At 63.5% G+C, this 193,330-nt stretch carries 179 protein-coding genes, 3 tRNA genes, 1 other RNA gene, 3 pseudogenes and 1 other annotated feature; of the genes and pseudogenes, 113 read left to right on the forward strand and 73 right to left on the reverse strand.

Features of this window, described 5'->3' with window-relative positions:
• Window positions 1–454, reverse strand: a 454-nt coding sequence (locus tag WA950_RS02280) for a GDP-mannose 4,6-dehydratase (protein WP_424550062.1), incomplete at its 3' end; no start/stop codon positions are given.
• 509 nt (window positions 455–963) lie between these two features.
• Between WA950_RS02280 and WA950_RS02285 the strand changes: the two genes are divergently transcribed.
• The 5 genes from WA950_RS02285 to WA950_RS02305 all read left to right on the forward strand — a co-directional run bounded on the left by WA950_RS02285 (window position 964) and on the right by WA950_RS02305 (window position 9,315).
• On the forward strand, window positions 964–1,710 hold the full coding sequence (locus tag WA950_RS02285; protein ID WP_424550063.1) for a transporter substrate-binding domain-containing protein: 747 nt from the start codon (window positions 964–966) through the stop codon (window positions 1,708–1,710).
• 105 nt (window positions 1,711–1,815) lie between these two features.
• Window positions 1,816–3,471 (forward strand): amino acid ABC transporter permease, encoded by a 1,656-nt coding sequence (locus WA950_RS02290; RefSeq protein WP_424550064.1) that lies wholly within the window; start codon window positions 1,816–1,818, stop codon window positions 3,469–3,471.
• A 16-nt stretch (window positions 3,472–3,487) separates the two neighbouring features.
• Complete coding sequence (locus WA950_RS02295) at window positions 3,488–4,129, forward strand: SDR family oxidoreductase (RefSeq protein WP_424550228.1); 642 nt, start codon at window positions 3,488–3,490, stop codon at window positions 4,127–4,129.
• Between the two features lie 11 nt (window positions 4,130–4,140).
• Complete coding sequence (locus tag WA950_RS02300) at window positions 4,141–7,170, forward strand: aminotransferase class III-fold pyridoxal phosphate-dependent enzyme (RefSeq protein ID WP_424550065.1); 3,030 nt, start codon at window positions 4,141–4,143, stop codon at window positions 7,168–7,170.
• Between the two features lie 111 nt (window positions 7,171–7,281).
• Entirely contained in the window at window positions 7,282–9,315 is a 2,034-nt protein-coding gene (locus tag WA950_RS02305; RefSeq protein WP_424550229.1) for a beta-galactosidase, read from the forward strand.
• A 5-nt stretch (window positions 9,316–9,320) separates the two neighbouring features.
• Here the strand turns inward: WA950_RS02305 and WA950_RS02310 are convergent, their stop codons facing one another.
• Window positions 9,321–11,267: a glycosyltransferase family 2 protein gene (locus WA950_RS02310; protein ID WP_424550066.1), complete on the reverse strand. Its 1,947-nt coding sequence runs from the start codon at window positions 11,265–11,267 to the stop codon at window positions 9,321–9,323.
• Window positions 11,268–11,323: 56 nt separating this feature from the next.
• Between WA950_RS02310 and WA950_RS02315 the strand changes: the two genes are divergently transcribed.
• Entirely contained in the window at window positions 11,324–12,205 is an 882-nt protein-coding gene (locus tag WA950_RS02315; protein WP_424550067.1) for a transporter substrate-binding domain-containing protein, read from the forward strand.
• Between the two features lie 17 nt (window positions 12,206–12,222).
• Here WA950_RS02315 and WA950_RS02320 read toward each other — a convergent pair whose 3' ends face one another.
• On the reverse strand, window positions 12,223–12,885 hold the full coding sequence (locus WA950_RS02320) for a S24 family peptidase (RefSeq protein ID WP_424550068.1): 663 nt from the start codon (window positions 12,883–12,885) through the stop codon (window positions 12,223–12,225).
• 93 nt (window positions 12,886–12,978) lie between these two features.
• Entirely contained in the window at window positions 12,979–13,884 is a 906-nt protein-coding gene (locus WA950_RS02325) for a DMT family transporter (RefSeq protein WP_424550069.1), read from the reverse strand.
• Window positions 13,885–14,072: 188 nt separating this feature from the next.
• On the opposite strand from WA950_RS02325, the gene WA950_RS02330 reads away from it, so the two are divergent.
• The 4 genes from WA950_RS02330 (at window position 14,073) to WA950_RS02345 (ending at window position 18,064) form a co-directional block, all read left to right on the forward strand.
• The gene (locus tag WA950_RS02330) at window positions 14,073–14,954 is read left to right on the forward strand and encodes a DMT family transporter (RefSeq protein WP_424550070.1); all 882 of its coding nucleotides are present in this window, start codon (window positions 14,073–14,075) and stop codon (window positions 14,952–14,954) included.
• Between the two features lie 114 nt (window positions 14,955–15,068).
• Window positions 15,069–16,565 carry a sensor histidine kinase gene (locus tag WA950_RS02335; RefSeq protein WP_424550071.1) on the forward strand — a complete coding sequence of 499 codons (1,497 nt, stop codon included), beginning with the start codon at window positions 15,069–15,071 and terminating at the stop codon, window positions 16,563–16,565.
• A complete protein-coding gene (locus tag WA950_RS02340) occupies window positions 16,562–17,008 on the forward strand; it encodes a response regulator (RefSeq protein WP_424550072.1) in 447 nt (148 codons plus the stop codon). The genes WA950_RS02335 and WA950_RS02340 overlap by 4 nt, the downstream gene beginning before the upstream one ends.
• A complete protein-coding gene (locus tag WA950_RS02345; RefSeq protein ID WP_424550073.1) occupies window positions 17,009–18,064 on the forward strand; it encodes a sensor histidine kinase in 1,056 nt (351 codons plus the stop codon).
• Between the two features lie 72 nt (window positions 18,065–18,136).
• Here the strand turns inward: WA950_RS02345 and WA950_RS02350 are convergent, their stop codons facing one another.
• The 4 genes from WA950_RS02350 to WA950_RS02365 all read right to left on the reverse strand — a co-directional run bounded on the left by WA950_RS02350 (window position 18,137) and on the right by WA950_RS02365 (window position 23,867).
• Window positions 18,137–20,347: an FAD-dependent oxidoreductase gene (locus WA950_RS02350; protein ID WP_424550074.1), complete on the reverse strand. Its 2,211-nt coding sequence runs from the start codon at window positions 20,345–20,347 to the stop codon at window positions 18,137–18,139.
• A gap of 13 nt (window positions 20,348–20,360) precedes the next feature.
• Window positions 20,361–20,759 (reverse strand): YbaY family lipoprotein, encoded by a 399-nt coding sequence (locus tag WA950_RS02355; RefSeq protein ID WP_424550075.1) that lies wholly within the window; start codon window positions 20,757–20,759, stop codon window positions 20,361–20,363.
• A 1-nt stretch (window position 20,760) separates the two neighbouring features.
• Complete coding sequence (locus WA950_RS02360) at window positions 20,761–21,969, reverse strand: acetyl-CoA C-acetyltransferase (RefSeq protein ID WP_424550076.1); 1,209 nt, start codon at window positions 21,967–21,969, stop codon at window positions 20,761–20,763.
• 101 nt (window positions 21,970–22,070) lie between these two features.
• A complete protein-coding gene (locus WA950_RS02365; protein WP_424550077.1) occupies window positions 22,071–23,867 on the reverse strand; it encodes an acyl-CoA dehydrogenase C-terminal domain-containing protein in 1,797 nt (598 codons plus the stop codon).
• A gap of 493 nt (window positions 23,868–24,360) precedes the next feature.
• Between WA950_RS02365 and WA950_RS02370 the strand changes: the two genes are divergently transcribed.
• The 3 genes from WA950_RS02370 (at window position 24,361) to WA950_RS02380 (ending at window position 30,282) form a co-directional block, all read left to right on the forward strand.
• A complete protein-coding gene (locus WA950_RS02370) occupies window positions 24,361–28,155 on the forward strand; it encodes a peptidoglycan-binding protein (protein WP_424550078.1) in 3,795 nt (1,264 codons plus the stop codon).
• 409 nt (window positions 28,156–28,564) lie between these two features.
• Window positions 28,565–29,491 (forward strand): sulfite exporter TauE/SafE family protein, encoded by a 927-nt coding sequence (locus WA950_RS02375; RefSeq protein WP_424550079.1) that lies wholly within the window; start codon window positions 28,565–28,567, stop codon window positions 29,489–29,491.
• Window positions 29,488–30,282, forward strand: coding sequence for a TIGR02186 family protein (locus WA950_RS02380; RefSeq protein ID WP_424550080.1), 795 nt, complete (start codon window positions 29,488–29,490; stop codon window positions 30,280–30,282). The genes WA950_RS02375 and WA950_RS02380 overlap by 4 nt, the downstream gene beginning before the upstream one ends.
• A 7-nt stretch (window positions 30,283–30,289) precedes the next feature.
• Here WA950_RS02380 and WA950_RS02385 read toward each other — a convergent pair whose 3' ends face one another.
• On the reverse strand, window positions 30,290–30,730 hold the full coding sequence (locus WA950_RS02385) for a universal stress protein (protein WP_424550081.1): 441 nt from the start codon (window positions 30,728–30,730) through the stop codon (window positions 30,290–30,292).
• 76 nt (window positions 30,731–30,806) lie between these two features.
• A complete protein-coding gene (locus tag WA950_RS02390) occupies window positions 30,807–31,310 on the reverse strand; it encodes a winged helix-turn-helix transcriptional regulator (protein WP_424550082.1) in 504 nt (167 codons plus the stop codon).
• A 114-nt stretch (window positions 31,311–31,424) separates the two neighbouring features.
• On the opposite strand from WA950_RS02390, the gene WA950_RS02395 reads away from it, so the two are divergent.
• Window positions 31,425–31,985 (forward strand): dihydrofolate reductase family protein, encoded by a 561-nt coding sequence (locus tag WA950_RS02395; protein WP_424550083.1) that lies wholly within the window; start codon window positions 31,425–31,427, stop codon window positions 31,983–31,985.
• A gap of 6 nt (window positions 31,986–31,991) precedes the next feature.
• Here WA950_RS02395 and pdeM read toward each other — a convergent pair whose 3' ends face one another.
• From pdeM to WA950_RS02415, 4 genes are read right to left on the reverse strand one after another with little or no spacing between them, the layout of a single operon-like run.
• Window positions 31,992–32,717, reverse strand: a complete 726-nt coding sequence (gene pdeM / locus WA950_RS02400) for a ligase-associated DNA damage response endonuclease PdeM (protein WP_424550084.1) — start codon at window positions 32,715–32,717, stop codon at window positions 31,992–31,994.
• 16 nt (window positions 32,718–32,733) lie between these two features.
• The gene (locus WA950_RS02405; protein ID WP_424550085.1) at window positions 32,734–35,259 is read right to left on the reverse strand and encodes a ligase-associated DNA damage response DEXH box helicase; all 2,526 of its coding nucleotides are present in this window, start codon (window positions 35,257–35,259) and stop codon (window positions 32,734–32,736) included.
• 54 nt (window positions 35,260–35,313) lie between these two features.
• Window positions 35,314–35,949, reverse strand: a complete 636-nt coding sequence (locus tag WA950_RS02410) for a YitT family protein (protein ID WP_424550086.1) — start codon at window positions 35,947–35,949, stop codon at window positions 35,314–35,316.
• Between the two features lie 54 nt (window positions 35,950–36,003).
• Complete coding sequence (locus WA950_RS02415) at window positions 36,004–36,945, reverse strand: methyltransferase domain-containing protein (RefSeq protein WP_424550087.1); 942 nt, start codon at window positions 36,943–36,945, stop codon at window positions 36,004–36,006.
• Window positions 36,946–37,085: 140 nt separating this feature from the next.
• Between WA950_RS02415 and WA950_RS02420 the strand changes: the two genes are divergently transcribed.
• Genes WA950_RS02420 through WA950_RS02430 form a run of 3 tightly spaced genes read left to right on the forward strand, consistent with a single transcriptional unit; the run spans window position 37,086 to window position 39,227 of the window.
• Window positions 37,086–37,352, forward strand: a complete 267-nt coding sequence (locus WA950_RS02420) for a DUF6460 domain-containing protein (RefSeq protein ID WP_424550088.1) — start codon at window positions 37,086–37,088, stop codon at window positions 37,350–37,352.
• Window positions 37,353–37,354: 2 nt separating this feature from the next.
• Complete coding sequence (locus tag WA950_RS02425) at window positions 37,355–37,843, forward strand: CAP domain-containing protein (protein ID WP_424550089.1); 489 nt, start codon at window positions 37,355–37,357, stop codon at window positions 37,841–37,843.
• A 37-nt stretch (window positions 37,844–37,880) separates the two neighbouring features.
• Window positions 37,881–39,227 (forward strand): MATE family efflux transporter, encoded by a 1,347-nt coding sequence (locus WA950_RS02430; protein WP_424550090.1) that lies wholly within the window; start codon window positions 37,881–37,883, stop codon window positions 39,225–39,227.
• Between the two features lie 45 nt (window positions 39,228–39,272).
• Here WA950_RS02430 and WA950_RS02435 read toward each other — a convergent pair whose 3' ends face one another.
• From WA950_RS02435 to WA950_RS02445, 3 genes are all read right to left on the reverse strand, one after another.
• Window positions 39,273–39,602 carry a DUF2934 domain-containing protein gene (locus WA950_RS02435; protein ID WP_424550091.1) on the reverse strand — a complete coding sequence of 110 codons (330 nt, stop codon included), beginning with the start codon at window positions 39,600–39,602 and terminating at the stop codon, window positions 39,273–39,275.
• 138 nt (window positions 39,603–39,740) lie between these two features.
• Window positions 39,741–40,826, reverse strand: coding sequence for a quinone-dependent dihydroorotate dehydrogenase (locus tag WA950_RS02440; RefSeq protein WP_424550092.1), 1,086 nt, complete (start codon window positions 40,824–40,826; stop codon window positions 39,741–39,743).
• Entirely contained in the window at window positions 40,826–41,173 is a 348-nt protein-coding gene (locus WA950_RS02445) for a DUF952 domain-containing protein (protein ID WP_424550093.1), read from the reverse strand. The genes WA950_RS02440 and WA950_RS02445 overlap by 1 nt, the downstream gene beginning before the upstream one ends.
• Window positions 41,174–41,281: 108 nt before the next feature.
• Here WA950_RS02445 and WA950_RS02450 point away from each other — a divergent pair, with 108 nt between their 5' ends.
• Window positions 41,282–41,710: a hypothetical protein gene (locus WA950_RS02450; RefSeq protein WP_424550094.1), complete on the forward strand. Its 429-nt coding sequence runs from the start codon at window positions 41,282–41,284 to the stop codon at window positions 41,708–41,710.
• A 75-nt stretch (window positions 41,711–41,785) separates the two neighbouring features.
• Window positions 41,786–42,439 carry a response regulator gene (locus WA950_RS02455; RefSeq protein WP_424550095.1) on the forward strand — a complete coding sequence of 218 codons (654 nt, stop codon included), beginning with the start codon at window positions 41,786–41,788 and terminating at the stop codon, window positions 42,437–42,439.
• 1 nt (window position 42,440) lies between these two features.
• Here WA950_RS02455 and WA950_RS02460 read toward each other — a convergent pair whose 3' ends face one another.
• Window positions 42,441–45,941 carry a hybrid sensor histidine kinase/response regulator gene (locus WA950_RS02460; RefSeq protein WP_424550096.1) on the reverse strand — a complete coding sequence of 1,167 codons (3,501 nt, stop codon included), beginning with the start codon at window positions 45,939–45,941 and terminating at the stop codon, window positions 42,441–42,443.
• 185 nt (window positions 45,942–46,126) lie between these two features.
• Here WA950_RS02460 and mscL point away from each other — a divergent pair, with 185 nt between their 5' ends.
• A complete protein-coding gene (gene mscL, locus WA950_RS02465) occupies window positions 46,127–46,558 on the forward strand; it encodes a large conductance mechanosensitive channel protein MscL (protein ID WP_424550097.1) in 432 nt (143 codons plus the stop codon).
• Window positions 46,559–46,622: 64 nt separating this feature from the next.
• On the opposite strand, the gene WA950_RS02470 is transcribed toward mscL, so the two are convergent.
• The 4 genes from WA950_RS02470 to WA950_RS02485 all read right to left on the reverse strand — a co-directional run bounded on the left by WA950_RS02470 (window position 46,623) and on the right by WA950_RS02485 (window position 51,028).
• Window positions 46,623–48,230 carry a 5-guanidino-2-oxopentanoate decarboxylase gene (locus WA950_RS02470; RefSeq protein WP_424550098.1) on the reverse strand — a complete coding sequence of 536 codons (1,608 nt, stop codon included), beginning with the start codon at window positions 48,228–48,230 and terminating at the stop codon, window positions 46,623–46,625.
• Window positions 48,227–49,417 (reverse strand): pyridoxal phosphate-dependent aminotransferase, encoded by a 1,191-nt coding sequence (locus WA950_RS02475; RefSeq protein ID WP_424550099.1) that lies wholly within the window; start codon window positions 49,415–49,417, stop codon window positions 48,227–48,229. Before WA950_RS02475 ends, WA950_RS02470 begins: the two co-directional genes overlap by 4 nt.
• A 45-nt stretch (window positions 49,418–49,462) precedes the next feature.
• Entirely contained in the window at window positions 49,463–50,086 is a 624-nt protein-coding gene (locus WA950_RS02480) for a TetR family transcriptional regulator C-terminal domain-containing protein (RefSeq protein ID WP_424550100.1), read from the reverse strand.
• A 63-nt stretch (window positions 50,087–50,149) separates the two neighbouring features.
• Window positions 50,150–51,028 carry a dimethylarginine dimethylaminohydrolase family protein gene (locus WA950_RS02485; RefSeq protein ID WP_424550101.1) on the reverse strand — a complete coding sequence of 293 codons (879 nt, stop codon included), beginning with the start codon at window positions 51,026–51,028 and terminating at the stop codon, window positions 50,150–50,152.
• A 212-nt stretch (window positions 51,029–51,240) separates the two neighbouring features.
• On the opposite strand from WA950_RS02485, the gene WA950_RS02490 reads away from it, so the two are divergent.
• The 12 genes from WA950_RS02490 to WA950_RS02545 all read left to right on the forward strand — a co-directional run bounded on the left by WA950_RS02490 (window position 51,241) and on the right by WA950_RS02545 (window position 60,727).
• Window positions 51,241–52,014, forward strand: a complete 774-nt coding sequence (locus WA950_RS02490; RefSeq protein ID WP_424550102.1) for an ABC transporter ATP-binding protein — start codon at window positions 51,241–51,243, stop codon at window positions 52,012–52,014.
• 28 nt (window positions 52,015–52,042) lie between these two features.
• Window positions 52,043–52,825, forward strand: a complete 783-nt coding sequence (locus WA950_RS02495; RefSeq protein WP_424550103.1) for a transporter substrate-binding domain-containing protein — start codon at window positions 52,043–52,045, stop codon at window positions 52,823–52,825.
• Between the two features lie 69 nt (window positions 52,826–52,894).
• Window positions 52,895–53,626 carry an ABC transporter permease gene (locus WA950_RS02500; RefSeq protein WP_424550104.1) on the forward strand — a complete coding sequence of 244 codons (732 nt, stop codon included), beginning with the start codon at window positions 52,895–52,897 and terminating at the stop codon, window positions 53,624–53,626.
• Window positions 53,623–54,441 carry an ABC transporter permease subunit gene (locus WA950_RS02505; protein ID WP_424550105.1) on the forward strand — a complete coding sequence of 273 codons (819 nt, stop codon included), beginning with the start codon at window positions 53,623–53,625 and terminating at the stop codon, window positions 54,439–54,441. The genes WA950_RS02500 and WA950_RS02505 overlap by 4 nt, the downstream gene beginning before the upstream one ends.
• Before the next feature lies 1 nt (window position 54,442).
• On the forward strand, window positions 54,443–55,612 hold the full coding sequence (locus WA950_RS02510; RefSeq protein WP_424550106.1) for a M20 aminoacylase family protein: 1,170 nt from the start codon (window positions 54,443–54,445) through the stop codon (window positions 55,610–55,612).
• Between the two features lie 618 nt (window positions 55,613–56,230).
• The gene (locus tag WA950_RS02515) at window positions 56,231–56,488 is read left to right on the forward strand and encodes a hypothetical protein (protein ID WP_424550107.1); all 258 of its coding nucleotides are present in this window, start codon (window positions 56,231–56,233) and stop codon (window positions 56,486–56,488) included.
• Between the two features lie 127 nt (window positions 56,489–56,615).
• On the forward strand, window positions 56,616–56,855 hold the full coding sequence (locus WA950_RS02520) for a hypothetical protein (protein WP_424550108.1): 240 nt from the start codon (window positions 56,616–56,618) through the stop codon (window positions 56,853–56,855).
• 60 nt (window positions 56,856–56,915) lie between these two features.
• A complete protein-coding gene (locus WA950_RS02525) occupies window positions 56,916–57,155 on the forward strand; it encodes a hypothetical protein (RefSeq protein ID WP_424550109.1) in 240 nt (79 codons plus the stop codon).
• Window positions 57,156–57,224: 69 nt separating this feature from the next.
• Window positions 57,225–57,464 (forward strand): hypothetical protein, encoded by a 240-nt coding sequence (locus WA950_RS02530; RefSeq protein WP_424550110.1) that lies wholly within the window; start codon window positions 57,225–57,227, stop codon window positions 57,462–57,464.
• A 225-nt stretch (window positions 57,465–57,689) separates the two neighbouring features.
• Complete coding sequence (locus tag WA950_RS02535) at window positions 57,690–59,108, forward strand: cytochrome ubiquinol oxidase subunit I (RefSeq protein ID WP_424550111.1); 1,419 nt, start codon at window positions 57,690–57,692, stop codon at window positions 59,106–59,108.
• Window positions 59,098–60,102 (forward strand): cytochrome d ubiquinol oxidase subunit II, encoded by a 1,005-nt coding sequence (gene cydB, locus WA950_RS02540; RefSeq protein WP_424550112.1) that lies wholly within the window; start codon window positions 59,098–59,100, stop codon window positions 60,100–60,102. The genes WA950_RS02535 and cydB overlap by 11 nt, the downstream gene beginning before the upstream one ends.
• A 325-nt stretch (window positions 60,103–60,427) precedes the next feature.
• On the forward strand, window positions 60,428–60,727 hold the full coding sequence (locus tag WA950_RS02545) for a chorismate mutase family protein (RefSeq protein WP_424550113.1): 300 nt from the start codon (window positions 60,428–60,430) through the stop codon (window positions 60,725–60,727).
• Window position 60,728: 1 nt separating this feature from the next.
• Here the strand turns inward: WA950_RS02545 and galE are convergent, their stop codons facing one another.
• On the reverse strand, window positions 60,729–61,721 hold the full coding sequence (gene galE, locus WA950_RS02550) for a UDP-glucose 4-epimerase GalE (protein WP_424550114.1): 993 nt from the start codon (window positions 61,719–61,721) through the stop codon (window positions 60,729–60,731).
• 104 nt (window positions 61,722–61,825) lie between these two features.
• Here galE and WA950_RS02555 point away from each other — a divergent pair, with 104 nt between their 5' ends.
• On the forward strand, window positions 61,826–62,353 hold the full coding sequence (locus WA950_RS02555; RefSeq protein WP_424550115.1) for an AAA family ATPase: 528 nt from the start codon (window positions 61,826–61,828) through the stop codon (window positions 62,351–62,353).
• Between the two features lie 6 nt (window positions 62,354–62,359).
• On the opposite strand, the gene WA950_RS02560 is transcribed toward WA950_RS02555, so the two are convergent.
• From WA950_RS02560 to WA950_RS02570, 3 genes are all read right to left on the reverse strand, one after another.
• Window positions 62,360–63,526 (reverse strand): pyridoxal phosphate-dependent aminotransferase, encoded by a 1,167-nt coding sequence (locus WA950_RS02560; protein ID WP_424550116.1) that lies wholly within the window; start codon window positions 63,524–63,526, stop codon window positions 62,360–62,362.
• A 159-nt stretch (window positions 63,527–63,685) separates the two neighbouring features.
• The gene (locus WA950_RS02565) at window positions 63,686–64,435 is read right to left on the reverse strand and encodes a hypothetical protein (RefSeq protein ID WP_424550230.1); all 750 of its coding nucleotides are present in this window, start codon (window positions 64,433–64,435) and stop codon (window positions 63,686–63,688) included.
• Window positions 64,436–64,520: 85 nt separating this feature from the next.
• A complete protein-coding gene (locus tag WA950_RS02570) occupies window positions 64,521–65,975 on the reverse strand; it encodes an amidohydrolase family protein (protein WP_424550117.1) in 1,455 nt (484 codons plus the stop codon).
• A 211-nt stretch (window positions 65,976–66,186) separates the two neighbouring features.
• Between WA950_RS02570 and WA950_RS02575 the strand changes: the two genes are divergently transcribed.
• The 6 genes from WA950_RS02575 to WA950_RS02600 all read left to right on the forward strand — a co-directional run bounded on the left by WA950_RS02575 (window position 66,187) and on the right by WA950_RS02600 (window position 73,376).
• The gene (locus tag WA950_RS02575; protein ID WP_424550118.1) at window positions 66,187–67,578 is read left to right on the forward strand and encodes a cache domain-containing protein; all 1,392 of its coding nucleotides are present in this window, start codon (window positions 66,187–66,189) and stop codon (window positions 67,576–67,578) included.
• Window positions 67,575–68,219: a response regulator gene (locus WA950_RS02580; RefSeq protein ID WP_424550119.1), complete on the forward strand. Its 645-nt coding sequence runs from the start codon at window positions 67,575–67,577 to the stop codon at window positions 68,217–68,219. The genes WA950_RS02575 and WA950_RS02580 overlap by 4 nt, the downstream gene beginning before the upstream one ends.
• Window positions 68,220–68,349: 130 nt before the next feature.
• Complete coding sequence (locus WA950_RS02585; RefSeq protein ID WP_424550120.1) at window positions 68,350–68,898, forward strand: TRAP transporter small permease subunit; 549 nt, start codon at window positions 68,350–68,352, stop codon at window positions 68,896–68,898.
• 18 nt (window positions 68,899–68,916) lie between these two features.
• Window positions 68,917–70,488 (forward strand): TRAP transporter large permease, encoded by a 1,572-nt coding sequence (locus tag WA950_RS02590; protein ID WP_424550121.1) that lies wholly within the window; start codon window positions 68,917–68,919, stop codon window positions 70,486–70,488.
• Between the two features lie 66 nt (window positions 70,489–70,554).
• The gene (locus WA950_RS02595; RefSeq protein WP_424550122.1) at window positions 70,555–71,670 is read left to right on the forward strand and encodes a TRAP transporter substrate-binding protein; all 1,116 of its coding nucleotides are present in this window, start codon (window positions 70,555–70,557) and stop codon (window positions 71,668–71,670) included.
• A gap of 266 nt (window positions 71,671–71,936) precedes the next feature.
• Window positions 71,937–73,376 carry a diguanylate cyclase gene (locus WA950_RS02600; protein WP_424550123.1) on the forward strand — a complete coding sequence of 480 codons (1,440 nt, stop codon included), beginning with the start codon at window positions 71,937–71,939 and terminating at the stop codon, window positions 73,374–73,376.
• Window positions 73,377–73,531: 155 nt separating this feature from the next.
• On the opposite strand, the gene WA950_RS02605 is transcribed toward WA950_RS02600, so the two are convergent.
• The 10 genes from WA950_RS02605 to WA950_RS02650 all read right to left on the reverse strand — a co-directional run bounded on the left by WA950_RS02605 (window position 73,532) and on the right by WA950_RS02650 (window position 79,615).
• Window positions 73,532–73,607, reverse strand: a tRNA-Phe gene (locus WA950_RS02605).
• 175 nt (window positions 73,608–73,782) lie between these two features.
• The gene (gene yacG, locus WA950_RS02610; RefSeq protein WP_424550124.1) at window positions 73,783–73,992 is read right to left on the reverse strand and encodes a DNA gyrase inhibitor YacG; all 210 of its coding nucleotides are present in this window, start codon (window positions 73,990–73,992) and stop codon (window positions 73,783–73,785) included.
• Window position 73,993: 1 nt separating this feature from the next.
• Window positions 73,994–74,614, reverse strand: coding sequence for a Maf-like protein (locus WA950_RS02615; protein ID WP_424550125.1), 621 nt, complete (start codon window positions 74,612–74,614; stop codon window positions 73,994–73,996).
• Between the two features lie 91 nt (window positions 74,615–74,705).
• On the reverse strand, window positions 74,706–74,924 hold the full coding sequence (gene infA / locus WA950_RS02620) for a translation initiation factor IF-1 (protein WP_037119817.1): 219 nt from the start codon (window positions 74,922–74,924) through the stop codon (window positions 74,706–74,708).
• 144 nt (window positions 74,925–75,068) lie between these two features.
• Window positions 75,069–75,533 carry a low molecular weight phosphatase family protein gene (locus WA950_RS02625; RefSeq protein WP_424550126.1) on the reverse strand — a complete coding sequence of 155 codons (465 nt, stop codon included), beginning with the start codon at window positions 75,531–75,533 and terminating at the stop codon, window positions 75,069–75,071.
• Window positions 75,534–75,536: 3 nt separating this feature from the next.
• On the reverse strand, window positions 75,537–76,013 hold the full coding sequence (locus WA950_RS02630) for a UPF0262 family protein (RefSeq protein WP_424550127.1): 477 nt from the start codon (window positions 76,011–76,013) through the stop codon (window positions 75,537–75,539).
• A gap of 2 nt (window positions 76,014–76,015) precedes the next feature.
• A complete protein-coding gene (gene hisD / locus WA950_RS02635; RefSeq protein ID WP_424550128.1) occupies window positions 76,016–77,314 on the reverse strand; it encodes a histidinol dehydrogenase in 1,299 nt (432 codons plus the stop codon).
• A gap of 46 nt (window positions 77,315–77,360) precedes the next feature.
• Window positions 77,361–77,798 carry a DUF2948 family protein gene (locus tag WA950_RS02640; RefSeq protein ID WP_424550129.1) on the reverse strand — a complete coding sequence of 146 codons (438 nt, stop codon included), beginning with the start codon at window positions 77,796–77,798 and terminating at the stop codon, window positions 77,361–77,363.
• A gap of 154 nt (window positions 77,799–77,952) precedes the next feature.
• The gene (murA, locus tag WA950_RS02645) at window positions 77,953–79,245 is read right to left on the reverse strand and encodes a UDP-N-acetylglucosamine 1-carboxyvinyltransferase (RefSeq protein WP_424550130.1); all 1,293 of its coding nucleotides are present in this window, start codon (window positions 79,243–79,245) and stop codon (window positions 77,953–77,955) included.
• Between the two features lie 169 nt (window positions 79,246–79,414).
• Window positions 79,415–79,615 (reverse strand): hypothetical protein, encoded by a 201-nt coding sequence (locus tag WA950_RS02650; protein WP_424550131.1) that lies wholly within the window; start codon window positions 79,613–79,615, stop codon window positions 79,415–79,417.
• A gap of 148 nt (window positions 79,616–79,763) precedes the next feature.
• Here WA950_RS02650 and WA950_RS02655 point away from each other — a divergent pair.
• The 3 genes from WA950_RS02655 (at window position 79,764) to WA950_RS02665 (ending at window position 83,469) form a co-directional block, all read left to right on the forward strand.
• Window positions 79,764–79,838, forward strand: a tRNA-Thr gene (locus WA950_RS02655).
• Between the two features lie 112 nt (window positions 79,839–79,950).
• Window positions 79,951–81,666, forward strand: a complete 1,716-nt coding sequence (locus WA950_RS02660) for a DUF6538 domain-containing protein (RefSeq protein ID WP_424550132.1) — start codon at window positions 79,951–79,953, stop codon at window positions 81,664–81,666.
• 327 nt (window positions 81,667–81,993) lie between these two features.
• Window positions 81,994–83,469: a reverse transcriptase domain-containing protein gene (locus WA950_RS02665; protein WP_424550133.1), complete on the forward strand. Its 1,476-nt coding sequence runs from the start codon at window positions 81,994–81,996 to the stop codon at window positions 83,467–83,469.
• Between the two features lie 137 nt (window positions 83,470–83,606).
• On the opposite strand, the gene WA950_RS02670 is transcribed toward WA950_RS02665, so the two are convergent.
• Window positions 83,607–84,230: a recombinase family protein gene (locus WA950_RS02670; RefSeq protein ID WP_424550134.1), complete on the reverse strand. Its 624-nt coding sequence runs from the start codon at window positions 84,228–84,230 to the stop codon at window positions 83,607–83,609.
• Between the two features lie 1,463 nt (window positions 84,231–85,693).
• On the opposite strand from WA950_RS02670, the gene WA950_RS02675 reads away from it, so the two are divergent.
• Window positions 85,694–87,352: a hypothetical protein gene (locus tag WA950_RS02675; RefSeq protein ID WP_424550135.1), complete on the forward strand. Its 1,659-nt coding sequence runs from the start codon at window positions 85,694–85,696 to the stop codon at window positions 87,350–87,352.
• 31 nt (window positions 87,353–87,383) lie between these two features.
• Here the strand turns inward: WA950_RS02675 and WA950_RS02680 are convergent, their stop codons facing one another.
• Window positions 87,384–87,650: a hypothetical protein gene (locus WA950_RS02680; protein ID WP_424550136.1), complete on the reverse strand. Its 267-nt coding sequence runs from the start codon at window positions 87,648–87,650 to the stop codon at window positions 87,384–87,386.
• A gap of 181 nt (window positions 87,651–87,831) precedes the next feature.
• On the opposite strand from WA950_RS02680, the gene WA950_RS02685 reads away from it, so the two are divergent.
• Window positions 87,832–88,185: a hypothetical protein gene (locus WA950_RS02685; RefSeq protein WP_424550137.1), complete on the forward strand. Its 354-nt coding sequence runs from the start codon at window positions 87,832–87,834 to the stop codon at window positions 88,183–88,185.
• Between the two features lie 13 nt (window positions 88,186–88,198).
• Here the strand turns inward: WA950_RS02685 and WA950_RS02690 are convergent, their stop codons facing one another.
• The 6 genes from WA950_RS02690 to WA950_RS02715 all read right to left on the reverse strand — a co-directional run bounded on the left by WA950_RS02690 (window position 88,199) and on the right by WA950_RS02715 (window position 92,527).
• Window positions 88,199–88,609: a hypothetical protein gene (locus tag WA950_RS02690; RefSeq protein WP_424550138.1), complete on the reverse strand. Its 411-nt coding sequence runs from the start codon at window positions 88,607–88,609 to the stop codon at window positions 88,199–88,201.
• Window positions 88,610–88,662: 53 nt separating this feature from the next.
• Window positions 88,663–89,894 (reverse strand): IS3 family transposase gene (locus WA950_RS02695; RefSeq protein WP_424550139.1). Its coding sequence is split into 2 segments (ribosomal slippage): window positions 88,663–89,600 and window positions 89,600–89,894, totalling 1,233 coding nucleotides; the frame shifts between segments, so codons are not numbered across the junction.
• Window positions 89,494–89,610 (reverse strand) — a sequence feature (AL1L pseudoknot). (Overlaps the previous gene by 117 nt.)
• Before the next feature lie 673 nt (window positions 89,895–90,567).
• Window positions 90,568–90,708: a hypothetical protein gene (locus WA950_RS02700; RefSeq protein ID WP_424550140.1), complete on the reverse strand. Its 141-nt coding sequence runs from the start codon at window positions 90,706–90,708 to the stop codon at window positions 90,568–90,570.
• Window positions 90,709–90,727: 19 nt separating this feature from the next.
• The gene (locus WA950_RS02705) at window positions 90,728–91,111 is read right to left on the reverse strand and encodes a hypothetical protein (RefSeq protein WP_424550141.1); all 384 of its coding nucleotides are present in this window, start codon (window positions 91,109–91,111) and stop codon (window positions 90,728–90,730) included.
• 76 nt (window positions 91,112–91,187) lie between these two features.
• Window positions 91,188–91,391, reverse strand: coding sequence for a hypothetical protein (locus WA950_RS02710; protein ID WP_424550142.1), 204 nt, complete (start codon window positions 91,389–91,391; stop codon window positions 91,188–91,190).
• Between the two features lie 170 nt (window positions 91,392–91,561).
• Complete coding sequence (locus WA950_RS02715) at window positions 91,562–92,527, reverse strand: AraC family transcriptional regulator (RefSeq protein ID WP_424550143.1); 966 nt, start codon at window positions 92,525–92,527, stop codon at window positions 91,562–91,564.
• 79 nt (window positions 92,528–92,606) lie between these two features.
• Here WA950_RS02715 and WA950_RS02720 point away from each other — a divergent pair, with 79 nt between their 5' ends.
• The 7 genes from WA950_RS02720 (at window position 92,607) to WA950_RS02750 (ending at window position 101,060) form a co-directional block, all read left to right on the forward strand.
• Entirely contained in the window at window positions 92,607–93,797 is a 1,191-nt protein-coding gene (locus WA950_RS02720; RefSeq protein WP_424550144.1) for an MFS transporter, read from the forward strand.
• A 415-nt stretch (window positions 93,798–94,212) separates the two neighbouring features.
• A complete protein-coding gene (locus WA950_RS02725; protein WP_424550231.1) occupies window positions 94,213–95,361 on the forward strand; it encodes an isovaleryl-CoA dehydrogenase in 1,149 nt (382 codons plus the stop codon).
• Window positions 95,361–96,968 (forward strand): carboxyl transferase domain-containing protein, encoded by a 1,608-nt coding sequence (locus tag WA950_RS02730; protein WP_424550145.1) that lies wholly within the window; start codon window positions 95,361–95,363, stop codon window positions 96,966–96,968. The genes WA950_RS02725 and WA950_RS02730 overlap by 1 nt, the downstream gene beginning before the upstream one ends.
• 13 nt (window positions 96,969–96,981) lie before the next feature.
• The gene (locus WA950_RS02735; protein ID WP_424550146.1) at window positions 96,982–97,365 is read left to right on the forward strand and encodes a RidA family protein; all 384 of its coding nucleotides are present in this window, start codon (window positions 96,982–96,984) and stop codon (window positions 97,363–97,365) included.
• An 11-nt stretch (window positions 97,366–97,376) separates the two neighbouring features.
• On the forward strand, window positions 97,377–99,362 hold the full coding sequence (locus tag WA950_RS02740) for an acetyl/propionyl/methylcrotonyl-CoA carboxylase subunit alpha (RefSeq protein WP_424550147.1): 1,986 nt from the start codon (window positions 97,377–97,379) through the stop codon (window positions 99,360–99,362).
• A complete protein-coding gene (locus WA950_RS02745; RefSeq protein ID WP_424550148.1) occupies window positions 99,359–100,234 on the forward strand; it encodes a hydroxymethylglutaryl-CoA lyase in 876 nt (291 codons plus the stop codon). The genes WA950_RS02740 and WA950_RS02745 overlap by 4 nt, the downstream gene beginning before the upstream one ends.
• Before the next feature lie 25 nt (window positions 100,235–100,259).
• The gene (locus WA950_RS02750) at window positions 100,260–101,060 is read left to right on the forward strand and encodes a crotonase/enoyl-CoA hydratase family protein (protein ID WP_424550149.1); all 801 of its coding nucleotides are present in this window, start codon (window positions 100,260–100,262) and stop codon (window positions 101,058–101,060) included.
• Between the two features lie 21 nt (window positions 101,061–101,081).
• Here WA950_RS02750 and pbpC read toward each other — a convergent pair whose 3' ends face one another.
• On the reverse strand, window positions 101,082–103,166 hold the full coding sequence (pbpC, locus tag WA950_RS02755) for a penicillin-binding protein 1C (RefSeq protein ID WP_424550150.1): 2,085 nt from the start codon (window positions 103,164–103,166) through the stop codon (window positions 101,082–101,084).
• An 11-nt stretch (window positions 103,167–103,177) separates the two neighbouring features.
• Window positions 103,178–108,634, reverse strand: a complete 5,457-nt coding sequence (locus WA950_RS02760) for an MG2 domain-containing protein (protein ID WP_424550151.1) — start codon at window positions 108,632–108,634, stop codon at window positions 103,178–103,180.
• Between the two features lie 503 nt (window positions 108,635–109,137).
• Here WA950_RS02760 and WA950_RS02765 point away from each other — a divergent pair.
• A complete protein-coding gene (locus WA950_RS02765) occupies window positions 109,138–110,082 on the forward strand; it encodes an AEC family transporter (RefSeq protein WP_424550152.1) in 945 nt (314 codons plus the stop codon).
• Between the two features lie 165 nt (window positions 110,083–110,247).
• On the opposite strand, the gene WA950_RS02770 is transcribed toward WA950_RS02765, so the two are convergent.
• Window positions 110,248–111,039 carry a c-type cytochrome gene (locus WA950_RS02770; protein ID WP_424550153.1) on the reverse strand — a complete coding sequence of 264 codons (792 nt, stop codon included), beginning with the start codon at window positions 111,037–111,039 and terminating at the stop codon, window positions 110,248–110,250.
• 152 nt (window positions 111,040–111,191) lie between these two features.
• Between WA950_RS02770 and WA950_RS02775 the strand changes: the two genes are divergently transcribed.
• Both WA950_RS02775 and WA950_RS02780 read left to right on the forward strand, forming a co-directional pair.
• Complete coding sequence (locus WA950_RS02775; RefSeq protein ID WP_424550154.1) at window positions 111,192–111,947, forward strand: 3-deoxy-manno-octulosonate cytidylyltransferase; 756 nt, start codon at window positions 111,192–111,194, stop codon at window positions 111,945–111,947.
• A 69-nt stretch (window positions 111,948–112,016) separates the two neighbouring features.
• Window positions 112,017–112,874 (forward strand): prephenate dehydratase, encoded by an 858-nt coding sequence (locus WA950_RS02780; protein ID WP_424550155.1) that lies wholly within the window; start codon window positions 112,017–112,019, stop codon window positions 112,872–112,874.
• Between the two features lie 44 nt (window positions 112,875–112,918).
• Here WA950_RS02780 and nudC read toward each other — a convergent pair whose 3' ends face one another.
• Together nudC and WA950_RS02790 are read right to left on the reverse strand one after the other, a co-directional pair.
• A complete protein-coding gene (nudC, locus tag WA950_RS02785) occupies window positions 112,919–113,893 on the reverse strand; it encodes an NAD(+) diphosphatase (RefSeq protein WP_424550156.1) in 975 nt (324 codons plus the stop codon).
• Window positions 113,890–114,315 (reverse strand): HIT domain-containing protein, encoded by a 426-nt coding sequence (locus tag WA950_RS02790; RefSeq protein WP_424550157.1) that lies wholly within the window; start codon window positions 114,313–114,315, stop codon window positions 113,890–113,892. The genes nudC and WA950_RS02790 overlap by 4 nt, the downstream gene beginning before the upstream one ends.
• A 99-nt stretch (window positions 114,316–114,414) precedes the next feature.
• Here WA950_RS02790 and ffs point away from each other — a divergent pair.
• The 4 genes from ffs to WA950_RS02810 all read left to right on the forward strand — a co-directional run bounded on the left by ffs (window position 114,415) and on the right by WA950_RS02810 (window position 117,509).
• Window positions 114,415–114,511: signal recognition particle sRNA small type (gene ffs, locus WA950_RS02795), an RNA gene on the forward strand.
• Between the two features lie 59 nt (window positions 114,512–114,570).
• On the forward strand, window positions 114,571–116,454 hold the full coding sequence (locus tag WA950_RS02800; protein WP_424550158.1) for a DNA polymerase III subunit gamma/tau: 1,884 nt from the start codon (window positions 114,571–114,573) through the stop codon (window positions 116,452–116,454).
• A gap of 84 nt (window positions 116,455–116,538) precedes the next feature.
• Window positions 116,539–116,862: a YbaB/EbfC family nucleoid-associated protein gene (locus WA950_RS02805; RefSeq protein WP_424550159.1), complete on the forward strand. Its 324-nt coding sequence runs from the start codon at window positions 116,539–116,541 to the stop codon at window positions 116,860–116,862.
• A 35-nt stretch (window positions 116,863–116,897) separates the two neighbouring features.
• Window positions 116,898–117,509 (forward strand): LysE family translocator, encoded by a 612-nt coding sequence (locus WA950_RS02810; protein ID WP_424550160.1) that lies wholly within the window; start codon window positions 116,898–116,900, stop codon window positions 117,507–117,509.
• Here the strand turns inward: WA950_RS02810 and WA950_RS02815 are convergent, their stop codons facing one another.
• The gene (locus WA950_RS02815; protein WP_424550232.1) at window positions 117,510–118,121 is read right to left on the reverse strand and encodes an MOSC domain-containing protein; all 612 of its coding nucleotides are present in this window, start codon (window positions 118,119–118,121) and stop codon (window positions 117,510–117,512) included.
• A 55-nt stretch (window positions 118,122–118,176) separates the two neighbouring features.
• Between WA950_RS02815 and recR the strand changes: the two genes are divergently transcribed.
• Complete coding sequence (recR, locus tag WA950_RS02820) at window positions 118,177–118,782, forward strand: recombination mediator RecR (RefSeq protein WP_424550161.1); 606 nt, start codon at window positions 118,177–118,179, stop codon at window positions 118,780–118,782.
• 8 nt (window positions 118,783–118,790) lie between these two features.
• Window positions 118,791–120,047: a lytic murein transglycosylase gene (locus WA950_RS02825; RefSeq protein ID WP_424550162.1), complete on the forward strand. Its 1,257-nt coding sequence runs from the start codon at window positions 118,791–118,793 to the stop codon at window positions 120,045–120,047.
• Here WA950_RS02825 and WA950_RS02830 read toward each other — a convergent pair whose 3' ends face one another.
• Entirely contained in the window at window positions 120,048–121,676 is a 1,629-nt protein-coding gene (locus WA950_RS02830) for an MFS transporter (RefSeq protein ID WP_424550163.1), read from the reverse strand.
• Between the two features lie 254 nt (window positions 121,677–121,930).
• Here WA950_RS02830 and rimP point away from each other — a divergent pair, with 254 nt between their 5' ends.
• The 12 genes from rimP to WA950_RS02890 all read left to right on the forward strand — a co-directional run bounded on the left by rimP (window position 121,931) and on the right by WA950_RS02890 (window position 135,912).
• Window positions 121,931–122,545: a ribosome maturation factor RimP gene (rimP, locus tag WA950_RS02835; protein WP_424550164.1), complete on the forward strand. Its 615-nt coding sequence runs from the start codon at window positions 121,931–121,933 to the stop codon at window positions 122,543–122,545.
• 129 nt (window positions 122,546–122,674) lie between these two features.
• On the forward strand, window positions 122,675–124,273 hold the full coding sequence (gene nusA / locus WA950_RS02840; RefSeq protein ID WP_424550165.1) for a transcription termination factor NusA: 1,599 nt from the start codon (window positions 122,675–122,677) through the stop codon (window positions 124,271–124,273).
• Between the two features lie 90 nt (window positions 124,274–124,363).
• The gene (locus tag WA950_RS02845) at window positions 124,364–125,017 is read left to right on the forward strand and encodes an RNA-binding protein (protein WP_424550166.1); all 654 of its coding nucleotides are present in this window, start codon (window positions 124,364–124,366) and stop codon (window positions 125,015–125,017) included.
• Window positions 125,018–125,121: 104 nt separating this feature from the next.
• Window positions 125,122–127,767: a translation initiation factor IF-2 gene (gene infB / locus WA950_RS02850; RefSeq protein ID WP_424550167.1), complete on the forward strand. Its 2,646-nt coding sequence runs from the start codon at window positions 125,122–125,124 to the stop codon at window positions 127,765–127,767.
• 72 nt (window positions 127,768–127,839) lie between these two features.
• A complete protein-coding gene (gene rbfA, locus WA950_RS02855) occupies window positions 127,840–128,250 on the forward strand; it encodes a 30S ribosome-binding factor RbfA (RefSeq protein ID WP_424550168.1) in 411 nt (136 codons plus the stop codon).
• 13 nt (window positions 128,251–128,263) lie between these two features.
• Window positions 128,264–129,199 (forward strand): tRNA pseudouridine(55) synthase TruB, encoded by a 936-nt coding sequence (gene truB, locus WA950_RS02860; protein WP_424550169.1) that lies wholly within the window; start codon window positions 128,264–128,266, stop codon window positions 129,197–129,199.
• 232 nt (window positions 129,200–129,431) lie between these two features.
• Window positions 129,432–131,165, forward strand: coding sequence for a sensor histidine kinase (locus WA950_RS02865; protein WP_424550170.1), 1,734 nt, complete (start codon window positions 129,432–129,434; stop codon window positions 131,163–131,165).
• Window positions 131,166–131,211: 46 nt separating this feature from the next.
• The gene (locus tag WA950_RS02870) at window positions 131,212–131,544 is read left to right on the forward strand and encodes an SH3 domain-containing protein (protein WP_424550171.1); all 333 of its coding nucleotides are present in this window, start codon (window positions 131,212–131,214) and stop codon (window positions 131,542–131,544) included.
• Window positions 131,545–131,706: 162 nt separating this feature from the next.
• The gene (gene rpsO, locus WA950_RS02875) at window positions 131,707–131,976 is read left to right on the forward strand and encodes a 30S ribosomal protein S15 (RefSeq protein ID WP_424550172.1); all 270 of its coding nucleotides are present in this window, start codon (window positions 131,707–131,709) and stop codon (window positions 131,974–131,976) included.
• A gap of 349 nt (window positions 131,977–132,325) precedes the next feature.
• Window positions 132,326–134,467, forward strand: a complete 2,142-nt coding sequence (gene pnp / locus WA950_RS02880; RefSeq protein WP_424550173.1) for a polyribonucleotide nucleotidyltransferase — start codon at window positions 132,326–132,328, stop codon at window positions 134,465–134,467.
• A 90-nt stretch (window positions 134,468–134,557) separates the two neighbouring features.
• On the forward strand, window positions 134,558–135,574 hold the full coding sequence (locus WA950_RS02885) for a class I SAM-dependent methyltransferase (protein WP_424550174.1): 1,017 nt from the start codon (window positions 134,558–134,560) through the stop codon (window positions 135,572–135,574).
• Between the two features lie 110 nt (window positions 135,575–135,684).
• Window positions 135,685–135,912, forward strand: coding sequence for a hypothetical protein (locus tag WA950_RS02890; protein WP_424550175.1), 228 nt, complete (start codon window positions 135,685–135,687; stop codon window positions 135,910–135,912).
• A 45-nt stretch (window positions 135,913–135,957) separates the two neighbouring features.
• Here WA950_RS02890 and fabI read toward each other — a convergent pair whose 3' ends face one another.
• Genes fabI through fabA form a run of 3 tightly spaced genes read right to left on the reverse strand, consistent with a single transcriptional unit; the run spans window position 135,958 to window position 138,563 of the window.
• Window positions 135,958–136,764: an enoyl-ACP reductase FabI gene (gene fabI, locus WA950_RS02895; RefSeq protein WP_424550176.1), complete on the reverse strand. Its 807-nt coding sequence runs from the start codon at window positions 136,762–136,764 to the stop codon at window positions 135,958–135,960.
• A 5-nt stretch (window positions 136,765–136,769) separates the two neighbouring features.
• Window positions 136,770–137,993, reverse strand: coding sequence for a beta-ketoacyl-ACP synthase I (gene fabB, locus WA950_RS02900; RefSeq protein WP_424550177.1), 1,224 nt, complete (start codon window positions 137,991–137,993; stop codon window positions 136,770–136,772).
• 54 nt (window positions 137,994–138,047) lie between these two features.
• Window positions 138,048–138,563, reverse strand: coding sequence for a 3-hydroxyacyl-[acyl-carrier-protein] dehydratase FabA (gene fabA, locus WA950_RS02905; protein ID WP_306033667.1), 516 nt, complete (start codon window positions 138,561–138,563; stop codon window positions 138,048–138,050).
• A 316-nt stretch (window positions 138,564–138,879) separates the two neighbouring features.
• On the opposite strand from fabA, the gene irrA reads away from it, so the two are divergent.
• Entirely contained in the window at window positions 138,880–139,299 is a 420-nt protein-coding gene (gene irrA, locus WA950_RS02910) for an iron response transcriptional regulator IrrA (RefSeq protein WP_424550178.1), read from the forward strand.
• Window positions 139,300–139,308: 9 nt separating this feature from the next.
• Here the strand turns inward: irrA and WA950_RS02915 are convergent, their stop codons facing one another.
• Window positions 139,309–139,944, reverse strand: coding sequence for a trimeric intracellular cation channel family protein (locus tag WA950_RS02915; protein ID WP_424550179.1), 636 nt, complete (start codon window positions 139,942–139,944; stop codon window positions 139,309–139,311).
• A gap of 144 nt (window positions 139,945–140,088) precedes the next feature.
• On the opposite strand from WA950_RS02915, the gene WA950_RS02920 reads away from it, so the two are divergent.
• Entirely contained in the window at window positions 140,089–140,562 is a 474-nt protein-coding gene (locus WA950_RS02920; protein ID WP_424550180.1) for a hypothetical protein, read from the forward strand.
• Window position 140,563: 1 nt separating this feature from the next.
• Here the strand turns inward: WA950_RS02920 and WA950_RS02925 are convergent, their stop codons facing one another.
• Entirely contained in the window at window positions 140,564–141,355 is a 792-nt protein-coding gene (locus tag WA950_RS02925; RefSeq protein WP_424550181.1) for a YdcF family protein, read from the reverse strand.
• A gap of 25 nt (window positions 141,356–141,380) precedes the next feature.
• Complete coding sequence (locus WA950_RS02930) at window positions 141,381–142,550, reverse strand: TMEM43 family protein (RefSeq protein ID WP_424550182.1); 1,170 nt, start codon at window positions 142,548–142,550, stop codon at window positions 141,381–141,383.
• An 87-nt stretch (window positions 142,551–142,637) separates the two neighbouring features.
• On the opposite strand from WA950_RS02930, the gene WA950_RS02935 reads away from it, so the two are divergent.
• The 3 genes and pseudogenes from WA950_RS02935 to WA950_RS02945 all read left to right on the forward strand — a co-directional run.
• Window positions 142,638–142,955 carry a DUF2934 domain-containing protein gene (locus WA950_RS02935; protein ID WP_424550233.1) on the forward strand — a complete coding sequence of 106 codons (318 nt, stop codon included), beginning with the start codon at window positions 142,638–142,640 and terminating at the stop codon, window positions 142,953–142,955.
• Between the two features lie 167 nt (window positions 142,956–143,122).
• Window positions 143,123–143,317: pseudogene (locus WA950_RS02940) on the forward strand (DUF6538 domain-containing protein); the annotation flags it as partial.
• Window positions 143,318–143,603: 286 nt separating this feature from the next.
• Window positions 143,604–143,909 (forward strand): annotated as a pseudogene (locus WA950_RS02945) (recombinase family protein); the annotation flags it as partial.
• A gap of 92 nt (window positions 143,910–144,001) precedes the next feature.
• Here WA950_RS02945 and WA950_RS02950 read toward each other — a convergent pair.
• The 3 genes from WA950_RS02950 to WA950_RS02960 all read right to left on the reverse strand — a co-directional run bounded on the left by WA950_RS02950 (window position 144,002) and on the right by WA950_RS02960 (window position 146,616).
• Complete coding sequence (locus tag WA950_RS02950; RefSeq protein ID WP_424550183.1) at window positions 144,002–145,786, reverse strand: DUF4365 domain-containing protein; 1,785 nt, start codon at window positions 145,784–145,786, stop codon at window positions 144,002–144,004.
• 219 nt (window positions 145,787–146,005) lie between these two features.
• Window positions 146,006–146,081, reverse strand: a tRNA-Ala gene (locus WA950_RS02955).
• Between the two features lie 145 nt (window positions 146,082–146,226).
• On the reverse strand, window positions 146,227–146,616 hold the full coding sequence (locus WA950_RS02960; protein ID WP_424550184.1) for a TIGR02300 family protein: 390 nt from the start codon (window positions 146,614–146,616) through the stop codon (window positions 146,227–146,229).
• A gap of 275 nt (window positions 146,617–146,891) precedes the next feature.
• On the opposite strand from WA950_RS02960, the gene aroA reads away from it, so the two are divergent.
• From aroA to rpsA, 3 genes are all read left to right on the forward strand, one after another.
• The gene (aroA, locus tag WA950_RS02965) at window positions 146,892–148,259 is read left to right on the forward strand and encodes a 3-phosphoshikimate 1-carboxyvinyltransferase (protein ID WP_424550185.1); all 1,368 of its coding nucleotides are present in this window, start codon (window positions 146,892–146,894) and stop codon (window positions 148,257–148,259) included.
• Window positions 148,259–148,894, forward strand: a complete 636-nt coding sequence (cmk, locus tag WA950_RS02970; protein WP_424550186.1) for a (d)CMP kinase — start codon at window positions 148,259–148,261, stop codon at window positions 148,892–148,894. The genes aroA and cmk overlap by 1 nt, the downstream gene beginning before the upstream one ends.
• Window positions 148,895–149,058: 164 nt before the next feature.
• Window positions 149,059–150,765 carry a 30S ribosomal protein S1 gene (rpsA, locus tag WA950_RS02975; protein ID WP_424550187.1) on the forward strand — a complete coding sequence of 569 codons (1,707 nt, stop codon included), beginning with the start codon at window positions 149,059–149,061 and terminating at the stop codon, window positions 150,763–150,765.
• A 77-nt stretch (window positions 150,766–150,842) separates the two neighbouring features.
• Here rpsA and WA950_RS02980 read toward each other — a convergent pair whose 3' ends face one another.
• Window positions 150,843–152,504 carry a hypothetical protein gene (locus tag WA950_RS02980; protein ID WP_424550188.1) on the reverse strand — a complete coding sequence of 554 codons (1,662 nt, stop codon included), beginning with the start codon at window positions 152,502–152,504 and terminating at the stop codon, window positions 150,843–150,845.
• Between the two features lie 408 nt (window positions 152,505–152,912).
• On the opposite strand from WA950_RS02980, the gene WA950_RS02985 reads away from it, so the two are divergent.
• Together WA950_RS02985 and WA950_RS02990 are read left to right on the forward strand one after the other, a co-directional pair.
• On the forward strand, window positions 152,913–154,295 hold the full coding sequence (locus WA950_RS02985; RefSeq protein WP_424550189.1) for a nicotinate phosphoribosyltransferase: 1,383 nt from the start codon (window positions 152,913–152,915) through the stop codon (window positions 154,293–154,295).
• A 57-nt stretch (window positions 154,296–154,352) separates the two neighbouring features.
• Entirely contained in the window at window positions 154,353–154,688 is a 336-nt protein-coding gene (locus WA950_RS02990; RefSeq protein WP_424550190.1) for a DUF6665 family protein, read from the forward strand.
• A gap of 3 nt (window positions 154,689–154,691) precedes the next feature.
• Here WA950_RS02990 and WA950_RS02995 read toward each other — a convergent pair whose 3' ends face one another.
• Window positions 154,692–155,930, reverse strand: coding sequence for a hypothetical protein (locus WA950_RS02995; protein WP_424550191.1), 1,239 nt, complete (start codon window positions 155,928–155,930; stop codon window positions 154,692–154,694).
• A gap of 85 nt (window positions 155,931–156,015) precedes the next feature.
• Window positions 156,016–156,642 (reverse strand): ribonuclease D, encoded by a 627-nt coding sequence (locus tag WA950_RS03000; protein ID WP_424550192.1) that lies wholly within the window; start codon window positions 156,640–156,642, stop codon window positions 156,016–156,018.
• A 108-nt stretch (window positions 156,643–156,750) separates the two neighbouring features.
• Between WA950_RS03000 and WA950_RS03005 the strand changes: the two genes are divergently transcribed.
• Entirely contained in the window at window positions 156,751–157,038 is a 288-nt protein-coding gene (locus WA950_RS03005; protein ID WP_424550193.1) for a hypothetical protein, read from the forward strand.
• A 64-nt stretch (window positions 157,039–157,102) separates the two neighbouring features.
• Window positions 157,103–158,134 (forward strand): hydroxyacid dehydrogenase, encoded by a 1,032-nt coding sequence (locus tag WA950_RS03010; RefSeq protein ID WP_424550194.1) that lies wholly within the window; start codon window positions 157,103–157,105, stop codon window positions 158,132–158,134.
• A gap of 51 nt (window positions 158,135–158,185) precedes the next feature.
• Here WA950_RS03010 and WA950_RS03015 read toward each other — a convergent pair whose 3' ends face one another.
• Window positions 158,186–158,440: a GlsB/YeaQ/YmgE family stress response membrane protein gene (locus WA950_RS03015; RefSeq protein ID WP_424550195.1), complete on the reverse strand. Its 255-nt coding sequence runs from the start codon at window positions 158,438–158,440 to the stop codon at window positions 158,186–158,188.
• 625 nt (window positions 158,441–159,065) lie between these two features.
• Here WA950_RS03015 and WA950_RS03020 point away from each other — a divergent pair.
• From WA950_RS03020 to visR, 13 genes are all read left to right on the forward strand, one after another.
• Entirely contained in the window at window positions 159,066–160,661 is a 1,596-nt protein-coding gene (locus tag WA950_RS03020) for a globin-coupled sensor protein (RefSeq protein ID WP_424550234.1), read from the forward strand.
• Window positions 160,662–160,790: 129 nt separating this feature from the next.
• Window positions 160,791–161,090 carry an STAS domain-containing protein gene (locus WA950_RS03025; protein ID WP_424550196.1) on the forward strand — a complete coding sequence of 100 codons (300 nt, stop codon included), beginning with the start codon at window positions 160,791–160,793 and terminating at the stop codon, window positions 161,088–161,090.
• Window positions 161,087–161,452, forward strand: coding sequence for a chemotaxis response regulator CheY1 (cheY1, locus tag WA950_RS03030; RefSeq protein WP_069059983.1), 366 nt, complete (start codon window positions 161,087–161,089; stop codon window positions 161,450–161,452). The genes WA950_RS03025 and cheY1 overlap by 4 nt, the downstream gene beginning before the upstream one ends.
• A 17-nt stretch (window positions 161,453–161,469) precedes the next feature.
• Window positions 161,470–163,707, forward strand: coding sequence for a chemotaxis protein CheA (locus WA950_RS03035; protein ID WP_424550197.1), 2,238 nt, complete (start codon window positions 161,470–161,472; stop codon window positions 163,705–163,707).
• A 6-nt stretch (window positions 163,708–163,713) separates the two neighbouring features.
• Complete coding sequence (locus WA950_RS03040; protein ID WP_424550198.1) at window positions 163,714–164,178, forward strand: chemotaxis protein CheW; 465 nt, start codon at window positions 163,714–163,716, stop codon at window positions 164,176–164,178.
• Complete coding sequence (gene cheR, locus WA950_RS03045; RefSeq protein WP_424550199.1) at window positions 164,175–165,083, forward strand: protein-glutamate O-methyltransferase CheR; 909 nt, start codon at window positions 164,175–164,177, stop codon at window positions 165,081–165,083. The genes WA950_RS03040 and cheR overlap by 4 nt, the downstream gene beginning before the upstream one ends.
• On the forward strand, window positions 165,080–166,138 hold the full coding sequence (cheB, locus tag WA950_RS03050) for a protein-glutamate O-methylesterase CheB (RefSeq protein WP_424550200.1): 1,059 nt from the start codon (window positions 165,080–165,082) through the stop codon (window positions 166,136–166,138). Before cheR ends, cheB begins: the two co-directional genes overlap by 4 nt.
• Window positions 166,138–166,527: a response regulator gene (locus WA950_RS03055; RefSeq protein ID WP_424550201.1), complete on the forward strand. Its 390-nt coding sequence runs from the start codon at window positions 166,138–166,140 to the stop codon at window positions 166,525–166,527. Before cheB ends, WA950_RS03055 begins: the two co-directional genes overlap by 1 nt.
• Window positions 166,524–167,078, forward strand: coding sequence for a chemoreceptor glutamine deamidase CheD (gene cheD, locus WA950_RS03060; protein WP_424550202.1), 555 nt, complete (start codon window positions 166,524–166,526; stop codon window positions 167,076–167,078). The genes WA950_RS03055 and cheD overlap by 4 nt, the downstream gene beginning before the upstream one ends.
• 89 nt (window positions 167,079–167,167) lie before the next feature.
• Window positions 167,168–167,557, forward strand: a complete 390-nt coding sequence (gene cheT / locus WA950_RS03065; RefSeq protein ID WP_424550203.1) for a chemotaxis protein CheT — start codon at window positions 167,168–167,170, stop codon at window positions 167,555–167,557.
• A 261-nt stretch (window positions 167,558–167,818) separates the two neighbouring features.
• On the forward strand, window positions 167,819–169,510 hold the full coding sequence (gene fliF / locus WA950_RS03070; RefSeq protein WP_424550204.1) for a flagellar basal-body MS-ring/collar protein FliF: 1,692 nt from the start codon (window positions 167,819–167,821) through the stop codon (window positions 169,508–169,510).
• A 580-nt stretch (window positions 169,511–170,090) separates the two neighbouring features.
• A complete protein-coding gene (gene visN / locus WA950_RS03075) occupies window positions 170,091–170,834 on the forward strand; it encodes a transcriptional regulator VisN (RefSeq protein WP_424550205.1) in 744 nt (247 codons plus the stop codon).
• An 11-nt stretch (window positions 170,835–170,845) separates the two neighbouring features.
• Window positions 170,846–171,589 (forward strand): transcriptional regulator VisR, encoded by a 744-nt coding sequence (gene visR / locus WA950_RS03080; protein ID WP_424550206.1) that lies wholly within the window; start codon window positions 170,846–170,848, stop codon window positions 171,587–171,589.
• Window positions 171,590–171,661: 72 nt separating this feature from the next.
• On the opposite strand, the gene WA950_RS03085 is transcribed toward visR, so the two are convergent.
• The 6 genes from WA950_RS03085 to motA all read right to left on the reverse strand — a co-directional run bounded on the left by WA950_RS03085 (window position 171,662) and on the right by motA (window position 176,905).
• Window positions 171,662–172,108: a hypothetical protein gene (locus WA950_RS03085; protein WP_424550207.1), complete on the reverse strand. Its 447-nt coding sequence runs from the start codon at window positions 172,106–172,108 to the stop codon at window positions 171,662–171,664.
• Window positions 172,109–172,113: 5 nt separating this feature from the next.
• Window positions 172,114–173,193, reverse strand: coding sequence for a flagellar biosynthesis protein FlhB (gene flhB / locus WA950_RS03090; protein WP_424550208.1), 1,080 nt, complete (start codon window positions 173,191–173,193; stop codon window positions 172,114–172,116).
• A 169-nt stretch (window positions 173,194–173,362) separates the two neighbouring features.
• Window positions 173,363–174,403 (reverse strand): flagellar motor switch protein FliG, encoded by a 1,041-nt coding sequence (fliG, locus tag WA950_RS03095; protein WP_424550209.1) that lies wholly within the window; start codon window positions 174,401–174,403, stop codon window positions 173,363–173,365.
• Between the two features lie 30 nt (window positions 174,404–174,433).
• A complete protein-coding gene (fliN, locus tag WA950_RS03100) occupies window positions 174,434–175,015 on the reverse strand; it encodes a flagellar motor switch protein FliN (RefSeq protein ID WP_424550210.1) in 582 nt (193 codons plus the stop codon).
• Between the two features lie 63 nt (window positions 175,016–175,078).
• On the reverse strand, window positions 175,079–176,023 hold the full coding sequence (locus WA950_RS03105) for a FliM/FliN family flagellar motor switch protein (RefSeq protein WP_424550211.1): 945 nt from the start codon (window positions 176,021–176,023) through the stop codon (window positions 175,079–175,081).
• Window positions 176,024–176,026: 3 nt separating this feature from the next.
• Window positions 176,027–176,905 (reverse strand): flagellar motor stator protein MotA, encoded by an 879-nt coding sequence (gene motA / locus WA950_RS03110; protein ID WP_424550212.1) that lies wholly within the window; start codon window positions 176,903–176,905, stop codon window positions 176,027–176,029.
• Window positions 176,906–177,075: 170 nt separating this feature from the next.
• On the opposite strand from motA, the gene WA950_RS03115 reads away from it, so the two are divergent.
• The 16 genes from WA950_RS03115 (at window position 177,076) to WA950_RS03190 (ending at window position 189,259) form a co-directional block, all read left to right on the forward strand.
• The gene (locus WA950_RS03115) at window positions 177,076–177,855 is read left to right on the forward strand and encodes a DUF1217 domain-containing protein (RefSeq protein WP_424550213.1); all 780 of its coding nucleotides are present in this window, start codon (window positions 177,076–177,078) and stop codon (window positions 177,853–177,855) included.
• A gap of 1 nt (window position 177,856) precedes the next feature.
• Window positions 177,857–178,582 carry a flagellar basal-body rod protein FlgF gene (flgF, locus tag WA950_RS03120; protein WP_424550214.1) on the forward strand — a complete coding sequence of 242 codons (726 nt, stop codon included), beginning with the start codon at window positions 177,857–177,859 and terminating at the stop codon, window positions 178,580–178,582.
• Between the two features lie 24 nt (window positions 178,583–178,606).
• Window positions 178,607–179,998, forward strand: a complete 1,392-nt coding sequence (gene fliI / locus WA950_RS03125) for a flagellar protein export ATPase FliI (protein ID WP_424550235.1) — start codon at window positions 178,607–178,609, stop codon at window positions 179,996–179,998.
• Window positions 179,995–180,558, forward strand: coding sequence for a flagellar protein (locus WA950_RS03130; protein ID WP_424550215.1), 564 nt, complete (start codon window positions 179,995–179,997; stop codon window positions 180,556–180,558). Before fliI ends, WA950_RS03130 begins: the two co-directional genes overlap by 4 nt.
• Window positions 180,559–180,754: 196 nt before the next feature.
• Window positions 180,755–181,135, forward strand: coding sequence for a flagellar basal body rod protein FlgB (gene flgB, locus WA950_RS03135; RefSeq protein ID WP_424550216.1), 381 nt, complete (start codon window positions 180,755–180,757; stop codon window positions 181,133–181,135).
• Between the two features lie 3 nt (window positions 181,136–181,138).
• Complete coding sequence (gene flgC, locus WA950_RS03140) at window positions 181,139–181,558, forward strand: flagellar basal body rod protein FlgC (RefSeq protein WP_424550217.1); 420 nt, start codon at window positions 181,139–181,141, stop codon at window positions 181,556–181,558.
• Complete coding sequence (locus tag WA950_RS03145) at window positions 181,555–181,887, forward strand: flagellar hook-basal body complex protein FliE (protein WP_424550218.1); 333 nt, start codon at window positions 181,555–181,557, stop codon at window positions 181,885–181,887. The genes flgC and WA950_RS03145 overlap by 4 nt, the downstream gene beginning before the upstream one ends.
• Before the next feature lie 9 nt (window positions 181,888–181,896).
• Window positions 181,897–182,679, forward strand: a complete 783-nt coding sequence (gene flgG / locus WA950_RS03150) for a flagellar basal-body rod protein FlgG (protein ID WP_424550219.1) — start codon at window positions 181,897–181,899, stop codon at window positions 182,677–182,679.
• A 20-nt stretch (window positions 182,680–182,699) separates the two neighbouring features.
• A complete protein-coding gene (gene flgA / locus WA950_RS03155; RefSeq protein WP_424550220.1) occupies window positions 182,700–183,209 on the forward strand; it encodes a flagellar basal body P-ring formation chaperone FlgA in 510 nt (169 codons plus the stop codon).
• The gene (locus tag WA950_RS03160; RefSeq protein ID WP_424550236.1) at window positions 183,209–184,321 is read left to right on the forward strand and encodes a flagellar basal body P-ring protein FlgI; all 1,113 of its coding nucleotides are present in this window, start codon (window positions 183,209–183,211) and stop codon (window positions 184,319–184,321) included. Before flgA ends, WA950_RS03160 begins: the two co-directional genes overlap by 1 nt.
• On the forward strand, window positions 184,318–184,848 hold the full coding sequence (locus WA950_RS03165; protein WP_424550221.1) for a MotE family protein: 531 nt from the start codon (window positions 184,318–184,320) through the stop codon (window positions 184,846–184,848). Before WA950_RS03160 ends, WA950_RS03165 begins: the two co-directional genes overlap by 4 nt.
• Window positions 184,845–185,558 (forward strand): flagellar basal body L-ring protein FlgH, encoded by a 714-nt coding sequence (flgH, locus tag WA950_RS03170; protein ID WP_424550222.1) that lies wholly within the window; start codon window positions 184,845–184,847, stop codon window positions 185,556–185,558. The genes WA950_RS03165 and flgH overlap by 4 nt, the downstream gene beginning before the upstream one ends.
• A gap of 36 nt (window positions 185,559–185,594) precedes the next feature.
• The gene (locus WA950_RS03175; RefSeq protein ID WP_424550223.1) at window positions 185,595–186,110 is read left to right on the forward strand and encodes a flagellar basal body-associated FliL family protein; all 516 of its coding nucleotides are present in this window, start codon (window positions 185,595–185,597) and stop codon (window positions 186,108–186,110) included.
• Window positions 186,107–186,853, forward strand: a complete 747-nt coding sequence (fliP, locus tag WA950_RS03180; protein WP_424550224.1) for a flagellar type III secretion system pore protein FliP — start codon at window positions 186,107–186,109, stop codon at window positions 186,851–186,853. The genes WA950_RS03175 and fliP overlap by 4 nt, the downstream gene beginning before the upstream one ends.
• 245 nt (window positions 186,854–187,098) lie before the next feature.
• Window positions 187,099–187,980, forward strand: coding sequence for a flagellin (locus WA950_RS03185; RefSeq protein WP_424550225.1), 882 nt, complete (start codon window positions 187,099–187,101; stop codon window positions 187,978–187,980).
• Window positions 187,981–188,236: 256 nt separating this feature from the next.
• Window positions 188,237–189,259: a flagellin gene (locus WA950_RS03190; RefSeq protein ID WP_424550226.1), complete on the forward strand. Its 1,023-nt coding sequence runs from the start codon at window positions 188,237–188,239 to the stop codon at window positions 189,257–189,259.
• Window positions 189,260–189,328: 69 nt separating this feature from the next.
• Here WA950_RS03190 and glf read toward each other — a convergent pair whose 3' ends face one another.
• The 3 genes and pseudogenes from glf to WA950_RS03205 all read right to left on the reverse strand — a co-directional run.
• Window positions 189,329–190,486: a UDP-galactopyranose mutase gene (gene glf / locus WA950_RS03195; protein ID WP_424550237.1), complete on the reverse strand. Its 1,158-nt coding sequence runs from the start codon at window positions 190,484–190,486 to the stop codon at window positions 189,329–189,331.
• A gap of 14 nt (window positions 190,487–190,500) precedes the next feature.
• Window positions 190,501–192,546, reverse strand: coding sequence for a glycosyl transferase (locus tag WA950_RS03200; protein ID WP_424550227.1), 2,046 nt, complete (start codon window positions 192,544–192,546; stop codon window positions 190,501–190,503).
• 191 nt (window positions 192,547–192,737) lie between these two features.
• Window positions 192,738–193,330, reverse strand: a pseudogene (locus tag WA950_RS03205) (beta strand repeat-containing protein); the annotation flags it as partial.

The following is a 193,330-nucleotide window of genomic DNA, read 5'->3' on the forward strand; positions in this document are numbered from 1 at the left end:
GGTTGGTTTCCGCGAAAGGACGATCCGCTTTCTCCAGCGAGCCGTACACCTCGTCGGTCGACACATGCAGGAAGCGGAAGTCCTGTTTGCGGTCTTCGGCAAGCTCGTTCCAATAGGTCCGCACCGCCTCGAGCAGGCGAAACGTGCCGACGATATTCGTGTCGATAAAGGCCGCCGGGCCATGGATCGAGCGATCGACATGGGATTCGGCGGCAAGATGGATGATTGCCCGCGGCGCGTGCTCTTCCAGCAATGCAGAGATGACGGCGCTATCGCCGATATCGGCCTGCATGAAGATGTGCCGCGCAGTGCCCGCAAGCGTCTTCAGATTTTCCGGATTGCCCGCATAGGTCAGCTTGTCGATATTGACGACGATCTCGTCAGACGCGCCCACCCAGTCCAGTACAAAATTGCTTCCAATGAAACCCGCACCGCCCGTTACGAAGATCGTCATGTTTTTCTCTTGAACTCTGCAAATCTCGTTTTCGAGGTAGCATAGGCGATACTGGAGGCTCAATACGAATAAGAGTGTTTTATCGTGACAATCGTGATCTGCTCAACGAATGGTAGAAGTTTGAGTTTTACAATTGGCCGCTAAGTCATTGATATTGTGTTCGAGCACAATGTCGGATTTTACAGCCATGCTCTTGATCATTCGGCAAGCCCACTAGCTTCCCAAGCTGAACGCGCGGGTTCGATTCCCGCTACCCGCTCCAGCCGGCCGATCCCATCACGAATTTTCCTTCTGAGTCCTGCTCCCGTTGCCGGTTCTGGCATTCGAAATGGTGGCCTTCCGTATCGCGCGAGGCATAATAAAAACGTTTTTATTTTTTCTTGAAAACGTTTTTATTCCTTGTTACCGTGATTGCGGGATGGAGAAGGGCGTTGGTTTTCGGCGCTGGTCCGTGGAGATTTGTCGAGCGCCGGCCGGGAGTGGCGGCGCCGATGGTTGAGGAGGAAGAGATGAGGAAATTCGTTGCAACGCTTGCGCTTGCCGTTCTTGCGGCCGGTGGCGTCCATGCGGCCGATCTCGGCGGCAAGCTTTTGAAGGTCGGGTCCGACACGACGTCGCCGCCGATGGAGAGCATCGACCCGGCAACCGGCCAGATCGTCGGTTTCGACATCGATGTGGTCAACGCGATCTGCGCCAAGATCAACTGCCAGGCGGAATTCGTGACGACCGGCTGGGACGGCATCTTCGTCGCACTCGACCAGGGTAATTTCGATCTCGTGGCCTCGGGGGTCTCGATCACCGACGAGCGCAAGAAGGCGATGGATTTTTCCGAGCCCTATATCATCAACAGCCAGGCCGTGCTGACGCGCGCCGAAGACCAGAGCATCACGCTTGATACGTTCAAGGCCGAGGGCCGCAAGCTTTCCGCCCAGGCGAACACGACGGATGCGCAGGTCGCCGAAGGCATCGTCGGCAAGGAAAACGTCGCCGCCTATGACAGCTTCAGCGCCGCCATCATCGCGCTCAAGAACAAGGACGTCGATGGCGTCGTGATCAACGGCGCAAACGCCGCCGCCTACGAGCGCGAATTCGCCGGCGAGCTGGTCGTTTCCATCAAGGATCTCGAATCCGACCCGCTCGGCCTTGTCTTCCGCAAGGGCGACGAGAACATCGCCGCCTTCAACGAGGGCCTGAAGGCGATCAAGGACGACGGCACGCTCGATCAGCTCGTCGCCAAATACTGGGGTCTCAAGTAAGAAACACGGGTCGGGGGCGCTGTTGGCGCTCCCGCTCGTCCAGGAGATGGAGCAACTCCGCTTCTCGCAGGGAAGCGGAACGGTTCAGTGGTGCCGGAGGCCGGAATGTCGTTTGTTACAAGCGTGAGGCCCAGCAACCTGGTGATCCTCGCCGCGCTGCCTTTCATCGTCTATCTGTTCGCCTCTTCGGGCGACTACCAGCGCTCGCTGCGCGCCATTCTCGGCATCGAGCAGGGGGCGGGCGCCTTCGTGCCAGGCTTCCTGCTGCTCGTCGCCGCTTTCTCCGCCGGCTTTGCAGTTCTCGTCCTGTCGCGGGCAAAGGCGGCGCGGCCTCGCCTGACGATCGCCGTGGGCCTTGCCGGCCTCCTCGCCACGGCCGCCATCCTCGCCGGCGATCTGGTCCACCCCTTTATCGCTTCGGTGGTGGCGAACGGCGTCGATCCGTTCAAGTCCGATCTCGTCGTCAAGGGTGTCACGCCGCGCCAGCTGACGGAAGCCGCCGACCTGATGGTGCGCGGCGTGGAGGCCTGGCTGTGGCCGGCCTATGTGGTGCTGCAGCTTGCCGGCCTCGGCCTGCTCTTCGCCGGCAGCCGCGCGGCCGTTCCGGCCGAAAGCCCGGCCCGCCGGGCCGGCTCCTGGCTCACCGGCCTTCTCAACGGCGCCGGTCTCGTCTTCGTCCTGCTTTTCGCGCATCTCGCCTTCGCTTCGGGCCTTGCCACGACAATCCGTGCGGCCATCGCCGCCTATATCCTCGCGGCCATTCTCGGCCTCGTCTGGGTCGGCCTGCTGAAGCTGCGCTATACGCGCCGGAGCCTCGTCCTCTTCGCGGCGATGTCCATCGTCCTTGCCGCGTTGTCGGCCTGGTTCTTCCTGCAGCCGCGCGACGGCTATGTGCTGGCCGGCACGCTGGAGGGCAAGGTCGGCATCGTGACCAACACGCCCTCGAGCCTGATCAGCGCCGTGCGCTTCGGCCAGTATGAAGGCGGCCCGACGAGCGAGACGCCGGTGCGCACCTTCGTCACGCCGCAACAGGCTATCGAAGCCGTCGGCAAGAAGGAGGATGTCAGCGGCGCATTGCTGCCGGCCGCCCTCGCGCCCGCCGACTGGCCGCGCCTCTGGCACGTCGACGCGCTGAACGACCGGGACCGCGCGGCCGGCATCACCTTTGCGGTTCTTGCCATCGTCACCGGCATTCTCACCTTCGGCGGTTTCCTGCATCGCCGTCATCCGTTGTCGGTCGGCTCGGAATTCATCGTCGATACCATCCGCGGCATCCCGATGCTCGTCATCGTGCTCTATGTCGGCCTGCCGCTCTCGGGGGCGCTCAAGGATGCGACGGCCGGGGTCTTCGACCCGCCGAACCTGATGCGCGGCATCGTCGCCATGGCGCTTGCCTATTCCGCCTATCTTGCCGAAATCTTCCGCTCCGGCATCAACGCCATTCCCGCCGGGCAGATCGAGGCGGCGGCAAGCCTCGGGCTCAATCGCTGGCAGACGGCGCGGCTCGTCATCCTTCCGCAGGCCTTCCGCATCGTCATTCCACCGCTCGGCAACGAGCTGATCGCCATCCTGAAGGACACCTCGCTGCTGTCGATCCTGTCGATACGCGATATCACGCAGCGCATGCGCGAATTCCAGTCGGCAAGTTTCCTGCCCTTCGCGCCCTACAATTCGGCAGCGATCCTCTACATCCTGCTGACGTTGGCGGCGGCAAGCCTGATCAGCCTGATCGAGAAGAAGTATGACGTCAAACACCGCTGAGAAACAGATGGGCACGGTGCTGATCACCGGCGCCTCGCGCGGCCTCGGCCGGGCGTTTGCCGATCTCTATGCGGCGGCCGGCTTTCGCGTCATCGCCTGCCTGCGGCAAGGGGCGGGGGAGACACTCGACGTTTCGGATGCGGGGTCGATTGCCGCGCTTGGCGCGCGGCTGGAAGGCCAGCCGATCGACATCGTCATCAACAATGCCGCCATTCGCGGCGATACCGGAGGCCTCGCCTCGCTTGAAGCGGAGGATTTTCTGGAGGTCATGCGCATCAACGCGCTGGCCCCCTTGCTGCTGGCGCGGGCGCTGTGGCCCAATCTCGTTGCCGGCAGGCGAAAGGTGCTGGTCAATATCAGCAGTCGCGCCGGGTCGCTTGCGGAGGGTACGATCGACGACGAGGATGGCGACTACGCCTATCGCTGCTCGAAGGCGGCGCTCAACATGGCGACGGTCAAGCTGGCGCAGGATTTCCAGCGCGATGGCATCGCCGTCATCTCGCTGCATCCCGGCTGGGTGCGAACCGATATGGGGGGCGCGGAAGCGTCTGTCGACGTGGCAGAGAGCGCAGGGGGCTTGAAGGCGCTGATCGACGCAGTGACAATGGCCGAAACCGGAAGTTTCCGGGCGTATGATGGCCGGACGGTCGCATGGTGATGGAGAAAGCAATGACGCAGACGATGGAACGGCAGGGCGAGACGGCGGCGATCGAAACGCTGCTGCGCGACCGCTACGGCCTTGCCGGCACGATCACGGCCTTGCCGGGCGAGCACGATCTCAATTACCGCGTCGAGGCTTCGGATGGCGCGCGCTACCTGCTGAAGCTGCATGCGCCGGGCGATGGAGACGACCTTGCCATGCAGATCGCCGTGCTCGACCATCTGGCGGGGGCCGCGCCGCAGCTGCCGGTTTCCCGTGCGCTGCTGGGCAGGAAAGGCGAGCAGACGGTTGCCGCCGAGATCCGCGGTCAGCGCACCGCGCGTCTGCTCACCTGGCTGCCGGGCGATGTCTGGTCGCGCGCTGCCGCACGCGGCAGGGAAAGCGTCACGACGCTCGGCCGGCTGCTCGGTGAACTCGACCGCAGCCTCGAAGGCTTTGCCCATCCGGCTGCAAGGCGCCTCTATGCCTGGGATATCGGCCATGCCGATCTCCAGCGGGAAAGCCTCCACCTCATCGATGACGCGGAAAAGCAGGCGGCGGTGGCGTCAATTCTGGACCGCTTCGTTGCGCATGTGCGCCCGCGCCTCGAAACCTGCCCGCGGCAGGTCATTCACAACGACGCCAATGACTACAACGTGCTGCTCGATGCCGGCGGCCGGGTCAGCGGCCTCCTCGATTTCGGCGACATGGTGGAAACGTTCCGCGTCGTGGAGATCGCCGTTGCCGGTGCCTATGCCCTGATCGGCACGCCGGACCCGGTCGACACGATCGGCCGTCTCGCTGCCGCCTATCATGCCGTCAACGCGATCAGCGAGACGGAAGCGGAGCTGATCTTCGATCTCGTCTGCACGCGCTATGCCGTCAGCATGTGCATGGCGGCGCGGCAGATCCGCGACAATCCGGAAAACACCTACCTGCTGGTCAGCCAGGAGGATGTCTGGCGTGAACTCCAGCACCTCCAGCGGCAGAACCGCGCGATCTCTGTCGCCCGCATCCGCGATGCCTGCGGCTTTGCACCCATCCCGCACGCTCCCCGCATCGAACGCTGGCTGGAGCGCAACGCCCATGACTTTGCGGCGATCATCCGCCCCCAGGTCGCAAGGCCGAAAGTGCTTGCGCTCGACCTGACGACGGAAGGGCCGGATGCGGCCGCCTGGGCATCGCTCGATGCGGCCGGTGCCGAACGGCTGATCGACGGGCGCGTGGCCGAGGCTGGCGCGGATTTCTCCATCGGCCTCTACGGCGAGGACCGCGCCATCTACAAGGGCGATGCCTTCGAGACTGCTTCGGCCGGCGCGCGCCGCACGGTGCATCTCGGCATCGACATTTTCGCGCCGGCGCACGAGCCGGTGCATGCGCCCTTCGCCGGGCGGGTCGCCTTCATCTACGACGATGCCGTCCCCTTCGGCTTTGGCCCGACGGTTCTTCTCGAACATCGCACCGATGAGGGCGATGTCTTCTGGACGCTCTATGGGCATCTCTCCCGCCGAAGCGTCCAGAAGCTCTCTTTGGGTCAGCAAATTGCCAGAGGCGAAGCCTTCACGGCCTTCGGCCCGGCCGAGGAAAACGGCAACTGGTCGCCGCACCTGCATTTTCAGGTGGTCACCGACCATCTCGGCCTCGAGGGCCGTATGCACGGCGTCGGCGTGCGCGACCAGTGGCAGGTCTGGCGGGCGGTGAGTCCGGATCCGAGCGTCATCTTCGGCTTTACGACGCCCGCCGCGGTCGTCGTTGCGCGCGACAAGGATTTTCTGGTGCGCGAGCGCCATCGCCGCATCGGCCGATCGCTCTCCATCGCCTATTCCGCCGAACCGCTGAAGATCGTCGGCGGTGAGGGGGCCTATCTCATCGACGAAGTGGGCAACCGCTGGCTCGACATGGTCAACAATGTCTGCCACGTCGGCCATTGCCATCCGCGCGTCGTCAAGGCGGCGCAGGCGCAGATGGGCCGGCTCAACACCAATTCGCGCTACCTGCACGATTCGCTGGTGGAATATTCCCGCCGACTTGCAGCGCTCTTTCCCGATCCGCTCAATGTCTGCTTCTTCGTCAATTCGGGCAGCGAGGCGAATGATCTGGCGATCCGGCTGGCGCGCGCCTATACCGGCAACCGCGATATCATCACGGTCGATCATGCCTATCACGGGCATCTGTCGAGCGTGATCGACGTCAGCCCGTACAAGTTCGACGGCAAGGGCGGTGCGGGGCGCCCGCCCCATGTCCGTGTCGCCGAAATGCCGGATCTCTATCGCGGCAGATACCGCTACGGCGATGCCGCTGCCGGCCGGAAATATGCCGAGGACGTGCGCCGGCAGGTCGAGGCGCTGGCGGCGGAGGGGCGTCGCCCGGCGCTGTTCTTCAGCGAGGGCATTCTGGGCACGGGCGGCCAGCTCACGCTGCCGGAAAACTACCTGAAGGAAGCCTATGCCCATGTGCGGGCGGCGGGCGGCCTTTGCCTTGCGGATGAGGTGCAGGTCGGCTTCGGCCGCGTCGGCAGCCATATGTGGGCGCACGAGACGCAGGGCGTGGTGCCGGATATCGTCACCATGGGCAAGCCGATCGGCAACGGCCACCCGATGGCGGCGGTCGTCACGACGGAAGCCGTCGCCGCCGCTTTCGCCAATGGCATGGAGTATTTCAACACCTTCGGCGCCAATCCCGTCTCGGCGGAAATCGGTCTTGCCGTGCTCGACGTCATCCGTGACGAGCGGCTGATGCATCATTGCAAGGTGATCGGAGACCGGTTGATGGACGGCGCCCGCGCGCTTGCCGGGCGTCACCCGATGATAGGCGACGTGCGCGGCTACGGCCTGTTCAACGGCATCGAGCTGGTGCGCGACCGCGAGACGCTGGAGCCGGCGGCGGCGGAAGTCGATGCCGTCATCGCCACGATGAAGCAGAAGCACCGCATCCTGCTTTCGAGCGAAGGCCCGCACAACAACGTGCTGAAGGTGAAGCCTCCGGCCCCCTTCAGCGCGGAGGATTGCGACCGCTTCCTCGCCGCGCTCGACGAAACCCTCGGCGCGCTCGCGCGCTGAGGACCCGCCCCCCGGAGGGGGGCTTTTGACCGCTGATATAAACGTTTAATCGCCATCGTGATAACGCGGCGCTGCAAGAAGCGTGCGCCGTGAATGACAAGGACAGTACCCGTGCACAAGCCGCTCACCGATCAGAACCGCTTCGACGCCAGCCGGCAGGATGCCGATATGCTGGAGCTTGGCGTGTGCTATTATCCCGAGCAGTGGCCGCGCGAAAAATGGGACGAGGACGCCCGGCGCATGGTCGAGCTCGGCCTTGCCTGGGTGCGTATCGGCGAGTTCGCCTGGTCGCATATCGAGCCGCAAACCGGCGTTTTCCATTGGGAATGGCTGGACGAGGCGATCGAGGTGCTCGGTTGCGCCGGGCTCAAGGTCATCCTCGGCACGCCGACGGCCGCGCCGCCGAAATGGCTGGTGGATCGCTACCCCGATATCCTGCCCGTCGATGAGCGTGGCACCGTGCGCAAGTTCGGCGCACGCCGGCACTACTGTTTCTCCAGCCGGCGCTACCGGGTGGAAGCCGTCCGCATCACCGAGGCCATGGTGCGCCGCTATGGCGAGAACCCCTTCGTGCACGCTTGGCAGACGGACAACGAATACGGCGATCATGACACGATTCACAGCTATTCCGATGAGGCGAAGCTTGCCTTCCGGGAATGGCTCGGTCTCCGCTACGGCACGATCGAGGACATGAACCGCGCCTGGGGCACCCGGTTCTGGAGCATGCACTACAGCAGCTTCGACGAGGTGGACCTGCCCAACAACCTCGTGGAAGAGCCGAGCCCGACCCATCTCGTCGATTATTTCCGCTTCTCCTCCGATCAGGTGAAGAGCTTCAACAAGGCGCAGACCGATCTCATCCGCCGGCATGCGCCGGGTCGCCCGGTCACCCACAATTTCATGTCGCAGAACACCGACTTCGACCACTACAAGGTCGGCGAGGATATCGATATCGCCTCCTGGGACGTCTATCCGATGGGCGGGCTCATCAATGGCCGGCTCAGCGAGGAGGAGAAGGCCCGCTATCTGCGCGTCGGCGATCCCGACCAGACGGCCTTCAACCACGATCTTTATCGCGCGGTCGGTCGCGGCCGCGTCTGGGTGATGGAGCAGCAGCCGGGGCCGGTCAACTGGGCCGCGCACAACCAGTCGCCCGCCGATGGCATGGTGCGTCTGTGGACGTGGCTGGCCTATGCGCATGGCGTCGACATGGTGTCCTATTTCCGCTGGCGCCAGGCGCCCTTCGCGCAGGAACAGTTCCACGCCGGCCTGCTGCTGCCCGACAGCGAGGTGGACCAGGGCTATCTGGAGGTTGCGCAGGTCGCCGAGGAAATGGCGCGCCTGCCGAAGGGGGAGGTGCGGGAAAAGGCGTCTGTCGCCATCCTGCTCGATTACGAATCCCGTTTCGCCACCCGCGCCCTGCCGCAGGGACGCGGTTACAACGCCTCCGCCATCGCGCTCGACTGGTATGCCGCCGTTGCCCGCCTCGGCGTGGATGTCGATTTCATTGGCCAGCATTCCGACCTTGCCGGCTACAGGCTGGTGCTTGCGCCCGATCTCGTCATGCCGGATGCGGCGTTCATCGCCCGGCTGAAGGCCTCCGGCGCCAAGGCACTGTTCGGCCCGCGCAGCGGCAGCAAGACGCGCGACATGCATATTCCCGCAGACCTGCCGCCCGGCCCGCTTGCCGCGCTTCTGGATTTCCGCGTGACGCGCGTCGAATCCCTGCCGGATTTCCACAGCGAGCCGGTGCTCTACGGCAATGCGCGCCATGCCGTGACCGGCTGGCGCGAGGTCATCCGCACCAGCGAGGCGGTGCTGGCAACCTTCGAGGGCGACCACCGCACCGGCTCTCCGGCCGTGATCGGCAATGAGCGCACGCGCTATGTCGGCACGCTGCCGTGCGGCGAATTCCTTTCCCTGCTGGTGGGCGACACGCTCGGCTGGGCGGGTGTTTCGAGCCTTCCCGACATTGGCGATCTTCGCCTTGCCCGCCGCGGCCGGCTGCACTTTGCCTTCAACTACGGCAGCAGCCAGGCGAGCGTGCCCGCCGGCCCGGCGGCCACCTTCCTCGTCGGCGGCCGCGCGCTTGCTCCCGTCGACGTGGCGATCTGGACGGAAGACGGCGGTCCGGTCCGGGCGTAGGGAAACTATCCGGCGCCCGGCACGGCTTTCACATGCTCCTTGGTCTGCGCCGGGCGATGGGCTGTCTTGTTCCAGAAAAACGGATTGCTGCGCAGTTCTACCACCGCGCGCCAGGCCGCCCGGGAGATCAGCAGCCAGTAGAGCGGCGTCAGCAACCAGCGCGGCCCGACCGCCAGCCGTTCCTCCCGGTTCATGCCGATGCGGCCGAGGGCGATGAACACCAGGTAGCTTCCGGCAATGTTGAGGATGTCGAGCGTGAACAAGGTCAGGTCGAGCGGCCCGACGGCCGTTGCCTCGAGGACGAGGAACCGCCAGGCGATGACACCGACATAGGCAAGGATGAGCGGGTGGGCGAGCGAGGACAGGATCAGCCCGCCGACCAGCACCTGGAAGACGAGGCTGGGCCCCAGACCCATATCCTTGACGAGTTGCGACGGCCGGCGCATCAGCACGAGCCAGGTTTGCAGCCAGCCCTTGAACCAGCGGGTGCGCTGGCCGAGCCATGCGCGGATCTCGGTCGGCGCTTCCTCATAGGTCGGACGGCTGAGGACGCCGCAGCGATAGCCGCGCCGGTAGAGCCGGAGCCCGAGATCGGCATCCTCCGTAACATTGTAGGGGTCCCATCCGCCGACGTCCTGCAGCACGCGCCTGCGGAAATGGTTGGACGTGCCGCCGAGCGGCATCGGCATACGGGCAGCCGCCAGACGCGGTAGCAGAACGCGGAAAAGACCGGCATATTCGAGGGCGAAGAGCGCGCTGATCCAGCTTTCCCGCGCATTGGTGATGATGAGCGGCGCCTGGAGGCAGGCGATGTTTGGCGGCCCGGCCTCGAAGGTCCGCCAGGCCTCCTCCAGTTGCAGCGGATCGATCCGGTCCTCCGCGTCGTAGATCACCAGATAGTCGCCGCGGGCCGCGCCCAGCGCGTAGGTCAGGGCCTTCGGCTTGGTGCGCGGCCGGCCGGGCGGCACCGCGACCACTTCATATTGCGGGCCAAGTCCGGCAGCGGCGAGCGCATCGAGCGTCTCCCGGTCGTCTGCCTCGCAGATCAGCTTGATGTCGAGACAGGCCGCCGGCCATTCGAGCCGGTTCAAGGTCGCGATGAGTTGCGGTACGACCGCCGCCTCCCGATAGAGCGCCACGAAGACGGAATAGACCGGGCGCCGGCGATGGAGGGGTGCCGGGCGTAAGCGGGGTTTCTCCTGCCACTTGGCCAGGAATGCCATCACGCGGATGACGACGGTGGCAAAGAAAAACAGCCCCAAGAGGATATGCAGCAGAAGCAGCACGGCCTCCGGCTGCGTGATGAGCAACATGAAGAGAAGCGTGAGGGCCATGCCGATGGAAAAGCCCTGCCGTCCCCAGAGCGTGATGCGGGCGCTGCATTCGGGCGCGCCGCCGAACAGCTGGTCGACCGTCTCGCGAAGCCTTCGGCTATGGCCTGCCTGCCAGAGCGCGGCCCGCATGGCGGTTGGGGTGGTCGAGACCATCATCGTACGCAGGGACGGGCAGGATTGCAGATGCTCCTGAATATTGCCGATCCGTTCGGCACTGGGCACGATCGCCGTCACGGGCGCGCGATTGGGCTGGTGAAGCCTGACGAGTGTCGGCTCGACGAGTTGGCTGTCGGCGCCGGGAAGGTCGATCACCTGCGAAGAATCCAGCTCGCGCAGGAAGGGCAGGCCGAGGATTTCCGCGAGGGCTTCGTAGTAGATGTCCTGCGCGATCGCTCCACTGGCGAGAAGCTCGGCCTCCAGCGTCGTGCCGTGCCGGCCGGCCTGCACCAGCATTTCGGAAATCAGGGGTTTTGACAGGCCCAGTCGGCGGAAAAACCGCGCTTCCGCCATGAGGCGCGCAGGAACCTGCCGGTCTTCGGCAGGTGGCATCCGTTGCACCGGCAGAATGCCGATTGCAGTGGCGAAAGCGATGTCGTCGGGATATTCTGCCAGTCGCATCAGCCATCGCCGCCGTATCAACGGCTGCGCCCCCATGAAACCCCAAGTTGATTGTAATGCGGCAAAACAGAATTTCATCCCTTAAATCACGTGGGCTTTTTGCGCTTTGCCTGTTGATGGCGACGGTGAACCCACTTGCCGCTGCCGCGCAGCAGCAAGCGCCGGTCGACCTGCCGATCCTCTTCGATACCCGCGAACGTATCGCCCGGCCGGACCTGTCCGGCATCGTGCGCCTGCGCTTCCTGACGACGGTGGATTTTCCGCCGTTCAACTTCATCGATCAGACCGGCAAGCTTGCGGGTTTCCATGTCGATCTGGTGCGCGAGATCTGCCGCGAACTTGCTTTGACGGAGAAGTGCCAGATCCAGGCCGTGACCTTTCCGGAACTGGAAAAGGCGCTGGTCGACGGCAATGGCGAGGCGATTGCCGCGGGCATTGCCGTCACGGCGGAGCTGCGCAAGCGCTTTGCCTTCTCGCGCCCCTTCATGCGCCTTCCGGCACGCTTTGCCGTGGCGAAAAAGGCGACGCTTTCCGGCGAGACGGCGCCAGCGCTCGACGGCAAGCGGGTGGGCGTCGTTACGGCAAGCGCACATGAGGCCATGCTGAAGGCCTTTTTCCCCAAGGTGCAGGCAGTGGCCTTCCCGGATCGGACGGCCCTGTTCGCCAGTCTGAAGGACGGCAAGGTGGACGCGGCCTTCGGTGACGGCATGCAGCTTGCCTTCTGGACGAACGGCACGGAAGCGGCGGGATGCTGCCGCCTTTTCGACGGTCCCTATGCGTCGGAAAGGTTTCTCGGCGAGGGCCTGACGATCATGCTGCGCAAGGAGGATGCGGCGCTTGCCGGGGCTGTCGACCATGCGCTTCTGGCGCTCTCGCGCAGCGGCCGCCTGCAGGAAATCTACCTGCGCTATTTCCCGGTCAATCTTTACGGCGGTTGATGTAGGTAAGTAATTACTTACTGACTTGCCCAGATGATACGGGCGATCCAGTCGATCTCGTCTATATCGAAGTTGCGGTTCGGATGCTCGGGGTTGAGCGAGACGAGCTCGATTGCGCGCGGGCTCTGCCGGTGCAGGACCTTGGCCATGACCTCGCCCTCGCGGGTCTTGACGACGACCCGGTCGCCGCGGCGCACCTGAGCGCCTGGCTCCACGATCAGCACGTCGCCGTCGCGGTAGAGCGGCAGCATGCTGTCGCCCTGCACCTCCAGCGCATAGACGCCGGGCTTGCGGTCGGGTGAGGCGGGAAACTCCACCACGTCCCAGCCCTGACCGGCCGGAAAGCCGCCATCATCGAAGAAGCCGCCGGCGCCGGCCTGGGCGAAGCCGAGCAGGGGGATACTGCCCGTCTGTGGCGGAAAGGCGCCATGGGGGAGCGCGGCGTCGCGCGCCGGATCCGACAGCGTGAAGAACTCGTCGATGGAGGCGCCGGTCGCATCGAGCACCTTGGCGATCGATTCGGTCGAGGGCCAGCGCTGGCGACCGTCGTTTGCCTGCCGCTTGGATTTGTTGAAGGACGTCGGGTCGAGCCCGGCGCGGCGGGCAAGGCCGGACGGGGAGAGCCGGTATCGCTCTGCGAGGGCGTCGATCGCCGCCCAGATCCGGTCGTGGGAAAACATGCTGCGAAACCCTGCCAAGGCGGCGAACCGGCCGGTGCCGGTTCGATTGTCCCAAGCATATCGGAGGTCGTTTGGCGAGTAAAGGAAAAAGGATTATATTCCTGTGCTGTTTTGGCCGGCATTCTCCCGCGCCCGCCGGCGCGCCACGACGCTTTCACGCCAGATGGTGAAGATGCCAGCGCCGACGACGATCATCGATCCCACGACCGTATTGAGGCTGAGTGTTTCACCGAAGACGCTGACGCCGATGATCGCCGCCAGCACGACCTGGAGGTAGGTGAGCGGCTGCACCGCCGCCGCATCGAGCAGGTCATAGGCGCGGATCAGGAAATAGTGGCTCGCCATGCCGGTGATGCAGAGCAGGCCCATCCAGAGCCAGTCAACGGGCGTGAGATTGGTCCAGAAGAACGGGCCGACGAACGAAATCGCCGCCGCCCCCGCAACGCCGATGTAGAAGAAGCTCGTCGAGGCCGGATCGTCGCGGCTGACAAGGCGCGTCACGATGACGTAGATCGCAAACATCAGTGCGCCGACGAGCGGCAGCAGAACGCTTGCGTCGAAGGAACTGCCAGCCGGGTTGAGGACGATCAGGACGCCGCACAGGCCGACGCCGATCGCCGTCCAGCGCCGCCAGCCGACCCTCTCGCCGAGAAGCGGCATGGAGAGAAGCGCGACGAAGATCGGCCCCGAGGAGAGGATCGCCTGGGAATGGGCAAGGCCCACCGTGCTGAACGCGGTAATGACGATCACGATCTGGAAGGCGAGCAGGACGCCGCGCAGGATCTGCAGGAACGGCCGCTTCGTTGCCGCCGCCGCCCGCAGGCCACCGGGGCTGCGGGCACCCAGCGCCATCGCGAAAGCACCGAACGCCCAGAAGCGCAGCATGGCGATGAAGACAGGCGGATAGGCGCTGCCGAGATGTTTCGAAATGGCGTCCTGCAGGCTGAAGATCACGATCGCGAGCAGGGTGAAAGCATAGCCGAGTCGTTTGGTGTCCATGGCCCGCGCATATACCGGCCCCGCGCTGGTTGCACGCCCAAACTTGCCCGCCGGCGGACATTTCGCGTCGGGAACGGCGAGCGCAGGAAAAATTTCCTCACCCTGCGATTTTCAACCACTTTCGCTGGAATGCGGCGCGCGCTATCAAGGCAGGACGCGGTCTTGTTCCGCGCGTCGAGGTTACTTGCGTGCACAAGACTGTTTCTTCCGGCATCCTGCTGACGTCCTTCGCCTATTTCCTGTTCTCCCTGCAGGATGCGTCGGTCAAATGGCTCGTCGTGGCTCTGCCGGTCTGGCAGATCCTGTTCGTGCGCAGCGTGACGATCTTCTCGCTCTGTATCCTTGTCGGCAGGCGTCCGCTGCTGCGGGACGCGCGCCACTCGCCGGTGCTCAAGCCGCTCTTCCTGCGCAACATCCTGCTGCTTGCCGCCTGGCTTTGCTATTACAACGCCGCGCGCGACCTTGGTCTGGCCGAACTGACGACGCTCTACTATGCCTCGCCCGTCGTCATGACGATCCTTTCCGTACCGATCCTCGGTGAGCAGGTGCCGGGCTACCGCTGGCTTGCCGTTGTCGTCGGTTTCGCCGGCGTGGTCATAGCCTGCGGGATCGCGGCAAAGGGGCTGACGCTGTCGCTGCCCGTCTATCTTGCTCTGCAGGCCGCCATCTTCTGGGCTATTGCGACGGTGCTGCTGCGCAAAACGGCACTGCATGAGCGCACGACGGTGCAGATGACCATCTCCAGCGGGTTTTTCGTTGTATTCACGGCGCTCGCCGTCCCCTTCGTCTGGCAGCCGGTGTCTCTCGTCGATCTCGCGCTGATGATGGCAACGGGTGTGCTTGCCGGCATCGGCCAGTTCGCCATGTTCGAGGGCATGCGCCGCGCGCCGGTCTCGGTGCTTGCTCCCTTCGAATATACCTCCCTCGTCTGGGCTTTCGCGCTCGGCTATCTCATCTGGAGCGACGTGCCGGGTTCGAACGTCTTTGTCGGTGCGGCGCTGATCTTTTCCGCCGGCATGATCATCATCGCCCGCGAGCGGTTCGACGGGCGTTCGCGCGTCCGGATATGAGGGGTAAGTTGCGAGCTAACCGAAAGAATTCCCGATTTTTAACGTTCGTTGGTTGTGTGCAGGTCTCATGACGCTATTGTCGTCCGGCAGGCAGTTTTAACCTGGGGGGGTGGAATGCCGATTTCGAACGCTGCGTTCGTGCGCTCGACCGTCATCCTGCTCGTTGCAGGCATGATAGCGCTGCTCGGCATCGTTGCTACGTCGCTATGGCTGGTGGGCAAGGTCCAGGCCCATTTCGGGGAATTCATCGAGGTGCGCGAGGTGCGCAGCGCCGCTGCAGACCTGCTGTTGACCCTCAAGGATGCCGAAACCGGGCAACGGGGCTTCGTCATCACGGGGGACGCGAGTTTCCGCCAGCCCTATGACGAGGCGCTGACAGCCGTTGCGGAACGTCAGAAGGATCTGGCCGAGAAGGCGGATCGCTTCCCGCGCTATGCCGAGCGCATCCCCGAGATAACGCGCCTCGTGTCGGAAAAGCTCGCCGAGCTGGCCTCGACCGTCGAGGCCGTCGAGCAGGGCAAACCGGCCGAGGCGGTCGAGCAGGTCAAGACCGATCGCGGCCGGGTGCTGATGGACCAGCTTCGCGATCAGCTCGGCGACATCATGGACGATGCCGAGCATCGTCTGCAGGAGGGTGTCGTCGATACGCTCTGGTCCGCCACTGCCCTGCGATGGACGACCGTGATCGGTGCGATCGTCATCATCGGCGTGATGGGCGGCGCGGCGCTGGTCGTCGCGCAATACACGCGCGACATCATCGTCGCGCGCCGGGAAGTGGAGACGCTCAACGCCACGCTGGAAAGGCGGGTGGACGAGCGGACGGAAGAGCTGATCCGCGCCAACCAGGAAGTTCAGCGCTTCGCCTATATCGTGACGCACGACCTGCGTGCGCCGCTCGTCAACATCATGGGCTTCACCAGCGAGCTGCAAGCCTCGCTCGCCGCGATCCAGAGCTATGTGCTCTCGGACGGCAAGCCGCCGAGCGCCGACGATATCCTGGAGGCCCGCCGCGCGGCTTCCGAGGACCTGCCGGAGGCGATCGGCTTCATCCGCTCCTCCACGAAGAAGATGGACGGCCTCATCAACGCCATCCTGAAGATCTCGCGCGACGGGCGGCGGGAGCTCAGGATCGAACAGGTGGACCTGAAAGGGCTTGCCGAGACGGGGGCTGCGGCGGTGGGCCACCAGGTCGGCGAATCCGACGGCGAGATCACGATCGACGATACAATGCCAACCGTCATTTCCGACCGGCTGTCGCTCGAGCAGGTCTTCGGCAATCTCTTCGACAATGCCGTCAAGTATCGTTCGCCCGACCGGCCGCTCAGGATTTCCGTCAGCGCCCGCGGTGTCGGTCGGGCCGGTTTCGTCATCGAATTCACCGACAACGGGCGCGGCATCGCGCCGGAAGACCACGAGCGGGTCTTCGAACTGTTCCGTCGCTCGGGCGCACAGGACAAGCCGGGCGAGGGCATCGGCCTTGCGCATGTGCGTTCACTGATGCGCAATCTTGGCGGTGATATCGTCATCAGATCCGAACTCGGGAAGGGGACGACCTTTGCGCTTCGTCTGCCGCCCGACCTCAGCAAGGTAGTCAGGAGTATGCAGGCATGAACGGACTGGGCAAGGAAGTCACCATCGTCATGATCGAGGATGATGAGGGCCATGCGCGCCTCATCGAGAAGAACATCCGCCGCGCCGGCGTGCACAACGAGGTCGTTCCCTTCGCCAACGGCACGGACGCGCTCGATTTCGTGCTCGGCAAGGACCGTTCGGGCGTCGTCAGCGCCGGCCGGTTCCTGCTGATCCTGCTCGATCTGAACCTGCCGGACATGTCGGGCATCGATATTCTGCAGAAGATCAAGTCGAACATCCATACCAGGCGCCTGCCGGTCGTCATCCTCACGACGACCGACGACGAGCGTGAAATCCAGCGTTGCTACGATCTCGGCGCAAATGTCTACATCACGAAGCCGGTGGAATATGACAGCTTCGCCCATGCGATCCGCCAGCTTGGCCTGTTCTTCTCCGTGATCCAGATCCCCGAGACGCAGTAGATGAAGGACCGCGCCGTCCGTATCCTCTATATCGACGACGATCCGATCCTCGCACGGCTTGCCGAGCGGGCGCTCGGTCGTCTCGGCTACGAGGTGCTGCATGCCGAGGATGTGGAGCGGGGCCGCGAGCTGCTTCAGGATGGCAGCATCGACGCCATCGTGCTCGATCATTTTCTCAAGGCAGGGACGGGGCTTTTCTTCCTCAAGGAACTGGCCGGGGCGCAGGATCCGGCACCGGTCGTCTATGTGACGGGCTCGAACGATGCCCAGGTCGCCGTCGAGGCGCTGAAGGCCGGCGCATCCGATTATGTCATCAAGTCGGTCGGCGACGAATTCATGCCGCTTCTGGCCAATGCGCTCGGCCAGGCGCTGGAGAACGCCGAGCTGAAGCGGGCGAAGTTCCGGGCAGAGCTGGAAATCCGGCTCGCCAAGGAGCGTGCCGAGATCCTGCTGGCCGAGGTGAACCACCGGGTCGGCAATTCGCTGGCGCTCGCCGCGGCACTCATCCGCCTGCAGATGTCGAGCGCTTCCGATGAGGCGGTGAAAGAGGCGCTTTCCGAAACGCAGGCGCGCATCACCGCCATCGCCGGCATCCATCGTCGCCTCTATACGTCCGAGGACGTGCGCCATGTCGATATGGGCGCATACCTGTCGACGCTGCTCTCCGAACTCGACACGTCGATGAAGGGCCAGGGCCGGAATGTGCGGCTCCACCGCACGCTGGAGCCGTTGCATGTGCCGACCGACCAGGCCGTCTCGCTCGGTGTCATCGTGACGGAGCTGGTCACCAACGCCTTCAAATATGCCTATGGCGAGGCGGGCGGCGAGGTGCGTGTCAGCTTCACGCGCCTGGATGCGGGAAACGCGCTGCTCTTCGTCGAGGACGACGGCATCGGCTGGCGCGGCGAAGGCCCCGTGCAGGGCACCGGTCTCGGCACGAAGATCATCGGCGCCATGGCCGGCAGCCTCGGGGCAAGGCTCGACTATGCCAGCCGCAATGTCGGCACGCGCGCCGAGATCATGGTGCGCACCGCGCAGACCGCGCGGCCGGCCTGACGAAAAAAGACCCGGATGCAGGAACATCCGGGTCTTCTAGGCGGCGGACCGCATGATGGAATGGAAGGCGGCTCAGGCCGCCTTCTTCGTTTCCGGCGCGAAGCGGGTGTAGAAGGTCTCGCCCTTGGCGGCCATGTCCTTGAGAAGGGGCGTCGGCTGGAAGTGGCTGCCGTACTTGGCGGCGAGCTTTTCGCAAAGCGCGACGAAATTCTTCACGCCCATGCCGTCGATGTAGGACAGCGTGCCGCCGGTATAGGGCGCGAAGCCGAAGCCGAGGATGGAGCCGACATCGGCCTCGCGCGGATCGGTGACGATGCCCTCTTCCATGGTGCGGGCCGCTTCGAGCGCGATGGTGACGAGCAGGCGCTCCTTGATCACCTTGATATCGACCTCATCCGGCTTTTGCTGCGGGTAGAGATCCTTCAGGCCCGGCCACAGCTTCTTCTTGGCCGGCTTCGGCGGGTAGTCGTAGAAGCCCTTGCCCGCCTTGCGGCCGAGGCGGCCTTCGCCTTCCACCAGCCTGGTCACCAGTTCCATGTGGCGCGGATCGACGGATTGCGGACCGAGATCCGCAATGGAGGCCTTGAAGATCTTGTAGGAGAGATCGACGGCGACCTCGTCGTTGAGCGACAGCGGGCCGACCGGCATGCCGGCCATCTTGGCGGCATTCTCGATCATCGCCGCTGGCACGCCTTCGATCAGCATGTCATAGGCTTCGGCCATGTAGCGGAAGACGCAGCGGTTGACGTAGAAGCCGCGCGTGTCGTTGACGACGATCGGCGTCTTCTTGATGGCGGCAACATAGTCGAGCGCGGTGGCAAGCGCCCTGTCGCCCGTTTCCTTGCCGAGGATGACTTCCACCAGCATCATCTTGTCGACCGGCGAGAAGAAGTGGATGCCGATGAACTGGTTCGGGCGCTTGGAGTTCTTCGCAAGGCCGGTGATCGGCAGCGTCGAGGTGTTGGAGGCGAAGATGGCGTCTTCGCGCAGCACGGCCTCGATCTTTTCCGTCACGTCCTTCTTGACGTTGCGATCCTCGAAGACGGCCTCGATGACGAGGTCGGCATCGGCAAGGCTGGCATAGCCCGGTGTCGGGGTGATGAGGGAAAGCAGCTTCTCGCCGTCCTCCTTCGACATGCGGCCCTTGCCGATGGCGCCGGTGACGAGGCCTTCGGAATGCGCCTTGCCCTTGTCGGCGGCTTCCTGGTCACGGTCGATCAACACGACCGGGATGCCGGCGGCGGCCGTCACATAGGCGATGGATGCGCCCATGAAGCCGGCGCCGACGACGGCCACCTTTTTCAGCTCCGACTTCGGCTGGCCGGCCGGGCGGCGCGCGCCCTTGCCGAGTTCCTGCATGGAGATGAACAGCGACCGGATCATCGAGAAGGCTTCGGTCGTCTGGAGGATATGCGTGAAGTAGCGCTGCTCGATCTTCAGGCCCGTCTCGAACGGCACCTGCAGGCCTTCATAGACGCATTTGAGAATAGCGAGCGCGCCCGGATAGTTACCGGATGTCTCGCGGCGCAGGATCGCCGGGGCGGCGGGCCAGAGCTGGGCGGAGGCGGGCGTCCAGATGCCGCCGCCGGGGGCCTTGAAGCCCTTCTCGTCCCATGGCTGGACGGGTTTCAGGCCATCCTTGATCATCTGCTTTGCAGCCGGGATGAGCTGGTCGGGCTCGACGACCTGATGGACGAGGTTCATCGCCTTGGCGCGTGCGCCGGTCAGCGAGGAGCCGGTCGTCATCATCTGCAAGGCGTCCTGCGCATTGGCAAGGCGCGGTACGCGCTGGGTGCCGCCGGCGCCGGGGAAGATGCCGACCTTGACTTCAGGCAGCGCAATCTTGACGGACTTGGCGTTCGAGGCGACGCGGCCGTGGCAGGCGAGCGACATTTCGAAGGCGCCGCCCATGCAGGTGCCGTTGATGGCGGATACCCACGGCTTGCCGCAGGTCTCCAGCTTGCGGAACAGCCAGGTCATGCGGCCGGTGGCCTCGAAGAGCTTTTCGACGGCGGTCGCCGGATCCTTGGCTTCGGCATCCTTCAAGAGATCGAAGCTCGCCTTGATCATCGAAAGATCGGCGCCGCCGGAGAAGGAGGACTTGCCGGAGGTGATGACCACGCCCTTGACGGCGGCGTCAGCCACGACCTGATCGATGATCGCGTCGAGTTCGTCCATCACCTCGACGGTGAAGACGTTCATCGACTTGTCTTGCATGTCCCAGGTGACCAGCGCAATGCCGTCGGCGTCGGTCTCGATGGTGAAGTTCTTGTATGCGCTCATGGTTTTCTCCCCCTCAGTAGAGAATGGGCTCGATGTGCAGCGAGACCTTGCCTCGGCCGCTATATCCCTGTTTCGTCGTGTTGATGGCGATGAGGCGCTCGTGCCGCTCGAGGCGGATGGTGAAGCCCGGATCGACGGCCCTGCGCAGCGCCGAGTGCTTCACCCGCATCGAAAAGCGGATGGAGTGCCGGTCGCCCTTGCTGACGACTGTGGTTGCTGCGATGCCGCGTGCCGGGGCGTCCATGACGCCCTGTTCTTCCAGCCGGATCGTCATCCGACCGGGCGGTATGGCGCCCTTGGCGACATAGGTGACGGTGCCCGACAGCACGAAGCTGTCGCCCGCCTCTGCGGACGTGGCGATAAGGCCTGTCCCGACGAGGGCGAGGAAACTGCGGCGGGTCGGGTTGGTCATCTCACACCCGTTCGATGATTGTCGCCGTGCCCATGCCCGCGCCGATGCAGAGCGTGACGAGGGCAACGTTGAGGTCGCGGCGTTCCAGCTCGTCGAGCACGGTGCCGAGGATCATCGCGCCGGTCGCGCCGAGCGGATGGCCCATGGCGATCGCACCGCCGTTGACGTTCATCCTGTCGTGCGGAATGTCGAAGGCCTGCATGTAGCGCAGCACCACGGCGGCGAAGGCTTCGTTGAGCTCGAAGAGGTCGATGTCGGCAAGCTTCATGCCGGTGCGGGCGAGCAGCTTTTCCGTGACATCGACGGGGCCGGTCAGCATCAGCGCCGGGTCGGAACCGATATTGGCGAAGGCCTTGATGCGGCCGCGCGCTTTTTTGCCGAGGATGTTGCCGCCTTCCTTCGAGCCGAGCAGCACGGCGGCGGCGCCATCGACGATGCCCGACGAATTGCCGGCATGGTGGACGTAGTTGATGCCCTCGATTTCCGGGTGGGCCTGGATGGCGACGGCCTCGAAGCCGCCCATCTCGCCGGGAAGCTGGAAGGAGGGGTTGAGCGAAGCGAGCGCCTGCATGTCGGTGCCGGGGCGCATGTGTTCGTCATGGGCAAGGATCGTCAGGCCGTTGATGTCCTTGACCGGCACGACGGAGTTCTTGAAGTAGCCGCTCTGCCAGGCATGGGCGGCGCGCTTCTGGCTCTCGACGGCATAGGCGTCGACGTCGTCGCGGCTGAAACCGTATTTCGTGGCGATGAGATCGGCTGACACGCCCTGCGGCATGAAATAGGCCGGGAAGTTGACGGAGGGGTCCATGAACCAGGAACCGCCCGACATGCCGAGGCCGACGCGCGACATGCTCTCGACGCCGCCGGCAATCACGATGTCGTCCGCGCCCTGGGCGATCTTCGCCGCGCCGAAGTTCACGGCATCAAGGCCGGAGGCGCAGAAGCGCGAGATCTGCATGCCCGGTGCGCGGGTCGAATAGCCGGCCTCGAAGGCGGCGGCCTTCGGGATTACCGAGCCGGCATCCATGACGGGATCGACACAGCCCATGACGATGTCGTCGACCTTGGCCGTATCCAGCCCGTTGCGGTCGCGCACCGCTTCCAGCACCTTGGCGGCAAGGCGCACGGACGGCACTTCGTGCAGCGAGCCGTCCTTCTTGCCGCGCCCGCGCGGGGTGCGCACGTGATCGTAGATGAAGACGTCAGTCATTGGTCTCTTCTCCCTGGCGGCGCGTCGGCGCCTTAGAATTCTTGGCTCGCGGCCTGTGACTGTAACCTTTCGCCCCGCTTGCGGGGAGGGGGTGCAAAGCGTCAGAATGCCTCTGCGGCCAACTCCATCATCGTGTCCGCGCCGGCTTCGATGCGGATCTTGCGCAGGCCCGTTTCCGGCATCAGGCGTTCCATGAAGAACTTTGCCGTCACCAGCTTGTTCTTCAGGAAATCTTCCCGCTCGCCCGCGCCGTTTGCAAGGCCATCCTCGGCGGCCTTCGCGATCTTCGCCCACATGTAGCCGACGACGACGAGGCCGAAGAGATGCATGTAGTCGGTCGAACCGGCGCCGGCATTGTCGGGCTTGGCCATGGCGTTCTGCATGAACCACATGGTCGCGGCCTGAAGGTCGTTCAAGCCCTTCTTGAGGCCCTTGGTGAAGGGGGCGAGCTTTTCGTCGGCCCGGTTCTCCTCGCAGAAATCACCGATCTCCTTGAAGAGCGCCATGACGGCGCGACCGCCGTTCATGCCGAGCTTGCGGCCGACGAGGTCGAGCGCCTGGATGCCGTTCGCCCCTTCGTAGATCATGGCGATGCGCGCATCACGCACATACTGGCTCATGCCGTGTTCTTCGATATAGCCGTGGCCGCCGAAGACCTGCTGGGCCATGACGGCGTGGTCGAAGCCCTTGTCGGTGAGCACGCCCTTGAGGATCGGCGTCATCAGGCCGAGGATGTCGTCGGCGGACTGGCGTTCTGCCTCGTCGGCCGAGCGATGGGCGATGTCCGATTTCAGCGCCGTCCACAGCGTGAAGGCGCGGCCGCCCTCGGTCCAGGCCTTGATGGTCATCAGCGTGCGGCGGATGTCCGGGTGGACGATCAGCGGGTCGGCCTTGGCGTCCGGATTCTTGACGCCGGAGAGCGAGCGGCCCTGCAGGCGCTCGCGGGCGTAATTGGCGGCGTTCTGATAGGCGGTCTCGGCAATCGAGAGACCCTGCAGGCCGACGCCGAGGCGCGCTTCGTTCATCATCACGAACATGGCGTTGAGGCCCTTGTTCTCAGCGCCGATGAGGAAGCCGGTCGCCTCGTCATAGTTCATGACGCAGGTGGCGTTGCCGTGGATGCCCATCTTGTGCTCGATCGCGCCGCAGGAGACGCCGTTCCTGTCGCCCGGCGTGCCGTCGTCCTTGAGCATGAACTTCGGCACGATGAAGAGCGAGATGCCCTTGGTGCCTTCCGGCGCGCCCTCGATGCGGGCGAGCACCAGATGCACGATGTTCTCCGACATGTCGTGGTCGCCGGCGGAGATGAAGATCTTCTGGCCGGAAATCCTGTAGGAACCGTCGGCCTGCGGCACGGCCTTGCTGCGCAGCAGGCCGAGGTCGGTGCCGCAATGGGGCTCCGTCAGGTTCATCGTGCCGGTCCAGGTGCCTTCCACCATCTTCGGCAGATAGGCGGCCTTCTGCTCGTCGGAGCCGTGCACGAGGATCGCGGCGATCGCGCCCTGCGTCAGGCCCGGATACATGGTGAGCGCCATGTTGGCCGAAGACATGTATTCGCCGACGGCGGTGTGCAGCACATAGGGAAGGCCCTGGCCGCCGAATTCTTCCGGCACGGCAAGGCCGATCCAGCCACCCTGGCGATAGAGGTCATAGGCCTGCTTGAAACCCTTCGGCGTCGTCACGGTCGCATCGTCATTCCGCTTGCAACCTTCCTGGTCGCCGGAGAGGTTGACCGGGAACAACACCTCTTCCGCAAGCCTGGCGGCCTCGCCGGCAATGGCGTCGAGCATGTCTCCCGTCGCATCGGCAAAGCCGGGCAGGTTGTTGTAGCGCTCGAGCGACAGGACGTCGTTCAGGATGAAAAGCGTGTCATTCACGGGGGCCTTGTAGATCGGCATTTCTCGCGTTCCTCACCTATGCCACGGACAGGAGTCCGGTCCTTGTATGGGATACTATAAAACTTTGACGTTTGCGTAAACGTCAAAACGCGACGAGCGGCGAAATTTTCCTCGATGAGGAGGCAAGTGGCCTGGCGACGGCGGGCGGGCGCGATGCGGGACACGTCGCCAACATGGCCCATTGCTGTCTCGCTATCCCTTCCGAACGCCAGTCTATGAGCAAATCGTTAAAAAATTCGGGCCGGTTAACCGGTTGTTTACCACGTTCCATGAATTGTGGCGCTTGAGGGCGTGGGATCGGGAATCATTCGTTTCCCCTGTGAATGCCGGGCGACAGTCCCGGACGGGACAGGGACGGACCTGTTTCCCGCCGTCCATGCGGTGATCGATGGCGAGGGAAACTTCCGCCGGATCGAAATGGGCGCAGCCGGGCGGCAGCGCCGTCAAGGGTATTCTCCCGGCAGGCCATCTGGCCGCCAAAGCGAGGCGAAAGATGAACGGATCGCGAAACCCGCAACGTCATGGCGAACGGTCTTCGCTCGACGCGCTGAATCGCACCATCGAGGGGCTCGAAGCCCGCATCGAAGGCCTGATGGCAAATGGCCGGGACACGCGAGGCCGCAGCGAGGAGCGGTTTGCCCCGCGCACCGAGCAGCCCGCCCGCTATGAGCCATCGCGCGGCATCCCGCTGCGCGACGATCCGGTTTCCGAGATCATGCAGCGCCAGCGCGCCATCGAGGGCGGCCGCGAACATGTCGCCCCGCGCATGGAGCGCCGCCCGCTTTCCAGCGACCACCATGCCGCCGCCCAGCATGCCCACACCGCCTATGGCGCCGCTGCGCCCGCCCGCGCGGAAGGCCCCGTCGAGGATATCGCCAAGGCGCTCGTTTCGCTGCGCCAGGACCTGAAGAAGGACATTGCCGACGGGCTGGAGCGCGAAATGCAGTCGCTGCGCTCCGAAATCCGCGGCATCCGCCAGGTGGCCGAAGGCCGCGGCAATGGCGACGACCTGCGCGAGGAGCTGCTGCGGCTTTCCACCGGCATCAACCAGCTCGGCCGCCAGTCGGGCCATGCGGAAGGCCTGCGCGTCGAATTCGACGAACTGCGCTCCGTGCTCGACGGGCTCGCCCGCGAGGATTCCGTGCGCCGCATGGAAGATCGCTGGAACGGTGTAGAGCACAAGCTCTCCGTCTTCGATCAGACCCGGGACGACGAACTGGTGGCGCTCGCCTATCGGCTCGACGAACTGAAGAACCAGATCACCACGATGAGCGCCACCCCGGCGATCCGTGCGCTGGAAAGCAAGATCGAATCGATTGCGCAATCGGTCGACATGCTCGGCCGCCGCAGCGAGCCGGACAATGGGCGTTTCGTTTCCGCCGTCACCTCGCAGTTCGAGGGACTGGATACCCGCCTCGACGAGATCAGCCGCGCCATTGCCGCTGCCGGCCGCATGCAGCAGTCGGCATCTGCCGATCATGGCATGATGCAGCGCCTGGAAGGCCGCTTCGCCGATCTTGCCGGCCAGCTTGATCTCATCGCCCGCCGCCCGGCGCCGGCGTCCGAGCAGGGGCTTGGCCTGCGCATCGAGGCCCTGGCGAACCGTATCGAGGAAATGTCGAGCGAGCGCGCTGCACTTCGCCTTGAAGAGCGTATCGAGCAGCTGTCGCTGATGCTGGAGCAAAGCCAGCAGGCCGCGCCCGTCATGGCCGGTGGCGATGAGCTTGCCTATTATCTTTCCGACATTTCCCGCAAGATCGACGCGCTCGACCAGGGCAGCGTCAATGGCGAACTGGCCGGCCGGCTCGACGCGCTCGCCCGCCGCATCGACAATCTCGACGCGCCTGTCGGCAGCCCGTTCCAGGAAGACCGCTTCTCGCATATCGAAGACCGCCTTTCGGCGATTGCCGACCGGCTCGATGCGACCCGGGTGGCGCCCGCCGGCGACCATGAGGCCCTGCGCGGCCTCGAAGCGCAGATCGCGCATCTTTCCACGCTGATCAGCACGCCCTCTTCCTCGCCTGCCGGCGTGTCCCCGGACGTCGAGAACCGGTTGGCGACGATCGAAGACTATATGGCGACCAATGACGAATATATCGTCGAGGCTGCCCGCCAGGCGGCGGAAGCCGTGATGGAAGCCTATCGCCATGCCGGTCCGACCGGTGCCGCCAACACCGACATGGACGCGATCGCCGGCCTTGCCGGGGACCTGCGCGCGCTGGAAGAACTGACCCGTTCGAGCGAGGACCGCACGGCGCGCACCTTCGATGCGCTGCATGAAACGCTGGTGCAGATCGCCGGCCGGCTGGAAGATCTCGACGCCCCGCGCGAAACCTTCGGTCGCCGTGACGCGGCGATGCCGCGCGCCGAAATGCCGGCCATGGATTTCGAGCGCCGCGCCGAACCGGCCGCAAGCCTCGGCGGCAACGACTACCCTTTTGACGATGACGGCTTCGGTGCTGCGGACCGGCACAAGGCCGATCGCGCCGAGCCGCAGGAGGAGAGCCGCTTCGCCGAGATCGAAGTGGAGCACATTGATGTTCCCGAGCGCCCCGAGCAGTTGGAAGAACTGGCGGACACCGCCGTGGCCTATGCGGTGGAAGAGGCGAAAACCCAGCCGAAGGGCGGCCTGCTGGCCGGCCTGAAGCGCCGTCTTGTTCCCGGCCGCAAGGAAGCCGCCCCGCAGGTCGAGCGCCAGCAGATCGACCCGGCGCCCTCGATCGATCCGACCGACGAGCTGGCGCCGGAAGAGGCGAACCAGCTGCTGGAGCCGGGCTCCGGCGTGCCGGACGTCCGCCGCATCCTCGAGCGCGTGCGCGCTGGCCAGGCATCCGGCAACCGCGCGGGCACCGGCAGCGATACCGAGAAGGCGGACTTCATTGCCGCCGCCCGTCGCGCCGCAAAGCTTGCGGCCGAAGAAGCCGACACGATCTCCCGCGTCGCCCCGGCCAAGAAGGCTGACAAGGTGGCGAAGGGCGAGAAGCCCGCTTCCGCCCTGTCGCGCCATCGCCGGCCCATCCTGCTGGCCGTCGGCGCCGTGCTGCTCGCCATCATGTCCTACCCGCTGGTCAGCACGCTGGTGAGCGGCGACGAAGCCCCGGTGGTCATCGAGCAGACGGCCGTGACCGGCGAGGGCGTAGAGCCCGCCGCAGCTGGCGAGACCGTGATGGCGAACACTGCCGCTGCCCCGGTGGTCGAGGAAAAGACGGTCACCGTGCCCGCATCGACTGAAGCCGGCGGCGAGCGCAGCCTTGCCGGTGTGGACAGCAATGCGGCCGTCGAGACGACACCGGCCCGCGCCTTGGCACAGGATACCGGCGTCATTGCGACGCCGGCTCTGACCGATGACAATGCGACCGCCGGCTTCGAGCCGGTTGAGACGCCGGATGTCGCGCCGATCGACCAGACGCAGACGGCGGCGATCGTGGTTCCCGAGGGAATTACTCCCGCCTCGCTTTCCAAGGCGGCCGGCGAGGGTGACCCGCTGGCGCTGTTCGAGATCGGCGCGCGCTACACCGAAGGCCGCGGCGTTGCAAGCGACCTCAAAGAAGCCGCCCGCTGGTACGAACTTGCGGCGGCCCGCGGCTTTGCGCCGGCGGAATACCGTCTGGCCAACCTCTATGAAAAGGGCCAGGGCGTCGAGCGTGACCTGAACCGCGCCCGCCAGCTCTACGAAGTGGCGGCCAACAAGGGCAATGCCAGCGCCATGCACAACCTTGCAGTGCTGCTGGCATCCGGCATCGGCGATGCGGCGCCGGACTTCACCGCTGCGGCGAACTGGTTCCAGAAGGCTTCTGAATTCGGCGTGCGCGACAGCCAGTTCAACCTTGCCATCCTCTATGCGCGCGGCAACGGCGTGAAGCAGGATCTCGAGGAATCCTACAAGTGGTTCGCCATCGCCGCCCGCGACGGCGATCAGGACGCAGCGGAAAAGCGTGACGAGGTGGCGAACGCCATGCGTCCGGAACAGCTTTCCAGCGCCAAGGCGAAGATGGAACTGTGGAAGCCGCAGGTCCTGGACGAGAAGTCGAATGCGGCGGACCTGCCCGACGAGTGGGTCGGCAATTCGACGAAAACCGCCAGCGTCGACATGAAGAAGGCGATCCGCAACATCCAGGCCATCCTCAACAACAACGGCTTCAACGCCGGTACGCCGGATGGCGAGATGGGCAAGAAGACGGTCAGCGCCATCAAGGCTTTCCAGAAGTCGGTCGGCCAGAAGGAGACCGGCGAGATCGACGACGCGCTCGTCACCGAACTGCTGAAGCGAAACAAGCAGCCGAGTTGATCGGCAGACCCGCCGGAGAGGTCGATGAAAGGGCTTCTCCGGTTGACTTGTCCACAGCCTGCGGGCATGACGCTCCTTAGAAAAACCACATGTCGTCTCAAGATGATGCGCGTCCGATAGACGTCTTCATCCACAGGGCGGCAAGGGCGCGCTGACAAAGCGGCGCCGCGTGACCGATCCTTGCGAGATGCAGGGCGCGACCGGCCGACGGAGGGGCCTCCTTCCCGCGGCGGGGCGCTTTCCTGTATGCGCAGCATGCCGAAGATACAGCCGCAGCGGCAGGCAAAATGGGTGATGGCGACTGCCGGAAGCAAGTCCAGCAAAGCTGCGAAGCGGTCTTCTGCCTGGAATTGCGCAAACATGGATGCCGCCTGCATGTGCAGGTAAGCTTGCCGATCGGGGTATCGTCGTGACTGTCTATCTGCCCATTGCAGAGCTTTCGGTGAACATCTTCATCATTCTCGGCATGGGCGCGGCCGTCGGTTTCCTTTCCGGCATGTTCGGCGTCGGCGGCGGCTTCCTCATCACGCCGCTCCTGATCTTCTACAACATCCCGCCGATCGTGGCCGTGGCGACGGGCGCCAACCAGGTCGTCGCCTCCTCCATGTCCGGGGCGCTCTCGCATTTCCGGCGCGGCACGCTGGACGTGAAGCTCGGCACGGTGCTGCTTCTCGGCGGCCTTGCCGGCGCGACCGTCGGCATATGGCTGTTCTCGATCCTGCGCAGCGTCGGCCAACTCGATCTCGTCATCTCGCTGCTCTACGTCGTGCTGCTCGGCTCCGTCGGCACCATGATGCTGCTTGAAAGCATCCGCGCGCTCCGCCGGTCCGCGAGGAACGAGCCCACCTCGCTGCGCCGCCCCGGCCAGCACAGCTGGGTGCATCGCCTGCCGCTCAAGATGCGGTTCAAGAAGTCGAAGATCTATCTCTCCGTCATTCCGGTGATCGGCCTCGGCTTCGGCATCGGCATCCTTACCTCGGTCATGGGCGTCGGCGGCGGCTTCATCATGGTGCCGGCGATGATCTATCTGCTGCGCATCCCGACGAATGTCGTCGTCGGCACCTCGCTGTTCCAGATCATCTTCGTCACCGCCTACACGACCATTGTGCAGGCGACGACGAATTACTCGGTCGATATCGTGCTTGCCTTCATCCTGATGGTGGCGGGGGTGATCGGCGCGCAATACGGCGTGCGGGTCGGCCAGAAACTGCGCGGCGAGCAGCTGCGCGCCCTGCTGGCGCTGCTCGTCCTTGCCGTCGGCGCGCGCCTTGCGGTCGATCTCATCGCCACACCGGCCGATTTGTATTCCGTGGTCAGCGAGGGGGTCTATCGATGAGAGCCCTCGCGACCCTGATCCTGGCCTGCGGCCTTGCCTTTTCCGCCAGCGCGCAGGTGCTGGAGGACAAGCCGGCGGAATATCCCGAAAAGCTCGAGATCGGCATCTCCACCGACGAGATCGCGATTTCCTCGGATTTCCGCGGTGCGGACCTGACGATCTTCGGCGCCATCGAAGGCTACGATCCGTCGCTGCTCGTCCAGCGCAAATACGATATCGTGGTGGCGCTGGAAGGGCCGAAGGACAACAACACGGTGCGCATCAAGGAGCGGGTGTTCGGCATCTGGATCAACCGTCGCTCCATGACCTTCGAACTGGTGCCGGAATCCTATTCGCTGTCGAGCACGCGGGACGTGGAGACGATCGCCGATCCCGCCACGCTCAACAGCGTCGGCGTCGGCATCCACCACATCCGCCTTTCGCCGATCGGCTATGTCGGGGACGGCAGCAACATGACCGAGTTCCGCGATGCCTTCCGGCGGCTGAAGGAAAGCGGCGGTTTCTACCAGCGGGATCCGGGCGGCGTGCAGTTCATCAGCGCCAGCCTGTTCAAGGCGACGGTCCGGTTGCCGGCGAGCGTGCCGAACGGCACCCATGTGGTGCGTGCGCATCTCTTCCGCGACGGCGTCTTCATCGCCGAGAAGGCGTTGCCGCTGCGCGTCATGAAGACCGGCCTCGAGCAGATGATCTCCAGTGCCGCCTACAACAATTCGCTCGCCTACGGCACCCTTTCGGTGCTGCTGGCGGTGCTGACGGGCTGGCTGGCCAGCGTCGTCTTCCGCCGGGATTGAGGCCGCCTTACGACCGGTAGACCAGCACCGGCACCTTGGCGTGGCCGAGCACCCTGGTGGTGACGCTGCCCATCAGGAAGGCGCTGACGCCGCGCCGGCCGTGAGAGGCCATGGCGATGAGGTCGCAGCCGCGCTCCTTCGCCGTGTCGACGATCGCCTGCCAGGCATCGCCCGCGGCGACCTGTACCGTCTCGATGGGCACGCCGGCGGCCGCCGCTTTCGCCTCGACTGCGCCGAGGATGCGGGCTCCGCTCTCCTTGAGATGCGCATCATAGTCCGCCCTGAGATTGGCGGTGCCGCCGGGCGTTACGGGCAGGAAGTGCAGCGGCTCGGCGACCGTCAGCGCGGTCACTTTCGCGCCGAGCATCCTGGCGAGCTCCAGAGCCTGGTCGATGGCGGCGGAGGACAGGTCCGATCCATCCGTGGGAACGAGGATATGCTTGTACATGGTGCAACCTCCTTTTTGCCCAGACTAGACGCAACGCCGGGCATCGCGTTGATGGAAATCAACCGCGCGGCTTTCGTCAAGCGGTTGCTGCGGCGCGCCGGGCGACGGTCGCTTCATAGGCGGCCTGCAATTCGTTGAAGACGGACCGTGCGGGCTGCGGCACGCCCAGATGGATGGCGCGCAGTTCTTCCATGAAGGCCTCCCATATGGCAGGTCCGCCGTCCTCCAGCAATTCGGCGCGGATCGAGAGTTCTTCCGTCACCGGCAGGAAGCGCCGTCCCCAGGCGCCCATCATGGCGAATACGGGTACGAGAGCAATACCCATTTCGGTGAGGCTGTAGAGCGCCTTCTGCTTGTGGCTCGGATCATCCTGCCTGGTGATCAGCCCCCGCTCGACAAGGCGGCGCAGCCGGTCGGCAAGGATGTTCGAGGCGATGCCTTCCTCCGATTTGGTCAGCAGTTCGCGAAAATGACGGCGGTTGCCGAACATCATGTCGCGCAGCACGATCAGGCTCCAGCGATCCCCGAGAATTTCCAGGGTAAGATTGATCGGGCAACCGGAGCGATGGGTGTCTTTCATGAGGGTCTCCAAACTGATTGCGTTGTACAATCGGTTTTGCTACCCATCAACCGATTGCAAATCGCAATCGGTTTACTTCAGCGCGGCGAAACCCGCAGGGAAGAGGATAGGACGATGGCGAAGGTAATCATCTGGAACCTCATGACGCTCGACGGTTTCTTCGAGGGCGAGAAAAAATGGGATCTCGACTTTCACAACAGGGCCTGGGGTCCGGAGCTGGAAAAGCTGAGCATGGATTTTGGCGCGTCCGCCGGTCTCCTCGTCTTCGGCCGCGTGACCTACGAGGGCATGAAGGCCTATTGGACGTCGACCGAGGAAGAGGGCGTGGTGAAGGTTTTCATGAACGCCCTGCCGAAACTGGTCGCCTCGCGCACGCTTGCCGCCGCCGACTGGAACAACACCGAGGTGACGGCGGATATTGCCGGCGAGATTGCGCGGCGCAAGCAGGCGCTCGACAAGACGATCTATGTCTTCGGCAGTGCCGAGCTGACGGACGCGCTGCTGACGGCCGGTCTCGTCGATGAGGTGATGCTGGCCATCGTGCCGGTGCAGCTCGGCAAGGGCACGCCCTTCTTCAAGGACGGCGCGCGGCGTGACTTCAACCTCATCGAGGCAAGGCCGCTTTCCAACGGCACGATCCTTGCGCGCTATACGCCGGAAGGGGCAGTCGTCTGAGGCGTCTCAGCCGCGCAGGTTGGTGAAGCGCACCGAATAGATGCGGTCGCGTCCGAGCATGTGCGCGACAAGGTTCGGCCGGTCGAAGAGGCCGGTCATCGCCTTGTGGCGAAGGTCGAGCCCACCCGTCAGGATGCCGAAGGCGGGCATCAGCAGACGGCGGCCGTCCGTCGCAAAACATGGGCGGCGCACCGCCTTTTCGCGGCGGATGACGGTGGCGGCGGGGTGAAGGTGCCCGGCGATCTCGCCGGCGGGCGAGAGGAGTGACGGCTCGTGCCGGAAGACCAGACCCGCATGGTGCAGTTCGTCGGCCGACTGGCCGGGCAGGCCCACCGTGCCGTCCGGGTCGTGATTGCCGTTGATCCAGATCCAGTCGCGCCCGCGCGCCATGTCGGCGATCTTCGTTCGGAAGATATCGGGCAGATGGGCCGAACCGATGCGGTCGTGGAAATTGTCGCCGAGGCTGACGACGATGGCCGGATCGTGCCTGGCGACAACGGCTTCGAGAATTTTCAGCGTCGCCAGCGTATCGTAGGGCGGCAGCATCATACCGCGACGGGCGAAGGCGGCGCCTTTTTCCAGATGCAGGTCCGAGACGACGAGAAGGCGGCTTTCCGGCAGGTAGAGCGCACCGAGCGGATCGCACACCGCCTCGACACCGGCAATGACGGTGCGCGCCGACACGGTGCCGAAATCCTGAATATCCATCGATGCCAGCGCCAGTCTCTGCATGCGCGTCGTGTCGTCCCTAAATACCGGCCTCGCCCATGGCTTCGGCGATCAGGTCCTCGGCCGCTTCCGCCAGCAGAAAATCCTGCGCCTCGCCCGCCACCGGCTCCTTGCCGATTTCCAGCATGATCGGCACGGCGAGCGGCGAAATGCGGTCGAGCCGCCGATGGGTGATGTGGCCTTTGATTCGCGCCAGCATATCGCCCAATCGCTGAATATCCAAAAGCCCCGACGCCGCATCGTCGCGTGTCGCCTCGAGCAGGATATGGTCCGGCTCGTGGCTTCGCAGCACGTCGTAGATGAGATCGGCGGAGACGGTGACCTGCCGGCCGGTCTTTTCCTTGCCCGGATGGCGCTGCTCGATAAGACCGGCAATCACGGCGCAATTGCGGAAGGTGCGCTTGAGCATGAAGCTTTCATCGAGCCAGGCTTCCAGGTCGTCGCCCAGCATGTCCTCGTCGAACAGGTTCTGGAGCGACGGGCGCTCGACGGCGAAGGAATGGCCGAGATCGTCCAGCGCCCAGACGGCGAGCGAATAGTCCGTGGCGACGAAGCCGAGCGGGCGGCGGCCGGCGCGCTCCAGCCGGCGGGTGAGCAGCATGCCGAGCGTCTGGTGCGCCAGCCGTCCCTCGAATGGATAGGCGACCATGTAGTGGCGGCTGCCGCGCGGAAAGGTCTCGATCAGCAGTTCGTCGCGCCTGGGCAGGGCCGAGACGTCGCGCTGCAGGGCCAGCCAGTCGCGCACCTGCTCGGGCAGGGCGCCCCAGCGGTGCGGATCGTCCAGCATGCCGCGCACCTGATCGGCGAGATAGGTGGAGAGCGGGAATTTTCCCCCGGCATAGGCGGGCACCTTCGGGTCGAGCGAGAAGGCCTGGGAGACGAGGCATTCGTTCTCGCGGATGCCCTCGAAACGCAGCACCTTGCCGGAGAACAGGAACGTGTCGCCGGGCGACAGCATCTCGAGGAAATATTCCTCCACCTTGCCGAGCGAGGCTCCGCCCCGGCCGATCGCGCCCCTTGCCCCGCGCTTGACCATGCGCACGTTCAGCATCGGCATTTCGACGATGGTGCCGAGGTTGAGCCGGTATTGCTGGGCAACCCCGGGGTTGGAGACGCGCCAGAGGCCGTCCGCCGTCTTGCGGATGCGGGCATAGCGTTCATAGGTCTTCAGCGCATAGCCGCCAGTCGCGACGAACTGCACGATGCGGCCGAATTTTTCGCGCGTAAGCCCGGTATAGGGTGAGGCGGAGGTGACTTCGGCAAAAAGCGCGTCCTCGTCGAAGGGCGCGGCGCAGGCCATGCCGAGCACATGCTGGGCGAGCACGTCGAGCGTGCCTCTCCCGACCGGCGGCGTATCCTGCGCGCCGAGATAGTTGGCGTCGAGCGCGGCCTGGCACTCCATCACCTCGAAGCGATTGGCGGGCACGAGGATGGCGCGGCTCGGTTCGTCCATGCGGTGGTTGGCGCGCCCGATCCGCTGGGCAAGCCGTGAAGCGCCCTTCGGCGCACCGACATGGATGACGAGATCGACGTCGCCCCAGTCGATGCCGAGATCGAGCGTCGAGGTGGCGACCACGGCGCGCAGACGATTTTCCGCCATGGCCTGTTCGACCTTGCGGCGCTGGCCGACATCGAGCGAGCCGTGGTGCAGCGCGATGGGCAGCGTGTCCTCGTTGATGTTCCAGAGTTCCTGGAAGAGGATTTCCGCCTGGCTTCGCGTGTTGACGAAGAGCAGCGACGTTCTGTGCTGGCCGATCGCCTCATAGACTTCCGGCATCGCATATTTTGCCGAATGGCCGGACCAGGGCACGCGCTCCTTGCTCTTGAGGATGGTGATGATGGGCTTTGCCCCGCCGGGCGCGGTGACGAGGCCCGCGTGATGTTCAGCGCCCGGCGGCTGTTCGACCAGCCAGCGGCGCAGGTCCATGGGCTCGGCGACCGTTGCGGAAAGGCCGATGGTGCTGAGGCTTGGTGCGAGACGGCGCAGGCGCGCAAGCCCAAGCGACAGAAGATGGCCGCGCTTGGAGGTGACGAGCGAGTGCAGTTCGTCGAAGATGACGTATTTCAGGTCCTTGAAGAAGCGCCCCGCCTCGCCGTTGGCGATGAGGAGGGCGACCTGTTCGGGCGTCGTCAGCAGGATGTCGGGCGGATTGAGCCGCTGGCGCTGGCGCTTGGCCTGCGGCGTGTCGCCGGTGCGCGTCTCGATGCTGATGGGCAGATCCATTTCGGAAACCGGCTTCATCAGGTTGCGCTCGATATCGACGGCAAGCGCCTTCAGCGGCGAGATGTAGAGCGTATGGACGCCGGTGAAGGCGGAACCGGGCGGGATCTTTCCGCGATGCGTCAAGTCCGTCAGGGCCGGCAGGAAGCCGGCAAGTGTCTTGCCGGCGCCGGTCGGGGCGATCAGCAGCAGGCTCTCGCCTGATGTGGCGCGGGCGAGCAGCTCCATCTGGTGGGCGCGCGGCTGCCAGCCCTTGGCCGCGAACCAGGCGGCAAAGGATGTGGGCAGGAGGGAAAGGCCAGCGGCAGAATCGATGGTGTTCACGCGCCTAAGCTAGTGACCGGCAACGGAATGTGAAGCTTCCCCGCGAAAATAGGCTCACATCGCAATGTAGCGGTCCGCGCGGTGATTGACCGTGAGGAAGAGGTTGAGCACTACCGCGCCGACGACCGAGCACAGCACGATGAAGGGCGCGGCGACCAGGAAGGCAGCGGCCAGCACCACGAGGTCGAAGGCGAGCTGCACCAGACCGGCGCGCCAGCCGAACCGTTCCTGCAGGTAGACCGCGAGCACTCCGACGCCGCCGAGACTGGCGCGGTGGCGGTAGAGCCCGAGCAGGCCGAAGCCGAGCAGAATGCCGGCGAGCACCGCCGTCCACATCGGATCGATGGTGTCGATACGCAGGAAATGCGGTTGCAGTTCGGTGATGATCGAGGTGAGGGAAACAGCGATGATCGTCTTGATCGTGAAGGCCCGGCCGAGGCGGTTCAGTGCGAGAATGTAGAACGGGATATTCACGACGGTATAGTAGAGGCCGAAGCTCACGCCGGTAAGGTAGTGCAGGATGAAGGCGACGCCGGCGGTGCCGCTTGCCACAAGCCCGGCGCTGCTCATCAGGGCAAGGCCGAGCGCGGCGATCATGCTGCTGGCAAACAGGCCCTGCGCATCTTCCAGCGGCGTATGACGGGTGGGGGTGGGGTTCCAGAAGCCGTAACGCCGCTTGTCGCCGTCCATGCCGATCTCCGATGGTTTTCGTTGTTGTACAGCGCGCCATGGCCGGCGCAAGCGCTATCCCTGACGCCGCGCCAGGAAGAGCAGGCCGTGCACCGGCTGGCCGGCATCCTGCCGGATCACGCTCTTTTCCACGACGACAAGGTCAAATCCGTTCTCCGCCAGCCGACGGCGGATGAAGGCTTCCGGATGGGCGTAGCGTAGCGAGGAGCGCAGGAGCGGCGCATCGCCATCGCCACCGTCCTCGACGGAAAAGGCAAAGAGGCCGCCCGGTTTCGAAACGCGCGCGGCGGTCGGGAAAACCTCGCCGAGATCGCCGAGATACATCAGGACGTCGGCGGCGCTGACGAGATCGGCGCGGGCCTCGGGCGCCGCAGCAAAGAGGCCGCTCTCCTTTGCCGGAAGCGAGAGGTCGGCCTGGGCGAGGTGGTCGTAGACCGCCTTTTCACCGGCTTTGGCCAGCATGCCGCCGGAAAGATCGAAGCCTTCCAGCCGGTCGGCCCTGGCGCGAAATTCGACGCCGAAGAGGCCGGTGCCGCAGCCGATATCGCAGACGAGGCTGAAGCGCGCATCTTCCCCCGCATGGCTGCGCACCAGATGGGCAAGCGTCTGGGGAACGGTATAATCCAGCTTCTTGACGAGTGCTGCGTCGAAGCGGCTGGCATAGTCGTCAAAGAGGCGCTCGACATAGGGCGAAGGGGGCGTTGCCGGCGTCTCGGCAGCGCCGAGGACGGCAAGTTTGAGGCCGGCGCCGAAAATGTCGGTGGGGTCGAGGACTACAACCTTTTCGAGCGCGGCCGCCGCCGCCTCCTTCCGGCCCGATTTTTCCGCATATTCGGCGAGCCGGAACCAGCCGGCCGCCCATGAGGGCATCTGTTCGAGCGCCTGTTCCATGACTTCGGCAGCCTCTGCGAACTCGCCAGATTCCGCGAACATGCGGGCGTAGTCGGCGCGGCGGTCGGCAATGAGATCGCCGGAAGAAAAGTGCGGGCTCGTCATGGGGGCTCGAAAATGGGGGACTGGCGCAGCTACATGGCAGGCGCCACAAAAGGCAAGCGAATTCTCGTCGAACCGCCTTGCTTGCGGCGGGACCGGCAAGGGCCTATCTGGAACGGAAACGAATTTTTGGAGAATCACCGATGTCGAATGGCGTGAACGGGTTCCTTGGCGACACCCCCCTGCGCGTACTCATCAAGCTCCTCATCCTGTCGGTGGCGGTGGGCTTCCTGATGTCGATCTTCGGGCTCTATCCCGACGACATTCTCTTCGCGGTGCGCGATTTCATCGTCAACCTGTGGAACACGGGCTTCAAGACGCTCGGACGCCTCGGCGATTATCTGCTGCTCGGCGCCGTCATCGTCGTGCCGGCCTTCATCCTCATTCGTCTCCTGAGCCATCGCCGGTGATCATGACCTCCCGCCGAACCTTCCTTGCCGCCTCCGCAGCGGCCGTGGCGGCGCTTGCCGCCGGCTGCTCCACCACCAATGTCCTTAGCCCTTCGGCCGGCACCGGCAGCGACCAGACGCCGGCCTCGCTCGCGCTTGTCAACAAAATGAGGGCCGAGCGCGGCTTGCCGGCGCTCGCCATCGACAAGGCGGCGCAGCGTGCCGCGATGGACCAGGCGAGCCGCATGGCGGCGGCCGGCAAGATGGAGCACAATATCGGTTTCGGCTCGAATTTCGCAAAGCGCATGAAGGGCATGGAGGTCGCCTTGCCGGCCGCCGAGAACATCGCGGCCGGGCAGGACAGCGCGGCAGCGGCCTTCGAGGCCTGGTACCGTTCGCCCAAGCACCTGGAAAACATGCTGGGGACGAGTTTCCGGGGGCTTGGCGTTGCCATCGTGTCCAATCCCGCTTCGGGCAACAGGCCGTACTGGGCGATGGTGCTTTCCGGCTGAGGGTGCTTGAGGGGGCCGAGAGACGGAAGGGGAGGACATGAGCGCAACCACGGCAGGAGAGAACGAAGGGGCCGGCCCCTTCGAGGTGACGCATCGGCTGGTGCTGTCGATCGCCATTCCCATGACGCTCGGCTTCCTGACGACGCCGCTGATCGGGCTTACGGACACGGCGGTTGCCGGGCGGCTCGGTTCGGCGGATGCGCTTGCCGGCCTGGCCGTCGGCGCGGTGATCTTCGATCTCCTGCTCGGCAGCTTCAATTTTCTGCGCGCCTCTACGACGGGGCTTGTCGCGCAGGCCTTTGGCCGCGGCGACCGGCGCGAGGAGCAGGCGGTCTACTGGCGCTCGCTGACCATCGCGCTCTGTTGCGGCCTGGCGATAGCGCTGCTGTCGCCGTTGCTGCTTTCCGCCGGCCTCTTCCTGATGGCGCCGACCCCCGGCGTGGCGGCGGTGACCTCCACCTATTTCACGATCCGCGTGCTGTCTGCGCCGATGGCGCTCGGCAACTATGCCCTGCTCGGCTTCGTACTCGGCCGCGGGCAGGGCATGACCGGGTTGATGCTTCAGGCGATCATCAACGGCATCAACATCGTGCTGTCCATCACGCTCGGCCTGTGGCTGGGCTGGGGCATTGCCGGCATCGCCTGGGGCACGGTTGCCGGCGAGACGATCGGCATGCTGGCGGGCCTTGTCATCGTCGTCTCGCGTTTCGAGCGCAAGCACCGGCCGTCCAGGGCGGAGATCTTCGCACGCGAGCGGCTGCGGGCGCTGTTTTCGCTCAATCGCGACATCATGATCCGGACCTTCGTGCTGATCGGCTCCTTCGCCATCATGACGCGCATCGGCTCGTCAATGGGGCCGCTGGTGCTGGCGGCCAATGCGGTGCTGATGAATATCTTCCTCGTCGCGGGCTACTATCTCGACGGCATCGCCAATGCGGCCGAGCAGCTTGTCGGCCGGGCCTTCGGCGCCGCTTTCCGGCCTGCTTTCGACCGGGCGGTCAAGCTCACCATGCTTTGGTCGTTCGGGCTTGGCGCGATCACGACCCTGCTTTTCCTCGCCTTCGGCACCGATGTGGTCGGCCTCCTGACGACGACGGAGAGCGTGCGGAGCGAAGCGGTGAAGTACCTGCCCTGGGCTGCCCTGACGGCGATCACCGGCGCGCTCGCCTTCCAGATGGACGGGGTGTTCATCGGCGCAACCTGGTCATCGGCCATGCGCAACATGATGCTGGCGGCTTTCGTCGGCTATCTCGCTGCGCTTGCCGTTTTCGTCCCGCTCCTCGGCAATCACGGGCTCTGGCTCGCGCTCAATCTCTTCCTGGTGTTCAGGGGGATTTTCCTGGTGCTGCGCCTGCCGGCCCTGGCGCGCCGGGAATTCGGCTAGCCTTTCGGTCGGGCCGGCGTTCGAATCCGGCCCGGCGCGCCGGCATCAGAAGGGCTTGTCCAGCAGGGGGCCGATGATGCGACTGTCGCGCGATTTGCCGGGTATTGGTCTGAGCGGGACGACCCGATCGGGATTTTCCGCGGTCGGGTTCTCCGGCACTGTTCCGGACGGAAGCGTGCTGCGCGCGATATCGGCCTTGCTGGCGCGCTCCAGTTTTTCCTGCGAAGGCGGGGCGCATTGCAAGGCTTCGGCGTCCTCCCTGCTCACCTCCTCCCTGGCGCGCAGCCAGCGCGAATATTCGCGCCCTTCCGGACGGCCTTCTTCCTCCCAGATTTCGTGGGCCCTTTTGCGGATCCGTTCCTCGTCCTTGTTCATGGTATCGTCCCTTCCCGGCCTTTTTGGCCGTTTCTGGCGGGATCGGTGCAGGCTACCGTCGATGTGAACCAGCATTTGCCGACACTCCACCCGCGTGGACGAAACCCCCGCGGGCCGGTTTTGGTTCCCTTGAAACCCTCAGAGCGGCCGGTCGGCCCAATGGGCGGTGCGCGTGCCGCGCAGCGCGCGGATCGAGCTGATCTGTTCGCGATCGCAGATGCGCGAGAGACCGCTGACGATCTCGCCGGGCAGCGTCGGGCCGGCATAGACCATGCAGGAATAGAGCTGGACGAGGTCCGCGCCGGCACGGATCTTCTCCGCCGCCGTGTCCGCCGAGGAGACGCCGCCGACGCCGATGATCGGCAGCCTCTCGCCGACACGCCGGCGCATCTTGGCAAGCACCACGGTCGATTTCTCGAAGAGCGGTTTTCCCGAAAGGCCGCCGGCCTCTACCGCCTGCCGCGTGTCGCGAAGGCCGGCGCGGGACAAGGTCGTGTTGGAAACGATGAGGCCGTCGAGCGGGTGGGCGAGCGCGACTTCGGCAATATCGTCGAGGCCCTCCTCGGTGAGGTCAGGCGCGATCTTCAGGAAGACCGGCACCTGCCGGCCGCTGCGCGCCTGTTCCTCGGCGCGGGCGGCGAGCACGGCCGAAAGCAGCGTGCCGAGGCTTTCCTTGGCCTGCAGGTCGCGCAGGCCCGGCGTGTTGGGCGAGGAAATGTTGGCGGTGAAATAGCGGGCGACGTCGTAGAAGGTGCGGATGCCCGCCACATAGTCCGCGATGCGGTCGTCGCTGTCCTTGTTGGCGCCGATATTCACGCCGATCAGCGCGTCGCGCCGGCAATTCTTCAGGCGTTCCAGCGCGGCTGCATGGCCGGCATTGTTGAAGCCGAGACGGTTGATGACGGCATCGTCCTCCACGAGGCGGAAGATGCGCGGCTTCGGGTTGCCCTCTTGCGGGCGCGGCGTCAGCGTGCCGACTTCGGTAAAGCCGAAGCCGAGGCGAAGAAGCGCTTCCGGCACGTCGGCATTCTTGTCATAGCCGGCGGCAAGGCCGACCGGATTGGGGAAGGCAAGGCCGGCAATGGTCTGCGCAAGGCGCGGATCGGTCTTGGCGGGGCAGGCGGGTACGATGCCGGCCTTCAGCGCGGCGATCGACATGCCGTGGGCGGTTTCGGGATCGAGCAGGAAGAGGCCCTTGCGGCCGAGGGTGGAAAGCAAAGACATCAAAGCGGCATCTCCGGAAACTGGTGGGTGCCGTCCGTCCCGAGCGGCAGGCGCTTTTCCCACAGGACGGCGGATAGCGGGAGGGAGGCATAGAGATGGGGGAAGAGATCGCCGCCGCGGGATGCCTCGTAAAGCAGTTTCTCGCCGAGCGCTTCGCCATCGACCGCAATGAGAAGCAGGTCCGCCTGGCCGGTGAAATGGCGCGCTGCGGTCTCCTTCGCCTGGGCGGCGGTGGAGAAATGGATGTAGCCGTCGGAAAGGTCGATGGAGGCGCCCTCGAAAATCCCCGCATCCTTCGCTTTTTGCCACAGACTTGCCGGAACGATCTTGTAGATTGTCTTGGCCATCTCGTCCGTTTCTCCCTTGCCTGCCGTTTTCAACGGTAGCGCTTGCCGCAAAGAACGGCGAATGTCTACCGGTGACAGGCCCGCAAACCGGCTCTTGGAGGATTTTGCATGCGAATTCATGCCCTGCCCATCACATTCGTCGCGGCCCTCCTGGCAGGGTCCGCCCATGCCGAGGGCGAAGGCCGCTACCGCATGGAAAAGACGGAGACCGGCTTTGTACGCCTCGACACGCTTTCGGGTGAGATTTCGCTGTGCCGGGAGCAGGAGGGGCAGATCGTCTGCCGCATGGCCGCCGACGAGCGCGCCGCCTTCGAACAGGAGCTGGATCTTCTGACCAAGCGTGTCGAAGCCCTCGAAAAAGGCGGTGCAACCGCGCAGACAGGTGCAAAACCTGCACTACCAACGGATGAAGAGATTGACCGGACCATGACCATCATGGAAAAGATGATGCAAAGGTTCATGGGTATCGTGAAAAACTTGGAGGGCGGCGAGGAGGAAACCGCCCCCGAGAAGGAAACGGTGCCGCAAAAGACCTGAGGGTCATCTTGCGCGAGCTTCCGCCTTGCTGCGCGCGAGGACCATACGGGTCTTTGTACTCCGGGGAGGGAGCGCATGGCATCGGCACTCACGATTATCATTGCGGATGACCATCCGCTGTTCCGCGGCGCCCTGAAACAGGCGCTGACCGGAATGGCGGGCAATCCGCACATCGTCGAGGCCGGCGATTTCGAGGCGGCGCGCAAGGCTGCCGTCGCCAATTCGAACGCCGACCTCATGCTGCTCGACCTCGCCATGCCCGGCGTCAGCGGCCTTTCCGGCCTGATCGCGCTTCGGGCCGAATTCCAGAGCCTTCCCGTCGTCATCGTCTCGGCGAGCGACGACCCGGCCACCATCCGCCGCGCACTCGATCTCGGTGCGTCGGGCTTCATCTCCAAATCCGCCTCCATCGACGACATCCGCGAGGGTATCGGCTCGGTGCTCGACGGCAATGTCTATACGCCCGGCGGCTATGTGCGCGGGCCGGAGCATGACGGGGAGGTGGCGGACGTCATCGCGCGCCTGCGAACGCTGACACCGCAGCAATCGCGCGTGCTCGCCATGCTGGCCGAGGGCTTGCTCAACAAGCAGATCGCCTATGAACTCGGCGTCTCCGAGGCGACCATCAAGGCGCATGTCTCGGCGATCCTGCTGAAACTCAACGTCGACAGCCGCACCCAGGCGGTGATCCAGCTCGGCAAGATCGGCAGCGCTCAGGCCGCCGCCTGACCTATTCGGCCGCCTCCCGTGCCACCGTCGAAAGCTGTGTCAGCCAGGCCCGCATCGAGGCGGGGCGGACGGGCTTGTTCTGCACGAGGATGGTGTCGCGCTCGGCTTCGGCGCGCACGTCCGGGGTCCGGTCGGCCGTGACGAGCAGGGCAGGCACGTTGCGGCCGAGCGCGCCGCGCAGTCTGCCGATCGCGGTAATGCCAGTGCCGTCGTCGAGGTGGTAGTCGGCGATGACCGCATCGATGGCCGGTGGACCGCTTGCCACCAGCGCCTCGACCGCCGCCACGGATTCGGCCAGCGTCACCGTGCAGCCCCAGCCGGAAAGCAGCAGGCGCATCCCGTCCAGGATCTTCGGCTCGTTGTCGATGCAGAGAACCCGCAGGCCCTTGAGCGGCTCGTCGCTCGCCGGCGCGGCTGCCGGCTTGTCGGCGACCCGGCGGCAGGCGGCAATGTCGACCGGCACGCGCACCTTGAAGCTGGTGCCGCGGCCGGGCGTCGATTGCAGTTCGACAGGGTGGGAGAGCACGCGTGAAATGCGGTCGACAATGGAAAGGCCGAGACCGAGACCCGGCGCCGTGCGCGCGCCTTCGTCGAGACGGGCGAATTCCTTGAAGACGGTGCGGAACTTGGACGAGGGAATGCCGATGCCCGAATCCAGCACCTGGATCGTGGCATGGGCGCCCCTGCGCCGCACGCCGACGAGAACCTTGCCCGAATTCGTGTATTTGATGGCGTTCGAGACGAGGTTCTGCACGACGCGGCGCAGCAGGTTCGGATCGGTGCGGATGGCGAGCGACGAGGAGAGCACGGTGAATTTCAGGTTCTTCGCCCGCGCCATCGGCGCAAAGTCGGTCTCGATGCGCTTCAGGAGGTCCTTCAGCGGAACCGTCTGCACACGCGGTTTCATCGCGCCGGTATCGAGGCGGGAAATGTCGAGCACGGCGCCGAGGATGGCCTCGACCGATTCCAGCGAGGAATCGATATTGTGCATCATCTCGCGGTTCTCCGTCTCGCCCAGCCGTTCGACGAGCGAGGAGGAATAGAGGCGCGCCGCATTGAGCGGCTGGAGGATGTCGTGGCCGGCGGCGGCGAAGAAGCGCGTCTTGCTGATATTGGCTTCGTCGGCGGCGGCGCGCGCTTCGGCAAGCTCCGTGTTGACGCGGGTCAGCTCGGCGGTGCGTTCCGCCACCCGGTGCTCGAGCGTTTCGTTGACCTGCTTGAGCGCCCGGTCGGAGGCCACGCGATCGGTGATATCCGTATAGGTGGAGACGAACCCCTTTTCCGGCATGGCATTGGTGCGCACCTCGACGATGCGCTCGCCGCCGGACAGCACCAGCGCGAAGGCTTCGTCGAAGGTCATGGTGCGGGCGATCGCCGCCTCGCGGTCCTTCTCCTCGATGTCGCCGCGCTCGATGAGGATGTCCACGATGTCGGCGAGCGGGAAGCCGACCTGGCCGACATATTCCGGGAGGTCGAGGAGCTGGCGGAAGCGGCGATTCCAGACCGTAAGATTGCCTTCGCTGTCGAAGACGGCAATCCCCTGATCCATTTGGCCGAGCGCGGTCTGCAGCATGTCCTGATTGTATTGCAACGCCTCGCTGGCCTGATCGAGCAGCCAGTCCGTATCCGTCGGTGTGTCGTCGATGCGCTGGAGCACGAGCGAGAGCACGAGGCGGGCGGAGGAGGAGCCGATGGCGCTGCCGAGCAACTGCTCGGAGAAGTGCACGATGGCAGCGTCCGCCGGCGCATTGTCCTCCAGCCAGCGGCCGACCTGCCGCTCATAGGTGTGGAAGGAGCGCTGCATGCGTTCCTCGCCGAGATATTTGGCGATGGTGGATTTCAGATCCTTCACTGTGACCTTCGTCCGCCGGCCGCGGAAGGCGCGCTCGAGACGCGGCTTCGAGCGGATGAAGGTGCCGGCCTGCAGGCGCTCCAGCGAGGTCGGGTTGCGGGTGAGCGAGCCGATCACATAGGCGCCGACATTGACCATCATGGCAAGAAGGGTGGCGTTGACCAGTGGATCGGCCGCCTCGCCCGTGAAGATGGTGGCGCCGGGGAAGAGGAAGCCGAGCACGGTTTCGGCGACATAGGCATTGTCGGCGACGCCGATGCTCGGCAGGAAAAGCAGGTAGGCCCAGACCACCAGGCCGCAGATCATGCCCGCCATGGCGCCCCGGGCGTTGGCATTGCGCCAGAAAAGGCCGCCGAGGAGGGAGGGTGCAACCTGCGCCGCCGCCGCGAAGGCGAGCAGGCCCATCGAGGCGAGGCCGGCATTGGCCGTTGCCGCGCGATAATAGGCATAGCCGAGCAGGAGCACGAAGAAGATCGCCAGCCGCCGGATGCGCAGCAGGATGCGCGAGAGATCGTCCTGCTGCTCGACGCCGCCGATCAGGTTGCGGCGCAGCACGACCGGGATGACGATGTCGTTCGACACCATGATGGAAAGCGCCACCGAAGCGACGATGACCATGGCGGTGGCGGCGGAAAAGCCACCGATAAAGGCGATCAGCGTCAGGACCGGCTGGTCGAGCGCGAAGGGCAGGGTCAGCACGTAGAGGTCGCCATCGCCCTGGCCGTTGAATGTCATGACGCCGCCGATGGCGACCGGCAGGACGAAGAGGTTGATGGCGATGAGGTAGAGCGGAAAGAGGATGCCCGCCATGCGCAGTTCGCCGGCCGTCCGGTTCTCCACCACCGTCACATGGAACTGGCGCGGCAGCATGACGATGGCGAAGGCCGAGAGCACGATGAGCAGGATCCAGCGCGCGATCGGCGTCTCGTAGGTCAGCGACTGCATGACGCGCTCGTTTTGCGAGGCGCGCTGCCAGAGGTCGCCGGGCCCGTCGAACATAAAGTAGATGACATAGATGCCGACCGAGGCGATGGCGACGAGCTTGACCAGCGATTCCATCGAGATGGCGAGGATCAGGCCGTCCTGATGCTCGGTCGCGTCGGTGTGGCGGGTGCCGAAGACGATGGCGAAACAGGCAAGGAAGAGCGTGACGACCAGCGGCAGGTCGATGATGCCGCCCGGGGCGGTAAGGCCCAAGCTGGTCGTATCCACCAGGGCGGCGACGGAACTCGAAACGGCTTTCAGCTGGAGGGCGATATAGGGGATGTAGCCGATCAGCGAGATGAGCGCGACGACGGCGGCAACGCCCGGATTCTTGCCGTAGCGGGCGGCGATGAAGTCGGCGATCGAGGTGAGGCGTTCGGCTTTTGCCAGTGTCACGATGCGGCGGATCAGCGGCATGCCGAGCGTGAACATCAGGATCGGGCCGATATAGATGCCGGCGAATTCCAGGCCGTGGGTGGTGGCCAGGCCCACGCCGCCGAAATAGGTCCAGGAGGTGCAGTAGATCGCAAGGCTGAGCGCATAGACGAGCGGCCGGCCCTTCGAGACGCGCTCGGAACGCCGTGCTTTGCGGTCGCCATAACTTGCGACCGCGAAGAGCAGGAGCAGATAGGCGAGCGCCAAGGCGAATATCAGCGAGCCCGGCATGCTTCCTCCCGCAGTCCTTCGGCCTTTTCCGGCAGTGTAGGCCAAAGCGTTGCGGAAGCAAATTACGTCTATGGTCGGGGGGCGGAACCTCCGGTGTGTAAACCCCTATATATTGATGGATCGCAGTTTCCTCGCAGCGGAAACTGCACTAGGTTGCATTCGCGTCGCAGCAACAGGAGACCTTCATGCTCAATGAGTTCAAGGCGTTTATCGCCCGCGGCAATGTTATGGACCTCGCCGTGGGTGTCATCATTGGTGCAGCCTTCAACAAGATTGTCGAATCCATCGTAAATGACCTCGTCATGCCCGTTGTCGGTGCCTTGACCGGGGGTGGTTTCGACTTTTCCAACTACTTCATCGCGCTTTCGAGCAATGTGACGGCCACGTCGCTCGCGGCCGCCCGTGAACAGGGCGCGGTCTTCGCCTACGGCAACTTCATCACTGTTCTCATCAACTTCCTCATCCTCGCCTGGATCATCTTCCTGATGATCAAGGGCGTGAACCGCATGCGTGCGTCGCTGGAGAAGGAGAAGGCTGCCGAGGCCGCTCCGCCGCCGGAAGACGTGCAGCTCCTCATCGAAATCCGCGACCTCCTCAAGAGCCGCCCGGCGGTTTGAGATTTGGTTTCGAATGCAAAAAAGGCCCGGGAAACCGGGCCTTTTTACATGGTGGACGTTGCGGTCAGGCCGTCGCGCCAGCCGTCTTCGTCTGGTGGATTTCGAGAAGGCTCGGGCCCTTGCGTGCGCCCGCCTGCTCCAATGCGGCCGGAAGGTCGCGCACGTCGGCGAGGCGTTCGGAGGGCACGCCATAGGCCGCGCCAATGGCGATGAAGTCCGGCGCGGAGGGCTTGACCCCTTCCGGCGTGATGCCGGCATCCACCATGTAGTTCTCGATCTCCTGATAGCCGTCATTGTTCCAGACGAGGAAGATGACGCGGGCGTCCGCATCCGCCGCCGAACCGATTTCGGATAGCGAGAATTGCAGGCCGCCGTCGCCGACGAGGCAGACGATCGGCGCATCCGGCTCGGCAAGCGCCGCACCGATGGCGGCCGGCGGGGCGAAGCCGAGCGCGCCATAGCCCGTCGCGGCGTTGAACCAGCTGCGGGGACGGGGCGCTGCGCAATAGTAGTTGCCGGCATAGACGGCCTGGGTCGAATCGCCGACGATGATCGCATCGGGCAGCGTGCGCCAGATCGCGTCGATGACACCGACCTCCGCCTTCATCTTCGGCGTCAGCTCGTTCCAGGCGCCCTTGCGCGCGCTTTCGGCGCGGGCCGCGCCATTGCCGATCGGCTTGTGGCCTTCGAGGAAACCGAGCATGCCGGCCGCTGCCGTCTTGGCGCTGGAAAAGATCGACAGGCCGGATTGCGGCGTGCGGGCGAGCTGGGCTGCATCGATATCGATGCGGATCAGCGTCTTCAGCCGTGGGAAGCCGCCGTCGACATTGATGTCGTAGTCCGTCGGGCCGAATTCCGTGCCGAAGGCGACGACGAGGTCGGCATCGGAGAGCAGGCGCCGCACGGATTTCATGCTGGGGCTGGCGGGCACGCAGAGCGGACTTCCGGCGAGCATGCCGCGGGCGTTGACCGTGGTGACGACCGGCGCGCCGATGCGTTCGGCAAGCTCGCGGATTTCTTCTTCCGCCGTGATCGCGCCGCCGCCGGCAAGGATGACCGGGCGTGAGGCATTGGTGCAGAGGATCGCGGCGCGCTGCAGGGTTTCCGCATCGGCACGCGGGCGGGTCGCGGCGGCAGCCGTGAAGCTGGCGGTCTCGATGGGTTTGGCCATCACGTCGGTCGGGATTTCGATATGCACCGGGCCGGGGCGGCCGGACAGCAATACGGCAAAGGCGCGCTCGACGACGAGCGGCAGGTCGGTGGGGTTGAGCAGCGTGTGCGAATAGAGCGCCAGCGTCTTCATCATGCCCTGCTGGTCCGGCAGTTCATGCAGCAGGCCGTGGCCATGGCCGAGCGAATCGCGCCTGTTGACGCCGGAGATCACCAGCATCGGCACGGAATCCTGCCTTGCCTGCGCCATCGCGGTGATGGTGTTGGTGAGGCCGGGGCCGGTGATGACGAGCGCGACGCCCGGCTTGCCCGAGACGCGGGCATAGCCGTCCGCCATGAAACCGGCGCCCTGTTCGTGGCGCGGCGTGATGTGGCGGATCTTCGAGGCGGCAAGGCCACGGTAAAGCTCGACCGTGTGCACGCCCGGAATGCCGAACACGACCTCGACGCCGTTGGCCTCCAGCAGGTCAACGAGAACTTCTCCGACAGTCTTGGTGGTCATGCACGGCGCTCCTTAGGGGCTACGGTTCGCGCGGCGAGCGCAGCGATGCGCCGGCAGGCCTCGTCGATATGGGCATCGGGTACGGTCAGGCTCAGGCGGATGTAACCTTCCGCCGCATTGCCAAAGGCAGAACCGGGCATGACGGCGACGAGTTCCTCGCGCAGCAGCGCCCAGGCGAATTCCTCGCCGCTCATGCCGGTGTCTGAAACGTCGATGACGATGAACATGCCGGCCTCCGGCGGCAGCGGCACGAGGCCGGGCGCGCGCGACAGGGTCTCGGCGAAGCGGGCGGCGCGCGCCTTGTAACTCTGGCGCATGATGGCGGCGGTCGCAATTGGATTGTCGAGCGCATAGGCGGTCATGTCGGCGATGAAGGGCTGGCCGCCGAAGAGCATGGTCTCGGAAACCGCGAGCAGGCGCGTGCAGAATTCCGCGGGGCCGATTGCCCAGCCGCTGCGAAAGCCTGGCGCGGCATGGGATTTGGAGATGGAGGAGACGACGATGGTGCGCTCGGCAAGGTCCGGATTGTCGAAGGGCGAGGCGAAAACGCCGCGGAAGACGAGCTGTTCATACACCTCGTCGCAGACGATCCAGAGGTCGTGTTTGCGGCAGACCGCGCCGATCTCGGCGATTTCCTCTGCACTCAGCACCGCGCCGGTCGGATTGTGCGGCGTGTTGAGCAGCAGCGCGCGACATTCAGGCGTGATCGCCGCTTCAAGATCGGCGGCCTTCATGTGGAAGCCGTTTTCCGGCCGCAGCGGAACCGTGATGCAGTCGGCGCCCGTCGAGCGGATGACGCCCTCGTAGCTGGCATAGAGCGGGTCGCCGACCAGCACCGCGTCGCCCGCCTCGACAAGCCCGAGCATGACGGCGAAGAGGGCGGTCTGGGTGCCGGGGAAGCAGAGCACGTTCTCGGCGGTCACGTCGCTGCGGCGCTTCTGGTACTTGCGCACCAGCGCCTCCACGACGGGCGGCTCGCCCCGGCCGTTGGAATAGCGGTAGCGGCCGGCATGCATGGCGCGCACGGCCTCGGCCAGCAGTGTCGGGTCCGGCGGCACGTCCGGCTCGCCGATGGTCAGCTCGATGACCGGCTGGCCTTGCGCCTTCATGTGCCGGGCTTCTGCATGAATGGCCCATTTCTCCGAGCCGAGACTTTGAAGCCGTTCTGTGATGGATGCGTAGCGCATGGCCGTCCTCCGCATGGGAATGTCGTATCGTTTATTCGCCGGCGCTCACGCGTCGGCGGGTCTGAGGCTTAGTCCGAGCAGTGTTTCGATCGAGGTCAGTGCGATCTCGACCAGTTCGCTTTCGCCGAAAAGTTCGCCGGCAAGGCAGCCTTCGAGCCAAAGGCCGTCGAGCAGGCCGTTGATGGCGATGGCAAGCCGCCGGCAATGCTCGGGCGAGGCATCCGCGCCGCGCTCGGCGAGGAAATCGGCAAGCAGGGCTTCCAGCGCGTTGCGAAAGCTCAGATACCCTTCGCGGTGGATCGCGGCGAGTTCGGGATCGACGCTGACACGGCTGATGAACGAGGCCCAGAGCGACAGGCTGCGGCTATTGGCGACCGGTTCCGTCAGGTTGATGACGATGAAGTCGCGCAGCCGGGTTTCCGGGTCGCCCGTCACCCGCTCGGCCTTTTCGGTGAGCCGCCCGATGACGATCCGGTAGGCCTCCTGGAGGATATGCTCCTTGGACTGGAAATAGTGCCGGATGAGGCCCGCCGTGACGCCTGCCTTGATGGCGATCTGCCGGACCGTCGCGCCCTCGAGCCCATATTCGGCGATGCAGTCGAGCGTCGCCTCGATCAGGTCGTGGCGGCGTTCGGCTTCAGGGGCGCGATGGAAGGTCCGGCGGGCCATTTCTTCCTCCTCTGGTTTCTACGCAATTCCAGCAAAACCGCTACGCACTCTTGCTGGAATTGCTCATGCCGCGCGGCGCAGCACCGGCCGCGTCAGGCAGGTCGGGCCGCCCTCGCAGGCGATGCACAACGCATCGGCCTCGAATGTCTCGACGGTGCAGCCTGCCGCTTCCATCGCCGCCTTGGTGGCCGGGAAGCCTTCCACCATGATGACCTCGTTGGGGCGGGTGGGCAGCACGTTGAGCGACAGGCCGTTGCTGGCGTGGAATTCGTCGGCCGGCGCCTCAATGAGACGGATGCCGCGCTTCTTGAGCAACTGGTAGAAGGCGGCCGGCAGCAGGGGTGCGAAGACGAGCGCAAGATCCTCGGCAAGCGGGCTCATCACGCTCATCAGGTGAAGGCAGGCTTCCTCTCCCTGCCAGAGCGGCAGGTCATAGGCGAGAACTGTGACGCCGTGGGGGGCGAGGATTGCGGAAATCTGGTCGATGCCTTCCTGGTTAGTGCGCACGCCGCGGCCGATGACCAGCGTCTTGGCGTCGAGCCAGATGCAGTCGCCGCCTTCGACGGTGCCTTCGCCGGAAATGCGGCCGAGGATCGGAATCTGGCGCTCGGCATAGGCCTTTTCGTGCAGGGCGGTTTCGGCGACGCGCAGCGGCTTGCCCATGCGCAAGAGGATCGCGCCGTGGTCGGACATCAGCGACGGGTCGTGGGTGAACATGGCGTCGGCAAGGCCGTCGCCCTCGTCTTCGAGCCAGATGATCTCGGTACCGGATTTTTCGACCAGGTCGGTGAAGGCCTTGTACTGGTGAACCGCGCGGGCGCCATCGAAGGTCGGGCCGTAGTGCCATTTGGCCGGATCAGCGGCCTTCAGGCTGGCGCCGGGACGGCGCATCAGAACGCGCAACAGGGGGGCCGACATTTCCTGCGAACCGTAGGCGGTCATTCGATGCTCCTCAAGGAAAATGGATCGTGGGCGGGCGCTGGCGGAAAAGTCAGCGACGCATTTATTATACGCTTGAATAATTTCTTCACAAGTGCCACGATGCTTTTCACAAGACGAGACGACGGGCCGAAGATGCCCGCGGGGACGCTGAAAACTGGGGAGTTTGGCATGATCCATGCATCGATTTTCCGTGCGCTGGAAGTCTGTCCACGATGACGGAACGCGCCGAGGCTATCGCGGTCAGGGAGCTCTACAAGCGCTTCGGGCCACTCGAAGTTCTCAAGGGCGTATCGCTGACCGCGCATGAGGGAGACGTCATCGCCATCATCGGCGGTTCGGGTTCCGGCAAGTCGACTTTCCTGCGCTGCATCAACATGCTGGAGCTGCCCAGCGCCGGGACGGTGACGATCCACGGCGAGACGATCGCCATGAAGAAGGACGGCCATGGCGGCATGGTGCCTTCGGATCGCAGGCAGGTTCAGCGCATCCGCTCCCGCCTCGGCATGGTGTTCCAGAGCTTCAATCTCTGGCAGCACATGACCATTCTCGAAAACGTCATCGAAGCGCCGGTGCATGTGCTCGGCGTCCGGAAGGACGAGGCCGTGGGCCGGGCCGAAACCCTGCTGCGCCGCGTCGGGCTCTACGAGAAGCGCGACGCCTATCCGGCCTTCCTGTCCGGCGGCCAGCAGCAGCGCGCCGCCATTGCCCGCGCGCTCGCCATCCAGCCCCATGTCATGCTCTTCGACGAACCGACCTCGGCGCTTGACCCGGAACTGGTGGGCGAGGTGCTCTCCGTCATCGGCGACCTCGCCAAGGAAAAGCGCACGATGATCCTCGTCACGCACGAGATGAAGTTCGCGCGCAACGTCGCCAGCCACGTCGTGTTCCTTGCGGACGGCGTCATCGAGGAACAGGGCCCGCCGGAGGAGATCTTCGGCTCACCGAAATCGGAGCGGCTGAAGAAATTCATCAGCTCCATCCACTGAGAAGCAAGAAACCAACAGAGGGAAGATCATGAAGAGTGCCTTGAAGACAATCGCCCTTGCCGCTGCGATCGGCCTAGCCGCCGTCTCCGGCGCCGCGGCACAGCAGGTCCGCGTCGGTTTTGCCGCCGAGCCCTATCCGCCCTTCACCTCGCCGGACGCCTCGGGCAACTGGGAAGGCTGGGAAGTGGACTTCATGAAGGCGATGTGCGCCGAAGCCAAGCTCGACTGCGTCATCACGCCCGTCGCCTGGGACGGCATCATCCCGGCGCTGACCTCCAACAAGATCGACGCGATCATCGGCTCCATGTCCATCACGGCGGAGCGCCTTGAGACGATCGACTTCTCCGACAAGTACTACAACACGCCGACCGGGGTGATCGGGCCGAAGGGCGTCGCCTTCGATGCCACGCCGGAAGGGCTGAAGGGCAAGACGATCGGTGTCCAGGTCGCGACCATCCACCAGGTCTATGCCAACAAGTATTTCGGCGAGAACGGTGCGACCGTAAAGGAATACCAGACCCAGGACGAGGCGAACAACGACCTTGCCGCCGGCCGCGTCGATGCGGTGCAGGCCGATTCCATCGCGCTCGACGCCTTCCTCTCATCCGAACAGGGCGCTGCCTGCTGCGAGAAGAAGGGCAATGTGAAGGACGATCCGGATATTCTCGGCCTTGGCGTCGGTGTCGGCCTGCGCAAGGGCGATACGGAACTGAAGGACAAGATCAACGCCGCGATCAAGGCGATCCGCGCCAACGGCACCTATGACGAGTTCTCGAAGAAGTATTTCGACTTCGACGTCTATGGCGGCTGATCGCCTGCTTCTGCCTGATGCCGGCGGCCTCTGCCGCCGGCACTTCTTTCCAAACGGATGCGAGACCCCATGGCCGATGCCGGATCGCTGATCAACTGGAGCCTGCTTGCGCTCTCGCCGCCCGGCTGGGGCGGCGTCCTTCTGGCGGGCCTCTGGAATTCCATCCAGATCGCAGTCGGCGGCTATGCGCTCGGCCTTGCGCTCGGCACCGGCGGCGCGATGGGCAAGCTCTATGGCGGCCCGGTCACGAAGGATCTGCTGGAGGTCTATACGACGCTGGTGCGGGCGGTTCCCGAACTCGTCCTGATCCTCATTCTCTATTATGCCGGCACGGACGTGCTGAACCAGCTCTCGGCGCTCCTTGGCTTCGGACCTGTCGATATCAGCGGTCTGGCGGCGGGGATTTTCGTCATCGGCGTCGTGCAGGGCGCCTATTCGACGGAGGTGCTGCGCGGGGCGATCAAGGCGGTGCCGGCCGGGCAGATCGAAGCGGCGCGCGCCTATGGCATGTCGCCGGTGCAGGTCATGCGCCGCATCACGCTGCCGGCCATGCTGCCGCATGCCATTCCCGGTCTTTCCAATCTCTGGCTGATCGCCACCAAGGATACCGCGCTGCTCGCCGTCGTCGGCTTCAGCGAACTGACGCTGGTGACGCGCCAGGCTGCCGGCGCCACCAAGGCCTATCTGCTCTTCTTCTGCGCGGCGGGCGCGCTCTATCTGACGATCACGCTGGTCTCCAACGTGCTGATCGGCTTCATCGAGCGCCACTACCGGCGCGGCATGGTGGAGACCTCCCGATGAGCGAGCAGACCGTCTCCGCCCTCGCACTCAACGAGCTGCCGTCGAAGGCGAGTTTCTTCAAGCCGCACCGCATCGTGCTGATGGCGATCGCCGCCATTCTCGTCTTCTGCATCGTCTGGTTCATGCGCTGGGACTGGGTGCCGAAATATTCGGGCCGCCTCGTCTATGGCGTCGGCGTCACGCTTCTGCTGCTCTTCACCACCGCCATCCTCGGCTTCCTCCTGGCGGTGCCGATCGGCCTCGTACAGGTGACGGGGCCGTGGCCGCTGAAGATGCTGGCGCGGATCTTCTGCACGGTGATCCGCGGCACGCCGCTGCTGCTCCAGCTCTGGCTGCTCTATTACGGTCTGGGCTCGCTGTTTCCGCAGTTCCCGGAAATCCGCAACTCGTTTCTCTGGCCCTATCTGCGCGAGGCGTGGCCCTATGGCGCGGCGGCGCTGACCATTTCCTTCGCCGCCTACGAGGGGGAGGTGATGCGGGGCGCCTTTGCGGGCGTTCCGTCTGGGGAGCTGGAAGCAGCCCGCGCCTATGGCATGAGCCCTTTCACGGTGTTCCGCCGCATCTGGCTGCCGCGCGCCGTGCATCGGGCGCTGCCGACCCTGACCGGAGAGACGGTGCTGCAGCTCAAGGCGACGCCGCTCGTCGCCACGATCACTGTGATCGATGTCTATGCCGTCATTTCCAAGGTGCGGCAGGAAACCTTCATCACCTATGAGCCGCTGCTGCTGCTGGCCCTCATCTATCTCTGCCTGACCGCCGTTCTGGTGGTCGGCTTCCGCTACTTCGAAAGCAAGATCCCGACGCGTGGTGCCTGATATGACGATTCACACGACCCTCAAGAACTCCATGCCGGAAATGGTGGCGATCCGCCGCGACCTGCACGAACACCCCGAACTTGGCCTTGAGGAGGTGCGCACCTCGGATGTCATTGCCCGCCATCTGGAAGGCTATGGCTACAAGGTCACGCGCGGCCTTGCCAAAACCGGCCTCGTCGCAACGCTGACGAACGGCACCAGCCGCAAGTCGATCGGCATTCGCGCCGATATCGACGCGCTGCCTATTCAGGAAGAGACCGGGCTGGCCTATGCCAGCAAGACGCCGGGCAAGATGCATGCCTGCGGCCATGACGGACACACGGCCATGCTGCTCGGCGCGGCCAGGGCGATTGCCGAACGGCGCAATTTCGACGGCACCGTGCACCTGATCTTCCAGCCAGCGGAGGAAAATTTCGGCGGCGCCAGGATCATGGTGGAGGAGGGGCTGTTCGACCGGTTCCCCTGCGATGCCGTTTTCGCGCTTCACAACGAGCCGGGCCTGCCCTTTGGCCAGTTCGCGCTTCGCGAAGGGCCGATCATGGCGGCGGTCGATGAGGCGCGTATTACCGTCAACGGCGTCGGTGGCCACGGCGCGGAACCGCAGGAAACCCTGGATCCAATCGTCTGTGGCGCGTCGATCGTCATGGCGCTGCAGACCATCGTCTCGCGCAATATCCATCCGCTCGACCCGACGGTGGTGACGGTCGGCTCGTTCCATTCGGGTTCGGCGAGCAACATCATCCCGAGCCGCGCGGAGATCGTCGTCGGCATCCGGTCCTTCGATGCAGGTGTGCGCGACGAGCTGGAGCGGCGCATCCGCCTCGTCGCCGAGCGGCAGGCGGAAAGCTACGGCATGAGCGCGACGGTGAACTACCAGCGCTTCTATGACGCGACGGTCAACCACAAGGCCGAGACCGACCTCGTGCGCGAGCTTGCCACCCGCTTTGCCGGTGCCGAAAAGGTGGTGGACCTCGAACGCCCCTTCATGGGCAGCGAGGATTTTGCCTATATGCTCAAGGAGCGGCCGGGCACCTATTTCTTCCTCGGGGGCAAGAGCGGCGAGAACGACAGGTCGCTGCACCACCCCGGCTACAATTTCAACGACGATCTCCTGCCGGTCGGCGCCGCCTTCTGGACGGAGCTTGCCGAGCACTATCTGCGTTCTGCCTGAAAGCGGCGCGGAGCGTGAATCATATCCGCCATTCTGGCGATGAGAGGCGGGTCAGCGACCCGCCTCGCGTGATCAGGCGTCATGGTTTCGTCACAATTGAAATCACGCGGCAGGTCGTTTTGTGACTGTTTTTTGACATGTCACACATTCGTGAAACTCTTGAAATCCTCCTTTTTTCATATACCGCCACAATTCCTAACGTTGTGCGTGCGCCTGGCTGATTCTGGCTGGATTCGCACATCGCCTTTTCGGGTCTTCGAAAATTATTAATTAAAATCAATATGTTGGTGCGGCGTTTTTTACATCCATAAAACCGTCCACGTGGACGGTTTTTGCATTTTTGAGCCGTTCTTGCCGCTCGGCCGAAAGCCGATTTCCACTGTTCAACAAACGTTGACAGCTGTTTCCAATTGCAGACCCTTGCGTCCCACAAATTGAGGGACCATCTTTAATTCACGAAAGCGGACCAACCCGCTTCCGGAAATCAACCCAAGGGAATGACGATGTCGGAACTGTTGAAGCAAAGAGAGCTGTGAGCGCCCGAACTGGCACGCCCCGGCAATCCGAGCACGACCACACCGCCGTTTCTACCGACAGAGATAGGAAAGGAATACGACAATGACAAAGACCCTGAATGCTACCTTCGCCGCAGCTCTCGTTGCTGCATCCGTCTTCGGCGCATCCGCAGCCTTCGCTGGCGGTGACTATTACGTCGGTGGCTCGCCGGACGCCGTGAAGACCCATACGAACGTCGACATGGTCCGCACGAGCAGCATCGGCAACAACAAGCACTTCGTCATGCAGGGCCAGTCCGCCGAAGCTCAGCCCTATGACCGTGGTGACTATCGCTCGGTCGCACCGGGCAACGTCAACTAACCCCCCGTTAACCCCGTAGAGCGTTGGCCGGCCAACATAGCGCTGGCCAACCCCTTCAGTGCTGGCTGGCCGGCGTAAAGCCGGCCGACCGACTGACCTCCCAAGACTTGAACCAAGGATTATGACCATGACCAAGACCCTCACCACCACCTTCGCCGCTGCTCTCATCGCGGCTTCCACCATCGGCGCCTCCGCAGCCTTTGCCGGCGGCGACTACTATGTCGGCGGCGCACCGGCCCCCGTACAGAGCCAGTCGAGCATCGACACGGTCCGCACCAACAGCATCGGCGACAACGGCACGACGCAGGTCGCCCAGCCCTATGATCGCGGCGACTACCGCTCGGTTGCACCCGGCAACGCCAGCTAACGCTCGCCAGCCGCTGGCCTCTCAACAGACCTCCCAAGACTTGAACCAAGGATTACGACCATGACCAAGACCCTTACCACCACCTTCGCCGCCGCCCTCGTCGCAGCTTCCGCCTTCGGCGCCTCCGCAGCCTTTGCCGGCGGCGACTACTATGTCGGCGGTGCGCCGGCCCCCGTGCAGAGCCAGTCGAGCATCGACACGGTCCGCACGAACAGCATCGGCGACAAGGTCACGACGCAGGTCGCCCAGCCCTACGATCGCGGCGACTACCGCTCGGTTGCGCCGGTCAACGGCAACTAATCATTCGCTCGGCCAGCGAGATGCTGGCCAGCCATCCACCTCCCAAGACTTGAGCCAAGGAATACGACCATGACCAAGACCCTCACCACCACCTTCGCCGCCGCCCTCGTCGCAGCTTCCGCCTTTGGCGCCTCCGCAGCCTTTGCCGGCGGCGACTACTATGTCGGCGGTGCGCCGGCTCCCGTGCAGAGCCAGACGAAGGTCGACTCGTTCCGCACCAACAGCATTGGCGACAAGGTCACGGCGCAGGTCGCCCAGCCGCACGATCGCGGTGACTATCGCTCGGTTGCCCCCGTTAACGGCAACTGAGTGCTGGCGCCAGAAATGGCGTCTCTCGAAGCTCCCGGTTGCCCCACCGGGAGCTTCATCCGTTTTGAGGTTTTTCTGGAAGTGCAAAATGCCGCACGCGGGCGATTGTCGCGGTGCGGCAACGTGAATGCCTGAGCAGAATTGACCTTTGCCTGTTTCGGGCCACATTCTTAGGTGTGCCGACAGCGCGAACAGCCTGCGGCCGCCTCAGAAAGGACGTGGCCCATGTTCGAAACGCTGGACGCAACGCTGCTTGCCCGGTTCCAGTTCGCCTTCACGGTCTCCTTCCACATCGTCTTCCCGGCCTTCTCGATCGGCCTTGCGAGCTACCTCGCCGTGCTGGAAGGACTGTGGCTCTGGACGAAGGACGAGGTCTATTTCAGCCTCTTCAATTTCTGGAAGACGATCTTCGCGCTTGCCTTCGGCATGGGCGTTGTCTCGGGCATCGTCATGTCCTACCAGTTCGGCACGAACTGGAGCGTCTTCTCCGACAAGGCTGGGCCGGTCATCGGGCCGCTGATGGGCTACGAGGTGCTGACCGCCTTCTTCCTTGAGGCGGGCTTCCTCGGCGTCATGCTGTTCGGCCTCAATCGTGTCGGCCCGAAACTGCACTTCTTCGCCACGCTTATGGTCGCCGTCGGCACGCTGATCTCGGCCACCTGGATTCTCGCCGCGAATTCCTGGATGCAGACGCCTGCCGGCTTCTCCGTCAACGAGGCGGGCCAGTTCGTGCCGGTCGACTGGTGGGCGGTGATCTTCAATCCCTCCTTCCCCTACCGGCTCGTGCATATGGTTCTCGCCGCCTTTCTGACGACCGCGCTGGTCGTGGGAGCGGTGGGCGCTTATCATCTGCTGCGCGGCGATGCGCCCAAGCGCGCGAGGAAGATGTTCTCCATGGCCATGTGGATGGCGGCGATCGTCGCGCCGATCCAGATTTTCGCGGGCGACATGCATGGTCTCAACACGCTCGAGCATCAGCCGGCCAAGGTCATGGCGATGGAGGGGCACTACCAGAGCCATCCGGATGGCGCGCCGCTCATTCTTTTCGGCGTTCCGAATTCGGCAGAGCAACGTGTCGACTACGCGATAGAAATCCCGAAACTGTCGAGCCTCATTCTCAAGCACGACCTGAATGCGCCGCTCGCCGGGCTGGACACCGTGCCGAGAGAACTCCAGCCGCCGGTCGGCATTGTCTTCTGGTCCTTCCGCGTCATGGTCGCCATCGGCTTCGCCATGCTCGGCCTCGGGCTCTGGTCGCTGTGGTGTCGCTGGCGCGGCACGCTCGGCGAGAACCGCTGGCTGCACCGCGCCGCCGTGCTGATGGGGCCCGCCGGCTTCGTTGCGGTGCTTGCCGGCTGGGTGACGACGGAGGTCGGCCGACAGCCCTATACGGTCTATGGCCATATGCTGACGGCCGATTCCGTTGCGCCGATCGCCGCGCCTGCCGTCGCCACGTCGCTGATCGCCTTCATCGTGGTGTATTTCCTCGTCTTCGGCGCCGGCACCTTCTACATCCTGCGCCTGATGGGCCGCCTGCCGCGCGATCCCACGCCGGATCTCGCCGAAGGCCCGCTCCGTTCGGCCGGCATAACGCCTGCCGCCGCCATCGCCACCAAGCCCGGGAGCAGCCACCATGGCGTTTGACCTTCCTTTCATCTGGGCGGGCATCATCGCCTTCGCGGTGCTCGCCTATGTCATCCTCGACGGCTTCGACCTCGGCGTCGGCATCCTCTTTCCCTTCTTCAAGGAGAAGCACGACCGCGACGTCATGATGAATTCCGTCGCCCCTGTCTGGGACGGCAACGAGACCTGGCTGGTGCTGGGCGGCGGCGGGCTCATGGCGGTCTTTCCGCTCGCCTATGCGACCGTCCTGCCGGCGCTCTATATGCCGATCGTGCTGATGCTGCTCGGGCTCATCTTCCGCGGCGTCGCCTTCGAATATCGCTGGCGCACGCGGCGCGGCGAGTTCCTCTGGGACATCGCATTTGCCGGCGGCTCGATGGTGGCCGCCTTCATGCAGGGCATTGCGCTCGGTGCGCTTGTGCAGGGCATACCCGTCGAAAACCGGGCCTATGCGGGCGGCTGGTGGGACTGGCTGACGCCGTTCTCCATCGCGACGGGGTTTGCGCTGGTCATCGGCTATGCGCTGCTCGGCGCCACCTGGCTGGTGATGAAGACGAGTGGTCCGCTTGCCGCCCGCGCCCGCGGCTACGCGCTGAAGACCGGCATCGGCACGCTTGTCGCCATGGGCGTCTTCAGCCTGTGGACGCCGTTCCTCGAGCCGCTCTATTTCGAACGCTGGTTCGGCTGGCCGACCCTCGCCTTCTCCCTGGTGGTGCCGCTGCTGGTGCTCGGCTGCTTCGCGCTTCTGGTGCATGGCCTGCGCACGGAGCATAATTCGTGGCCCTTCCTTGCCGCGCTCGGCCTGTTCGTGCTGGGCTTCGTCGGCATCGGCATCAGCTTCTACCCCTATATCGTGCCGGCCTCGCTGACGATCTGGCAGGCGGCGGCCCCGGAGGAAAGCCTTGCCTTCCTGCTTGTCGGCGCGGTGGTTCTGGTGCCGATGATCCTCACCTACACCGCCTATGCCTATTGGGTCTTCCGCGGCAAGGTCGATCCGGAGGAGGGGTATCATTGATGGCGGAGCACTCGACGGGTCGCAAGCTGATGTGGTTCGTCGGCCTCTGGGCCGGCGGCGTTCTGGCGGTGACGATCCTCGGTCTTGCCATCAAGCTCGTCATAGGAACGTGACTTCACGTTACGTAATGGCTTCCAGCCTCGCGCCAGCTTGTTTGCTTAGGTTCCGCCTCGGCCAGCATGCAGGCCCGCAGGCGAAAGACAGGACCGCACCCTCCTTTTGCCTAACCCCCGGGCCTGCATGTGGCCTTGTGTCTTGCGGCACCTCTATGCCTTCCCCCCAAAACATTCCTCTGCTATCCGGGTCCCAACTTTAGGAGGCCGGTATGGCGAAAACTGCCGCAGACTGCACGACGATGGCGGAAATCCGGGAAAACATCGACCGGGTCGACCACGCGCTGATGGCACTGTTTGCCGAACGCTGGAGCTTTATCGGCCGGGCCGCCGAGATCAAGTCGGGCCTCGGCATTCCCGCTGACGTACCGGAGCGCGTCCGGCAGGTGCGCGAGAACGCGCACCGCAATGCCGAGGCTCACGGCCTTGACGGCGATTTCTACGAAGAAATCTGGGCGCAACTCATCGACCGCGCCATTGCGCATGAAAAGACTCTGCTCGGAGAGGTATAGGTCAGCGCTGGTTGCGCTTGCCGAGGTGGTCTTCCCAATCGAGCGCGGTGCGGACGATGAAGGCGAGGTCGTCGTGCTGCGGCGTCCAGTCCAGTTCCTTCATCGCGACGGCAGGATTGGCGACGATGAGCACCGCGTCGCCCGGCCGGCGCTCGGCAAAGCGCACCGGGAAATCCTGGCCGGAGACGGCCTTGACCTGTTCCAGAACCTCCAGAACGGAAAAGCCGCGGCCATAGCCGCAATTGGCGACGATCGAACCGCCGCCCGCGCGCATGCGCTGGAGCGCTTTCAGATGCGCATTGGCAAGGTCGGAGACGTGGATATAGTCGCGGATGCAGGTGCCGTCGGGCGTCGGGTAGTCCGTGCCGTAGACGTCCATGCCGTCGCGCTTGCCGAGCGCCGCTTCGCTTGCCACCTTGATGAGATGCGTCGCGCCCTTGGTCGACTGACCGGTGCGGCCGCGCGGATCGGCCCCCGCCACGTTGAAATAGCGCAGCGCTGTATAGGTGAAGTCATGCGCGGCGGCCGTGTCGTGCAGCATGATCTCGGTCATCAGCTTGGAGGAGCCATAGGGCGATTCCGGCCGGAGCGCTGCGGTTTCCACGACGGGTTCGGTGCCGTCCGGCGTGCCGTAGACGGCGGCGGTGGAGGAAAAGACGAAATGCGGCACCTTCGCCGCGACGGCTGCGGCGATCAGGGCGCGTGACTTGACCGTGTTGTTCTCGTAGTAGGAGAGGGGATCGGAGACCGATTCCGGGACGATGATCGATCCGGCGAAGTGGATGATCGCATCGATGCGGTTTTCGGAAAAGATCGTGGAAAGCAGCGCGGCGTCGGCGATATCACCCTCGTAGAAGCGCGCCTCCGGAGCTACGGCCCAGCGAAAACCGGTGGAAAGCCGGTCGAGAACCACGACCTCCTCGCCGGCATCGGCGAGCGCCCAGACCATATGGCTGCCGATATAGCCCGCACCACCCGTTACCAGAACCGCCATGTCATTCTCCGAATCGTCTGAATTTCAGGCATATCAGCCTGCTTGCAGGTAAGACGCAACCGCAATCGCGCCGGGCCGTTTTCCCGCTTCAGAAAGGTAAGAATATGTCCGATCGCTTCATCGTTCTGTCCGGCTGCTCCGGCGGGGGGAAATCGACCCTGCTGGAAGAATTGCGCAGGCGCGGCCATGCCGTTGTGGATGAGCCCGGCCGCCGCATCGTGCAGGAGGAACTGGCGACCGGCGGCAGCGCCCTGCCGTGGCTGGACCTTGCCGCTTTTGCCCGCCGCGCCATCGCCCTGGCGCTCGCCGACCGCGCGGCGATGCGGGACCAGCCTGGCCTCGTCTTCTTCGATCGCGGCCTGATCGATGCCGCATCGGCGCTGGAAGCATCGGGCGGCGAGCCGGTGCTGGCGGCGCTTGCGAGGGAGCACCGCTACAACGGGCGGGTTTTCCTTACGCCGCCTTGGCCGAAGATCTATGCCGGCGATCCCGAGCGCCGGCACGGGTTCGATGCGGCGCTCACCGAATATGAGCGCCTCGCGAAAACCTATCCGATGCTCGGCTACGAGACAGTCATCCTGCCGAAAGTGTCGGTCGCCGAGCGCGCGGATTTCGTGCTCGCCCGGCTGTGACCGGCCTCAGCGGGCGGCGATGTAGCGGGCGAGCCTGTCGGCTGCTTCCGCCACCTGCCCGGGATCGCGCAGGAAGCAGGCGCGCATGAAGAGTTCGCCGCCGGGACCAAAGGCGGTGCCGGGCGCAAGGCCGACACTCGTGCGATCGACGATATCGAGCGCGGCAAGGCGCGAATCCGTCACGCCGTCGATCTTCAGGAAGGCATAGAGCGCCCCGTCCGGCTTCAGCGTCTCCACCCGGTTGGTGGCGATCAGCGCATCGCAGAAGACGTCGCGGTTCTTCGCCGCCTTGTCGATGTTGGCCTGCACGAAGGCATCGCCCTCGTCGAGGGCGGCGATCGCGCCCTGCTGCAGGAATTGCGGCACGCCCGAGGTGGAATACTGAATGAGGTTTTCCAGCACCTGGCCGATTTCCGGCGGCGCGACGATCCAGCCGACGCGCCAGCCGGTCATCGACCAGTTCTTCGAGAAGGAATTGACGCAGACCACCCGGTCGCCCTCGTCCATTACGTCGAGGAAGGAGGGCGCGCGCCCGCCGGCATAGTGATAGAGCGCATAGATCTCGTCGGCCATGATCCACAGGTCATGCCGCCGCGCGATGGCAAGGAGGTTCTTCAGGTCCTCGCGCGTTGCCGTCCAGCCGGTCGGATTCGACGGTGTGTTGACGAAGATCGCGCGGGTCTTCGGCGTGATCGCCGCCTCGACGCGGTCGAGGTCGATCTGCCAGCGCCCGCCGGCAAAATCGAGCGGCACGGCAACGGGATTGGCGCCGGACAGTTCGGCTGCTGCCGCAAAGTTCGGCCAGGCTGGCGTCAGGTAGACCATGTCGTCGCCCGGCGAGACGAGGGCCTCGATGGCGAGCTTGATCGCTTGCATGCCGGAGCCGACGACATAGAAGTGCTCGGCCGGCAGCGTCGCGCCGAAGCGTCGTGCATAGTAGCGCGACAGCGCCGCACGCAGCTCGGGAATACCGCGCTGCCAGGTATAGAAGGTCTCGCCCCGCAACAGGGCGTCGGACGCCGCGCGCGCAATGAATTCCGGCGTCGGCAGATCTCCTTCGCCGACCCACAGCGGAATCAACCCGTCGCGCCCACGCGCATAGTTGACGACTTCGACGATCCCGCTCTCCGGCGCCCGGAGCGAGCGGGGGCTGAGGCTTTCGACGATGCTCATGAAAATCACTCCGGCAAACCGCAAATCCCGCTTCGCCCGGCTGGACGAAGCGGCCAAGGTCTAGCCGGTTTTGCACGATGATTCACGCGAGTTTCGCTGACGGATTCATCGAAATCGGTGATGGGAGACAACCGGCAGGAAAGCGCCCTGTCTTCCCGATCAGAACCGCAGCGTCATACCCAGAACCGGACCGCTCAGGCGCGTGTCGTAGACATGGCCATCGCTGCTGTAGTCGACGTCGAGCACCTTGTAGCCGGCAGAGATCGATAGGTGGTCGGTCATGGTGTAGTTGACCGTCGCCATCGCCGACCAGGTGAAGTCCGCTCCCGCGCCGAATCCGCCGATATCCGCCTGTGCCTGTACGGAGAGCTTGTCGGTCAGAGGCAGGAATGCGCGCAGGCCGACCACCGGATCGACCCAGCCGAAGCTTTCCCCGTAGGTGCGGGACATGCCGAGGGCGCTGACCGTCACGTCGTTCGAAATATGCCAGAAGCGTGCGCCCGCCAGTGCATCCAGCGTGAAATCCGGTGTGTCGAGGACGCGGTAGCCACCCTGCAAGGTGGCCATGAACTGCTTGCTGTCGACGCTTCCCTCGATGATTGTGCCCGGCGGCAGCGGGATCGGCAGGGCGGGCAGGGGGCCGAAAGCATGGCTGTCGGTGGTGTCGACATACATCATGTCGCCCGACAGGACGAACCGGTCATGGCGCGCCCAGAGGTTCACGAAGCCGCCGAAGTTGAGGTCGTCCATGACGTCGGAGAACGACTTCTCGACGCCGATCGTCGGAGCGCGCCGGAACGGTGAAATGTCGCCCTTGAGGCCTGCGGCCCACATATAGGGCGTGATTTGCAGGGCCCAGTTCGGGCTCGTGTCCACGACGGGCGCGGGGTCTGCAAATCGGTCGGCCATGGCATCGGCGGCATGGGCAGCCTGGGGGCCGCACAGGCCGGCGAGCGCAAGAATGAAAGCATACCGGTTCAACTGAGTGTCCTCTTCAAGCTGAAAGCGTGTTCTTGTGAATGCGCCCATCCTTCATGATGAGCCTCATGGTCCGCTCTGGATCGGCGATCAGGGAGATATCCTCCAGCGGATTGCCGTCGAGCACGAGAATGTCCGCATAGGCACCCGCCTCTATATGGCCAAGCTTGCCCGGATAGGGATTGCGCGCGCCGGAAAGGCCGGCAAGTTCGGCATTGCCGCTGGTCAGCAGCCGCAGCACGTCGGCGGCATCGTACCAGCGGGCGAACTTGGCGAGCTGCTTGCCCTGGGTCGCGGTTCCCTTGGGGTTGAACAAAATATCGGTGCCGAGCGCCATGCGGACATGGTGCTTGCGCCCGAGTTCGACCGCGCGGGCGGTGCCCTCTGCAATGTTCTGCTGCTGGGCACGCTGATCCGGCGAGGGATAGGTATTGGCGTCCTCGTCGGCAAGGAAGGGCTGGATGCTCCACCAGGCGCCCGCATCGGCGATGCGCTTGACGGTTTCCTCGTCGGCAAGCTGGCCATGCTCGATGGACTTCACCCCGCTTGCAAGGGCGCGCTGGATACCGGCGGATGTGTAGGTGTGGACGCAGACATAGGTGCCCCAGTCGGCCGCCGCGGATACGGCTGCCTTCATTTCGCTCTCCGAATACTGAAGCGCGTCGATCGGATCATAGGCGGACGCCACGCCGCCGCCGCCCATGATCTTGATCTGGCTGGCGCCGAGCATGAGCTGCTCGCGCACCCGGCGCAGCACCTCTGCATCGCCATCCGCGATGGCCGAAATGCCGGCCTGCTCGGCGACGCTGAGATCGCTTTGCGATGTGCGCGGCAGGTCGGTGCGCATGCGGAAGTCGCCGTGTCCCGATGTTTGCGAGATCATCGCACCGGACGGATAGATGCGCGGCCCGGCGATGCGTCCCTCGTCGATGGCGCGCTTCAGGGCGAAGGACGGGCCGCCGACATCACGCACGGTCGTGAAGCCGCGCAGCACGGTGCGCTCGGCCTCCTGTGCTGCAATCAGATGGACATAGGGGATGTCCGCCGTCATGGCCGTCATCTGGGAAATGCCGGCAAGGATCGTGTGCCAGTGGGCATCGATCATGCCGGGCATCAGGGTCCGCCCGCCGCAGTCGATGATGTCGGCATTGTCGACCGTTTCACCGGAGCCGACCAGCGCCTTGATCAGACGGCCCTCGATGAGCACGCCTTGCCCCTCGACAAGCTTGCCGTTCGTCCCGTCGAAGATGTTGACGTTGGTGAGCAGGATCGGCTTTGCCGGCGTCTGCGCGAAAGCGGAGCCTGCGCCGCCCAGAACAGGCGCGGCAAGGCTTGCGGCGATGCCCTTCAGGATCGAGCGGCGGGACAGGCCCTTGTCGATTCGGGAGAAGAGCTGCTGGACTTGCGGACCATGGCAGGCGCAAGGGCCGGTATGCGTAAGGTGCTGGTATCTCGAACCTAGGCGAAACAACGCGACATGTCCTTTTTCTCAACCGGAGGGTTTCTTATGCCAAAGGCCTTGATTCTCTTCAACCGATAGAACTGCCGTCCTGCTTGTAATGGTTGCCGGCGGTGACGCGCTTTGCATTAGAAATGCGTCTGGTGCAAAGTTTCGGCTCGCGCTAGCGTCGGCCGCCTTGCAGGTCGCCAGTACTGTGCAGCACCAAACCCCGGGGAGTGCCGTGAACCTTCGCCACCAGATCGTCGCGCTTGCGATCGTTCCCCTCGTCATTGCGATCCTCACCATAACCGCCTTCATCACCTGGCAGGCGGCGAGCCTCGCCCAGAGCAGCATCGACACGTTCGAGCGCAACATGCTGAAGGCGAAGGAAACCGAGCTTCTCAACCTCACCAATCTCGCCCGCTCGGCGATCGAGGAGGTCTATGCCTCGGCGGATGCGAACGACGACGCTGCCAAGGATCGTGTCCGCAGCATCCTGACGTCGCTCGACTACGGGAAGGACGGCTATTTCTTCGTCTACGATTACGATGGCAACAACGTCGTCCATCCGAGGCAGACATTCCGGCCGGGTCACAACTGGCTGGACCTGACCGACCCCGACGGCGACCGGGTGATCGCCAACCTGATCGAGAAGGCGAAGGAAGGCGGCGGGCTGCACCAGTACAAATGGGAAAAGCCGTCATCGGCAGAGATGGCCGACAAGCTGTCCTTCGCCATGGGGCTGGACAAGTGGCGGTGGATGCTGGGAACCGGCGTCTATCTCGATGACGTCTTCGCCCAGACGGCCGCGGCAAAGGCGGACCTGCGGGCAAAGATCGGCCGCACCTTTCTGGTGGTCGCCCTCATCGCCGTGCCTGCCGTGATGGTGGTCTTTGCCACCTGCATGCTCGTCACGCTGCGCGAGCGGCGCATGGCGGACGGAAAGCTGAAGGCGCTGACGCAGCGCATCATCGATACCCAGGAGGAGGAACGCGCGCGCCTCGCCCGGGAACTGCATGACGGCATATCGCAGAACCTCGTCGGTGTTCGCTATGCCATCGACCTTGCCGGCCGCAAGGTCCGCAACCACACCGCCGACGCGTCGGGCGCGATCGACAAGGGGGTGGAAGCTCTGAACGGCGCCATCAAGGAGGTCCGCCGGCTGTCGCATGACCTGCGCCCGCCCGCGCTGGACGATCTGGGCCTGACGGCGGCCCTGACCGCCCTGGCGAACCATTTTTCCGAACGGACCGGGATTCGCACGGTGCTGGAGGCCGATGTCGGCAAGGACACGCTGAAGCCGGAAGCAAGCACGGCGCTCTATCGGGTGGCGCAAGAGGCGCTGAACAATATCGAGCGGCATTCCGGCGCAGCCGAAGTGCAGGTCAAGCTGTGGAACGCCCGTGGCCGCATGCGGATGATGATCGCCGACAATGGCAACGGTTTCGAAAAAGATGGCGGCGGCACACGGGACGGGCACCAGCACGGCCTCGGTCTTCGCAACATGCAGGAACGCATGGCGCATTTCAGTGGCCTGCTCCTGGTCAAAAGCACGGCGGAGGGAACGGTGCTGACGGCAATGCTGCCGCTCTCGGCCAATATCAGCGCGCAGAAACGGACGGAAGCTGCATGAACGACGTCAAGCCGGTCAGGGTCGTCCTCATCGACAATCACCCGTTGGTTCTCGATGGCCTGCGGGCGGTCCTTGAGACATTCCCGCATATCGAGGTGGTCGGCACGGCTGGACTGGCCCGGGCCGGTCTGGAGGTCGCGATGCGCACCAGGCCGGCGGTGGTGCTGATCGATATCAACATGCCGCAACTGAGCGGCATCGAAGCGATCGAGCTGTTCAAGGCCCAGCTGCCGGACTGCCGCATCGTGATGCTGTCGATGCATGACAGCCGCGAATATATCTCGGCGTCGGTCATGCATGGCGCCTCGGGCTATGTCCTCAAGGACGTTTCGACCGATGAGATCGTCACCGCGATCGAGACCGTCGCCGCGGGCCGGACCTATTTTTCCTCCGGCGTGTCCGACGTCCTGCTCGAACGACGGCCGGCCGAGCCCGTCAACCCGCTCACCACCCGCGAGCACGATGTGCTGATGCTGCTGGCATCCGGTAAGAGCAACCGTGACATCGCCCAGTCGCTCACCATTTCCGAGGCGACGGTCGAGACACATCGAAAGAACATCAAGAAGAAGCTCTCGATTTCGACGACCGCCGGTCTCATTCGCTACGCAATCGACATGGGTTTTAGTCCGCAGGACAGTTGATGCCGGCGCCTACCCACTACTGGGTAGGCAGATTTATTTGCCAGTCTTCACCATCTTGTTCCCTCTATAGGGACGCCATACGGATTTCCGAGACGGTCGGCGGAGGGTGCCGGCTGGGGAGGAATTCGCCATGCCAGGCCTTTTGTCACTGTCGCGCGCCATCGACGCGCTCAACACGTTTATCGGAAAAGCAGTGGCGTGGCTCTTGCTCGCCGCGGTTCTGATCAGTTCCATCAATGCTGTCACGCGCAAGCTTTTCAACCTGAGCTCCAACGCCTGGCTGGAAGCGCAGTGGTATCTGTTTTCCGCCGTTTTCCTGATTGCGGCGGCCTATACGCTGCTGAGCAGTGAGCATGTGAAGGTCGATCTGGTCTATGGCCACATGTCGCGCAAGGCCCAGCTCTGGGTCGATATTCTTGGCACGATCTTCTTCCTGTTCCCCTTCTGTCTGATCACGATCTATCTCTCCTGGCCGATCGTGGTGTCGAAGTTCTTGAGCGGCGAGGTGTCGAACAATACCGGCGGCCTGCTTCTCTGGCCGGTCTGGGCGTTGATCCCCATCGGCTTCGGCCTGCTGGCGCTGCAAGGCGTCTCCGAACTGATCAAACGCATCGCGATCCTTCGGGGCGACATGCCCGACGCGGCCGCGCTTGCCGACGTCGAAGCCCAGACGCTCTAACGCCAGGAATACGATCCCATGTTTGCTTTCTTCGCGGAAAATCTCGCGCCCATTATGTTCCTGTCGCTGATCGTCGTGCTGCTGATGGGCTATCCCGTCGCCTTCGCACTGGCCTTCGTCGGCTTCGTCTTCGGCTTTGTCGGCATCGAAATGGGCCTGCTGCCGATCAATCTCTTCGGCGCCGTACCCGACCGAATCTTCGGCCAGATGTCGAACGAAACCCTGCTCGCCATTCCGTTCTTCACCTTCATGGGATTGATCCTGGAACGAAGCGGCATGGCGGAGGACCTGCTCGACACGATCGGCCAGCTGTTCGGTCCGGTGCGCGGCGGGCTTGCCTTCGCGGTCATCTTCGTCGGCGCCATCCTGGCGGCCACCACCGGCGTCGTTGCGGCCTCGGTCATCTCGATGGGTCTGATCTCGCTGCCGATCATGCTGCGCTACGGCTACGACCGGCGCGTGGCGGCCGGAACCATTGCGGCGTCCGGAACCCTGGCGCAGATCATCCCGCCGAGCCTGGTGCTGATCATCCTCGCCGACCAGCTCGGCCGCTCGGTCGGCGACATGTACAAGGGTGCGCTGGTGCCGGGCCTTCTGCTGGTGACCATCTATGCGGGCTACATCATCATCATGTCGATCCTGCACCCGACCAGCGTGCCTGCGCTGCCGCCGCAGGCCCGCACGCTGCGGGGCTGGAAGCTGGCCCGCAAGGTGGTGACGTCGCTGGTGCCGCCGCTCATCCTCATCTTCCTGGTGCTGGGTACGATTTTCATCGGCCTGGCGACGCCGACCGAAGGCGGCGCCATGGGCGCGATGGGGGCCCTCATTCTGGCAGCGGGCAACCGCCGCCTCGACCTCTCCATGATGAAATCGGCGCTCTACGCCACGGCGAAGCTGTCGTCCTTCGTGATCTTCATCCTGCTCGGTGCGCGTGTCTTCTCGCTGACCTTCTACGGCGTCAACGGCCATATCTGGGTCGAGCACCTGATGACCTCCATCCCCGGCGGGGAAATAGGCTTCCTCATCATCGCCAACCTGCTGGTCTTCTTCCTGGCCTTCTTTCTCGATTATTTCGAGCTGGCCTTCATCATCATCCCGCTGCTGGCGCCGGTCGCCGATGCGCTCGGCATCGACCTCATCTGGTTCGGCGTGATGCTGGCGATCAACATGCAGACCTCGTTCATGCACCCGCCTTTCGGCTTCTCGCTCTTCTACCTGCGTTCGGTGGCGCCCAGCCGGGCCTACAAGGACAGGGTGACCGGTGCGACGATCCAGCCGGTGACCTCGGGCCAGATCTACATGGGCGCCCTGCCGTTCCTGGGCATCCAGTTGTTCATGGTCGCCGTCGTTGTGGCGTTCCCGGGCCTCGTCACCCACTACAAGTCCGGCGTGGCGGCGGTCGATCCGGCGACGATCCAGCTCAACGTGCCGATGCCCGGTGCGGAAGGCGGAAATCCGTTCGGCACGCCGACGCAGCCTTTCGGCGCACCTGAAACATCCGGCGACGGCTCGACGCCGGCCTTCGGAACGGACACGCCCGAATTCGGCTCGCCGCAGCCAAGCTTCGGTCAGCCCGCAAAGTCCAACTGAACCCAACCAACGGCTCCGGTCGGCATCCGTGCCGGCCGGGCCAGGCAGTCAACCGAGGAGGAAACGATGACTGACAACCTGAACCGCCGCAACTTTCTGACCAAGGGCGCACTCGGCGGCGCCGCAGCGGTCGCCGGCGCATCGCTCGCGGCCCCGGCAATCGCGCAGGAACTGCCGACCTTGCGCTGGCGCCTGACATCCGGTTTCCCGAACAACCTCGACACCATCTACGGCGGCGCCGTCGTCATGGCCGAGGCGTTGTCGAAGATGACCGAGGGCAAGTTCCAGATCCAGGTCTTCCAGGCCGGCGAACTGGTTCCCGGTCCGCAGGCGATCGATGCCGTGCAGAACAACACCGTGGAAATCGCCCATACCTGCGGCTACTATTTCACCGGCAAGAACCCGACCTTCGCGATCGGCTCGACCATTCCCTTCGGCCTCAACGCCCGCCAGCAGAATGCCTGGCTCTACCATGGCGGCGGCAACGAGCTTTACGATGCGTTCCTTGCCGAATACGGCATCGTCGGCAAGCCGGGCGGCGGCACCGGCGCGCAGATGGGCGGCTGGTTCCGCAACGAGATCAAGACGCTCGCCGACCTCAAGGGCGTCAAAATGCGCATTGCCGGCGTTGCCGGCGAGGTCATGTCGCGGCTCGGCGTCGTGCCGCAGCAGCTTCCGGGCGGCGACATCTATCCGGCGCTCGAACGCGGCACTATCGATGCCGCCGAATGGGTCGGCCCCTATGACGACGAACGCCTCGGCTTCTACCAGATCGCGCCCTATTACTATTACCCGGCCTATTGGGAGGGCGGGCTGACGATCCACTTCTTCATCAACAAAAGCCAGTACGAGGCGCTGCCCGAGACCTACAAGGTGGCGCTCGACACCGCCTGCAAGGCCGCCAACATCAACATGCAGGCGCTGTATGACGTGAAGAACACGACGGCGATCCGCTCGCTGGTCGGCAAGGGCGTCCAGCTGCGCCCGCTGCCCCGCGACGTGATGGACGCCGCCCACAAGGCAAGCTTCGAGCTCTACGCCGAATACAGCGAGAAGCATCCTGCCTGGGCGAAGATCTATCCCGGCTGGAAGAAATTCCGCGACGAATCCTTCGAGTGGTTCCGCGTCGCCGAATACAGCTACGACAGCTACGTCTACGCCGCACAGGCCGCAGGCCAGTAAGACAGGCCCGGACGACCGGGTTTGCGCAGAGACACCGTGTGGCGCGTGCATGCGCCACACGGTTTGGGTGCGCGGCGACCTTGTGCGCCAGGCCCCCCCGATCAAGGTGCAGCGCGCTGCAATTACCGCCTGAAGCCCTCAAATAGCAGGTGGCTCGCAACAGAACCATTGCGGGCAATGCTCAAAAACGATGCAGCGCATTAACCGAAACGAATACAAGGTGGGCTAGGGTGCTCTCCTGATAGTGTGTTCGAGGAGGCAGTTGCATGGGCCGCAATCCGCTCTTCAATGATTTGCATGTAACGCAGCCGCGCATGTGGCCGATGCTCCCGCCGTTGATCGTCGCTATGGCGGTCTTTTTTTCCTGTCTGTTTGGAATCTATACCCGGCCCGTCGGCTTCCTGGCGACATTCTGGCCGGCAAATGCCGTGATGCTCGGCCTTTTTTGCCGGATGCCGGCAGCAGCCAATCCATCGGGGTGGATTGCCGGCGGCATCGCATTCGTGGCCGCCGACCTGCTGACGGGCTCCGGTTTGATCAAGACCCTGGTCCTGAACGGAGCCAATCTGGCGGGCGTCGCGGCGGCGTATCTGGTTTATACGCGGTCTCCCGCCGCCCGGACGGGCCTGCGGGAACCGGCGTCCATGTTGCATCTGCTGCTTGCCGCAGCAGCAGGCGGCGCTGCAGCCGGCGTGGTGGGGGGCGTGGCCAATCCCCTCCTGTTCGATGGCGATGTGCTCGGCGGCTGGACGTTGTGGTTCGTGACGGAATTCGTCAACTACGTAGCGATCCTGCCCATCATTCTGTCTGCGCCAGGCTGGTTCACCTTGCGGCAAGGGATTGAAAAAACGACCGCATTGAAGACTCTCGACATTCTTCCGGCCGCAGCGCTCATCCTGTCCTTCCTGGCTGCCGCCTTGATCGGCGGCCCCGGCGCAATTGCGTTTCCCGTCCCCGCATTGCTCTGGTGTGGCCTTGTCTACCGGGTTTTCCCGACCGCGATCCTCACATTGCTGTTCGTCGTGCTGACCCTGCTCGTCATCTCGACGGAATACCTCCCGGCCCAGGCCTATGACGAGATGACACTCATTTCCTTGCGGTTGGGGATTTCCCTGATCGCCGTCGCGCCGATCATGCTGGCATGCGTGATGCAAAGCCGAAACGATCTGCTCGCCGAGCTTCACCATCTCGCCACGCACGACCCGCTGACAGGCGTGTCGAACCGCAAGGCGTTCCGCGAATACGCGGAAAAAAATCTCACTGACACCCGGCAGCGATGCGCGATCCTGATGTTTGACCTGGATCATTTCAAATCCGTGAACGACACGTTCGGCCACGCCGTCGGAGACAAGGTCCTGGTCGCTTTCACGGAGCGCGTGAGGGCATGTCTGCGTGCTCAGGACTTGCTGGGCCGGCTTGGCGGCGAAGAATTCGCCGCACTGATCTTCGAATGCTCGGAGAGCCAGGTGGCCGCTCTGGCCGACCGGATTCGCCAGGAAATACGTCAACCGATGACGCTGGACGACGGAAGAACGCTTGCAATCACGACAAGCCTGGGGATTGCGATTGCCGATCCGGTCAATGGCCGTGTCTTTATCGACGACATGTTGTCGAGGGCGGACGCCATGCTCTATCGCGCCAAGACCACCGGACGAGACCGCTCGGAAATGTCGATGATGTCCCTGGTGGCTGCAAGAGAAGCGTGATCCTGCCCTTCAGGGTTCACCGACGTCAGATGGTTCCGGGCGTAGGCAAGGATCCGTCGAAGCGGACCCGCAGGGCTGTGGGAATGCGCCACCGGCATGTCTTGGCCTTCATCCCTCAAGAAGAGGCTGCGATCATACGAACTTGAGCGGGAAAGTGGTGCCCGGAGGCGGATTTGAACCACCGACACGCGGATTTTCAATCCGCTGCTCTACCAACTGAGCTATCCGGGCATCTGGCTGGATTTCGCTTGGAAATCCGTGGGGCGCTTGGTTTTCGCCCCGGAAGCGAGCGGGGTTATAACATCTTGCGAAAATGTGTCCAGCCCTCTCGGCAGTTTTTTGCCGGAAAAATGGGAAGATTTGCAAGCTGTGGAAAAGATTGCATTTTTCCCGCGTGACAGGGCTGTCATATCTCGTCTTCGTCAGCCTTCCTTTCGTCGTCGGCGACGGGGATGGCGTAGGAGCCGGAGAGCCAGCGATTGAGATCGACATCGCGGCAGCGGTTCGAGCAGAAGGGATAGTGCTCGCGCGCCGACGGGCGCTTGCAGATCGGGCAGGACACGGCCTTGCGCAGGGGAGCGACATTGGCCGCCGGTTTTGTATTTTCGTCGCTCATGTCAGGCGTCCGCCCAGCCCGCGTGCACGTCGAAGCCTTCGCCGGAAAGAAGGGTGAGGGTTTCGTAGAGGGGAAGGCCCACGACATTCGAATAGGAGCCGACCAGCTTGACGACGAAGCTGCCGGCAATGCCCTGGATGGCGTAGCCGCCCGCCTTGCCGCGCCACTGGCCGGAGGCAAGATAGTGCTCGATGTCGGTCGACGACAGGCGCTTGAAGCGGACCTTGGTGTCGATGACCTTCTGGCGCACGGTGCGGTTGGGCGTGATGAGGCAGACGCCGGTGAAGACGCGGTGGCTGCGGCCCGAGAGCAGGTGCAGCGCGCTCGAGGCCTCGTCGATCATCTCTGTCTTCGGCAGGATGCGCCGGCCGACGGAGACGACCGTATCGGCCGCGAGGATATAGCTGCCGGCAAAGGCAGGATCACCCTTGATGGCGGCAAGCGCGGCCTGCGCCTTGCCGGTCGACAGGCGCCGTGCGAGCGAGCGGGGATGCTCGGAACGCTTCGGCGTCTCGTCGATATCCATCGGCATCAGGCGCACGGCCTCGATGCCCGCCTGCGCGAGCAGTTCGACGCGGCGCGGGGAGCCGGATGCCAGGATGAGCTTGTCGGTCTGCGCCATAGGGTCTCCGGGAAGCTCCGGGGTGTGCCGCTCGTTGCGCACCGGCCGGGGCCGGGCGAGGGCGCGGCCCCCAGGACCTGCTAGAAGCGGCTTACTTGAAACGATAGGTGATGCGACCCTTGGAGAGGTCGTAAGGGGTCATCTCGACCAGCACCTTGTCGCCGGCGAGAACGCGGATGCGGTTCTTGCGCATGCGGCCAGCGGTGTGCGCGATGATCTCGTGCTCGTTTTCGAGCTTGACGCGGAAAGTGGCGTTCGGGAGCAGTTCCGTCACGACGCCGGGAAATTCGAGGACTTCTTCTTTTGCCATCTTGTGATGATATTCCTTGAGGGTGGATTCGGGGCGGCTGGATGCCAGCCTCGAAAATTTGCCGGAAACTACACAATCCCCGGTGCTTTGTGAACACCGAAGCGCCGGGTTTCTGCATTTGCCGAAAATCAGGCCGCCATGCGGTCAGCCCGTGTCTTTCAGGCGCTTCTCTATCAGAGTTTTCAGGAATTCGCGAACATCGCGATAAGAACTGAGAATCTGCTCGCGCGTGCCGCTCGCAACGGTCGGGTCGGGCGTCGGCCAGTACATGACGTCGACAGCCATGGAGCGGGTGAGTTCAAGGGCAGCATGGTGCGCTTCCGGCGCCAGCGTCACGATGAGGTCGAAGTAGTCGTCCTCCAGCTCGTCGAGCGAATGGGGCGCGTGGCGGCCGAGCGAGAGGCCGACCTCGTCCAGCACAGCATCGACGAAGGGATCGCGCTCGCCGGGGCGCACGCCGGCGGAGGCGACATAGGTGCCGGGCAGGAGGCTGCGCGCGATGATTTCCGCCATCGGCGAGCGCACCGCATTCATACGGCACATGAAGAGAATCGAACGGGGCGTTCGCGGCCTGGCTTCCAGAGGTGGTGCCGGGAAAACGCCCTCCATCGCCTACCCGCGCCAGTAGAGGACGCAAACGAGCGTGAAGAGCCGGCGGGCGGTGTCGAAATCGAACCGGATCTTTCCGGAGAGCCGGTCCATCAGCGTCTGCGAGCCCTCGTTGTGGATGCCGCGGCGGCCCATGTCGATCGCCTCGATCTGGCTGGGCGTCGCCGAGCGGATCGCCTGGTAGTAGCTCTCGCAGATCATGAAATAGTCCTTCACGATGCGCCGGAAGGGCGTCAGCGAGAGGATGTGCGTGGTGACCGGCTCATCCGCCTCGGTGCGGATGGCGAAGACGAGCTTGGAATCGAGCAGGGACAGATGAAGGCGGTAGGGGCCGCCGGCATGGCCGAGCGGTTCGAAGGTGTTCTCCTCGATGAGGTCGAAAATGGCAACCGCACGTTCGTGCTCCACATCGGGCGTTGCGCGGCCGATCGTGTCGTCCAGCACCACGTCGCAAAGGCGGAAGCTGCCCTTCGTGCCCATGCCTACGTCTCCAGATTGAGCCGGATGGCGACGGAGCGGGCATGCGCGCCGAGCCCTTCGGCTTCGGCCAGCGTGATGGCGGCGGGGCCGAGGGCGCGCAGCTGATCGGAGCCGAGGCGCAGGATCGAGGTGCGCTTCATGTAGTCGAGCACCGACAGGCCGGAGGAGAAGCGCGCGGAGCGCGCGGTCGGCAGCACATGGTTCGAGCCGCCGACATAGTCGCCGATGACTTCCGGCGTGTGGCGGCCGACGAAGATGGCGCCGGCATTGCGGATCTCGGGTATCAGCGCATCGGGATCGGCGGTGGCGATCTCCAGGTGCTCTGCGGCGATGCGGTTTGCCAGCGGCACGGATTTGGCAAGGTCGGGCACGAGGATGACGGCGCCGAAATCGCGCCAGCTGGCGGCGGCCGTCTCGGCGCGCTCCAGCGTCTTCAGCTGCCGCTCGACGGCTGCCTCGACGGCATCGGCAAGGGCGGGGCTGTCGGTGATGAGGATCGACTGGGCGCCGGCATCGTGCTCGGCCTGGGCGAGCAGGTCCGCGGCAAGCCAGTCCGGATCGTTGTCGCCGTCGGCGATGATGAGCACTTCCGAGGGGCCGGCGATCATGTCGATGCCGACCGTACCGAAGACCTGGCGCTTGGCGGCGGCGACGAAGGCATTGCCCGGGCCGGTGATCTTGGCGACGGGCGCGATCGTCTGAGTGCCATAGGCAAGCGCGGCGACGGCCTGTGCGCCGCCGATCCGGTAGATCTCGTCGACGCCGGCGATGCGCGCGGCGGCCAGCACGGCCGGATTGATCGCGCCGTCCCTGGCGGGCACGACGATGACGATGCGCGGCACGCCGGCGACCTTGGCCGGCACGGCATTCATCAGCACGGAGCTTGGATAGCTCGCCGTGCCGCCGGGCACGTAGAGGCCGACGGCATCGATCGCCGTCCAGCGCGAGCCGAGGCCGACGCCGATATCGTCCTCGTAGATGTCGTCCTTCGGCTTCTGGCGGGCGTGGTGCTTCTCGATGCGCTGGGCGGCAAGTTCCAGCGCGGCTATGATCTTCGGATCGACCGCGTCAAAGGCCTGGTCGATCTCCTCCAGCGACACCCGCATGGAGGTGGTGGAAAAATCGAGGCCGTCGAACTTCCTGGAATATTCGGTGAGCGCGGCATCGCCGCGTGCGCGCACATCGTCGATGATGGTGCGCACGATGGCGTTGACGTCTTCGGAGACCTCGCGCTTGGTCGTCAGGAAGGCAGCGAACCGGCTTTCGAAATCGCTGCTCTGGTAGTCAAGTCTGATCGCCAAGTCGTCCGTCCCTGTCGCTCCCGGCAAGGGGCGCCGGGCATATGCCTCAAGCCGCCGGATGGCGGGGTTTCAAGTTGGTTTCCCATGCTCCGCCGGTATCTGCAAGCTGAACTTCGACGCATTCCACATCGAGCACCACGGATGCATCGCCCGAGAGCACGAGTTCCAGCGTGCCGTCCGGCCCTTCACCGTTCTGGTCGAAGTTCACGGCGAGCAGGGAGAAGACGGCGTCCTTGTTGTTGCGGTCGATGCCGATCGAGCGAACGGCGTCGACGCGCTTGAAGGCGACGACGGCGCGGCGGCGCTCGAAGCTCTTGCCGCGGCCGCCTGCATTTTCCCAGACGAAGCGGTTGACGACGACGGAAAAGATACGATGGCGGGCGTCAAAGGAGAGGCCGTCGGTCTTGAAGACCGCATCCTGCAGGTGAGCCGAGACGATGGAGAGGTCTTCCGTGTCGAGGGCGAGCAGTTTCAGGCTGTCCATGGTGCTGTCCTTCAAAAGCAATCCAGCAAAAGTGTGAAGTGCTTTTGCGTCCGGCGTTGCGTGAAAATACTCGGGACGCCGCCGTGGGCGGAATCCCGATTTATCCACGAGATAGGACGGCGCGCGGCGGTCTGCAACTCCGCCGCGCGAAAGATCAGTCGCTGACGCGCTCGACGATGGCGCCGCAGCGGGTGAGCTTCTCTTCCAGCCGCTCGAAGCCGCGGTCGAGATGGTAGACGCGCGACACCATGGTTTCGCCCTCGGCGGCAAGGCCGGCGATGACGAGCGAAACGGAGGCGCGCAGATCCGTCGCCATGACCGGTGCGCCGCGCAGCCGCTCGACGCCCTCGATCTTGGCGGTCTGGCCGGACAGCGAGATCTTCGCGCCGAGGCGGGCCAGTTCCTGCACATGCATGAAGCGGTTCTCGAAGATCGTCTCGGTGATGTGCGAAATGCCGCTCGACATGGTCATGAGGCCCATGAACTGCGCCTGCAGGTCCGTCGGGAAGCCGGGGAAGGGATCGGTCACCACGTCGACCGGCTTGATGCCGCCGCCGTTGCGCACGATTCGGATACCGCTCTCAGTCGCGGTGACTTGCGCGCCGGAGCGGCGGATAGCCTCAAGCGCGGTATCGAGCAGCGCCGCATCCGTGCCTTCCAGCACGACGTCGCCGCCGGTCATGGCGACAGCCATGGCATAGGTGCCGGTCTCGATGCGGTCGGGCAGCACGCGGTGGCGGGCGCCGGAGAGCTGCGTGACGCCCTCGATGGTGATGGTCGCGGTGCCGGCGCCGGTGATCTTCGCACCCATCGCGTTGAGGCACTTGGCGAGATCCTGCACTTCCGGCTCGCGGGCGGCATTGCCGATCACCGTCGTGCCGCGGGCAAGCGTCGCCGCCATCATCATGACATGCGTGGCGCCGACGGAAACCTTCGGGAAGGTATAGCGCGCGCCGATGAGGCCGCCGGCCGGTGCCGTCGCTTCGACATAGCCGAGATCGATCTCGATCTTTGCGCCGAGCGCGGCAAGCGCCTCGATGAAGAGGTCGACCGGCCGCGTGCCGATGGCGCAGCCGCCCGGCAGCGAGACGCGGGCCTTGCCCTCGCGCGCCAGCAGCGGGCCGATGACCCAGAACGAGGCGCGCATCTTCGAGACCAGCTCGTAGGGCGCGGTCGTGTCGACGATGTTGCGCGAGGTGAAGTTGACCGTGCGCGAATAGCCTTCGCCCTGGCGCTCGCGGCGGCCATTGACGGAAATGTCGGCGCCGTGGTTGCCGAGAATGCGGATGAGCTGCTCGACATCGGCGAGATGCGGCACGTTTTCCAGCGTCAGCGTGTCGTCGGTGAGGAGCGACGCGATCATCAGCGGCAGCGCGGCGTTCTTGGCGCCGGAGATCGGGATGGTGCCCCGGAGCTCATTGCCGCCTACAATCCTGATTCGATCCATGTATGACTACGGGCCGCGCCCGCCTTTCTCAAAGAATATCGGCTTTCGGAGATGGCGGCTTCTTTAGAGCATCGCAATCGAAAAATGAAGACCGTGCCGGCGGCCCGCCTTTCGGCGCGCACCGGTTCCGGAAACCGTCCCCGTAGCCTTCGTGGGAAGACGTTTGTGACTAAACGTCCGATTCGTCTTTTTTTGCGGCAGACCCGACGCCTGGCAGTCCCGTTGTCTCATCCGCCTCGCCGGCGCGCCGGGCGCGCGCCTGCTGCTTGCGGCGCTGGAGATTGTCGCGCAGCGTCCTTGCCAGCCGCTCGGCGCGTATCTCCGCCTCCGTCCTGATCTTCCCGCTTCTCGTCTCATCCTTGCCGTTCATGCCTACCCTTTAGCGAAACCGTCCGCATGAAAAAAGCGTGTCCTTCACCGGATTTGTTGCAGAATAACAAATTGGCCGCTTGCGCTGCCCGATCACCTGTGGCAATAGGCCCTCGCTCACGTGAAAGCAGTCTTCTGCTTCACAGGATGCTGCTATAGCTCAGGGGTAGAGCACTCCCTTGGTAAGGGAGAGGCCGAGAGTTCAAATCTCTCTAGCAGCACCATTTTTTCTATGGAAAAGCGCCTTAAGCCTCAATAAGTTACTGTTTTCCGTGGCTTCCGTCAATTGCGGAGCTACAAAACATGTCACGAATTGCATCACGGCGAAGGTGGGTAATGACTGGGCCATGGCCTCATCCGAAGACTGGCATCCTCTATTATCGCAAGGCGACTCCTCCAGACATCCTTGCTGAGCGAAACCGACTCGCTGAATTCGGCATCAAGGTTACGCGCGAAATTCAGCGCTCACTTGGCACAAAAGATCGCAAGCCCGCCGAACGCGAATACAAGAGGGTCTCGGAAGAGGTGGAGGCCGAATGGGACCGCTGGCGGCTAGTCCTCCGGGACGGGCCTTTGGTCCTAACTCCTAAGCAGGAATGGGCCATTGCGGGAGATTACACAAAGGCTTTCCTTGCAAAGCATGAGGATGATCCCTTTGCCGCACCTGTGGCTCCGCCCCTTCCTGAGGCTGGTAACGATGATCGCGGCGCGGTCGCAAAAACCTTGGCCAAAATGGGAGCCGCTGAGCGCAGCAAACTGAAGGCGGACCTCGCGGCGTACCTGTCGGCTGAAGCGAACCTGAAGACGAAGTTGGCGTTTCGTCTCCTGGAGGCTTATCCTGCACTAAGGCAAGCGTTCGGCCCAGATTTTTCGGTGATGTTGGAGGAGGCCCACGGCAAGGACACCGACAACGCCCTGGCGGCTCATGGTCTGTCGGTCGCGTCGGAGACACGTCGCATCATCAATCTGCGGATGCTGGACTTAATGGGTGCAACATCAAGAGCCCTGGCGGCACGGAGGGGGGGCGACTATAGCCCGGTAGCGGAGTTAGAAAAGCTGCCGCCATTCGCGACCTGCTCGCCAAAAGCTAGCGCCTCTGGCCTATCCCTGGAGTATCTGCTGAACCACAAGGCCTTGTCTCATAGCATCAAGACGAAAACGATTGAAGACACCCGGAGTCATCTGAAGAAATTCATTCAGTTTGTGGGCCATGATGATGCGCGGCGAGTTACCAAGGATGACGTTAGAAAGTGGAGGGACTCGCTAAGAGAGCGCAAGGACCTGTCGCCTAAGACCATTTCAGACCGCTACTTGTCGGCTCTAAGCTCGGTTCTGTCGCATGGCGTCAAGGAGTTTGACCTTCCGGTAAACGTCGCTTCAGGTATCAAAGACAATCGGGCTGCTTCACCTCCGAATGGCTCCAAGGGGTACACGGAAGAGCAAGCGGTGGAGATTTTGAAAGCAACCTTCCAAGGGTCTTCCAAAGACATATCGGAGCCACACAAACGGGCAATCAAATGGGTGCCTTGGATACTGGCCTATACGGGTCTTCGAGTATCTGAGGTGACGCAGTTCCAGGGAAAGAATCTTCGGGAAGAGGACGATATCCCGTATCTCTTCATCACGCCCGATGACGGCAGTACCAAAAGTGGAAAGGCATGGGCCGTAGGCATCCACAAACATCTCATTGAAATTGGTTTGCTGGACTTCATCAGGTCGCAGGGTGATGGTCCGTTGTTCTATCATGCGTATGAGGCCGGGACGGACCTGACTGCGCTCGATAGGCGGCATAGGGCGAAAGATGCGGGGGTGAGGGTCTCAAGGTGGATAACGGACGAACTTGGCATAGCGGCTCCTCATGGTCGCGCTAACCACGCTTGGCGGCATCTGTTCACCACAAGAAGCCGGGGCTGCGGAATGGACAAAGAGACGCGGGATTATATGATGGGGAGCCGCTCAGGTACGGACGCAAGGGAAGGCTATGGTGACTGGCCTCCAAGTGTTATCGATGCAGCGATAAATTCTATGCCGCGCTTCTTGGTCGCCCGATAGTGTGGCCGCCGTAGAAAAGAAGACCAGCTTCCTGCAAATAATAGTGAATGAAGCTAGTGAGCCCACTTGAATAGCTATGGTTGAATCTCTTATGTAACAATTGTGACCTCGCGAATGGGGCATTATCCGGTCACGAGGATTTTTAATCTGGGGGATTGGAGCAGCTGTTGAAGCTGTCAAGGCTCATGAAGATATTTATTGCGAGGTCCATTAGGATTTCCCTAGATATCGGATTACGCCAGCAGAATGCGCATAGCATCCTGATGACAGTATAGACGATTAGATCGATAAAGTGCCTTCTTTACCAAACGGTGCGGGGCAAGGGATTTGACCATAAAGGCACATGGCAACCTTGCCCCCTCTCGCTCCCTAAGCAAACCGGAGGAGTGGACCTTTAAGCCGAAAAGCTACCCACATTTCGACGCCTTCCTGTCTGAGGCGGAGGCTAGGGCACTTGCTGCCGACGCCTCGCGAGTAGCCGCTCACACCTTCTATCCTTTTCTTAGATATCACCAACGTTGGACAAAGTTCAGCGAAAAGGGCGTGAGCGGGGTACCGAAGGAGCGTCCCATTCGGTTTGCAGGCCGCGCTGATTCCTATATTTTCAGCTACTACCGACACCTCCTATGTGCCCCTTTCGAAAAGGAGCTTAAGGCTCGCGGCCTTGACCACAGTGTTCTGGCTTACAGGCGGGTGATAGGAGCGGACGGCAAAGGACAATGTAACATCCACTTTGCTTTGGAGGCCGTGCGGGTGATCCGTGCCATGGGCGACTGCTGCGTTATCGCATTAGACATTAGCAGCTTCTTTGAAAGCCTCGATCATGAGCGGCTTAAGCAGAAATGGTGCTCGCTACTTGGGGTATCGCGTCTTCCCGCTGATCACTACAAGGTGTACCAGGCGATTACCTCGTATTCCGTGATAGACCGGGACGAGCTTTTTGAGCGCTTAGGCTACATAGGACCGAAATATATTTCGAGAACGGGAGAGCCCATAAATGGATATCTCGTCGAACAATCCTTGATTCCACGCCAACTTTGTACAGGCAAAGAGTTCCGGGAGAAAATAGCCGGTGGGAATGGCCAGCCGTCACTGATCAAAAGGCACTGGAAACCCTATGGAATCCCCCAGGGGTCCCCAATCTCCGACTTGCTCGCAAACTTTTATCTGTTGGACTTCGACACCTCAATAAAGGCAAAGGTTGACGAATTGGGCGGACGTTATTTCCGCTACTCCGACGATATCTTGATTGTTGCGCCTGTCGAGCCCGAAGCGGCGCTGGAACTGGAGGAGTGGGTACGGGCGGAGATAATCTCTCATGGGCCAAAGCTCCGCATTAAGCGTGAGAAATCTGCGATCTTTCACTATGAAGGGAGTGGCGAAGATCAGAGCTGGTCAAGAATAGTAGGAGAGCAGGGTACAAATGGTCTGGAGTATCTCGGCTTCCGGTACGATGGGCGGAACATGTTACTGCGCGATAGCACGCTCAGCGGTCTCCAGCGAAAGGCGAACAGCAGCGCGAAGCGAATGGCAATTACGCTTCTAAAGCGCTTTCCTGAAAAGACTACAGACCAAATCATGTCAGATTTCAACCTGAGCGGATTTCTTCAACGTTACGGGCGCGTTCGAGACTTTGAAAGCAAAGCAGACGACGTTAGAAACTGGACGTTCTGGACATATGCAACGCGGGCGGCCAGCTTAACCGCTCCGTTGGGCTTGCCAATATACAGGCAACTTCGGAATTACCGACAAAACATGCGTGCGCACCTGAAGCGGGCCCTTGAGAAGCGACGCCCGGTATAGGCCCGAAGGTTCGCCGCTGCCTCTTTGAAGAGCTGTCCCGGCGTCCCCAAATTGTCGAGGGCTGGAGACCCCTACCACACCTGCATCGGGTCAGTGGCATCCGGTGATGTACGTAAGGGGCTGGTCAATTGCGGGGCCTATGCCGCCTCTTCCTTGATCCTCTTCGCTAGTCTGGAGAGGGTAGAGGTAGAGACCCCTGTTGCCGCCACGATGCTTGCCCACGTTTGGCCTTTCTTCAGCATGTCCATGAGTGCGGCATTGCGTCCAGCGTCCTCTGGTCTCCCCTTGTAGAGTCCTGCGGACTTGGCCTTCTCGATACCTTGGGTCTGTCTTCTGCGACGGTCTTCATAATCCTTCCTGGCGATAGCGGCCAGCATGTCCAGCATCATGCCATTGATCGCGTCTAGCATCCTGCTGGAGAACTCATCGCCTCCTTGCTGTATCAACTGGTGGGATGTCGGGAGGTCCAGCGCGACCACGCGGACCCGCTTAGCGGCAATCTCCGCCTTGAGCTTCTCCCAGTCCCCGGCATTGAGGCGGCTGAGCCGGTCCACCTGTTCTACCAGGAGCACGTCCCCCGGCTGGCAGTCAGAGAGGAGGCGGAAGAGTTCGGGACGCTGGAGGGACGCGCCGCTCTCGTTCTCGACATAGGAGGCGGCAATCCTCAGGCCGCGCTCATCAACGAAGCGCTGTAGGTCTGCCTTCGCGCGGCTGGCATCTTGCTCTTTGGTGGAGGCGCGGAGATATGCGCGGATGAACATGGGTGAGGCTCCGTACTTCGCTTTGGATAACTTCGATAATATTGCTTCGCTTTAAATTGTCAATGGAATTTATCGAAGTGCGACTTGATGGGGCCTCTTCCGCTTCTCTTGAGGTGTACCTTATCGAAGTGATGCCTGTGTCGGTTCACAGTGACGGCACATGATGTTAGTTCGGGCGTGTAGTTAGGAGGAGCACTATGCGAGTTTACAGGCTGGAGCCTAAAACGGGCCTAAAACGATATGCCATTCAGAAGAATGGCTTCTTCATCCTTGGCGACCCAAAGCTAGGGAGTAAGCGCCACACAGTGGCCAACCAAGTGTTGGTCCGCACTGAGCAGGAGATGGTAGACCTCATCACCAAGGCGGGTCATTACGTCCGCGTGGAGAGCGATGACCCCCGTGGAAACCTTGTTAGGCTCAATCTGCATGTAGATGGGAGGAAGGTCACTTGAGGGGCAAGCCGTGTGGTGCATCGCGCCGACTTGAGGATGTGCAGAGGCGGGGAAAATAGGAGGGGCTGGAGGGGTGCCCCGGTGTCGCGCTTCCTGGAGCGCCCCTCCGGTCTTGGCTTCATGGGGCCTGGGGTACCCCCTGGCGGGGGGGAGTCGCCGCTTTGTCACGTAAATTGGAGATGTCGCGTGACCTACCCCTAAAGTTATCCGGGAGGAAGCTGTGAACTGTTCCCCTTATGTTTTGACTCTGCGCAGTAGTCGAGCGATCATTGCAACGCAGGATAGGAAGTGGGGTGGGGTATCGCCACAGAAACAACGAACAGTGAGTCCGCCACAGACAAAGCGGAAGTAGATAGGCTTCTAGAGCACTGGAAGCGGACCCTTGAGTTACGCAATGACCAGATAACGACGTTCGACAAGTCTGTCCTTTGGGCTAGTGGTGGAGCCTTGGCGCTCACCATCGCAAATGTGGACAAGCTTGGCGGGGCGAGTGATGGCGTCGGCATACTCCTATTAGCCAGTTGGTTATCCTTCGCGATTTCCGTTTGCTCAAACGTGATCTCATATTGGACAAGTACTCAAGACGCGGAATGCGAATTGGAGAGAATAAGGGAGAGCGTTGAAGAGGGGAGGCCTTATGTCGTCGGCAATAGATACAGAACTGCGACGTACGTATTTAATTTTATGGCCCTTGGTCTTTTCCTAATCGGCGTCTTCCTACTCATAACGCACGCATACCTAAACTTAGGAGGGACCAGATGATCAACAGGCAGGGCCCAAGCAAACCAAGTCCATTGGGTGGGAAGCCTTCGACTCGACCAGGGCCGAAGCCTAAGAAATATTGAGGACTGCGCTACATGGCTGACACAAAGAAACCTAGTCGAGAAGGTGTGGTCATATCGCGTAAGGGGATGATGACTTCGGCCCCCGCGCCTAGGCCCCAAGCGCCCAAGCCAGCGCAGGCCGCTCCAACGCAAAAGCCGCCTGGAAAGTAACTTGGTGGAGAAGGCTATGGGTACTGTAGATGGAGGGGACTACGAGGACGGCCTCAGGTGGCGGCTGGAGGTGCTTCTGGCAAAATTTGAAGCGGGGGAGATGAAATTTACTCCAGAAGTCTTCGATCAAATGAAAGCCAGTTTGCTTGCCGTCAGGACGCGCCCCGATGGGACGATTGACCTGGACAGTGTAGATGGGTCCGTACGCGCACTTGCCGCTGCGACTGCCGGATTTCACATAAGGGAAAAGGAGAAGGATGCGGCCTCGCTTGAGGAGGTTGCAGACGCGTACTTCAGATTTGTCGAAGAAAATTGCGGCTTTTTCGCTCAAGAGGCAAGGCGCCTTGGGCTGGACGCCCATCAATTTGCAGGCCGTGTGTCAAGTAGTCCCACAGCAGTCAATGAAATATCCCCGCAGATTGCAGGCTTCATAGAGTATCTTTCGGAGTTTTGGGGGGCGTTAACAGATGCGTCGCACTATCATTTGCAAGATATTCGGGCGACGAAAGCAGTTTACGGCGGTGACTTATTTCCGAGTCACGCGAGAAATATTGCTAGCTCTGTCGGTCTGTATATAGATACTATTATTCTAAATGATCCATTTTGGCAATCAAGGCACATATTTGAGATGGCGTCCCCCGAGATGCGGGTGTATTACTTCGTGAAACACTCGGTAAACGTTCTGGGTTACAAAGCCCTCGCTACGGCAAACCTTGATAAGCCTATTGTTGTTGTTGTTCCTCACCGCTCTCCAGATGGCGATGACACCGACATCCTCAAATTGATCACTACAAGAGATGCGCTAAATCACGCAGCCGCTTTGTTTGGTAGGAGGTTTTCCTCCGCTGAAGAATTGAACGATTTCGGGCAAAGGCTCGATACCATCGGATCGGTTGTTAGAGAGTGCAGGAACCCCGAACGATTGCTTTTCGACACCGAGTGGACTGGCGACATTGCGGAACAGATCGAGAAATCCTTGAATGGAGATTGGGCATCGTTTGGTGGCTCCTCACATCCAGGGATGATGGTTGTAGGGCAATGCTACGGAAGAATGGGGCAAGCAACAGATGCTCTGTTAAAGAGCCGCTACCTGGGTGGAACACCACTCATCGAGGCTCCTACTTCTTGGAAATACTTTAACTGGAAGCTGGAATATAATTCAGAGGCCGATGCTAACGAGAATACACACTTGCACATGATAAAGGGGCTTCAACATATCAGCGAAACAGACGGTCTCTGGCTAGGAAAAATACCGCCTGACGCATTGATTGAGATGAGAACTTCGGGAGCCTTCGAGGAAATACGGTCTGTTTTGTCCCAGGGCATCGAAGAAATTGCCAGAGCCAAGCCACAAGCCTTTTTCCGTTCCAGTGATAAGATCGTAGATAACATCCGCGAAGCCTTCGACCGGCATCAGAAAGAGGTCCGGGACTTGCGAAATAGAAACATAAAGTTTGCCGGTGCAGACATCGGGTCGTGGATGATAGCCGGTGGCCTTGAGGTCGCGGCAGCGATCACCGGAACCGCCACGTTCGGGCTTGCGGCGCTGGCGGCTACTCAGGTACTCGACGCGCCGACGCTGAGAGAAATTCCAAAAAAGTTCTTGGGGCTAAGAAATGCTCGAAAGGAACTGAGAAAGTCCCCGATGGGCTTGTTTTTCAAACACCACCAGTAGTGCATGCGCAGCGAATGAAAGGGCCTTGCAGTTACCCGTCCGCCCGCACCATGCGCCTCAGAGACATTCCGATTTCCGCAAGCGTACCTAAGGCCAAAGCTGCTGCCGCCATGTACATTCCCTTGTCAATCATCGGGCCGGTCTTGATGGGCGCTGGAGCTTCCCCGTTCGGTAGCGTGGCCTGCTCGATTATACCAGAAGCATACCCAAAGCCCGCCACCATGTTCAGAACACCAAGGATAAAGACCAGATAGGCAACGATACGTGCAGTGCGCGTGAAGAACACAAAGACCCCCATGATGGCCTCCCGGATGGAAGACCTTGTAGTTTACCCGACGGGATCATGGAGGAACTACCTTGAGTCGTCACCTACTACCGTGCATCAGGCCACCTTTCATCAACAGGGAGGGCTTCAGCGGCGCTTTCTTACGGAGTATGGGAGCCTGTGGAATTATAATTCAGGGCTGCTGCGAGCGCACATGGAAATCATCAGGAGTACACTGGGCATTCTCTTGGGAGTCTGCATCTCCGCGTTCTGCATATTCGTCTGCTTTTTCTACCTCAGGGCAGGCATCTACGGGGCAGACGTTTGGTTCGGCTGGAGCGGCTGGTGGGTTGTGGTGCTGGCCGTTCTGCTCACCCTTTTTCTGCAAAATCTGGGGCTAATGGCCGTCATGATCGTTGGTGCTTATGGGGCCTACTATGGGTGGCGGTGGGACTGGTGGCTGGTCGCCATCGTCTTCTTCCCCGGCCTTGCCCTTATGCTCGTCTCGGGGATATTCGTCGCGATTGGTGGCGTGGTTGGCTCCCTCTTTCGGCGAAGGGCGGCATAGCGCCGAAGGCGGGCTAGTGGACCCCCGTGCCGCCGTAGACCGGGGCGGCGATCTTGAAGAGGCGCTCAAAGCTTTCCGCCTTGCGTATCAGCCTCTCCTGTATCGGCGTGGTCGTGGAGTTCTCGTCGGACTCCTCCAAGACGCCAAGCCATGTCAGCGGCCTTACGAGGTTGCTGGCGATGAAGAAGGAGGCGGCGTGTCGGTTCCCAAGAGGTCCGCTCTGCGGAAACAGGTCCACGGGAACTGCCCATTCGGTGAAGTCTCCAAGCTTCACCCAGTCACCTAGCCTGTTGGAAACGACGCCAAGGATATGCCCCAGGTCCCAGAAGAGCGGAGCCGCATGGGCCGGGATACGATCATAGTAGGGTTCCTTCAGTATCCACTCCGCCAAATGGACCTGAAGCTCTCCGTACTCGCCAAGCATTCCCTTTCCCGCCTTGAACCGCGCCGGCTTTTCCGGAGACCGTTTGGTTTAAGTTATGCGGCCATGGCTGGCGCGTCCAGCATGGCATAGTATCGTTCTTCGGCCTCGGCTGGCGGTATGTTGCCGATGGGTTCCAGAAGGCGGCGGTTGTTGAACCAATCTACCCATTCCAGCGTGGCGAACTCCACGGCTTCGAAGTTTCGCCACGGTCCTCGCCGATGGATGACCTCGGCCTTGTAAAGACCGTTGATCGTTTCAGCGAGAGCATTGTCGTAACTGTCGCCAACGCTTCCGACAGACGGCTCGATGCCCGCTTCCGCCAGCCGTTCGGAATAGCGAATGGACACATATTGCGATCCGCGGTCGGAATGGTGAACCAGTCCACCACGGTGCACGGGCCGCCGATTATGTAGTGCCTGGTCGAGGGCATCGAGCACAAAGCCCGCATGGGCAGTCCGGCTTGCCCGCCAACCGACGATGCGGCGAGCGAAGGCATCGATCACGAACGCGACGTAAACGAAGCCCTGCCAAGTGGCCACATAGGTGAAATCAGAAAGCCAGAGCATGTTCGGCGCTGGCGCGAAGAACTGCCGGTTCACCCGGTCGAGCGGACATTGCGCGGTCTTGTCGGCCACCGTGGTTTTGACAGGCTTGCCTCGAATAACACCTTGCAGCCCCATACCCCTCATAAGCCGAGCGACGGTGCAGCGGGCGATGTCGTAACCTTCCCGCCGCAACTGCCGCCAGACCTTCCGAACCCCATAGACCTGGAAGTTCTCGTTGAAAACACGCCGTATCTCGATCTTCATGGCAATGTCGCTCCGAGCGCGGGCCGACAGTCGGTTCACGTCGTTGCGCTTGGCGATGACCTCGTAATAGGTGGACGGGGCAATCGGCAGCAGTCTGCAGATCGGCTCGACCCCGAGCGCCGAGCGGTGTTCGTCAATGAAGGAAATCATCGCTTCAGTGGGCGGTCGAGCTCCGCCATCGCAAAATAAGCTGACGCCTTTCGCAAAATCTCGTTGGCTTGCCGGAGCTCGCGGTTCTCCCGCTCCAACTCTTTCATCCTTGCGGCGGCATCGCTGGGCAGGCCTGCCCGTTTGCCGCTGTCGACCTCGGCCTTCTTCACCCACTCATTGAGCGTATGTGCCGAGCAGCCGATCTTGGCCGCTATCGAGCAGACCGTCGCCCAGCGGGAGGGATATTCGGCTTCATGTTCCGACACCATGCGAACGGCGCGGCCGCGGACTTCAGGAGAAAACTTGTTTGTCGTCTTGCTTGTCATAGACCCTACTTCTCACGAGTTGGGGTCTCCGGAAAAGCCGGCGCGGTTCAGTGTCGAATGCTGCCAGTCCCTCCGCAAGTTCATGCAGGGAGGAACGCGCTGGGTCTGATGGACGGACGTAGCTGCTTACGGGGGAGGCGATACCCTGGATGCGCTCGGGAGCGGATACCTCTCGGATTTGTGGTCGTGCCATGATGTCTCCTTTGAGAATGACATGGGGGGATTGTTCGCGCTGACCTGGAGTGGTGGCGCTGTGACAGTGATGTGGTGATGAAATGGGTTTCGACCGTGCTCGGTCATCATCAGTAGGCGAGCTTCACGCCTAGACCTGATATGTCAAAGACCAGTGGCAACATCACCACCTTCCACCAAGCGCAGCGCAAAGAGTCCCCGACCGTTCAGACAGCAAATCTGAGTGGTTAAGGTGCGACATTGTGGAAATATTGCTTGGATGATTGCTTGGTACGACATTGCATAGCGTGCAACGAAGCAGAATGCAACGATAAGATACTTTAAAATCAAAGAGCTAGACTTCATATCTAGCGCGTCTACTAGACATGCCACACGCTTTTTCAAAGAAATTCAGCTTGTTGGCGGTCAGGCCTTGTTGGGCTGTGGCGCAGTCCTGAAGAGAAGAATTTTCGACTCGCGCCACAAACTTGCCGCTTCGACGCTAGTACATCCGCGCCATGACGAACGTGGCGGCGAGCACGATGGTGACCATCAAGCCGATCATCACGCTAATGCGGAGGGTCGCGGTGCGCATGGCTTCCTCCAGGTCCGCCTTGGTGGCGAGTTCGTTCACATTACCCATTGCAGTCCTCCACTAACGCTTAAAGGTCACCGGCTGGACGATGATAGAGGTATTTCAGATGCGCGGCCACTGCCTCGCCCTTGGCGGTGAGTTCAAAGCATTTCTTACGTGAGTTGTGCCGATTTTCGTAGGTCCGAACTAGGCCCATCCCCTCCTTGCCATCCCGGTAGTGCTCGCTGAGGTACCGCATGTGTGCCGATAGGGCCGATGGCGTTTTGCCGACACGACTTGCCAATTCTTCTAGCGACATGGGTTCACCATTACCGCTGCGGCTCTGCCACATCGCACACGCGGCGAAGACCACGACGGAACTCACGGGCAACATCAGGGGACCGGCGACGGAGAGGAGGTAGACGTTGGAGTCAAAGAGGGTACGGAGGTGATGATGACGAGGGTTAGACAAGATACATTCCCTTTATGTCACGGCGGAGAGACGGCAACAGGTGCCGCCCTCCAGGTGGCGCACTGACTGTTACGCGTTAGCGGACTCCTGCCGCCCCTTCGCTACGAACGGCGTCTTCTTGGTGCCATGCCGTCATGTCTTTGCCCTCCAGCAAGTCCTTGTGGAAATCGTAAAGCTCGGCGCGATCCAAGCGGCCCTCATCGACGGCTGTTAATGCCCATTGAGAGGCGTGCTCAAAGCTTTGGAACTTGGTAGCGGATGCAATGCTCGGATTGGTCATAGGTCGGTCTCCTTGAATGGGTTGGCGGATGTTGCAAGAGCTACAAGCAACAGCTACAAGAGGCCTTCCAAGAAGCCCGGAAAACCGGGGCTTTGCGGCGATGCTATGAGGCTTCAAATCTCTCTAGCAGCACCATTTTTTCTCCCCAGATTTCCATTCTCCGCCACGCTTCACGCTGCCTTTTTGCGTGTTTTTCCGGGTGGTTCTCCGACGATTCGTTTGAAGGCGCGGGCGAAGGCGGCTTGGGAGCCGAAGCCGAGGCGGCGGGCGGCGGTGTCGATCGGCAGCTTGTCGCGGCGGAACCATTGTTCGGCAAGGCGCATGCGCAGCGCCAGCACGTAGCGCTGCGGCGTCACCCCGGTCACATCGACGAAGCGCTTGGCGAAGACGGAGCGGGAGCTGCCCATTTCACGCGCCATGTCGGCAAGCGTCCAGTTGCGGCCGGGCTCGCGGTGGAGAGCGGCGATGACGCGGCCAAGCCGCGGGTCGCGCAGCGCCTCGATCCAGCCCGTCGCATCGCCGCAACCGCACTCCACCCAGCCGCGCACGATGGAGGCGGCAATGACGTCGGCAAGGCGTGCCAGGATGCCGGCCGAGCCGACGCGCTCCTGTCCCATCTCGCGCTCCATCGCATCGAGCAGCGGCATCAGTTCGGGCTGGCGACCGATCAGCGCGCCGACCGACATGACCTGCGGCATGAGGCCGACCAGCGGGTGAAGCGTATCGAGTTCGAATTCCATGCGGCCGGTGAAGACCAGCGTGTCGTCCTGCCGGTTCGTCTCCCTGACGCAGGCTTCCACCGCCGAAACCTCCGGGCAGAGCGGTTTGCACGTGTAGCTTTCGTAGTCGCGGATGGCGACGTTCGGGCCGGTGACGATCTCGTGCATTTCGCCGCGCGGCAGGAGCACGGCATCGCCGCAGGCAAGTTCGCGCACCGTCTCTCCGGCCGCGCGCAGCGTCACCTTGCCCCGCGCCACGAAATGGAACCGGGCTTCCTGCCTTGCGGGAAAGCGGATGCCGAAGGGCGGGCTGAGCTGGAGGCGGCCATAGCTCGCCCCGCGCAGGCGCATGCCCATCAGGAGTTCGCTGACGGCATCATGGGAGTTTTTAGCGGCGTCGGACGATGGATCAAACATAGCGGATAAAATGACATTGTGCGTCTTGCATTTCAACCCACCTGTTCGGGCACGCACTGCAACAGGAAAGGGATGGCAGATGACGGATGCAACAATCGTAGCGCCGCAGAGCGAGGCGGACGCCCGCCCGGCCTGGGGGGCGGTCCTTGCGATGACGCTCGGCGTCTTCGGGCTGGTGGGGGCGGAATTCCTGCCCGCAAGCCTTCTGACGCCGATCGCGGCGGATCTCGGGATTTCCGAAGGCCTGGCGGGTCAGGCTGTGACGGCGACAGCGGCCGTCGCGCTGGTGACGAGCCTGGTGATCACGGTGGCGACGCGCAAGCTCGATCGGCGGCTCGTACTGCTCGGCCTGTCGCTCTTCCTGATCTTTTCCAACCTGCTCGTGGCGATGTCGTCGAACCTTGCCATGCTGCTCACCGGGCGCGTGCTGCTCGGCATCGCGCTTGGCGGCTTCTGGACATTGTCGGCGGCGACCATGATGCGGCTGGTGCCGGAGCCCCATGTAGCCAAGGCGCTGTCGGTGATGTTCCTCGGCGTTTCGGCGGCCACGGTCTTCGCCGCGCCAATTGGAAGCTATGTCGGTGCTATCATCGGCTGGCGGGACGTCTTCCTGGGGGCTGCCGTGCTCGGAGCGATCGCCTTCGTCGTGCAGCTGGCGATGCTTCCCTCGCTGCCGCCGTACGGTCATTCACGCTTCGGTACGCTGATCGAAGTGCTGGCGCGGCCGGGCGTCGGCTTTGCGATGCTGGCGATCTTGCTCGTCTTTACAGGCCATTTCGCCTTCTTCACCTATATCCGCCCCTTTCTCGAAACGGTGACGGGCGTCGGCGTCGAGGGGATATCGGCCGTGCTGCTGGGCTTCGGCATCGCCACCTTCTTCGGCAATTATCTCGGTGCGGTGCTGCTGGAGCGCTCCATGCGCCTCACGCTGTCGATCATGCCGGTGGTGATGGGCGCCCTGGCCCTGCTGCTGGCCACTTTCGGCGGCAGTCTGGCGGGTGATGCCGCCATGGTCGGGCTGTGGGGCCTTGCCTTCGGCGCGGTGCCCGTCGCCTGGTCGACCTGGATCACCCGCGCCGTGCCGGACGAGGCCGAAAGCGCCGGCGGCCTCTTCGTCGCCGCGATCAACTTCGCCATCGCGACGGGTGCTGCCGCCGGCGGCGCGCTGTTCGATGCGAACGGCGTGACCAGCGTCTTCGTCGCCAGCGGGGTCGTGCTGCTGCTTGCCGCGCTCACCATCATCTCGGCGGTGCGTACCCGTCCGGCGTAAGGGGACGCCATCAGCGAAACGGCAGCCGCAGGCCGGTGGAACGGAAGGACCACCGGCCTGCGGCTTGTTGCAAAGGGAAAATAAGGACACGCTCCTCCCAATCCTCGGCCAGGCGCCTACATAGAAAGGATGGTTTTCGTGGAGGAGGTCATGCTGAAGCAGCGCTTTTCTCTTGGAATTTCCCTTCCGCCTTCGGCTGGACCGCTGGCATGCACCGTCGTCGCGAAACCTTCGACGCTGCCGTTGCGCTTCTTTCACTTTACGGCGAGATTTGCGGTTACGATCCGGTGAAGGGGCGGCGGCGAAGCGGGGGAGGGCGCGCGACGCGGCACCGCGCACGGCATTCGGCAGGGCAGGCCAGGAAAAGGCAGCCGCATGACGGCTGCCGGGGAGGACGGACATGTATGACGCCGGCATGAATTTCGGGCTTGGAGAAGACATCGCGGCGCTGCGCGACAGCGTGCGGCGCTTCGCGGCCGATCGCATCGCGCCGCAGGCGGCGGAGATCGACCGCAGCAATAATTTTCCCATGCCGCTATGGCGGGAGCTTGGCGATCTCGGCATGCTCGGCATCACCGCGCCGGAAGGCTACGGCGGTGCAGGCCTTGGCTATCTCGCCCATTGCGTGGCGATGGAGGAGATCAGCCGGGCCTCCGCCTCGGTGGGCCTCAGCTACGGCGCCCATTCCAATCTCTGCGTCAACCAGATCACCCGCAATGCTTCGCAGGCGCAGCGGGAAAAATACCTGCCGAAGCTGATTTCCGGCGAACATGTCGGCGCGCTCGCCATGTCCGAGCCGGGGGCGGGCTCCGACGTCGTCTCGATGAAGCTGCGGGCGGAAAAGCGGGGCGACCGCTACGTGCTGAACGGCAACAAGATGTGGATCACCAACGGGCCGGATGCGGATGTGCTGGTGGTCTACGCCAAGACCGATCCCGCGGCCGGCGCGCGCGGCATCACGGCCTTCCTCATCGAGAAGGGGTTCAAGGGCTTTTCCACCGCGCAGAAGCTCGACAAGCTCGGCATGCGCGGCTCCAATACATGCGAACTTGTCTTTGCCGATTGCGAGGTGCCTGAGGAAAACGTGATGGGCACGGTGGGACGCGGCGTCAACGTGCTGATGTCCGGCCTCGATTATGAGCGCGTCGTGCTCTCCGGCGGCCCGCTTGGGATCATGGCGGCCTGCCTCGATGTGGTCGTGCCCTACCTCCACGAGCGAAAGCAGTTCGGCCAGCCGATCGGGGAATTCCAGCTGATGCAGGGCAAGGTCGCCGACATGTATGTCGCGCTCAACGCCTGCCGCGCCTATGTCTATGCGGTGGCAAGCGCGTGTGATCGGGGGGAGACGACCCGCAAGGACGCCGCCGGCTGCATTCTCTATGCCGCGGAGATGGCGACGAAGCTTGCCCTTGAAGCGATCCAGACGCTCGGCGGCAACGGCTATATCAACGACTATCCGGCCGGCCGCCTGCTGCGCGACGCCAAGCTCTACGAGATCGGTGCGGGCACCTCCGAAATACGCCGCATGCTGATCGGCCGAGAAATCTTTCAGGAGACGCAGTAATGCCGGTCATCCCCTCGGCGGTGAACACACGCAGCGAGACTTTTGCGACGAACCGCAAGGCGATGCTCGACGCGCTGTCTCTGGTGGAAGAGGCCGCAAGCCTCGCCATGGATGGCGGCGGCGCGAAGGCGCGGGATCGCCACGTCTCCCGCGGCAAGCTCTTGCCGCGCGATCGGGTCGCGCAGCTTATCGACAAGGGCTCGCCTTTCCTCGAGATCGGCCTCACCGCCGGGCACGGCCTCTATGACGGGGCCTCGCCCTCCGGCGGCATGATTGCCGGCATCGGCCGCGTGTCCGGCCGTGAATGCATGATCGTCTGCAATGATGCGACGGTGAAGGGCGGCACCTACTACCCCATCACCGTGAAGAAGCATCTGCGCGCTCAGGAGATCGCGGCGGAGAACCGGCTGCCCTGCATCTATCTCGTCGATTCCGGCGGCGCCAACCTGCCCAATCAGGACGAGGTCTTCCCGGACAGGGACCATTTCGGCCGTATCTTCTACAATCAGGCGCAAATGTCGGCCGCCGGCATTCCGCAGGTCGCCGTCGTCATGGGAAGCTGCACGGCAGGCGGCGCCTATGTGCCGGCCATGAGCGACGAGACTGTCATCGTCGAAAACCAGGGCACCATCTTCCTTGCCGGCCCGCCCCTGGTGAAGGCCGCGACGGGCGAGGTGGTGACGGCCGAGGATCTCGGCGGCGGCGATGTGCACACGCGCCTTTCCGGCGTTGCGGACCATCTGGCGCGCGACGATCGCCACGCGCTGGAAATCGCCCGCCAGATCGCCGCCAATCTCAACACCCGCAAGCCGGAGGTTGCAAGATCCGGAGCGGGTGACGCGCCGCTCTACGATCCGGAGGAACTGCTCGGCATCGTGCCGGCCGATACGCGCACCCCCTATGACGTGCGCGAGGTGATCGCCCGCGTGGTCGACGGCTCGCGCTTCGACGAGTTCAAGGCCCGCTTCGGCGTCACGCTCGTCTGCGGTTTTGCCGCCCTGCATGGATTGCCGGTCGGCATCATCGCCAACAATGGCGTGCTCTTCTCCGAAGCGGCGCTGAAGGGCGCGCATTTCATCGAGCTTTGCGCCCAGCGCGGCATTCCGCTCCTCTTCCTGCAAAACATCACCGGCTTCATGGTCGGTCGCAAATACGAGGCGGAAGGCATCGCCAAGCATGGCGCGAAGCTCGTCACCGCCGTCGCGACCGCGGGCGTGCCGAAGCTGACGGTGCTGATCGGCGGCTCCTACGGCGCGGGCAACTACGGCATGTGCGGGCGGGCCTACGCGCCGCGCTTCCTGTGGACCTGGCCGAACAGCCGCATCGCTGTGATGGGCGGCGAGCAGGCGGCGGGCGTGCTGGCCACCGTCAAGCGCGACGGTATCGAGCGGACCGGCGGCAGCTGGAGCACGGAGGAGGAAGTCGCCTTCAAGCAGCCGACCATCGACATGTTCGCCCGCCAGAGCCACCCGCTCTACGCTTCGGCGCGCCTTTGGGACGACGGCATCGTCGACCCGCGCAAGACGCGCGACGTGCTGGCGCTTTCGCTTTCGGCGGCGCTCAATGCGCCTGTCGAGCCCACTCGTTTCGGTGTCTTCAGGATGTAGAGGAGGGAAAGTCATGAAACGCGCACTGATCAATGCGAAGAACGCGCCCGACCCGCGCGGCGGTTACACGCAGGCCGTGAAGATCGAGGATTTCAAGACCCTGCTGTTCATCAGCGGCCAGATCCCGGTTTCGGACGACGACAAGGTGCCGGAGAGTTTTGAGGATCAGGCGCGGCTCGTCTGGCGCAATATCGACGCCCAGCTGAAGGCCGCAGGCATGTCGAAGACCGACCTCGTCAAGGTCACGACATATCTTTCCGACCGCCACCACGCGACCGCCAACCGCGAGATTCGCAGCGAATATCTCGGGTCCACTGCCCCGGCGATGAGCGTCGTCATCGCATCGATCTTCGACGGGAAATGGATGCTCGAGGTCGAGGCTATCGCCGCACAATGACAGGAGGCCGGATGTTCAGGAAAATCCTCATTGCCAATCGCGGCGAAATCGCCTGCCGCGTCATCCGCACGGCGCGGCTGATGGGCATTGCGACGGTCGCCGTCTATTCCGACGCCGACGATAACGCGCTGCATGTCGAGATGGCCGACGAGGCCATGCGCATCGGCCCGGCGGAGGCGGGAAAAAGCTACCTGAACATTCCGGCGCTCATCGAAGCGGCCAGGGCGAGCGGTGCGGAGGCGGTGCATCCCGGCTACGGTTTCCTGTCGGAAAATCCGGGCTTCGTCGAGGCGGTGGAGGCGGCCGGCCTCGTCTTCATCGGCCCCTCGGCAAATGCCATCTGCGCCATGGGCCTCAAGGATGCGGCCAAGGCGCTGATGGAAAAGGCGGGCGTGCCCGTCGTGCCCGGCTACCATGGCGACAAGCAGGACGCGGCCTTCCTTGCCGGCGAGGCGGCGACCATCGGCTATCCGGTCCTGATCAAGGCGCGCGCCGGCGGCGGCGGCAAGGGCATGCGGCGGGTGGACCTGCCCGCCGATTTCGGCGCCGCGCTGGAAAGCGCCCGGCGGGAGGCGGAAAGCGCCTTTGGCGACGGCCGCGTGCTGGTCGAGAAGTATATGGCGAAACCCCGCCATATCGAGGTGCAGGTCTTCGGCGACGGGCACGGCAATGTCGTGCATCTCTTCGAGCGCGACTGCTCGCTGCAGCGCCGTCACCAGAAGGTCATCGAGGAAGCGCCGGCGCCCGGCATGACGGAGGAGATGCGCGCGGCGATGGGCGCGGCGGCGGTGCGGGCGGCGGCGGCCATCGGCTATAGCGGCGCCGGCACGGTGGAGTTCATCGCCGATGTTTCGGAAGGGCTGCGGCAGGATCGCTTCTACTTCATGGAAATGAACACGCGCCTGCAGGTCGAGCATCCGGTGACGGAGGCGATCACCGGCCTCGACCTCGTCGAATGGCAGCTGCGCGTCGCCGCCGGTGAGCCCTTGCCGATGCGGCAGGAGGAGCTTGCCATCGAAGGCTGGGCCTTCGAGGCGCGGCTCTATGCGGAAAACCCGGCGCGCGACTTCCTGCCGGCGACCGGCCGCCTTTCCGTCTTCGATATGCCGGACGGCGTGCGCGTCGATTCCGGCGTGCGGGCCGGGGATCTCGTCACGCCCTACTACGATCCGATGATCGCCAAGATCGTTACCCATGGCAGCACGCGCGCGCAGGCGCTTGCCAGGCTGGAAACGGCGCTCGAACAATGCCGCGTCGGCGGGGTGACGACGAATGCGGGGTTCCTCGCGCGGCTCAGCCGCCTGCCGGCCTTTGCCGCGGGCGATGTCGATACCGGCCTGATCGGCCGGGCCGGCGAGGCCGTGCTGGCCGATCCCGAAGCTTCCGAAGAAGTCTTCGGGCTTGCCGCGCTTTCTGCGCTCGGCTTTCTCGATGCGCCGGCCGATCCAGATCCCTGGGGGCACATTCGCGGCTTCCGCCTGTGGGGCGAGGCGGCACAGACGGTGTTCCTCGACCATGCCGGCAAGGAACATGCGCTGCGCGTGACGGCGCTCGGCGAGAACGGCTACCGCATCGCCCACAATGGGCTGGAGACGGATATCCGCGTGGGCAGGCCGGAGGGCCGTACCATACGGGTGGATTTCGACGGCCACATGCTGCCGGCGGGCGTCAACCGCGCGGGGGGCGATATCGTCGTCTTCTTCGGCGGCCATAGCCATGCCTTCATGCTCGCCGAAGCGGCCCGCCACCATGGCGAGATCGCGGCGGGCGGGGATCGGCTGTCCGCCCCGATGCCGGGTCTTGTGCGCATCGTGTCCGCGGAGCCTGGCGCGCGGGTCTCAAGGGGCGAAGCGCTGGTCACCATGGAGGCGATGAAGATGGAACTGGTGCTGGCCGCGCCGCGCGACGGCGTGGTGGCCGCGGTGCCTGTCGCTGTCGGCGATCAGGTGGCGGAGGGCGCCTTGCTCCTTTCGCTGGAGCCCGAGGAGGTCGCATGACCCGGCGTATCGACATCGTCGAGATGGCGGCCCGCGACGGGTTGCAGAACGAGAAGGCAATCATTCCGTCCGCCGGGAAGATCGCGCTGATCGACCTGCTTTCGGACTGCGGCTTCACCCGCATCGAGGCGACGAGCTTCGTCAGCCCGAAATGGGTGCCGCAGCTTGCCGACGGGGCGGAGGTCATGGCCGGCATAGTGCGCCGCCCCGGTATTTCCTATTCGGCGCTGGTGCCGAACATGAAAGGCTATGAGGCTGCGAAGGCTGCCGGCGTGGATGAGGTCGCCGTTTTCCTCTCGGCGTCCGAGGGCTTTTCGCGCGCCAACCTCAATTGTTCGATCGCCGAAAGCCTCGAGCGCGCCCGGCCCGTGGCGCAAGCGGCAAAGGCGGATGGCATCCAGCTGCGCGGCTATGTCAGCTGCGTCGTGCAATGCCCCTATGACGGCCCGGTCGAGCCCCTCGCGGTGGCGTGGGTGAGCGAGCAGTTGCTGCGTCTCGGCTGCCACGAGGTGAGCCTTGGCGACACGATCGGCCGCGCGCGGCCCGCCGAGGTCGCCGCCATGCTGGAGGCCGTGCTTGCCGTCGCTTCCCCGGAAAAGCTCGCCGGCCATTTTCACGATACGGGTGGGCGGGCGCTCGATAATATCCGCGTTGCGCTCGATCATGGACTATCGGTTTTCGACGCCTCGGTGGGCGGACTCGGCGGCTGCCCCTATGCGCCGGGCGCACGCGGCAATGTGGATACGCTTGCCGTGGCCGACATGCTCGATGCGCAGGGCTACGAGACAGGGCTCGACCGGCACAAGCTGGCGGTGGCGGCGGCCTTCGCCCGCCAGATCACCAGCAAGGACGATGCCGGAGGAAGACCATAGCGGATTGAACGCGGGAGGTGCTGCCATGAACTTCGAGACGATTTCCGTATCCGTCGACCGGCGCGGCGTGGCCGCGCTGACGCTTCGCCGCCACGCGCAACACAATGCGCTTTCCGGCCTGATGATCCGCGAACTGACTGCCGTCGCCGGCCTCTTGGGCGAGGACAGGGCGGTGCGGATCGTGGTGCTGACAGGGGAGGGCGAGAGCTTTTGCGCCGGCGGCGACCTCAACTGGATGAAGGAGCAGATCTCCGCCACCCGCGCGGAACGCGTGGCCGAAGCGCGCCGGCTCGCCTTGATGCTGAAGGCGCTGCGCGACCTGCCGAAACCGCTGGTCGCCCGCGTCAACGGCCAGGCCTATGGCGGCGGCGTCGGGCTTATCAGCGTCTGCGATGCGGCGATTGCGGTGGAAGGCGCGCGCTTCGGCCTGACGGAGACGCGGCTGGGCCTGATCCCGGCGACGATCAGTCCCTATGTCGCCGCCCGTATCGGCCCCTCGGCCTTCCTGCGCTTCGCCACGTCCGCGCGCTTCTTCGATGCACAGGTCGGCCGGGAGATCGGCCTTCTCAGCGCCGTGGTTGCGCCGGAAAAGCTGGACGAGGCGATCGAGAAAGAGATAGCGCCCTATTTCGCCGCATCGCCGGATGCGGTCGCGGGGGCGAAATCCCTCGCCCATGCGCTTGCCGCGCCAATCGACGAAAAACTCATCGAGATGACGCTGACGCGGCTTGCCGATACCTGGGAAACGCCGCAGGCGGCCGAGGGCATCGCGGCCTTCCTGGAAAAGCGCAAGGCGGGATGGGTGCCGGCGGATACGAAAAAATAATGTCGCGGGGGCTTTGTCCCGCTATTCGATGAATACCCGCACGCTGGCAGCCCGTCCGGCGGCGTCGATCACCGTCAGCGTCGAGAAGCCCGCGCCTTCCGGCATCCATTGCGTCGTGCGCCGGCGCGAGGCGTCGGGCAGCACCTTGCCGTTGGCGAGCCAGCGGAAGGGCGCGCGGCCCCCCTGCAGCTTCAGCACCAGCGGAGAAACCTGTTCGCCCGTCGTGGCGCCGAGTTCCACATGGGCGCCCTCCGGCGGATAGACGATTTGCGGCGCCGGCTCGCGCGCCACGGTGGCGACGAGGCCGCTTGCGGTGGTCGAGAAACGGCGCAGGCTCGCCGGCAGTTCGGACTGGGCGATGCGCACCGCGCCGGCCGGCGCTCGGGGGAACGCGGTGATGGCGACGCCGGACCGTGAAAAGGCTTCGAAGAGGATGGGCGCGGCGCTGCCATAGCCCGTCAGACCCGGCACCGCGCCATTGTCGGCGCGGCCGACCCAGACGCCGAGCACGTGGCGGCCGTCATAGCCGATGGACCAGGCATCGCGGTAGCCGTAGCTGGTGCCGGTCTTGTAGGCGATGCCGAGGCGTCGGCTGCCGGTCGGCGGGGTGACGGCGGACAGGACGTCGGAGACCTGCCAGACGGCGACGGGATCGAGCAGCGGATCGCCGTCGATCACTGCCGCATCGTTGGTAATGCCGTCGCCGAGCCGCACCGGCATGCCGCGATTGGCAAGCGCTGCATAGAGCTGGGTGAGGTCGCGCAGCGTGATGCCGAGGCCGCCGAGGCCGATGGCAAGGCCGGGCGTTTCGCCCGGCGGCAGCACAGGTCGCACCTCGGCGCGCCGGAACCGCACCATCATCCGTGTCGGGCCGACGGCATCGAGCAGGCGGACGGCGGGGACGTTCAGCGACAGTTGCAGCGCCCTGCGCACGCTGACATCGCCCTGATAGGTCATGTCGAAATTGCGCGGACGGTAACCGGAAAAATCGGAGGGTCGATCCTCGACGATGGTTTCCTGCGCGACCAGCCCTTCCTCGAAGGCAAGTCCGTAGATGAAGGGCTTCAGGGCCGAGCCGGGCGAACGGCGGATGCGCGTCATGTCGATCCAGCCGGCGCGGCTGCCGTCGAAATAGTCGGCCGAGCCGACTTCGCCGAGGATTTCGCCAGTGCGGGCATCGGCCATCACCATGGCGATGGAGACTTTCGGGCCGAGGCGCTCGGCCGCCTCGCGGGCAACGGTTTCAAGTCCGTCCTGCACCGTGCGGTCGAGCGTCGTCCTGTGCTCGATCGCCTTTGGATCCTTGCGCAGCGCCAGCTCGGAGAGATGCGCGGCATGGGAGGGGAGCTGCCGGCGGCGGTCGGGCACGGCCTCGTTGCTCGCGCGTTCGGCTTCGCCTTCGCCGATGATGTCGGAAACGGCCATGCGGGTCAGCACGCGTTCGCGCGCCTTTTCTGCGGCGTTCCGGTGCCGGTCGGGCCTGCGCTTTTCGGGCAGCTGCGGCAGGGCGACGAGCAGGGCGGCTTCGGCGACGGAGAGGCGCTTCGGCTCCTTGCCGAACCAGGCAAGGCTTGCCGCGCGCACGCCCTCGAGATTGCCGCCATAGGGGGCGAGCGTCAGGTAAAGGTCGAGGATTTCCGCCTTGGACAGCCGTCGTTCGAGCTGCACGGCGCGTGCCATCTGGCGCAGCTTCGCCAGCATCGAGCGGTTTTCGCGCGGCTCGATCAGCCGGGCGACCTGCATGGAAAGGGTCGATGCGCCGGAGACGATGCGGCCGCTGGTGACGAACTGCCCGGCAGCGCGCAGCAGCGCCAGCGGGTCGATGCCGGCATGTTCGTGGAAGCGGCGATCCTCATAGGCGACGAGCATGCGGATGAACTGCGGATCGACATCGGCGGCCGTGGTCTTCAGCCGCCAGTGGCCCTCGGGCGTCGCGAAAGCGCGCAACAGGCGGCCGTCGCGGTCAAGCACTTCCCGCGAGATGCTATCGGCTATTGCGACGGGCGGCGGATAGACGCGGTCCGCATGGTCGAGCCCGAAGGCGAGGGCGGCGATGGAAGCCGCCCCCGCGAGGGAACCGATCAGGAGCTTGCGCCAGAGCGCCATCGCCAATCGTCCTATTCAGCCTTGACGACCTGCATGCGGCCGGTCGCCGTGCGGGCGGAATATTGCGGACGATACATGTCCTCCACCTGGGCGGCCGGCAGATCGTAGGTGCCGGGGGTCACGGCGCGCACGACATAGGCGAGCGTCACGTCGCGGTTGTCGCCGCCGCTGCGGTTGAAGGCAGCGACGAAGCGGTCGTAGCGGAACTCCGTATGCGCCGCCTCGGTCTCGCCGAGCCAGTCGAAGTTGGCAAGCTTGGCACTGTCGACGAGGCTCGGATTGTCGATCTCGAAGCCGGCGGGCAGGAGGTCGGTGATGATGATGCGCGACGGCCAGTCATTCTGTTCCGTCACCTTCAGCACCACGACATAGCGCTCGTTCTGCGAAGCCTCCGTGATGTTCGCCTCCTCGCCGTCAAGCGTGTAGTAGCTGCGCTCGATGGCAAAGCCGTCGCCACCGGCCGGCAGCGGATCGGCAGGGGCCGCCACCGTCGTCAGCACGGCCGAGACCGGCTCGTCGCTTCGGTTGGCGATCACCAGCGGGTTCTCCAGGAGGGACTTGCCCGTCATCTGCGCGGCATAGCCGCCGGCGCGCTCCGCACCGTTGATTTCGAGCTTCAGGCCCTTGTCGGCATCCTTCACGGAACGGGCGGCAAGCAGCATCCAGGTCTGTTCCTGCGTGCTGGTCCAGCGCTTGTCATCCCATTGCTTTGCCACGAGCTTCGTCAGTTCGGGAATGACGTCCGGAACCGGCCGGCTTTCGGCGGCCAGCGCCAGGATGGCAGCGCCGTCACGCAGCGACGAACCGTAGTCGGTGCGCGAGAGGCTGGCGGTCATGATGCTGTCACGCGAGAGGCCGAGCGCATTGGAGAAGATCGTCATCGAGCGCTGGGCATCGCCGTAGAGACCCAGCGCACCGGCGATCTGCGCGCGGGCGAGCGGCGAGGAGAATTCCGAGAGCTTCGTGTCGGCATAGTAGCGCAGGTCGCTGACCGCTGCCTTTCGGTTGCGCGCGAGCACATAGAGCGCATAGGCGATCTCGTTGCCCTGCGTGGAGACGTTGACGTCATAGGAGATCGAATTCTGCAGGTTGGAAAGCGCCTGCAGCATGGCCTGCTCCGGCACGTCGAACTTCTGTTCGCGGGCGCGGGTCAGGAAGTCGGTGACGAAGGCGTCGAGCCAGAGGTCGCCGTAGCCGGGCGACCACAGGCCGAAGCTGCCGGAGGAGGACTGGTTGGCGAGAACGCGGTAGATCGCCTCCTGCACCCGCTTCTGCGTTTCCGTATCCTCCGGCAGGCCGGACTGCCTGGAGAGCTCGCTGAGATAGAGGAGCGGCAGCGCGCGGCTCGTCGTCTGCTCCGTGCAGCCATAGGGGTAGCGGTCGAGTGCCATCAGAAGGGCCGGGATGTCGAAGGCCGCGGCGCGCGAGACGTTGAGGCTGACGGAAGCGCCGGCGAGCTGGCTGTCGGCGAGCAACTGGTCGTCGATGGTCAGGCTGGCATTCGCGGCAATCTCGATCGGCCGGCGCGTGGTGATGGGCATGGCGGCCGGACGCACCGGCACGTTGAGCGCCTGTTCGAGCGACATGCCGGAGCCATTCGAGAGTTTCAGGGTGACGAGCCCGTCACCCGCCTCGCCGCCGACCAGCGGCAGAGTGAGGGCCGTCTTGCCGCCGGGTTCCAGCCTGATTGTCTGGCCGGCACCGGTCTGCTCGACCATGACGGAGGCGTTGTGGGTGATCTCGACCGTGTAGTCACCGGCCGGCGCATCGGTATTGGCGATATCGAGCCTCAGGTCCGCACGATCCCCGGGGGCGAGGAACTTCGGCAGGCTTGCCGTCACGACGACAGGATCGCGGATGACCACGTCCTTCGTCGCGCTGCCGATGCCCGTCTTCGTCCAGGCGACGGCCATGATGCGGGCCGTTCCGTTGAATTGCGGGATATCGAAGCTGACCTTGGCGTTGCCTTGCGCATCGAACTTTACGGGGCCAGCGAAGAAAGCGACGAGCTTTTCGGTCGGCGGGTTGCCCTGGAGGGCTCCTTCGCCGCCGTCGCCGCCGGTGCGCAGCCGTCCGGTCGCGCCAAGCGAGCCGTCGATCAGCCGGCCGTAGAGGTCACGGATTTCCATGCCGAGGCGGCGCTGGCCGAAATACCAGCCGGCCGGATCGGGCGCTTCGTAGCGGGTGAGATTGAGAATGCCGACATCGACGGCTGCAACGGTGATATAGGCCTCTTCGTTCGCGCCTGCGCCCGCGACCTTCAGCGAAATGTCGAGCGGCTGGCGCGGCAGGGTCTTTTCCGGCACATCCAGCGCGACCGCGAGCTTGCGTTCGGCCGGATCGACCTTCAGCCAGGTGATGCCGATGGCGCGCATCGGCATGCGGCTTTCCTGGTCCGAGCCGGGGCGGAAGAGCGTCGCGGTGACGTAGGAGCCGGGGCCCCATTCCTCGGTGACCGGAATTTCCACCTCGCCGCCCTCCGCGCCTATCGCGGCGGTCTGGGTGGCGATCAGGCTTTCGGCGCCAACGGTGATCAGGACCTGACCGGCATGGCGCGGCGAGATCTTCAGCTTCGCCGTATCGCCGACCGCGTAGTTTTCCTTGTCGAGCGAGATTTCCAGCGCGTCGGGTGTTTCCGTCGAAGTTGCGGCGACGTACCAGCCGGCGTCGAATTCGACGCTGGTCGCCGGGCCGTCCGGCTCGGGGCTTTCGACCTCGATGCGGTAGCGGCCCCAGGTGACGGGCACCGAGATGCGGCCGCCGTCAGCAGCGACGTCGAGCGTGCCGTTGGCGATCTGCGTCGTCGAAAGCACCGGTTCGTAGCGCCAGGAACTGCCCTCGCGATACCATTGGTAGTTTCGCTGGACGGAAAGCAGCTTCCAGGGCAGGCCCTGCATCGCCTCCTTCGCGCCCTGCGTATTGACGGCGATGACCTGGAAATTGGCGACGCTGTTTTCCGAAAGCTCGCCCTTGAATTCCGGCTTCACGCCGATCATCGGGCCGGTTGTCCGGACCGGCAGCGTGAGGTTGCGTTCAACGGCACGGCCGCCCGCCTCCATCATGCGCAGCGTCACGAGCGCTTCGAGACGCTGGGTGGTGGAGGGAAGGTCGGTGACAGTAACGTCGAAGGTCGCCTTGCCCTCGTCGTCGAGCACGTCGAGGCCTTCGAGCGGCGTCGTGCTTTCCTCGATCGCCTCTTCGTCTGTCAGGCCGAAGACATAGTCGGGATAGGCGGGGTCGGCACGCGTCGGCTTCAGCGCGACGTCGCCCTCGATCTCGAGACCAGCGCCGGGCGCACCGTAGAGATAGCGGCCATCGACGGAGACGGCGGCAGGCACGCCGGCTTCGATATCCTTCGTCTCGCTCGACATGTCGAATTCGATGCGATCCGGCACGAAGTCGTCGACCAGGAACTGCTTTTCGGCAATCGCCATGCCCTTCGGATCGGTGAAGACCTGCATGGTCCAGGTGCCGCGCATGCTGTTCGGCTGGAGCGGCAGCTCGATGGAATGGCCGCCGAGAGCCGCGCCGTCGGACACCATGCGGCGATCCTCCACGCCGTCCGGCCGGTTGAAGATGAAGGTCAGCGGGAGTTTTTCGACGGCGTTCGCCTCGATATCGCGGGCAAGGGCTGTGGCATGCACCGTCTCGCCGGCGCGGTAGATGCCGCGCTCGGTCCAGGCGAGCACGTCGATGGCGCCCGGTGCCGGGCGCCCGGTGACGCCGCGATCGGAAAGATCGAAGCCGGCGCGCGTCATGTCGAGGAAGACGAAGTCGCCTTCGCCCTTCCTGGCAAGGATGACGGCGGGCGTGTTGGCTGCGGTGCCGCGTATCAGACCGGCAGTGAAGGTCGCGCGGCCGTCCGCGTCGGTCGTCGCCGTGCCGAGCACCTCGTTGTTCTTGGCGATGAGCTGCAGCTCGACGCCTTCGAGCGGGCCGGCGCTGTCGAGCGAGCGGGCGAAGACGTTGAGGCCGTCCGTGCCGGCATAAGTGGTGAGGCCGACATCAGAGACGACGAACCATTGCGTGGCCTTGGCGTCCCATTCGTTGCTGCGGCCGTTCGAGGCTGCGGCGGTCAGCACATAGACGCCGGGCTTGCGCTCGGGCAGGGCCTCATCGACCGGGAAGCTGGTGACGACATCCTTGTTGAGTTCCGGCGAGATATCGATCTTGCCCTGCCAGACGATTTCGCCGTTCTCGTTTTCGATGCGACTGGAGGAGTAGCCGTCGAGCTGGGTGAGGAAGCGGCTGTCGGCGAGCAGTCCCGCGATGGCGCGGTCGCCGACGCGGTAGAGCTTCAGGTCGGCGCTGTCGGTGTTGACGGAGACGATCGGGATGCCGCGGCGAACGCTGCCCGGCAGCACGAAGCCGTCGCCGGTAAATCGCACCGTCGCGGCGCGGTCCTGCACGTAGATGTCGAGATCGACGTTCGCGGCCAGCGGCTCTTCGACGGCAGACGGCAGGCCGGAGCGGAAGGCGATCTTGTAGCGCTGGCCATGGGTCAGGCCCTCGACGCAAATCTGCCGGTCCTTGGCCTCGACGGCCTTGGGCGCCGCGCCGTCCAGCGTGACGAAGGAGGCGTAGTCCGCGCCGGACTTGACGAGCGGCTCGGAGAACTCGACGCAGGCGCGCGGGCTGGCGCTGTCGGAATCGATTGTGTGGTTGACGACGCGGAAGCCCTGCCGGGCGACGAGGCCGAGATAGGCCGAGCGCACCGCGACATCGTCCTTCAGTTCGAGGCTCGCCTTGTAGGCGTTGATGCCGGCGCGGTAGTTGCTCGACTTGTCGAGCGTGTCGGCCAGCACGGCGAGCGCGCGGGCGCGCGTTTCGGTCGTGCGCGAGAGCTTGTAGGCGTTGATCGCGGCAAGTGCGCCCTGGCCGGCGAGGTAGCTGTTGTTGGCGGCCCGGCTCATGGCTTCGGCCGTCTCGATCCAGAGATAATAGTCATCCGGCGCAAGCGAGAGCGCACCCTTGTAGGCGGCAAGCGCCTGGTCGAAGCGGCTTGACGCACTCTCGATGCGGCCGAGCGAGGCGAGGCTTTCTGCGCCCTGTCCCTGCTGGTCGGCGGCGAGCGAAAGGTTGTCGCGGAAGGAGCGGGCGTCGGTCGTCATATAGTCGCTGATGAAGGCGAGCGCCGGCGGCGCGCCGATATCGGCGGCGTTGTCGGCCTTCACGATCTTGCCGGCAATGGCGCCCTGGAAATGGTTGAGCTGGTTGAAGTCGCTCTTCAGGAAGCACCACTTCACCTTGGGATTATAGGTGAAGGCGCGGCAGGACAGGTCGTCAATGCAATCCGTCTTGCACTGATCGAGCGTCACGTCCTGCACGGTGCGCAGGTCGAATCCGAAATAGTCGCTGTTTTCCGACGTGACGACGGTACGCGTCTCTTCGGCATGAGCGATCTGGGGTGGGGAAGCGACGGCAGAAAGAAGAAGTGCCGAGAAACCGAAGATTGCGCGCATAGACATGAAGTCCTCCTACCGCTGCCCGTCTCGTTGCCGCCGCCACTGTTCAGACCTCGCCCCGGCTTGTCAATCGAAAGACGCAGCTCGTCGGGGAGGCCGGAAAAGGACGGCGCATGGAACCAGGAGAAAGACGTTTGATCGCGGCGGTTCAATCGCCGGAAATGCGAAATTTTTTCGAAGTTCGGCGCGTTAACGTTTTGTTAACCATATGCGCGCAGACTCCCAAACATCGACAGGTGCGGTTCTGTCATACCGCTGTAACAGGCGGCCGGTAGAACCCTTGTCAGACACGAAAGTCGTGTTTCGGAAACGCGGTGACCACGGATGTACTGGCACTGCACGAAGCACTTCCCCGGCCAGTCCGGGATGAGGAAGCGGGGGGATAACCCTCGCTTTTTTCATTTCTACCTGCCAGCTTAACGCTGGACCCCTCCTGCCGATTGCCCTACCGGTGAAGCTGCAAGGTGCCCTGCCTTTCATTGCATCATCGCTTTCCGGACGGTTTCATGTCGGACGTCGCCCTCAATGTTCTGCCCGTCTTCGCGCTTATCCTGATCGGCTGGCTGGCCGTGCGCACCGGCTATCTGCGGGAGGAACTGGGCGAGGGGCTCGGCGAGTTCGTCTTCCGCCTGGCGGTTCCCGTCCTCCTGTTCCGCACGATCGCGGAAGCCGATTTCGCGGGCGAAGCGCCCTGGCGCATCTGGGTCGGCTATTTCGCCGGTGTTGCCGTCACCTGGACGGTGGCGCATCTGGTGGCGACGCTCGGCTTCAAGCGCGACCGGCGGATCGGCGTCCTGGCCGGCGTCTCGTCGGCTTTCGCCAACACGGTCTTCATCGGCCTGCCGCTCGTCTCGCGAATCGTCGGAGACGACGGGCTCGTGGCGATCTCCGTTCTCCTTTCCGTGCATCTGCCGGTCATGATGATTGCGGGCACGGTTCTCATGGAACGGGCCGAGCGTCAGGAGGGTACGCGCGCGCCGCAGAGCCTTGCCGCCCTGCTGCTCGGCATCGGCAAGAGCCTCGTGCGCAATCCGCTGGTCATCGGCCTTGCCGTCGGTGCGCTGTTCCATGTGGGCGGCGTGCCGCTTGTCGGACCGGTCAAGGCGGTGGTCGATCAGCTGGCGGCGACCGCCGCGCCGGCCGCGCTCATCTCTATCGGCATGGCGCTCAACAAGTACAAGGTCGGCGGCAATGCCGGCATCGCGCTGGCGATGACAAGCCTCAAGCTCGTCCTGCTGCCGGGCTGCGTCTATGTCGCCTGCCGCTTGCTCGGCCTCAGCCCTGAATGGACGACCGCGATGGTCCTGACCTCATCGGTGCCGACGGGCGTCAATGCCTGGCTGCTCGCCAACCATTTCGGTGTCGGCCAGGCGCTCGCCTCCTCGACCATCACCATGACGACGGCACTCGGCGTCTTCACCGTTTCCTTCTGGGCCTGGCTGCTCGCCTGAAGTTGGCTTTATCGGTGAAAAGTCCCTCTCCTCTTCGCCATGGTCGGGCTTGAGCCGACCATCCATCCCCACCGGCACGCCGCGGGCGTCGAGGGGGCAAGGGTTCAGGCAACAAAAAACCCGGCGCGAAGGCCGGGTTTGTTTGTCTATGAAGCTGACCGTCTCTTACTGAGCGGCCGGCTGTTCCGTCGTGGTGCCGCCTTCGGCCGGAGCTGCGCCCTCGGTCGTCGTCGTTGCGGCGTCGCCCTCGGTTGCCGTTGCGCCGTCAGCCGGGGTCGTTGCCCCTTCCGTCGTCGTCGCAGCGCCACCTTCCGTGGCGGTCGCGCCGTCAGCCGGAGCTGCACCTTCCGTCGATGCCGCGCCTTCGGTCGTCGCTGCTGCGCCACCGGCGTCCGCACCTTCGCTCGAAGCGGTCGGCAGAGCTACCGGGCTGTCGGAAAGCGTGCGAAGATACGCGATCAGGTTGGCGCGCTCGTCGTCCTTCTTGAGACCGGCGAAGCCCATGGCGGTGCCGGGAACATGCTTCTTCGGCGCCTGGAGGAAGAAGTTCAGGTGATCGTAGTCCCAGACGACCTTGTGGCCTTCGGAGAAGGTGGTCATCGCTGCGGAATAGCTGAAGCCTTCATGCGCTGCGATCGGGCGGTTCACGATGTCCCAGAGACCGGGTCCGACCTTGTTCGGTCCGCCCTTCTCCGTGGTGTGACAGCTCGCACATTTCTTGAAAGCCGTTTCGCCGGCTGCCGCATCGGCGCTGGCAAGCAGGGTCGCGATCGGAACGATAGCTGCAGCTTCACCGCCGCCTGCTTCGCCGCCATCCGCTTCTTCGGCTGCGATCGTAAAGCCTTCCTTCTCGGGAGCGCCCGAATGGAATATGCCTTCAGAAGCGATCGACACGGACATCAGTACGAATACGGTGCCCAATAGGGCACCTACGCCCATGTTCACATAAGAGTTCATCCAAACGCTCCCCTAGGAACCAGCGGACACGACGCCGGCCAGTCTTGAAATCGCGCGGAACCTATGTCTTTTGCTGCTTCGTTGCAACAGTGATTGTAGCCCCTGCACTGAGACCTTTTGACACTTTTCCCGGGGCTTTTGAAGGGCCTGCGATGAATCCCGCCAAATTTGACAAGACCCTCGTTCTCATTCCCGCGCGCATGGCCTCGACGCGACTCCCCGGCAAGCCGCTCGCCGATATTGCCGGCCTGCCGATGATCGTGCAGGTGGCGCGCCGGGCGGCGGCGGCCAATGTCGGCCGGATCGTCGTTGCCGTCGATCACCAGGATATTTTCGACGCGGTTGTGGCTGCGGGTTTCGAGGCGGTGATGACCCGCATCGATCACCAGTCCGGCTCGGACCGCATCCACGAGGCGCTGACGAAGAGCGACCCGGATGGCCGCGCCGAATTTGTCATCAACGTGCAGGGCGATCTGCCGACGATCGATCCCGCGACCATTCGCGCGGCGCTTCGCCCGCTGGAGAACGCCTCGACCGACATCGCCACGCTGACGACGGAAATCCGCGACGAACACGAAAAGACCAATCCGAACGTGGTGAAGGTCGTCGGTTCGCCGCTGAGCGAGGGGCGGCTGCGTGCGCTTTATTTCACACGCGCGACGGCTCCCTATGGCAATGGCCCGCTCTATCATCACATCGGTCTCTATGCCTATCGCCGCAAGGCGCTGGAAACCTTCGTCGCGCTGAAGCCCTCGACACTGGAAAAGCGCGAATCGCTGGAGCAGCTTCGGGCGCTGGAAGCCGGCATGCGCATTGATGCGGAGATCGTCGACACCGTTCCGCTCGGCGTCGATACGCCCGCCGATCTTGAGAAGGCCCGTGTCATCCTTGCGGCCCATCCCGTTTGACTTTTTGTTTTTCGTGTCGTTTTTGCCGAGGAGCACTTTTCGGAACGATACTCTGACACGGACCCTGCCATGAGCATGAAGACCAACAAGATCGCCTTTCAGGGCGAATATGGCGCCAATTCCGACATGGCCTGCCGCGACATGTTCCCGACAATGGAGCCGCTGCCGTGCCAGACCTTCGAGGATGCGTTCCTCGCCGTGGAGAACGGCGATGCCGATCTCGGGATGATTCCGATCGAGAACACGATCGCCGGCCGCGTGGCGGACATCCACCACCTGCTGCCCGAATCGCGCCTGCATATCGTCGGCGAGTATTTCATGCCGATCCGCTTCCAGCTGATGGTCATGCCCGGCGTGACGAAGGAAGAAGTTCGCACGGTCCATAGCCACATCCACGCGCTCGGCCAATGCCGCAAGATCGTCCGCCTCAACGGCTGGAAGCCGGTGATCGCCGGCGATACGGCCGGCGCGGCGAAGCTCGTTTCGGAAACCGGCGACCGCTCCATGGCAGCGCTCGCCCCGCGCCTTGCCGCCGACCTCTACGGCCTGTCGATCATCGCGGAAAACGTCGAGGATACCGAAAGCAACGTCACCCGCTTCGTCGTGCTGTCGCGCGAGGCGGCACCGGCCGAACGCAGCGGCGACGAAATCATCGTCACCACCTTCGTCTTCAATGTGCGTAACATCCCCGCCGCGCTCTACAAGGCGCTCGGCGGCTTTGCGACGAACGGCATCAATATGACGAAGCTGGAAAGCTACCAGATCGGCGGCAAGTTCACCGCCACGCAGTTCTATGCCGATATCGAAGGGCATCCGGATGAGCCGCATGTCCGCCGCGCGCTGGAGGAACTTCGCTTCTTCTCGGAAAAGGTCCGTATCCTCGGCACGTACCGGGCGCATCCGATGCGCAGCGCATTCCAGAACTGACGCTTGTCAGGCGTCGTCCCGGTTGCCGGAATTGCTTCGGGGGATCAGCCCTTCCAGTCGAGCCAGTCGCGCATCAGCCGGTGGGCGATGGCGCCCTTCGGCGGCGGGGTGGTGGCGCCGGGCGTGAGGCCCGACTGGGCGCTGCGCTCGATCATCGCCGCCGTCTCCGCGCGGGTGAACCAGCGGCAATCCTCCAGTTCCTGCTCGTCGCGGCGGATATCGAAGGATATCGCCTCGCCGTAGCAGCCGATCATCAGCGAATGCGGCATCGGCCAGGGTTGTGAGGCATGGTAGCGCACGCGGCCGACCTTGATACCGGATTCCTCGAAGGTCTCGCGGCGCACGGTATGTTCGATCGTTTCGCCCGGCTCCAGGAAGCCGGCAAGGCACGAATACATGCCCTCCGGAAAGTGCGGCGAGCGGCCGAGCAGGCACAGGTCGCGCTCGATATCGATCACCAGCATGATCGCGACCGGGTCGGTGCGCGGAAAGATCGTGTGGCTGCACCTCTCGCAAACGCGACGATAGCCGCCGATCTCCGAACGCGTCGGCGAACCGCATTTGCCGCAGAAGCGGTTGTTGCCGTTCCATGTCATCAGGCTGGAGGCCTGCGCGAACTGGCCGAGCAGGTCGTCGTCGAGCATCTGCTGGCGATAGAGCGTGCGCCCGTCCGCTGCCTTCAGCGGCTCCTGCAAGGTGTCGGGATCGGCGCGCACGGGGATAGCCAGCCGCGGCTCGCCGTTCTTCAGGTAGCCGAGAAGAATGGCCTCCTCCGGCACCGGGTCGAGTTCGGCAAGCTCGTAGGGGGCGAAGAGCGGATCGATGATTTTCTCGTCATGCTTGACGACCAGCTTGCCGCCGGCGATGGCGAAGGCGTGCACGCTTTCCGCCATGAAGGCCTGTTCCAGGCAATCGGGCGCGCGGTGCTCCGACTGGCGGTCGAGGCTGTTTTCCGCAAAGGCCACCATGGTGCTGGGTTCCGGATGCGGGCGGTAGAGATCGAAAAGCGATGGCTTCATGGTGAGAGCGCGTCCAGCAGCTTGGCGACAAAGGCCTTGGTTTCCTCGGCCGAGCGCGGCTCGGCAGTGCCGTGACCCCAAACGGGACCAGGCCAGTTCGGATCACCCTCGCTGCGCGCGATGATGTGGACATGCAGCTGGCGGACGATATTGCCAAGCGCCCCGGTATTGATCTTCGTCGCCCCGGTCACCCGCTTCAGCGCCTCGGCGACCAGCACCGTCTCGAAGGTCAGCATGGTCTGGTCCAGCGGCGTCAGGTCGAAGACCTCGGTGACATCCGGGCGCTGCGGCACGAGCACCAGCCACGGCCAGCGTGCGTCTTTGATCAGGCGAAGTTCGCACAGGCCGATCTTCGTCAGAAGGTCGCTGTCGCGCACCAGCCGTTCGTCGGTTCGAAAATCGCTCAAGGGGCTCTCCCGCATGCATCTTTTATAGAGTCATGCCACGCACCTGATTTCACTCCAACAGTTTTTTGTCGGCTCCGCTTGCATTCGGACGGAATATTGCCGATATGGGGGACGGGAGGTTGGTGGTGGACGAGCCACTCGCCAACCGGGTCAGGTCCGGAAGGAAGCAGCCCTAACGAGCCCGGCACGGGTCATCGTGCCAGCCTCCCACCTACCGTCCTGATCCTGGCCGTCCTGTCGGGACTTATAGTTCGATTAGCGGCAGGATCGATGAACGACGAAACCCCAAATCCGTCCAGCGAAAAACCGGCCGCCTATCGCGTTCTGGCGCGAAAATACCGGCCGAAGGATTTCTCCGACCTGATGGTCGGCCAGGAACCGATGGTCCGCACGCTGACGAACGCATTCGAGACCGGCCGCATCGCGCAGGCCTACATGCTGACCGGCGTGCGCGGGGTCGGCAAGACGACGACCGCCCGCATCCTCGCTCGTGGGCTCAACTACAAGAGTTCAGACCTCGACAAGCCGACGATCGACCTGCGCGTTCCCGGCGAGCATTGCCAGGCGATCATGGAAGGCCGGCATGTCGACGTCATCGAGATGGACGCGGCCTCCCATACCGGCATCGACGATATCCGCGAGATCATCGAGCAGGTGCGCTACCGCCCGGTTTCGGCGCGCTACAAGGTCTATATCATCGACGAAGTGCACATGCTCTCGACGCAGGCCTTCAACGGCCTGCTGAAGACGCTCGAGGAGCCGCCGGAGCACGTCAAGTTCATCTTCGCGACGACGGAAATCCGCAAGGTTCCGATCACCGTCCTGTCGCGCTGCCAGCGTTTCGACTTGCGCCGCATCGGCGCTTCCGATCTCGTCGGTCTCTTCACCACCATTCTCGGCAAGGAAGGCGTCGAGGCCGAGCCGGATGCGCTCGCCATGATCGCCCGCGCCGCCGAGGGTTCGGCCCGTGACGGCCTCTCACTGCTCGACCAGGCGATCGCCCATGGGGCGGGCCGGGTCGAGGTCAACGCCGTTCGTTCCATGCTCGGCCTTGCCGACCGCGCCCGCATCGTCGATCTCTTCGAGCATATCGTAAAGGGCGATGCTGCCGCGGCGCTTGCCGAATTCGCCACGCAATACGAGGCTGGCGCCAGCCCCTCGGTCGTGCTGACGGACCTTGCCGATTTCACCCATCTCGTCACCCGCATGAAATATGTGCCGGATGCGAGCGGCGACCAGTCGCTGAGCGAGATCGAGCGCGTGCGCGGCGTCGAGTTCGCCAATTCCATTGCCGTGACCGCGCTGTCGCGCATGTGGCAGATGCTGCTCAAGGGTATCCCGGAAACGGAGGCTTCCAGCCGCCCGGCCGGTGCTGCCGAAATGGTCATCATCCGTCTGGCGCATGCCGCCAGTCTTCCCTCGCCGGAAGACGCAGCCCGCCGCCTTGCCGAGCTTGCGAACGGCGAGGGCGGCGGCAATGGCGCCCGTGCGCCGCAATCGGGCGGCAACGGTGGCCAGCCGACGGCGCAGTCCGCTGTCGCGGCCGTCTCTTCGCAGCCTGATTCCCCGATGCAGCGCGCCCAGTCGGGCGGCGGGTCGGTGACCATGCTGCGCGCCGTGCCGCAGGCCGACCCCGCATCGCGGCCGGTCGGCCGCATCGAAACCACGCCCGCCCCGCAACCGGCCGCAGTGCCGAGCGTGCCGGTCAACTCGATTTCGGACGTCGCCGATCTCTGCACCAAGCACCGCGATATCCGGTTGCGTGCGCTCGTGCGCGCCTTCGTGCGGCCGGTGAATGTCGAGGCGGGTCGGCTAGAAATCAGCCTGACGGACGATGCGCCGAAGGCGCTTGTCGCCGACCTTTCGAACCGGCTCCAGGAATGGACCGGCATGCGCTGGCTGGTTATCCTGTCCCGCGAGGCCGGCGGGCCGACCCTGAACGAGGCCGAGACGGCGGCGCAGGAAGCCCGCGTCGCCGATGCGCGCCAGGACCCGGACGTCGCCGCCATCCTGCAACGCTTCCCCGGCGCCAAGATCACCGACGTGCGGATCAAGGTGCAGGAAACGGAAAACGAGGCCGAGACCGTCGAGGTTGCGGCTGTCGCTGAATCCGCCGAGGGCGATATCCTGCCCGGCGACGATATCGAACACTAGCAATCCAGCAACAGTGCGAAGCAGTTTTGCGTCCGGATTGCGAAAACAAAGACTCTAACATCACGAGACGAAGAGGAGAGACCGATGCGTGACATCATGGGCATGATGGGCAAGGTCAAGGAAATGCAGGCCAAGATGGAGAAGATGCAGGAGGAGATTGCCGCCCTCGAGGTGAACGGCACCTCCGGCGGCGGTCTCGTCTCGGTCACGCTCGACGGCAAGGGTAACCTCAAGGGCTTGAAGATCGATCCCTCGCTCTTCAAGGAAGACGACGTCGAGATCCTCGAGGATCTGATCGTTGCCGCCCACAAGGACGCCAAGGACAAGGCCGAGGCCGAGACCGCCGAAAAGACCAAGGCCCTGACGGCCGGCCTGCCGATCCCGCCCGGCTTCAAACTGCCGTTCTGATGCTGTAGGCTCCGGGATCCCGAGGAGGAACCCCGATGAGCCTGATGACCCTGCTTGTCTTCGCCGGCGCGCTGATGATGGCGGCCGGCTCGCCCGGTCCGAGCATTGCGGCGCTGGTCGCCCGCGTGCTCTCGCGCGGTCCGAGGGACGTGCTGCCCTTCCTCGCCGCCATGTGGATCGGCGAGGGCATCTGGCTCACCTGCGCCGTGCTCGGCCTAGCGGCCATTGCCGAGACCTTCTACGCGGCCTTCCTCGCCATCAAGTGGCTCGGCGTCGCCTATCTGCTCTATCTTGCCTGGAAGATGTGGTTCGCGCCGGCCGACCCGGGCGATGCGGCGCTGCCCGAGGCGCGCTCCGGCGCGAAGCTGTTTTTCGCCGGGCTGACGGTGACGCTCGGCAATCCGAAGATCATGATGTTCTATATCGCGCTCCTGCCGGCGATCATCGATCTCGGCGCTGTCACGCTGGTCGGCTGGGCGGAGCTGGTCGCAACCATGTTCGTCGTGCTGGTGGCGATCGATCTAGCCTGGGTATTCCTGGCCGCGCGCGCCCGGCTGTTCCTGAAGAGCCCGCGCGCCGTGCGTATCGCCAATCGCGTCAGCGCCGGCACCATGGCCGGGGCCGCGGCGGCCATTGCCGCCCGGTGATCAGCCGGTGAGCGCCGCGCGCAGCTTGTCGCTGATGGGAGCTGCGAGGTAGCGCAGCCGATCTTCCTCGGAAAGGTTCCTGCCGTAGGTGCGCAGCAGTTCCGGCATGGTGACCGGCGCGCCGTCGAAGGGCGTATAGGTCACGAAGTCGCCGGCCTGGATGATCCCGTCGCGCAGCACGCGGCAGTAGAAACCCGGCCGGCCCGCCTGCAGGAAGCGCATTGCAAAGGCAGGATCGCCCATGCGCACGCTCAGCGTGTTGCAGGGAATGCGCGTCGAGGTCACTTCCAGAAGCACGCTTTCGGTCTCGAACCGGTCGCCGACGCACACGCTGCGGCTGTCGAGGCCGCCGAGAACGAGGTTTTCGCCGATGGTGCCGGGCTCGATGGTGCGGCCGAGGTCCTTCGACCACCAGTCAAGGTCGATGGAGCCGAGGCCGTAGACCGCCTGTTCCGCCCCGCCATGGTGTTTGCGGTTGCAGATGGCGTCGCCCAGCAGGCCCTCGCGGTCGACAACCACCGCTGCATCGGTCGGCGTCTTGAAAATGCCCGTCTTGTAGCTTTTGCCAGGAAGCGGACGGACGACCCCCGTGCATACGGCGAGAATTCTGATCAAGCGTCGGTCTCCCGCGATTCCGTTTCCCCTGGATATGGGCTAGATACCGGCAATGGCAAAACGAGTCACCGGCCCCGAAATCGAAAAACTCATCCAGCTTCTGGCGAAGGTGCCGGGCCTTGGGCCTCGCTCGGCCCGTCGGGCCGCGCTGCATCTCGTCAAGAAGAAGGACCAGCTGCTTGGGCCGCTGGCCGACGCGATGGGTGAGGCGCATCGCAAGGTGCGCATCTGCTCGTGCTGCGGCAACGTGGATACGAGCGATCCCTGCACGGTCTGCACCGACGTGCGTCGCGACCACTCGGTCATCATCGTCGTCGAGGATGTCTCCGATCTGTGGGCGCTGGAACGCGCCGCGGCGATGAACGCCGCCTACCATGTGCTCGGCGGGACGCTCTCGCCGCTCGACGGCATCGGGCCGGACGACCTCAATATCCGCGGTCTCGTCGACCGCGTGGCCAAGGGCGGCGTGCGCGAACTGATCATCGCGGTCAATGCGACCGTCGAGGGCCAGACCACGGCGCACTACATCACCGACCAGCTTTCCGGCCTTGAGGTGAAGATCACCCGGCTTGCCCATGGCGTGCCTGTTGGCGGTGAACTCGACTATCTCGACGAAGGAACATTGACGGCCGCCTTGCGCGCCCGCACGGCGATCTGAGGGAGCCCATGCAGACTTTCCGCAATGCCTTGAAGACGTCCGTCAGCGCCGCCTTGATCGCGCTTGGTCTCTCCCTGCCGACCCATGCCGCCTCCAAGGCCGAGGTGGAGAAGATGTTTCGCGCCTGGATCGACAACGATCTCTGGCCGGCGGCCCAGAAGACCGGCGTCAGCGAAAAGACGTTTCGCGCGGCGATGGAGGGCGTGACGCTCAGCTGGGACCTGCCCGATCTCGTGCCGCCCGGCTCCCGGCCGAAGAAGGAGCAGGCGCAGAGCCAGGCGGAGTTTTCCTCGCCGGGCGCCTATTTTTCCGAAAAGCGCCTGCAGGGCCTTGCGGGAACGGGAAGCCGGCTGGCCAAGACCCATGCGGGCACCCTGCGCAAGATAGAGCAACATTTTGGCGTGCCGGGCGAGATCGTCGTCGCCGTCTGGGGCCGTGAATCGGGTTTCGGCAGCGCGAAGATCCCCTATTCGGCGGTGGAAGTGCTTGCCACCAAGGCCTTCATGTCGACGCGCAAGGACCTGTTCCGCAAGGAGCTGATCGCGGCGCTGCATATCGTCGACGGCGGCGACCGGACGGTGGCGCAGCTGAAGGGCTCGTGGGCCGGCGCGCTCGGTCAGCCGCAGTTCATGCCGACCAGCTTCCTGCAATATGCCGTCGATTTCGACGGAGACGGCGTGCGCGACATCTGGGGATCGGTGCCGGACAGCCTTGCCTCGATCGCCAACTACCTTGCGAAGAAGGGTTGGCAGGCGGGCCGCGGCTGGGGCTACGAGGTGACGATACCGAACGGCGTTTCCTGCGCGCAGGAAGGCCCCGACCTTGCCAAGCCGATCTCGGCCTGGGCGTCGAGCGGCATCACGCGCATTTCCGGCAAGGCGTTTTCCTCCGGCGAGGCGAAGGCCTCGGGCATGATGCTGGTTCCGGCTGGCACGCACGGGCCGGAATTCATCGTCACGCCGAATTTCTACGTGCTCAAGGAATACAACAACTCCGACCTCTATGCCCTCTTCATCGGCAACCTCGCCGACCGCATCGCCTATGGCAGCGGCCCGTTCCGTGGCGCGTGGGGCGATGTCGGCAAGATGCTGCGCTCGGATGTGCTTGCCATGCAGAAGGCGCTCGTCGCCAAGGGCTACGACGTCGGCAAGGTCGACGGCCTTCCCGGCTACAAGACGCGCCGTTCGCTCGGCGACTGGCAGGCCAAGAGCGGCCTGTCGCCGACCTGCTACCCGGATGCATCCCTCAAGACGAAGCTGCGCTGATCAGTGAATCTCGACCTGCTGCTTGAAGCGCTCGTATTCGTTCGGGATGATCGTCTGTCGCTCGATCATGCGGTGGACGCGCGGCTCTTCCGCACCGCTATGCAACTGGCGTAGCTTTTCGCCGTTTGCCGCATCCGCATGGGTGCGGCGCTGGTTGTGGCGCACGTACTCCACCCAGGTCGGCACATGGTAGGTCTCGGTCCAGATCGTCGGGTTTTCGAGGTCGCGCATCAGCGCCCACTGGCCGGCTCCATCGCGAATGCGGATGCGCCGCCGCTCGGTCATTGCCTCCAGGAATTCACGGATGTCTTCCTGCGCGATCACGTAGTCGATCATGATGACGATCGGGCCGCTGCGCGGTTTCAGGTCGAGCGGCAGGTCCGGCTCGCTGAAACGGTTGAGCGGATCGACGTTGAGGGTTCGCAATTCGGGAAGGCTGAAACGAAGGCCGAGCGCTGCGCCGGCGATCATCGCGACGGCGGAGGCCAGCAGCGCCGTCTGCGCGCCGTGGGTATCGGCCGTCGTGCCCCAGATCCAGCTTCCGGCAGCAATCCCGCCGAAGGTCGTGGTCTGGTAGAGCGACAGCGCCCGGGCGACGACCCAGCGCGGCGTCGAGAGCTGCACGGTCGTGTTGAAGAGCGAGAGCGCCATGACCCAGGACGCACCGGCGATCAGCAGCACGGCGCCTGTCAGCAGCGCCGAGGTGCTGATGGCGGAAACGGCAGCGGCAATGGCAAAGCCGGCGAAGGCGAGACGGGCGATGGTCTCGCTGGTGAAGCGTTCGCGCAGGCGCGCATTCATGACCGCGCCGCCAATGGCGCCGAGCCCGAAACAGCCGAGCAGAATACCGTAGGTAAGCGGTCCGCCAGCAACGAGGTCACGCGCGATCAGCGGCAGCAGCGAGAGGATCGAGCTGGTCGCAAGGCCGAATGCGAAGCCGCGCAGCATCACCTTGCCGATATTGGGCGACATGGAAACATAGCGCAGGCCCGCAGAGACGGCGCGGCCGAAATCCTCGCGCGGCAGGGTGCGCGGCGAGGTGTTCGGCTTCCAGCGGAAGAGCACATAGAGCAGGGCAAAATAGCTGAGCGTATTGGCGGCGAAGGCGGCCGCCGCGCCTGCCGCCGCGACGATGGCGCCGCCGATGGCGGGGCCGACGCTGCGGGTCAGGTTGAAGCCCATGCTGTTGAGCGAAACGGCGGCGGGAAGGTCCTCGCGGGGCACGATGTCGCCGACGGAGGCCTGCCAGGCGGGGTTGTTGAGCGCCGTGCCGCAGCCGATGAGGAAGGTGAAGGTGAGCAGCAGCCAGGGCGTGATGACTTCGTACCAGGCGCAGAGCGTCAGGGCGATCGCGACCGCCAGCATGAAACACTGGGCGGTGAGCATCAGCTTGCGCCGGTCGAAATTGTCGGCGAGCGCACCGGCGGCGACGGAAAACAGCATGATCGGCAACGAGGTGGAGGCCTGCACCAGCGCGACCATGTTGGCGGAGGAGGAGATCGAGGCCATCATCCAGGCCGCGCCAACCGCCTGGATAAGTCCGCCGAAGTTGGACACCAAGCTTGCGACCCAGATCAGCCGAAAGGTTTCGTTTCTGAAAGGGGCGAGGGGGGATGTCCGGTCAGGCACGGCAGGCACTCATTCTCGACGCAGCGTTGTGAGCAATCTAGTCCATCGGCAGAATGCGGCAAGTCGCTGGATGGAAAAGTCAGGGGAGCACGTCGCCCACAGGCGGCTTTTTCAGGCGACCTTGCAATTCCGCCGAAGTGGGTCTATATCAACCTCAAATTCTTGATCGTCAGATGAAGAGTGGGCCCGCGAGGACCCGCTCTTTTTTATTGCCTCGATCAAGCGCATGATAACGACATCCCGGGAGGGCAGTCATGTCCGACACGACCCAGACAGAAAACGCTACCGTCGAGCCGCGGTTGATCGTCGAGACCGGTCTCGACCTTCGCGTCGCCGAGATCATCGAGCCGACCATCGAACAAGTCGGTTACCGGCTGGTCCGCGTCCGGCTTCTGGCGCAGAACGGTGCAACGCTGCAGATCATGTGCGAGCGGCCGGACGGCACGATGACCGTCGAGGATTGCGAGCAGGTCTCCATGGCCGTCTCGCCGGTGCTCGACGTTGAGGATCCGATCGACAAGGCGTATCATCTCGAGGTGTCGTCGCCCGGCATCGACCGGCCGATGGTTCGCAAGTCGGATTTCACCCGCTGGCTCGGCCACTTGCTGAAATGCGAGACGTCGATCCTCGTCGACGGGCGCAAGCGCTTCCGCGGCAAGATCATCGCGACCGACGAGAACGGCTTCACGCTCGATCGGGATCAGCCGGCTGCCGGCGAAGAGCCCACCGTCGTCATCCCGTTCACGGCGCTTGCCGAGGGCAAACTGATCCTGACGGACGAGCTGATCCGCGATGCGCTGGCCGCCGACAAGAAGGCGAAGGCGGCCGAGGCCGCCAACCAGAACGACGAAGACGGCGAAGACGAATAAGTTGTGAGTGCGTTTCGTCCCCGGGGCGTCTGTCCCGTTTGCGGGCGAAGCGCAGAGGACGGAACCGGAGCGGCGACCCCGCTCCCCGATGCCGGGCAAGACCCGGCTTGACCATGGAGACCTGAGACAATGGCAGTCAGTGCGAACCGGCTTGAGCTTCTGCAGATCGCGGATGCCGTGGCCCGTGAAAAGGTCATCGACCGCGAGATCGTGCTTGCCGCGATGGCCGACGCCATCCAGAAGGCAGCCCGCTCGCGTTACGGCACGGAATCGAACATCCGCGCCGACATCAATTCCAAGACCGGCGAAATCCGCCTCCAGCGCCTGCTGGAAGTCGTCGAGCAAGCCGAAGACTATTCCACCCAGATCCCGCTGGAACTGGCGCGTGACCGCAATCCGGACGCCAAGCTCGGTGACTTCATCGCCGATCCGCTGCCGCCGATGGACTTTGGCCGCATCGCCGCCCAGTCGGCCAAGCAGGTCATCGTGCAGAAGGTGCGCGAAGCCGAGCGTGACCGCCAGTTCGACGAGTACAAGGATCGCATCGGCGAGATCGTCAACGGCACGGTCAAGCGCGTCGAGTACGGCAACGTCATCGTCGACCTCGGTCGTGGCGAGGGCATCATCCGCCGCGACGAGATGATCCCGCGCGAAAACATGCGCTACGGCGACCGCGTCCGCGCTTTCGTCTACGACGTGCGCCGCGAACAGCGCGGCCCGCAGATCTTCCTGTCGCGTACCCATCCGCAGTTCATGGTGAAGCTCTTCACCATGGAAGTGCCGGAAATCTACGACGGCATCATCCAGATCAAGTCGGTCGCCCGTGATCCGGGCTCGCGCGCCAAGATCGCCGTCATCTCGAACGACTCGTCCATCGATCCGGTCGGCGCCTGCGTCGGTATGCGCGGCTCGCGCGTGCAGGCCGTCGTCGGCGAGCTTCAGGGCGAAAAGATCGACATCATTCCGTGGTCGCAGGACCCGGCGTCCTTCATCGTCAACGCCCTTCAGCCGGCCGAAGTCGCCAAGGTCGTTCTGGATGAGGATGCCGAGCGCATCGAAGTGGTCGTTCCGGACGAGCAGCTTTCGCTCGCCATCGGTCGTCGCGGCCAGAACGTGCGCCTTGCCTCGCAGCTGACCGGCTGGGACATCGACATCCTGACGGAAGCCGAAGAGTCCGAGCGTCGCCAGAAGGAGTTCAACGAGCGCACCAATCTGTTCATGGATTCGCTCGATGTCGACGAGATGGTCGGCCAGGTCCTCGCTTCCGAAGGCTTTGCCGCCGTCGAGGAGCTTGCCTATGTCGAACTCGACGAAATCGCCTCGATCGAGGGCTTCGACGAAGACACGGCCCAGGAACTGCAGACCCGCGCCCGCGAATATCTCGACCGCATCGAGGCCGAGATGGACGCCAAGCGCAAGGAACTCGGCGTTTCCGACGAGCTGCGCCAGATCGACGGCATGACGGGCCAGATGCTCGTCGCGCTCGGCGAGGACGGCATCAAGACGATGGAAGACTTCGCAGGCTGCGCGGCCGACGACCTTGTCGGCTGGTCGGAGCGCAAGGATGGCGAGACGAAGAAGTTCGAGGGCCTGTTCTCGAAGTTCGAGGTCTCCCGCGCCGAAGCCGAAGCCATGGTCGTGCAGGCCCGTCTTGCGGCCGGCTGGATCACGGAAGAGGATCTGGCGGTCGAGGAGCCGGTCGTTGAAGGTGGAGAAGAGGACGCCTGATCGGCGTCCTCGTGTGGCAGGACACGCCGTGGCTACGCAATTTCAGCAAAAGGGCGCAGCGGTTTTGCGCCGGGAGTTGCGGAGACCTATATGAGTAAGAAGGACGACGGCGTGAACGAGCGCATGTGCATCGTGACGCGCGAAAGCGGCGAGGCGGATGATCTGATCCGTTTCGTCGTGGGTCCCGACGGAAACGTCGTGCCGGACCTCAAGCGTCAGCTTCCCGGACGTGGTTGCTGGGTGAAGGCGGAACGGGCGATCGTCGAAAAGGCGGTTGCCAAGAAGCTCTTTGCTCGCGCCCTGAAGGCGGAGGCCAAGGCAGGGCCGGAACTCGGCGCCGAACTGGACCGGCTTCTGGCGGCCCAGCTTGGCGGCATGATGAACATGGCGCGCAAGGCGGGCCAGTTCATCACCGGCTCGACCAAGGTGGACCAGGCGGTGCGCTCACTGGCTGCGCTGGCTGTCTTCCATTCGACGGATGCGGCCGAGGATGGCGTGAGAAAGATTGACCAGGCGCGCAAGGCGGCAAGCTTCCTGCGCGACGACGAAATGGAAATACCCTCCTTCAAGCTCTTTTCGGAGGGTGAATTGGGGGGGCTTTTGGGCCAGAATGCTTTTATCCATGCCGCAGCGCTTGCAGGGCAGGCGGGTGAGGGTGTAGTGAAGCGCGCAATCATGCTCGAAAAATACCGGGGCGGCGACCGGTTGAGAGCACATGGCGGCGCTGGCCAGCCAAACCAATGACGCGGTCACCGGCTTTTTGCCGGCAGAAACCGCATTGGATGAACACTATTGAACGACAGGGCTCGGTGATACGCATCCGGCTCTGATCTTAGGAACGGAACGGAATGACCGAAAACAATGACGACAAGACGATCAACGTGGCAGGCAAGAAGACCCTGACGCTGAAGCCCTCGGGGGTTCAGCAGGGGACGGTGCGCCAGGACATGGGTCGTGGCCGCACCAAGGCCGTTGTGGTCGAGACTCGCAAGCGCCGCATCAACCGTCCGGAAGACGAACGCCCGGTGACGCCCGTCACCCCGGTGCAGCGCGCTCCCGAGCCGCAGCAGACCCGCCCTGCGCCGCAGCAGTCGCGACCGGTGCCGCAGCATCAGCAGCGCTCCGAGCAGACCCGCCCGCGTGTCGGCGTCGTTCTGAACCAGCTTTCTGCCGATGAGGTCGAGGCCCGTCGCCGCGCGCTTGCTGAAGCGCAGATCCGCGACGCCGCCGAAGCGCGCCAGCGGATCGAGGATGAGGCCCGCCGCAAGGTGGAAGAGGAAGCTCGCCGCAAGGTCGAGGAAGAAGAGCGCATTCAGCGCGAGAAGGAAGAGGCCGAGCGCCGCGCCAGCGAGGCCGCCGCCCCTGCTCCCGTCGAGGAAGAGGTTGTTGCAAAGCCGGCAGCAGCGCCAGCCGCCGCCGAAGCACGCCCGCAGCCGGTCCGTACGCCGGTTGCCGCGCCCGGTGCCGTTCCCGGTCGCCGCCGTGAAAACGATGAGGACGAAGACAAGCGTCCGCGTGGCGGTGCTCCCGCGAACCGGGGCGCCGTCAAGCGTCCGGAGCCTGCGAAGGTGCCCGCCCGTCCGAAGGCCGACGACGGCCGCCGCCAGGGCAAGCTGACGCTGACGACCGCCTCGACCGACGAGGACGGCACGCAGCGCGGCCGTTCGCTCTCGGCCATGCGTCGCCGCCAGGAGAAGTTCAAGCGCTCCATGATGCAGGAGACGCGTGAGAAGGTAATGCGCGAAGTGATCTTGCCGGAAACCATCACCATCCAGGAACTGTCGCAGCGCATGTCCGAGCGCGCCGTCGACGTCATCAAGTTCCTGATGAAGGAAGGCCAGATGATGAAGCCCGGCGATCTGATCGACGCCGACCTGGCTGAACTCATCGCCGTCGAATTCGGCCATACCGTCAAGCGCGTGTCGGAATCCGACGTCGAAGAAGGCATCTTCAACGTTGCCGACGAAGACGGCGACCTGGAGTCCCGTCCGGCGATCGTGACGATCATGGGCCACGTCGACCACGGCAAGACCTCGCTGCTCGACGCGATCCGCCATGCAAACGTGGTCTCCGGCGAAGCCGGCGGCATCACGCAGCATATCGGCGCGTATCAGGTCGAGAAGAACGGCAACAAGATCACCTTCATCGACACCCCCGGCCACGCCGCGTTCACCGCAATGCGTGCCCGTGGTGCGCAGGCGACGGACATCGCGATCCTCGTGGTTGCAGCCGACGACAGCGTGATGCCGCAGACGATCGAGTCCATCAACCACGCCAAGGCGGCGGGTGTTCCGATCATCGTAGCGATCAACAAGATCGACAAGCCGACCGCGGACGCCCAGCGTGTTCGCACGCAGCTTCTGCAGCACGAAGTCTTCGTTGAATCGATGGGCGGTGAAACGCTCGACGTCGAAGTCTCGGCCAAGAACGGCACGAACCTCGACAAGCTGCTCGAAGCGATCCTCCTTCAGGCCGAAATCCTCGACCTCAAGGCGAATCCGAACCGCACGGCAGAAGGCGTTGTCGTCGAGGCCGAACTCGACCGTGGCCGCGGCGCCGTCGCAACGGTTCTCGTCCAGAAGGGCACGCTGACGCCTGGCCAGATCATCGTGGCTGGCGACCAGTGGGGCCGCGTTCGCGCGCTCGTCAACGACAAGGGTGAACACGTCAAGTCCGCAGGTCCGTCGACCCCGGTCGAAGTACTTGGCCTTTCGGGCACCCCGGCCGCCGGCGACAGATTCGCCGTGGTCGAGAACGAAAGCCGTGCCCGCGAAATCTCGGAATACCGTCTGCGCCTCGCCCGCGAGAAGCAGGTGGCGCGCCAGACCGGTTCGCGCGGCTCGCTCGAGCAGATGATGAACCAGCTGCAGTCTTCCGGCCTCAAGGAGTTCCCGCTGCTCGTGAAGGGCGACGTGCAGGGTTCGATCGAAGCCATCGCCGGCTCGCTCGAAAAGCTCGGCACAGACGAAGTCCGGGTGCGCATCGTGCATTCCGGCGCCGGCGCCATCACCGAGTCGGACATTTCGCTCGCCGAAGCGTCGGATGCCGTCATCATCGGCTTCAACGTCCGTGCAAACGCGCAGGCCCGTAGCCTCGCCGAACGCCAGGGCATCGAAATCCGCTACTACAACATCATCTACGATCTGATGGATGACGTTAAGGCGGCCATGTCGGGCCTGCTTTCGCCGGAACGCCGCGAAACCTTCCTTGGCTATGCCGAAATCCTCGAGGTGTTCAACATCACGAAGACCGGCAAGGTCGCAGGTTGCCGCGTCACGGAAGGCAAGGTCGAGCGTGGCGTTGGCGTTCGCCTCGTACGCGACAACGTCGTCATCCACGAAGGCAAGCTCAAGACGCTCAAGCGCTTCAAGGACGAAGTCTCGGAAGTCAATGTCGGCCAGGAATGCGGTATGGCCTTCGAGAACTACGAAGACATCCGTGCGGGCGACCAGATCGAATGCTTCCGCGTGGAGCATATTACCCGTACGCTGTAAGCGGGCGGCGATCAGATCATCATGCGAGCGCCGGACCTTTTCGGCGCTCGTATTTTTTTGAAGGTGACGACCATGACAAAAGCAACATCCTCGGCGCCGTCGCAACGCATGCTGCGCGTGGGCGAGCAAGTGCGTGCGGCGATCACCCAGGTTCTCCAGCGCGGCGAGGTGCGCGATCCGCTGCTGGAAAAGACCGTGATTGCCGTTTCGGAAGTGCGCATGTCGCCCGACCTCAAGCACGCCACGGCCTACGTGACGCCGCTCGGCGTCAAGGACCATGACGCGGTGATCGAGGCGCTGAACCGAAATGCGAAATTCATCCGGGGCCGTCTCGGCCCGCAGCTTCGGCAGATGAAGTACATGCCCGACGTGCGCTTCCGCGACGATACGAGCTTCGACAATTACAAGAAGATCGACGAGCTCCTGCGTTCGCCGGAAGTTGCACGGGATCTCGGAGCCGACGACGGCGCCGAAGACCAATAATTTCAGGATACAGATGTCCAGACCCCGCAAACCCAAGGGCCGGCCGGTTTCCGGCTGGCTTATCCTCGACAAGCCTTTCGATTTCGGCTCGACGGAGGCCGTCGCCAAGATCAAGTGGCTCTTCAAGGCGCAGAAGGCGGGCCATGCCGGCACGCTCGATCCGCTTGCCTCCGGCATGCTGCCGATCGCGCTGGGTGACGCCACCAAGACCGTGCCCTACGTCATGGATGGCCGGAAGATCTACGAATTCACCGTGACCTGGGGCGAGGAGCGCTCGACGGACGACCTCGAAGGCGAAGTCACGCAGAGTTCCGACAAGCGCCCCACCGCCGACGCCATCAAGGCGATCCTCGGTGAATATACCGGCGTCATCCAGCAGATCCCGCCGCAGTTTTCCGCGATCAAGATCGCCGGCGAACGCGCCTACGATCTGGCCCGTGAGGGCGAAGTAGTCGAAATCCCCTCGCGCGAGGTGGAAATCCACCGCCTCACGCTTCTTGGCTGCCCGGACGAAAATACGGCCGAGTTCGAAGTCGAATGCGGCAAGGGCACCTATGTGCGTGCGCTTGCCCGCGATTTCGGCCGCCAGCTCGAGTGCTACGGCCATATTTCGGGCCTGCGCCGCACCTTCGTCGCGCCCTTCGGCGAGGATGACATGGTGCCGCTTGCCGACCTGACGGCGCTTGAGGAGATCGAGGATGAGGCCGAGCGGCTGGCCGCGCTCGACGCCTTCATGATCGATACGGGTGAAGCGCTTTCCAGCCTGCCGCAGATCGTCGTCAACGACGACCAGGCGCACCGGCTGCGGATGGGCAATCCGATCATCCTGCGCGGCCGGGACGCACCGGTTGCGGCCGATGAGGCCTATGCCACCGCGCGTGGTAAGCTGGTTGCGATCGGCGAGATCGGCGGCGGTGAATTCCGCCCGAAGCGGGTCTTCGCAGGCTAAGGCAACTCCCGAAAAGTATGCAGCGGTCCCGCATATAAGTGATTTTAGAGCGTTTTCGTGTTTCGCAGAAATGCAAAAACGCTCTAAAGTCGCAGGACGGAACCAATGGCTGCCGACTTGATTTCACCACAAGCGACAGGCTCTATGGCTCCGCGAGGTTCGTTCAAGCGCGGGCCAGGCGGCCCATTGCCGCGACGGCTGGCGCTGGGTGAAGGGGAGAAGGGGCTGGCCGTTGACGACTGCGCCGACTGACAGGACGGTGTCCGCCAAGGATGCGGCTGAGAGTGCTGCTACCGTTCCGACCCGTCGGCGCATGCATCATCCCGTCGTCTTCTATCTCGTCTGCCTCATCCTTGTCGTCGTCATCCCCGCCTTCCTTTTCTCCATCATCGTCCTGAAGCGCACCACCGAGGCGCAGGAGCGCACATTCGAATCGCTGCTGCGCACGTCGACCAGTGCTGTGAACCGCGCCGTCGAACGCGAAATCTCCGGCATGTTCTCGACGCTCAACCTCCTGTCGATCTCGGATAGCCTGCAGGCGGGCGACTATGCGGCCCTGCATGGGCAGGCGACGAAGGCGCTCGAAGGCACCGATACCTATTTCGTGTTGATCGACCAGTCGATGCACCAGCTCTTCAACACGCGGGTTCCCTATGGCACGCCGCTGAATGCCGCCTCCGAGACGGTTTCGGCGGGCCTCGCCTTCGCGCGCAACGAACGCATGGTGTCCGATCTCTTCTTCGACAAGACGGCGCAGCAATGGGGCTTCAACGTCTATCTGCCGATGCGTCTCACCAATGGCCGGTATGTGCTGCTGGCGATGACGAAGAACGCCGAGGCGCTGCGGCGCGCCGTCAATCCCGATGTTCTTTCTCCCGGCTGGAACGCGGCGGTGCTCGACACCGCGGGCACGGTTATCGCCTCGACGGGTGAGAACCAGAAGGCGGGAGAGCCGTTCTTCCTGCGCGTCGTGCCCTCGCTGCGCCTCGGCGTCAGCACGATGCGGCAGGGCGGCGTCAACTACCAGGTCGTCACCGAATTCTCCTCGCTCGCCGGCTGGCGCATGATCGCCTGGGCGAAATCGTCCGATGTGCAGGCGCCGGCGGTTTCCTCGTTCCTGTGGCTGACGATCGGTGGCGCCGTCTTTGCGTTCCTTGCTACGTTGAGCGCAGTCGGCATCGCCCGCGTTCTTTCGCGGGACGTGCGCCTTTTGGCGCAGGATGCGCGCCGGCTTGGTCAGGGCGAGCGGGTCGCGGCGCGTCCCTATGCGATTTCGGAGCTGGAAACCGTATCGCGCGCGCTGGCCGAGGCGGCCGATGCACGCGTCAAGGCGGAACACGAGGTGCGTTTCCTGATGCGCGAGGTGGCGCATCGCTCGAAGAACCAGCTTACCGTCATCCAGGCAATGCTCAATCAGTCGGCGGCCGGGGCAGAAAATCCCGGAGACTTCGCCGAAACCTTCCGCAAGCGCGTGGCGGGTCTTGCCCGCTCGACGGACCTGATGATCGACAATGCGACGCAAGGCGTGAACCTTGCGGAGCTGGCGAGGAACCAGCTGACCCCGTTTACGCCCGCCGATGCTTCGCGCGTGCGTATTGCCGGCCCCGCCGTGCTGCTCGACCCGCAAGCTTCGCAGACACTCGGCATGGCCCTGCACGAGCTATCGACCAATGCCACGAAATACGGCGCACTCGCCAACGAGGCCGGCATCGTTTCGTTGAGCTGGGTGACCTCCGGCGATACCCTGAACCTTGTCTGGCGCGAAACCCGGGCGACGATCGACAAGGAGGCCATTGCTGCAAGCCGCAAGGGTTTTGGCAGCGTGGTGCTGGAACGCATGCTCGGCATGGCGCTCGATGCGACGCTGGACTTCACCGTGCATGACGATGGGATCGAGTGGCGCGTGATGATCCCGCTTGCGCGCCTGCGCGATCTGGATGCCCATCAGGCGGGTTCCATGCAATGATGACGGCAGCGCACCACCCAGATCTCTCCTGCAACGGGTGTATTTCATGACGTTCTGTTTGCGCATGGCGGTGGTCCTGGCCGCTCTTTCGGGCGCTCTTGCTTCCACGCCCGCCGCCGCGGCCGATGCGTGCCTTGTCGACGATCCGACCGGCTCGCCACTCAACGTGCGCTCGGCGCCGAACGGAACGATCCTGACAACCCTTCAGAACGGGGCGCGTGTCGATGTGGTCGACGAGATGAAGCTTGGCGCGAAGCGCTGGCTCTTCATCGCGCAGCAGGGGGAACGGGTCGGCTGGGTGTTCGGCGCCTATGTCGTTTGCCCCAAGGGTAGCGGTGCGCGCGAGGCTCCGCCGAGCCAGCCGGCGGACCGGCGTTAAACGGCCGGAACGGGCCATTTACGACGGGCCTTCCATTTCAGCAGGGAATGGTTTATAGGCACCGCCAGCAATGGGGCCTGGCCTCCTTGCCTTCACGGCCATTGCTGGACGACATCCCGGCTTTTGGCGACCTTAAGTTCTCCATTCATGAAAGGACATACGATGTCGATTACTGCTGAGCGCAAGGCTGCGCTGATCAAGGAATATGCAACTGTCGAAGGCGACACCGGTTCCCCGGAAGTCCAGGTTGCGATCCTGACCGAGCGCATCAACAACCTGACCGGCCACTTCAAGGACCACAAGAAGGATAACCATTCCCGCCGTGGTCTGCTGACGATGGTTTCGAGCCGCCGCTCGCTTCTTGACTACCTCAAGAAGAAGGACGAATCCCGTTACAGCAAGCTGATTGCTGCCCTGGGCATTCGCCGCTAAGCAATTCCGGCGGGCGTTCTTCGTGAGCGCCCGCCGCTTTATTTCGCGGAGCAGATGCTCTGCCAGACGTTTTGCATGTGCCGGTTGCGACCGCCCTCGTGAAACGCATTTTCCAGCAGGCCGGGTGGGCCGGCCCTGCGGAACCAACCGATGACCTGTCATGGGGCAGGATTGCAGGATGCTTCAGGCGCGCGCCTGCCGTCGGCCAGGCTCGAAAAAGCCTTTGCCCGCGGACATCGCGGCCAGATCCGGAAGCCTCCCGTTGTCTTGCCCATGATGCGTCATATAGCGGATAGACCACCTGCGCCTTACAGGCGGCGGTGCGCGTATCTGCCAAGAAGGACAAGATATGTTCGATACCCATACGGTTGAAATCGAATGGGCGGGCCGTCCGCTCAAGCTGGAAACCGGAAAGATCGCCCGTCAGGCTGACGGCGCTGTTCTCGCCACCTACGGCGAGACCGTCGTTCTCGCCACCATCGTTTCCGCCAAGGCGCCGAAGCCGGGCCAGGATTTCTTCCCGCTGACGGTCAACTACCAGGAAAAGACCTACGCCGCCGGCAAGATCCCGGGTGGCTACTTCAAGCGCGAAGGCCGTCCGTCGGAAAAGGAAACGCTGGTTTCCCGTCTGATCGACCGTCCGATCCGCCCGCTTTTCCCGGAAGGCTACAAGAACGACACGCAGGTCGTCGTCACGGTCATCCAGCATGACCTCGAAAACGATCCCGACGTCCTGTCGATGGTAGCAGCTTCCGCAGCGCTGACGATTTCCGGCGTTCCCTTCATGGGCCCGGTCGGCGCCGCCCGCGTCGGCTACATCAATGGCGAATACGTCCTGAACCCGCATCTCGACGAGATGGATGAGTCCGTTCTCGACCTCGTCGTTGCCGGCACGCAGGACGCCGTCCTGATGGTGGAGTCGGAAGCCAAGGAACTCAACGAAGACGTCATGCTCGGCGCCGTCATGTTCGGCCACAAGGGCTTCCAGCCGGTCATCGATGCGATCATCAAGCTCGCTGAAGTGGCTGCCAAGGAACCGCGCGACTTCACCCCGGAAGATCATTCCGAACTCGAAGCCGAAATGCTCGGCCTTGCCGAAACCGAACTGCGCGCCGCCTACAAGATCACCCAGAAGGCTGATCGCTACGCTGCCGTCGACGCCGTCAAGGCCAAGGTGAAGGCACACTTCTTCCCGGAAGGCGTTGAGCCGAAGTACACCGCTGAAGTCATCGGCGCCGTCTTCAAGCACCTGCAGGCGAAGATCGTTCGCTGGAACATCCTCGACACCAAGAGCCGCATCGACGGCCGCGATCTCGACACCGTTCGTGCGATCGTCTCGGAAGTCGGCATCCTGCCGCGCACCCACGGCTCGGCCCTGTTCACCCGCGGTGAAACCCAGGCGGTTGTTGTTGCGACGCTCGGCACCGGCGAAGACGAACAGTACGTCGACAGCCTGACCGGCATGTACAAGGAACGCTTCCTGCTGCACTACAACTTCCCGCCCTATTCGGTCGGTGAAACGGGCCGCATGGGCTCTCCGGGCCGCCGCGAAATCGGTCACGGCAAGCTCGCCTGGCGCGCTATCCGTCCGATGCTGCCGACCGCGGAACAGTTCCCCTACACGCTGCGCGTCGTATCCGAGATCACCGAGTCCAACGGCTCGTCCTCGATGGCAACGGTTTGCGGCACCTCGCTCGCTCTGATGGACGCCGGCGTACCGCTGGCCAAGCCGGTTGCCGGTATCGCCATGGGCCTGATCCTTGAAGGCGAGCGTTTTGCGGTTCTCTCCGACATCCTCGGCGACGAAGATCATCTCGGCGACATGGACTTCAAGGTTGCCGGCACCGCTGACGGCATCACCTCGCTGCAGATGGACATCAAGATCGCCGGTATCACCGAAGAGATCATGAAGGTCGCGCTCAGCCAGGCGCAGGGCGGCCGCAAGCATATCCTCGGCGAAATGGCCAATGCCATCTCCGAAGGCCGCAGCCAGCTCGGCGAATTCGCACCGCGCATCGAAGTCATGAACATCCCGGTCGACAAGATCCGTGAAGTCATCGGCACGGGCGGCAAGGTCATCCGCGAAATCGTCGAAAAGACCGGCGCCAAGATCAACATCGAAGACGACGGCACGATCAAGATCGCGTCCTCTTCCGGCAAGGAAATCGAAGCGGCCCGCAAGTGGATCCACTCGATCGTCGCAGAACCGGAAGTCGGCATGATCTACGAAGGCACGGTCGTCAAGACCGCCGACTTCGGCGCCTTCGTCAACTTCTTCGGCCCGCGTGACGGCCTCGTGCACATCTCGCAGCTCGCTCAGGAGCGCGTTGCCAAGACCTCCGACGTCGTCAAGGAAGGCGACAAGGTCTGGGTCAAGCTGATGGGCTTCGACGAGCGCGGCAAGGTTCGCCTCTCCATGAAGGTCGTCGACCAGGCGACCGGCAAGGAAGTCGCTGCCGAGAAGAAGGGTGACGGCGAAGCCGCCGAATAATCGGACCCTTACCGATCAAAGGGGGCGCGGAGCGGCACGTTCCGCGCCCCTTTTCTTTGACAGATCTTTTCCCTCCGCCGAAAGCCGCCCATGACCCGCGACGCCCTGAAAACCCTGTTCCATCCCTTTGCAGCCGACACGCTTGCCATGCCGGGCGAGGAGGAGCGCTATCTGTTCCTCGGCGCAGAAGCCGGGCAACGCCCGCCGGAAGGTTTCGGCGCGACCATCGATGCGGTTCAGCCGCAGCGTGCGCTCTATCGCGGGCTCGAAGCCATGCGCGTGCCGGTCAAGCCCACCATCGAGGGCGAGGACTATGACGGTGCGCTCATCCTGATCAACAAGCACAAGGGCGAGAACGAGAACCGTATCGCCGAGGCGCTGCGCCGCGTGCGCACAGGCGGCCTGATCGTCGTTGCCGGCGGCAAGGAAGACGGCATCCAGTCCATGCGCAAGCGCCTGGACCAGCTTGGCCTGACAGGCGACTACATGCCGAAATACCATGGCCTCGCGATCTGGTTCGCCCGGCCGGAAGATCCTTCGGAAGCAATCGCCAAGCTCGCGGCAAAGCCGGTGCGCGTCGCCGGCCGCTTCACCGCTGCCCCCGGCATGTTCTCGCATGACCGGATCGACGAAGGCTCCGAACTGCTCGCCACCCGCATTCCGGAGGATTTCCACGGCCATGCCGCCGATTTCGGCGCAGGCTGGGGCTATCTCTCGGTCATGCTCGGCGGCCGCGCGCCGCAGGTGAAGGGCATCGACGTGTTCGAGGCCCATCACGATGCGCTGGAAGCAGCCAAGGAAAACATGGCGGAAAACTGCCCGAACATTCCCGCCCGCTACTTCTGGTTCGACCTCACCGCCGAGACGCCGCGCGATCACTATGACCTCATCGTCATGAACCCACCCTTCCACGAGGGGCATGCCGCCGACCATTCTCTGGGTGCCGGCATGATCCGCATGGCGGCGAAGTCGCTGAAATCCGGTGGCCGCCTGCTGATGGTCGCCAACCGTGGCCTGCCCTACGAGCCGGTGCTGAAGGAAGCCTTCAAGGAAAGCGGCGAAGTCTGCCGCAACGCCCGCTTCAAGGTCCTGTGGGGCAAGCGCTAAGGCGCTTGCCGGCGCTTTCGCAGCCGGCGGGCGAGCCCGAACGGGGCCGATTGCCATTTTCCTGAAAGAGGTCCACGATCATCGGATCGTTCTCGTTCAGGAGACCCGTAATGGCTTTTGGACCGGCTAGACCGCCGATGATGGAAGATGTGGCGGAAGTTATCGCCAAGGATGTGAAGGAAGGGGAGGGGCATACGCCGCCCTCCGAAGTGCCGATCGCCTTCATGAAGCGCGGCGCAGACGGCAAGCCGCTCGAAATGAACCCCCGCGTGCGCATGCTGCTGCTCGGGGTTCTGGCGGCGGTAATCCTGCTCGTCGTCGTTCTGACGGCACTCTGATCGATAGAAAAACGGCGCGAAGTGCAGGACTTCGCGCCGTTTGTGTTACTCGCTGTCGGCCTGGGCGAGGCGTTCCAGCGTCGGCATGGAGGTGATGTTGTAGCCGGCATCCACATAGTGGATTTCGCCGGTCACGCCGCTCGAGAGATCCGAGAGGAGGTAGAGCGCCGAATTGCCGACGTCCTCGATGGTGACGGTGCGGCGCAGCGGCGCGTTCTTCTGCTGCCAGGAAAGCATGGCGCGGGCGTCCGAAATGCCCGCACCGGCCAGCGTGCGGATCGGGCCGGCCGAGATCGCGTTGACGCGGATGCCCTGCGGACCGTAGTCGCCGGCGAGGTAGCGCACGGAGGCTTCCAGCGCCGCCTTGGCGACGCCCATGACGTTGTAGTTCGGCATGAGGCGCACCGAGCCGCCATAGGTCAGCGTCAGCATCGAGCCGCCGTCGGTCATCAGGCCGGCCGCACGCTTGGCGATCTCCGTGAAGGAGAAGCAGGAAATGACCATCGTGCGCGAGAAGTTGTCGCGCGAGGTGTCGGCGTAGAGGCCCTTCAGCTCGTTCTTGTCGGAAAAGCCGATGGCGTGAACGACGAAATCGAGCTTGCCCCACTTCTCCTTGATCGCGTCGATCGTTGCGTCGACGGAGGTAATGTCCTCCACGTCGCAGGGAATGACGAAATCGGAGCCGAGTTCGGCGGCGAGCGGCTTCACGCGCTTGCCGAGCGCATCGCCCTGGTAGGTGAAGGCGAGTTCCGCGCCCTGACCTGCAAGTTTCTGTGCGATGCCCCAGGCGATGGAGTGGTTGTTCGCGACCCCCATGATGAGGCCGCGCTTGCCGTTCATGATCCCCGTCATGCGTGTCATCCGTTATGGCGCTGGAAGACCAGCGTGGCGTTCGTGCCGCCGAAGCCGAAGGAGTTGGACAGGATCGTGTCGATCTTGGCATTGTCGATGCGCTTGCGAACGATCGGCACGCCGTCGAATTCCGGGTCGAGCTCGGTGATATGCGCGCTTTCGCCGATGAAGCCGGCCTGCATCATCAGGAGGCCGTAGATCGATTCCTGCACGCCGGCAGCGCCCAGCGAGTGGCCGGTCAGCGACTTGGTCGACTGGATGTGCGGAATCTTGTCGCCGAAGACTTCGCGGATCGCACCGATTTCCTTCGAATCGCCGACGGGCGTCGAGGTGCCGTGCGTGTTGATGTAGTCGACATCGCCCTTCACGGTGGCAAGCGCCTGGCGCATGCAGCGCACCGCGCCTTCGCCCGACGGAGCGACCATGTCGTAGCCGTCCGAAGTCGCGCCATAGCCGACGATCTCGGCATAGATCTTGGCGCCGCGGGCCTTGGCATGTTCCAGCTCTTCGAGAACCAGAACGCCCGCGCCGCCGGCAATGACGAAGCCGTCGCGGCTGATGTCATAGGCGCGCGAGGCCGTGGACGGCGTGTCGTTGTACTTGGAGGACATGGCGCCCATGGCGTCGAACAGGTTCGACATGGTCCAGTCGAGGTCCTCGTGGCCGCCGGCGAACATGATGTCCTGCTTGCCCCACTGGATCATCTCCGCGGCATTGCCGATGCAATGGGCCGAAGTGGAGCAGGCCGAGGAGATCGAATAGTTGACGCCGTGGATCTTGAACCAGGTGGCGAGCGTTGCCGATGCCGTCGAGGACATCGCCTTGGGCACGGCGAACGGGCCGATGCGCTTGGGCGAATTGTTCTTGAGGGTGATCTCGGCAGCCTCGATCAGCGTGCGGGTGGACGGACCGCCCGAACCCATGATGATGCCGGCGCGCGGATTGGCGGAATAGACCGCCTCTTCCAGGCCGGAATCGGCGATCGCCTGCTTCATGGCGACATGGTTCCATGCGCCGCCCTGCGAGAGGAAGCGGGCCGCGCGACGATCGACGAGGTCGGTCGTATCGATGTTCGGCGAGCCCCAGACCTGGCACTTGAAGCCATGATCGGCGAAATCCTGCGAGAAGCTGATGCCCGAGCGCGCATCGCGCAGCGATGCGGTGACTTCGTCAGCATTGTTCCCGATGGAGGATACGACCCCCAGACCCGTGACAACAACCCGTCTCATGATGTCTGACCTTTTCTGTAATCGTCTCGTTGTGAAAGCGGGGCGCTACCGCCCTCAGGCTTCCTTGTCCTTCGACAGGCCGACGCGCAGGTCGCTTGCCTGATAGATGGTCTCGCCGTCCGCCTTCAGCCAGCCGTCCGCCGTGCCGAGCACGAGGCGGCCGCGCATGACGCGCTTGAAGTCGATGCCGTATTCGAGCAGCTTCGTCTCCGGGCGGACCATGCCCTTGAACTTCACTTCGCCGGTGGAAAGCGCCATGCCGCGGCCGGGCTCGCCGAGCCAGCCGAGGAAGAAGCCGGTGAGCTGCCACATGCCGTCGAGGCCGAGGCAACCCGGCATGATCGGGTTGCCCTGGAAGTGACAGGGGAAATACCAGTCGTCGGGCTTCACGTCGTACTCGGCGCGGATATAGCCCTTGTCGAAGGCGCCGCCCGTTTCGGAAATGTCGGTGATGCGGTGGACCATCAGCATGGGCGGCAGAGGAAGCTGGGCATTGCCGGGGCCGAAAAGCTCGCCGCGGCCGCAGGCCAGAATTTCCTCGTAGTTGTAGCTGGATTGCCTGGTCGTCATCGAATGTCTCATCCCGGTCTTGAACAACGCTTGGTTCGCGTTCGTTTTAGAGGAGGCGTAGTGCGAATTGAAGCACCTCGACCCCTCCCTTTTTGTCGCCGCACCCGGCATGGGCGCGACATTAATTCAGCAGTCCGCATACATGATGCTTGCGGTGACAGCCAGAGCAAATTGCCCATACGAAGGTAAAGGCCCCGGTTTTTCCGCCTGTTGCGCGCCTTTTGACTGCCGCAATCCTATTGAATCCCTGCACTGCTAAAGTTATATCGAAAGTTCAAGATTGTTGTTCAAGGCCAGACAAGCGGATCCGTCACCCATGACGCATGCACATGAGTTGCCCATCGAAGAGCGCCTGCGCCATTCCGGCCTGCGCCCGACGCGTCAGCGCGTGGCCCTTGCCGACCTGCTGTTCGCCAAGGGCGACCGGCACCTGACGGTTGAGGAACTCCACGAGGAGGCGGTGACAGCCGGTGTCCCCGTCTCGCTGGCAACCGTCTACAACACGCTGCACCAGTTCACCGAGGCAGGCCTCATTCGCGTTCTGGCGGTCGAAAGCTCGAAGACCTATTTCGACACCAATGTGTCCGACCACCATCACTTCTTCGTCGAAGGCGAAAACCACGTCCTCGACATTCCGGTGAGCAATATAGCGATCGGCAACCTGCCGGAGCCGCCGGAAGGCATGGAAATCGCTCACGTTGATGTGATCATTCGCCTGCGTGCGCGCAAGGGCTGAACCCTCTCGTTACATCACATCGTCGGGATGACGGCCGGGCCGTGGCTTGTAGATCGGAAAACGCCAGCCGAATCGCAAGGCCCCGCCGCGCACGATGAAGGCCGCGCCGATGCCGATGGCCGACGCCGCCCAGAGTGGCGCGCCGGCGACCGTCGCGGCGGTGAAGGCCGCCGAGCCGATGAGCGCCGCCGTGACATAGACCTCCGGCCGCAGCAGTACGGAGGGCTCGTTTGCAAGAAGATCGCGGATGATGCCGCCGAAGCTCGCCGTCAGCACGCCTGTCGTGATGGCCACGGTCGGCGAGCCCGTTGCGGCATATCCCTTGGCTGCGCCCATCACGCAATAGGCCGAAACGCCCATGGCGTCGAGCCAGAGCAGCAGGCGGTAGCGTGACTCGATGCGGTGCGCGAGCACGAAGACGACGAGCGCGACGACGATGCAGACGATGAGATAGGTCGGGTTCACCACCCAGAAGACGGGCGTGGCACCCAGGATCACATCGCGGAACGTGCCGCCGCCGATGCCCGTGGCTGCCGCCAGGAACAGGAAGCCGATGATGTCGAGTTGCTTGCGCGAGGCAGAAAGGGCGCCGGTCGCGGCAAAGACCGCGACGCCCGTATAGTCGAGCAGTTCGAGTAGCGGCACGTTTTCCCTCCTTTGCCGGCCCGCATCGCAGGCCAAGCTTCGCGACAGCTATGCCGCAGTAGAGTGCGCGCGCCGGCAGAATCAGCGCCGGGCGCGGTCCAGCCGCATAATGACCGAATCGCTTGCCATGGAAAGGTTCGAGAGATGGCCATCCGCATGAGTTTCCTCGCGCTCCTCTGCGCCACCCTCGTTTCGACCGCGATGCCGGTCCGCGCGGCCGAGGTCGTGCCGGATGCGCTGGCCACCGTTCAGGCGGAAGTTGCCCAGCGCTGCAAGACGGCGGTCTATGGCGAGGATTTTGCCGCCGATATCGATTTCAACAATGACCGCCTCGTCGACGCGATCTTCAATCTCGGCGCAGTCAATTGCGATGGCGTGCCGGGCGGCCTGTGCGGCGATGTCGGCTGCCCGCACGAATTCTACATCCGCGTGGCCGAAGGCGGCTATTTCCGCGCCGCCAATGCCGATCTCTACGGCTACGAGATGAAGAAGCGCTTCGGCAACATGGTGCTGGAATTGAAGGCGAATGCCGCAAGCTGCGGGCGCGACGACGACAACTATTGCACGATGACCATTCGCGTGCGCGGCGCCCGTTTCGAGATGATCTCGAAAAAATAGACTATTGCGGGAAGAAGGCGTGCGTCCGGCCGGCGAGATAGTAGAAGAGCAGGCCCGTCCATTCCCGCGCCGCCGTCGTCATCAGCTGGCTGTTCGTCGAGGGCTGGGTGAGGTCGAGCGCAAGGCTGGCGCGGCCGGTCGTGCGGTAGTCCGTCGGCCAGGGCAGTACCTCGAGGCCGAGCTTGCGGAAAAGCCCGACGGAGCGCGGCATGTGGAAGGCCGAGGTCACCAGCAGGCAGCGCTCGAGGCCGTTTTCCTTCAGTAGGTCCTGCGTGTTTGCGGCATTTTCGAATGTATCGCGTGACTCGGTATCGCGGACGACCCGGGTGGCGGGGACGCCAAAGGTCTCGAAGAACCGCGTTCCCACGACCGCATCCCCCTCATAGGTACCCCTCAGCGAGCCGTCGCCGCCGGAAATCAGGATGCGCGCCTGGGGAAACTGCTGCGCGAGCCGCAGGGTCTCGATGAAGCGGTCTCCGGCCTGGGTCATCTCGAAGCCTCCACGCGCCGCGATGATCTCCGTTTCGAAGCCGCCGCCGAGTGTGATGATGCAGGCCGGCCCGCCCGCAGGAAGCGTGGCGCGGGCAAAGCGGTCTTCCAGCGACTGCAGCAGCACTGAGCCGGTCGAGGTGAAAAGCGTCACGAACAGCAAGAGCGCTGCGGCCACGCTCGCGAAGGTCCGGACGCGGTTCCATTTCAACAGTCCGGCCAGAAGGCCGGCCAGCAGCAGCAGCAGGGCGAGCGATAGCGGCTGGGCAACCAGCCAGAAGATCTTCGAAATATAGAAGGTCACGCGCTGCTTGCCCTCGTCATTGTCGTCATGCCCGCGCCGGAACCGGGGCCGCCGTCTTGCCGCGCCGCAGATAGAGGATGCCCGCCGCCAGCGCAACGCCGGCGGCCAGAACCGCAATGGCGATGAACGGGCGGTAGGCGATCCAGGCGATGGCGATGACGGCCGGTCCGATCAGGAGGGTGAAGATGAGTGCGATCGCCGTCGTGCCGAAGCGCACGATCGAGCCGACGAAGGGCACGATATCGGCAATCACCCCGAGGATCGACAGGATGAAGGCGAAGCCGACGAAGATGCCGAAGAGCCCGCCGACCCGGATGAGCCAGGTGATGATCGTGTTCTCGCTCTGCGCCGCATCGAACATGGCGGCAGCATCGACGAGGCCGGCATCGCTGAGGAAGAGATCGCGGCCGTTCGTCGTCTTGTAGGGCGTCAGGCCCGTGCCGCGCTGCGCGCCGATAAAGCTTGCCTCCGCAATGTCGGAACGTTCGAAGCGGATGCGGATGTCGCCGACCTGCGGGTCCTGCGGATCGAAAGAGAAGACGGCCTGGCCGCCAATCGTCGAGACGGGCTTGCCGAGCGTGACGGCCTCGCCGAGGCGGTTGGCCTCGACGGCGGTGAGCGGCACGGGGCGTTCTTCACCGAGCCGGGCGACCGCGCGGCCGTCGATGCTGTAGGCGCCGATCGTCGCGGAGGGAACGGCAAAGCTCGCGTCGTTGATCGGCTTTTGCGGATTGTCGTGGCCCGACTGGCGGAAGCTACCGGAGCCGACTTCGTTGCGCTTCCATTCCTTGTGATAGGAGTAGGTGGTGACGGTCTCCTCGCTGCCGCCGAGTTGCTTGCGCGTCTCGGATTTCGAGGTTTCGACCCACTGGTACATCTCGACTATGCGCTCGAGGCCGGCCGCGCCCTCCGCCGAAATGCCGAGCACATCGTCCTGCGGCACGCCGACCGGCTTCACGGGCCCGGAAACATGCACGAGCTTGCCGTCATTGACCGGATCGACATTGCCATTGTCCACGGAGACGACGAGGCCCGCACCTTCGACGAGCGCGCGATAGGTCTTCACGGAGCGGCCTTCGTTCCAGAAGAGCAGCCAGATGCAGGCGATCAGCAGGATGAAGCCGACGACGATCTTGATTAGCGCGCCCTTCAGCCTGGAGAACCAGGAGGTGGTCGTCGTTTCCGTAAAGCTCATATTGTCCCCCGACAAGCCTGCGTCCATGCGTGAGACGCCTGAGAAGCCATGCTTATTCGCGGTCCCTGAACTGCGCAAGCAGGGAACATTCGGCAGGACTGTCCGTTTGTCGGGCACAGGAATGGGAGCACGTCCATGACCGACGAACGCGAAGACAAAATCCGCAAGCGCGCCTACGCACTCTGGCAGCAGGAAGGGGCGCCGGAAGGCAAGCCCGATGACCACTGGTATCAGGCGGAGCGCGAGATAGATCGGGGCAACGGCGAGATCGAGGGCGACGATGTGCCGAACCTTGCCGCGCTGCGCGAAGCCGTCCGCCAGCACAACGACGCCTTCATCGTGAAAACCGACCTGGAAGACGCCGACCAACGCGAGGCCGCCCCCGGTACGCGCGAACAGCCGTAAAACCGGTCGCCGTCTATCTGTTCTGCCTGAAGGGAAGGTTTGGTGGAGCTAAGCGGGGTACGAAAACCAAGGGGTGTTGTGCTTTTCGTTTCAAATAGTTAAGTGTAACCAATGAGTTCCAAGGGTCGCCTTGGGTACGTAATTGGGTACGCACCGGACGATTTGAAGTGGCAAGACCAGCAAAAAGCGACAAGCGATACCTTGAGCAACACGGCGCGAAATGGCGCGTTGTCGTGGCGGTTCCCCGAGACCTCAGGGCAACTTTGGGGGCTTCCAAGCTCAAGCACACTCTCGAAACCGACAGCCTGACGGAAGCCAATCGGCAGAAGTGGGCTGTGGTGGCTGAGTTGCAGGGCCGGATAGAGGTCGCACGAAATCCCCAAGGGAACCCGCAGGACCTCCGCAAGGAAGCGGCGAAGTTGGCGGCGCTCTGCAGGTCCGCGACGACTGAAGATGAAGAGGAAGGCTTGGACGCCTACATCATGCATCGCGTCGAGGAGATTATCGGCAAAGCCGTGGCCACTGACAGGCAGGGGGAGGCCGTCTATGAAGCTGCGAGGGAGAGCGAGGGCAAGCTCTTCGCCGGGATCGCAACAGGCCAGCGAACGCCGATAGATGCACACCGGCAACGCTATCAGTCGCACCTGCGCGTCAAAGGGCGTGGAACTGCGGGTTCTTGCGCTGAACTTGGACACTGGCACTCCGCACGGCAAGCTCATGCTGAACCTTCTTGCTTCCATCGCGCAGTTCGAGCGGGAATTGATGCTGGAGCGCCAGCGGGAAGGGATTGCCAAGGCCAAGGCCGAAGGCAGGTATCAAGGCCGAGCACCTACGGCGCGGCGCAAGAGCGAAGACGTCATCCGCCTAAAGGCTGAGGGGACCAAACCGGATGAGATCGCTGCTCAATTGAAGATGAGCCGGTCCAGCGTGTTTCGCATCCTGCGAAGCTCCTGATGGGCGATGGCTGAGAAATCCCGTTCGTGCCCCTCCCCACATTTTTCCACCTATACCGACCGCATGGTGCACTTGGAGGCAGGGTAATAGTTTCAAAACTCACCAACAGCGGCAATCGATCCGTCATCGTTTAGTAGCCGTGCTCGATAGGGCGTCTTCCCTCTGTCCTTGACGATTTCTCCTGCTCGAATCGCCAGCGCATCAATCTCCTTGAGTTCATTTTCAGTATCTACAAGCTCCAGCAGGAGCTCACGGCAGATAGCGTATGGGTCAACGCCTTGAGCTAGGTTTGCGCAAACTAGGACGTCTAGAATTTCGTCAGTTTGGCAGCAAGTTAGGCTGGCTTGGATGGCATATGACCAGCAGGTTGCATTTGAATACAGAATGAAGGCAACCATCAATGCCGCCAAGTACCGCGTCTCATGATCATTGGAAGTTTCGGCGGCCCCAGCCAATTCTGAAAACACACTCACGTCAATCGATGGGTGATCCAATTTCAATTCGGATAGCCAACGCGCAATCCTAACCTTGAGGCGTGCCTCACTTGCGCGAGTGTCCTCGTCGCTTGCGATAATGTGCGCCATCACCCTTACGGACTCGTCAAAAGCCCCTGAAAACAAAAGCGAGTCTGCTAAGCAGAAGGCGATATTTTCGTCGTATTCAAGCTCAAGAGCCGCACGGTAAGCTGCCGTTGCGCATCGAAATTTTCGAGCAAGAAAACATGCGCCGCCTATTTCGTTTAGGAAGTATGGCGCGGCGAGGTATCTCTTCCAAGCTTTACGGGCTGCATTGAAGGCAGCGATCGCTCTCGCGTACTGTCCATTGTTCGCATACACGTTGCCGAGTGAGTACAGCGCGGCTGCTTTGGATGAGCCGACATGCGCACTTGCGGCGGCCCTGAGAAACCTGTCCAAAGCTTCAGCAATGGCGCCGCGACCCGCACCGGATAGCTGCAAATCAGTGACAAATATCGCGTACGCGTGGTCCTGTTGAGTGTGGAGCCCACACTTGATTGCCAACTCAGCAGCCTCAATTGGGGTCGCCTTGAGGGTCAGGCAAGCGATGTGTGCAAGCTCGCGAGACACGCTATCGGAAATCAAATCAAAACCGAGGCATAGACGAGCGGCAGTAGCCGCACGCTCATGAAAAGCCATTCGTTCCAACACTGCCACCAGTCCGAATGCCAAAAGCTGCGAGACATCCTCGCGCCGGAAGCGTGGGATAGGAATTGCGAGGAAGCCGATTGGATCAAGAGCAATAACCAATTCATCTTCCGTAAAAGAAGCGGTAAGATGGAGTTCTGACGAAGAATGGTTTGTGGAAATAAAGAATGACAGGCCATTGACGGCAGAAGATAATGCCGCTTCCGCGACAAGTTGTTTTCCAAATGGCAAATTATAGCTACCAGACAACGGGAATTTTTCGTTTCGATTTGCTTCCCTGAGTCTACGAAGCTTTATTAGAGTGCCTTCGATTGTAATGGGGGTTCCCGATAGCCATTCAGTCTCGAATGAAACGGTGACCGTTTCTGCGTCGGGTTTGGCTTTTCGGATTGCATTGAAATTCCATGTCCAGAACATACGCTCGGTGCTCGCGCAGTATCTGACAATAATTGAAGGCATTCCGAGTGCGGCAAGATAATCTAGGCGGTCAACTTGAATGATCACTTTTCGCTCGAGTGCGGCATCGTCAGTAGCCTTCAGCTGCACGTAGAACATTAAGCCCGTCGCACAGCCTGCATCATCGAATATCTCCACTTCCAGATCGACGCCATAATCGCGATCCTTCTCACGGCAAACCCATCTCTTGGGTAATGCGACTTTGAAGCGGTCGAACGACTCGTCTTCTAGTTCGTGAGATCGAGTTCGCTTCGGCACGGCAGTCCCCACATCAGTGTTGGAAGGGCTTGTTCAAATTTAGATTGCCGGGGAGCGCGTCGACTCGACCAAGAAGAGAGGTTCCCCGTAACCCATATTTGAAACTAGGACTTTATGGACAGGGTGCGCAAGTTGGGTACGCGGATGGGTACGCAGATCGTTTTAGCTGCCGCTAATTCGAAAATAAAATCAGATCAATAAAATGAAATTTGTCAGGTTTGGTGGAGCTAAGCGGGATCGAACCGCTGACCTCTTGCATGCCATGCAAGCGCTCTCCCAGCTGAGCTATAGCCCCATAACGGGTCCGGCGAGGCCGGTTTCCGGGAACCGAAGCGGCGTTGCCGTTCGATGAGCGGCTTATTACTTGCGGTCCCCGGAGATAGCAAGCCGTAAAATGAAATCCGGCCGATTTTTTTTAAACCGGCCGGAAAATCAAACTCTTATGCTTCGTCTTCGTCACCGGTGACGCCGATGAGGTCGCTCATGTCGTCATCGTCGTCGTCTTCGTCCTGCTCCAGGAACGTGTCGTCGTCGTCGCCGTCGATTTCAACGTCGTCGTCGCCGAGATCCGGCAGGTCGTCGCCGCCTGCTGCGTCCTCGTCGGCCTCTTCGAGCGATACGAGTTCGACTTCCGTGTTCTCCGTATCGACTTCGTTGGGATCCTCTTCCTCTTCCTTTTCAAGGATCGCCGCCGCCGAGGTTTCCTCGAAGAAGGAGAGCGGATAGGACTTGCCCGTATAAGGGGAAACGATCGGATCGCGGTTCAGGTCGTAGAACTTCTTGCCCGTTTCCGGATCGATGCGTTTTGTTCCGAGTTCCGGTTTTACCACTGTCAAAACCTCTAAGGTGCCGTTCGTTTCCGGCGTGGCCGGAATTCCGGCGCGTTGAAGGGGAAAATGATTAGCCGGTCCCCTTAATCGTCTTGCGCAATCCTGTCAAAGCCTAACTTGTGGAGGATGGGTTCCCGGCGTTCGGATGCATGCAGATGGATCGAATCGGGATTGTTTCCGACAGGATGATGACGCTTTAAATCGTTTGTGATAGCAAGCCCGCGTTCTCCCCGGGCGATCCCGCCGGGGAGCCGTGAATTACAAGGAAGACGTCCATGTCGCACGGCGCCAGCGCACGGCCCGCAACTGCCCGCAAATCCTCCGGCCTGTCCGGAACCGTTCGCATCCCTGGCGACAAGTCGATTTCGCACCGCTCCTTCATGTTCGGTGGCCTTGCCAGCGGCGAGACGCGCATCACGGGCCTGCTCGAGGGCGAGGACGTCATCAATACGGGCAAGGCGATGCAGGCCATGGGCGCCAAGATCCGCAAGGAAGGCGACACCTGGATCATCAACGGAGTCGGCAATGGCGCGCTGCTGGCGCCCGAGGCGCCGCTGGATTTCGGCAATGCCGGCACCGGCTGCCGCCTCACTATGGGCCTCGTCGGCGTCTATGATTTCGCCTCCACCTTCATCGGCGACGCGTCGCTGACCAGCCGCCCGATGGGCCGCGTCCTCAATCCGCTGCGCGAAATGGGCGTGCAGGTGACGTCCGCCGACGGCGACCGCCTGCCCGTGACGCTGCGCGGGCCGAAATCCCCGACGCCGATCACCTATCGCGTGCCGATGGCCTCGGCGCAGGTCAAGTCGGCCGTCCTGCTCGCCGGCCTCAACACGCCGGGCATCACCACGGTCATCGAGCCGGTCATGACGCGCGACCATACCGAAAAGATGCTGCAGGGCTTTGGCGCCAACCTCACCGTTGAGACCGATGCGGACGGCGTGCGCACGATCCGGCTCGAAGGCCGCGGCAAGCTGACGGGCCAGGTCATCGACGTGCCGGGTGATCCGTCCTCGACGGCCTTCCCGCTGGTCGCCGCGCTGCTGGTGCCGGGCTCTGATGTCACGATCCTCAACGTCTTGATGAACCCCACCCGCACCGGCCTCATCCTGACGCTGCAGGAAATGGGCGCTGACATCGAGATCCTCAATGCGCGCCTTGCCGGCGGCGAGGACGTGGCGGACCTGCGCGTGCGCTCCTCCGCGCTGAAGGGCGTGACGGTGCCGGAAGATCGTGCGCCGTCGATGATCGACGAATATCCGGTGCTTGCGGTCGCAGCCGCCTTTGCCGAGGGCGCCACCGTCATGAACGGGCTCGAGGAACTGCGCGTCAAGGAAAGCGACCGTCTTTCGGCCGTTGCGGACGGCCTGAAGCTCAATGGCGTCGATTGCGACGAGGGCGAAACCTCGCTCGTCGTGCGCGGGCGCCCGGATGGCAAGGGCCTGGGCAATGCCGCAGGCAGCGCCGTTGCAACCTATCTCGACCACCGCATCGCCATGAGCTTCCTCGTCATGGGGCTGGTTTCGGAACATCCCGTGACGGTGGACGACGCCACCATGATCGCCACGAGCTTCCCCGAATTCATGAGCCTGATGACCGGGCTTGGCGCGAAGATCGAACTTTCCGACGTAAAGGCCGGCTGATGACATTCACGATCGCCATCGATGGTCCCGCTGCTGCCGGCAAGGGCACGCTGTCGCGCCGCATTGCCGAACAATACGGCTTCCATCATCTCGATACGGGCCTGACCTACCGCGCAACGGCCAAGGCGCTCCTCGATCGCGGTCTGCCGCTCGACGACGAGGCCGTTGCCGCTGAAGTGGCGCGGAACCTTGATCTTGCCGGTCTCGACCGCTCGATCCTTTCCGCCCATGCCATCGGCGAGGCGGCATCCAGGATCGCGGTCATGCCGTCCGTGCGCCGCGCGCTGGTCGAGGCGCAGCGCGGCTTTGCGGCGCGCGAGCCCGGCACGGTGCTTGACGGGCGCGATATCGGAACGGTCGTCTGCCCGGCTGCGGCGGTGAAGCTCTATGTGACGGCTTCCCCGGAAGTGCGCGCCAGGCGCCGCCACGATGAAATCCTTGCCGGCGGCGGCGTGGCCGATTTCGAGACGATTCTCGATGATATCCGCCGGCGCGACGAGCGCGATATGGGCCGTGCCGACAGTCCGCTGAAGCCGGCTGACGATGCGCACTTGCTCGATACGTCGGAAATGAGTATAGAGGCGGCGTTTTCGACGGCAAAATCGTTCATCGACGCCGCGCTTAAGCGATCGTAATTCCTGGAAAGCCGCGGAAGCGGTTTTCCGTCCGGAGTTGCACAATATAAGAGCAAAGTCTGTCCCCGCGCCGGATTTGCTGCCCAAGGGCAGCGGACATTGTTTTGCTCTTCATCAACACTAACCCCCGGCGCCCGTGCTCAAGAAGCACACCAGGAGTTTCAATGTCTCAAGCAAACCCCACGCGCGAAGATTTCGCAGCCCTTCTGCAGGAATCCTTCGCCTCTAACGATCTCGCCGAAGGCTATGTTGCCAAGGGTATCGTTACGGCGATCGAAAAGGACGTCGCCATCGTCGACGTCGGCCTCAAGGTCGAAGGTCGCGTTCCGCTGAAGGAATTCGGCGCGAAGTCGAAGGACGGCACGCTGAAGGTCGGCGACGAAGTCGAAGTCTATGTCGAGCGCATCGAAAACGCGCTTGGCGAAGCCGTTCTTTCGCGCGAAAAGGCTCGCCGCGAAGAGAGCTGGGCCAAGCTCGAAGTCAAGTTCGAAGCTGGCGAGCGCGTCGAAGGCGTCATCTTCAACCAGGTCAAGGGTGGCTTCACCGTCGATCTCGACGGCGCCGTTGCCTTCCTGCCGCGTTCGCAGGTCGACATCCGTCCGATCCGCGACGTCACGCCGCTCATGCACAACCCGCAGCCCTTCGAAATCCTCAAGATGGACAAGCGTCGCGGCAACATCGTTGTCTCGCGCCGTACGGTCCTCGAAGAGTCCCGTGCCGAGCAGCGTTCTGAAATCGTTCAGAACCTCGAAGAAGGCCAGGTTGTTGACGGCGTCGTCAAGAACATCACCGATTACGGTGCGTTCGTTGACCTCGGCGGCATCGACGGCCTGCTGCACGTCACCGACATGGCCTGGCGCCGCGTCAACCATCCGTCGGAAATCCTGTCCATTGGCCAGCAGGTCAAGGTTCAGATCATCCGCATCAACCAGGAAACTCACCGCATCTCGCTCGGCATGAAGCAGCTCGAGTCGGATCCGTGGGATGGCATCGGCACGAAGTACCCGACCGGCAAGAAGATCTCCGGTACGGTTACAAACATCACCGACTACGGTGCGTTCGTCGAGCTGGAGCCGGGCATCGAAGGCCTGATCCACATCTCCGAAATGTCCTGGACGAAGAAGAACGTTCACCCCGGCAAGATCCTGTCCACGAGCCAGGAAGTCGACGTGGTCGTTCTCGAAGTCGACCCGACGAAGCGCCGCATCTCGCTCGGTCTCAAGCAGACTCTCGAGAACCCGTGGCAGGCATTCGCGCACAGCCACCCGGCTGGCACGGAAGTCGAAGGCGAAGTCAAGAACAAGACCGAGTTCGGTCTGTTCATCGGCCTCGAAGGCGACGTGGACGGCATGGTGCACCTTTCGGACCTCGACTGGAACCGTCCGGGCGAGCAGGTCATCGAAGAGTTCAACAAGGGCGACGTCGTCAAGGCAGTCGTTCTGGATGTGGACGTCGACAAGGAGCGCATCTCGCTCGGCATCAAGCAGCTCGGCCGCGATGCGGTTGGCGATGCTGCCACGTCCGGCGACCTGCGCAAGAACGCCGTTGTTTCGGCTGAAGTCATCGCAATCAACGATGGCGGCATCGAAGTGAAGCTCGTCAACCACGAAGATCTCACGGCGTTCATCCGCCGCAACGATCTGTCGCGTGACCGTGACGAACAGCGTCCGGAGCGTTTCTCGGTCGGCCAGACCATCGACGCCCGCGTCCTGAGCTTCTCGAAGAAGGATCGCAAGATCCAGCTTTCGATCAAGGCGCTCGAAATCGCTGAAGAGAAGGAAGCAGTCGCACAGTTCGGTTCGTCCGACTCCGGCGCTTCGCTCGGCGACATCCTCGGCGCGGCTTTGAAGAACCGCAACAACGCCGAGTAAGCCTTGCTTGCTTGAAACCAAGAAGCCCGCGGAGAGCGATCTCCGCGGGCTTTTTTCGTTGCGAGATTTTCAGGCTGTCAGGTCCAGTAGTCGCCGAGCTTCTGATAGAAGACGAGGCCGGGTTCCATGACGCCGACCATCTCTGCCGCCTTCTCGCGCCGGCGCGCCATGTCGGCGGTCTCGGGCTCTTCCTCGACGGGTTCGTGGTCCGGGTCGTCGTCCGCCGGCTCGCCGCCTTCCTCGCCCGTCTGGTCGTCGTCCGCTGCCTCGTCCTTTTCCGCCTCGCGGGAATCCGGCCAGACGACATCCTCCTCGGCCGGCAGGTAGGGCACGAAGGCAAGCGGCACGCCCTCGCGCAGCACGGTTGTCGCAAGCAGCTTCTCGGGCGTCGCATCGGCAGCGAGCAGCGTTGCGTCCCGCGCCTGCGGCAGCGGCAGCGCCTCGGCTCGTTCCGTTGCCGGTTGCTGCAGGAGCGATGACGGCGAGGTGGTGTCGGTGCCCAGCTTGCCAGCCTGGGCGGCGGCGAGCTGGGCCGCGTCTTTCGCCTGGGGCAATGGCAGCGCCTCGTCCCCGTCCGCGACGGCACCGTGCAACGCGAGCGGCTGGGCTGCCTGCGGACCCGCCTTGCGGAGCCGCGCCGCGGCCTGGGTATCGCCGCCTTCTTCCGCGCCGTCTTCGATCTGTTCGCGCACGATCAGCGCCAGTTCATCTTCCATTGCCGGATCGAACGGGCGTTCGAGCAGCGTGCGAAGGAAGGTGGCTTCCTCGGGCGAGAGGTTTGCGGCCAGATGGGCGACCGCGCGCATCAGGACAGCGGGGGAAACGTCGCGCGCGACGGCTTCCAGCACGGTGCGGGCCAGCGCCTGTCCGGCGGCATTGGCGCCCTGCATCCTTTCGGGCAGCGCATCGCGCTTCGATGTCGCAACCTGTACGTCCTCGGCATTGCCATTGTGGCGGAGCGCCGCCCGGGGCGCTTCCACGGGCTGCTGGCTGCTCGCCTTGGCGGCCTGTGCCGGGAACTGCGCTTCGGCCGGCAGTCTTGCGCCGGTCAGCGAACGGATCGCGCCGGCCGATGCCTGGCGGTCCGCGCCGCCCTCTGCGGTCTGGCCGGGCAGCGCGCGCGGCTTGCTGTTGCCGTCGAGATCGAAGATACGCTTCAGCGTGGTCTGGAGAAGACGGGCGTCGCCCAGCATCTGCGCCGTCTGCACGGCCTGCTGCGTGCCGTGGCGGCCAACGGCGGCAAGCTGCTGGGCGGTCAGTCCGACCGGCCTTAGCTGGCGCTCCGCGCCTGTGGTGGGAGGGCCGTCGAGGTCGAGATTGGTCGCCAGCATATGGGCGAGTTTCAGGGCTTCCGGCCCGTTCGGATTGCGCACGATCTCGATGAGGCTGCGTGTCGACATGGCAGAGAGTACGGTGCCGATGAGTTTTTCGACGCTCGGGCGAAGCTCCGGCGGCAGCTTGGCGATGATGTCGGCGAGCTTGCGGGCGTTTTCGCCCTCCCGGCCGGGCATGGTCTTCAACGCGGAAAGCAGCGTTTCGAGCAGGTCGCGGCCTGCTGTGGCCTCTGTCGTGCGCGGCATGTGCTTCAGCATGGTCTCGATGAGACGTAGCAGCACCTCGGCCTTGAGATTGGCGAGCGCGGCGGCGGACAATTGCGGCCTGGCGGCGGCATCGGCAGAAACGCTCGCCTGGGGGAGGGGCTGCATTATCCCGCTCGTCGTTGCCACACGCTGCAGCATGCCCGCCTCCTGTCCGTCATCGCCGATGCCATCCGCATCGCAAGGCCTGCCAATGTTCCATCGTCCGTCGGATGGCGCATCATGCGCGACGCTGCAAGGTGATGAGCTTTCGGTCCGTTGAACCGGCAGTCATGCGAGAGGCGGCAGGGTAGACCGGCAAAGCACTGGACTGCGAACTGTGCCGGACGGGAACCCCGTTACTCCGAACAATCTCCTAGCCTTACAAATGGCATTTTATGGTTAACCAAATGCTAACGGTTGCTGAAAACCCTCGCATACGCAGTATCCGGGGGGGGCGAAATTTCCGGTCAATCACGCCTCTTGCCCCTTATGCTCGGCTCGCGTAAATCTTGCCGGCACTGTTGGCCGGCGGTGGTTTGTGGGCTGCGGATGCGGCGGAGACCCTTGATGAACCTCACCAACCTCATCCTCAATACCGACAGCTACAAGTTCAGCCACTATCTGCAATATCCGCCGGAGACCCGGGCCATTTCCTCCTATGTCGAGGCACGCGGCCATTCCGATCACGCGGAGGTGCTGTTCTACGGCCTGCAGATGTTCCTCAAGGAATATCTGTCGAAACCGGTGACGATGGCGGATGTGGACGAGGCCGAGGCTTTCGTCACGGCGCACGGCCTGCCGTTCAACCGGGAAGGCTGGACGCATATCGTCAAGACGCATGGGGGCTTCCTGCCGCTCCTCATCGAGGCGCTGCCGGAAGGCACGCTGGTGCGGCGCGGCGTGCCGGTCGTGCAGGTCGTCAATACCGATCCTGCCTGCTACTGGCTGGCTTCCTATATTGAGACCGCGCTGTTGCGGGCCATCTGGTATCCGAGCACGGTCGCCTCCAACTCGCGCAAGGTGAAGCAGATCATCCAGCCGATCCTGGAAAAGACCTGCGACGATCCGGCCGCGGTCCTGCCTTTCCGCCTGCACGATTTCGGCGCGCGCGGCACGAGCAGTTTCGAGCAGGCGGGCATCGGCGGCAGCGCGCATCTCGTCAATTTCATGGGCACGGATACGATGAGCGCGGTGCTCTATGCCCGCCGCTACTACGGCGCGGAAATGGCCGGCTTCTCGATCCCGGCGTCCGAGCACTCGACCATGACCTCCTGGGGGCAGGAGCGTGAGGCAGAAGCCTACGGCAACATGATCGACAAGTTCGGCAGCAAGGGCCTCTATGCCGTGGTCTCCGACAGCTACGACATCAACAATGCCGTTGCGGAGATCTGGGGCAAGCAGCTCAAGGCGCGGGTGCAGACCGCCGGCGGCACGCTCGTCGTCAGGCCGGACAGCGGCGATCCGGTGGAAACGCCGGTGCAGGTCGTGCGCCAGCTCGCCTATGCCTTCGGCACGCACCTCAACGCCAAGGGCTACAAGGTGCTCGACAACAGCGTGCGCGTCATCCAGGGCGACGGCATCTCGCCGGCCGATATCGGCCTCATTCTCGGCCGGCTGGAGGCCTTCGGCTTTTCCGCCGAAAACATCGCCTTCGGCATGGGCGCGGGGCTGCTGCAGCGGGTCAACCGCGACACCTATTCCTTCGCCATGAAGGCCAATGCCCGGCAGGACATGGCCGGCGTCTGGCACGATGTATACAAGCGTCCGGCCACCATGAACCTCAAGGCCTCGAAGGCCGGCCGGCAGGCGGTGGTCGAAAGCTACAGCGGCCTCGAAGGCGCACGTATCGACCAGCTCGCAGGCCGCGAAAACCGGCTGCAACCGGTCTGGCGCGACGGCACGCTTCTTGTCGACTGGACCTTCGAACAGGTGCGCGCCCGCGCCGCCTGATGCTCTTGCGATCGGGCGTTTGCCGCTCCATCTTGTATCCATGACTGGAGACGAGAGATGACGGTTCGTCCACCGCAGGCGCTCGCCCCTTCCTTCACGAAGGAGACGGGGCTCAATATCCTCGAATACGAACTGATGTCTGAGCGGGCTGACTCGCTCGGCCGGCACGGACTGAAGGTGGAGAAGGCGCTGGCGTTGCTGTCCGAGCGCCTTGCCGCGGGCTGCGGCGTAGCGGAACGCGAAGACCTTCTCAACGATGCCGCCGACAAGGTCTGGGCCTTCTTCATCACACGGGAAATGTGCGGCCTGCGCAGCCAGAAAGACGCGATCCGCCGCTACGCCATTCCCCCTGAAGTCATGGCAAGGCTCGGCATCGTCCGTAAAAAGCCGTAGCCGTCAGGCGACGAGCTGGCGGGTGATGAGATCGTAGATACCGTTGTCGTCGACGCGCAGCGCGAAGATGTCCTTCTTCGCCTCTTCGCGTTCCTGCTGCTCGCGTATGCTTGCCGCATCGAGGTTGTGAAGCGCCTCGCCGCTGGTTTCGGCAGGAGCATCCTTGTTCGCGGACTGGTCCTCGCCGGATTTCGCGGCTGCCATTTCGGAGGCTTCCGTCGCCTCGGCGCCGGCGGCCAGGAGCTGGATCGTGTCGAGCGCGTCGACAGGTTTCTTGCCGTCTGCCCGGCCCGTTGTCGCGTCGTCATGGGCACGGCCGACGGCGTCCTGAAGCGCCTTTATGTCTTCAAGCTTTTCGCCTGCTTCCAGGTCGCGGATCGTTTCCTCGCGCTCTCCACGGGTTTGCGCGTCCTCGATCCGCGTCGGGTCGCGCCTGGTGCGCTCGAGCTTCAATTCCTCGATCGTCTTCGGGTTCGCCGTGTCCTCGAGCCGGGCGAGGATTTTTCGCATTTCCGGCGTCAGCGCCTTTTCCTCGCTGGCCTTCTCGGCCAGCGCTTCCTTCACGCGCTCGGCTTCGGCACCGTAGGGATTGCGGATCGCGGCGATGAGGTCGGCGGCCTTGAGGCCGAGATCTGACAGGCCGGATTTCTCTTCCAGCGTCGTGACGTCTGTCGGCAGTTCGCCGCGCTGACGCGTCAGCATGGTGGAGAGGCGCAGCTCGAAGTCGGCATCCGCCTCGTTCTCGCCCGGCAGGACGCCCGTCGTCAGGGCGAGGCGGGCGACGAGATTGGCGGCGGCATCGTCCGAGGGGCCGCTCATCGCCTCCTTTACGGCCGACAGCGTCGTACCGAGCGAGCGGAGCGAGACGCTGAGCGTGCTGCCCTTGCCCGGCAGTCTGACGGCATCGACGAGGGTGAGCCTGTCGGCGAGGCGCTGGGCGAAGGCGCGAGTGTTCTCACCCTCCTGTTGGGCGATGCCGAGCGTATCGCTGAACCGCGAGATGAGCTTGGCGAGCGTATCGGCGCCGCGGGAATTGCTGCCGAAGAAATGTTCGTTGATGCGGGCATTGGCCTGGCGCGCGGTATCGTCCGATTGCAGGTGCGTCTGCTCGCGGGTGTCGTCGTTCTTGCGCCCGCTCGCCTTTTCCGCGTCTTCGCGGCGGCGATCCTCAAGCGTCTCAACGATCGACTGCATTGCCGAAACGGCGGCAGTGGACTGTGCGCTTTGCAAGGGTGTCAGCATGGCAATCTCCGGTCTTGCCGGAAGGATAATGCCGATGCTGTTAACCGAGCGTTAAGCCTGTTTGCGCCCGATCCGGGCGCTTCGCTCAGCTGTGGGCGAAGATGTCGGTCTCGTCCCAGCCGAGCAGATCCAGCTTGGCGCGGGTCGGCAGGAAGGTGAAACAGGCTTCCGCATGGGCAAGCCGGCCGTCGCGCACGAGGCGGGCCATGAGCTTGTCGCGCAGGGCGTGCAGGTGCAGCACGTCCGAGGCCGCATATTCGAGCTGCGCCTGGGAAAGCGTTTCAGCCGCCCAGTCGGAGGACTGCTGCTGCTTGGAAATGTCGACCTCGAGTATTTCCTTGAGATTGTCCTTGAGACCGTGGCGGTCCGTATAGGTACGGGTCAGGCGCGAGGCGATCTTGGTGCAGAAGACCGAGGTGGTGGTGACGCCGAAGGTGTGGAACAGCACGGCGATATCGAAGCGGCCGTAGTGGAAGATCTTCTGGCGGGTCGGGTCTTCCAGCATGGCGACGAGGTTCGGCGCCTGCTTCTGGCCGGCGGCGATGCGGATGACATCCGCCGTGCCGTCGCCCGGCGAAAGCTGCACCACGCAAAGGCGGTCACGCCGCGGGATGAGGCCAAGCGTCTCGGTGTCGATGGCGATGGCGCCGGTATAGCGGGCAGCGTCGACTGCCGAAATGTCGCCTTCGTGATACCGGATTGTACTTGCCATGAAAAACCCCATCTAAGCTGTCTGAACGTCCGCAGGCCTATAGCGCATGTTGCCTGCCTGCGGTACCTCATTTGAGAATGCGGAAGGCCGGCCTTGCCGGAAATGATGATGATAGCACGAACCTCGCTTGCCGTTTTGGCTGTCCTGATGTCGGTGTCCGGCGGTCAGGCGCAGGCCTTCAAGGATCTTCCCGGCGTCGTGCCCTCCGATGCCACCGAGGAGTACAGCGACAAGAATCCGGTGGTTTGCGAGCTGAAGGTGGAGGTTCCGCCAAGCTCCAGCAACTCGCGCTGGATGCCGCGCAACGTCTATGTCTGCGAGCAGAACGGCGTGACGTTCAGCGGTACGCGCACGCCGCTTTCCCGCGAGCGCTCGCTGCGTGGCATGAACTGGTAATCGGCAGGGGTTGCCGCCGGCGGCGTCCGTGCTACCACTTGGTCGAAGCCGACCAGGAGGAGCCATGACCGACGAAACCCTGCCGCTGGTAATCAGCGCGCCCGAGCCGCGCACGCTCGACCTCATCTTTACCCCGGCCGCCGAGGCCGAGCTTCGCCGCACCTACCGCATCGTCGAGGCGGACCCGGAAAACATTGCCGGACTTGGCGATGGCGTGCTCTCGAAGGCGCGGTACATTCTCGGCCAGCCGCCGCTCTCGGCCGAGACGCTGGCGCGCATGCCAGGCCTGCGCTCCATCCTGAACGTCGAAAGCAACCTCCTCAACAACATGCCCTACGAGATCCTGTTCGAGCGCGGCATCCATGTCGTGACGACGGGGCAGGTGTTTGCCGAGCCGGTTGCCGAGCTTGGTCTTGCCATGGCGCTGAACCTTGCCCGTGGGATCATTGATGCGGACGTCGCCTTCCGCGAGGGCCGCGAGCTGTGGGGCGGGGAGGGCAACGGTTCGGCGCGCCTTCTTTCGGGCTCGCAGATCGGTATCGTCGGTTTCGGTGATCTCGGCCGGGCGCTGAACCGGGTTCTATCCGGCTTCCGCGCGAAGATCCGGGTCTTCGATCCCTGGTTGCCGCCTTCCATGCTGCGCGAGGCGGGTGTCGATCCGGCGTCGCTATCCGAGGTTCTGGCGCTGAGCGACTTCGTCTTCGTCGTCGCGGCGGTGACGAGCGAGAACAAGCAGTTCCTCGGTGCCGAGGCCTTCGCCTCCATGCGCAAGGGCGCGGCCTTCATCCTGCTCAGCCGGGCGGATGTCGTGGATTTCGATGCGTTGATGGCTGCCGTTCGGTCCGGCCATATCGTTGCGGCGAGCGATGTCTATCCGCAGGAGCCGCTGCCGCCGGACCATCCGGTGCGCAGCCTTCCCGGTTTCGTGCGTTCGGCGCATCGGGCCGGTGCGCTCGACAGCGCCTTCAAGAAGATGGGGGACATGGTGCTGGAGGACATGGCGCTGATGGATCGCGGCCTGCCGCCGATGCGCTGCAAGCGGGCGGAGCGCGAGACGGTCTCGCGCATGCGCTCGAAGCCGGTCAGTGTGAACTGAAAAAAGGCCGTGGCGGGAAGCCGCCACGGCCTTCGGTATTCGACAGTGCAATCAGGCGCGCTTGATGACCTTGATGAGCACGAGCAGGATCACCGCGCCGATCGTGGAATGAATGATGGCGGCGACAAGACCGCTGCCGAGGCTGATGCCGATTGCCGGGAAGAGATAACCGGCGATGAAGGCACCGACGATGCCGACCACGATATTGCCGACAAGCCCGAAACCGAAGCCCGAGACGATGAGGCCTGCGAGCCAGCCCGCAATGGCGCCGACGATGAGGAAAACCAGAACGCTTTCAATGCCCATATTGTGCTCCCTTTGACAGTATCATTCTGTCAGTGCTGAATCTGGCAGCCGTTTTGGGGAAAGCAAGGGCTCTTGGGGAAGATATCGCCGGGGGATCAGAAAACCCGGGCTTTGGCCGATGCACGCCCCGCTTGGATATCGAGAAGAAGATAAATCGCCATCAGCGTTGCGCAAGCAATCACCGCGGCGCCCAGTCCCAGAACAATCATTGCCTGTTCTCCCTGGCGTCATTGCCAGCCATGCGGGTACACTACCCAGGCGAGCTTGTCCGTGGCTTGCGCAACGTCGGATCGTGTTAATTTTAGCAAGGCCAGAAGCAAGGTAGGGATTATTAACCTTCAGGCAAGGAATTAACCATAAACATTGCTCTACGCGTCGGAATGGGAAATTCGCCGTTTCTCACCCAGGCATGATGCCGAACCGCCGTACCGGAACCGAGCCGGTATTCGAGTTTCACCGAATTTGATCATGGATCGACGGTTGGCATCCTCATGCGCTGGCTCCAAGGCGCACGCCGCCGCGTGAGCACGGCTTGGCCAGCCAACCTCTTCTCCATGAAAATTCAGCCGGTCGTCCATTTCGGGTAACCGGGCATCGTTGATTTGGGAGAAGACTGGTGCAGGAAATGCCGGCAGAACAGGCACGAACGGGACAGGCAAGCAGCCTGCGCGACCGTTTGCGTTTTGCCGGGATGGATAGCGCCGAGGGCGACGTTCTGCGCCGCCATCGCCAGACGCTCGAACGGCATGTCGAAACGGCGTTGCGTGACCTCTTCCAGCGTTTCCAGACCTTCCCTGCCGCCGCCCGCCACTTCCAGAGCGAGCGCCAGATCGACCGCCTGCACGACCTCCAGAGCTCACACTGGAGCGTACTCACCGATGCGCGCTTCGACGGGCTCTATGCCGAGCGGGTCAAGGTTCTTGCCGATACCGAAAGCCAGATGGGCCTGGACCCGCGCTGGCGCATCGCCGGTCACTCGGTCGTGCTCGAGACGGTCGTCACCGGTCTCATCGAGGAATATTGGCCGAAATCCATCCTCGGCGGGGGCAAGGCCCGCCGCAAGGAATTGACCGAGCTGGTCTCTGCCTTCCTGCGCACGGCGATGGTCGATGTGGAGATCGGCGTCTCCCTGCGCTTCAACGAATTGCGCCATTCCCACCAGCGGGCGCTCGGCGAACAGCGCCGCGAGGATCGCGCCGAACTCGACCGCGTTTTCGGCGAGACGATCCGCAGCCTGTCCGAACTCGATTTTTCCGCGCGCGTTTCCGGCGAGATACCGGAGGCCTGGCAGGAGCTTGCCGAGACGCTGAACGGCGCGCTCGATGAAATCCAGTCACGCCTCGTCTGCGCCGCCGATCGCGCCAGCGAAAGCGATCGCCTCGTCGATACGCTGGCGTCCGACGCCACGGCGCTCTCGGCCCGTTCATCGGAACAGTCGACCCATCTGATCGAGACGGCCAATGCGCTCGGCAGCATCGTCGAGCGCGTTCGCCAGACCCTCGGCGAAACGCGCAAGGCCCAGTCCGCCGCCGCATCCACCCAGCAGTCCGTCGCGCTCAGCGGCAACATTGTCGGCGAAGCGATGTCGGCGATGGCGGATATCGAGGCCTCGGCGGAAAAGATCGGCCAGATCATCGGCGTGATCGACGAGATCGCCTTCCAGACCAATCTTCTCGCGCTCAACGCGGGCATCGAGGCGGCCCGCGCCGGCGACAGCGGCCGCGGCTTCGCGGTCGTCGCGCAGGAAGTGCGCGCGCTCGCCCAGCGTTCGGCCGATGCCGCGCGCGAGATCAAGCAGCTCGTGACGGGCACCAAGGCGCAGGTCGACGCCGGCGTCGAGCACGTTCACCGCACCCAGGATGCCATCGGCAATATCGTGCGCCAGGTCGAGGACATCAACGGTGCCATCACCGGCATCGTGCGCGAAAGCGCCGTCGATGCCGAAGGGCTGGACGGGGTCTCGGCCGATATCGGCCGGGCCGGCCGTGCGCTCGGGGCGGACGCCGCGGATGCGGAGCGTCTCGGCGGGGCAGGCGGCGACCTCCACGCCGTCATTCTCGAACTCGGTCGTACGATCCGCGAATTCCATGTTTCGTCGCAGCGCGACCTCCGCCGCCCGGCACGCCCCGCGCAGGCAGAGGCGCGCGCGACGGAACGCAGCGAAACACCGTCTTCTCCCCTGGAATACCTCTCGGCACGCGCCGTTGGCTTTGGTGGCTGAGATGGACAACAGACGGCCGAGACACTGGTTTTCGACGGCACGCAGCCGGCTTTCCGATGAGAGCCAGCCGCCCGTCGCTTCGGGCAATGCAATGTTGGTTTTGCAAAGACGCAGACAAGGAACACGCTAATGGCGAGCAAGAAAGCCGCTCAGAAAAGTCTAAGCCTTGCCCCCGTCCTCGATCTCAACGAGGCGACGGCGCTGCATGCGCAGTTGATGGCTCTCAAGGGCAATCCGCTCGTCATCGATGCTTCGGCGGTCGAACGGGTCGGCGCGCTCTGCGCCCAGGTCCTCATGGCCGGCGCCAAGAGCTGGGAAGAGGACAAGCAGCCTTTCACCTTCGGTAAGATGTCGGATTCCTTCATGAAGACGATGCAGCTTATCGGCGTGAACATCGATCACTTGCTGGCACAGGAGGCTAGGCAATGAAGAAAAAAGTACTGACCGTGGATGATTCACGGACGATCCGGAACATGCTTCTGGTCACCCTCAACAATGCAGGTTTCGAGACCATCCAGGCCGAAGACGGCATCGAGGGCCTGGAAGTCCTGGAGAACGCGAACCCGGATGTCATCGTCACCGACATCAACATGCCCCGTCTTGACGGCTTCGGCTTCATCGAGGGCGTTCGCCGCAACGAAAAGTACCGTGCCATTCCGATCCTCGTCCTGACCACCGAAAGCGACGCGGAGAAGAAGAACCGCGCCCGCCAGGCCGGTGCAACGGGCTGGATCGTCAAGCCTTTCGATCCGACCAAGCTGATCGACGCAATCGAGCGCGTAACCGCCTAAATCGAGGATTTTCCGCGATGGATATGAACGAAATCAAAGAGATCTTCTTCCAGGAGTGCGAGGAGCAACTCGCGGAGCTGGAATCCGGTCTCTTGAAGTTGAATGACGGGGATCGCGACCCGGAGACGGTCAACGCCGTCTTCCGTGCCGTGCATTCGATCAAGGGCGGTGCCGGCGCATTCGGCCTCGATGACCTCGTCTCCTTCGCCCATGTGTTCGAGACGACACTGGATTGCGTTCGATCCAACAAGCTGGAACCCACGCAGGACGTCCTGAAGGTCATGTTGAAATCCGCCGACGTGCTGGCGGACCTGACCAATGCAGCGCGCGACGGCGGAAGCGTCGACGAGGCGCGCAGCCGCGCCCTGATCCGCGAGCTGGACGCGCTGGCCAATGGCGAGGCGCCGGCCGCCGCCGAAGCCCCCGCGCCGAAAGCCGCAGCCGCAGTCGCTGCCCCGGCGGTCAATGAAGATGGCTTTCAGCCAATCCCGTTCTCCTTCGGCGATTTCGACGAAGAGCCGGCAGCCCACTACGTTCCGACCTGCCAGGTTCTCTTCAAGCCGAAGAAGGATCTCTATGCCAAGGGCAACGAAGCGGTCCTGCTGCTGCGCGATCTCTCGCGCCTTGGCGAAATGAGCGTCCATTGCGACATGGACAGCCTGCCGCCGCTCGACAAGATGAGCCCGGAGGAAGCCTATTTCTCCTGGAAGATCTCGGTGACGACCGAAAAGGGCGAGGATGGCGTTCGCAGCGTCTTCGAATTCGCCGAATGGGACTGTGATCTCGACATCCATACGATCGAGGAGGAGGTCGCCGTCGAGGCGCCGCAGGGCGAAGAGCCGCCGATGCAGCCTGTGCCGTTCGATCTGTCGATGCTCGACGACAGCGGCACTGTCGACGGTGAAGAGGCCGCTATCGAAAGCGACGCCGCCGCCGCCCTTGCTGCCGCCGAAACCGCAAGCAAGGTCTCCCAGGTCGCAAGCCGCGCCGCGGAGAATGCCAAGGCTGCCGCGGCAAGCGCCGCACAGGCCAGCCAGGCCGCCAGCGCCGGCCAGACCATCCGCGTCGATCTCGACCGCGTCGACCGCCTGATCAACCTTGTCGGCGAGCTTGTCATCAACCAGGCAATGCTCTCGCAGAGCGTCGTCGAAAACGACAGCAACGGCACGTCCTCGATCAATATGGGCCTCGAAGAGTTGCAGCAGCTCACCCGCGAGATCCAGGATTCGGTGATGGCGATCCGCGCACAGCCGGTAAAGCCGGTCTTCCAGCGCATGGCGCGTACCGTTCGTGAAATCGCCGATATTACCGGCAAGTCGGTTCGCCTCATCACGGAAGGCGAGAATACCGAAGTCGACAAGACGGTCATCGACAAGCTCGCCGAGCCGCTGACGCACATGATCCGCAACGCCGTCGACCACGGCCTCGAAATGCCGGAAAAGCGCGAAGCGCTCGGCAAGAACCCGGAAGGCACCGTTCGCCTGACCGCAAAACACCGTTCGGGCCGCATCGTCATCGAGCTTGCCGACGATGGCGCGGGCATCAACCGGGAGAGGGTGCGCCAGAAGGCCATCGACAACGACCTGATTGCGGCCGATGCAAACCTGTCGGACGAGGAAATCGACAACCTGATCTTCCATGCCGGTTTTTCCACCGCCGACAAGGTTTCGGACCTTTCCGGCCGCGGTGTCGGCATGGATGTGGTCAAGCGCTCGATCCAGGCGCTCGGCGGCCGCATCTCGATCTCCTCCAAGCCGGGCCAGGGCTCCGTCTTCACAATGAGCCTGCCGCTGACGCTGGCCGTCCTCGACGGCATGGTGGTCACGGTCGCCGGCCAGACGCTCGTCGTGCCGCTCACCGCCATCGTCGAGACGCTCCAGCCGGAAGCCGCCGCGATCCATTCCTTCGGCGCCTCGCAGCGGCTGATCTCGATCCGCAATTCCTTCTGCCCGCTGGTGGATGTCGGCCGGATTCTCAATTTCCGCGCCACGCAGGCAAACCCGATCGATGGTGTTGCGCTTCTGGTGGAATCGGAAGGTGGCGGCCAGCGTGCCCTCATGGTCGATGCGATCCAGGGCCAGCGCCAGGTCGTCATCAAGAGCCTGGAGGCGAACTATACCCACGTGCCGGGCATCGCCGCCGCGACCATTCTCGGCGACGGCCGCGTGGCCCTCATCCTGGACGTCGATGCGGTGGTTTCCGCATCGCGTGGCCAGTCCATGAAACAAGACATTTCGCTCGCTGCCACCGGTTAAGGATCCATGACGTACGCGGTCAAAAATCTCACCCAAGGACGTGAACTGATTGCCTTCCGGATTGGCGATCAGGAGTTCTGCGTGAACATCATGTCGGTTCGGGAAATCCGTGGATGGACCCCGGCGACCGCGATGCCGCACGCGCCTGACTACGTTCTGGGTCTGATAAACCTGCGCGGCGCGGTGCTGCCGATCGTCGATATGTCGCTTCGGCTCGGCATGAAGCCCGCCGAGCCGACCGCGCGTCACGTCATCATCGTCGCCCAGGTCGGGCACAAGGTGGTGGGACTGCTCGTCGATGCCGTCTCCGACATCCTGACGATGACCGACGAGAACGTGCAGGCGACGCCGGACATCGCCAATGATGCGGAAAAATCCTATGCCCGCGGCATCCTCGCCATCGAGGGCCGCATGATCTGCCTCATCGAACTCGATGCCCTGTTCCCGTATTCGGAAAGCGAAGCAGCATGACCTATTCCTCGGCCATCGATGTGAGGCAATCTCCGGACGAGTGCCTGGCGAGCGGCGAGTATCCGCTGACGCGCAAGGATCTCTCCGAAATTGCAGCAATGATCTATGCGGATGCGGGCATCTACCTCAACGAGACCAAGGCCTCGCTCGTCTATTCACGTCTGTCGAAGCATATTCGCGCGCTCGGTCTCAAGGGGTTCCGGGAGTATTGCGCCCTGGTCTCCTCGCCCGCCGGTGCGGTGCCGCGCAAGGAAATGCTGTCGCACCTGACGACGAATTTCACGCGTTTCTTCCGTGAGAACCACCATTTCGACCATCTGAAGAGCGACGTTCTGCCGGACCTGCTCGCGCGGGCCCGCAATGGCGGGCGCGTTCGCATCTGGTCCGCTGCCTGTTCCGACGGGCAGGAGCCCTATTCGATCGCGCTTACGGTCCAGTCGATGATGCCGAATGTCGGCGACTACGACTTCCGTATTCTTGCGACGGATATCGACCCGAAGATCCTCGCCGTCGCCCGTGCCGGCGCCTATGACGCGACGGCGCTGGAAACCGTCGAGCCGGCCATGCGCAAGCAGTTCTTCCGTGAGGCCGATGCCGGCGGCCGGCAGAAGTGGCAGATCGACGACCGGGTGAAGCGGCTCATCACCTTCAACGAGCTGAACCTGATGGCGCAATGGCCGTTCAAGGGCCCGTTCGACGTCATCTTCTGCCGCAACGTCGTCATCTATTTCGACGAGCCGACGCAGATGAAGATCTGGTCGCGCTTTGGCGGGATGCTCGCCGACAACGGCCACCTCTATATCGGCCATTCCGAGCGCGTCTCCGGCGATGCGAAGAACCAGTTCGACAATATCGGCATCACAACCTACCGCTACATCGGCAAGAACAGGGGGAAGGGCGCATGATGGCACCCGCACGCGTACTTGTCGTCGACGATTCACCGACCATGCGCGGCCTGATCACGGCCGTTCTCAATTCCGATCCGGATGTGAACGTCATCGGACAGGCCGGTGACGCGATGGAAGCCCGCAACGCGATCAAGCAGCTCAATCCGGACGTCGTGACGCTGGATATCGAGATGCCGAACATGAACGGGCTCGAATTCCTCGACAAGATCATGAAGCTCCGGCCGATGCCGGTCATCATGGTCTCGACGCTGACCCATCGCGGGGCGGAAGCCTCGCTGATGGCGCTGGAAATCGGCGCCTTCGATTGCGTCGGCAAACCACAGCCGGGCGATGCCCGTCCCTTTGGCGACCTTGCCGAGAAGGTGAAGGCCGCGGCCCGTTCGCAGCACCGGTATATCCGCACGGACGCGCCGGCGCTTGCGCCGAGCGCCGCCAATGTCCATCCGGTCGCCAGCTACAAGGTCGGCCGCAAGGTCGTCGCCATCGGGGCCTCGACGGGGGGCGTCGAAGCGCTCATCGCCGTCCTGCAGAAATTTCCGGTGAACTGCCCGCCGACCGTCATTACCCAGCATATGCCGCCGACCTTCACCAGAAGCTTTGCCGAGCGGCTCAACCGCATCTGCGCGCCCGTCGTGCAGGAAGCGACGGATGGCGCGCGCTTGGAGATCGGCAAGATCTATCTGGCGCCCGGCGGTGAACGTCATCTCCAGGTCTCCAACCCGCATGCGCCTTGCTGCCGGCTGGTGGATCGGGACCCGGTCAACGGCCATCGTCCTTCGGTGGATGTGCTGTTCGATTCGGTTGCAGAACTTGCCGGCCGCAATGCCGTCGGCGCCATCCTGACCGGCATGGGCCGGGACGGGGCGGCGGGCCTTTTGAAAATGCGCCATGCAGGCGCACGGACCATCGGCCAGAACGAAAAAACCTGCGTCGTGTATGGAATGCCAAGAGTGGCTTTCGAACTCGGCGCGGTCGAACACCAGTTTCCGCTCTCCTCCATTGGGGAGGAAATCCTGAAGATCACTGCGGCCCGTAGAGAAGGGAGCGAATAATGTCTATCGCCGAAAAAATCAAAGTTCTTATCGTTGACGACCAGGTGACGAGCCGTCTGCTGCTGGGCGATGCCCTGCAACAGCTCGGCTTCAAGCAGATCACCGCTGCCGGCGACGGCGCGCAGGGCATGGCCATCATGACCCAGCAGCCGCACCACCTCGTCATCTCCGACTTCAACATGCCGAAGATGGACGGAATCGAATTCCTCCAGGCGGTGCGGTCGAACCCGACCACCAAGAAGGCGGCCTTCATCATCCTGACCGCCCAGGGCGACCGGGCTTTGGTGCAGAAGGCGGCCGCGCTCGGCGCGAACAACGTTCTGGCCAAGCCGTTCACCATCGAAAAGATGAAGGCGGCGATTGAAGCCGTGTTCGGGGCATTGAAATGATATCAGAAGCCGGGGCGCGTCGCGTCCACGTCATCCAGGGCGAATACAAGGTCCTCAACGATCCGGATGTGGTGCTCACCACCATTCTCGGTTCGTGCGTGGCCGCCTGCATGCGCGACCCGGTCATTGGCGTTGGTGGCATGAATCATTTCCTGCTGCCGGGTTCTGCCGAGGCCATGGCCTCGGGAGGCGACGCCACGCGCTACGGCGTGCATCTGATGGAACTCCTGATCAACGGTCTTCTGAAGCAGGGTGCGCGTCGCGACCGGCTGGAGGCGAAGATATTCGGCGGGGCGAGGACGATCGCGCGTTTCTCCAATGTCGGCGAGCAGAACGCGCGCTTTGCCCGGCAGTTCCTGACGGACGAGGGGATCAAGGTCGTCAGCGAGAGCACGGGCGGCGAGCACGGGCGCAAGCTGGAATACTGGCCATCGAGCGGCCGGGCCCGGCAATACGCCCTGACCGGCGTCGAGACGCAGAAGACGGTGGCGCTGGAGCAAAGGCCCGCACGCGTCGTCACGCCTGTCGAAAGCTCTATCGAATTCTTCTGAGAGCGTCGCTCGAAGGAAGAGAAGTACGAATGTATTGCGTTGCCGGTCGTGACAGTCGATCCGCCGGCCCGTACTGAAGAGGGTAACCCATGCAAGCCGAGTATCTGACTGCAGCGACTGCCATGGAGGAAGCCCTTCCGGATGTCCTGATGCGAATCGTGTCCGAACTGCACGATGTCGCCTATCTCATCGAACGGATCGAGCCACAGCTCGCCGCCATCCATGCCGAGGCGGCGCCGGACCCTGCCGAGCGCATGATGGTGATGCAGGGCATCGACCTCGCCGTCCAGAAGACGCGCGGCCTTGCCGAATTCATCGATACGATCACGGCAAGCATTCCGGGCGATTGGGCCGTCGACGTCTCCACCGCCCTCAATCTGGTGAAGCTTGCCGACATGCAGAAGGCTCTGAGCAACGGCATGCGCCATGGCCATTCCCAGCCGCTTGGCAAGGCGGCCGGCGACTTCGAGGCCTTCTAGGCGGTTTCCAGCACGACTGATCTGTTCGGCGGCGCCTCCTGGGCGCCGTCTTTTGTTTGCCGGGCCTTCAAGCCGCGGCACGAAACGCTCGCGCAAGTTTCACGGTCTAGTTTCCGAGCCGGATCAGTTAGGTCCGCGTACTCCATGGGGCAGATCGGCGCGTGCGGAAATGTGTCGCTTCCGCCCCACGTGATTGAAAATGCGTCTGATAGCGTTGGCATGGCTGCCGGTGTCCAGGCGACTAGTCCGTGCGGGAACAGAATGAATCTGTTGGAACAGTTGACGAAAGTCTACAAGAACCTGGCGTCGCTGGGGCAGGCGAAACTTGCGATGCTGGCGGGAGCCGCCGTCGTTTCGATCGGCCTCGTGCTCGGCGCCGGGATATTGGTGAACAAGCCCGCCTACGAGACGCTTTATGTCGGTCTGGAAAAGACCGACGTAAACCAGATCAGCATGGCGCTCGCCGAAGCGAATATCGATTTCAACACCGGAACGGATGGCGCAAGCATCGACGTTCCTGTTGGCCAGACAGGCAAGGCGCGGCTCTATCTTGCCGAACGCGGCCTGCCGAGCAGCTCGAATTCCGGCTACGAACTCTTCGACAAGGTCGGCTCCCTCGGCCTCACCTCCTTCATGCAGGAGGTGACGCGCGTGAGGGCGCTCGAGGGCGAAATCGCCCGTACCATCCAGCAGATCAGCGGCATCGCCGCCGCCCGCGTCCACATCGTGATGCCGGAGCGCGGTAACTTCCGCAAGGCCGAGCAGGTGCCGACGGCCTCCGTCATGATCCGCGCAGGCGCGCAGGCCGGCCGCGAAGCGGCCGGCGCGATCCGCCATCTCGTCGCCGCCTCGGTGCCGGGCCTGGAAGTGGACGGCGTGACCATCCTCGATTCTGCCGGCCAGCTCCTGGCTTCCGGCGACGACCCGGCGAACGGCGCACTCAACCGCTCGCTGACGGCGGTCCAGACCGTCCAGAGCGAAATAGAGCGCAACATCGAAAAGGCGCTTGCCCCTTTCCTCGGCATGGACAATTTCCGCGCCAGCGTTACCGCGGCCCTCAACACCGATACGCAGCAGATCCAGGAGACGGTCTTCGATCCTGAATCGCGCGTGGAGCGGTCCGTCCGCGTGACGCGGGAAAGCCAGAAGTCCAGCCAGCACACCTTGAACAAGGCCGCGACTGTCGAGCAGAACATCCCGCAGGGTGGTCCTGAAGGCAATGGCGACGGCCCGCAATCGAGCGACGAGGCGGACAAGAAGGAAGAGCAGACCAACTACGAGATCAACAGCAAGACGGTGGCGACCGTGCGCAACGGCGTCGCTGTCGAAAAGCTGTCGGTCGCCGTCGTCGTCAACCGTGCGCGCATTGCAGCCATGGTCGGCGAGCCGGCAGACCAGGCGAAGATCGACGCCTATATTGCGGACATGCAGAAGATCGTCTCGTCCGCGGCCGGCCTCACGACGGATCGCGGCGACGTCGTCACGATCACGGCCATGGAATTCCTCGACCACCAGCTCCTTGACGAAGCGGTGGCAGGACCGGGCGTCACCGAAGTGCTGACGCGCAATCTCGGCGGCATCATCAACGCGCTTGCCTTCCTTGGCGTCGCCTTCGTGGTTGTCTGGTTCGGCCTTCGTCCTGCCGTGCGCTCGGTTACCGGCGGTGGTGCTTCGGCCGGCGCGCTTGAAAGCGATGCGGCTGGTCTCGAACTTCCAGACTTTTCGCCGGCCAGCGGCATCGACGGCCCCGGCGCCACGCTCATGGACGGCTTCGGCGCGGACTTCGGCTTCGACAGCACCGACGACCTGCTCAATGCAGGCGACGACGGCGACGGCTTCAACCGCCGTGTCAAGGAAGGCCCGGAACGCCGTCTCGGCCGCATGGTCGACATCAGCGAGGAGCGCGCTGCGAAGATCCTGCGCAAGTGGTCCTTGGAGAGTGAAGCCGCCTGACGGTTTCGGCGAAACGAAAAAGAGCAGGGCGCGGCCGGAAACGGTCGCGCCTTTTGCATTGCGATGAAATTGCGGCGGCCTGTTGTTTCAGCGCCTCCTGTCGCATTTTGGCAACGCCTGTTCCGCCTATTTGCGTCAATTCTCACGCAATCGGGGGTTCCCGCCCCGGCAGCGCGTTCACGCCCGCGTGATTGCTGAAAAAAATCACCGCCTTCCCGGTTGTGTGAGATCCCCCAACAGCGCAATCACGGCTCGAATTAGCATTACCTTCAGGAGGCGCTGAGACGCTACCACAGCCAAAAGCTGAATGGTTAACAGGCATTTAACCAAAAATCAGGGCTGAGGAGATCGCGCAGGGCGGATAGCAAATCACCTGTCGTCAAATCGATTCACAGGTGCCGCCGAAAGTAAATCCCGAGAAGATGGCGATGGTTTTTAGCCTTCGGAGATGTACACTTTAGTCACTGATTCGCTTGGTGATTCTTGCTGATGCGGCCTGACTGTAGGAGTTCGGACGGTACCGTTCGCTTGACAGGAAGGAAGCGGGAATCGCCGTTAGGAATCGGAACAGGGGGCTACTATGGAAACGATCCGGTCGGATGTCTCGGCCAGGGAATCCTATGGATTCTCTGTCGAGGCGGTTGAGCGTAAGAGTGCGCGTGAACTTCTGGTTCAACATCTCGGACGCTGTGCGGATCGCGCCGGCCTCTCTTCGGGTCTCAGGGTCCTGACGGATTACGTCAGTGCCTCTCACTATCTTCTCGTCCGTCATGACGTCTCGCCCGAGGCGGGCCTGGGCATCGTGGTGGCGTCCGACTGGCCCTTCGACATGGTTCGTGGCATGGCGGGCGCTATCGTTGCCAGCCAGTCCCGCATGAGCGAACTGGACAAGTGCTTCGGCCTGTTGAAGCCCTGCTTCAGCCATCTTGCCGATGATGTCACGGTGCCGGCAGGCATCAGCCGCGAATATTGCGTCATCGCCTTCCATGTCGGCCGGGCTCGCATGTCGCTTCTGCTGCTGTTCCCGGAACATTTCATCCTGTCGCAGAGCAAGCTACGCGATGTCGGTGTCATGACCGGCTATTTCGCCAGCGTCTGCTGCCAGGGAGCGATCCTCCGGCATGACCGCGAGATGGAACTGACCGAACGCGAGGTCGAATGCCTCTACTGGATCGCGGAAGGCAAGACGAGCGACGAGATCGCCGTCATCCTCGGCATCTCGCGCAACACGATCAACAACTACATCACCAGCGTGATGCGCAAGACCGCGACCAAGACGCGGTCCGAAGCGATCGCCTGGGCCGTCCGCAACAATCTGGTCTGAGGAGGACTGTCATGGATATCCAGCTTTCCACTCCCGCTGCCGTGGAGACGGAAATCCGGCTCGCGCGTTCGCCGAAGGTGGCGCGGGGATCCGATTTCACCACCCGTCTACAGGTGATGCAGGCGATTGTCGGCGCCGAGCATTTCGCGGTGCTTCGCGTCTCCGGCTATGGTCTGCCCTCCGCGCGCAAGCTGACGGTTTCCCTGCACAACTGGGCTCACGACGCCGACGGGAATGCCAGCGCGCTTCTCGACGCCTACGGGCCGGCGATGCTCGCTCATCTCGAAACGTCCATGCTGCCGATGATCTGGGAAGGACCGGGCGACAGCCAGTTCGTCGAATCGGCCGCCGGACCCTTCACCACGCGTCTTCCGGCGCGGCTGCTGCCCTGGTCGGGCATGGCCTTCCCGGTTCGCCTCGGAACGCATGGCAATGGCTACGTGCTGTTCATGGGCACCTTCACCGCGCCGTCCAGCGACCTCATCGTCGACATGCACATGAAGAGCTGCCAGATGTTCGTCGACATGCTGGCCGGCGAGGAAAAGAAGCTGACACCGGCCCGATCGCTCAGCGACCGGGAACTCGCCTGCCTCCAGATGGCCGGCGACGGCTGCATCTCGGAAGCGATCGCCGAGAAGATGGGCCTCTCCGTGCACACGGTGAACGCCTATCTCGGCACGGCGACCACGAAGCTCGATGCGGTCAACCGCATCCAGGCGATCGCGAAGGCCATCCGCCTCGGCTACATTACCTGACAGGATGGGGCCTTTTGGCGTCGATGGTCGGGACAGGCCCGACCATGACGGGAAGGGGAAACGCCTGGCTCGTCAGTGGGCGTGTTGTGCCGATGGCCCGCCGGACTTGACGTAGCGCGCTGCCTGCAGGCTCTTGCGCAGGAAGTCTGTGTTGTCGGCAGGATCGGCGGCCGGCTCGTTGAAGGCGACATGGGTGACCTCCACCCCGGCCTTGTCCTTCTGAAGCATGAGCCGGGCATAGATCGTCACGCCCTGCGGGCGCAGTTCCATGTCCAGCGTCACTTCCGGTTCCGTGTCCCAATCGAGACGATAGTCGCCGCCGGCGCCGAAATTGACGGTGCCGGGCAGGAAATAGAGTTCCGCCGCCGAGGAGACCAGGTCGGCCAGGTTGCCGTAGCACTCGAAACGCAACAACGAGACGAGATCGGCGGCATCGAGCAGTCTGAGCTCAGTGGCGACCGGGCAGATTGCTTCGGCAACAATCTTCTCGCGCTCTGCAGAAAAGGTGCATTTTCTCATCGGATCTAGTTTACCCGTCTGGTCTGGGGCGAGGCTGCATAAACCCGGTGAATCAGCTCCGCCACGGCTTTGTAGAACACCGGTGGAATGACACTATCTACCGAGACTTGCGCAAACATTGAGCGTGCGAGCGGCGGGTCTTCGAAAACGGGAATTCCGTTCTCTTCCGCAATCTCGCGAATTCTGAGCGCAATGAGGTCCTGGCCCTTGGCGACGATGACCGGCGCGTCGCCTTCCTCACGCACGTAACGGAGCGCGACGGCGAAGTGGGTCGGGTTGGCTATCACGAGGGTGGCGCGCGGTACGGCGGTCATCATGCGGCGGCGGTTGCGGTCGCGCTGGATCGAGCGCATGCGCGCCTTCATGATCGGATCGCCTTGCGCCTGCTTCATTTCATCCTTCACCTCCTGCTTCGTCATCATCAGTTCGGAGAACCAGTGATGGCGGGTCCAGGCGAAGTCGAGCCCTGCGATGAGGGCGGTGGCGAAGAGGACGATCAGCAGAACCTTGTTGATGTCCGCCATCATCATGTAGATCAGCGTGGCGGGCTCGGAGAACATGGTGTCGAGCGCGGCGAAGTAGTTGCCCTGCATGGCGAGCGCCACGACCAGGGATACGAGCAGGATCTTGATCAGCGATTTTCCGAATTCGACGAGGCCCTGCTTGCCGAACAGGCGCCCGAGGCCCTTGACCGGGCTGAGCCGGCTGATCTGCGGACGCACGCGCTCCATGACCGGGCTCGGCAGGTTCTGCAGGACCGAGGACGCAATGCCGAACGCCATCATCATGGCCAGGATCGGCAGGAGGAGCGTGGCGGCCTCCCAGCCGAGATGGCGGAATATTGCTATGACATCCGTTCCTGTCTTCAGGTTCCAGGCTTCGGGCTGCTCGAAGAAATCGCGCAGCGTCTCGTTCATGCGGCTGACGCCGTCCGGCAGGAAGAAGATGAGATAGACATAGATCGCGAGCGTCGAGGCGAAGATGGTGATTTCACGCGAGAAGGGGGTGTTGCCCTTCTCCATGGCTTCGCTCAGCTTCTTCTCGGTCGGGAGTTCTGTTTTACTGTCCTTGTCTTCGTCCGACACGTCGCGCTCCCAGAGCAATTCCAGCAAAAGTACGAAGCGGTCTCGCGATCAGGGAAAGCGGAAATGCTCCCGGCCATTGGCGATGGCCAAAACAAACGGCCCGAATCCCATTTGAGGAGATTCGGGCCGTCGATACGCTCCGCCTGCGGCGTTGCCGTGTCAAGCAGGATCAGGCTGCGCGGGCTTCCTGTTCCTTTTCCTTCAACTGGATTTGTCCGGCTGCGGACAGGCGAATGGCTTCCTGCGTGATCGAGCGGCGGGCAATCGCCACCTCGCGCGGGTTGACGCCCTGGTCGCCGGCGGCGAGATCGGATTCGATCATGCGGCGCTGGCGCGCGCCGATCGAGGAGAGGACCGATTCGCGCAGGTCCATCGGCGTGCCGCGCAGCGCGGCCGTGATGATGTCGCCGGAAACGTCGTTGAAGAGCGAGACCCGGCTTCTCTGCGGCATGTAGAGCACGTCTTCGAAGAGGAAGATCTTCGGGCGGACCTTTTTGACCGATTCGGTCGAAACCGATTCGAGCGAGGCGAGCATTTCGTCGACCTGCGACTTCTCGAGCTCGTTCATGAGGTCGGCGACCTTGTTCGAGCCGACCGAGTTGCGGTCCGCATCGAGTGCATGGATCATTTCGATGACGCGCGCCTCGACGATTGCGGTCGCCTTGGGGCTCGCATCCTTCAGGTTGACGGTGCGGTTGATGATGTCGGCGCGTTGATCGTCCGGAATCTCGAGCAGCACCTTGGCGCCGAAGGAGGACGGCATCATCGAAAGAATGTAGGCGATGGTCTGCGGATGTTCCTTGAGCAGGAAGGTCGCGACGAAAACCGGATCGGCGTCCTGCAGACGGTCCCAGATCGTCGTCTCGAAAGCCTGGAAGGCGGCGCGGCGGCCGAGCAGGCCATCCACCTCGTCCGGCGTCAGGCCTTCTTCCAGAATGCCTTCCATCATCTTGGCATTGTCCATCAGGCCCGCACCCTCGGTGAAGAGGTCTTCGAACTCGTTGACGAGGTCGATCAGTTCATGCGGCGGGATGGCGCGCAGGTTCTGCGCCGCGGCGATGATCGCCTGAAGCTCGCTTTGCGTAAAATACTTCAGCAGCTTGCCGGCGACACCCTTGCCCATGGCAAGGAGGACCGCCGCTGCTTTCTCGACTGCCGAAAGCGGTGTTCCAACCGCCGTGGATGTGCCGAAATTCTCGAAATCCATCATGGATTATCTCCCTGAGACCGCAACCGGGCCTCAGATTTTGCGTGTACTCTTCACTTCGATGAGCTTGACCCCGAAGCGGGTGTCGTCGTTTTCCAGAACCGTGATTTCGCCGCGACCGATCACCCGGCCGTTGACCATGACCTCGACCGGTTCGCCAATGCGGCGGTCGAGCGCGATGGTGGCGCCTTCACTGAGGTTCATAAGGCTGGAGACCTGCATTCTCGACGAGCCCAGAACGATCTGGAGATCGATCGGGATGTCCATGATGAGGTCCAGATTGGACTCCATGGCGCTGCCCGGGCGCGGGGCTTCACCGAGATCGGCGGAAAAATCACTGCCGGCGTCGAAATCGCTGCCGCCGAAATCCGACCCGCCGAAGCTGGTATCCGCACCGAAATCCGACATGGCCGCGCCACCGCCGAAATCCGAACTGCCGAAATCGCCGCCAAATGCGGCAAGCGGGTCGTCTGCCGGAAGGCCTTCTTCGGCCTCGCCCGACGCGTCCTTCTGAAGAACGCCGCGCAAGTCGTCGATCGCTTGCTCCAGCTCCTGGTCGCCCGCGTTGGTGGAGGACATGATGTCGTCAGCGATGGGTGTTTTCTTCGGTGCCATGAGACCACTATTCCATTTGAAACTTGCCTGAGGCGTTCCGCCCCGCAGGCTTCATGTGCAAAACTATCCGATGATGTGCTGGAGAAGGTCTTCCTCCGAGCCGTAGGTATCCTTGACGCGAACCGTGTAGCGGGCGCCCGAGCGGCCGAATTCGCACAGGTAGAGGTTGCGACCGTTCGCATTGACCTCGACGCGCACGTCGCCCGATTCGCTGAAGGGGATGATATCGCCGGCCTGGAGCCGGCTGATGGTGTCGAGCGTCTGCTGTTCGAGGCGGATGCGCGCCTCCAGCGTCACCTTGGAGCGGCGCACCTGCTCGCCGAGCTGCTCGCTCCACTCGTCGCGGCTCTTCGGCGCGTTCGCCGGCTTCGGCGTGGTGATGGTCGATTTCAGGAGCACGTCCTGCGGAATGACGACGTGGAAGGTTGCGAGCACCGGCCCGATGCCGACGGCCATGTTGACCATGGCGACGAAGGTCTCGTCGCTGGCGTCTTCCGTCGATCTGCGGGTCTCGGCGTTGTGCGCCTGGCCGAGGAGAGGGTCAGGGCCGTTCGCGCCGGTGACGGCCGTCTTCAGCACGCCGGAGATCCGGTCGAACATCATGGCCGCGAGGTCGAGTTCGATCTTGGAGAGCGTGCGGGCGGGCGGGGCTTCGATCGAATCGCCGGCGGCCCCGAGCATGTTCTCGACGAGCGTGATGATCAACGGGCTGTCGCAGATGAGCGTGAAACGCTCGCACCAGTCGCGCAGCGCTGCATCGCAGCAGGCCATCCCGCCGCCGAGTTCGGAAACAAGCGCGCCGTAGCGGCCGGTCTCGAAGCCGGCATAGGATACGGCGACCTCGAAGCCGAGTTCGCTTTCCAGCATGCCGGGCAGGAATTCGGAAAAGACCTCGCCGAGGCTGGCGCAAAGCCTGGAGACGGTAGCCTCGTCGCCGAGCTTGCCAGTGAGGCGCGCCAGGACGATCGGATCGATGGTGGGAACGGAGGTCAAGCTTGCTGCGCTCATGTGTCAGGCCGCCTTCGAATCGCTGCCGCCGCCCGGATTCATCATTTCCTGCTCCACCGCGTCGATCGAGGGACGCTCGTAGGAGGAGATGGTCTTACGGCCGTATTCCAGCGCGACCTGCGGAACCGAGCCGTTCATGTAGGCCAGCAGCGTCTGCTTGACGATGACGTAAAGGCGGTTCTGCTTTTCGCGCACCACCTTGATATTGGCGGTGATCGGGCTGGCGACCGAATAGGACAGGAAGACCCCGAGCATGGTGCCGACGAGGGCCGAGCCGATCAGGCCGCCGAGAACTTCCGGCGATTCGTTGATCTTGCTCATGGCCTTGATGACGCCGAGAACGGCGGCGACGATGCCGATGGCCGGGAAGGCGTCGCTCATGGTCGAGAGCGCATGGTAGGGCTTCATCTTGTCGCGCGTGATCGTCTGGATTTCCTCGTCCATCAGCGCCTCGATCTCGTGCGAGCGGGCATTGCCGATGATGATGAGGCGGACGTAGTCGCAGATGAAGGCGGTCAGCTCCTTGTTGGCCAGCACGGTCGGCGCGGACTGGAAGATCGTGGATTCTTCCGGATTGTCGATGTGCGCTTCGATCTCGTTGCGCGATTTCGTGCGCAGGTCCCGCATCAGGCTGTAGAGAACGCCGAGCGTATCGAGATATTCGCGCTCCTTCGGCACCTTGTGCCGGAACGCCTCGCCGAGCGCCTTTCCAGTTTCCTTGATCACCTTCATCGTGTTCGCCACGATGAAGCCGCCGACGCCGGCGCCGCCGATGATCAGCAGTTCGAATGGCTGGTTGAGCACTTCGATGTGCCCGCCCATGGCCATGAAGCCGCCCAAGACGGAGCCGACGGTAACGATGAGACCGATAATGATGTTCATGAGCGCAGGTGTCCCGACACAATTCTGACCGTTCCGGAAATACGGTTCCAGCCTTGCGTGAGGCTGTACCTGGTGGCGGGTTTGCGGATCAGGTTCGCGCAAGCAAAATCCCGCAGGATCAAGTTTCAAAACGGGCAACCCTGTCTTCTTGAACCTGATCGGCGACCATCGTGACCACCACCCATACGAGCTACAAGCTGATTTCCTCCGACCTCCAGACGTCGCTGAAGCGCGTTTCGGAGCAGCCGGACGTCAAGCGCGAGACGGAATATTATCTCGCCACGATCGGCAGCATAAAATCGGTCGACGAGTTCTTCGCTGACAGCCGGCTCTACAACTATGCGATGAAGGCGCACGGGCTGGAGGACATGGCCTATGCCAAAGCCTTCATGCGCAAGGTGCTGACGGAAGGCATCGACGACAAGGATGCTTTTGCCAACCAGCTCAGCGACACGCGCTACAAGGAACTGGCGGAAGCGCTGAATTTCGCCCGCCACGGGGAGCTTGCCACCACCTTCGAGCGCGCCCAGAAGGGCGTCGTCGACAAGTATACCCGCCAGACGCTGGAAGTCAGCGTCGGCGAGGACAATACGGGCGTGCGCCTGGCGCTCTATTTCGAGCGCATGGCCTCCACCGTGACCTCCGGCTATTCCATCATCGCCGATGATGCGCTGGCGCAGGTCGTGCGCACGGCGCTCCAGCTTCCAGCGGAATTCGCCTCCACCGATATCGACCGGCAGGCGGCCTACTACGAAGAGATGCTGAATCTCGAGGATTTCAAGGACCCCTTGAAGGTCGGCACGTTCCTCGAGCGCTTCACCGCGATGTGGGAGCTCGAAAATCCTTCCGGGAGCTACGATCCGCTGGCCGCCTTCCAGCCGTCAAGCCTCACCGGCATTTCGACGGACCTGCTCATTTCCATCAATAACCTGAAACTTGGAGGTCGCTGAGATGCAGACCGGGCTCTATGTATCGCTTTCGTCCCAGCTTGCACTTGATCGCCGCATGGCGACGCTGGCCGACAATGTCGCGAACTCGTCGACGGTCGGTTTCCGCGCCACGGAAGTCAAGTTCAACCAGGTCATCAGCGACCAGAAGACTGCCGACGTCGCCTTCGTCTCGCAAGGCAAGGAGTTCATCTCGACGCGCAACGGCGGCCTTACCCAGACCGGCGGCACGCTCGATTTCGCAATCAAGGGTGAAGCCTGGTTCCAGGTTGAAACACCCTCCGGCCCGACGCTCACCCGCGACGGCCGCTTCACCCTGACGGATGCGGGAGAGCTGGTGACGGTGAACGGCTATCCGGTCCTCGATGCCGGCGGCGGTCCGATCCAGATCGATGCCAATGGCGGTCCGATCATGCTCAGCGCCGATGGCCAGCTCAACCAGAACGGCCGGCCCGTGGCGGCCCTCGGCATCTTCGAGGCGGACCTGTCCGGCGGCTTCGTGCGCGCCGGCAACAGCGGCATCATTCCCACGCTTGCGCCGCAGCCCATCGTCGACCGGGTCGATGCCGGCGTCATGCAGGGCTATGTGGAGGAATCGAACGTCAACGCCATCGGCGAGATGACCCAGCTCATCCAGGTCACCCGCGCCTTCGAGAACATCGCGGCTCTCATGCGCGGCAGCGAGGATTCCCTGAAGGAAGCCATCCGCACCTTCGGCGGGAACCGGTAAGCGCTCATGACGGCAAGCGGCACGATGAACGGCGGAAGATCGACACCCGAAGGCGGGCGCATGCTGAATGCCCTGGCGGGGCTGGTGCGGCGCTATTCCTCGCCCGAATTCTCGGTCACCCATGGCGGCCATGTCCAGACGATCGCGGCCGGCAACTACACGGTCAGCGGCCTCTCGCGGCATGTGCGGCTCGGTGAATTCGTGGCGCACAAGAGCGCCACGGGTATCCATCTCGGGGAGGTCGTCCGCGTCGAGCCGGAGACGGTCGTCGTCTGCCCGATCGAACCGGGCGAGCCGATCGGCATCCACGACACGGTCATTCGCAAGGGCGCCTTCAGGATCGCGCCGACATCCTCCTGGTGCGGCCGCACGATCAATGCGCTCGGCGAGCCGATCGACGGGCTCGGCTCGCTTGCGCAGGGCGACGTGCGCCGGTCCATCTCCAATTCCGCCCCGCCCTCCATGACGCGCAGGCGCGTCGAGACGGGGTTCAACACCGGCGTGCGCGCGATCGATATCTTCACGCCGCTTTGCCTTGGCCAGCGTCTCGGCATTTTCGCCGGTTCCGGCGTCGGCAAGTCGACGCTGCTGTCGATGCTTGCGCGGGCGGATGCCTTCGACAAGGTGGTGATCGCCCTCGTCGGCGAGCGCGGCCGCGAAGTGCGCGAATTCATCGAGGATACGCTCGGCGACAACCTTGCCAAGTCTGTTGCGGTGGTGGCGACCAGCGACGAAAGCCCGATGCTGCGCAAGATGGCGCCTTTGACGGCCGTCACGATCGCCGAACACTACCGCGACCAGGGCGACAACGTGCTGCTGATCATCGACAGCGTGACGCGGTTCGCCCATGCCATCCGCGAGGTCGCGACCGCCTCCGGCGAGCCGCCGATCGCGCGCGGCTACCCGGCCTCTGTCTTCACCGAGCTGCCGCGTCTTCTCGAGCGGGCAGGGCCGGGCGCGGAAGGCGCCGGGACGATCACCGCGATCATCTCGATCCTCGTCGACGGCGACAACCACAACGACCCGATCGCCGACTCCACGCGCGGCATCCTGGACGGCCATATCGTGATGGAACGCAGCCTTGCGGAAGAAGGGCGCTATCCGCCGATCAATCCGCTCGCCTCGATCTCGCGACTTGCCCGCAAGGCCTGGACGCCGGATCAGGAGAAGCTGGTGTCGCGGCTGAAATCGCTCATGCACCGTTTCGAGGAAACGCGCGATCTTCGCCTCATCGGCGGCTATCGCCCGGGCGGCGATCCGGATCTCGATATGGCGATCAAGCAGGTGCCGATCATCTACGAGGTTCTGAAACAGACGCCGGGCGAGGACCCCGCCGGTGACGCATTCTCCGATCTTGCGATCGCGCTGAGAAACGCGGCCGCGCAGGGCGGTGCACCGGCAGTGCGAAGGGGATGACAGTGACTGATTTCGATGCAGACGAAACCATCCAGCCGCTCCGCCGATCGGACCGGACGCGCTACAGCACGGGTGACAAGATTCTTGTCAGCGCAGGCGTGATGCTTGCGGCGGGCGCCGCTTTCTTTCCCTGGTATGTCTTCCTGAACCCGGCAAAATTCTCGGTGCCGACCCTGTGGGAGGGCAAGACCCGCAACCTGCCGGAAACGGCGGGCAAGGAAGTGGTGAGTGTCTCGCCCGCCGCCATGGTCGATGATGACAACGAACCGGCGCTGGAGAGTGTCGATCCGGTCGCCACCGCCACGACATCGGGCCTTGGCGCGGAGAAGAAGCTCGGTGCGCCGGTGGAAACCGGTCTCACCCAGCCGCTGCCGCTGGGCTCCGGCTTCCGGCTTATGCATGTGGCGAATGGCCGGGCACTGATCGAGGATGCCCGCGGCATGTATATCGTGCGCGTCGGATCGATCCTGCCGGACAACAGCCGCCTCGCCACGCTGGAACAGCGCGACGGCGCCTGGGTGATCGTCACCTCGAACGGCAACGTGATCGAGCGCAACTGACCTGGCGGGCGGGCATACGCCCGCCGCCGATTCGGCCAGGCTGCCCTTTGGCAGCCGGCTGGCCGCTCGCTGTGAAAAGCAGCTGGAGCATTTTCTTTTCCCGGAAATTCAGTGACTTGCAGGCGTATCGCCCATGGTGCAAGTCCCACGCAAGATTGGCTCCGTAGGTTCGCTGTGAACAAGGATGGAGCTTGTCATGCAACCGATACAACTGTTCGAACTGGCATCGAAACAGGCCGAATGGCTCTCAATTCGCCAGAGTGTGGTTGCAGGCAACATTGCCAACGCCAACACCCCCGGGTTCAAGGCGAAGGACGTCACTCCCTTCCAGTCGGTGCTCGAAACGACGGCCATTCGCATGGCAGCGACGCGGCCGGGCCATTTCACCGAAACCGAAATGGCAAGCCGCGTCATCGAGACGAGGCCCAACGAAGAGGTCGGCGTGCAGGAGTCCGGCAACACGGTCGGCCTTGCCGAAGAACTCATGAAGGAAGGCCAGGTCAAGCGTGAGTTCGACCTGAATGCCGGCCTCGTAAAGGCCTTTCATCGCATGATGCTGATGACAGTCAGAAGGTAAAAAATGGATCCGCTCGTAGCTTCACTGAAAGTCGCGGCCTCGGGACTAGAGGCGCAGTCCACCCGTATTCGCATCGTTTCGGAAAACCTCGCAAACGCCCGTTCCACCGGCGATACGCCCGGTGCCGATCCCTTTCGCCGCAAGACGGTAACGTTCGCCGCCGAGCTTGACCGCGCCACCAACGCGTCGCTCGTCGAAGTCGAACGTCTGGGTTTCGATGAAGGCGCCTTCTCGACCGAATACGACCCGGGCAACCCGGCGGCCGACGAAAAGGGTTTCGTCAAGATTCCGAACGTCAACGTGCTCATCGAAATGGCCGACATGCGTGAAGCCAACCGCTCGTATGAGGCCAACCTGCAGAGCATCAAGCAGTCGCGCGACCTGATCAGCGCGACGATCGACCTCCTGAGGGCATCGCAATGATCGAAAGCATAAAGGGCGTAAATTCCCTCTTCTCCAACGGCGCGCTGACCGGCATCGAGACGGGAACCTCCAATGCCGTGTCCGGCGCCGCCGCGCAGGCAACGGGCGGCCAGATGTCCTTCGCCCAGGTGATGGGCGACATGGCGACCGAGATGGCCAACTCGATCAAGCTCGGTGAAACCAAGTCTTTTGAAGCCATCCAGGGCAAGGCGACGACCCGCGAAGTGGTCGACGCCGTCATGAACGCCGAGCAGACGCTGCAGACCGCGATCGCCATCCGCGACAAGGTCGTCACCGCCTATCTCGAAGTAGCCAGAATGCAGATCTGAGGACCGGACATGAAAGCCCTTGCCATTGCCGCTACCGGCATGAACGCGCAGCAGACCAACCTTGAAGTCATCGCGAACAACATCGCGAACATCAACACGACCGGCTTCAAGCGCGCCCGCGCCGAGTTCTCCGACTTGCTCTACCAGACCGAGCGCGCTGCGGGCGTGCCGAACCGCGCCAACCAGGCGGTCGTGCCGGAAGGCGCGATCATCGGCCTCGGCGTCAAAACCGCCGCCGTGCGCAACCTGCACCTTCAGGGCGGCCTCGTTTCCACCGGCAACTCCTTCGACATGGCGTTGATCGGTCGCGGCTGGTTCCAGATCGAGGCGGCGGACGGCACCACGCTCTATACCCGGGCGGGCGCCTTCAACACCAATGCCGACGGCCAGCTCGTCACGCTCGACGGCTATACCGTGGTTCCGGGCATCAACGTCCCGATTGATGCGACCGAGGTCAACGTCACCAAGTCCGGCCAGGTCTTTGCGACCGTCGGCGGAGAGCAGCAGGAACTCGGGCAGATCACGCTGGCGAACTTCGTCAACGAAGCAGGTCTCGAGCCGCTCGGCGAAAACCTCTACCGCGAAACCGCGGCTTCCGGCCCGGCCAATGTCGGCGCGCCGGACGAAGCGGGCTTTGCCTATATCCAGCAGAACTACCTCGAAGCTTCCAACGTCGATCCGGTCAAGGAAATCACCGACCTGATCTCCGCACAGCGTGCTTACGAGATGAATTCGAAGATCATCCAGGCTGCAGACGAAATGGCGGCGGTGGTCAGCAAGAACCTCAGATAGTAACCGGACATGCGGGGAACATGATGTTTCGCCTGATAGCAGCTCTTCGTACTGGAAAGGCCCTTTGGGCCCTGCGGCGTGCGGCCCTTGCCGTACCCGCGGTGCTTGCCGGCCTTCTCCTTGCCGATGCCGCCCTGGCCGACGCGCGCACCGCCGTCGTGCCCAAGCGCATCATCTATCCCGGCGAGGAGATCGACGCGGGCCAGCTCGAAGAGGTTGAGGTCACCAACCCGAACATCGTGAAGGGTTACGCGCAGGACATAGGCGCGGTGAGCGGAATGATAACCAAGCGCACGCTGCTTCCGGGCCGGGTCATCCTCGTTTCCGCATTGCGCGAGCCCTTTGCCGTCTCCCGCGGCACGAGCGTCCAGCTCGTCTTCGACAGCGGCCTGGTGGTGCTTCGCGCCGCCGGGACGCCCTTGCAGGACGGGTCCGTCGGCGAACTCATCAAGGTCCGCAACAAGGATTCGGGCGTGATCGTGTCCGGCACGGTCATGGCGGATGGAACCGTACACGTGGTGGCGAAATGATGCAGACCCTCATTGGCCGCGTTGCGGCCTTCATCGCCTGCCTGCTGCTTGCGGCAGGCCCGGCGCTGCCGGCTGCACGCATCAAGGACGTGGCGTCCTTGCAGGCTGGCCGCGAAAACCAGCTTATCGGATACGGTCTTGTCGTCGGTCTCCAGGGCACCGGCGACAGCATGCGTTCCTCGCCCTTCACCGAGCAGTCCATGCGGGCGATGCTGCAGAACCTCGGCATCTCGATGGTCGGCACGCAGACGCGCGCAAAGAACATCGCTGCCGTTCTCGTCACGGCGAACCTGCCGCCCTTCGCCAGTCCCGGCAGCCGCATCGACGTGACGGTCGGCTCGCTCGGCGACGCGACCTCGCTTCGTGGCGGCACACTCGTCATGACCTCGCTTTCCGGCGCGGACGGCCAGATCTATGCCGTTGCCCAGGGCTCCATCGTCGTCACCGGCATCAGCGCCGGCGGCGAGGCGGCGACCGTGCAGCAGGGCGTGACGACCGCCGGCCGTGTGCCGAATGGCGCGATCATCGAGCGCGAGCTGCCCTCGCGCTTCAAGGATGCATCCGATCTCGTGCTGCAGCTTCGAAACCCGGATTTCTCGACCGCCGTCGGCATGGCCGACGCGATCAACCGCTATGCTGCCGCCCAGTACGGCGCCCCGATCGCCGAATCGCGTGATTCCCAGTCGGTCTATATCGCCAAGCCGAAGATGGCGGATCTCGCCCGCCTGATGGCCGACATCGAGAACCTCGTCGTCGAGACGGACGTGCCGGCACGCGTCGTGATCAATGAGCGCACGGGCACGATCGTCATCGGCCAGGACGTGCGGATATCGCCCGTCGCGGTCAGCTACGGAACGCTGACCGTGCAGGTCAACGAGATGCCGGAGGTAATTCAGCCGGAGCCCTTCTCAAGGGGCGTGACGGCCGTCCAGCCGCGCACGGACGTTCTCGTGCAGGAGGATGGCGGCAATGTCGCGGTGCTCGACGGTTCAAGCCTGCGCTCGCTCGTCTCCGGCCTCAACAGCATCGGCGTCAAGCCGGATGGCATCATCTCCATCCTGCAAAGCATCAAGACGGCCGGCGCCCTTCAGGCAGAACTGGTGCTGCAATGATGAACATGACCCTTTCCACGCTCGCCCGCAGGCTCGCTCTTCCCCTGGCAGGCTTCGTCATGATGGCCATTCCCGGCGCTTTCGCCGAGGAGCGGCCCGTCATCTCGACAACCACGGCAAGCGCCGACGAAGTTCGCGAGTTCTGTACCAACATCGCCGATGCGGCGCGCGACCAGCGCTACCTCCTGCAGAAGCAGGAACTGGAAAACCTGCAGAGGGACGTCGACGAGCGTATCAAGACACTGGAAGCCCGGCGCTCCGAATATGAGGACTGGCTGAAACGCCGAAACGACTTCCTCAAATCCGCCGAAGCGGGTCTTGTCGAGATCTACCGCAAGATGAAGCCGGATGCGGCGGCCTCGCAGCTTGCCGAACTCGATCCGGAGATCGCTTCGGCCATCGTCATGAAGCTGCCACCGCGCCAGTCGAGCACCATTCTGGGTGAAATGCCGGCCGACAAGGCCGCCGCGCTTACCCACATCATCGCCTCGGCGACCGACCCGAATACCTCAAAGGATCCGTCATGAAAAAGATAGCCTCCGCACTTGTCGTCGCGATGGCCGTGTCGGGCTGCTCCAGCCAGGCCATGAACGAGATCGGCCGGGCACCGTCGATGAGCCCGATCGGCAGCGGCCTCAACTATGCCGAAACGCCGCAGATGGCGATGTACCCGAAGCAGCCGCGCATGTCGGCGTCCGGCTATTCGATCTGGAGCGACCAGCAGTCGGCGCTCTTCAAGGACTCGCGCGCCTTCAAGGTGGGGGATATCCTGACCGTCAACATTCGCGTCAACGACCGCGCCAGCTTCGACAACAAGACCGACCGGTCGCGTACCAACAAGAGCGGCATCAACTTCGGCGTCAGCGGCTCCACCGGCGGCGGTAGCGGCATCGATGCGGAAGGCGATCTCGGCTTCGGTTCCTCGACCAGCACGAAGGGCGACGGCAAGACGGAGCGCTCGGAAAAGCTGAATCTGCTCGTGGCCGGGGTCGTGACAGGCGTGATCGAGAACGGCAACCTGCTGATCAGCGGTTCGCAGGAAGTCCGCGTGAACCACGAGCTGCGCATCCTCAACGTCGCCGGCATCGTGCGGCCGCAGGATGTCGATGCAAACAACCAGATTTCCTATGAGCGCATTGCGGAAGCCCGCATTTCCTATGGTGGCCGTGGCCGCCTGACCGAAGTGCAGCAGCCGCCGTGGGGCCAGCAGGCCGTCGATCTGCTCTCGCCGATCTGACCGATCCTGCGCCTTTCATCATTCGGGAAGAAGACCATGGCGGACGAAGAACAAACCGGTGAGAAAAAGCCTTCGCTTGTCGTCACCCTCGGGGCCATAGCCGTCCTGACGCTGCTTGCCGGCGGCGGCGGCTGGCTGGTCGGCAACGTGCTCGCTCCACCGCCTGCCGAAAGCAAGGCGGAAGAGGTGGCGAAAGCCACGCCCGCCGGCGGCAAGGACGCTTCGGCAGGTGAAGCGGGGCAGGAGGTGCCGCACATCTCCACCGAGGCCAACGGCATCGTGATGCTTGACCCGATCACCAGCAACCTTGCCTATCCTTCTGATAACCGGGTGCGCCTCGAAGTCGCGTTGATGTTCAAGGGCACGCCGGACGTGATTCTCGCCGAGGAAATCCACCAGGATATTCTGGCCTACATGCGCACGGTCTCTCTCCAGCAGGTCCAGGGGCCGCGCGGCTTCCAATATCTGAGGGAAGACCTGCAGGAGCGGGTTGACCTTCGCTCCGAAGGACGCGTAACCAACGTCATGTTCCGCACCTTCGTGATCGAATGATTCGAGCCCTTCTGACCATTTTCGCCATGATGGCGATGACCGGCGTGGCCTACGCCCAGCAGCAGTTGCAGCTGCCGGGCGATTTGCTCAACGCGCCCGTCGACGGCTCGGTCGCCTCCTGGATCATCCGTTCCTTCGGGCTGCTCACGATCCTTTCGGTCGCGCCGGGCATCCTGATCATGGTGACGAGCTTTCCGCGTTTCGTCATCGCCTTCTCGATCCTGCGGTCGGGAATGGGACTTGCCACCACGCCGTCGAACATGATCCTCGTGTCGCTCGCGCTGTTCATGACCTTCTACGTCATGGCGCCGACCTTCGACCGCGCCTGGCAGAACGGCGTGGAGCCGCTGATCGCCAACCAGATCGACGAGACGGAAGCCGCCAAGCGCATCGCCGAGCCGTTCCGCGCATTCATGGTGGCCAATACCCGCGACAAGGACATGGAGCTTTTCATCTCGCTTGCGGAAGAGCGCGGCCAGAAGGTGTTCGAGAACGATGTTGCGGACCTGCGTGTCGTGATCCCGGCCTTCATGATCTCGGAAATCCGCCGCGGCTTTGAAATCGGCTTCCTCGTCGTCCTGCCCTTCCTGGTCATCGACCTGATCGTGGCCACCATCACCATGGCCATGGGCATGATGATGCTGCCGCCGACATCGATCTCGCTGCCCTTCAAGATTCTGTTCTTCGTCCTGATCGACGGCTGGAATCTCCTCGTCGGCAGCCTCGTGCGGTCCTTCAGCTAGACCGCTTTATCCCCCCTTAACCATCCCTTCTTACCCGCCATTAACCCTGTTGCCCGGTCGGTCTAAAGCACCCGGCCAATTTAAGATGTTGGCAAGGATTGCCTGCGACTTTTGGCTCAACACGACGGGTTTGGTGACCTTCAGTTTTCTGGAGGAGCCGAGTTGGCATGAGGCCGAACCGCGTAACCGGTAAGTAGTCAGTCCGGTATGTCCCCACCAGTATTTCGTTCAAAGGGACAACTTGAATGTCGAGCATTCTCACCAATTCGTCTGCAATGTCTGCACTCCAGACGCTGCGTTCCATCAACAGCTCCATGGAAACGACGCAGGAGCGTATTTCGACAGGCATGCGCGTCGGCGCGGCCAAGGACAACGCTGCCTACTGGTCGATCGCGACCACCATGCGTTCGGACAACGCTGCTCTTTCCGCCGTTCAGGACGCTCTCGGTCTCGGCGCTGCCAAGGTTGACACGGCTTATGCCGGTGTCGAAGCCGCCATCGATGTCGTCAAGGAAATCAAGGCCAAGCTGGTCACCGCGACGGAAGAAGGCGTCGACAAGCTGAAGGTCCAGGAAGAAATCGTGCAGCTTCAGGAACAGCTGCGCAGCATCGGCTCCGGCGCTTCCTTCAACGGCGAAAACTGGCTCGACGGCAGCGCGGGCGACGCGACGGTCGTTACCGGCTTCGTTCGCGGCGGCGATGGTACGGTCAAGGTTACGACCGCGGACTATGACGCCACCACCAATGCGCTGTTCGGTGCCTATGACGCGAGCACGGGCACGGTCGCCGATGGCGGCATCCTGGAGGAAGTCCTTGGCATCACGCTTGCTGCAGCTGATGGCGCCACCGAGATTGCTGCTCACCTCGACAACGTCGAGCTTGCGCTGACGGATATGTCCAAGGTCGGTTCGACCCTCGGCTCGCTGTCCAAGCGCATCAGCCTTCAGGAAGACTTCGCTTCCAAGCTGTCCAACGCCATCGATAAGGGCCTGGGCCGTCTCGTTGACGCCGACATGAACGAGGAATCGACCCGCCTCAAGGCGCTGCAGACGCAGCAGCAGCTGGCCATCCAGTCGCTGTCGATCGCGAATTCCAACTCGCAGAACATCCTCTCGCTGTTCCGTTAATAACGGATAGAGGCAAGCGCGGAGGCTGACCCGCGCCCACCTCAAAAAAAGGCCGCTCCCGCAAACGGGGGCGGCCTTTTTTCGTTTTTCTTTCGCGCTAAAGACTTCCTTAACCTTAATGCGGTTTTATCGGGACATCGAAGCGGTGAGTTAACCAAGAAACTTAAATGGTTAGCAGGCATGATGCTGACCACCGTTGCCCCGGCGAACCCGGAATGTCCCTTCTTCAGTCAGCCATTCAAGGGGCACTTTTAACATGACGAGCATTCTGACCAACGTCGCGGCAATGTCCGCTCTCCAGACGCTGCGCACCATCGGCAACGACATGGAAACCACGCAGGGCCGCGTGTCCACGGGCCTGCGCGTCGGCGTCGCTGCCGACAACGCCGCCTATTGGTCGATCGCGACCACGATGCGTTCTGACAACCTGGCCCTTTCCGCTGTACAGGACGCCCTGGGCCTTGGCGCCTCCAAGGTCGACACGGCCTATGCAGCCATGGAAAGCGCAATCGACGTCGTCAAGGAAATCAAGGCCAAGCTGGTAACGGCTACGGAAGAGGGCGTTGACAAGGTCAAGGTCCAGGAAGAAATCGATCAGCTCCAGGAGCAGCTGAAGTCGATTGCCGAATCCGCTTCCTTCAGCGGTGAAAACTGGGTCGCCGGCGGCGTGGATACCGTGACGACCGCAGCCGACGTTACCGTCGTTTCGGGCTTCGTGCGCGACAGCAACAACAACGTCTCCGTAAAGACCACCACCTATAACCTCAACGCCACCGTCCCGGCAGCTGCCGGTGAGGATGAAGCCTCGCTGCTCTTCGGCGCCGACACTGACGGTGTCATCGACTACGAAGATTCGGGCACGTCGGGCATTCTCGGCACCACCGCGGACAACTGGGGTCTGGTCGATTTCGGCGACGACCCTGCCAACCCCGCTGCCGCTGCGACCACGGTCTCCGGCATGTCGATCTACACGCTCGACATTTCCGAGCTGGAAAACGACGGCATGGCCGAAGCCCTGAAGCTGGTCGATGCCGGTCTCCAGGCGATGACCAGCGCCGGCGCAAAGCTCGGCTCGATCTCGACCCGCATCGAACTGCAGGAAGATTTCGTCAACAAGCTCTCCGACTCGATCAGCAAGGGCATTGGCCGTCTCGTCGATGCGGACATGAACGAAGAGTCCACGCGCCTCAAGGCCCTGCAGACCCAGCAGCAGCTCGGCATCCAGTCGCTGTCGATCGCCAACTCCTCGGCAGAAGGCGTCCTCTCGCTCTTCCGTTAATCGGAAGCCGGAAGGCAGTACCTCCAGGATTTCCGAAGGCCCCGGTTCTACCGGGGCCTTCGTCGTTTCTCAGAGCGGCGGGTTGAGGAAGGTCGACATGGCTGCATTCTCCGCCCTGCGGGCGAGATAGAGCCGCGCCGTGTCCAGCGCTTCGCGGATCGTCACGTCCATGTCGAGGTAGCGATAGGTGCCAAGCCGCCCGACGAAGGTGACGCCGGTTTCCCGCTCGGCGAGCGCGACGTAGTCGGCAAGCTGCGCCTTCTCCTCGACGAGGCGGATCGGGTAGTAGGGAATGTCGCCCGGCTCGCAGGCCCGCGAGAATTCGCGGTAGCAGACCGAGCCTGCATGCTCTTCCCAGGGGGAGAAATGCTTGTGCTCGGTGATCCGGGTGTGGGGCACCGATACGTCGCCATAGTTCATCACCGCACAGCCCTGGTAGTCGCCTTCATAGGTGAAACGCTCGAAATCGAGCGTGCGATAGCCGAGGCGGCCAAGCTCGTAGTCGAAATAGCCGTCGAGCGGGCCTGAATAGAAGACGTGATCGAAACCGGCGATCTCTTCGCGCCGGAACTCCGCTTCAAGCTTCACCGTGATGTTCGGATGGTCGAGGATGCGCTCGATCATCTCGGTATAGCCGTTTGCCGGCATGCCCTGGTATTTATGGAAGAAATAGTTGTCTTCGTAGTTGAAGCGCACCGGCAGCCGCTTCAGGATCGATGCGGGCAGCTCCGTCGGCGAGCAGCCCCACTGCTTCTGCGTATAGCCCTTGAAGAAGGCCTCGTAGAGATCCCCGCCGACGAAGCGCAGCGCCTGCTCCTCGAAGGTTTGCGGATCCGCGATGGTCTTGTCCGCCTGTTCCTCGAGGAAGGTGCGGGCCTCGTCCGGACGGAAACTCTTGCCGAAGAACTGGTTGATCGTGTGCAGGTTGACCGGCAGCGAATAGACCTTGCCGCCGCTCGTCGTCTTCACGCGATTCTTGTAGGGCATGAAGGCCGCGAAATCGTTCACATAATCCCAGACTTCCCGGTCGTCCGTGTGGAAGATGTGCGGGCCGTAGACATGCACCATCACGCCCGTCGCGGCGTCCCGCTCCGTGTGGCAGTTGCCGCCAACATGCGTGCGCGAATCGACGATCTCGACCTTGTGGCCTTGCTGCGCGAGTTCGCGGCCGATGACGGCGCCGGAAAGCCCGGCGCCGACGATGAGAATTCTTTCTTCCATCATGATGTCCCGTTCTCTGCTTACTGTCCGGCGGGCCAAAGGCGAGCATCGGGCGAGAGCGGTGAGAAGTCGTTGAGCGCTGCAAGCTCCGCCCGGTAGCGGGCGCGATAGGTCTCGTCGTCCTCGAATTCGATACCGGCCGCCGCAAGCTCGGTGCCGATCTCGTAGTAGATGTCGAGGTTGCGCAGGTCCGGCACGGGCGTCTCGCCGCGTTCCGCATCGCCCTGCATTTGCCAGAACAGTTCCTCGAGGCGGCGGGCGAGGCCGGGCATATCACGCAGCGCGCACGTTTCGCGCTGGCGCTGGAGCGTTTCGCGCACCGCCTTGAGGCTTGCCGGGTGCCGCGCGAATTCGACGGCCTTGCGGACATATTCGTCCGGGCCGTTGCAGATCAGCTCGGGAATGCCGGCCGCCGTCACGATGCTGGCGCAGAAGCGCGATGCGAAGCTCTTGCCCGCGATGGTCAGCACCGGCAGGCCCTGCGTGATTGCATCGGCCGCGGTGGAATGCGCGCCGTAGGGGAAGGTGTCGAGGAACAGATCGGCAAGCCCGATCCGGGCGAGATGATCGGGGTTCATCGTCTTGCCGGCGAAGATCAGCCGTTCGGGCGCGACGCCGGCCTCTTCCGCCATCTTGCGCAGGCGCTCGTTGACGCTGTCGTCACCGGCCAGCAGCCAGAGAACGCTGCCCGGCGTTGCGGTGAGGATGCCCAGCCAGCGGATAAAGCAGGAGGCGTTGATCTTCTGCATGCCGTTGAAGCTGGCATAGACGAAGGCGTCTTCCGGCAGGCCGACATCCGCGCGGGTGGGGCGCGGGTTTACCGCACGCTTGCGATCCACCGGCTGGTTGCAGGCGATGTGCAGGACCTTTTCCGTGTAGTAGAGTTCGTTTTCCGGCGGCACGATCGTTGCATCGGCGATCATGTACTGATGGTACGGGCTCGCCAGAGTGCCGGGATAGCCGCAGAAATTCACGATGACCGGCGCGGGTCGATAGGCGAAGATCTTCGTGCGGGCGTGCTTCGTATAGCCGTTGACGTCGATCAGCACGTCGATTTCGTCCGCCAGAATCTGCCGGGCGGCGTCGATATCGCTGAGCCCGGCAATGTCACGCCAATGATCGACGGCTTCCTTGATGCGTGCCTGCGTCGGGTCGATCGGGGCCGGGTCGCCGCAGTAATAGGCGAAGATTTCGACATTCGACTTGTCGTGCAGTTCGAGCACTTCGCTGAGCGCGAAGCCAACCGCGTGCTGGCGCAGGTCGGATGAAACGTAACCGACGCGCAGGCGCTGTCCGCTCCCCGTTTTCTGCCGCACGGGCTTGCGCTCGAAGGCAGCAAGGTCGCCCGGTCGTCCGACGGTCCGCTGGCAATAACGGTGGGCCTTCGCCATGTGGAACAGCGGGTCGTCCACGTAGCATGCGATCGTCATGGAGGACATTGCGTCCATGAAGTGGCGCGTCGTGAGGTGCGTCGAGGGCGTGACGACGGGCCACTTGCATTGGCGCATGCGCAGCGAGATCCAGTGCTGGGCGGCTTCCGGGCGCGAGGGCTGCAGCTCCATCGCCTGCCAGAGCGCGGCCTCGGCCTCTTCGAGCTGGCTGGTGCCTTCGAGCACGCGGCCGATATGCTGGAGGCTGAGCAGCCGGTTGCTGATCCTGTCAGGCGTGACTTCCGCCGTCGCTTCGATGAAGGTGCGCCACTGCTGCACGGCCGGTCCGACCAGTCCGCAATCTTCGAGTGTCCGCCCGAGATTGATATGCGCCTGGCCGAAAAGCGGGCTCAGCCGCACCGCCGCGCGCAGGGCATGCATGGTGCCGGCGACGTCACCGGCCTTGGTGAGCGAAACCGCATAGTTGAAATAGGCCAGATGCAGCAGCGGGTTCTCGTCGTTGAACGCGATCCAGGTCTTGTAGAGCTCGATCGCCGCCGCCACCTGGCCGGCAGCGGACAGGGTCTCCGCGGTCTGGAACAGGTCGGCGAGCGAGAGCTGCTGCGTGCGGGCGCGAAGCAGGAGGTGGAGGAGCGGCGCGTTCGGATCGGGAACGGGGGAGGGGCTGACAGTCATGGACATCCTGCTGCAAGGGGGCCTGCTGGCCGGGCTGTTGAACGACTCTGGATGAGCTCGTCTGCCTTGCTATCGGAGTTGACTTGCGTCGGGCTGGTCGATTTTCACGGGGGGAGGCCTTGCGGCAACTCCCAAAAAGACAGCGGCGCGGCTTGAAGCCGCGCCGCCGGATGTTTGCCTGGTACCAGAGATTAGACCGTGCTGTAGGCCTTGATCACGGCTGCTACCTGGCTCGTGCTCATCGCGGCGATCTGCTCGGCCTTCAGGGCGCGAACCTGCGTGGAGTTGAGGGCGCCGATGTCGTCGGTCCCCAGTCCGGCAATCGCCTTGAGGCTGATTGCTGCAATTTCGTCTGTCGTGAAGGTCTTGATCTCGTCCGAGCTCATTGCCTGCAGGGCCGCAGCGCTGAGAGCTGCGATCTGGGCACTGTTCAGGGCTGCGACCTGTGTCGAGTTCAGCGCCTCAATCTGCTTGGTGCTCAGGGCCGCAATGTTCTTGGCATCGATGGCAGCGATCTGGCTGGTGCCCAGGGCTGCGATCTGCTTGGTGTCAAGGCCCGAGAGCTGCTTGGCGTTCAGTGCCTTGACCTTCGTGGCGTCGAGGCTGGCCAGCTGCGAGGAGGACAGCGCGTTCAGCTGTGCGGCCGAAAGTGCGGAAACCTGCTTGCTGGACAGTGCGGCGAGCTTGTCGGTCGTCAGACCGGCAACAGCAGCGGTGGTCAGGCTGGAGATGACCTTGTCGCTGATGGCAGCCACTTCAGCAGTGGTGAAGAGGGCCAGTTCGG

Origin of the sequence: Shinella sp. (assembly GCF_049651085.1) — a bacterium.
Classification (GTDB): domain Bacteria; phylum Pseudomonadota; class Alphaproteobacteria; order Rhizobiales; family Rhizobiaceae; genus Shinella.

What these genes read in the sequence shown, in the direction of transcription:
- WA950_RS02285 (WP_424550063.1), top strand. Translation starts at nt 964, where the DNA reads ATGAGGAAATTCGTTGCAACGCTTGCGCTTGCCGTTCTTGCGGCCGGT.
- WA950_RS02290 (WP_424550064.1), top strand. Translation starts at nt 1,816, where the DNA reads ATGTCGTTTGTTACAAGCGTGAGGCCCAGCAACCTGGTGATCCTCGCC.
- WA950_RS02300 (WP_424550065.1), top strand. Translation starts at nt 4,141, where the DNA reads ATGACGCAGACGATGGAACGGCAGGGCGAGACGGCGGCGATCGAAACG.
- WA950_RS02310 (WP_424550066.1), bottom strand. Translation starts at nt 11,267, where the DNA reads ATGCGACTGGCAGAATATCCCGACGACATCGCTTTCGCCACTGCAATC.
- WA950_RS02315 (WP_424550067.1), top strand. Translation starts at nt 11,324, where the DNA reads ATGCGGCAAAACAGAATTTCATCCCTTAAATCACGTGGGCTTTTTGCG.
- WA950_RS02320 (WP_424550068.1), bottom strand. Translation starts at nt 12,885, where the DNA reads ATGTTTTCCCACGACCGGATCTGGGCGGCGATCGACGCCCTCGCAGAG.
- WA950_RS02325 (WP_424550069.1), bottom strand. Translation starts at nt 13,884, where the DNA reads ATGGACACCAAACGACTCGGCTATGCTTTCACCCTGCTCGCGATCGTG.
- WA950_RS02335 (WP_424550071.1), top strand. Translation starts at nt 15,069, where the DNA reads ATGCCGATTTCGAACGCTGCGTTCGTGCGCTCGACCGTCATCCTGCTC.
- WA950_RS02340 (WP_424550072.1), top strand. Translation starts at nt 16,562, where the DNA reads ATGAACGGACTGGGCAAGGAAGTCACCATCGTCATGATCGAGGATGAT.
- WA950_RS02345 (WP_424550073.1), top strand. Translation starts at nt 17,009, where the DNA reads ATGAAGGACCGCGCCGTCCGTATCCTCTATATCGACGACGATCCGATC.
- WA950_RS02350 (WP_424550074.1), bottom strand. Translation starts at nt 20,347, where the DNA reads ATGAGCGCATACAAGAACTTCACCATCGAGACCGACGCCGACGGCATT.
- WA950_RS02355 (WP_424550075.1), bottom strand. Translation starts at nt 20,759, where the DNA reads ATGACCAACCCGACCCGCCGCAGTTTCCTCGCCCTCGTCGGGACAGGC.
- WA950_RS02360 (WP_424550076.1), bottom strand. Translation starts at nt 21,969, where the DNA reads ATGACTGACGTCTTCATCTACGATCACGTGCGCACCCCGCGCGGGCGC.
- WA950_RS02365 (WP_424550077.1), bottom strand. Translation starts at nt 23,867, where the DNA reads ATGCCGATCTACAAGGCCCCCGTGAATGACACGCTTTTCATCCTGAAC.
- WA950_RS02370 (WP_424550078.1), top strand. Translation starts at nt 24,361, where the DNA reads ATGAACGGATCGCGAAACCCGCAACGTCATGGCGAACGGTCTTCGCTC.
- WA950_RS02380 (WP_424550080.1), top strand. Translation starts at nt 29,488, where the DNA reads ATGAGAGCCCTCGCGACCCTGATCCTGGCCTGCGGCCTTGCCTTTTCC.
- WA950_RS02385 (WP_424550081.1), bottom strand. Translation starts at nt 30,730, where the DNA reads ATGTACAAGCATATCCTCGTTCCCACGGATGGATCGGACCTGTCCTCC.
- WA950_RS02390 (WP_424550082.1), bottom strand. Translation starts at nt 31,310, where the DNA reads ATGAAAGACACCCATCGCTCCGGTTGCCCGATCAATCTTACCCTGGAA.
- WA950_RS02395 (WP_424550083.1), top strand. Translation starts at nt 31,425, where the DNA reads ATGGCGAAGGTAATCATCTGGAACCTCATGACGCTCGACGGTTTCTTC.
- pdeM (WP_424550084.1), bottom strand. Translation starts at nt 32,717, where the DNA reads ATGCAGAGACTGGCGCTGGCATCGATGGATATTCAGGATTTCGGCACC.
- WA950_RS02410 (WP_424550086.1), bottom strand. Translation starts at nt 35,949, where the DNA reads ATGGACGGCGACAAGCGGCGTTACGGCTTCTGGAACCCCACCCCCACC.
- WA950_RS02415 (WP_424550087.1), bottom strand. Translation starts at nt 36,945, where the DNA reads ATGACGAGCCCGCACTTTTCTTCCGGCGATCTCATTGCCGACCGCCGC.
- WA950_RS02420 (WP_424550088.1), top strand. Translation starts at nt 37,086, where the DNA reads ATGTCGAATGGCGTGAACGGGTTCCTTGGCGACACCCCCCTGCGCGTA.
- WA950_RS02425 (WP_424550089.1), top strand. Translation starts at nt 37,355, where the DNA reads ATGACCTCCCGCCGAACCTTCCTTGCCGCCTCCGCAGCGGCCGTGGCG.
- WA950_RS02430 (WP_424550090.1), top strand. Translation starts at nt 37,881, where the DNA reads ATGAGCGCAACCACGGCAGGAGAGAACGAAGGGGCCGGCCCCTTCGAG.
- WA950_RS02435 (WP_424550091.1), bottom strand. Translation starts at nt 39,602, where the DNA reads ATGAACAAGGACGAGGAACGGATCCGCAAAAGGGCCCACGAAATCTGG.
- WA950_RS02440 (WP_424550092.1), bottom strand. Translation starts at nt 40,826, where the DNA reads ATGTCTTTGCTTTCCACCCTCGGCCGCAAGGGCCTCTTCCTGCTCGAT.
- WA950_RS02445 (WP_424550093.1), bottom strand. Translation starts at nt 41,173, where the DNA reads ATGGCCAAGACAATCTACAAGATCGTTCCGGCAAGTCTGTGGCAAAAA.
- WA950_RS02450 (WP_424550094.1), top strand. Translation starts at nt 41,282, where the DNA reads ATGCGAATTCATGCCCTGCCCATCACATTCGTCGCGGCCCTCCTGGCA.
- WA950_RS02455 (WP_424550095.1), top strand. Translation starts at nt 41,786, where the DNA reads ATGGCATCGGCACTCACGATTATCATTGCGGATGACCATCCGCTGTTC.
- WA950_RS02460 (WP_424550096.1), bottom strand. Translation starts at nt 45,941, where the DNA reads ATGCCGGGCTCGCTGATATTCGCCTTGGCGCTCGCCTATCTGCTCCTG.
- mscL (WP_424550097.1), top strand. Translation starts at nt 46,127, where the DNA reads ATGCTCAATGAGTTCAAGGCGTTTATCGCCCGCGGCAATGTTATGGAC.
- WA950_RS02470 (WP_424550098.1), bottom strand. Translation starts at nt 48,230, where the DNA reads ATGACCACCAAGACTGTCGGAGAAGTTCTCGTTGACCTGCTGGAGGCC.
- WA950_RS02475 (WP_424550099.1), bottom strand. Translation starts at nt 49,417, where the DNA reads ATGCGCTACGCATCCATCACAGAACGGCTTCAAAGTCTCGGCTCGGAG.
- WA950_RS02480 (WP_424550100.1), bottom strand. Translation starts at nt 50,086, where the DNA reads ATGGCCCGCCGGACCTTCCATCGCGCCCCTGAAGCCGAACGCCGCCAC.
- WA950_RS02485 (WP_424550101.1), bottom strand. Translation starts at nt 51,028, where the DNA reads ATGACCGCCTACGGTTCGCAGGAAATGTCGGCCCCCCTGTTGCGCGTT.
- WA950_RS02490 (WP_424550102.1), top strand. Translation starts at nt 51,241, where the DNA reads ATGACGGAACGCGCCGAGGCTATCGCGGTCAGGGAGCTCTACAAGCGC.
- WA950_RS02495 (WP_424550103.1), top strand. Translation starts at nt 52,043, where the DNA reads ATGAAGAGTGCCTTGAAGACAATCGCCCTTGCCGCTGCGATCGGCCTA.
- WA950_RS02500 (WP_424550104.1), top strand. Translation starts at nt 52,895, where the DNA reads ATGGCCGATGCCGGATCGCTGATCAACTGGAGCCTGCTTGCGCTCTCG.
- WA950_RS02505 (WP_424550105.1), top strand. Translation starts at nt 53,623, where the DNA reads ATGAGCGAGCAGACCGTCTCCGCCCTCGCACTCAACGAGCTGCCGTCG.
- WA950_RS02510 (WP_424550106.1), top strand. Translation starts at nt 54,443, where the DNA reads ATGACGATTCACACGACCCTCAAGAACTCCATGCCGGAAATGGTGGCG.
- WA950_RS02515 (WP_424550107.1), top strand. Translation starts at nt 56,231, where the DNA reads ATGACAAAGACCCTGAATGCTACCTTCGCCGCAGCTCTCGTTGCTGCA.
- WA950_RS02520 (WP_424550108.1), top strand. Translation starts at nt 56,616, where the DNA reads ATGACCAAGACCCTCACCACCACCTTCGCCGCTGCTCTCATCGCGGCT.
- WA950_RS02525 (WP_424550109.1), top strand. Translation starts at nt 56,916, where the DNA reads ATGACCAAGACCCTTACCACCACCTTCGCCGCCGCCCTCGTCGCAGCT.
- WA950_RS02530 (WP_424550110.1), top strand. Translation starts at nt 57,225, where the DNA reads ATGACCAAGACCCTCACCACCACCTTCGCCGCCGCCCTCGTCGCAGCT.
- WA950_RS02535 (WP_424550111.1), top strand. Translation starts at nt 57,690, where the DNA reads ATGTTCGAAACGCTGGACGCAACGCTGCTTGCCCGGTTCCAGTTCGCC.
- cydB (WP_424550112.1), top strand. Translation starts at nt 59,098, where the DNA reads ATGGCGTTTGACCTTCCTTTCATCTGGGCGGGCATCATCGCCTTCGCG.
- WA950_RS02545 (WP_424550113.1), top strand. Translation starts at nt 60,428, where the DNA reads ATGGCGAAAACTGCCGCAGACTGCACGACGATGGCGGAAATCCGGGAA.
- galE (WP_424550114.1), bottom strand. Translation starts at nt 61,721, where the DNA reads ATGGCGGTTCTGGTAACGGGTGGTGCGGGCTATATCGGCAGCCATATG.
- WA950_RS02555 (WP_424550115.1), top strand. Translation starts at nt 61,826, where the DNA reads ATGTCCGATCGCTTCATCGTTCTGTCCGGCTGCTCCGGCGGGGGGAAA.
- WA950_RS02560 (WP_424550116.1), bottom strand. Translation starts at nt 63,526, where the DNA reads ATGAGCATCGTCGAAAGCCTCAGCCCCCGCTCGCTCCGGGCGCCGGAG.
- WA950_RS02565 (WP_424550230.1), bottom strand. Translation starts at nt 64,435, where the DNA reads ATGGCCGACCGATTTGCAGACCCCGCGCCCGTCGTGGACACGAGCCCG.
- WA950_RS02580 (WP_424550119.1), top strand. Translation starts at nt 67,575, where the DNA reads ATGAACGACGTCAAGCCGGTCAGGGTCGTCCTCATCGACAATCACCCG.
- WA950_RS02585 (WP_424550120.1), top strand. Translation starts at nt 68,350, where the DNA reads ATGCCAGGCCTTTTGTCACTGTCGCGCGCCATCGACGCGCTCAACACG.
- WA950_RS02590 (WP_424550121.1), top strand. Translation starts at nt 68,917, where the DNA reads ATGTTTGCTTTCTTCGCGGAAAATCTCGCGCCCATTATGTTCCTGTCG.
- WA950_RS02595 (WP_424550122.1), top strand. Translation starts at nt 70,555, where the DNA reads ATGACTGACAACCTGAACCGCCGCAACTTTCTGACCAAGGGCGCACTC.
- WA950_RS02600 (WP_424550123.1), top strand. Translation starts at nt 71,937, where the DNA reads ATGGGCCGCAATCCGCTCTTCAATGATTTGCATGTAACGCAGCCGCGC.
- yacG (WP_424550124.1), bottom strand. Translation starts at nt 73,992, where the DNA reads ATGAGCGACGAAAATACAAAACCGGCGGCCAATGTCGCTCCCCTGCGC.
- WA950_RS02615 (WP_424550125.1), bottom strand. Translation starts at nt 74,614, where the DNA reads ATGGCGCAGACCGACAAGCTCATCCTGGCATCCGGCTCCCCGCGCCGC.
- infA (WP_037119817.1), bottom strand. Translation starts at nt 74,924, where the DNA reads ATGGCAAAAGAAGAAGTCCTCGAATTTCCCGGCGTCGTGACGGAACTG.
- WA950_RS02625 (WP_424550126.1), bottom strand. Translation starts at nt 75,533, where the DNA reads ATGGAGGGCGTTTTCCCGGCACCACCTCTGGAAGCCAGGCCGCGAACG.
- WA950_RS02630 (WP_424550127.1), bottom strand. Translation starts at nt 76,013, where the DNA reads ATGGGCACGAAGGGCAGCTTCCGCCTTTGCGACGTGGTGCTGGACGAC.
- WA950_RS02640 (WP_424550129.1), bottom strand. Translation starts at nt 77,798, where the DNA reads ATGGACAGCCTGAAACTGCTCGCCCTCGACACGGAAGACCTCTCCATC.
- murA (WP_424550130.1), bottom strand. Translation starts at nt 79,245, where the DNA reads ATGGATCGAATCAGGATTGTAGGCGGCAATGAGCTCCGGGGCACCATC.
- WA950_RS02650 (WP_424550131.1), bottom strand. Translation starts at nt 79,615, where the DNA reads ATGAACGGCAAGGATGAGACGAGAAGCGGGAAGATCAGGACGGAGGCG.
- WA950_RS02660 (WP_424550132.1), top strand. Translation starts at nt 79,951, where the DNA reads ATGACTGGGCCATGGCCTCATCCGAAGACTGGCATCCTCTATTATCGC.
- WA950_RS02670 (WP_424550134.1), bottom strand. Translation starts at nt 84,230, where the DNA reads ATGTTCATCCGCGCATATCTCCGCGCCTCCACCAAAGAGCAAGATGCC.
- WA950_RS02675 (WP_424550135.1), top strand. Translation starts at nt 85,694, where the DNA reads ATGGGTACTGTAGATGGAGGGGACTACGAGGACGGCCTCAGGTGGCGG.
- WA950_RS02680 (WP_424550136.1), bottom strand. Translation starts at nt 87,650, where the DNA reads ATGGGGGTCTTTGTGTTCTTCACGCGCACTGCACGTATCGTTGCCTAT.
- WA950_RS02685 (WP_424550137.1), top strand. Translation starts at nt 87,832, where the DNA reads ATGGAAATCATCAGGAGTACACTGGGCATTCTCTTGGGAGTCTGCATC.
- WA950_RS02690 (WP_424550138.1), bottom strand. Translation starts at nt 88,609, where the DNA reads ATGCTTGGCGAGTACGGAGAGCTTCAGGTCCATTTGGCGGAGTGGATA.
- WA950_RS02700 (WP_424550140.1), bottom strand. Translation starts at nt 90,708, where the DNA reads ATGGGTAATGTGAACGAACTCGCCACCAAGGCGGACCTGGAGGAAGCC.
- WA950_RS02710 (WP_424550142.1), bottom strand. Translation starts at nt 91,391, where the DNA reads ATGACCAATCCGAGCATTGCATCCGCTACCAAGTTCCAAAGCTTTGAG.
- WA950_RS02715 (WP_424550143.1), bottom strand. Translation starts at nt 92,527, where the DNA reads ATGTTTGATCCATCGTCCGACGCCGCTAAAAACTCCCATGATGCCGTC.
- WA950_RS02720 (WP_424550144.1), top strand. Translation starts at nt 92,607, where the DNA reads ATGACGGATGCAACAATCGTAGCGCCGCAGAGCGAGGCGGACGCCCGC.
- WA950_RS02725 (WP_424550231.1), top strand. Translation starts at nt 94,213, where the DNA reads ATGAATTTCGGGCTTGGAGAAGACATCGCGGCGCTGCGCGACAGCGTG.
- WA950_RS02730 (WP_424550145.1), top strand. Translation starts at nt 95,361, where the DNA reads ATGCCGGTCATCCCCTCGGCGGTGAACACACGCAGCGAGACTTTTGCG.
- WA950_RS02735 (WP_424550146.1), top strand. Translation starts at nt 96,982, where the DNA reads ATGAAACGCGCACTGATCAATGCGAAGAACGCGCCCGACCCGCGCGGC.
- WA950_RS02740 (WP_424550147.1), top strand. Translation starts at nt 97,377, where the DNA reads ATGTTCAGGAAAATCCTCATTGCCAATCGCGGCGAAATCGCCTGCCGC.
- WA950_RS02745 (WP_424550148.1), top strand. Translation starts at nt 99,359, where the DNA reads ATGACCCGGCGTATCGACATCGTCGAGATGGCGGCCCGCGACGGGTTG.
- WA950_RS02750 (WP_424550149.1), top strand. Translation starts at nt 100,260, where the DNA reads ATGAACTTCGAGACGATTTCCGTATCCGTCGACCGGCGCGGCGTGGCC.
- pbpC (WP_424550150.1), bottom strand. Translation starts at nt 103,166, where the DNA reads ATGGCGCTCTGGCGCAAGCTCCTGATCGGTTCCCTCGCGGGGGCGGCT.
- WA950_RS02760 (WP_424550151.1), bottom strand. Translation starts at nt 108,634, where the DNA reads ATGTCTATGCGCGCAATCTTCGGTTTCTCGGCACTTCTTCTTTCTGCC.
- WA950_RS02765 (WP_424550152.1), top strand. Translation starts at nt 109,138, where the DNA reads ATGTCGGACGTCGCCCTCAATGTTCTGCCCGTCTTCGCGCTTATCCTG.
- WA950_RS02770 (WP_424550153.1), bottom strand. Translation starts at nt 111,039, where the DNA reads ATGAACTCTTATGTGAACATGGGCGTAGGTGCCCTATTGGGCACCGTA.
- WA950_RS02775 (WP_424550154.1), top strand. Translation starts at nt 111,192, where the DNA reads ATGAATCCCGCCAAATTTGACAAGACCCTCGTTCTCATTCCCGCGCGC.
- WA950_RS02780 (WP_424550155.1), top strand. Translation starts at nt 112,017, where the DNA reads ATGAGCATGAAGACCAACAAGATCGCCTTTCAGGGCGAATATGGCGCC.
- nudC (WP_424550156.1), bottom strand. Translation starts at nt 113,893, where the DNA reads ATGAAGCCATCGCTTTTCGATCTCTACCGCCCGCATCCGGAACCCAGC.
- WA950_RS02790 (WP_424550157.1), bottom strand. Translation starts at nt 114,315, where the DNA reads ATGCGGGAGAGCCCCTTGAGCGATTTTCGAACCGACGAACGGCTGGTG.
- WA950_RS02800 (WP_424550158.1), top strand. Translation starts at nt 114,571, where the DNA reads ATGAACGACGAAACCCCAAATCCGTCCAGCGAAAAACCGGCCGCCTAT.
- WA950_RS02805 (WP_424550159.1), top strand. Translation starts at nt 116,539, where the DNA reads ATGCGTGACATCATGGGCATGATGGGCAAGGTCAAGGAAATGCAGGCC.
- WA950_RS02810 (WP_424550160.1), top strand. Translation starts at nt 116,898, where the DNA reads ATGAGCCTGATGACCCTGCTTGTCTTCGCCGGCGCGCTGATGATGGCG.
- recR (WP_424550161.1), top strand. Translation starts at nt 118,177, where the DNA reads ATGGCAAAACGAGTCACCGGCCCCGAAATCGAAAAACTCATCCAGCTT.
- WA950_RS02825 (WP_424550162.1), top strand. Translation starts at nt 118,791, where the DNA reads ATGCAGACTTTCCGCAATGCCTTGAAGACGTCCGTCAGCGCCGCCTTG.
- rimP (WP_424550164.1), top strand. Translation starts at nt 121,931, where the DNA reads ATGTCCGACACGACCCAGACAGAAAACGCTACCGTCGAGCCGCGGTTG.
- nusA (WP_424550165.1), top strand. Translation starts at nt 122,675, where the DNA reads ATGGCAGTCAGTGCGAACCGGCTTGAGCTTCTGCAGATCGCGGATGCC.
- WA950_RS02845 (WP_424550166.1), top strand. Translation starts at nt 124,364, where the DNA reads ATGAGTAAGAAGGACGACGGCGTGAACGAGCGCATGTGCATCGTGACG.
- infB (WP_424550167.1), top strand. Translation starts at nt 125,122, where the DNA reads ATGACCGAAAACAATGACGACAAGACGATCAACGTGGCAGGCAAGAAG.
- rbfA (WP_424550168.1), top strand. Translation starts at nt 127,840, where the DNA reads ATGACAAAAGCAACATCCTCGGCGCCGTCGCAACGCATGCTGCGCGTG.
- truB (WP_424550169.1), top strand. Translation starts at nt 128,264, where the DNA reads ATGTCCAGACCCCGCAAACCCAAGGGCCGGCCGGTTTCCGGCTGGCTT.
- WA950_RS02870 (WP_424550171.1), top strand. Translation starts at nt 131,212, where the DNA reads ATGACGTTCTGTTTGCGCATGGCGGTGGTCCTGGCCGCTCTTTCGGGC.
- rpsO (WP_424550172.1), top strand. Translation starts at nt 131,707, where the DNA reads ATGTCGATTACTGCTGAGCGCAAGGCTGCGCTGATCAAGGAATATGCA.
- pnp (WP_424550173.1), top strand. Translation starts at nt 132,326, where the DNA reads ATGTTCGATACCCATACGGTTGAAATCGAATGGGCGGGCCGTCCGCTC.
- WA950_RS02885 (WP_424550174.1), top strand. Translation starts at nt 134,558, where the DNA reads ATGACCCGCGACGCCCTGAAAACCCTGTTCCATCCCTTTGCAGCCGAC.
- WA950_RS02890 (WP_424550175.1), top strand. Translation starts at nt 135,685, where the DNA reads ATGGCTTTTGGACCGGCTAGACCGCCGATGATGGAAGATGTGGCGGAA.
- fabI (WP_424550176.1), bottom strand. Translation starts at nt 136,764, where the DNA reads ATGACGGGGATCATGAACGGCAAGCGCGGCCTCATCATGGGGGTCGCG.
- fabB (WP_424550177.1), bottom strand. Translation starts at nt 137,993, where the DNA reads ATGAGACGGGTTGTTGTCACGGGTCTGGGGGTCGTATCCTCCATCGGG.
- fabA (WP_306033667.1), bottom strand. Translation starts at nt 138,563, where the DNA reads ATGACGACCAGGCAATCCAGCTACAACTACGAGGAAATTCTGGCCTGC.
- irrA (WP_424550178.1), top strand. Translation starts at nt 138,880, where the DNA reads ATGACGCATGCACATGAGTTGCCCATCGAAGAGCGCCTGCGCCATTCC.
- WA950_RS02920 (WP_424550180.1), top strand. Translation starts at nt 140,089, where the DNA reads ATGGCCATCCGCATGAGTTTCCTCGCGCTCCTCTGCGCCACCCTCGTT.
- WA950_RS02930 (WP_424550182.1), bottom strand. Translation starts at nt 142,550, where the DNA reads ATGAGCTTTACGGAAACGACGACCACCTCCTGGTTCTCCAGGCTGAAG.
- aroA (WP_424550185.1), top strand. Translation starts at nt 146,892, where the DNA reads ATGTCGCACGGCGCCAGCGCACGGCCCGCAACTGCCCGCAAATCCTCC.
- cmk (WP_424550186.1), top strand. Translation starts at nt 148,259, where the DNA reads ATGACATTCACGATCGCCATCGATGGTCCCGCTGCTGCCGGCAAGGGC.
- rpsA (WP_424550187.1), top strand. Translation starts at nt 149,059, where the DNA reads ATGTCTCAAGCAAACCCCACGCGCGAAGATTTCGCAGCCCTTCTGCAG.
- WA950_RS02980 (WP_424550188.1), bottom strand. Translation starts at nt 152,504, where the DNA reads ATGCTGCAGCGTGTGGCAACGACGAGCGGGATAATGCAGCCCCTCCCC.
- WA950_RS02985 (WP_424550189.1), top strand. Translation starts at nt 152,913, where the DNA reads ATGAACCTCACCAACCTCATCCTCAATACCGACAGCTACAAGTTCAGC.
- WA950_RS02990 (WP_424550190.1), top strand. Translation starts at nt 154,353, where the DNA reads ATGACGGTTCGTCCACCGCAGGCGCTCGCCCCTTCCTTCACGAAGGAG.
- WA950_RS02995 (WP_424550191.1), bottom strand. Translation starts at nt 155,930, where the DNA reads ATGCTGACACCCTTGCAAAGCGCACAGTCCACTGCCGCCGTTTCGGCA.
- WA950_RS03000 (WP_424550192.1), bottom strand. Translation starts at nt 156,642, where the DNA reads ATGGCAAGTACAATCCGGTATCACGAAGGCGACATTTCGGCAGTCGAC.
- WA950_RS03005 (WP_424550193.1), top strand. Translation starts at nt 156,751, where the DNA reads ATGATAGCACGAACCTCGCTTGCCGTTTTGGCTGTCCTGATGTCGGTG.
- WA950_RS03010 (WP_424550194.1), top strand. Translation starts at nt 157,103, where the DNA reads ATGACCGACGAAACCCTGCCGCTGGTAATCAGCGCGCCCGAGCCGCGC.
- WA950_RS03015 (WP_424550195.1), bottom strand. Translation starts at nt 158,440, where the DNA reads ATGGGCATTGAAAGCGTTCTGGTTTTCCTCATCGTCGGCGCCATTGCG.
- WA950_RS03020 (WP_424550234.1), top strand. Translation starts at nt 159,066, where the DNA reads ATGCCGGCAGAACAGGCACGAACGGGACAGGCAAGCAGCCTGCGCGAC.
- WA950_RS03025 (WP_424550196.1), top strand. Translation starts at nt 160,791, where the DNA reads ATGGCGAGCAAGAAAGCCGCTCAGAAAAGTCTAAGCCTTGCCCCCGTC.
- cheY1 (WP_069059983.1), top strand. Translation starts at nt 161,087, where the DNA reads ATGAAGAAAAAAGTACTGACCGTGGATGATTCACGGACGATCCGGAAC.
- WA950_RS03035 (WP_424550197.1), top strand. Translation starts at nt 161,470, where the DNA reads ATGGATATGAACGAAATCAAAGAGATCTTCTTCCAGGAGTGCGAGGAG.
- WA950_RS03040 (WP_424550198.1), top strand. Translation starts at nt 163,714, where the DNA reads ATGACGTACGCGGTCAAAAATCTCACCCAAGGACGTGAACTGATTGCC.
- cheR (WP_424550199.1), top strand. Translation starts at nt 164,175, where the DNA reads ATGACCTATTCCTCGGCCATCGATGTGAGGCAATCTCCGGACGAGTGC.
- cheB (WP_424550200.1), top strand. Translation starts at nt 165,080, where the DNA reads ATGATGGCACCCGCACGCGTACTTGTCGTCGACGATTCACCGACCATG.
- WA950_RS03055 (WP_424550201.1), top strand. Translation starts at nt 166,138, where the DNA reads ATGTCTATCGCCGAAAAAATCAAAGTTCTTATCGTTGACGACCAGGTG.
- cheD (WP_424550202.1), top strand. Translation starts at nt 166,524, where the DNA reads ATGATATCAGAAGCCGGGGCGCGTCGCGTCCACGTCATCCAGGGCGAA.
- cheT (WP_424550203.1), top strand. Translation starts at nt 167,168, where the DNA reads ATGCAAGCCGAGTATCTGACTGCAGCGACTGCCATGGAGGAAGCCCTT.
- fliF (WP_424550204.1), top strand. Translation starts at nt 167,819, where the DNA reads ATGAATCTGTTGGAACAGTTGACGAAAGTCTACAAGAACCTGGCGTCG.
- visN (WP_424550205.1), top strand. Translation starts at nt 170,091, where the DNA reads ATGGAAACGATCCGGTCGGATGTCTCGGCCAGGGAATCCTATGGATTC.
- visR (WP_424550206.1), top strand. Translation starts at nt 170,846, where the DNA reads ATGGATATCCAGCTTTCCACTCCCGCTGCCGTGGAGACGGAAATCCGG.
- WA950_RS03085 (WP_424550207.1), bottom strand. Translation starts at nt 172,108, where the DNA reads ATGAGAAAATGCACCTTTTCTGCAGAGCGCGAGAAGATTGTTGCCGAA.
- fliG (WP_424550209.1), bottom strand. Translation starts at nt 174,403, where the DNA reads ATGATGGATTTCGAGAATTTCGGCACATCCACGGCGGTTGGAACACCG.
- fliN (WP_424550210.1), bottom strand. Translation starts at nt 175,015, where the DNA reads ATGGCACCGAAGAAAACACCCATCGCTGACGACATCATGTCCTCCACC.
- WA950_RS03105 (WP_424550211.1), bottom strand. Translation starts at nt 176,023, where the DNA reads ATGAGCGCAGCAAGCTTGACCTCCGTTCCCACCATCGATCCGATCGTC.
- motA (WP_424550212.1), bottom strand. Translation starts at nt 176,905, where the DNA reads ATGAACATCATTATCGGTCTCATCGTTACCGTCGGCTCCGTCTTGGGC.
- flgF (WP_424550214.1), top strand. Translation starts at nt 177,857, where the DNA reads ATGCAGACCGGGCTCTATGTATCGCTTTCGTCCCAGCTTGCACTTGAT.
- fliI (WP_424550235.1), top strand. Translation starts at nt 178,607, where the DNA reads ATGAACGGCGGAAGATCGACACCCGAAGGCGGGCGCATGCTGAATGCC.
- WA950_RS03130 (WP_424550215.1), top strand. Translation starts at nt 179,995, where the DNA reads ATGACAGTGACTGATTTCGATGCAGACGAAACCATCCAGCCGCTCCGC.
- flgB (WP_424550216.1), top strand. Translation starts at nt 180,755, where the DNA reads ATGCAACCGATACAACTGTTCGAACTGGCATCGAAACAGGCCGAATGG.
- flgC (WP_424550217.1), top strand. Translation starts at nt 181,139, where the DNA reads ATGGATCCGCTCGTAGCTTCACTGAAAGTCGCGGCCTCGGGACTAGAG.
- WA950_RS03145 (WP_424550218.1), top strand. Translation starts at nt 181,555, where the DNA reads ATGATCGAAAGCATAAAGGGCGTAAATTCCCTCTTCTCCAACGGCGCG.
- flgG (WP_424550219.1), top strand. Translation starts at nt 181,897, where the DNA reads ATGAAAGCCCTTGCCATTGCCGCTACCGGCATGAACGCGCAGCAGACC.
- flgA (WP_424550220.1), top strand. Translation starts at nt 182,700, where the DNA reads ATGATGTTTCGCCTGATAGCAGCTCTTCGTACTGGAAAGGCCCTTTGG.
- WA950_RS03160 (WP_424550236.1), top strand. Translation starts at nt 183,209, where the DNA reads ATGCAGACCCTCATTGGCCGCGTTGCGGCCTTCATCGCCTGCCTGCTG.
- WA950_RS03165 (WP_424550221.1), top strand. Translation starts at nt 184,318, where the DNA reads ATGATGAACATGACCCTTTCCACGCTCGCCCGCAGGCTCGCTCTTCCC.
- flgH (WP_424550222.1), top strand. Translation starts at nt 184,845, where the DNA reads ATGAAAAAGATAGCCTCCGCACTTGTCGTCGCGATGGCCGTGTCGGGC.
- WA950_RS03175 (WP_424550223.1), top strand. Translation starts at nt 185,595, where the DNA reads ATGGCGGACGAAGAACAAACCGGTGAGAAAAAGCCTTCGCTTGTCGTC.
- fliP (WP_424550224.1), top strand. Translation starts at nt 186,107, where the DNA reads ATGATTCGAGCCCTTCTGACCATTTTCGCCATGATGGCGATGACCGGC.
- WA950_RS03185 (WP_424550225.1), top strand. Translation starts at nt 187,099, where the DNA reads ATGTCGAGCATTCTCACCAATTCGTCTGCAATGTCTGCACTCCAGACG.
- WA950_RS03190 (WP_424550226.1), top strand. Translation starts at nt 188,237, where the DNA reads ATGACGAGCATTCTGACCAACGTCGCGGCAATGTCCGCTCTCCAGACG.
- WA950_RS03200 (WP_424550227.1), bottom strand. Translation starts at nt 192,546, where the DNA reads ATGACTGTCAGCCCCTCCCCCGTTCCCGATCCGAACGCGCCGCTCCTC.